143 protein-coding genes, 9 tRNA genes and 1 other RNA gene are annotated in these 173183 nt (G+C 41.1%); 57 read left to right on the top strand and 96 right to left on the bottom strand.

Annotated features, from left to right (window positions below; translation table 11 throughout):
• Positions 1–538 precede the first annotated feature (538 nt).
• Positions 539–814, top strand: coding sequence for a DDE-type integrase/transposase/recombinase (locus J8M01_RS12045; protein ID WP_247671111.1), 276 nt, complete (start codon positions 539–541; stop codon positions 812–814).
• 357 nt (positions 815–1171) lie between these two features.
• Here J8M01_RS12045 and J8M01_RS12040 read toward each other — a convergent pair.
• The 13 genes from J8M01_RS12040 to J8M01_RS11980 form a co-directional block, all read right to left on the bottom strand.
• Positions 1172–1258: transfer RNA gene (locus J8M01_RS12040), tRNA-Leu, on the bottom strand.
• Positions 1259–1294: 36 nt separating this feature from the next.
• Positions 1295–1368, bottom strand: a tRNA-Cys gene (locus tag J8M01_RS12035).
• A gap of 15 nt (positions 1369–1383) precedes the next feature.
• Positions 1384–1459: transfer RNA gene (locus J8M01_RS12030), tRNA-Gly, on the bottom strand.
• Between the two features lie 76 nt (positions 1460–1535).
• Positions 1536–1611: transfer RNA gene (locus J8M01_RS12025), tRNA-Gly, on the bottom strand.
• Positions 1612–1618: 7 nt separating this feature from the next.
• Positions 1619–1705: transfer RNA gene (locus tag J8M01_RS12020), tRNA-Leu, on the bottom strand.
• A gap of 24 nt (positions 1706–1729) precedes the next feature.
• A tRNA-Gly gene (locus J8M01_RS12015) sits at positions 1730–1805 on the bottom strand.
• 51 nt (positions 1806–1856) lie between these two features.
• Positions 1857–1943: transfer RNA gene (locus J8M01_RS12010), tRNA-Leu, on the bottom strand.
• A 34-nt stretch (positions 1944–1977) separates the two neighbouring features.
• Positions 1978–2051: transfer RNA gene (locus J8M01_RS12005), tRNA-Cys, on the bottom strand.
• 15 nt (positions 2052–2066) lie between these two features.
• Positions 2067–2142: transfer RNA gene (locus J8M01_RS12000), tRNA-Gly, on the bottom strand.
• A 139-nt stretch (positions 2143–2281) separates the two neighbouring features.
• Positions 2282–2827 carry a CDP-diacylglycerol--glycerol-3-phosphate 3-phosphatidyltransferase gene (gene pgsA, locus J8M01_RS11995; protein WP_192507981.1) on the bottom strand — a complete coding sequence of 182 codons (546 nt, stop codon included), beginning with the start codon at positions 2825–2827 and terminating at the stop codon, positions 2282–2284.
• A 41-nt stretch (positions 2828–2868) separates the two neighbouring features.
• Positions 2869–4692, bottom strand: coding sequence for an excinuclease ABC subunit UvrC (gene uvrC / locus J8M01_RS11990; protein WP_211058136.1), 1824 nt, complete (start codon positions 4690–4692; stop codon positions 2869–2871).
• A 12-nt stretch (positions 4693–4704) separates the two neighbouring features.
• Complete coding sequence (gene uvrY / locus J8M01_RS11985; protein ID WP_192507983.1) at positions 4705–5355, bottom strand: UvrY/SirA/GacA family response regulator transcription factor; 651 nt, start codon at positions 5353–5355, stop codon at positions 4705–4707.
• Between the two features lie 178 nt (positions 5356–5533).
• Complete coding sequence (locus J8M01_RS11980) at positions 5534–6679, bottom strand: dicarboxylate/amino acid:cation symporter (RefSeq protein ID WP_211058135.1); 1146 nt, start codon at positions 6677–6679, stop codon at positions 5534–5536.
• A gap of 199 nt (positions 6680–6878) precedes the next feature.
• Here J8M01_RS11980 and J8M01_RS11975 point away from each other — a divergent pair, with 199 nt between their 5' ends.
• The 3 genes from J8M01_RS11975 to J8M01_RS11965 all read left to right on the top strand — a co-directional run bounded on the left by J8M01_RS11975 (position 6879) and on the right by J8M01_RS11965 (position 11364).
• Positions 6879–9230, top strand: coding sequence for a carbohydrate binding family 9 domain-containing protein (locus J8M01_RS11975; RefSeq protein WP_211058134.1), 2352 nt, complete (start codon positions 6879–6881; stop codon positions 9228–9230).
• 136 nt (positions 9231–9366) lie between these two features.
• Complete coding sequence (gene cysK, locus J8M01_RS11970) at positions 9367–10335, top strand: cysteine synthase A (RefSeq protein WP_192507986.1); 969 nt, start codon at positions 9367–9369, stop codon at positions 10333–10335.
• 135 nt (positions 10336–10470) lie between these two features.
• Complete coding sequence (locus J8M01_RS11965; RefSeq protein WP_211058133.1) at positions 10471–11364, top strand: transporter substrate-binding domain-containing protein; 894 nt, start codon at positions 10471–10473, stop codon at positions 11362–11364.
• Positions 11365–11436: 72 nt separating this feature from the next.
• Here J8M01_RS11965 and J8M01_RS11960 read toward each other — a convergent pair whose 3' ends face one another.
• Both J8M01_RS11960 and putP read right to left on the bottom strand, forming a co-directional pair.
• Entirely contained in the window at positions 11437–12294 is an 858-nt protein-coding gene (locus tag J8M01_RS11960) for a PA4780 family RIO1-like protein kinase (protein ID WP_211050141.1), read from the bottom strand.
• 289 nt (positions 12295–12583) lie between these two features.
• Positions 12584–14062: a sodium/proline symporter PutP gene (putP, locus tag J8M01_RS11955; protein ID WP_211058132.1), complete on the bottom strand. Its 1479-nt coding sequence runs from the start codon at positions 14060–14062 to the stop codon at positions 12584–12586.
• A gap of 282 nt (positions 14063–14344) precedes the next feature.
• On the opposite strand from putP, the gene J8M01_RS11950 reads away from it, so the two are divergent.
• The 3 genes from J8M01_RS11950 (at position 14345) to J8M01_RS11940 (ending at position 18122) form a co-directional block, all read left to right on the top strand.
• Positions 14345–15568 carry an HDOD domain-containing protein gene (locus tag J8M01_RS11950; protein WP_211058131.1) on the top strand — a complete coding sequence of 408 codons (1224 nt, stop codon included), beginning with the start codon at positions 14345–14347 and terminating at the stop codon, positions 15566–15568.
• 222 nt (positions 15569–15790) lie between these two features.
• Entirely contained in the window at positions 15791–17812 is a 2022-nt protein-coding gene (locus tag J8M01_RS11945) for a TonB-dependent copper receptor (protein WP_247671110.1), read from the top strand.
• 91 nt (positions 17813–17903) lie between these two features.
• The gene (locus J8M01_RS11940) at positions 17904–18122 is read left to right on the top strand and encodes a DUF3820 family protein (RefSeq protein WP_192507991.1); all 219 of its coding nucleotides are present in this window, start codon (positions 17904–17906) and stop codon (positions 18120–18122) included.
• A 6-nt stretch (positions 18123–18128) separates the two neighbouring features.
• Here the strand turns inward: J8M01_RS11940 and J8M01_RS11935 are convergent, their stop codons facing one another.
• From J8M01_RS11935 to ilvY, 6 genes are all read right to left on the bottom strand, one after another.
• Positions 18129–19139, bottom strand: coding sequence for a sterol desaturase family protein (locus tag J8M01_RS11935; protein ID WP_211058130.1), 1011 nt, complete (start codon positions 19137–19139; stop codon positions 18129–18131).
• 83 nt (positions 19140–19222) lie between these two features.
• The gene (locus J8M01_RS11930) at positions 19223–21421 is read right to left on the bottom strand and encodes a TonB-dependent receptor (protein ID WP_247671109.1); all 2199 of its coding nucleotides are present in this window, start codon (positions 21419–21421) and stop codon (positions 19223–19225) included.
• A 10-nt stretch (positions 21422–21431) separates the two neighbouring features.
• Positions 21432–22730, bottom strand: coding sequence for an imelysin family protein (locus J8M01_RS11925; RefSeq protein WP_211058128.1), 1299 nt, complete (start codon positions 22728–22730; stop codon positions 21432–21434).
• Between the two features lie 84 nt (positions 22731–22814).
• Positions 22815–24587 carry a DUF4856 domain-containing protein gene (locus tag J8M01_RS11920; RefSeq protein WP_211058127.1) on the bottom strand — a complete coding sequence of 591 codons (1773 nt, stop codon included), beginning with the start codon at positions 24585–24587 and terminating at the stop codon, positions 22815–22817.
• Positions 24588–24884: 297 nt separating this feature from the next.
• Positions 24885–25568, bottom strand: coding sequence for a response regulator transcription factor (locus J8M01_RS11915; protein ID WP_211058126.1), 684 nt, complete (start codon positions 25566–25568; stop codon positions 24885–24887).
• A gap of 68 nt (positions 25569–25636) precedes the next feature.
• The gene (gene ilvY, locus J8M01_RS11910) at positions 25637–26536 is read right to left on the bottom strand and encodes an HTH-type transcriptional activator IlvY (RefSeq protein ID WP_211058125.1); all 900 of its coding nucleotides are present in this window, start codon (positions 26534–26536) and stop codon (positions 25637–25639) included.
• Between the two features lie 142 nt (positions 26537–26678).
• On the opposite strand from ilvY, the gene ilvC reads away from it, so the two are divergent.
• The 4 genes from ilvC (at position 26679) to J8M01_RS11890 (ending at position 32488) form a co-directional block, all read left to right on the top strand.
• Positions 26679–28151 carry a ketol-acid reductoisomerase gene (gene ilvC, locus J8M01_RS11905; RefSeq protein WP_211058124.1) on the top strand — a complete coding sequence of 491 codons (1473 nt, stop codon included), beginning with the start codon at positions 26679–26681 and terminating at the stop codon, positions 28149–28151.
• A 187-nt stretch (positions 28152–28338) separates the two neighbouring features.
• Complete coding sequence (locus J8M01_RS11900; protein WP_211058123.1) at positions 28339–30252, top strand: methyl-accepting chemotaxis protein; 1914 nt, start codon at positions 28339–28341, stop codon at positions 30250–30252.
• A 165-nt stretch (positions 30253–30417) separates the two neighbouring features.
• Positions 30418–31608: a tetratricopeptide repeat protein gene (locus J8M01_RS11895; RefSeq protein WP_211050156.1), complete on the top strand. Its 1191-nt coding sequence runs from the start codon at positions 30418–30420 to the stop codon at positions 31606–31608.
• Entirely contained in the window at positions 31550–32488 is a 939-nt protein-coding gene (locus J8M01_RS11890) for a M28 family peptidase (RefSeq protein WP_211058122.1), read from the top strand. Before J8M01_RS11895 ends, J8M01_RS11890 begins: the two co-directional genes overlap by 59 nt.
• On the opposite strand, the gene J8M01_RS11885 is transcribed toward J8M01_RS11890, so the two are convergent.
• The gene (locus J8M01_RS11885) at positions 32416–32733 is read right to left on the bottom strand and encodes a GIY-YIG nuclease family protein (RefSeq protein WP_192508002.1); all 318 of its coding nucleotides are present in this window, start codon (positions 32731–32733) and stop codon (positions 32416–32418) included. The genes J8M01_RS11890 and J8M01_RS11885 overlap by 73 nt on opposite strands.
• Positions 32734–32859: 126 nt before the next feature.
• Between J8M01_RS11885 and J8M01_RS11880 the strand changes: the two genes are divergently transcribed.
• Positions 32860–33219, top strand: coding sequence for an outer membrane protein assembly factor BamE (locus tag J8M01_RS11880; RefSeq protein ID WP_192508003.1), 360 nt, complete (start codon positions 32860–32862; stop codon positions 33217–33219).
• 97 nt (positions 33220–33316) lie between these two features.
• Here J8M01_RS11880 and J8M01_RS11875 read toward each other — a convergent pair whose 3' ends face one another.
• Together J8M01_RS11875 and J8M01_RS11870 are read right to left on the bottom strand one after the other, a co-directional pair.
• Positions 33317–33631, bottom strand: a complete 315-nt coding sequence (locus tag J8M01_RS11875; RefSeq protein WP_192508004.1) for an RnfH family protein — start codon at positions 33629–33631, stop codon at positions 33317–33319.
• A complete protein-coding gene (locus J8M01_RS11870) occupies positions 33628–34065 on the bottom strand; it encodes a type II toxin-antitoxin system RatA family toxin (protein WP_192508005.1) in 438 nt (145 codons plus the stop codon). Before J8M01_RS11870 ends, J8M01_RS11875 begins: the two co-directional genes overlap by 4 nt.
• A gap of 141 nt (positions 34066–34206) precedes the next feature.
• On the opposite strand from J8M01_RS11870, the gene smpB reads away from it, so the two are divergent.
• On the top strand, positions 34207–34689 hold the full coding sequence (smpB, locus tag J8M01_RS11865) for an SsrA-binding protein SmpB (protein ID WP_192508006.1): 483 nt from the start codon (positions 34207–34209) through the stop codon (positions 34687–34689).
• 432 nt (positions 34690–35121) lie between these two features.
• Here smpB and fabB read toward each other — a convergent pair whose 3' ends face one another.
• A complete protein-coding gene (fabB, locus tag J8M01_RS11860; RefSeq protein WP_192508007.1) occupies positions 35122–36336 on the bottom strand; it encodes a beta-ketoacyl-ACP synthase I in 1215 nt (404 codons plus the stop codon).
• 180 nt (positions 36337–36516) lie between these two features.
• On the opposite strand from fabB, the gene mnmC reads away from it, so the two are divergent.
• On the top strand, positions 36517–38508 hold the full coding sequence (gene mnmC / locus J8M01_RS11855) for a bifunctional tRNA (5-methylaminomethyl-2-thiouridine)(34)-methyltransferase MnmD/FAD-dependent 5-carboxymethylaminomethyl-2-thiouridine(34) oxidoreductase MnmC (protein WP_211058143.1): 1992 nt from the start codon (positions 36517–36519) through the stop codon (positions 38506–38508).
• Positions 38509–38564: 56 nt separating this feature from the next.
• On the opposite strand, the gene J8M01_RS11850 is transcribed toward mnmC, so the two are convergent.
• Complete coding sequence (locus J8M01_RS11850; protein ID WP_312037162.1) at positions 38565–39422, bottom strand: OmpA family protein; 858 nt, start codon at positions 39420–39422, stop codon at positions 38565–38567.
• A gap of 213 nt (positions 39423–39635) precedes the next feature.
• On the opposite strand from J8M01_RS11850, the gene rnt reads away from it, so the two are divergent.
• On the top strand, positions 39636–40307 hold the full coding sequence (gene rnt / locus J8M01_RS11845) for a ribonuclease T (RefSeq protein ID WP_210996765.1): 672 nt from the start codon (positions 39636–39638) through the stop codon (positions 40305–40307).
• Positions 40308–40359: 52 nt separating this feature from the next.
• Here the strand turns inward: rnt and J8M01_RS11840 are convergent, their stop codons facing one another.
• From J8M01_RS11840 to J8M01_RS11815, 6 genes are all read right to left on the bottom strand, one after another.
• Positions 40360–42396, bottom strand: coding sequence for an SEL1-like repeat protein (locus J8M01_RS11840; RefSeq protein ID WP_211058121.1), 2037 nt, complete (start codon positions 42394–42396; stop codon positions 40360–40362).
• 284 nt (positions 42397–42680) lie between these two features.
• Positions 42681–43685, bottom strand: coding sequence for a type I glyceraldehyde-3-phosphate dehydrogenase (gap, locus tag J8M01_RS11835; protein WP_192508010.1), 1005 nt, complete (start codon positions 43683–43685; stop codon positions 42681–42683).
• A gap of 18 nt (positions 43686–43703) precedes the next feature.
• The gene (eda, locus tag J8M01_RS11830; RefSeq protein WP_210996696.1) at positions 43704–44324 is read right to left on the bottom strand and encodes a bifunctional 4-hydroxy-2-oxoglutarate aldolase/2-dehydro-3-deoxy-phosphogluconate aldolase; all 621 of its coding nucleotides are present in this window, start codon (positions 44322–44324) and stop codon (positions 43704–43706) included.
• Positions 44325–44350: 26 nt separating this feature from the next.
• Positions 44351–46204: a phosphogluconate dehydratase gene (edd, locus tag J8M01_RS11825; RefSeq protein ID WP_211058142.1), complete on the bottom strand. Its 1854-nt coding sequence runs from the start codon at positions 46202–46204 to the stop codon at positions 44351–44353.
• Positions 46205–46687: 483 nt separating this feature from the next.
• The gene (locus J8M01_RS11820; protein ID WP_211058120.1) at positions 46688–46849 is read right to left on the bottom strand and encodes a hypothetical protein; all 162 of its coding nucleotides are present in this window, start codon (positions 46847–46849) and stop codon (positions 46688–46690) included.
• 416 nt (positions 46850–47265) lie between these two features.
• The gene (locus J8M01_RS11815; protein ID WP_210996698.1) at positions 47266–48897 is read right to left on the bottom strand and encodes a FapA family protein; all 1632 of its coding nucleotides are present in this window, start codon (positions 48895–48897) and stop codon (positions 47266–47268) included.
• A 264-nt stretch (positions 48898–49161) separates the two neighbouring features.
• On the opposite strand from J8M01_RS11815, the gene ssrA reads away from it, so the two are divergent.
• Positions 49162–49518: a transfer-messenger RNA gene (ssrA, locus tag J8M01_RS11810) on the top strand.
• A gap of 200 nt (positions 49519–49718) precedes the next feature.
• Here ssrA and J8M01_RS11805 read toward each other — a convergent pair.
• The 3 genes from J8M01_RS11805 to J8M01_RS11795 all read right to left on the bottom strand — a co-directional run bounded on the left by J8M01_RS11805 (position 49719) and on the right by J8M01_RS11795 (position 51860).
• A complete protein-coding gene (locus tag J8M01_RS11805) occupies positions 49719–50693 on the bottom strand; it encodes a transposase (protein WP_211058119.1) in 975 nt (324 codons plus the stop codon).
• Positions 50694–50767: 74 nt separating this feature from the next.
• Entirely contained in the window at positions 50768–51517 is a 750-nt protein-coding gene (locus J8M01_RS11800) for a major capsid protein P2 (RefSeq protein WP_247671108.1), read from the bottom strand.
• Positions 51518–51707: 190 nt separating this feature from the next.
• Positions 51708–51860, bottom strand: a complete 153-nt coding sequence (locus J8M01_RS11795) for a hypothetical protein (RefSeq protein WP_211058118.1) — start codon at positions 51858–51860, stop codon at positions 51708–51710.
• A gap of 135 nt (positions 51861–51995) precedes the next feature.
• Between J8M01_RS11795 and J8M01_RS11790 the strand changes: the two genes are divergently transcribed.
• A complete protein-coding gene (locus J8M01_RS11790; RefSeq protein WP_211058117.1) occupies positions 51996–52970 on the top strand; it encodes a hypothetical protein in 975 nt (324 codons plus the stop codon).
• Between the two features lie 26 nt (positions 52971–52996).
• On the opposite strand, the gene J8M01_RS11785 is transcribed toward J8M01_RS11790, so the two are convergent.
• Complete coding sequence (locus tag J8M01_RS11785) at positions 52997–53527, bottom strand: hypothetical protein (RefSeq protein ID WP_211058116.1); 531 nt, start codon at positions 53525–53527, stop codon at positions 52997–52999.
• Between the two features lie 881 nt (positions 53528–54408).
• Here J8M01_RS11785 and J8M01_RS11780 point away from each other — a divergent pair.
• On the top strand, positions 54409–54576 hold the full coding sequence (locus J8M01_RS11780) for a hypothetical protein (protein ID WP_211058115.1): 168 nt from the start codon (positions 54409–54411) through the stop codon (positions 54574–54576).
• Positions 54573–54869 (top strand): hypothetical protein, encoded by a 297-nt coding sequence (locus J8M01_RS11775; RefSeq protein ID WP_211058114.1) that lies wholly within the window; start codon positions 54573–54575, stop codon positions 54867–54869. Before J8M01_RS11780 ends, J8M01_RS11775 begins: the two co-directional genes overlap by 4 nt.
• Before the next feature lie 132 nt (positions 54870–55001).
• Here the strand turns inward: J8M01_RS11775 and J8M01_RS11770 are convergent, their stop codons facing one another.
• On the bottom strand, positions 55002–55895 hold the full coding sequence (locus tag J8M01_RS11770; protein ID WP_211058113.1) for a LysR family transcriptional regulator: 894 nt from the start codon (positions 55893–55895) through the stop codon (positions 55002–55004).
• Positions 55896–56082: 187 nt separating this feature from the next.
• Between J8M01_RS11770 and J8M01_RS11765 the strand changes: the two genes are divergently transcribed.
• Together J8M01_RS11765 and J8M01_RS11760 are read left to right on the top strand one after the other, a co-directional pair.
• On the top strand, positions 56083–57099 hold the full coding sequence (locus tag J8M01_RS11765; protein ID WP_247671107.1) for an NAD(P)-dependent alcohol dehydrogenase: 1017 nt from the start codon (positions 56083–56085) through the stop codon (positions 57097–57099).
• A gap of 247 nt (positions 57100–57346) precedes the next feature.
• Positions 57347–58273 carry an endonuclease/exonuclease/phosphatase family protein gene (locus tag J8M01_RS11760; protein ID WP_211058112.1) on the top strand — a complete coding sequence of 309 codons (927 nt, stop codon included), beginning with the start codon at positions 57347–57349 and terminating at the stop codon, positions 58271–58273.
• Positions 58274–58330: 57 nt separating this feature from the next.
• Here J8M01_RS11760 and J8M01_RS11755 read toward each other — a convergent pair whose 3' ends face one another.
• From J8M01_RS11755 to J8M01_RS11745, 3 genes are all read right to left on the bottom strand, one after another.
• Positions 58331–59101, bottom strand: a complete 771-nt coding sequence (locus J8M01_RS11755; RefSeq protein WP_211058111.1) for a class I SAM-dependent methyltransferase — start codon at positions 59099–59101, stop codon at positions 58331–58333.
• Positions 59102–59216: 115 nt separating this feature from the next.
• A complete protein-coding gene (locus tag J8M01_RS11750; protein ID WP_211058110.1) occupies positions 59217–59606 on the bottom strand; it encodes a MerC domain-containing protein in 390 nt (129 codons plus the stop codon).
• Between the two features lie 116 nt (positions 59607–59722).
• The gene (locus J8M01_RS11745; protein WP_211058109.1) at positions 59723–61075 is read right to left on the bottom strand and encodes a hypothetical protein; all 1353 of its coding nucleotides are present in this window, start codon (positions 61073–61075) and stop codon (positions 59723–59725) included.
• Between the two features lie 849 nt (positions 61076–61924).
• Here J8M01_RS11745 and J8M01_RS11740 point away from each other — a divergent pair.
• Together J8M01_RS11740 and J8M01_RS11735 are read left to right on the top strand one after the other, a co-directional pair.
• The gene (locus tag J8M01_RS11740) at positions 61925–67378 is read left to right on the top strand and encodes a glutamate synthase-related protein (RefSeq protein WP_211058108.1); all 5454 of its coding nucleotides are present in this window, start codon (positions 61925–61927) and stop codon (positions 67376–67378) included.
• Between the two features lie 15 nt (positions 67379–67393).
• A complete protein-coding gene (locus tag J8M01_RS11735) occupies positions 67394–69178 on the top strand; it encodes a sulfite reductase flavoprotein subunit alpha (protein ID WP_211058107.1) in 1785 nt (594 codons plus the stop codon).
• 21 nt (positions 69179–69199) lie between these two features.
• On the opposite strand, the gene J8M01_RS11730 is transcribed toward J8M01_RS11735, so the two are convergent.
• From J8M01_RS11730 to cyoA, 8 genes are read right to left on the bottom strand one after another with little or no spacing between them, the layout of a single operon-like run.
• Positions 69200–69574, bottom strand: a complete 375-nt coding sequence (locus tag J8M01_RS11730; RefSeq protein WP_211058106.1) for a hypothetical protein — start codon at positions 69572–69574, stop codon at positions 69200–69202.
• Between the two features lie 50 nt (positions 69575–69624).
• On the bottom strand, positions 69625–70122 hold the full coding sequence (locus J8M01_RS11725; RefSeq protein WP_211058105.1) for a hypothetical protein: 498 nt from the start codon (positions 70120–70122) through the stop codon (positions 69625–69627).
• Positions 70119–70721, bottom strand: coding sequence for an SCO family protein (locus tag J8M01_RS11720; protein ID WP_211058104.1), 603 nt, complete (start codon positions 70719–70721; stop codon positions 70119–70121). Before J8M01_RS11720 ends, J8M01_RS11725 begins: the two co-directional genes overlap by 4 nt.
• Positions 70722–70726: 5 nt before the next feature.
• A complete protein-coding gene (gene cyoE, locus J8M01_RS11715) occupies positions 70727–71611 on the bottom strand; it encodes a heme o synthase (protein ID WP_211058103.1) in 885 nt (294 codons plus the stop codon).
• A gap of 1 nt (position 71612) precedes the next feature.
• Entirely contained in the window at positions 71613–71957 is a 345-nt protein-coding gene (gene cyoD, locus J8M01_RS11710; protein WP_010366908.1) for a cytochrome o ubiquinol oxidase subunit IV, read from the bottom strand.
• Positions 71957–72574: a cytochrome o ubiquinol oxidase subunit III gene (gene cyoC, locus J8M01_RS11705; protein ID WP_192508026.1), complete on the bottom strand. Its 618-nt coding sequence runs from the start codon at positions 72572–72574 to the stop codon at positions 71957–71959. Before cyoC ends, cyoD begins: the two co-directional genes overlap by 1 nt.
• Positions 72575–72593: 19 nt before the next feature.
• Positions 72594–74627 (bottom strand): cytochrome o ubiquinol oxidase subunit I, encoded by a 2034-nt coding sequence (cyoB, locus tag J8M01_RS11700; protein ID WP_210996713.1) that lies wholly within the window; start codon positions 74625–74627, stop codon positions 72594–72596.
• Positions 74617–75465 carry a ubiquinol oxidase subunit II gene (gene cyoA, locus J8M01_RS11695; RefSeq protein ID WP_210996714.1) on the bottom strand — a complete coding sequence of 283 codons (849 nt, stop codon included), beginning with the start codon at positions 75463–75465 and terminating at the stop codon, positions 74617–74619. The genes cyoB and cyoA overlap by 11 nt, the downstream gene beginning before the upstream one ends.
• A gap of 247 nt (positions 75466–75712) precedes the next feature.
• On the opposite strand from cyoA, the gene J8M01_RS11690 reads away from it, so the two are divergent.
• A complete protein-coding gene (locus J8M01_RS11690; protein ID WP_211058102.1) occupies positions 75713–76228 on the top strand; it encodes a hypothetical protein in 516 nt (171 codons plus the stop codon).
• Positions 76229–76377: 149 nt separating this feature from the next.
• Here J8M01_RS11690 and J8M01_RS11685 read toward each other — a convergent pair whose 3' ends face one another.
• Complete coding sequence (locus J8M01_RS11685; protein WP_210996716.1) at positions 76378–78093, bottom strand: alkaline phosphatase D family protein; 1716 nt, start codon at positions 78091–78093, stop codon at positions 76378–76380.
• A 318-nt stretch (positions 78094–78411) separates the two neighbouring features.
• On the opposite strand from J8M01_RS11685, the gene J8M01_RS11680 reads away from it, so the two are divergent.
• Positions 78412–79671 carry an aromatic amino acid transport family protein gene (locus J8M01_RS11680; RefSeq protein WP_211058101.1) on the top strand — a complete coding sequence of 420 codons (1260 nt, stop codon included), beginning with the start codon at positions 78412–78414 and terminating at the stop codon, positions 79669–79671.
• Positions 79672–79731: 60 nt separating this feature from the next.
• On the opposite strand, the gene J8M01_RS11675 is transcribed toward J8M01_RS11680, so the two are convergent.
• A complete protein-coding gene (locus tag J8M01_RS11675) occupies positions 79732–80505 on the bottom strand; it encodes a peptidylprolyl isomerase (protein ID WP_211058100.1) in 774 nt (257 codons plus the stop codon).
• A gap of 310 nt (positions 80506–80815) precedes the next feature.
• Between J8M01_RS11675 and J8M01_RS11670 the strand changes: the two genes are divergently transcribed.
• On the top strand, positions 80816–81256 hold the full coding sequence (locus tag J8M01_RS11670) for a hypothetical protein (RefSeq protein ID WP_192508033.1): 441 nt from the start codon (positions 80816–80818) through the stop codon (positions 81254–81256).
• A 162-nt stretch (positions 81257–81418) separates the two neighbouring features.
• Complete coding sequence (locus J8M01_RS11665; RefSeq protein ID WP_211058099.1) at positions 81419–83632, top strand: EAL domain-containing protein; 2214 nt, start codon at positions 81419–81421, stop codon at positions 83630–83632.
• A gap of 83 nt (positions 83633–83715) precedes the next feature.
• Here the strand turns inward: J8M01_RS11665 and J8M01_RS24360 are convergent, their stop codons facing one another.
• Positions 83716–86052, bottom strand: a complete 2337-nt coding sequence (locus J8M01_RS24360) for a methyl-accepting chemotaxis protein (protein ID WP_211058098.1) — start codon at positions 86050–86052, stop codon at positions 83716–83718.
• A gap of 583 nt (positions 86053–86635) precedes the next feature.
• Here J8M01_RS24360 and J8M01_RS11655 point away from each other — a divergent pair.
• Both J8M01_RS11655 and J8M01_RS11650 read left to right on the top strand, forming a co-directional pair.
• Positions 86636–87811 (top strand): FIST C-terminal domain-containing protein, encoded by a 1176-nt coding sequence (locus J8M01_RS11655; protein WP_211058097.1) that lies wholly within the window; start codon positions 86636–86638, stop codon positions 87809–87811.
• Complete coding sequence (locus J8M01_RS11650; protein ID WP_211058096.1) at positions 87804–89201, top strand: ATP-binding protein; 1398 nt, start codon at positions 87804–87806, stop codon at positions 89199–89201. Before J8M01_RS11655 ends, J8M01_RS11650 begins: the two co-directional genes overlap by 8 nt.
• A gap of 262 nt (positions 89202–89463) precedes the next feature.
• Here the strand turns inward: J8M01_RS11650 and J8M01_RS11645 are convergent, their stop codons facing one another.
• Complete coding sequence (locus J8M01_RS11645; protein WP_192508038.1) at positions 89464–91011, bottom strand: AbgT family transporter; 1548 nt, start codon at positions 91009–91011, stop codon at positions 89464–89466.
• 195 nt (positions 91012–91206) lie between these two features.
• Here J8M01_RS11645 and J8M01_RS11640 point away from each other — a divergent pair, with 195 nt between their 5' ends.
• The 3 genes from J8M01_RS11640 (at position 91207) to J8M01_RS11630 (ending at position 95336) form a co-directional block, all read left to right on the top strand.
• The gene (locus J8M01_RS11640; RefSeq protein WP_192508039.1) at positions 91207–92052 is read left to right on the top strand and encodes an HDOD domain-containing protein; all 846 of its coding nucleotides are present in this window, start codon (positions 91207–91209) and stop codon (positions 92050–92052) included.
• Positions 92053–92397: 345 nt separating this feature from the next.
• Complete coding sequence (locus J8M01_RS11635; protein ID WP_211058095.1) at positions 92398–93909, top strand: response regulator; 1512 nt, start codon at positions 92398–92400, stop codon at positions 93907–93909.
• 260 nt (positions 93910–94169) lie between these two features.
• A complete protein-coding gene (locus tag J8M01_RS11630; protein ID WP_211058140.1) occupies positions 94170–95336 on the top strand; it encodes a divalent metal cation transporter in 1167 nt (388 codons plus the stop codon).
• A gap of 59 nt (positions 95337–95395) precedes the next feature.
• Here J8M01_RS11630 and J8M01_RS11625 read toward each other — a convergent pair whose 3' ends face one another.
• From J8M01_RS11625 to fadI, 6 genes are all read right to left on the bottom strand, one after another.
• Complete coding sequence (locus tag J8M01_RS11625; RefSeq protein ID WP_211058094.1) at positions 95396–96481, bottom strand: energy transducer TonB; 1086 nt, start codon at positions 96479–96481, stop codon at positions 95396–95398.
• Between the two features lie 102 nt (positions 96482–96583).
• A complete protein-coding gene (locus tag J8M01_RS11620; RefSeq protein ID WP_210996726.1) occupies positions 96584–96859 on the bottom strand; it encodes a YfcL family protein in 276 nt (91 codons plus the stop codon).
• An 8-nt stretch (positions 96860–96867) separates the two neighbouring features.
• Positions 96868–97995 (bottom strand): ATP-NAD kinase family protein, encoded by a 1128-nt coding sequence (locus J8M01_RS11615; RefSeq protein WP_192508043.1) that lies wholly within the window; start codon positions 97993–97995, stop codon positions 96868–96870.
• Entirely contained in the window at positions 97985–98542 is a 558-nt protein-coding gene (locus tag J8M01_RS11610) for an elongation factor P hydroxylase (protein ID WP_211058093.1), read from the bottom strand. Before J8M01_RS11610 ends, J8M01_RS11615 begins: the two co-directional genes overlap by 11 nt.
• Before the next feature lie 586 nt (positions 98543–99128).
• Positions 99129–101342, bottom strand: a complete 2214-nt coding sequence (gene fadJ / locus J8M01_RS11605) for a fatty acid oxidation complex subunit alpha FadJ (RefSeq protein ID WP_211058092.1) — start codon at positions 101340–101342, stop codon at positions 99129–99131.
• Complete coding sequence (gene fadI / locus J8M01_RS11600) at positions 101342–102652, bottom strand: acetyl-CoA C-acyltransferase FadI (RefSeq protein ID WP_211058091.1); 1311 nt, start codon at positions 102650–102652, stop codon at positions 101342–101344. The genes fadJ and fadI overlap by 1 nt, the downstream gene beginning before the upstream one ends.
• A gap of 293 nt (positions 102653–102945) precedes the next feature.
• Here fadI and J8M01_RS11595 point away from each other — a divergent pair, with 293 nt between their 5' ends.
• The 9 genes from J8M01_RS11595 to J8M01_RS11555 all read left to right on the top strand — a co-directional run bounded on the left by J8M01_RS11595 (position 102946) and on the right by J8M01_RS11555 (position 112054).
• On the top strand, positions 102946–103902 hold the full coding sequence (locus J8M01_RS11595; RefSeq protein ID WP_211058090.1) for a MoxR family ATPase: 957 nt from the start codon (positions 102946–102948) through the stop codon (positions 103900–103902).
• A 2-nt stretch (positions 103903–103904) separates the two neighbouring features.
• Positions 103905–104852: a DUF58 domain-containing protein gene (locus J8M01_RS11590; protein ID WP_211051355.1), complete on the top strand. Its 948-nt coding sequence runs from the start codon at positions 103905–103907 to the stop codon at positions 104850–104852.
• A 5-nt stretch (positions 104853–104857) separates the two neighbouring features.
• The gene (locus J8M01_RS11585) at positions 104858–105292 is read left to right on the top strand and encodes a DUF4381 domain-containing protein (protein WP_211058089.1); all 435 of its coding nucleotides are present in this window, start codon (positions 104858–104860) and stop codon (positions 105290–105292) included.
• The gene (locus J8M01_RS11580) at positions 105285–106271 is read left to right on the top strand and encodes a VWA domain-containing protein (RefSeq protein ID WP_211051361.1); all 987 of its coding nucleotides are present in this window, start codon (positions 105285–105287) and stop codon (positions 106269–106271) included. The genes J8M01_RS11585 and J8M01_RS11580 overlap by 8 nt, the downstream gene beginning before the upstream one ends.
• A gap of 1 nt (position 106272) precedes the next feature.
• Positions 106273–108165 (top strand): VWA domain-containing protein, encoded by a 1893-nt coding sequence (locus J8M01_RS11575; protein WP_211058088.1) that lies wholly within the window; start codon positions 106273–106275, stop codon positions 108163–108165.
• Entirely contained in the window at positions 108159–109793 is a 1635-nt protein-coding gene (locus J8M01_RS11570; RefSeq protein ID WP_211058087.1) for a BatD family protein, read from the top strand. Before J8M01_RS11575 ends, J8M01_RS11570 begins: the two co-directional genes overlap by 7 nt.
• A gap of 61 nt (positions 109794–109854) precedes the next feature.
• A complete protein-coding gene (locus J8M01_RS11565; RefSeq protein WP_192508053.1) occupies positions 109855–110370 on the top strand; it encodes a sigma-70 family RNA polymerase sigma factor in 516 nt (171 codons plus the stop codon).
• Complete coding sequence (locus J8M01_RS11560; RefSeq protein WP_211058086.1) at positions 110370–111083, top strand: DUF3379 family protein; 714 nt, start codon at positions 110370–110372, stop codon at positions 111081–111083. The genes J8M01_RS11565 and J8M01_RS11560 overlap by 1 nt, the downstream gene beginning before the upstream one ends.
• Positions 111084–111199: 116 nt before the next feature.
• Positions 111200–112054 carry a TIM44-like domain-containing protein gene (locus J8M01_RS11555; RefSeq protein WP_211058085.1) on the top strand — a complete coding sequence of 285 codons (855 nt, stop codon included), beginning with the start codon at positions 111200–111202 and terminating at the stop codon, positions 112052–112054.
• 135 nt (positions 112055–112189) lie between these two features.
• On the opposite strand, the gene J8M01_RS11550 is transcribed toward J8M01_RS11555, so the two are convergent.
• Positions 112190–113446: a hypothetical protein gene (locus J8M01_RS11550; protein ID WP_211058084.1), complete on the bottom strand. Its 1257-nt coding sequence runs from the start codon at positions 113444–113446 to the stop codon at positions 112190–112192.
• 368 nt (positions 113447–113814) lie between these two features.
• On the opposite strand from J8M01_RS11550, the gene J8M01_RS11545 reads away from it, so the two are divergent.
• Positions 113815–114492, top strand: a complete 678-nt coding sequence (locus tag J8M01_RS11545; RefSeq protein ID WP_348772746.1) for a response regulator transcription factor — start codon at positions 113815–113817, stop codon at positions 114490–114492.
• A complete protein-coding gene (locus J8M01_RS11540; RefSeq protein ID WP_211058083.1) occupies positions 114485–115819 on the top strand; it encodes a HAMP domain-containing sensor histidine kinase in 1335 nt (444 codons plus the stop codon). The genes J8M01_RS11545 and J8M01_RS11540 overlap by 8 nt, the downstream gene beginning before the upstream one ends.
• A gap of 197 nt (positions 115820–116016) precedes the next feature.
• Here J8M01_RS11540 and J8M01_RS11535 read toward each other — a convergent pair whose 3' ends face one another.
• A complete protein-coding gene (locus J8M01_RS11535; RefSeq protein ID WP_211058082.1) occupies positions 116017–118302 on the bottom strand; it encodes a collagenase in 2286 nt (761 codons plus the stop codon).
• A gap of 613 nt (positions 118303–118915) precedes the next feature.
• Between J8M01_RS11535 and J8M01_RS11530 the strand changes: the two genes are divergently transcribed.
• Positions 118916–119260 carry a hypothetical protein gene (locus J8M01_RS11530; RefSeq protein WP_211058081.1) on the top strand — a complete coding sequence of 115 codons (345 nt, stop codon included), beginning with the start codon at positions 118916–118918 and terminating at the stop codon, positions 119258–119260.
• 73 nt (positions 119261–119333) lie between these two features.
• Here J8M01_RS11530 and J8M01_RS11525 read toward each other — a convergent pair whose 3' ends face one another.
• From J8M01_RS11525 to J8M01_RS11515, 3 genes are all read right to left on the bottom strand, one after another.
• Positions 119334–120332, bottom strand: a complete 999-nt coding sequence (locus tag J8M01_RS11525; RefSeq protein WP_211058080.1) for a tetratricopeptide repeat protein — start codon at positions 120330–120332, stop codon at positions 119334–119336.
• Between the two features lie 37 nt (positions 120333–120369).
• Complete coding sequence (locus J8M01_RS11520; RefSeq protein WP_211058079.1) at positions 120370–120801, bottom strand: DUF6326 family protein; 432 nt, start codon at positions 120799–120801, stop codon at positions 120370–120372.
• A 293-nt stretch (positions 120802–121094) separates the two neighbouring features.
• Positions 121095–121949: a kinase gene (locus J8M01_RS11515; protein ID WP_211058078.1), complete on the bottom strand. Its 855-nt coding sequence runs from the start codon at positions 121947–121949 to the stop codon at positions 121095–121097.
• Between the two features lie 295 nt (positions 121950–122244).
• Here J8M01_RS11515 and J8M01_RS11510 point away from each other — a divergent pair, with 295 nt between their 5' ends.
• Positions 122245–123705, top strand: a complete 1461-nt coding sequence (locus J8M01_RS11510; RefSeq protein WP_211058077.1) for a catalase — start codon at positions 122245–122247, stop codon at positions 123703–123705.
• Positions 123706–123797: 92 nt separating this feature from the next.
• Here J8M01_RS11510 and pdxJ read toward each other — a convergent pair whose 3' ends face one another.
• The 10 genes from pdxJ to rpoE are packed head-to-tail and all read right to left on the bottom strand — an operon-like array spanning position 123798 to position 132189.
• A complete protein-coding gene (gene pdxJ, locus J8M01_RS11505; protein ID WP_211058076.1) occupies positions 123798–124532 on the bottom strand; it encodes a pyridoxine 5'-phosphate synthase in 735 nt (244 codons plus the stop codon).
• Between the two features lie 4 nt (positions 124533–124536).
• Positions 124537–125226: a DNA repair protein RecO gene (recO, locus tag J8M01_RS11500; protein ID WP_211050286.1), complete on the bottom strand. Its 690-nt coding sequence runs from the start codon at positions 125224–125226 to the stop codon at positions 124537–124539.
• Positions 125227–126126 (bottom strand): GTPase Era, encoded by a 900-nt coding sequence (gene era, locus J8M01_RS11495; protein ID WP_192508066.1) that lies wholly within the window; start codon positions 126124–126126, stop codon positions 125227–125229.
• On the bottom strand, positions 126116–126793 hold the full coding sequence (rnc, locus tag J8M01_RS11490; protein WP_192508067.1) for a ribonuclease III: 678 nt from the start codon (positions 126791–126793) through the stop codon (positions 126116–126118). The genes era and rnc overlap by 11 nt, the downstream gene beginning before the upstream one ends.
• 2 nt (positions 126794–126795) lie before the next feature.
• Positions 126796–127731: a signal peptidase I gene (lepB, locus tag J8M01_RS11485; RefSeq protein WP_211058075.1), complete on the bottom strand. Its 936-nt coding sequence runs from the start codon at positions 127729–127731 to the stop codon at positions 126796–126798.
• Positions 127732–127744: 13 nt separating this feature from the next.
• On the bottom strand, positions 127745–129532 hold the full coding sequence (gene lepA / locus J8M01_RS11480) for a translation elongation factor 4 (protein WP_192508069.1): 1788 nt from the start codon (positions 129530–129532) through the stop codon (positions 127745–127747).
• A gap of 58 nt (positions 129533–129590) precedes the next feature.
• On the bottom strand, positions 129591–130049 hold the full coding sequence (locus tag J8M01_RS11475; protein ID WP_211058074.1) for a SoxR reducing system RseC family protein: 459 nt from the start codon (positions 130047–130049) through the stop codon (positions 129591–129593).
• On the bottom strand, positions 130046–130996 hold the full coding sequence (locus tag J8M01_RS11470; RefSeq protein ID WP_211058073.1) for a MucB/RseB C-terminal domain-containing protein: 951 nt from the start codon (positions 130994–130996) through the stop codon (positions 130046–130048). Before J8M01_RS11470 ends, J8M01_RS11475 begins: the two co-directional genes overlap by 4 nt.
• Positions 130997–131000: 4 nt before the next feature.
• A complete protein-coding gene (locus tag J8M01_RS11465; RefSeq protein ID WP_211058072.1) occupies positions 131001–131606 on the bottom strand; it encodes an anti sigma-E factor RseA C-terminal domain-containing protein in 606 nt (201 codons plus the stop codon).
• Position 131607: 1 nt separating this feature from the next.
• On the bottom strand, positions 131608–132189 hold the full coding sequence (gene rpoE, locus J8M01_RS11460; protein WP_192508073.1) for an RNA polymerase sigma factor RpoE: 582 nt from the start codon (positions 132187–132189) through the stop codon (positions 131608–131610).
• Between the two features lie 255 nt (positions 132190–132444).
• Between rpoE and nadB the strand changes: the two genes are divergently transcribed.
• Positions 132445–134037: an L-aspartate oxidase gene (gene nadB / locus J8M01_RS11455; RefSeq protein WP_192508074.1), complete on the top strand. Its 1593-nt coding sequence runs from the start codon at positions 132445–132447 to the stop codon at positions 134035–134037.
• 393 nt (positions 134038–134430) lie between these two features.
• Here the strand turns inward: nadB and J8M01_RS11450 are convergent, their stop codons facing one another.
• Positions 134431–134682: a succinate dehydrogenase assembly factor 2 gene (locus J8M01_RS11450; RefSeq protein WP_192508075.1), complete on the bottom strand. Its 252-nt coding sequence runs from the start codon at positions 134680–134682 to the stop codon at positions 134431–134433.
• Between the two features lie 196 nt (positions 134683–134878).
• Here J8M01_RS11450 and J8M01_RS11445 point away from each other — a divergent pair, with 196 nt between their 5' ends.
• Both J8M01_RS11445 and J8M01_RS11440 read left to right on the top strand, forming a co-directional pair.
• Complete coding sequence (locus J8M01_RS11445; RefSeq protein WP_211058071.1) at positions 134879–135793, top strand: folate-binding protein YgfZ; 915 nt, start codon at positions 134879–134881, stop codon at positions 135791–135793.
• 12 nt (positions 135794–135805) lie between these two features.
• Entirely contained in the window at positions 135806–136291 is a 486-nt protein-coding gene (locus tag J8M01_RS11440) for a peptidylprolyl isomerase (RefSeq protein WP_210996750.1), read from the top strand.
• A 60-nt stretch (positions 136292–136351) separates the two neighbouring features.
• On the opposite strand, the gene J8M01_RS11435 is transcribed toward J8M01_RS11440, so the two are convergent.
• From J8M01_RS11435 to J8M01_RS11425, 3 genes are read right to left on the bottom strand one after another with little or no spacing between them, the layout of a single operon-like run.
• Positions 136352–136870, bottom strand: coding sequence for a hypothetical protein (locus J8M01_RS11435; RefSeq protein ID WP_211058070.1), 519 nt, complete (start codon positions 136868–136870; stop codon positions 136352–136354).
• A gap of 11 nt (positions 136871–136881) precedes the next feature.
• Positions 136882–137697: a DUF481 domain-containing protein gene (locus J8M01_RS11430; protein ID WP_318782618.1), complete on the bottom strand. Its 816-nt coding sequence runs from the start codon at positions 137695–137697 to the stop codon at positions 136882–136884.
• 39 nt (positions 137698–137736) lie between these two features.
• Positions 137737–138072, bottom strand: coding sequence for an HI1450 family dsDNA-mimic protein (locus tag J8M01_RS11425; protein ID WP_192508577.1), 336 nt, complete (start codon positions 138070–138072; stop codon positions 137737–137739).
• A gap of 160 nt (positions 138073–138232) precedes the next feature.
• Between J8M01_RS11425 and J8M01_RS11420 the strand changes: the two genes are divergently transcribed.
• The 4 genes from J8M01_RS11420 (at position 138233) to J8M01_RS11405 (ending at position 141002) form a co-directional block, all read left to right on the top strand.
• A complete protein-coding gene (locus J8M01_RS11420) occupies positions 138233–139024 on the top strand; it encodes a crotonase/enoyl-CoA hydratase family protein (protein WP_211058138.1) in 792 nt (263 codons plus the stop codon).
• 141 nt (positions 139025–139165) lie between these two features.
• The gene (locus J8M01_RS11415) at positions 139166–139453 is read left to right on the top strand and encodes a CidA/LrgA family protein (RefSeq protein ID WP_348772748.1); all 288 of its coding nucleotides are present in this window, start codon (positions 139166–139168) and stop codon (positions 139451–139453) included.
• The gene (locus J8M01_RS11410) at positions 139446–140147 is read left to right on the top strand and encodes an LrgB family protein (RefSeq protein ID WP_211058069.1); all 702 of its coding nucleotides are present in this window, start codon (positions 139446–139448) and stop codon (positions 140145–140147) included. Before J8M01_RS11415 ends, J8M01_RS11410 begins: the two co-directional genes overlap by 8 nt.
• A 24-nt stretch (positions 140148–140171) precedes the next feature.
• On the top strand, positions 140172–141002 hold the full coding sequence (locus J8M01_RS11405; RefSeq protein ID WP_211058068.1) for a mechanosensitive ion channel family protein: 831 nt from the start codon (positions 140172–140174) through the stop codon (positions 141000–141002).
• Between the two features lie 61 nt (positions 141003–141063).
• Here J8M01_RS11405 and J8M01_RS11400 read toward each other — a convergent pair whose 3' ends face one another.
• Both J8M01_RS11400 and cysS read right to left on the bottom strand, forming a co-directional pair.
• The gene (locus J8M01_RS11400; RefSeq protein ID WP_192508083.1) at positions 141064–141519 is read right to left on the bottom strand and encodes a hypothetical protein; all 456 of its coding nucleotides are present in this window, start codon (positions 141517–141519) and stop codon (positions 141064–141066) included.
• 306 nt (positions 141520–141825) lie between these two features.
• Entirely contained in the window at positions 141826–143205 is a 1380-nt protein-coding gene (cysS, locus tag J8M01_RS11395; RefSeq protein ID WP_211058067.1) for a cysteine--tRNA ligase, read from the bottom strand.
• A gap of 204 nt (positions 143206–143409) precedes the next feature.
• On the opposite strand from cysS, the gene J8M01_RS11390 reads away from it, so the two are divergent.
• Both J8M01_RS11390 and J8M01_RS11385 read left to right on the top strand, forming a co-directional pair.
• The gene (locus J8M01_RS11390; RefSeq protein WP_192508085.1) at positions 143410–143901 is read left to right on the top strand and encodes a peptidylprolyl isomerase; all 492 of its coding nucleotides are present in this window, start codon (positions 143410–143412) and stop codon (positions 143899–143901) included.
• A gap of 57 nt (positions 143902–143958) precedes the next feature.
• Positions 143959–144699 (top strand): UDP-2,3-diacylglucosamine diphosphatase, encoded by a 741-nt coding sequence (locus tag J8M01_RS11385; RefSeq protein ID WP_211058066.1) that lies wholly within the window; start codon positions 143959–143961, stop codon positions 144697–144699.
• Positions 144700–144714: 15 nt separating this feature from the next.
• Here the strand turns inward: J8M01_RS11385 and miaE are convergent, their stop codons facing one another.
• Positions 144715–145467 (bottom strand): tRNA isopentenyl-2-thiomethyl-A-37 hydroxylase MiaE, encoded by a 753-nt coding sequence (miaE, locus tag J8M01_RS11380; RefSeq protein ID WP_211058065.1) that lies wholly within the window; start codon positions 145465–145467, stop codon positions 144715–144717.
• A gap of 273 nt (positions 145468–145740) precedes the next feature.
• Here miaE and J8M01_RS11375 point away from each other — a divergent pair, with 273 nt between their 5' ends.
• Complete coding sequence (locus tag J8M01_RS11375; RefSeq protein WP_192508088.1) at positions 145741–146340, top strand: Yip1 family protein; 600 nt, start codon at positions 145741–145743, stop codon at positions 146338–146340.
• A gap of 99 nt (positions 146341–146439) precedes the next feature.
• Here J8M01_RS11375 and purF read toward each other — a convergent pair whose 3' ends face one another.
• The 10 genes from purF to J8M01_RS11325 all read right to left on the bottom strand — a co-directional run bounded on the left by purF (position 146440) and on the right by J8M01_RS11325 (position 161307).
• Entirely contained in the window at positions 146440–147966 is a 1527-nt protein-coding gene (gene purF / locus J8M01_RS11370) for an amidophosphoribosyltransferase (protein ID WP_210996759.1), read from the bottom strand.
• A gap of 17 nt (positions 147967–147983) precedes the next feature.
• Positions 147984–148478, bottom strand: a complete 495-nt coding sequence (locus tag J8M01_RS11365; RefSeq protein ID WP_192508090.1) for a CvpA family protein — start codon at positions 148476–148478, stop codon at positions 147984–147986.
• A gap of 60 nt (positions 148479–148538) precedes the next feature.
• A complete protein-coding gene (locus tag J8M01_RS11360) occupies positions 148539–149225 on the bottom strand; it encodes an SPOR domain-containing protein (protein ID WP_192508091.1) in 687 nt (228 codons plus the stop codon).
• A 15-nt stretch (positions 149226–149240) separates the two neighbouring features.
• Positions 149241–150494: a bifunctional tetrahydrofolate synthase/dihydrofolate synthase gene (gene folC, locus J8M01_RS11355; RefSeq protein WP_192508092.1), complete on the bottom strand. Its 1254-nt coding sequence runs from the start codon at positions 150492–150494 to the stop codon at positions 149241–149243.
• Positions 150495–150518: 24 nt separating this feature from the next.
• Positions 150519–151394: an acetyl-CoA carboxylase, carboxyltransferase subunit beta gene (gene accD, locus J8M01_RS11350; RefSeq protein WP_192508093.1), complete on the bottom strand. Its 876-nt coding sequence runs from the start codon at positions 151392–151394 to the stop codon at positions 150519–150521.
• 293 nt (positions 151395–151687) lie between these two features.
• A complete protein-coding gene (gene truA, locus J8M01_RS11345) occupies positions 151688–152485 on the bottom strand; it encodes a tRNA pseudouridine(38-40) synthase TruA (RefSeq protein WP_192508094.1) in 798 nt (265 codons plus the stop codon).
• 203 nt (positions 152486–152688) lie between these two features.
• Positions 152689–158553, bottom strand: coding sequence for a FimV/HubP family polar landmark protein (locus J8M01_RS11340; protein WP_211058064.1), 5865 nt, complete (start codon positions 158551–158553; stop codon positions 152689–152691).
• Positions 158554–158820: 267 nt separating this feature from the next.
• On the bottom strand, positions 158821–159837 hold the full coding sequence (locus J8M01_RS11335) for an aspartate-semialdehyde dehydrogenase (RefSeq protein WP_211052783.1): 1017 nt from the start codon (positions 159835–159837) through the stop codon (positions 158821–158823).
• 1 nt (position 159838) lies between these two features.
• On the bottom strand, positions 159839–160972 hold the full coding sequence (locus J8M01_RS11330; RefSeq protein ID WP_210998578.1) for a 4-phosphoerythronate dehydrogenase: 1134 nt from the start codon (positions 160970–160972) through the stop codon (positions 159839–159841).
• A gap of 86 nt (positions 160973–161058) precedes the next feature.
• The gene (locus tag J8M01_RS11325; protein WP_192508099.1) at positions 161059–161307 is read right to left on the bottom strand and encodes a DUF6419 family natural product biosynthesis protein; all 249 of its coding nucleotides are present in this window, start codon (positions 161305–161307) and stop codon (positions 161059–161061) included.
• A 345-nt stretch (positions 161308–161652) separates the two neighbouring features.
• Between J8M01_RS11325 and fadE the strand changes: the two genes are divergently transcribed.
• Positions 161653–164106 carry an acyl-CoA dehydrogenase FadE gene (gene fadE, locus J8M01_RS11320; RefSeq protein WP_211058063.1) on the top strand — a complete coding sequence of 818 codons (2454 nt, stop codon included), beginning with the start codon at positions 161653–161655 and terminating at the stop codon, positions 164104–164106.
• A gap of 278 nt (positions 164107–164384) precedes the next feature.
• Here the strand turns inward: fadE and J8M01_RS11315 are convergent, their stop codons facing one another.
• From J8M01_RS11315 to J8M01_RS11290, 6 genes are all read right to left on the bottom strand, one after another.
• Positions 164385–165461 (bottom strand): DUF6136 family protein, encoded by a 1077-nt coding sequence (locus J8M01_RS11315; RefSeq protein WP_211058062.1) that lies wholly within the window; start codon positions 165459–165461, stop codon positions 164385–164387.
• Between the two features lie 22 nt (positions 165462–165483).
• Positions 165484–166068, bottom strand: a complete 585-nt coding sequence (locus J8M01_RS11310; protein ID WP_192508102.1) for an ATP-binding cassette domain-containing protein — start codon at positions 166066–166068, stop codon at positions 165484–165486.
• Between the two features lie 170 nt (positions 166069–166238).
• Positions 166239–166712 carry a peroxiredoxin gene (locus J8M01_RS11305; RefSeq protein ID WP_192508103.1) on the bottom strand — a complete coding sequence of 158 codons (474 nt, stop codon included), beginning with the start codon at positions 166710–166712 and terminating at the stop codon, positions 166239–166241.
• 92 nt (positions 166713–166804) lie between these two features.
• Positions 166805–167707, bottom strand: a complete 903-nt coding sequence (locus J8M01_RS11300) for an SMP-30/gluconolactonase/LRE family protein (RefSeq protein WP_211058061.1) — start codon at positions 167705–167707, stop codon at positions 166805–166807.
• A 105-nt stretch (positions 167708–167812) separates the two neighbouring features.
• A complete protein-coding gene (locus J8M01_RS11295; RefSeq protein WP_211058060.1) occupies positions 167813–168526 on the bottom strand; it encodes a helix-turn-helix transcriptional regulator in 714 nt (237 codons plus the stop codon).
• A 132-nt stretch (positions 168527–168658) separates the two neighbouring features.
• The gene (locus J8M01_RS11290) at positions 168659–170911 is read right to left on the bottom strand and encodes a DUF5916 domain-containing protein (RefSeq protein WP_211058059.1); all 2253 of its coding nucleotides are present in this window, start codon (positions 170909–170911) and stop codon (positions 168659–168661) included.
• Between the two features lie 158 nt (positions 170912–171069).
• On the opposite strand from J8M01_RS11290, the gene J8M01_RS11285 reads away from it, so the two are divergent.
• Positions 171070–173058 carry a winged helix-turn-helix domain-containing protein gene (locus tag J8M01_RS11285; RefSeq protein ID WP_211058058.1) on the top strand — a complete coding sequence of 663 codons (1989 nt, stop codon included), beginning with the start codon at positions 171070–171072 and terminating at the stop codon, positions 173056–173058.
• Positions 173059–173183: the final 125 nt, after the last annotated feature.

Here is a 173183-nt window from a genome sequence, read left to right as displayed (position 1 = left end):
AGCAAAGCAGACGCACTCTAAATACCAAAAGAAAGAATGCAATGCTTTACCCTGTATCATTGAAGTATTCCGTTCTAATAATACAGAGCACTTATATAAAGGAATACAACCCAAATATCGAGGTGAGAAACGATAAAAAGAGCGAATAGAAGCTATCCGACCAAGGTTAAACGAAGAGCTGTCACATTGGTCTCTGAACAAGGTTTCGAGGGTAAGTCTCAGCACTTATTATGTTTGACTAAGGCAATCAGAAAAACGTTTTACACCCAAGCAGCTTACTCTCTATCGAAATGCCAAAGCTACTTTTATACAAAGTCGAAATAGTATGACTACCGAGCGCTAAAAAACGGTTATGCAAGAAGGGCTTCAGTGTAAACAATTATGGCGCTCTACAGCCCTTGCAAAAGCTAGGGTTAATCGTGACACAACGAGTTACTTACAAGTTCACAGCCAAGCGCAAGCTCCGTGATAGCGTAGCAGGTAATTTATTGAATAAAATTTCAACCCTGTTGCAGCAAACTAAGTTTCGGCGGGTGATATGACCCCCTTAAGAAAGGGAGGAAGCAGGGTTTATCTAGCGATTGCGATCGGTTTATGTTCCAGACGAACTATCAGTTGGCATATAAATAAGCGCATGATGACTGATGTAATAAATAAAGCGATGATGAAAGCATATAGCTTAAGCCAACCACCCAGAGGCCTTGTATTTCATCCTGGCAAGGGCTCTCGATATACAAGAAAACGTTACCAAAGTTTGCTGGCAGGCTTTGATAGTCAAGCAAGTATGGGGGGGTTAGTGCGTGTTGGAACATAAGAGTGTCAACACGGTTTTAGGGCGCTTTTCGGTAGCTTAAAGTATGACTCGCTACACAAAACGCCTGTGCGAGCTCGCAAACATATGAGAAATTATGTGATAGTGCATATGCGCTATTACAAATTAGAACGGCTTTACACTGCTTAATGGTGATTTATCGCCAACGGAGTATAAGCAAAATTCCTTAAGAAAAACGTCCTGATTTAGTTGTGCAGGACATAGCTTAACGCCAGTAAGCAACACAATAAGGGAAATAAAACTTATTCTGGATAGGAAAAACCATGTAGAAATTGAGACCCATTTAAAAATGAAACACTCACTTAAGGTGGATTTTTACTAAGAAATATTTAAATAGAATGGTGCCCGGGGCCGGACTTGAACCGGCACGTCCTTACGAACGAGGGATTTTAAATCCCTTGTGTCTACCAATTCCACCACCCGGGCATCGGGTTGCTTTCGCAAGTGGAGTACTACTAATAATGGAGGCGGAACCCGGAGTTGAACCGAGGTAGACGGATTTGCAATCCGCTGCATAGCCACTCTGCCATTCCGCCATTTTTGTAAAAGTTTGGAGCGAGTAACGAGGCTCGAACTCGTGACCTCGACCTTGGCAAGGTCGCGCTCTACCAGCTGAGCTACACTCGCATAATTATGCGTATTTAACTTAAATTAAGCTAAATGATACTTTCGCAAACTTTAAAATTTCATTCCCTAATTTGATTGGAGCGAGTAACGAGGCTCGAACTCGTGACCTCGACCTTGGCAAGGTCGCGCTCTACCAACTGAGCTATACTCGCAATCAAATGGTGCCCGGGGCCGGACTTGAACCGGCACGTCCTTACGAACGAGGGATTTTAAATCCCTTGTGTCTACCAATTCCACCACCCGGGCATCGGGCTGCTTAAGCATTTAGATTGGAGCGAGTAACGAGGCTCGAACTCGTGACCTCGACCTTGGCAAGGTCGCGCTCTACCAACTGAGCTATACTCGCATCTAAATTTAGTGAATAACACTAACTAGAATGAGAACTCTCAATCTAAAATGGTGCCCGGGGCCGGACTTGAACCGGCACGTCCTTACGAACGAGGGATTTTAAATCCCTTGTGTCTACCAATTCCACCACCCGGGCATCGGGTTGCTTTCGCATGTGGAGTGTTGAGATATGGAGGCGGAACCCGGAGTTGAACCGAGGTAGACGGATTTGCAATCCGCTGCATAGCCACTCTGCCATTCCGCCAAACATAATCAAAATTGGAGCGAGTAACGAGGCTCGAACTCGTGACCTCGACCTTGGCAAGGTCGCGCTCTACCAACTGAGCTATACTCGCTTTTTGATTTAAAGGACATACTGCCCTCTCAACACGGACGCATTCTACAGAAGTTATGATATGCGTCAATAAAAAAAATGAATGTTTTTAATCGTTTGCTTATTTTTTATCTAAAGCGCTCTATTTATAAACATTTTACTTAAGATTTAATCAATTCTGATCTGGCTGCATAAAGGTATGACAGCATTGATGTCACCGTTAATAGCGTTGCAATAGCCAGAAGACCATAACTCAACATGATCATCCATGGTGCATATTGCCAAATCAAACCTATTATGGCTAACATTTGAGCTGCAGTCTTGATTTTCCCCATACTTGACACAGCCACACTACTTCTTTTTCCTTGTTCAGCCATCCACTCTCTTAATGCGGATATGACAATCTCCCTACTAATAATGATCACCGTTGCACAGGTTACAAATATGTTTTGGTAATAAGTCGCCAGCATTACAAGTGCAACACTTACCATAACTTTATCCGCCACGGGATCTAAGAACGCACCAAACGGCGTCGACTGCTGAAGTTTACGTGCTAAATAGCCATCGAGGATATCCGTTACTGCCGCTAACCAAAATATAAAAGCGGCGGCAAAAAATGCCCATGAATAAGGTAAGTAAAACAAAACTGCAAATACAGGGATGAGTAACAACCTAAACGTTGTCAGTGTGTTTGGAATATTCCACATAACTACTTAGTGAGATCTTTTTTGTATGTTCGCATGAATGATTAAGCTTTGTCATGCAAATGGTTAAATATCTTTTCAGCCGTTTGCGGGCTGATCCCAGGAACTTGCTTTAATTGATGGATATTAGCAGCTTTAACCCCTTGCATACCACCTAGGTATTTGAGCAAAGCTTGTCTGCGTTTTTGACCTACTCCTTCTATTTCTTCTAATAACGATTGAGTCCGTTGTTTTTGACGCTTATTTCTATGTCCAGCTATCGCAAAACGGTGGGACTCATCACGAATATGTTGAATAAGGTGTAATGCGGGTGAGTCCGAAGCAATATTAACCGTTCGTCTACCGCCATCAATTAGCAATGTTTCCAGACCCGGTTTACGGCCTTCTCCTTTAGCAACACCAATCAGTAACGGCACTTTTTCTAATGTCCAGCTTTCAAAAAAGGCTTCCGCCCTACCAAGTTGGCCTTTACCACCATCGATAAAAATCACATCAGGTACTTTCTCTTCATCTTTTAATTTTCCGTAACGCTTAGTTAATGCAAAACTCATAGCGGCATAATCATCACCAGGCGTAATCCCTTCAACATTAAAACGCCGATACTCCTTATTATTGGGGCCTTGTCCATCAAATACCACACAAGATGCAACCGTGTTTTCTCCCATGGTATGGCTTATATCAAAGCACTCCATTCTTTTAATATCACTTAGCTGCAATGCGTCTTTAAGCAACGCGTATCGCTTATTAATAGAATCTTGCGCACTTTGTTTAACCGCAATACTATTTGCTGCATTTTTATTTGCTAACGCTAAGTACTGTGCTCGTTCCCCTCTAATTAGTGCCTTTAATTGTACCTTTCGCTGTGAAACCTCGCTCAAAGCGGATGCTAATTCGCTCTGCTCTTGAAGCTCAAAAGGCAAAATAATTTCTTTTGCAATGCGACTGGTGGCACCACTGCCCAGATAATACTGCCCAATAAAAGCAGTCAAAATCTCATCTGTTTGGGAGTCTTTTGGTACTTTGGGAAAGTACGTTTTTGTACCCAATATTTTATGGTCACGGATCATCAACATATGAACAGCGTTCAAACCATTTTGCTGTACAAAACCAACAACGTCCATTTCAGCAAAATTACCGGCTACCGACTGCTGTTCTTGCATCTGTCTCAGCAACGCGATTTGGTCACGTACTTTCGCTGCAAGCTCAAAGTCCAAGGCCATACTCGCCTTTTCCATTCGCTGTACTAACTTTGCAATAATTTGCTGAGATTTGCCGTTTAAAAATTGGCGTGCCATATCGACTTGATCTCGATACTCATCATCACTTACTTTTCCCACACATGGTGCGGAACATCGTTTTAGCTGGTACTGTAAACAAGGCCGGCTGCGTGCCCTATAATATGCATCTTCACATTGACGAACCGGGAAGATTTTTTGCATTAATCTTAAGCTTTCAGATACCGCAGCACTACTGGGAAATGGGCCGAAATATTCTCCTTTGTACTTTCTACTTCCACGATGAAATGCGAACCGTGGATGTACATGGCCACTTAAGAATATGTAAGGGTATGACTTATCGTCTCGCAGCAAAATATTATAACGAGGTTGGTATTTCTTTATTAGATTATTTTCAAGCAGTAATGCTTCTGTTTCAGTATTAGTTAAGGTAATTTCAATGTTGCAGATATTACCTACTAACACACGTGTTTTAGTATCAGGAATATTTGCCCGGAAGTAGCTTGATACGCGCTTCTTTAGATTTTTAGCCTTACCAACATAGATAACCTGATGCTCATTATCGTACATACGATAAACACCAGGTTCCGTTGATAATGTTTTTAGAAATGCTTTGTGATCAAAAACAGCCATTTAAGCAAGCGATCAGTGCGTCGTATCTATGTCGATCATTTTATGGCGAATTGCTAAGTGGGTCAATTCAACATCCCCCCCTACATTTAGCTTTTCAAACATACGATAGCGATAACTATTCACCGTTTTAGAGCTCAAATTCAAACGCTCCGCGATATCCTGTGCTTTATCACCTTTGGTTATCATAAGCATGATCTGTAGCTCACGCTCAGACAGCGACTGAAAAGGGTTTTCATCATTTCGGCCACTAAATTGCGCCAATGCAATTTGCTGTGCAATTTCTGGGGCTATATACCTTTGTCCTGCATTGACTGCACGTATCGCATTGATCATCTCGTCAGGTCCCGCACCTTTGGTCAAATAACCATGAGCGCCAATTTGCATTACTTTACTTGGGAATGGGTCTTCACAATGCACCGTTAACACAATAACCTTCACATCTGGACAATATCGACAAATCTTTTTAGTCGCTTCTAGCCCGCCAATACCAGGCATATTCATATCCATTAATACGATATCTGGCTCACTTTGGCGACAATACGCCACAGCTTCCTCGCCAGTTTTAGCCTCTGCGACCACTTTAAAACCGCGTACATCATCTAATATACGCTTAATACCTGTTCTCACAAGTTCATGATCATCAACTAAAAGTACGTTAATCAATGGCTGACCCTCTTAATTAATTCTTTGATATTTACACATTTTCAATGCAACTTGTTGAGAGTACCACATAAATTTACAAAGCATACTAAACAAAGTTACATCTAGAGATAAAAATACTAAAAAGAAATGAAAAAGACTAGGCTTCATACTCCCAGTCTTAATATTTGGTAATTAGATCTTACGATTTATCTGAAAACCGATTAACCCAAAGCGCAATGACACCATCACCCGTTACATTACACGCAGTACCAAAACTATCTTGCGCAAGGTACAGTGCTATCATTAAAGCCACAGCCGCTTCATTAAAACCAAGCATCGAAGTTAAAAGCCCTAATGCCGACATCACGGCCCCACCAGGCGCTCCTGGTGCTGCAATCATAACAATGCCCAACATAAAAATAAATGGCAGCATAGATAACAAAGGCGGTACGGTCATATCAGGAGACAATAACATAACAGCCATTGCACAGGTCACTATCGTAATCGTTGAGCCTGATAAATGAATAGTGGCACACAGGGGGACTGAGAAGTTCGCAACTTCTTCTTTTACACCATTCGCTTTGCTGGCCTTTAATGATACGGGAATAGTGGCGGCGCTCGACATTGTACCGATTGCTGTAAAATACGCAGGTAGCATATTACGTATTAACTCTAACGGGCTGCGCTTTAATACAATACCACTGACAATATACAACACACTCAACCATAACCAATGCATAACAATAGCTGCAACTAATACTATACCGAATGTACTTAATGTATCAGCAACCGTTCCAGCCACCGCCATTTCAGCAAATACCCCTGCAATATAAAATGGTAAGGCTGGAATAATCACCTTCGCCAAGAGAGCATCAATTATATCCCGCCCTTGGTCCGTAACATCTTTCAAGGTCTGTAAGTTAAGTTGACTTATCCCTATTCCAAAGATAAACGCTGTCGCTAACGCAGTCATCACGCCCATTAAAGGTGGAACTTCCAACGCAATTAGGCTTTTTATTTCTGTCGAAGTCGCAGCTTCGTATGTAATCGCACCATCAAAGAATGGAATAAATGCGTTAACTACCAGCACAGCCAATGTACCTGCAATCACTGTTGAACCATATGCAAACCCCACCGTTTTACCAAGTAAATGACCGGAGCCCTTAGGCAGTCCAGCAATACCCGAGGCGATAAAAAATAAAATGATCAAGGGGATGGTGAAGCTAATAAGCTGACCAATAATGACTTTTGCAGTGTAAAGCAACTCTATTAATATAATTGGGAGATAAAAACCCGCTGCAATTCCGCCTAAAATACCGGCGATAAGCTTTAAGATTAACGACATAAAATTTCTCAAACTAGAACGATGACGTTTTTTACCATGTTTTCACATGAAAATGTTATAAATTCGGTGTTCTACGAAAGTAAATTGTGATTACCAGTCATTGCCCCACTCTAATCTCATAAAAATGCACCCTGCCGCGTGTCGATTGTTAATTAGAGTCGTATAATATTTAATAGAGATATACTTATGTGCAATTTCTATGTTTAAAATGATAAAAAAAACGCTTATAGCAGTGCCTATCTTATTGTCGGCGAGCTGTTTAGCTCAAACATCTCCTGATCAACTTCCTTATATTAATCAATCAGCAAAAATTGACGGAAATCTAAACGATCCAGCTTGGAAACACGCTAAAAAAATTACCATTAATAATGTCACTTGGCCATACGAAAATGAGGCTAGCCCAGTTGAAACGTCAGTATTAGTATACGAAAACGGCACATCATTATTTCTCGGCTTTGAAGCCTCAGACCCAGACCCTTCGATGATACGAGCATTCTATCGAGATAGGGACCGCGCTTGGAGCGATGATCTGGTTGGCATAAAAATCGATTCATTTAACAACAGTCGAAGCGCATATCAATTTTTCATCAACCCTCTTGGAGTTCAACAGGACTCAATTGAAAATGAACTCACCAATAGTGAAAGCACGTCTTGGGATGGCATTTGGGATAGTGCAGGACAAATCCATGATACAGGCTACACCGTTGAAGTAGAAATTCCGCTGCGGGTACTTAATTTTGATGATAGTCAAACCATCAAAACAATGGCCATGGAGTTTGTGCGATTTTATCCTAGAAACGAGCGCCTTCGTCTATCCAATATGCAAATCACCCATGCAAATAGTTGCTGGATATGCCAAATGCCAAAATACACGGGGTTTGAGCAGGCTAAGCAAGGGAATAATCTCGCCATTATTCCCTCTCTTGTGTTAAGTAAATCTGAAACACGAGAGATTGATGGTGCCGATATAGAAGATTGGCAGAACGACAATAATACCGAACCAGGTCTAGACCTAAAATGGGCAATAACGCCTGATATGACATTAAACGCAACACTCAACCCTGATTTTTCTCAAGTTGAAACCGATACTGGCCAGTTAAGTGTTAACAATAGTTTTAGCCTATTCTTTCCTGAGAAACGCGCTTTTTTCTTAGACAATAGTGACTATTTCTCGTCATATTCTAACCTGATCCATACCCGTAACATTGCAGCACCAGATTACGGTGTAAAATTCACCAGTAACAAGCAAGGTCATACTTTCGCTGGGTTTATAGCAAATGATGAACATTTAAATGTTATGGTCCCAGGCAACCTTGGCTCTAACGTCGTCACATTAGAACAAGAAAGTGACAATGCTGCTTTTCGTTACCGGTATGATCTAGATAATACCCTCTCGATTGGTACGACCGCGACACTAAGGCAAAGCGGTGACTATGAGAATAAGCTAATTAGCATTGATAGTAAGTACCAACCAACCTCAAGTGATACACTAAAGGTGCAATTATTTTCATCTCATACCGAGTATTCTCAAGCTTTTATCGATGAACTATGTGATGGTGAAGACGGTGACTGTGACGCAATAACCGCCCCCCCCTGCCAGCAATTTAAAGATTGTGATTATAACGAAAGTGTTCTGAGAACATTAAACAAACAAAGTACCTCTGGCACAGGTTACCTTGTTAATTATGAGCATAACCAAAAACACTGGCGTGTATTTTCTAGCTACCGCAGTCATGGTGCTGGGCTACGTTCTGACTTAGGGTTTATGTCACAGGTTGATTTTAACAAGTTCGTTGCAGGACTTGAGTACCGTTGGTACGGCGCTGAGCAGAGTTGGTGGAATCGCGCTCGATGGTATTCAGATTGGGATATCACACATAATGATGATGGAGAGTTACTAGAAAAAGAAATCCAAAGTAACTTCGTCATTGATGGGCCGCTTCAAAGTGTCATCGATTTTGGTGTTGACCACCGGAAACGCACTGGACTTAGACACGACAAAACACAACTTCGTATTGATGGAAATACGGATCTTTTCACCGAGAATCGAGTTTGGACCTATATGGAGTTTAAACCCATCTCAGGAGTATTTGCTGGCTTAAACCTACGAACAGGAAATAAAGTTGATTTGGCTAATAATCGTATCGGTCAGGAGTATTTTGCTCGCCCAACCATCCATGTTAATTTAGGGAAACACTTTGAGGTCCGCTTTAGACATACTTATGAAAATTTAAAGGCCGAAGGTGATGATGTATATACGGCCAACCTAACGGATGTTCGGTTCACTTATCAATTTAATATTAACAGTTATCTTCGGTTTGCCATCATTCGCACCGACATTGACCGAAATACACACAACTACATAGATAATGATATCGATGCAACGTATAAAGGGCTAAGTTCACAGCTACTATACTCATACAAAATTAATCCTCAAACGGTGTTTTTTGCTGGTTATTCAGATAATGGCTATCAAGACGACGACCTTGAAACCCTAACCAAAGACAATAAAACCTTTTTCGCTAAATTTAGTTACGCATGGTTAATGTAGGAATAATAAACAGTTTTTTTATTTCGTTTAGCTATAAGCAATTTTAATATATCTTATAGCCATTCTTTACTTCTTTTTTCATTTAAGCCAAGTAAAGTGTGGCAATAAGTAAACCTAAAGTACCTAAGGGAACACAATGTCTAAAATTTTCGCTGATAACACACACACGATAGGTCAAACTCCAATCGTGAAACTTAACCGAGTGACAGGTGGTAATGTATACGCCAAAATAGAAGCACGTAACCCAAGCTTTAGTGTTAAGTGTCGTATCGGTTCATCAATGATTTGGGAAGCTGAAAAATCAGGTTTGTTAACCGAAGGCAAAGAGCTAATTGAGCCTACCTCTGGCAATACAGGTATTGCACTCGCTTTTGTGGCTGCAGCACGTGGCTACAAACTCACTCTAACAATGCCAAATACCATGAGCTTAGAACGCCGTAAATTGCTTAAAGCATTAGGTGCTAATTTAGTATTAACTGAAGGCGCTAAAGGCATGAAGGGGGCTATCGATAAAGCCAATGAAATTCAGGCTAGTGACCCTAGTAAATATGTTTTATTACAACAATTTGAAAATCCAGCTAACCCCAAAATTCACTTTGAAACTACCGGCCCAGAAATCTTTGAAACGATGGAAGGTAAAGTCGACTACTTTGTCGCTGGAGTAGGCACGGGTGGTACTATATCTGGTACTTCTCGTTATTTAAAGCAAGAAAAAGGCCTTGATGTAAAAGCGATTGCTGTTGAACCAACAGACTCGCCAGTCATTACACAAACACTAGCAGGTGACGAAGTTAAACCCGGCCCACACAAAATTCAAGGTATTGGAGCTGGGTTCATTCCTGGTAACCTAGACTTAGAGCTTATCGATGGCACTGAACTTGTTTCAAACGAAGATGCGATTGCTATGGCACATCAACTTATGAAAGACGAAGGTATTTTGGTCGGAATTTCATCTGGTGCAGCTGTTGTCGCAGCTAAACGCATTGCTGAAAAGCCAGAAAATGCAGACAAAAATATTGTCGTTATTTTACCTAGCGCAACAGAGCGTTACTTATCTAGCCCTATGTTTGCTGATGAGTTCTCTGATCAAGAACTTGTACAATAATTACAAATTCACAATAAAAAAACCGGCTTTAAGCCGGTTTTTTTATTCCCCTTACATTTACACACTTCATTCAATGAATAATAAGGAAAATTTACCTACACTTGTTTATATAATTAATGATCACGGCATTCCACTATGCGTTGGATTCTTATTCTTAGTTTTTGCTTTTTTCATCTTTATGCCCATGCAGCAATTAACGTTGGTTACTTTAAAAACGCCAAATACCACCTAGTGCAGGGGTCTAAGCATAAGACCGGCTATCTATACAATGCCGAAGCAACGAAAGGGCAACTACATATTGTCACATTAGACTGGCCCCCCTACATAGGTAACGCATTATGCAACAAAGGGTGGGTGTTTCAATTTGCAGTATCGCTGCTCGCCGAACAAGGCTATAGTATTTTCATTGAATTTTTGCCATGGGCACGTGCCGTCAGAGCTGTAGAGCTTGGTAAAGCCGATATCTTAATGCCTGAGTATTATATTGAAGATTCGGCCCCCTCTGATTACGTCAAAGACAAAACGCGCCGAGAAGTATTAGCACTGTCCAACTCATTCTCAGGTGGTGAGATTGGTTTTCTCAAACGTAAAGGCGATCCAGACCGGTTTAATGGTAATTTAAGCTCTCTTAAAGGTGAGAAAATAGGCGTCGTACGCGGGTACCAAAATACCCCTGAGTTCGATGCCATGATGGACAACAACGAGTTTGCAATCGTAGAAGCTGTTGATGATTTACAGTTAGTCAAGCTACTTGTGGGCGGTAGAGTAAACCTCATTATAGGAGATCCAACGGTATTGCGATTTACCGTCAATTATTCTGACTTATCAAAACCAGAAAAGGTCACTTTATTGAGAAATATTGATGATGAGACAAAACCAATTAAATACAACCATCTTTATTTTGCACTCAGTAAAAATAAACCTAAGTGGCGCACTGTCCTTTCTGATATCAATCGCGCTTTATATATGTTTGAAAATAGTGAAGAAACAAACCGTATAATAGAAATGGGTAGCTCTGAGTGTTTCTAGGAAAAAATATCTGAGATAAAAAACATAAAGGGAGCAGTATCACTCCCTTTTTTATCACAAAGATAGTAGATATTACCCAATATCGTCTTGGCCGCTTATCCGTGCTTGCCGCTCTTGCTCTTCTAACATAGCTGCATTGATTTCCTCTAATACAGAACCGACATCTGCAGCTTGGAAATCATCTTCATATAAACCAGTCAAAGCTGAGTTTTCAGTCAGACTCCCCTCTTCAAACAATGCCCATATTTCTTTTGCATAATTAGTTTGCAGTAAAGCTGGCGCATATTCACCATAGTAGCGACGCATATTATTTACATCACGTTCGAACATAGCTTGGGCACTATTGTTGGCCGCAGCATTCACCGCTTGTGGTAAATCAATAATTACAGGGCCTGAATCATCCACTAACACATTAAATTCAGAAAGGTCTCCATGTATCAGGCCTGTGCAAAGCATCAGCCGAATATAATGAACCATCAGAGTGTACTGTCTAATGGCTTCTTCTTCTGACAAACTTATCGCACCAAGTTGTGGTGCTACGTTACCTTCTGCATCAGAAACTAACTCCATAAGTAGCACACCATCGACACAACAATAGGTTGCAGGCACACGTACATTGGCTGCCGCCAAGCGTGACAAAGCATCAACTTCTGCATTTTGCCATATTTCTTCTTCGAGCTGACGACCATAGTTTGAGCGTTTACCCATTGCCCTAGCTTGGCGTCCCCCCCTTACTTTTCGACCTTCTTGATATTGTGCCGCCTTTTTAAAACTACGTTTCATTGCATCTTTATACACTTTGGCACAACGAATATGCTCACCGCAGCGCACAACAAAAACATCAGCCTCTTTGCCGCTCATTAGCCGGCTTATGACCGCATCAATTAAACCATCATCAACAAGTGGTTGTAGGCGTTTAGGTATTTTCACGGGGTCCCTGTTTAGTTTGATTAATAAACTTAGTTAGTGGTTTTGTCGCAAGGCGATACTTACCAAAATTAACAAATACACTAAAAAGTAACTATGACTCCTAGTGCAATACTCATCGTATCATTACTTTATTGCTAAAGGGTAGACATCGTCTCTAATTCTAAAAATAAGTGCGATTTTTGGTAACAAACAATCTCTTTATAGTCTCAAAACCAACACAGCTAACGATCTATTTTAGAGGCAATGTAAAAAGGGCCATATTAGGCCCTTTCATGCACTCTTTTCATTGTTATAAATTACTTTGTACTTTTTTAAATAAGTTTTGTATTCGTTCATGAGGCGCTGCCGTTATAGAGCTCACCAGAACTATCGTCAATGCAGAAACAATGAAGCCAGGAACAATTTCATAAATATGACTACTTAAGCTTTGTCCAGCTACTTCAATTGGTGCATAAATCCAAACTAGCACTGTCACAGCACCAGAAATCATACCAGCTAGTGCGCCTGCAAAATTCATTCTTTGCCAGAACAAGCTTAATAACACAAGAGGTCCAAATGCTGCGCCAAAACCTGCCCACGCATTACTGACCAAATCGAGTATTGAACTGTTTCTATCATACGCTAAATAAATCGCGAGTATCGCAACTGCAGCAACACTAATACGCCCAACTAAGACAAGCTCTTTGTCCGTTGCATTTCGATTTACGAATATTTTATAAAAGTCTTCAGTTAATGAGCTCGAGCTAACTAAAAGTTGTGACGAGATTGTGCTCATAATTGCCGCCAATATTGCAGCCAATAAAAATCCTGCTATGAGCGGGTGAAATAGGAGTTCAGACAACACTAAAAAAATGGTCTCTGGGTCATTCACAACAATACGATTTTCATGTGTGTAAGCTGCACCAAACACACCTGTCGCAACCGCACCCAGTGCTGCAATGATCATCCAACTCATTCCTATACGACGTGCAGTTGGCATATCTTTCACACTTTTTACTGACATAAAGCGCACTATAATATGGGGTTGACCAAAATAACCCAGCCCCCAAGACATCGCAGAAATAATCCCAATTGCGCCACCAGCGCCTATCCACGTAAGCATTTGTGGATTAACCGCCTCAAGCGTAGATGATAGCGGGTTATCTAATAATGAATATGTCACGGCAGGGACCAATATTAATGCGATAAACATAATACAGCCTTGTACGAAGTCGGTTAAGCTAACAGCTAAGAAGCCTCCAAATAATGTATATAAAACCACAACGCCTGTAGTAATATACAGCCCAGATTCATAACTCATTCCAAACGAGTTTTCGAACAACTTACCGCCAGCCACCACACCAGATGATGTATAAAGCGTAAAAAACACGATAATCACCAGCGCAGATACAATACGTAACGCATTACCTTTATCTTCAAATCGATTAGCAAAATAATCAGGGATCGTAATAGCATCATTAGCAAGCTCGGTATAAACCCGCAATCTAGGTGCAACCAGTAAATAATTTAACCAAGCACCGATAACCAAACCAATCGCAATCCACGTACTGCTAAACCCTGTCACGAACATTGCCCCAGGCAAGCCCATTAATATCCAGCCACTCATATCAGATGCGCCTGCCGATAAAGCGGCAACACTTGGTGATAGACTACGGCCACCTAGCATATAGCCTGATACATCACTTGTCGATTTACGGTAAGCATATAAACCTATGCCCAACATAACTGCAAAATACAGTACTAATGAAATAATCGTACCTAATTCCAAAGCTATCTCCTTCAATGAGAGCACTCTTGTCAATGATAATTATCCAACAACCGTCTTTCTGATTGTCATTAAATAGAGCGCTTTATTAGTTTTGCGTGACTATAACACGTCTACTTCCTCTACCCCAGTACAGCATGGTTACCCTACAAATATCCAGTTGAAAAACCTAAATGAGCCATTAAATTAATACCAAAAGACGAAACAATCATAAAAAAATAATGAATTACTACGCAACATCACTTATATTGAAATTATAGTTGTATTAAAAGAGACCTGTTGTAGATGTATTTTTATGCTGCCCGCCAACCTATTTTAGACATCAATAAAGAATTAGTAGGCTATGAACTGCTTTTTCGTGACGGAGTTGACAATGTTTTTCCAAATATTGACGGGGACGAAGCAACATCTCGCTTAATTGAAGGAAGCCAATTCAATTTTGGATTGGATGATTTGACAGACAATAAGCCCGCCTATATCAACTTTACCCTTGAAACGTTATTAAAAGGCTACCCAACCATGCTCAGCCGAGAGCAGATTGTGGTTGAAATCCTAGAAACCGTGCAGCCAGGAAAGCGGCTGCTGGCTGCCGTACAAGATCTCAAAGATAAAGGCTATACAATTGCTCTAGATGACTATCAACATCAAAAAGTATGGCGACACTTCTATCCATTTATTGATCAAATTAAAGTTGACTTCCTTGCCACATCACACGCAGAAATACTAGAAATTATCGATGCGACTAAAGACTTCAACAACATAAAACTAGTTGCTGAAAAAGTCGAAACATATGAGCAGTACCAGCAAGCGATTGATTGGGGGTTTAGCTTATTTCAAGGTTTCTTTTTTGCTAAACCTGAAATGGTACAAAGTAAAGCCCTCCCACCTTCAGAAATGGCCCTCGCAGAACTACTGTATGAAACGTCCAGTGTCGATGTCGATTTACAAAGAATAACTGCTGTTTTTGAACGTGATGTTAACTTATCTTATAAACTTTTAAGATATTCTAACTCTGCTGCATTTAAGCGTAGAGCAGAAATAAGTACGATTAAGCAAGCGCTTGTAGTACTTGGTAACGCAGAGTTAAAAAAGTTTCTGTCACTATTGTTCGCTGCACAGGTCTCTGCTGAAAAGCCAATGGAGCTTATTAAGCTATCACTAACCCGAGCTCGTTTTTGTGAACTGTTAGCAACCAAAAGAAATGATAAGCACAATATAGGCACCGCATTTCTATCGGGTATGATGTCGCTGATGGACGCCATACTTGACGAGACCATGGACAGTGTGATGAGTAAACTACCTCTGGTTATCGAAATAAAAGATGCGTTACTCAATGGCGATGGAGTGCTCGCCACATACTTATCAATTGCGATGGATTATGAACAAGCGCAATGGGAAAAAGCACAACAAACCTGTGCAGACCTAAAGTTAGACTCGACCTGCTTACCTGAAATTTATAGTGATGCAGTCAATTGGAGTAACGAACAAATGCAAGTCATCGAGCGCTAACGCGCTCATACTTAACCCTCCTCGTATAGACGCTTTTTTATGGCCATTGCCCCCTCTTAACTGTAACCAAGCAGACCAACCAGTTATATTCTTTAGCGTAACAATACCCTATATTGACCTACATCAAAATTACTGCAAAACCAGTCTTGATGCGACAATCTGTCACACTCCAAACTGACGCTAAACATATAAAATCCATCACAATTTAATGACTGAGACTCAATGATGGAAAAAACTCTAATTAGCCTTGCACTATTAACCTCTCTCAATGCATCTGCTAACTACGACGATATAGAGCGTATTGTGGTTGTTGCTCCTATGCATTCACCATTAGATATTAAAACTGATCCAAAACTGCCTCGTCAACCTCTTCCAGCGCAAGATGGGGCTGATTTACTCACCAGTATCGCTGGATTTTCATTAATAAAAAAAGGATCGGCTAGTAGCGATCCAGTATTTAGGGGCATGGCAGGATCTCGGTTGAATATCGTCAGCAACGGTGGCCTTGCGCTTGGAGGGTGTGGTAATAGAATGGACCCGCCAACCGCTTACATTACCCCACAGTCTTACGATACATTGACAGTGATAAAAGGACCGCAAACTGTTTTATATGGTTCAGGCAATAGTGCTGCAACCGTGGTATTTGAACGTACTTTAGAGCGCTTAGACAAGCCACGGGTCGATGGGTTTGCCAATATTATATTCGCTAGTGCAAATCGAAGTGGCCTAAACACAGATATTAAAGCGGGTTCCTCTGAGTATTATGTCCGATTTTCTGGCAGCTATAATCGCGCAGATGATTTTTCAGACGGTGACAATAATGTGATTCATTCACAATATAAACGTTGGAATGCTGACTCCGAGTTTGCTTACACACCTGCCGATGACAAAATAATCAGCATTACTTATGGTCGCAGTGATGGCGAAGCGGCTTACGCTGACCGTATGATGGATGGCAGTTTATTCGATAGGACTCACACCACAATACGCACCGATTGGGTGATTAACCACAATATAATCACCAATGTTGGAGCACAGTGGTATTACAATAATATAGACCACGTTATGGACAACTATAGCTTAAGACCCTTCGTGCCTAACATGATGATGAAAACGCCTACAGCTTCGAACCCTGACCGCCGAACACAAGGGGGCAAACTTCTATTTGATGCCAATTTAAATGAGGGCCATACCGTCAAATTCGGGGTCGATCACCAGCAAGATCGTCACCGTAATCGAGTCAGTCGTAACCAGTTTGAGATATCATACGACACTCTGCCGCGCTCAATTGATGGAGAATTTGAAAAGACCGGTGTATTTGCTGAATATGAATATAGTGTAGATAAAAACCAACAAGTGGTGACTGGTTTACGTTTAGATCATTGGCAAGCAACAGATGAACGACAAAGTATTTCATCTATGATGAAAACAATGCCAAACCCGAGCGCCTCATTAACCCGTAGAGATAACCTGTGGAGCGGCTTTGCTCGGATCCAACAGCAAAGTGATGATAGTAGCTACTTTATTGGCTTCGGCCACACAGAACGATTTCCTGATTATTGGGAATTATTAGGCGGTAGTCGTCAAGGTCCTGACAGTCTAAGTGCATTTCATACAAACATAGAAAAAACCAATCAATTTGATATCGGTCTAGTTCACCAACGTACACAATGGCAAGGTTCCGTCTCTGTTTTCTATAGTCAAATTGACGATTATATTTTAACAGACAATCTGTTCAATCAAGGCTCTATGAATAAAAAAGTGACCCGCAATGTCGATGCTCAAACTTACGGTTTTGAAGCTGACGTGAGCTATGACCTCACTAAAAACTGGATATCCGGAGCCAGCATCAACTACGTGCGTGCTAGTAACTTATCTGATCACCTGCCTTTGGCACAACAGCCCCCATTGCAAGCTCGATTTACCTTAGATTATCAGCGCCAAAATTGGCATATCGGTGTACTTTGGCGCATTGTTGCTGCCCAACATAGAGTCGCTGTTGGACAAGGTAATATTGCGGCGCAAGACTTCGGAGAATCTGCTGGTTTTGGCACTCTAGCATTGAACGCGAGCTATAGTCAGTCCGACAGCCTTGATTGGACATTAGGTGTCGATAACGTACTTGATAAAACTTACAGTGAACATTTAAGCAAATCAGGCACTGCCGTCAGTGGCTACCCACAAATTGATAAAATAAATGAAGCAGGCATAACACTGTGGGCCAATGTTAACTGGCGTTTCTGATACGCTTTGTATTGACGGGGTTCTTTGCCTTTACCTAATGGTGTGCCTTGATACAATAAAGGCACACTTACTCTTGGGTTGAACACAACATATGCACGATCAACAGGCTCTGCTAAAAGCCATTAATACTAAAATGCCATTTGGCAAGTATGCAGGTACTCCTTTACTCCTTTTACCTGAACCCTATGTTGTTTGGTTTAAGAGCAAAGGCTTTCCTCAAGGAATATTAGGTGAACAACTCGCAATGATTTATGAAGTAAAGTTGAATGGACTTGAGCAGGTACTCATGCCATTACTTTCGTCTAAATAACTCTATTTATTGATCCAGTTTATTTACGGCCTTTTTTACTGATTGCTTTTGCACCAGCCGTTTACCCAATTTGTGTGGTAACAACGCTTCAACAGCCAAGAGCATTGGTTTACCGTAAATAGCAATGAGTGAGTCGTGCCCCGCGTCATATTTGCCAACCCCTATCGAAATATGCGGTGCCTGTGATGCGCGAATTAAAGATCCAAACATCCGGTCCCAAATCGCCAATGCTGAGCCTAAATTCGTATCAAAATGCTGGGGGTTATCACTATGATGGATTTGGTGTTGAGCAGGACTGATAAACCAATTCTCTAGTCTATCCCCCCAAGTAAAGCGAATATGCGAATGCCTAAGGTTGGCACCAAAAATATTAAATATAAATACAAACGCATTTGCCCCGAGTATGTCGTACATACTAAGTCCAGTACCAAAAAAGTGATAACCCAACCCCACCACAATGCCTTGCGTTAACGCCATTCGGCACGCATAAAAATAACTTTCAATCGGATGAGAGCGATAAATTGTAAATGGTGTCAGGACTTTCGCTGAATGATGTACCTTATGTATTTCCCATAGAAATGGTACTTTATGGAGTGCTAAGTGTAATAAAAATCGAGTCAAATCATCGACGATAAATAACATCAAAGTAAAAGCAGCTATAATCACGCCACTTGGCCATGCTAAGTGTAATGGCGCACCAAATAATGCCTCCAACGTGTCAGTAATAAAAATAGCAACCGGTACCATCGTCAATACGATTGGTGCAAATGTCGCAGCTTTAATTAAGGTATTCGTGACAAGAAGTACATAATCTAACCGTGCACTTTGACACAGCCACACTTTTTTAGGAAATAAAAACTTCGCAAAACCGCGACCGGATCGCACCTGTTCGCTCGCTAGGTACACCGGTATTGCCATCACAATTGCACTGAGCAAATAAGGTATGTAGATTCGCTTATTCGCATCAATTAAATAGTGCGGTAATCCTGCAATGGCTTGCCACAACTGCTCTAGCATTATACTCCCCTAACATACCTTCAAAAAAGGGCCAACTAAGTGGCCCTATTGTAACAATCATAAAATATTATTGTAATCAACCGCTAAAATTGATATTTATACCCTACCGAAACCTGCCTAGATTTCGTTGGACGCGCCCCGTAGGGCCTGCGGCTGACAATATCGACTTCATCAAAGACATTATCAATTTTGGCATAAAGACGTCCATACTGGTCAAACTCATAACTGGCCGACAAATCCACAATGACACTTGATGGAACTTCAACACCTGAAAGTACTTGCCCATTACCTGCAACCTCCGGCATGCTGCCTACATATTTTACAGCAGCAGTCACACGCCAATTGCTCGTCGCTAAACCAATATTAAATGAAGCTTGGTGTTCGGGTAAATAAGGTAATGAGTCCCCCTTAGTCACATCACCCCACTGAGCGAAATCAGATTGAAAACTAGACTTAAACTCGCTCTGGGTATACGTGTAGACAAAACTATATGGGATTTCAATCTGCAAGTTTAACGGATAGCTTTGTGAAAACTGTGCTTCAAGCCCATAAACATCCACTTCGCCACCGCTAAACTCTTCGTCTAATTGCTGGTTTTCACCACAATTTGATGAGGCGCATGTTTCAGTCAAGTTCTTATAGTCATTAAAGAATGTAACCAACTCTAGCTGCGTAACACCATCATTAAATCGACCACCAAACTCATAATTTACGCTTGTCTCTAATTCCTCTGAGGCAGATCGCGACGGAGATGAAGGAACAAATCCTTTATGTGCACCAAATAATAGCCCTGACTCTTCCGATAATTGATAAAACCCACTCACGCCTGGTAACCAGATACGCGTTGTTTTATCTTGCCATTTAGTTAAGTCTTTCTTGTCCTCGTGGTGCATATCCATCAACTCACCACGTACGCCTACTCCAAGCGTCAAGGCATCAATAGTGATTTGATCTTCTATATACACTGACCAAGCTTTGGTCGACTCTAAGTTTTGTGTTTGAGGCCGTATACCCAATTCAGTATCAATCGCAACTCCAGAAACCATGCTATACGTTTCTTCAAAGTGCTTTCGCTCAATTTCATCTTCATGATACCGTAATCCAGCAGAAATTTTGTGCTTTAAATCATAAAGCTCGAAATCAAAACCACCATCTATTTGAATACCCTGAGAGTAATATTCACGGTCGTTAGTGCCCATGTTCAAATATAACACTGGCTGTCCATCGGAAACGGAGTCTTGCTGACCTGAAATCACTCTATATTCCAGATCATACTTATCCGGATCTGCTAAAGTCTTAGATAAACTGGCTCCAGTTGATGCGAATTGACGGTTAATAAGACCGTTTAGTTTTTTCCAAGCTCGTTCATAGTCATTTCGGTACACTCGTGACGTCAGTGTAAAATCATCACTTTCTAAGTAATGAGAAAACATAACCTGTTGATGTTCTGTTTCCATCAAAGCAGGTTGTGATGCCGCATATCGGCGATAAGGGGTTGCGGCAAAGTCCGTGTCTGTTAAACCTAAATAAGTTTCGTCAGACTCCTCATCAGAATAAGATAATTTCAATCCAAATGTGTGATCAAATTCACCTTGTTGCAGTTTATAATTAAACTTGGCTAAAATATCGTTTTTAACAAAGCCGGTATCACCGCCACCATCAAGGTCTTTAAAGCCATCAGCTTTTAAAGAAACACCTTCTAATAAAAAGCCAACATTATTAACCACAGAACCAAAATGCGCGTGAGCTTTTTGATAACCATCAGAGCCAGCCGATATATCTATGGCTCCTTCTGAGAATTCGGGTATTTGCCGTGTCACTAAGTTAATAGCGCCAGCAACCGTTTGTGGCCCATGCTTTATTGCTGCTGGGCCTTTGAACACCTCAACCGCAGTCATACGTGTAGTCACTGGGAAATAATAAGCGGCTGGCGCTGAATAAGGAGATGGCCCAATTAATATACCATCTTCCATAATTGTTATCTTCTTACTGCGCTCTGGTGTTACACCTCGAAAACCGATATTCGGCCGTAGACCATAACCGTCTTCTTCTCGAATATTCACACCAGGTACTGACGCAAGAATACGGTGAATATCATCATATTCAAATTTTTCTAAATCTGCTTCTGTTAACAACGTAGCAGACCCTGCTTCAGTACGGAGTTTATCGTAGTGACTCAATATTTGAATATGTTCAAGCTCGCCGTCATCGGCGGGCTTGTCTGCAGCAATTGCTTGCGGTATCGCAAATACAACCGCTAATGCGAGTAATGATTTTTGCATAAAAGGGCCCTTAGTCATTGTCACCAGCCGACGTTGCAGGTAGTTCTAACGCAAGTTTTGTTATAAAGTCATTTTTTAGTTGGTCGGTCACATCTTTTACTTTAGCGTGTGTATCTGTGACGGTCGCAGTGTTACTTTCTAGCGCAGTTTGTAGACTGGTTGTTATTGCTTGAGAGGCTTCTTTAGAATTAAGAATTCCCTGTAACATAGCCGTTTTTGTATCTGATGCTTGTTGGTTATCTAAAAAGTCATCAAAGCCTAAATTACTCGCTCCGCCGCCGTTAAATAACAATTCAAATGCATTCAGGTTAGCACGTATATTTTCTATAGAATGCTTGGCATATTTTGACTCCACCGACTCTGGGCATGTTATCCCGCCACATTCATTATTGAATAGACCAAGTGGTGTTGCTAATTTATAATCCTTTAGCTCTTCCGTCATATAAAATAAGGCATCTGATATTTCATTTATAGCCTTATTCGTCGAGGCAAATTTATTACCTGCTTCACCCGCATTTTGCAGAACACTCGCATATCCTGATGTGCCAGACCATTGCGCAACCAGCTTATCGGAGGAAACAGAGAGATCTTTAGACACCTCAACAGCATAACGACAGCGAGAGGCTTTGCGCATTTGCTCTGAACGAGTGTTCCAATCAGCTAATACTTCACCTGCACTCGTTGATGAACAACTGTGGACTAGGTCATCATTAAACAATAAATACTCTAGCGCATCTAACCCACGACGTTTATCGCTGCGCTTACTAATGTCGTATGCGTTGCCATTAATGGTACCATTTTCAAAAAACACCACATCTTGATCGACACTACAAGTACTTGCATTTGGCCAAGAGTAAATATCATTTCGCAGTGATTTATCATTCTCCAACAAAGGGCCCACAATCATAAGCTCAGCATGTTGCCAACTAACCATCGCTTCTTTCCACGCATTGTGTGCGTTTAATTTGGCTGTTGTTAATTGTGCTAATGCCTCACTGTCCTGCAATGATGGGTCATATTTAACTTCCAGATCACAATAAGCTGATAAGATACTGGGTAATGCATCTGATTTACTGTCGAATTCATTGAATGTAGGTGTAAATACATTGTCAGTTAAGCTAACTAATAATTGTTTTTCTGAGAATTGAGGAGCTGATGGATCCGTCGGGGTTGTCGGAGTTCCCGTATCTGGTTGACCTTTGCTAACATCATGGCCCGTACCAGCATCATAAGAAGTACTTTCTCCGCATCCACTTAGTACAAGTGCTAAGGTACTTACGAGTAACAAAGGTTTAAAAGCATGCTTCATTAATTGCCTCTTTTATGTGTTTTTAATACAACAAAAGGCTAGCCCTTTCAGGCTAACCTTTTTCATACTAACTATTAATTGTGTCTACCAGTTTGCAGCGACGTCAGCATCGAAACCATAAACCTCAGTTAAAATAGCGCGTGCCTCTAACAAATCAGCGCTATATGCTTCAATCGCAGCAGTACCACCACTAATCACAGGTTTATTGCCCATTAAGTTTAGTACTTTAGCCAACTTACCTGCATGACCTGCATCATTAAATGGTGTATCAGGGTTAAATTGTAAGTTAAGTGCAAAACCTTTCATTTCAGACCAATGCTTCGCTAAAGTTTCAAATTTAGAAACATCATAACCGCCTGCTTTCATCTCTTCTAAGTCTGTACGCGTATCATTTATATAGTGAACAACAGTCGCTGAAATTGATTTTTCCCAAGCTAATACTGCTGTTTTTGCCGTCGCTTTAAGTTCTTTAGCTTGTTCTTCAGTTAAAGCTGAACCTGCATTGTCAGCAATAAGCTTACGACCGGCATAAAATGCTTCAAATGCTTCTTTGGTTAAATCGGTTGTTCCATTTGAACCGCGGTCACGTTTTGCTGCATTAGTTGAATTACCAAAGTTGTACTCTGATTTAAGGTCAACATTGCCATCAGCATTAGTATCTTGGTACCCTTGCCATGCATCACGACCGCCTTTACCTGCAATTTCATCGTCGCTATAACTTAGGTAATTACGTGCGGCACCAAAGTAACCAAAGCCCTCATCCCACTGATGTTCTAGATTTGTATAAGCTTTGCCATCAACCAAACTGGTGTTATCTGACAATAGGCCTTTTGGTTTACGATCTTTTGTAGGGTCACCTTCTAGTTTATCATCAAGGTAATCATCAGCACCTTGTGAAAATGCAACTGCACCATATAAGAACTTTTGAATCATTTGCTTCAAATCAACGCCATCAGCAGTAACATATTTACTATCGATTTCATCACCTAGAGGCGTTTCAACGTTCGCTGATTGAGCACGAGTAACCAGTTGGTCAAATAGCACATCAATTAAGCCCTCAGGTGTATTCGTCGCCAAACCTTCCCACCCAATAAAGCTGGTACCATCATTCCATACTTTGTGTTGGCCTTCGCTATCATTACCTGCGATTTTGCCACTTAAATCTTTATGCGAACTAGACACTGCAAACAACGTTGTCTGCTTCGCCGCTGGCGTTGTTGTCACTGATAACGTTTTATTTTCCCAAATAGCAGAATATTCATCATCGGTTAGTTTATAAAATTTATTTAGTTCTGCTTTTAATTCAACGGCTGTCATTGAACCTGCGTGCTCTGCAAATGCTTCGCTTGCAATATAATTGTATATTTCTTTGATTAATATATGGCGCGCGGTCTGGCCTGAATATGATACTGTTGACTCGCCGGTATCTTTATTTAGGAAATCATAATCCATTTCATCGGTTACAGTTACTTCTAGCTCTTGGCTAAACTCACCACTTGCACTATCTGTTACTTTTACCATAACCATGATTTTTGGCTCAGCTTCAAAGTCAATTACAACGCCTTCTTTGACTGATAATGTAGTCCCTTCAATCACAAAGCGCTCATCTTCGGTTGTAAACGTATGTGTGTCTGCTGAATCCGCATCTGTCGCCACTAATGTACCAACAACTTGCGCCGCTGCTAAATTTTCCATAACCGTTTTAACGTCAGAGATGCTAATAGCAGTTGGTACTGAATTAGTTGGTGTAGTTGGCGTAGTTGGTGATGAATCATTTGAGCTAGAACCACCACACGCAGTTAAACCAAGAGTTGCGGCCAAGATAGATGTTGCAAGAAGAGACTTACGTAAAATCATTTATGATTTCCTCTGAAAATTATTTGTATTTACATTTTCTTATCTGGGACAAAAGTATACACGCATATAAATAGCAATCAATATTATTTGCGTTGCCGAAACAAAGTAAATATGACAATTTGTAAACCTCTATCTGGTAGAAATCATAGATTTACAAAAAAACTGTTGTTCAAACACATATAAAACAAGCAATCTATCTGATATTTATTTCGCTTTTCATTCAAAAAAGAAGGCACTAATTTATGCTAATAACTCATTGCAACATAAAGATAATTGCATAAGATTAAATATTATAAGCTACCGCCAAGCATCTTTAACAAAAATATAACCTTGTTTCCAAATCGTTTTGATTTTTCCAGGTTGTGATGAATCATCTTCTAATTTTTTTCGTAGTCGTGAAATGCGTACGTCAACCGTTCGAGTGTCATCTTGATAAGGTTTATCAATGATGGTTTTATAAACATGCTCTCGACTAATTACTCTCCCTGCATTACTTGCCAATAACCATAGTAGTTCAAATTCATGACTTGTCAGGTAAATTTCTTTATCATTCAATGTCACTAGCCGTGCTCGAGCATCGATTACTAGCAGTCCAAATGTCAATAAAGAGCTTGATTTTGACGCCGCAGGACGTAGCAGCGCATTCAGCCTTGCTTGCCACAAACGCGGGGTGGCTGTTTTCGTTATTACATCATCCGCCCCCGACTCCAACAAAAAGCTATGGTCAGCTTCGTCTGTTTTTTCCGTAAAAACCATGACAGGTGCGGCAAACTGTGACTTCATTTTATCAATTAGGTCTGTTGGATTATCAAGGGTAAATTGCTCATTGACAACAACACCCGAAATATCTTGAACCCCTTCCCAATCAGGCATATCAGCCTCACTCGAAAAATGAAAAACTTCATATCCTGCTTGCTCAAATATTATTTTTCGCTGTATAAAATATTCCGATTCACGTTCAGCGAACAAAATTTTAGCCATTTCTACACCTAAAGGATTAGTTTTTATTTTAATTTGGCTAGTTTAATGCTTGAAACTGAATGGCAGCTTTACAAGATGAACAAATTCTCTGCCGTTTTCCATAACACAGCAACAACAGGGTCAGTCAATCGCTTTGTTTTACACACTAAGCCCACTTCTATCGGCTCCATTGGTTCTGACACGGTCAAATATCGAACTTGCTCTTTAAAGGGTGATTGAGCCAGCACAATCTCAGGGATACACGCAATACCAAACCCTAAGCTTGCTAAGGCGACCATCGCCTCATGCCCTGAAACATGGGCGTATACTTTCGGTGTAAATTGCAACTCAGTACAAAAGGTATCAAGCCTCTCTTTTAAGATGCCATGTTCCGGCATGATAAAGGGTAATTGGCTCCACTCCATCACTCCATTGACGTTTGAGTCCAATAAGTCACTCAAAGGGCATGCCATTGTCGGTGCTATAATCACCAAGGGTGAACGTCCAAGTGGCAGATACGATATACCATTGGGTAAATGTGTTGGCTTGACAGCAACAGCAAGGTCTTCTTTATCATTTTGCACATGAGTAATAGAAAATGCTGGATCTCCAGTATTTAAGTTCAACTCAATCGCGGGATACTGCTGTCTAAACTGTGCAAACAAGTCATAAACAAAGCTATAAGTCGCCGTAACAGAACAATAAAAGCTCAATTCTCCACTTAGTGGCTGTCGGCTATCTTGACATTGGCTCTTAAACTGCCGCCACTGCGACAAGGTTGTACGTGCATACTCAACAAACGCTTTCCCTTGAGCAGTTAAACTCACACTGCGGTTATCTCTAATAAATAAAGCAACACCCAGTTCTTGCTCTAACTGCTTAATCTGTCTACTCAATGTAGGGGCACTAATATGGCACTGTTCACTGGCTCGGCCAAAATGCAGTGTTTCTGCAAGTCCCAAAAAATACTTTAATTGCTTATGATCCATACGGCCTCACATTACTTACGCTAGGTAGTATTTCATAATATGAAATACTACAATTCAAATATATCATTTTACGTAATTAATAACAGCGCTTATGCTGGCCTCACACTCTATTTAAATACTTTCTTATTTTTAAGGCACTAACATGGCGAATTATTTTAACTCTTTATCACTAAGAGAGCAGCTAGCACAACTGGCACAATGTGAATTTATGGACCCTCAAGAATTTAATGAGGGTGTGAGCGTACTAAATGGCAAAAAACTGGTCATTGTAGGTTGTGGTGCACAAGGGTTAAATCAAGGTCTGAACCTAAGAGACTCAGGACTCGATGTTAGTTATGCTTTACGTGAATCTGCGATTGCTGAGAAACGCCAATCTTTCTTAAATGCATCAGAGAATGGGTTTACTGTTGGTACCTATGAAGCCCTTATTCCAAGTGCCGATTTAGTTCTAAACTTAACACCTGATAAACAGCACACTTCGGTTGTTAACGCGGTTATGCCTTTAATGAAAAAAGACGCAACACTCGCTTACTCTCATGGCTTTAATATCGTTGAAGAAGGCATGCAAGTTCGTGAAGATCTTACGGTTATCATGGTTGCACCAAAATGCCCAGGCACTGAAGTACGCGAAGAATACAAGCGCGGTTTCGGAGTGCCTACGCTAATAGCTGTTCATCCAGAAAATGATCCACAAGGCAAGGGCTTAGCCCAAGCTAAAGCATATGCTGCGGGCACTGGCGGTCATCGTGCGGGTGTACTTAAGTCATCATTCATTGCTGAAGTAAAATCAGATTTGATGGGTGAACAAACCATTCTATGCGGTATGTTACAAACAGGCTCGCTATTATGTTTCGATAAGATGGTTGAGCAAGGTATCGACGCTGCATACGCATCAAAACTCATTCAATATGGATGGGAAGTGATCACTGAAGCACTTAAGTACGGTGGTATCACAAATATGATGGACCGCTTATCTAACCCCGCAAAGTTAAAAGCCTTCACATTAAGTGAAGAGTTAAAACAGATTATGCGTCCGCTATATAACAAACATATGGATGACATCATTAGTGGTGAGTTCTCACAAGGTATGATGGCTGATTGGGCTGAAGATGATGCTAAGTTATTATCATGGCGTGCAGAAACGGGGGAAACTGCATTCGAAAAGCAAGCTAATACTGATCAAGAAATTTCAGAGCAAACCTTTTTCGACAAAGGCATTCTTATGGTAGCAATGGTCAAAGCCGGCGTTGAACTCGCGTTTGAAACAATGACTGCCGCAGGGATCATTGATGAGTCAGCATACTATGAATCACTTCATGAAACGCCACTTATCGCCAATACGATTGCGCGTAAAAAGCTATACGAAATGAATAGCACTATTTCAGATACTGCAGAATACGGTTGTTACTTATATAACCATGCATGTTTGCCACTCCTTAAACCTTTTATGGAAAACATTGATACCGACGTTATTGGTAAAGGCTTAGATGTGACAAGCAACTATGCTGATAATCAAGAGCTTATCGATGCTAACTTAGCCATTCGTAGCCACCCAGTCGAAATCATTGGGGAGCAACTACGCGGCTACATGTCTGCTATGAAAAAAATAGTTTAAACCAGTTCGCTTGTTAGAAACCGAGCCCATACGCATTCGCTATGGGCTTTTTTCATATCTATGCTTCATTCGTACCTTTTTTAACATTATACAAAAGTGGTAATTTAATGAACAATTGCTACACTTTGTTCGATCGCATTATTGATTATGGTAGAATAGTTCCCTTGTTTTAGAAAAGTGTGGATCAATGCGAAAAACTAGCCTTACAATCACTCAAAAAATCACATTATTAGGTAGCCTAATTGCAATAATTGTTGCAGGGATAATCGGTGCTACTGCGATTTATAGCGCAAAAACGATGACTGAAACACGCATGTTAGAGTCAGAGCTACCTGCAAAAGTCGAAAGCATTAACAAGTCAATCTCAAAGCAAATCTACCAACTAAAAGATGCAGCTAAACAACTCTCTAGTAATGTTTTTATTACTGAGTCAGCAAAGAATGGGCAACTCAGTGAAACGCTATTAGTGAACGAGCTCGGAAGGTTGGTTGACCAATATCAATTGGCCACGGCTTCATGGGCTAACCGAGAAACACGACAGTATTGGAACCAACATGGCTTTCTCAGAGAACTCAATCATCAACAAGATGGCTGGTTCTTTGGCTTTACACAAAGCGGGGCCGAATACTCAATTAGCATTTTCCAAGAATCCCCTGGGGATGTAAAAATGTTTGTCAATCATCAGCAAACAAATGGCGTCGGCCTTGCTGGCCTTGCAAAAAGCATTGATGATATGCAACGTATGTTGAGTAATATGCGAATCGAAAAAACCGGATTTGTATTTGTGGTCAATAAAGAAGGTACCATTCAGCTGCACCCAGATGCAGCATTAGTTGCCACCACCACACTCAGAGATTTATACGGCAACCAAGCTGTTGGTAGTTTACTTTCCAATCAAGACTTCGTCGTTGAGAAACTCAACCTAACCGAGCAGACAACCTTAGTCGCAGCAAGTCCAATTGCTGGTACTGACTTATATGTCATCGCCCAAGTGCCTGAATCTGAAGTCATTGAAGAGATTCTATCCCTGCAGTGGCAGATAATTGCTTTTTCGGTTGCCGTTGCACTCGTTGCGAGTTTGATTAGCTTATTCTTAGCTAAAAATTTAAGTGCGCCTCTATCAAATATGGCACAACTATTTGCACGTTTAGGGAGCGGAGACGCGAAACTAAATTACAGAGTGCCAGAATCTGAGCAACCAGAATTACAGGCTTTGGCTGAGGGTTTTAACCAGTTTATTAATAAAATTGAGCAAGCCATAAAGAAAGTTGCCAGTGAAAGTGGCGATATTCGTAGTGCCAGTGAACGCGTTTTTGAACAAAGCCAAAGTAACTCTCAATCTCTCGATGAGCAGAAGTCACAAACTATTTCAGTGGCTGCCGCAATAAATGAAATGGGGGCAACGGTACAAGAGATTGCTGGAAGCGCAAATAATACAGCTAAATTGACTGAACAGAGCAAAGAAATGTCAAATCAGAGCCACCATGGTGTTCAGCAAAGTCAAACCCAGCTACAAGGGTTGGCTAATGATATTGATGCGATGGCCTCAGAAGTAACGACATTGGCCGAAAAAACGCAATCTATTGCCAATATTGTCGATGTCATTCGCGGAATATCAGAACAAACGAATTTATTAGCGCTCAATGCGGCAATTGAATCTGCACGTGCGGGTGAACATGGTCGTGGTTTTGCCGTAGTAGCTGACGAGGTACGTGCACTCGCCAGTAGAACTTCGCAATCAACTGATGAGATTCAAGCCACAATTACAGAGTTAACGGTTGCATCTGACTCTATTGTCAAACAAATTAGTCAGTCGAAGCATCAAGCAGTACAAAGTGTTGAAACAATGCAAAACTCTGTGGAACTGATGAAAACCATCACCGAAACTGCAAACCAAATTAATGATATGACCACATTAATCGCTGCTGCCACCGAAGAACAAAGTAACGTGGTTGCCGATGTGGGCCGAAGCATTGAACATATCAGCACCATTAGCGATGAAGTTATGAATGAGCAGTTAAATACTGAGCATTCAATTCAAGCGCTTGCAGACTCAGCTAAAATACTAGATGGCTTAGTAGCCAGCTTTGAGCAAGGGTAATTTAGCGGCCTATAAAAGTTCACTTAACCGAGCTTCTAAATGGTGTTTATATCAAGCGATATAAACACCATTTATTCCTGCAACAATTTGTAACCAAACAAACTACTCCTCAGTTATATTTTGAACTATGCTTGATAAATAAGCAGTTTTAAGTGGGAGGTGGTTATGTCCACGCTAAATAAAATAAAATTCGTCAGTCTGATCCCGATATGTTTTTTACTAAGTGCGTGTTACAGCACTGAACAACAAGTATCGACAAATAAAAACTTATTGAACGATACCCTTTTCTCCGAACATCGCGTGCCGAGTGAACGCGAAGTATTTCAGCTTGATGCTAAAATAAAAACACAACTTGATGTGTATTTTAGAGGGGCAACCCCTTCGTTATCACAGACCCAAACCTTGCTTAAATTTTTAGTAGATAATGGTGAATCATCGCTGTCTTATCAGTCAGGTGCCAATTTAACCGCTTCAGAAGCCTACTTTGATCTCAATGCGAATTGCCTTTCATTATCTATTTTATCATTTAGCCTCGCCGAGCACCTTGGTTTTGAATCCCAATTCCAAAGAGTACATATTCCAGAATATTGGGATCAAACATTAGGGTATAGTTTATTAACCGGGCATGTGAACTTGGTTATCACTGAATCAAACTTTGCCAGAAATCGAACAAGAACCAGTGCTGTGTCACTTTATACAGCACCAAAATCGCTCACGATTGACTTTGATCCCAACAGTCGCCAACAAAAATTCCCAACATCAAACATTACTAAGCAAAGAATTTTAGCCATGTTTTATAGCAACCGTGGCGCCATACATATGATTAATGGCGAGCACGACTTTGCCTATAACTATTTTAAGGCCGCGATAAATATTGATGAACATTACTCAGGTGCATGGGGTAATCTTGGGGTGTTATATAGAATCGTTAACCAACACCAACTTGCAGAGCAAACTTATCAACAAGCCCTAGCATTAAACGTAGATAACAAAACTGTGATGGGAAATATGGCGTTATTGTATAGATTAACCGAACGAGCGCATCTAGCGGATTCAATCGAAAGCAAACTCAGTGCAGAACGCAAAGATAACCCGTACTACCAAATTGTATTAGGGAATGAAGCTTTAGAAGCGAACAATTTAAGCCTCGCGCTTCGTCACTTTAATAGGGCAAGAAGACTTGATACTAAACTGCATAGCAGTTATTTTGGCATTGCAAAAGTACATTATTACCGAGGTAACCTTGAGCAGGCACAAAAATACTTATCACAAGCTTATAAATTATCTGAATTTAACCATGATCGAAAACGCTACCAAAATAAACTTCAGTGGTTACAAACTGTGGCTAAAAATTAGTGTTTTAGCCTTTTTTACCGCCGCCTATCAAGCTAGTGCGTCGCAATTGCACGAAGATATGCTCACTTTAACAAGCCCAGCACATGCTGGGCGACCCGCAGGTAAAACTGACACCCCAAATATTAGCGGGCAATATATATACAATCGGTTTGAGCATCTGAATTTAGAAACGAAATATCAAGCTTTTCCATTTAAGGCTGGCTTTTTTCGCCATGCTACAGGGCATAATATCATCGCAACGCTACCCTGTAATACACAAACTTGTGGGAACAACCTCGTTATTACAGCCCATTATGACCATTTAGGAGGCCAACCCACGTCTTACTATGCCGGTGCAAATGACAATGCATCGGGTACATCTGCGTTACTTTATTTAGCCGAACTACTGAACAACAAAACGCGAAACCGTTCAGTGACGTTTGTCGCAACAGATGCAGAAGAGAAAGGCTTATACGGTGCAAAATACTTTGTAAGTCAACTCAAGGCCACAGATATCGCCTTAAACATAAATCTAGATATGTTAGCCCCAACGTCTAAAAATAGAGTCTACGTGTTACATTCTAAGCACACTTCCAACGCTCTATCTATCCTTAAGACACTCCCTAAGCCTGACTTCAACCTGAGAATTGCGAATTCACGTTATAAAATGCAAAGAATGATGGATAACCCTCGAATTGATTGGCATCGCGCCAGTGATCACTATGCATTCGCCAAAGCACGCATACCTTATATTTACTTCGGCATTGGGGAAGATAAAAACCACCACACTAAGCGCGATACAATAACCGCTATTAATTTTGAACGGTATCAGCTTGTTGTTAATTTCATTAGTGATTTTATCGTTAAATTACTCGACTCACCATTAGAAGCAACCAATTGAATTTTCTGTGCTTTATTGAGTTTTTTAACTTGCCATTCTAATTTACAAGCATCACTTTTAGTACCCACTGGGTATGAGAAAACCAATTGTAGCGGTGCTTTGCCTTTTAAATTTTTGGCCCCTTTTCCCTCTTGGTGCGCCTCAATACGGGCAGCTACGTCATTAGTCACCCCTGTATACCAATGACCAAACCGTGTTTCAACAATATATATATACCAGGTTGACTTGGCATCAATCTCAGACATTTCTTATTTTTTCCCTTCTATTGAGAAACTTTTTCTATACACTAAGGTCGAACTTCGACAAGAAGCTTTACCTTCTGCGCTTAATCGGTATCATGCAAATAATTGAAAATAAGGATACACAAATACATGCAGTCTAATAAATCCCTTTCTGTTTGGCTCGTTGCTTTTATAACGACGGTAATGCTGTCTGGTTGCTCTAGCTGGGTATATCGCATCAATGTGCCACAAGGTAACTTTTTAGAACAGTCAGATGTAGAAAAACTACGCATAAACATGACTCGCGAACAAGTGTTATTTGTTTTAGGCAGCCCAATCGCGAAGGATGCTTTTAACAGTAAGACTTGGCACTATGCTTATGTATTCAATATAGACCGTGAATCAGAACAACGGAAATCGCTGACCGTGTATTTTGAAGATGAAAAGCTAACCCGTATTACCGGCGATTATGATGAGCCTAAAGAGTTCAACACTCCTTTAGATGAATAACGCTTTTGATAGTTTAAGATTAAAAAGGGCTTTAGGCCCTTTTTTGTTGTCTTAAGCACCGATAATAGACCAATCACCACAGTTAATGACCTACTCTCTAGGTTCTACCACCGGTGATCTTATTTGCTCTGCCTTCTTCTTTTGCTTTTTCTGCTCGACGTCGACGTGCATCTTTCGGATCTGCAATGAGTGGTCGATAAATCTCGATTCGGTCCCCTTCCTTTACAGCTTGCTTGCCTTTTACTGTGCGATTCCAAATCCCTAATGTTAAATTAGTAGGATCAATATCTGGACATTTATCAAGTATGCCTGATTGTAGTACCACTTGCTCAGCAGAAGTCCCTTCTGCAACATCTACGGTTAACACCACCGCTTTGTGAGGCACTGCAAATACTACTTCAACTTTTATCATGAGCGTGCCCCATATACCGTTTTAGCGCGCTGCGTAAACGCTGTTACCATATTTTTAGCAACTTCATTAAAAATCTTCCCAAAAGCCAATTCCACTAACTTATTTGCAAATTCGAAATCAAGTTTTAACGTCACTTTACAAGCTTGGTCATCTAATTCAATAAACTCCCAATAACCATATAGTGACTTAAATGGCCCATCCACTAACTGCATTTTCATTTGATTGCCATCAAAACTATTTTTTGTGGTAAACCACTTTTTAAGCCCAGCTTTTGATATTTCTAAACTGGCAACCATATCGTTTGAGGTTGCTTCAATAATTTTTGCATTTGAACAATTTGGTAAAAATTCTGGGTATGCGTCAACATCATTAACCAGAGTAAACATTTCTTGAGTGCTATACATCACCAACGCACTTTTTTCTATTTGTGGCATAGTTACTCCATTCTATTTGTCGCGATTTTAGCAAGCTTTTGAAAATTTATCTTGTATGCAGTAAGCTCCTGCGCGAAAATAAGACATAAATTTGAAAAAGCACTATTTTCTGTCCACTTTTCTAGGTAAACTACAGCCATTATGGCAAAGAAAAAATCATCAAAATCAACAACCAATACCATCGCGCTCAATAAAAAAGCGCGACATGAGTATTTTTTACACGATAAGTTTGAAGCGGGTATGGAGCTCCAAGGCTGGGAAGTTAAAAGTATCCGAGCGGGCAAAGTAAACATTTCAGACACCTACATTCACCTTAAAGATGGCGAAGCATTTTTGCTTAGCAGTCAAATTCAACCACTAAACAGTGCTTCAACGCATGTTATTTGCGATCCTATGAGGTATCGTAAATTATTATTAAACAAGCGGGAGATTGACCGTTTAGTGGGTGCAACAGAGCGAGATGGTTTTTCCCTTATTGCAACCGCAATGTATTGGAAAAAATGCTGGGTAAAACTAGAGTTTCACTTAGCCAAAGGTAAAAAAATGCATGACAAGCGTTCAGACTCCAAAGATAAAGATTGGTCTCGTGAAAAAGAGCGTCTTATGAAGCATTCAGCACGCTAACTTCAGTTTTCTCTAGTTAGGGAAGATACTGTTCAGATTACAACGCTCAATATATTATTGGGCGTTTTGTATTTTGGGACCTTATATTGCGTGCAGTCATGACAGATACCTACCAGCGGTTGCACTACTTGACTCACTCAGAACAAGGTGAATACGTTCTCACTCAAATCGTGCCATCATGTGTTAGCACACCTATCAGCCGATGAATCACATAGAGTAGAACAAGTATAAAACTTCGCTTTACACGGCTCAAACTGTGCATCGTGGTTGGTGTACCTCCTAAAGCAAAACATCATCTATTTGAATTCATTGAGGAGAAACCACATAACATGTGCCAACACGGCAATTGAAAAAGCATCAGCTTTAGTCAGTATTTATCAAAAATCGACATAAAAAAACCTCGCTTAGAGAGGTTTTTTTATGTGTTTAAACTTAGCCTTTGTACTTTTGCATCACGAGTGTTGCGTTTGTACCGCCGAAGCCAAAGCTATTTGACATCACCGTGTTTAACTCAACATCACGACGTTCTGTCACAATATCTAAGCCTTTCGCTTGTTCATCTAACTCGTCAATATTAATCGATGGTGCGACAAAGTTATTTTCTAGCATTAATATTGAAAATATTGCCTCATGTACACCTGCAGCACCTAGTGCATGGCCTGTCATCGCTTTTGTGGCACTAATTGCAGGAGATTTCTCACCGAACAGTTCTTGAATAGCGCCTAGCTCTTTAACATCGCCAACTGGGGTCGATGTACCATGCGTATTTAAGTAATCAATCGGGCCATCTACATCTTGCATCGCTTGCTTCATACAGCGTACTGCACCTTCACCTGAAGGCGCTACCATATCATAACCATCTGATGTCGCGCCGTAACCGACGATTTCTGCATAGATGTGCGCACCACGAGCAAGTGCATGTTCCAGTTCTTCAACAACAACAATACCACCCCCACCCGAAATAACAAAACCATCACGGTTTGCATCATACGTACGAGAAGCCAATGCCGGTGTTTCATTATACTTTGTAGACAATGCTCCCATTGCGTCAAATTCCATTGCCAGTGTCCAATGTAATTCTTCACCACCACCAGCAAAAATAACATCTTGCTTACCAAGCTGAATTTGCTCAACGGCGTTACCAATACAGTGAGCAGATGTTGCACATGCTGAACTAATTGAGTAATTGACGCCCTTAATTTTAAAAGGGGTTGCCAAACATGCTGATGTTGTACTCGCCATAGTACGCGGCACCATATACGGCCCAACACGCTTTACACCTTTTTCTCGTAATATATCTGCGGCTTCAACTTGATGCTTAGAAGAACCACCACCTGAGCCAACAATTAAGCCCGTGCGCTCATTAGAGACTTGATCTTCTGATAAGCCTGAATCTTCAACAGCCTGCGCCATTGAAATATAAGAAAATGCAGCTGCATCTCCCATGAAACGGTGTGCTTTACGGTCAACAAAGTCTTTTACGTTAATATCAAGGTTACCTGAGACATTACTACGTAATTTATACTCGGCAAATTCAGGGTTAAAAACGATACCGCTTTTTCCTGCTTGTAGAGATTCTAATACTTCTTGCTTGTTATTGCCGATGCTTGAAACTACACCGATCCCCGTAATTACGGCTCTTCTCATGGGTAAATTCCCTTAGTCATTTACTAAATTGTGGCTATTCTACGCTGAAATGCCCACCTAAGTGGTCAGCTTTCCAGCTTACACACGTACTCTGAATTCTTTTTACTCAAATTACAACGGACTATTACATATAAAACGCGTAAAATGACATTAATATTTTTGCTGTTACTACATATTACTATGATAAAAAATGCACAAATCCATTTCAATGAGATGGGCACGCCAGTCGCCGATAGGTTCGATGACGTATATTTCTCAAATGATGACGGACTCGCTGAGTCTCATTATGTCTTTTTTACTCAGAATAATATAGCCGAGCGATTACAAAATCATGACCAATCTCATTTTACCATCGCTGAAACAGGATTTGGCACTGGGTTAAACTTTCTCAATGCTTGGCTACAATTTAATAATCGACCAAAAAACAGCGCTGTGAATAAACTCCATTTTGTTTCATTTGAAAAATTTCCAATTAAACACCAAGAACTCGTGAAAGCACTTGCTGCATGGCCATCACTGCAACAACAAGCTAATGCGCTATGTAACCACTACCCCATTGCACTTGCTGGGTGCCATCGTCTTGAATTTGAGCAAGGCACAGTCGTATTAGATTTATGGTTTGGTGATGTTCATGACTCATTACCCCAATTAAGCTACCAGTCACAAGGGATTGTTGACGCATGGTTTTTAGATGGTTTCGCGCCGAGTAAAAACCCAGATATGTGGCAACAGAGTTTATTCAACGCAATGGCCGATTTATCTCGGTGTAACGCAACGTTTGCGACATTCACGGCCGCAGGGTTCGTCCGTCGCGGTTTACAAGATGCAGGTTTCATCTGCAAGAAAGTCAAAGGTTTTGGCCGTAAACGCGAAATGGTGGTAGGCACACTAGAAAAAGCAACAAAGCAGGAAACCACCCCAGCATATTATTACCATGATACGCGTGCGTTAAACAACGTCGCAATTATTGGAGGGGGTATAGCAAGCAGTTGCTTGCTATATCAATTAGCCAAACGAGGGAAAAAAAGCACTTTTTTTTGTCAAGATAGTAAACTCGCACAAGGCGCTTCCCATAATCGCCAAGGTGCTGTTTATCCGAATTTACAAGCGGATAATTCTCCCCCCAGTGAACTATACGCCCACACATTTTTATACGCTAGACGATTTTACGATGATATACATAAACAAGGGTATCACTTTGATCACAATTGGTGTGGCGTACTATTACAAGCTTTTAATGACAGTAAAACACAGCAACAGAGTAACTTAGTCAACAAAGCTCAATGGCCAACCCCTTTGATTAGGCCTGTAACCCAGTCTGAAGCCTCTGATATCGCGAGTGTAACCTTGCCATATGCGGGGTTATTCATCGAACAGGCCGGTTGGGTGGACCCAGCGCAACTGACACATGCCATATTTAATGCTGCGCAACAACAGGTAAAGTCCGACAGCTATTTTAATACGGATATTGAACGATTAGAACATACTGAAAGCGGCTGGTATTTACAGACAGAGGATAAAAAGTTCGGGCCTTTTTCTGATGTTTTTATTTGTGCAGGTGAACACAGCGATCGCTTTAGCCAAACCGCTGACATAAATATTCATGGCGTGAGGGGGCAAGTGTCACATATTGCTCAAGGCTCTGAATCAAGTAAATTAAGCACAGTATTGTGCCACAAAGGATATTTTACACCTAGCCACAATGGTGAGCATTGTATGGGAGCCACATTCGATAAAAATACCAAAAGCCGAGAAGTCAGAGCGGATGACAATGAAACCAACCATGCACAGCTTATGAAATTTTACAGTCAAACTGAATTTGCCCAAGGTTTGGGGGAAATTAACAGCGAGAAAGCCGCCGTGCGTTGTTGTTTTAGCGACCACGTACCAATGCTTGGCCAAATACCAGAGCAACAAGATTTAATCGATAGCTTCCATAATTTAACCAAAGGTAAACATTATGGGTTTGGCACTCCGGTAACGCCTCATCAAGGGCTGCACGTTCTTACGGGATTTGGTGCTAGAGGGTTATGTACTGCGCCCCTCACAACAGAGCACTTAGTCGCCAGCTTATGTAATGAGCCCAGACCACTCAGCGAACGTGTACATCATGTAATACACCCAAATCGATTTATTGTTAGAGATTTAATTCGTAATAAAATTGGTGTTTAACGCTATCATTTCAAAAAGCCGCCTACAATAGGTGGCTTTTACTCTATTGCTCGAATTTAAGATTTTGCAATTTGAATGATCACACGACGGTTCTTACGGCGTCCTAGCGCATTATCATTTGGTTCAACATGCCGTTTTTCACCAAAGCCGTCGGTGCGAACTTTCTCGCTTGGTACGCCCATATCTGACATATACCGCTTGATGGTTTCTGCACGCTTGCGTGACAACACCATATTGGTATTTCTCCCGCCATAACTGTCTGAATACGCCGAAATATAGATAGACTCTATATTTTCGTCATTCTTTAAATACTCTCCAATCATCTCTAAACGCTTTCTTGAAGACTTAGTCAGCATACTAGAATTCTTTTTATAGTTCATTACTGTAAAGGCTATGTCTTCAAAGCTGTATGGAAGCAAGTTATCTCTACATTGTAGAAATGCCCAATACATCTCACGAAAATTAACAGACGATAACGCCACTGAAATTTGATCACTGCTATTTTGCCAATCTTTATAATAAAATGTGGGATAGTTGCCTTTTTCAAGCTCTGTCAGCATTTCCCATGCGATACTATTATCAAGTTCACCATCGAACTTTTTCAGTAATTGCATTTTACTAATATCACGGACTGGATTACCCGCACGCCATGCCGGAGGCACTGATTGTAAACCTGCAAAGTCGTAACTTTCAGGACGCACAACCATATCTAAATTAAATGTCAGGTCTTTATTTTTACTGGCTGTTGACGTAAAGATTGCATCTCCATAGTAAGGCACTTCATGGTTAAGTTCACAAGAAAGACGAGTCGTTTTATCAAGCGTCCAATGAGACGTATCCGCGTTGGCACTATATTGCCGCATCGCTGCATTCACTTCACTTACTACGCTCAATAAGCAGCCAAAACTGAGTATTAATACATGTAATTTCACAACCTGACTCCAACTTTGTCAAAAAACTGCCAACTTAAGTCGCTATTTACTATTACAAACTAAAAAATGTAATTCGACTCAACAGTATAATGCAATTATTATGCCTAAAAAAATAACGACATTCATCCTACGCAGTTAACATCCTCTTGAGTAACTTGTATAATGGCTGATTCACATTCAGCAATCAAAAGTATTATGGCAGAAACAGAGCAAACCTTATTTTCACAGCGCTTCCGTGGCTTCTTCCCTGTTGTTATCGACGTAGAAACAGCAGGCTTTAATAAAGATACCGATGCCTTGCTAGAAATTGCAGCTTCAGTACTCAAAATGGATGAACAAGGTGAACTAAGCTTAGATCATACTTTGCACTTCCACGTTGAACCGTTTGAAGGCGCAAACATTGAGCAGTCCGCCATTGAGTTTAATGGTATAGACCCTTTCTCACCGCTACGCGGGGCTGTTGCCGAAGCTGATGCGATTAAAGAAATTTGTAAAATGGTGCGTAAAGCACAAAAAGCAGCTGGCTGCTCTCGCTCTGTTATTGTGGCCCACAATGCGGCATTTGATCATGGCTTTTTAAACTCGGCCATCGAGCGCAATAACATCAAACGTACCCCATTTCATCCCTTTGTTAGCTTTGATACCACATCACTTGCCGGACTTGCGCTCGGTCAAACAGTCTTAGCCAAAGCTTGTCGCACTGCGGGGATCGAGTTTGATAATAATCAAGCACATTCCGCATTATATGATACAGAGCGTACAGCTGAACTGTTCTGTCATATCGTGAATAAGTGGAAAGCATTAGGCGGCTGGCCTCTTCCTCCTGAAGAAGAGTCAGATACCCCAACTGAGCCTGACGCATCATAAAATAAAAAAGCCACTAAATTAAGTGGCTTTTTTACTCATATTATCACTATGGCTAGTGCGTATTATACTCAAGCGTACATGAACCAACAGTGCTATGTTGGCATGCTGCTTTACGGTAATACTGAGAAAATGCTTCGCTTTTTTCAACCCCATGACCTAACTCGTACATCTCAGCCAAATTGCGACATGAGCGGCTCTCTTTATTTGATTTGCATACTTTCACAAACATCGCCACGGCACGTTTCAAATCTTGACTAACACCATGACCATCGCGATAAGCTTCAGCTAAAAAATGACAGCCGGTCATATAATTGTTATCACAAGCAATATTAAATAGTTTACTTGCTAAAGCACTGTCTCTTTTCAAGTTATCGCCATCACGATGAAGTAACCCCAACTCAACACACGCCTTGCTATAGCCTTTATCGCACGCTTTATTATATAACACCCTCGCTTGTTCAAGGTTTTGCTCACCCCCATCACCAAAAATATACATTTGCGCTAAATGTGTCATGCTGGGTGTGTATCCTAGTTCTGCTGCCAACTCAAAGTAAGATCGTGCGATTACATCGCTTTGCTCAACAGCAAGCCCGCGTCTAAAGTACTGGCCTGCTTTATTTAAACATTGTTTATTACCTTTATTTGCACACAATAAATACCATGAAATAGCAAGGTCTTGGTCTGCACTCACCACTTCGCCAAACTGATAACTGCGTCCAAGTTCCAATTGAGCCCGAGCTGAATAATTTAATGCCGAACGTCGAAAAGCTAAATACGCTGCCATTTTATCTGGTGTGTCAAAATAGCCAAATTTTAGCGCTAGCCCTTTCAGATAATCTCCATGTGGGTGGCGTTTTTGTGCGGCCTCATCAATCCATTTTTTTGCCTTTAGCCAGCCATCACTTCCCTTTTTATTCGCTCTTAGCAATAGCTCCGCATAGGTTGACTGAGCTCCTGTTAAGCCTTGCTCAGCTAAGAGTGAAAAACCAGATAATGTATTAACAAGTTCATCCTCTTTAACTTCCTGTAAGGCATGTAACTGAATATAGTACTTAGCTTTTAATGAGCCTTCACTCGCAGCCATTTCTATATATTTAGTCTGCTCTTCTAACGCATTGGCATCCGCCACTTTTTTGTATAACCAAGCATATTTTAACCGTCCATCCCCAGGAGATAACCCCTGCTCAGCATCCGTCATATACTCATTCGCCCGAGTTATATTCGGCTCTACCCCAATCCCTTGTTCGTACATTAATGCCAAAGCGATATTGGCGTCCAAATACCCCATGTCTGCGCTGTGGGTGAAGTATGATTCACACTGCGTATTTAAATCATTGACTGGTACCTTATTTAAACACAACACGCCGAGTTTATAATAGGCAATAGGACTATTATCTTGCGTAGCGCGGTTATACAAAGCAACAGCGGCTTCCCACTCTTGTCGATGCGTTAACAATTGTGCCTTAGCCAGCCGCGCACCAGTATCTTTGATTACTAAAGGGTCTATAACTTGTGTTTCAAGTAAATTTGAAATAACACCAAATGGGTACTGCACACCCAGTACACTGTGAATAAACTGATTGTTTTCAAAGTAAATTTCTTTTTGTAGCCCCGTAACCGGATCATTTACCACATATATTAAGTAAATAGCCTGTTTTGCATGCGCCAGTTGCAGGTAGATATCAATGATTTCATGATCAGACCGTTCCATCATGTCAAAAGCATCAGCCCAAGTCATCACTTCATATGCCGAATAGTATTCATTGCCATTGCCGCTAGCCTGTATTCCTGACTCAATCAGAGCCACAGCCGATGCATGATACCGAGCCTGTGCTAGATCACCATACGATTCAAAGCACGATTGAGCAGATAAATGTGGTTTCACAGACCAGAAGTTCGCTCGTGTCAATTCAAACCAATTTATATCTGTACAAAGCACATTATGTTGCGCAATATCAATTAAAATCTGCTTATATTCTTCATCTTTTTGGACCACATCGCGCACGAAAGATGACGCTAAATAAGCTCGCCAAATAGCGTTGTAACTCACTCGCTCCGGGTTGTTTCGAAAGGTATCGATAACACTCATATACCTCTGGTTTTTTTGCGCCGCGCTTATGCTTTGTTCTCCTGTGCTTTTACACCCGGCCAACACAGCACATATTAACAACAGCCATAACCTCAACACCGACATATTCGTTCTCTTTAAAATTAGTGACCAAAAGTAGCAACATACGCCACACGTATTATTGAAAAGTTTCAATAATATCATTAATCATGACAATAATTTAATGACTAACAAGTAATCTGTGTAGAAAAATAAAAAGGCCGCTGAATAGCGGCCTTTTGACAAGTAACTTTAGTTATAATGCGTTATAGGAACTGACCTAATGCTTTAACTTGATCAATCATGCGGTTTGAAAAACCCCATTCGTTATCATACCAAGCCATCACTTTAACCAATTTACCATCGGCTTTAGTTTGTGACGCATCAAATACTGATGACGCAGGGTTATGGTTAAAATCAATTGATACAAGTGGTAATTCGTTATATTCGAGAATTCCAGCCATCGCGCCCTCAGCTGCAGCTTTCACAACTTGATTCACTTCTTCTGTAGTGGTATCACGCTTAGCAATAAACGTCAAATCGACCAAGGATACATTCACTGTCGGTACTCGAACCGCCATGCCATCAAGTTTACCTGCAAGCTCTGGCAATACTAAACCTACGGCCTTAGCTGCCCCTGTTTTAGTAGGGATCATTGACTGAGTCGCACTGCGCGCTCGGTACAAATCTTTGTGATATACATCACATAAGTTTTGGTCATTCGTAAATGCATGAATAGTCGTCATACTACCTTGTTCAATACCAATAGCATCATTCAATGCTTTTGCAACAGGAGCTAAACAGTTAGTCGTACATGAAGCATTTGAAATAATGGTGCTTGAAGCTGATAATACGTCACTGTTTACACCGTGAACAACGGTTGCATCTAGGTCAGTACCAGGTGCTGATACGATCACTTTTTTAGCACCTGCTTCAATGTGCTTTGATGCAGTCTCGCGTGAAGTGAAAATACCCGTGCACTCTAATACAATATCGACATTTAGCGATTTCCAAGGCAAGTTTTCTGGATCTCGCTCTTGCGTTAGGGCTATTTCATCATTACCAATAATGAGCGTGTTATCTGCAAGCGTCACTTGCTGATTAAAGCGCCCATGTACAGAGTCAAATTGCGTCAGATGCGCATTCACATTCGCTGGTGCTAAGTCATTAATAGCAACAATTTTTATTTGTTCGTTCTGGCCAGACTCATAAAGCGCTCGTAAAACATTGCGACCGATACGGCCATAGCCATTAATTGCGATGTTGATCATAACTGAGATTCCCCTTGATTATTTAACTTCACTTGCTTGTTTTGCAAGCGCTTCAATGGCTTGCCAGTCTTTGTTAGCGATAAGCTGCTTATCAAGCATCCATGTACCACCAACACAAATTACGTTCTTCAACGCCAAGTACTTCGGCGCACTGTCTAATGAAATCCCACCTGTTGGGCAAAAAGTGACCTGAGGTAGCGGGCCACCTATTGATTTAAGCATTGGCACACCGCCAGCTGCTTCTGCTGGGAAGAATTTCAAAAATTTAAATCCGTGAGAAGCTAATTGCATGACTTCACTTGGTGTCGCGGCTCCTGGTAAAAAAGGAATATCACTGGCTTTGGCTAATGCGAGTAGCTCATCATTTACGCCTGGGCTCACCATAAAGTCTGCACCCGCTGCCACTGATGCTTCAAATGATGCTTTATCTACCACTGTACCAGTGCCAACGTAGGCTTCTGGGACCGTCTCTTTCATAATTTTTACTGCTTGCGCTGCAACTGGTGTGCGCAATGTTACTTCGAGTGCTTTTAAGCCACCGTTATACAAAGCTTGTGCAAGTGGCGCGGCATCTTCTAAATTGTCAATAACCACTACAGGCACGACTGGTGCCGATGATAAAATCTGTTCAATACTCATGTTAGTCCTCATACCCAATGCGTTTATTATTGATCTAGACCAAAGGCACTTGCGCCTAGGTCTGCACTGCTAACAATGTTTCTAAAGCCAGTGAATAACTCTCTACCAGTACCAAATGTTGCTTCTGGTTCACTCAATTGCAACTCTCGTGCTGAGAGCTCTTCGTCTGACACATGTATAAATAGCTCGCCTTCAGGGGCATTTAACGTCACCAAATCACCCTCATGAATTTTAGCAATAATACCGCCTTCAACCGCTTCAGGTGCTAAGTGAATGGCTGCAGGCACTTTACCTGATGCACCAGACATTCGACCATCAGTCACTATCGCAACCTTGTAGCCTTGATCTTGCAATGTTGCCATCACCGGCGTTAATTTATGAAGTTCAGGCATGCCCTTTGCTTTTGGACCTTGCTCTTTTATCACGGCGATAAAATCTTGGTTTAACTCGCCATCTGCATATGCTTGTTGTAATGCAGCTTGTGAACTGAACACCTTCGCTGGCGCAGTCACTGTTTGATGCTTTTCATCTACTGCTGATACTTTAATTACCGCTTTACCAATATTACCTGTCAGTAGTTGTAAACCACCTTGTGGACTGAATGGATTGCTTACAGGGCGCAGTACATCTTCGTCGAGTGAATTCTCAGGACATGGCACCCACTTAACTTTGCTAGGGCCTGTACTGTTTGTCATAATTAAACTCGGATCTGCGGCAAGCATTGGCTCTTGCGTATAAGCATCAAGCCCTTCACCAACAATGGTTTTCACATCGTTATGTAAGAAGCCACCATCACGTAGTTCACGCATTAAAAAGCCCATACCGCCGGCTGCTTGAAAGTGATTTACGTCTGCCGATCCATTCGGGTATATACGAGTAAGAAGAGGCACAACTTCAGATAAGTCGGCCATGTCTTTCCAAGTAATTTGCACACCGGCTGCACCAGCCATCGCAACCAAGTGAATAGCGTGGTTGGTAGACCCACCAGTTGCTAGTAAACCAATAAGGCCATTAATAACGGTTTTCTCACTCACTACATCAGCTAAGCAATTGGCATTTTTGCCATCAATAAGCTGTTCCAACATCTGCTCAACTGCATTACCAGTTAAGCCATCTCTAAGCTCTGTGTAAGGATTAATAAATGAGCTACCCGGTAAATGTAGGCCCATTATTTCCATTAACATTTGGTTGGAGTTTGCAGTGCCGTAGAAAGTACAAGTACCTGCACTATGATAAGAGGCGCTTTCCGCTTCGAGTAATTCTTCTCTGCTGACTAAGCCTTGTGCAAACTTTTGGCGAACGCGTGCTTTTTCTTTATTTGGGATACCCGACTGCATTGGGCCAGCTGGTAAGAAGTAAACTGGCAAGTGGCCAAATGACAATGCTCCAATTAAAAGCCCTGGGACAATTTTGTCACACACGCCAAGGCAAAATACCCCGTCAAATACGTCATGTGATAATGCAACTGCGGTTGACATGGCAATCACATCTCGAGAAAACAATGACAATTCCATGCCATCACGGCCTTGGGTAACCCCATCACACATCGCCGGAACACACCCTGCAACTTGCGCTGTAGAATCATACTTTTGGGCTATGTCTTTGATAATGTCAGGGTAGTCTTTGTAAGGTACATGGGCAGACAACATATCGTTATATGAATTGATTATGCCTAAGTTCGGTTGCTCGTCTACTTTTAGACGATCTTTATCTGAACTAGAACATGCAGCCATAACATGAGCAATGTTGCCACATCCTAGGCCTGAGCGTACGCGTGTTTGTTTTTTTGCTTGTTGTATGCGAGCTAGGTAGGCTTGACGCGTTGTTTTACTGCGTTCGATAACACGTTCTGTGACTTCTTTAATTCGAGGATGCAACATCATAAAATTCGACTCGTCTCTATCGTTAGAGGAAAAAGGCTCAGCAGATTTAAAGACTCCACTTTAATACCGTACTGAGCTTCTTTTGATTTACCCGTTCAAAGGTACGCTACCAGGTTGTCTCTCACCTCAACCTGACACCGGTGTCACTGTATTAAGCCACGCTTATGACACCGGTGTCAACCTTTAACCTTAAATTTAGATTAAAAAATTAAAATGACCAAATAATGACCGCTAATAAATTATTGGCCAATATGAATAAGAAATGGAGAAGTAAAAAATAAACTAATTAGCAATGAGTAACTTAAAAAACTCACTCGTAAACGAAGATTTACTAACGCGCCTATTTTACAATGTGTGAGTTGCTGAGTACTTAAAGAAGGAGCAATATACCTATCATAAGCACTCGCTCACTAGGGATCAAGACTATAAACAAGCAGGTATATTCACGTCACGTTGAATGCAGTACAGTGAAGTGCGGTATCATACATTAACCTGTACGTGTACTAGCTCAGGCCCGTTCCAAACTAACCCCCGATGTTCATCTTTGTGATGTAGGTCAGTGTTTATACTAAACTCGGCAGCAAAAACTTCAATATACTCATCACTCTCTTTAATCGCTCTGACGTATGCCAAAACCAGCACAAAAACTCTTATATAAACAAAAAAACCAATAGTCAGCTAAAACTCAACTTTTAAGCTAGCCCCTTTCCTTATATTGCTCTAACGCAGGTCTGAGTCTATGCCAAAACCACTACACACTCGTTTATAAATATAAACCAAAACTCTAGCTTTACATCAAACCTCACCTTTCGTCGCGCTGACGCAGGTCAGAGTCCATTTCACACCCAACAGCGAATTATTCCAATAAACACATACCTTATCACACGAATCGCCTTGTCGAAGTGGATCAATTAGGCAGGCCCCGCACTTCCTTATCCTGACAGAAACAGATCTAAACCCCACATCACTTTGCGCTTATAAGCGCCAACAACAAAAAAGCGCCTTATCGGCGCTTTCTTTCAAACAGACTTTAAACTCAATTTACATTTAAGTACCCTTTAAGTACTAAAGTGCTGCGTGATTTTCCCTTCGTCGAGCTTGACCATGTTGGGTGGGTAAATACGCGTAAATTGCTTACTATCAACAGCAATAGTTAGCTCAATACCTGGATGCATCAACTCATTGACCTTTATCCGGCTCGTTTTAACAAGACGTGCCAATTTTTGCTGCACTAGTCGCATATTTCGCTGATTGCGCTTGTAATGCTGATTCAATTGCTGTTCGCTCATTTCTAACTTTTTCAGAAATGCATCTCTTTTAGCTGTTTTCGGCGATTTATTGGCCTTTATTTTAGCCCGGGTTATTTCCACAACCTTATCTGATAAACGTTTTTCAAACGTCTTAAACTCTTCTTGTTTTTCTTTTAATTCATGCCAGTTTTGGGCAATTGAAATACGTGTTCGGGTCCCTGAAGGCGCACCTAATTCACCTGTTTCAATTCTAAGTGCATTTAAAACGTTGCCGCCGATGAGCTTACCGCGTGGTTTTTCACCTTTACCAATGCGTATTAAACGCCGAGACATTAAATCACAGTGCAATACTTGGCGATCAACCAATAAATCCTGACTTGTTTCGATATGGCAATACTGAGCATAACCAACTGACACTGTACGTGAAGCCTTAATATGACAAGAGAAATCTTCCCCTTCACTGCGCTTTCTGCCAATTGCACCTTGCATAATGGTAATGGCACTCGCACTTTCAAGTATTGATGACTCAACGAACCCGATAACCGTGATGTCGCCGGTCGCTTTTACACGCATACCATCTTTTACATCACCGCTGACAATAACACTGCCATCAAATTCAACGTGGCCGGTGGTCACATCAACACAGTCGTAACACAATACATCATCTACACGCATACCTCTTGGCACAGCAACAGGCACACCTTTAGCATCAGCAATCAATACGTTGGGATCTTTAGGGTGAAGTTTGGTGCCTTCCATAACTTGTAATTCAAAATCGCGGCCTGGCTTAGGATCCAAATCGTCCCCAAATACCGTATATCCTTTTTCACCTGGGGTTGCCGGAACGCGTTTCATCAAGGGGCTGCCAGGGCTAACTGTAATAATGGCCCCTAAGTCCCGCATGTCTACTTTGCCGCCGTCTTTTGTTTGCGGGCTCAACACTCTGTCTTGCGCTGTCATACACAAACGTACAAAACGCGCATCGGTACCATCTTTTGCACGCACACCATGGGCAACTATTTCTTCGTACACCATACCTGCTGGCTGTTCAAACTGTTGCCCTAAGAATTGCTCCAACACATCTTGATTAATACCCCGCTTAACACCAGCATCTGCCAACGCTTTCGCAGCCTTATCAACCGAGACCATTTTACCACCACAAGCAACCGTGATCCGAGCTTCCGCCACCATATTGGCATCGTCAACACGAATTGCGATTGACGCATCAATCGCTTTAGCAACAGCTAATGAATCTTGATCGCCTATTTCTGTAGCAGAAAACAGCTTACCTATATTAGCATGAATTATTTCACAATCTGCATGTTCAGATTGCTCCAATAACTCAACTAATTGAGAGGCACTCGCCGGAAAACCCGACTCAACAGGATGAGACAACAAATAGACATAGCCTAAGTCTTCATCAAAACGAAACAACGACATGAACTTTTTCCCAAAGTATGTGCATAGAATTCTTATTCTTATCATGCAAAGCAACAGCTCCATTTGAGCACAATGGACCCATAATGTTAAGCAGTAACTGTTACGAATTGCTACAAATTATGAATGATTGTAAATGCGACTTACGGATAACTTGCACATAAATTCGCCAACCAGTTCATATTAAATAAGTTATCGGCAAAAGTAGCTTGAGCTTGAGCATTACTTTCCGCTATACTGGCGTTCTTCACTGAATGAACATATTCAGGGGCTGATTAGGATTCGACGGGATTCCAGAAGCCTAAGGTGCATGTCGAGGTGCGGCTGGCCTCGTAAAAAAGCCGCAATTAATGTAATCGCAAACGACGATAACTACTCTCTAGCGGCTTAATAGCCCGCTAGCACTCCTCCATGAAATTCTTGTGGTTCTGGTTCTGGAGTGTCACCCAACACAAGATCGCTACGGAAACCCTGGCCGGGGTTGAAGGGCTAAAACCAAGCGGCCTCGCCTTTACTTATCGTGTACGTCCGAGATTTAAAGGTTAACCAAAAGACGATACTAAACATGTAGGACCGAAGGTCGACGCTTTCCGGACGGGGGTTCAAATCCCCCCAGCTCCACCACTTTAAAGTGTTATAAAACAGCCTGTTAGAGAGAAATCTTTAACAGGCTTTTTTGTGTCTGCTACGCAGTGTCCACATCTTGACCACATTACTTTTTACAGACATAAAACCAACAGAAAATACGAGTTTTCAAATTAGACTCTAGCATTCCGCTCTCCTCTATTAAATCCAAGGCGGTCGACATCAAGTAACCTAAAAAATTAAGCCAGTAATTTTTCACATTGCTTGTAATTAGCGCGCCGTTTTATTTCTAGGCTCGCACAATAATTATCTAGCTTTTGAGGTCGCCCTACTGCGCCATGAAATACTTTGGTAAATTGTGTGGTGAGTTTTTGCCAGTTTTCTGGGGCTATGTTGAGCCTGTCTAAAATTGGGGAGTTGATTGGGTTGATAGCGCCACGTTTGTCTGTTCGCATACATCTGCCTGTTAGCTCGACAAGTTCTAAATACGACTTTAATTCAAACGGTATACCTTTGGGCATGTGCTTTCGGGGGCTACCTACAAAACGTGCCAATTGTTTAGGCTGCTTGCCCTCTTTGGCATGTTCACAGCGGGTTTTTACACTGGTGTAGTCTGAGGTTTCGGGTGTATCAGCCATTTTGGCTCTAACTGGGTTTAAATCAACATACGCCATACAGGCAGCCAGTGCCGCTTCATCAAGTAAGGCTTGTGATTTAAAGCGCCCTTCCCAAAATCGACCCGTACAGTTATCTTCTTTATTCGCTTTTCGAGCAATGCTTTCATTCAGTACCCGCATAAACCAACTGATACTCGCTAAACGTTCTCTAAAATGTTCAATGTCTTTATTTAAAAAGTATTGCTGCGCTGAGTCTAGCCGCTCACCTTGAAGGAACTTATGAGACAGTATGGTGCCTTTAAACAGCTTATGCCATCTGATGATAACCGCTTTATTACTCAGTCTTTTAGCTTTTATATCATCTACATAAAGTACAATGTGAGTATGGTTACTCATCACCGCATATGCACACACATCAATACAAAATACTTTAGCAAGTTCCAGCAGTTTGTCTTCTATCCACCCTTTTCTGTGCTCATACGATTGCCCTGTTACCTTATCTTCACCACACAAATAAGCACGGCGAACACACCGTGAAATACAATGGTAGTATTTGGTATCAGTTAAACTCACTTGTCTTTTTCGTGCTGTAGCCATGAGAGAATTGCCTACTTTTCAAGCTGAATTTAAAGGTAGGTGATGAATGAAAAATAGTCAACTTTGCATGGGTGTCACTTAAAATTGTGTGCCAATGTTGGTACTGCGCCATCGCTTCCAAAGCCAAATAACGTAAAATCTAACAAACAATAGCCTTCTTGCAGTTCAACATTGGCTACACGCTGTAATGCGTAATCTAAATCAGCACGTGTAATGGTTTCGATTGTTTGCGAACCACGTTTAACTTTAATTTGCGCAATTTTCACTTCTGATTCATCAAACAAAATACGTTGCACAAAACGGTTTGCACCTGTGTTTGGCATTTGCCAAGTATGATCACCTGCCGCACCCGAAATTTGAGTTAAATCGTACATAGTCGGTTTAAAAATACGGCCATAGTTATCTGTATCAGTGACATATGCTTTGGCTTTTAAGGTTGGGCGCTCAGGGTCGTTAGTACCCCGTGAACCAAACTCAATTTTTAGCGTTACATCGTCATTCAGTACTGTAACTAACTGAGTCTGATAAATACCCGCAGGTGTGCGGTAATCAAATTTAGAAAGGTCAACAACAAAGCGGCCTGTTTGCTTATAGCGCTTATAGAACGAGTCCATTAAGTCTAAAATCTCGTTAGTACGAGTTACTACAGGCACACCACCAATATCTATGGTGATTTTTTTAATTGTTTTTACGTTTTTCAGGTTCGTTTCAAGTTCAATACTGTGATATGTCACACCCGCCTGAAGCTTAATATTCCATTCTTCGTTATAATCCGTTCCTGTCGGAGACGGTAACTGTGTTCTTGAAGGTCTTGATATATTCATAGTCGATTACCCGATCACGTCTTCAACTGCGTCAATATTGTTTGATGCATAAACTACTACCGCAGCAATAACCGTTGCGATACCTGCTGTAATTAAATGTGTTTTCATTGATTTACTCATCCGTTTTAACTTCCTTGTTTAGTACTTGCTTCGTGAAACATTGCCCCAAATACGCGGGGTACGGTTACGCTTACGCCGCTGGGCTTTGCGCTGTTTTTTGGCTTGCAGCCGTGGCGTTAATATTCTTGCTCTTCCGAACATGTGCTCGTCCTTTTGCTAGTTTGCATATAACAAACACAACGGCGGCAGAGCTTGCAGCAGTTACTAGATATATTTGATTCATTGTTCTGGCGTTCTCTCGTTACGTTGCTTTGTTGCTATTTAACGTAGAGGTGGCGTTCGGTTAGCGTCAATTAAATTTGAGGGGGGTAACCTAATAGGTTAAATTAACAGAAATTTACATTTACAAAGGAATCAAATGTCGTTTCAAGATGCTCAAGGGATTATCAACTCACTAAAAGAGCGTATATCAAACCCTTTTATGTTTACATACTCTTGGCTTTTTATTGTCTGCAATTGGAAAGCTGTCGGATGGTTTCTATTTGAGCCGTTAACTTTTAGTTTAAAGTTGCAACGTTTCGAGTATACAAGTTTGGAGGTCTACCTTTTAAAGCCTCTGATGTTTACCTTTTTGTTCTTGGTTATAGCCCATGCTTTAAATAACTTCGCAGAAATATGTAAACACTTTTGGGACTATTTATATGCCAAAGTTCTCATGTATTTAGGTTGGAAAGAGTTTGTGGACAAAGAAACTCATAACAAATTGCTTGACGAAAAACTGAAGATTGAAGGTGAGATTAGGCAATTAGCTCTTGAGGTTAGACGCGCAGAAGACTCAGAAAAAACCTACCTAAATAAAGTATCAGAACTAAATATACAAGTTGGAAAGTACCAAGAACTAATCGAGGCAAATCAAACTAAACTAACGATATCGGAGAACCAAATAGCAAAATTAACTACACAGTTAGAAAAATATGAAAATTCTGAAGTTCCCACCAACCCAACGAAAACTCAAGAAGAAACAAATCAGTCGAATGTTAATGATACTCTTGGCAAATTATTCTTCGACAGCATAGGTTACGAGCCAGAAGACACAATAAATGTTTATAGAAACAGGATTCATAACTTTTACTTACATAATCAATTCCTTCATGACAACCAACGGATTCTTGTTGCACTGTTCGATCATTCATTGGATGAAGATGAGCCTGCTTTTATAGAAAAGCTTTACGGAAGTACAGATATAATTAATGATGATCAATTGAAGTTTCAATTACCAGTAGAGGTTGAAAATTACACACTTATGATTCAGCTTATAGAACCGTCTGCAGCAAATGGGAATGATATACCCATTTTTTCAAACTGTTACTACCTGAGAACTTCCCAACAGTAAAGCCGCACTAAGCGGCTTTTTTGTTATTACGTATAAGCCAATGTGTGTTTACTAGCGAAGATCCCTTGGCTAGATTTTATAAACAATATTTGTAGATAATTGGTACTTGCCAATTTATCACAGGTAAGTGCAATCGTTACCACTATGAAAATAATGAAGCCTACTAGAAAGGATGATATCGGTGAACGTTTAAAATAAAGAGATATGCACGACAATATTATTTTAAAAAACCGTTCTTTTTGGCCCTCTGACATTTTATCGATGCTAACATTGACTCGATTTGCTGCAACCGTTTCAAATTCATCTAGGTAGCTAGGAGCGAACAGACCTTTAAGGGCTTTTATAAAAATCCGAGTGAATACAAAAGGTACCATTGCTAAATCAAACATAACAAAGACCTGCTGCTTAATCTTCTTTGGCACATCACTCGAGCCTAAATAATCGTCTACTTTAGATGCTAGCTTCTCTCGTTGATAAAGCGCAAACCAAGTGACAGCCAAATGGTAAAGTGAACAAATTGCGATGAATATTGTGATGCTTTCTAAATCAAGTTTCATTTCTTGTTTCCTTACTTTGTGAAGCCATTTCAGCCCTTTTCAATAAGCGCCTCATTCTATATTGATGATTCATTATATGATTTCTTTCTTTAATTTTAAGTTCATAACTTTTATTGAGAAAGTTCAAAATCAGCTTTGAAAACATAATTATAAAAATGAGTATTGCTGAATAGCTAAGCTCTTTTGGTAATTCATTCATTAACTTTATGCTCTTGAGCATATAATCTACATCCTTGCGTAAACAAAAAGTTAATGTACTCTATATTGCGCCTAATTTACTTTCAACCAAATGCTGGTTCTTTTACCCAACTATTTGCCCCGAAAATAAAAATACCAATATTAATCTCATTAAATTCATATAGTTAAATACTAATCCAACTGGCTTTCAAATCCCCCCTGCTCCACCACTTTAAAGTGTTATAAAACAGCCTGTTAGAGAGAAATCTTTAACAGGCTTTTTTGTGTCTGCTATTTCTATTACAAATCACAATATGCTAAGTTTAATCAACGCACACTTCCCCTCTAAAGTTAGGGTGATACACATAATCGAGTTCAGCAATTTAGGTATCTCTCAAAGTCAATTTTGAATGCATTGAAACATAAAGCTAAAAGAGGAGGCGTGCGGCAATAAACCGCCGAAAATTTCAACTACGGGCAAGCTGTTGGCAAAAGCCCCCTCTCCTTTATTGCCAACCATAAAATCATCCAAGTAAACCACTTTCTACGCGCTGTTATCATATTTAATTAAATCAGATAGTGAGTTTTTTCTGCGACTACAATTTAAAGGGGCACACGTAATTTTACGTTTAAACAACAAAACGTGTACAACTGGAACGGCTATTACCTATTAAAATAGAGATAAGTCAATTTAAGGATATGAAATGATTAACCCTATCGGCATTACAAATTACCAGTCAGTCTCTGCGACACAATCAAGTCAATATGTGCAAAAGCATACTGCATCTGAGATGAGCGATAGCCACGTTGGATCTGCTAATTCATTGAGTTTCCCTGAAAGAACACATGACTTCATGACTTCACAAACATGACACTTGAAGAGCAATCTAAAGCGGCTCAAGACCTATATGATCAAGGGGTTATTTCAATGGGCGAGCATGCTTTCATGACCGGGAAATATGGTTTAATCGAGCATGGTGGTCAATTGGGTGGAACGACGCTTGCACAAGCAAAGAGTGAAAAAATCAATGTAATTGACACCATGAAAGACAACCTTGCCGCCGTTAACAGTCAGGCTGGTGGCGATTCTGAAGTGGTAAAAAACTATCATTCCCTGATACGAAAGCTAGAAGTATATCAATTTGGGTTGAATGCGAGCGCCTAACTGCTTACTGTTAGTTTTTCTAGCTGATAACCGCTTATTACATACCTAACTACTTGATCAATAAACTGGTGCTATCTTCATCATATAAAAAGTTTACAAAGGCCATTATAAAACACGTCACTTCGCCTGTTCTTAAATGCTTTTTGATTCTGCAATCTGTTTTATCTGAGTAATTAACCATTTATAGAGCGGGTCATGTGTCACTTTAGGGTGCCAAGCAACAACTGCATCAAAACCTGGCGGATATTGTGTGAGTTTAATTGCTCTAAGTCGGCTATCAGGCAACATTCTACTGGGAATAAACGCGATAACATCTGACTTGTACACGTATTCACACAACATGGTAAACGAGGGTATTGAAGCAACAATGTTTCTATTCACGTGATGACGCTTAAACCAATCAGTTGAGGAGCCTCTTAAGTTGGGTCGTGATGGCGACACAATGACGTGTTCATACTGATTTAAGTCGGTAATGTGAGCGAGGGCTATTGGCGCGTTAGCCGCGCTCGATACCAGTTTATATTGCTCATTAAAAAGCGTCTCACAAGGCAAATTATCAGACAAAAACTCAGGGATCGTGATGGCTAAGTCAACATCACCCGCTGTTAATGATTGTGTTAAAGTTTCAATTTCTAACTCTGTAATGATCAGTTTTATCCCTGGTGCTACTCGCCTAATATGGCTAAATAGCGCTGTGGTGATCACTTGCTGCGCATAATCTGTGGCTGAAATGACAATCGTTTTATTGATATTTTTGGCGTTAAATTCTTCAGGTTGAACGCTATCTTCTAGTGCTTTAACAATGTCTTTCAACATCAATCCTAGTTTTATTGCTTTCGGAGTAGGTGCCACACCATGCCCATGCCGCACGAACAATGTATCTTGGAAAATATCTCGCAATATTTTTAGCTGTATACTCACCGCTTGTTGACTCACATTGAGTGATTCTGCAACTCTACTGATACTCTTTTTATCAAGTAACAGCAGCAATAACCGCATTTGTCTTACATCCAACTTTTCTAACATAGTACCAATTTCCCGTTACTCGCCATCCGACAAAAACAATTATTTACTTGTATATAATACAACATGCACAACATATCACTAGTATCAATATTTATCTAAAATGAGTGCCATCTTGTTTAGAACGATGTCGGTTCTAGCCAATAACAATTTCCGTATTTATCAAATACAACTTTTGTAGGAAACTTTAATGATGCAATCTATAAAACTAAAAACCCCCGGCGGCTTAGAGCATATTTATGTTGCCAATGACCTTGAATCAAATGCCCCAGAAAAAGGTGAAATTAAAGTCAAAATCCACGCCAGCTCACTAAATTATCATGATTATTTAGTTGCCTCAGGTGCAATGGAAACAGCACAAGGTCGCGTATTGCTGTCTGATGGTGCGGGCGTTGTTGTTGCTGTTGGTGAAGGGGTAACGGAGTTCAGCGTGGGTGATAACGTGGTCTCAACTTTTTTCCCGCAATGGCAATCTGGTCAGGCAAATGCCGACGTCGGTAATTTTAGCCAAACACCAGGCGATGGTGCAGAAGGTCTTGCAGCAGAGTATGTGACACGTTCAACCTCGGCATTCACGCTTGCACCACAAGGGTGGAGCCATGAAGAGTCAGCAACCATAACAACGGCGGGTCTGACTGCATGGCGCGCTTTAGTGACAGACGGCAATTTAAAAGCAGGCGATACCATAGTTACCCTAGGTACAGGCGGCGTATCAATTGCGGCATTGCAAATTGGTAAAATGTTTGGCGCCAAAGTTATTGTAACTTCATCATCAAATGAAAAAATCGAAAAAGCCAAAGCGCTTGGTGCATTTGCAGGGATTAATTATAAAGAACACCCTGAGTGGGCTAAAGAAGTGTTAGCAATCACTCATGGTAAAGGGGCTGACCATGTGATTGAAGTCGGTGGACCAGGTACACTAGCGCAGTCGGTTGAGGCCGTTGCCGTTGGCGGTAAAATATCATTGATTGGTGTTTTAACTGGATTTGCAGGTGAATTGCCAATCGGTGTGCTCATGTTTAAACAAGCGCGACTACAGGGAATGCTAGTGGGTAGCCGGAGTGACCAACAAGATTATGTTAGAGCATTGGAAAGCAATAACGTCCGCCCAGTTGTTGATAAGGTGTTTAAATATGCAGAACTTGGTAAAGCCTTTGAACATCAAATCAATGGTGCACACTTTGGTAAAATTTGTGTTAAATGGTAGCTAGATAAATTCTCGCCAGCGAGAACATCACATTCCCACTGGCGATTAAACGCTGTAAATCGTCCTAAGTAATAGGCAGTCATAGCGTATCTTTCAACAAACCTTGTAATAACCAATTTACTTAAACTCGGAACATTTCGCATTCCCCGCACTGTGTGTTACCGCTTCGTGCTATCTATCGCAACCCATTGCATTTTACGTGATGGTATAACAAAATGTTTTTACCATAAATTATTGAACAACACACATGAACACACCGGGATTCAAGCACCTAATTACAGGGCTCGTTTGCAGCTCAGCTTTACTTGGCTGCCAAACAGTTACGACTACGACCAGCACACAAACAACAAACGACTTAGTGGTGGCTACGTGGAATATTGAACACTTAGCAGCGCAAAATAATCAAGGTTGCAAAGGCCGAGAAAACAGTGATTATGCAGCACTCACCGCTTACAAAAACCGCATCGACGCGGATATATATGCACTACAAGAAGTCGGTTCCGTGGCTGCCGTACATAGAGTATTTGATTCAGCTGACTGGCAAGTCTTCATCTCTAATAGGGAGGATTCGCCGAGTTATACATGCCGAGGCAGCGAGCAATCGTCAACCCAACAAAAAGTCGCGTATGCTGTTAAAAAAACCATTTCGGTTAAAGCCGTTACAAACCTTGATGCGCTTAGCGCTCCTCAGTTTGGGCTACGTCATGCGCTGCAGCTTAATATCGAGCATGCAGGACAGCCGTTATCTTTAATTAATTTTCATTTAAAAAGTGGCTGTTTTGTTGATAACTATTTAGACAGCGACCGCAAAAGTTGTGGCATATTGGCTCAGCAGGCGAAGATTTTAAGAGATACACTTAGCAAGCAACAAAAAAGCCAGCCTAATTTGGTATTGCTAGGCGATTTCAACCACCGACTAGCAAACACGAACAACCGTTTGCGTGCTGATTTAGGGTTCACTCAGTCGGTGAACGAAAGCCTATGGGTTAATACCACTGATAATGTGCAGGGATGCCATCCAAGGTATCCTGCCCCTATTGACCATATTATTATATCGTCGTCATTAGTGCAGCATCTTGATAAACCAAAATCACAGTTTCACTACTTTGAAGATATGACCCAAAACAACATGCTTAGCGACCATTGCGCTTTAACGTTACGCTTTAATTTTTAAGAGGAAGCTGGTCCAACGTCTGCGTTTGGGCCAGCATTGGCAAAATACTGGTTTATACTATGGCTTACGTGCTTTTATAGCGTAAATTAAAGGGACTTGCTGCCCTTTGTGCTGCATTTGATAACGCTTTTCTGCGACCAGCTTTAGTCCGTCAAAACAATCATAAGGGCTATATGCATGCTCTTCAAACAGCTCTATTATCAAACCTGAATTGATCAGTGCGCTGATCACACTGCTCAGTGAATGTGGCCAGGTGATCACTTTAGACACTTGTCCATCACAATTTTCAGTGTATGTGGTTTCTTCTTCAATATCTGGTTCACTCTTTGGGAAATAAGAGTATCCAGACAACAAATCATTAAACGTATGAAACTCAACTAAATGAAACTCCCCACCGCACTTTAATGCGTTAACAATCCCTCGTGCCCAATGGGTTAAATCTGGTAACCAACACAAAACGCCGTAGGAAGTATACACAACATCAAATTGCTGAGTATTGGTGTCACCAAAGTGACATACATCATCACACACAAACGTCGCATTAAGGCCTAGTTGTTCATTTAAAGTTGTTGCTTCATGAATCGCGGTTGATGACAAATCAACGCCAGTTACATTTGCCCCTAACCGCGCTAAAGATAATGAATCCAGTCCAAAGTGACATTGTAAGTGCAGAAGGTCTTTACCTTCCACATCTCCTAACTGATTTATTTCAATATCATTGAGCGACGATTGCCCGTGTATAAAACTGTCTACATCATAAAACTGTGACTTAACATGCAGCAGTGTTCGTTTATCCCATGTTGCTTTGTTTACGTCTAAATAGTTCATAATCGACTCTTTTAATAAAGCTAAAACGTAAGTTAGTGATTGGAGTGATACCACTCATCTATTCAAAATAATCAAAAATTAACTAAGCGCCAATTATTTGCGACAAAATAATAAATCAGGTACAAGGGACCTTTGCACACAAACGATAATTACGAATATGGCAAGCGATTATTAATCCAGAACCTATCAAGGTAACCACCCGCTCCATCATCTCCCCCAGCACATCATGACCAAATACAACAGCAAACACCAAACAGCTCAGTCCAGTTAAACCTACAATCAATACATGCCATGCTTTATGCCGCTTGCAGCCAATACTGAGTGCGACGAAACTTATCACCAGTGCACCGCACACCAAATATTGATGAACAGTCTCATCAGCTAGAAACCCCAACCCTACTGAAGGTACTAGTACCAATAATAGTGGTAAAAATATACAGTGTGCTATACAGAGCATTGATATGCCGATAGCAGTCTGATCCATCAGTTTTTGTGTGTATTTCATCGCTGTTCACCTTACGTGTATGATTATAGGGTTAACCCAAGCTGTTTTGCTTGATGTAAAAAAGCCCGCTGAGCGGGCTAAACTTCACAGGGTAAAAAACTTAGTGTAATAAGGCCTTAGTGGTCATGCCCAACTGATTCTGTGGCGATGCCTAGCCATAATAATTTCTCAGGCACAATGTCTAGCTCAAAAGTCCGTGTCACTTCGCCGCTTTCTAAATCGATTGCAACAATGTGCTGACTGATAGGGTCGCTAACATACGCCACTTGTTGAGACTGAGAAAGTGTCATAACAAAGCCATGTCCCTCTGGCATTTGCGTTAGTTCTGCACTACTGATTGTAATGTTATGGGCTTTTTCCCAATGATACTCATCATCGTGTTGATGCCCTTCAAATACACTCATCACACCAGCACTGTCCATCAGCACAAAATGCTCTCCTTCAGCGCTAAAGTAAGCACCAACTAAACGGGCATCATCACTGGCTTGCCATTCTATTTTTTCTACTGAATTGTTACTTGGGTCAATGGCATATACACCTGCGCGGCTGCTGCCTATAAATAAATCTTTTTCAGGGTGCCCACGTAGCATCCCGATACGCTCACCTTCAGCAAACTCTTCTGAATTCATGATTTTTTCATGTGTGAATTCATTATCATGTGTGTTAATAACCACCACACCGTCTGCACATGCAAACGCAACCAATTCACTACTTTGTGCACTGCCATGCAAACTTGGGCAGTCTACATCAAACACTTTCTCTTGGTCAAAATGATCCCCGTGGCCGTGAAATAAGCCAATTTTACTGGGTAACATTGAGTCACTTTGTTCATCTCGAATCGTACTGATTAAATACTCACCCACCGTTTGCATTGCACCATGTTGATACGTGCTGTAATCAAGTGTTGAAAAATCACGATTGTTATTAGCGATGTTGGATTCATTGAATACCATTACTTGGGCGTTTTGATTTGTATCTTTATCACCATCGTAAAAAACAACACTATTGTGTTCACCCGCATTTACGTGAGTTGGCTTAACCCCCTGTAGCGCAAATTCAACAACACTTGGTGCTTGTTCATATGGGTGTAGATGGTCACCATGATCTTCTTGCCATTGACCCCCGTCAACAAACTCAACAATACCCGCATCGCGCTGCACCGCCATAACGTAGCGATGATGCTCTGTTGCATATAAATATTGTGGGTACCCGGTAATACCTATGCTCTCTAAGTGCTCACCATCTTTTGCTGCAATGACTGACAACACATTACTCTGATGTGAAGAAATCACTAAGCGGCCTTCTATGCTGATCTCTGTATGATCGTGGCCAGCATCACCCTTTCCATCTTCTACACTTTCACTTGGTAGGTTTACAACCGGGGTCAGAGTATGTTGTGTATCGCTACCGCAAGCTGAAGTTAATGCAGCAGCAACCATAGTTGCTAATAACTTAAGTTTTATATTCATCTTTTTCACTATCTAAAAATATTCAAGAGTCTTATATCGATAAAAGGTTGGGCGCCCATCGAACTTTCGATATGTTATACTGTAACAAAACAAAAAAGCAAGTAGTTCTTTCTAAAGTTAAACTCGTTAATGACTACACTCGAAAATGAACGGGTCATTAAACAAAACAACTCATTTACATTTAAAAAGGGTACTGTATACTTAAAATTCACATTTTGCGCAGAAGGATCTGGCTTCATGAAACTAAAAATAAAAATCAGTTACCATAAACATTACCGATGTGAAATGATGTCGTAAGCAACAGAAGGCGATATTTTATTTAACAAAAGCAAATTGTTGAACTGGGCTTTGTTAGATATGGGAAGTGGTTTTTTATTAATTCTCCCATTATGCGCCACGATTAAAGTGGCGCATTTATATGCAGCTCCGATACCTAGCAGCCACATTCGTAAATCAACATTCATTGTAAAAGTTAAACGAAAAGTCGTGATATATTTAACATTGAAACGACCCACGTTCCATTTATGCTCATCGCAAAAACAGCATATCTATATTTAGCAAATTCAGTGAGAAACTCTTCATATAGATTCATGATTTATACTTATGAAAAAAATTCAATTCATAGATAACTTTTAAACCAATCAAAAATAATACTTTAAAAACAACAGGTTAAAAATAAACTTCACAAAAATTAATTAAATTAAAATAACACAAAAACGAATACAAATATTTATCATTTGCATAAATATACATTGAACATTAGTTTGGATGACCTGCTTAAAAAATGTGTAGTTCAAATTAAGTGCTTGTTATGCAATGAACTCACCCGTTTAGTAAATTGGGTACTCAATGAAAAGATATTTATTTGATAGAAATTTAGAGCATTCGAGCTGTGGCGTTGGGTTTATTACCCATAAAAAAAGTAAGCAAACACATCAATTGTTAGAACATGCTCATCAAGCGCTTTGTCGTATACCTCATAGAGGCGGTATGAATGCAGAAGGCATTGGTGATGGTGCTGGGGTTAATATTGACTTGTCGCTTAACTTTTTCAAAAAAGTCACCGGCAACGCCACATTACAAATCGGTGAATTTGGGGTAGCCAACTTTTTTTACCCCAAAGAACTTACGCACCACAACAAAGCCACTCAATTAATTGAAAACACACTGTCGACCTATAACTTACCCATTGTCACATTTCGCACCATCACAACCGATGAGACCGTGCTTAATCATGCTAGCCAACAAGCACAACGACAAATCAAACAAGTCGTTTTTTTTAAACCAAGCCAGTGTGATAGCCAGACTCAATTTGAAAGACAGATCCATCAAGCTCTCCATGACATCGAGCATGTTGCTTTTACTGATCCTGAACTCAGTGGACTCTACCCCTTGTCGATGAGCAGCCGTACTCAAGTATTGAAAGGCCGTTTAAATAGCTGGGAAGTGATCCCTTATTTCACCGATCTAAGTGACGTAGATCATCAGGTTCATACGTTATTCTTTCACACTCGGTTTTCAACCAATACCGCGCCAAATCCTATGTTTGCGCAACCTTTTAGACGAATGGCCCACAATGGCGAGCTTAATACCGACCGAAAAAACCGCCTAAGTGAAGACGCAATCGCCAAGTCGCAAAATAAGAAAATCATTACTCCAATTGGTCAATCAGACTCTGCACGTTTAGACCAAACATTGGAAAGAAGAGTAATCGAAGACAACTTAGAGATTGATGTCGCCGCATTAGCCATGATGCCGCCCGCTTGGGAGAATGATAGCGACATGCCAACCTCAGTGAGAAATATGCTTGAATATTTTTCTTTATACGAAGAGAAAAATGACGGCCCCGCAGCACTCATTTTTGGTGACGGGATTAAGGTAGGCGCACGACTCGATAGACTCGGACTGCGGCCTTTACGGAGTGTCGAAACATCTGAATACTTAGTGGTGATGAGTGAAGCAGGTCAAATAGATTTTGACCCCAACGACATCATACGCCGCGGCCGCATTGAAGCCGGTGGCATGATTGTATTTGACCATAGTACCGGTGAAATTAAAGAAACCCAGCAAATTTTAGAACATTTAGCTAAACAGCAAGATTATGCCGCGCTACTGAGCCAAGTAAGGGTTAACTTATCCGACTTGCCGATACCGCCATTACAAACAGTGAAGCAACGTTCTTCACTGAGTACCAGCGCACAACATGTGGCATTTAGTTTAAATCAAGAAAGCTTTAAATTTATGCTCGATCCCATGTTATTAAATGGGGCAGAAAAAATCTCTGCCATGGGGTATGGCTTGGCTCCGAATGCCCTCAACAAAGATGAAGGCGGCCTATCTCGATACTTTAGCCAACGGTTTGCACAAGTAACCAACCCGCCGCTCGACAGCATTCGTGAAACCGATGGCATGACACTGCGTGTGGCACTGGGTCCAAAACCCAATATTAGCCCAAATAGTCATAAACAAATTGTATTAGACTCTCCTATTTTACTGCCACAACATCTGCTCGCCCTTGAAAAGCAAAGTGCGTTGCGTATTAAAACCTTACCCCTGTTATTCAACATCGACTTATACAACAGCAATGAGCATAGACTGCTTGATGCGCTAGAAACCCTCACTGATCTCGCTGAGCAACAAGCCCGCGAACAAGTCGATATTATCGTTTTAAGCGACGAGCACATTTCGCATAGCCAAGCCGCTATTCCGGCATTACTAGCCATCGCCAAAATTAATCAGCGGCTGATAAGTCGAGGGCTACGCTTTACCACCAGCCTTGTTTGCCATACCGGACAAGCAGTGAGTACACACGACATCGCATGCCTGCTTGGCTTTGGTGCCTCTGCGGTATGCCCACTCACGGTATTAAATCGTGCCACTGAATTGTTCGATAGCCCAACCGATGTGCAGTCAGCCCTGCTGAAATTTAAAAAGGCCGGCGAAAAAGCGTTAATGAAAACCATGGGTAAATTTGGCTTATGTACTGTAGAAAGCTATATTGGCGGTGAATTTTTCGAAGCCAACTTTATTGATACCCATGACCCAGCTTTAAAGGCTATTTTCCCCAATATCCACTCCCCCGTGGGAGGAGCCCAATTTAAAGATTTGGTACAAAGCGTTGAGTACTGGCATAAAAAAGTCCCCCATGTTCAATCTGAAAACCAGATCCCTGTACTCGGGTTATTCAAAGAACGCGCTCAAGGAGCAGGTCATAGCTTTGGTATAACTGCGGTTCGTGAATACATCAATATGACTGAAGAATCGATTCAATATCTCGACGAATCACAACTTGAGTCACAAGATCAACAAGTCATATTACCGCAAGATGAGGGGTATCGAGATTTAGGCTACGACGCACGCAGCCCTCAGCAAATAGATGACTTTACCATCACAGATGCGTATCGTGAATTTAGTCAAAACCTTTACCTTGAACGCCAGCATCGCCCTGCTGCACTGCGAGATATATTAAGCCTACCGATTCAAATCAAAGCAGATGCATCAGAGCAAACTCTTAAAGAGTGCTTTAAAAACATATCAGTGTCAGGATCATTTGCCCTTGCCATAACGGGGCTCACGGTGCACCGTGAGCGCTCCAATGACATCGCACAACATTGGCATATCGCATTCGACCCTACTGGTAACCTCCAGAGTTTAGAAGCTGCGCTCATAGACGTATTTTCCAAAGATATTTTCACCCACAGCATAGTAAACTCACATCTGGCTATCGCAGTGGTAAAAAATAGTTTACTCGACAGGCTATTAGCGAAAGTCATCCCGGCTCGCACGGCAATATCCGTAGCAAAGGTTCAACCAGCACACCAAATCACTGCCGCTTTTGCTTCTGGCGCTATGAGCCATGGTGCTTTAGTCGAAAAGGCTCACCAAGCGGTAGCGCAAGGCACCAATATTGCGGGCGCAATGAGTAACTCGGGTGAAGGTGGCGAAAGTGCTTCGAGGTACAACACTGTAAAAGCCAGTAAAATTAAGCAATTTGCCTCTGGCCGATTTGGTGTCTGGACAGGCTACCTTGCCGACCCAGCCTTACAAGAAATCGAAATTAAAATAGGCCAAGGCGCAAAGCCCGGCGAAGGAGGTCAACTTCCCGCACATAAAGTCAACGTACAAATAGCCGCTGCACGAGGTGGCACGCCAGGGGTTGAACTCGTCTCTCCACCGCCACATCATGATACCTACTCGATTGAAGATTTAGGGCAGCTCATCCACGATGCCAAAGCCGCACATGTCAAGGTCGTCGTTAAACTGGTTTCATCTGAAGGAATTGGTACCATTGCGGTTGGCGTTGCCAAAGCAGGCGCTGATGTTATCAATGTTGCAGGCAATACAGGCGGTACTGGGGCAGCCCAAGTGACCAGCTTGAAGCACACTGGTCGAGCCGCCGATATTGGTATTGCTGAAGTCCATCAAGCACTCGCTGAAAACGGCTTGCGAGATAAAATAACCTTACGCTGTTCTAATGCCCACCAAACGGGGCTCGATGTGGTCAAATCGGCCATGTTAGGCGGTGACTCATTTGAATTTGGCACTACGGCTCTGATGATGCTCAAGTGCGTGATGGCTAAAAACTGCCATCAAAAATGTCCTGCGGGGCTGACAACCAACCCTGAGGTTTATCAAGGCGACCCGAGAGCATTAGCACAATATTTTATGAATGTTGCGCACGAAACCCGTGAAATATTAGCGCGCCTTGGCTATGTGTCTTTACGTGAGATACGCGGAAAAAGTAATTTATTACACCTCATTGCGCATCCCATGATGGTCGGCCAATTAGATATGACGGCCATGCTCGCGCCAGTAGAGCCCATAAAAATTGCAGCGCCAGTGTACCTTGAAGCAAACTTTGATCACGACACGCAGTGGCTCACACAGCTGAAACAACACTTGTTTGATAACCAAACTGAATACTTATCTCTGCCTCCCATCGCTCTGAATAACTGTAACAAAACAGTTGCAGGGCAACTGGCGATTGATATCGAGCGAACCCTAAATTATCACGTAAGCGATGCGACCATTGCCGCTCATCCTGCAATGTATAGGTTGAGTAATGGCAGAGTCGTGTTAAAAAGTAATACGCTCTCGTTGCATACGTATGGCTCAGCAGGCCAAAGTTACGGGGCATTTTTGAACACTGGTATGCAACTTCAACATACCGGTACTTGCAATGATGGTGTAGGTAAAGGCATAAGCGGCGGTCGCATACAGATCACAAGTCCTGTTTCACATGTAAAACAACCACTGACCAACAATGTACTGATCGGTAACTTTGCATTGTTTGGCGCAACCGGTGGAGAATTGTTTATAGAAGGCCAAGCAGGCGACCGTTTTGGTGTGCGTAACTCAGGTGCCGTTGCCGTGGTGGAAGGGGTTGGTGATTTTTGCTGCGAATATATGACCAATGGTTCAGTGGTTAACTTATCTCATTACGGAAAGAATTTAGGCAATGGTATGAGTGGCGGTACCGCATACCAATACGATCCAAGCGGCAATATTGTCACGCAGTGCAGCCAAGACAGTGTCGTTGCTTTGCGCTTAGATGAACAAACGCCCTTGTGTTTAGGCCATGAAGCCGCGCTTTTGTATCATTTAGAATGCCATATTGATGCTACCGGCTCTACGCTCGCCCAATCACTTATTAATAACTGGGCTGAGCACAAGACGCATTTTTATGTCCTGATCCCAAAAACACTCTATAGCTATCATTGCCCAAATAATATTGTGGACGCTCATGAGCGCAGAACCATGCTTGAAGAGCTCTCTCAAGCTTGGGCAAACCGCCTATTAAAAGAAGCTCAAATTGCATATCAACACAACGAAAACGACGGTAAATACCTATTTGATGGCCAATTACCTGATTACGGAGACCGAGACACGAGTCTCATTTATCAATATGTGATCTCAGCGGGTGTATTTCATCGCGCCCATGAAGCTGCAAAAAAGTCAGCTTCACAGTCCACCGCGCATGCTAGCGAAGACAGCGCCAAATACTTGGTCACGACCCTTGATCGAAAGTTACAAGAAACACTGGTGAAAGATACCAAAGAGGCATTAGCCAGCTACGAAAGCGATGCGCTCAGCTGCTTACTCGCACAAAAGCGCGTGCAAGACTACAAAGACGCGTTAGAGCGCCGCGAGGTTTGGGATAGTAATGCGTTTGGTACCAGCGTTTGGATATTACATCGCGATAACTGTGTCCAAGAGGCACTGCGTCAACATCGACCATTTGAACAACTGCTCGCGACCCATTTTTGCCATGTGCTAGTTGAAGCAATCCGCGCAACAGCATAAGTAAGGAAAAGTATTATGACACACTCAAATAACACCCAATTAGTCCCCTATTTACCAGAAAATATGCCATTCAATGATGACCAAAAGCAATGGCTCGGTGGCTTCTTAGCGGGTTTACATAGTCGCTTATTAATAAAAGAAGAAACGGTTGCGCAATCAGTTCAGCCAGCCATGCACATTAAACCACTCACCATAATTTATGGATCGCAAACCGGTAATGCTGAAAACCTAGCTGAAGAAGCCGCACAAATGGCCAAAAACCATGGATTGTTGGCTTCGGTATTCGATATGGATGATATCTCTGTGGCACAGTTAAGTGAAGCAGAGCGACTATTAGTGATCACAAGTACCTACGGTGATGGTGAAATGCCCGATAACGCACAATTATTGTGGGATGAAATAAGTGCCGAGTCGGCACCGTCATTTGCATCAACCTACTTTTCCGTTTTAGCATTGGGTGACACCAATTATGATGATTTTTGCATTGCCGGCATTCAATGGGATGAACGCTTAGAACAACTGGGTGCTACCCGAGTCGCACAACGTATAGATTGTGATGTGGCCTATGAAGCCCCAGCTGAACAATGGATGGCTGAAGCACTGCCCACAATCGCGCAAAAAGTCAGCAACTCAGAGCAGCAATCAGCGCTCACTCCTGAGCAAAAACCTAAAAAAAATAAAGCCAAATTTAATAAAGAGTCACCACTACAGGCTCAACTATTAAGCAAAACGCGGTTAACCGATGAGTGCTCAAGTAAAGAAACCATTCATTATGAACTCTCTTTAATGGGCTCAGGTGAACACTATGATGCTGGCGATGCCCTTAATATTGTTGCCCACAATAGTGCCACACTCGTTAACGACTTACTCAGCGCACTGAATGCCAGAGCAGAGCAACATGAAACCTACAATGGTAAAACCGAACAGCTAGAATACATATTCACTGAATTACTCGAAATTCGCCAGCCCAGTAAAGATCTCATTCATGAAATAGCACGTCAGAGTAGCTGCCCTGAACTACTTTCCCGACTGGGCGACAACCAAGCCATGAGTGATTATTTATGGGGTGTTGACACGGTTCAGCTGCTCAAGCGTTACCCAGATAGTGCTCTTTCACCGGCACAGTTTATTCAGCTAGCAAAGCCGATGGCACCCAGAGCCTATTCCATTTCATCGAGTCTCAAAAAGCACCCTGATCAAGTACATTTAACCATTGCCAGTGTGAGGTACGAAAAAGGTGAACGTCAACACAATGGGGTTTGTTCAACTTACTTAGCCGACCTTGTAAAAATAGGAGAGCCAGTGACTTGTTATTTTTCGGCCAACAAACACTTCTCTGTACCCAATGATTTAGCCGCGCCCATTATTATGATTGGGCCAGGTACCGGTATTGCACCATTTAGAGCATTCCTAGAAGAGCGAGAGGCCACACAGGCCACAGGAGATAATTGGTTGTTTTTTGGTGATCGAAATGCAAAAACCGATTACTTGTATGAACAAGAGTTAACCCAGATGCAACAAGATGGCCTATTGACGCGATTAGACTTGGCCTTTTCTCGTGACCAAGCAGAAAAAATCTATGTACAAGATAAAATGCTAGCACAAGGTGAAACCCTATTTAACTGGCTCGAACAAGGAGCATATCTGTATGTCTGTGGAGATGCCTATAAAATGGCGAAAGACGTTGATACAACGCTGCAGAGCATTATTCAGCAGTATGGTCAGTATGATGAAAGTCAAACGCAAGAATACATGGCCAATTTGAAAAAACAAAAACGCTATGTGCGGGACGTTTATTAAGGAAAGGAAGCAACCTTTACGTTAAGATTTTAAGCGTAAAGGTTGTTTAAGCGGCACCACATTACCACCGAGTTTTGGAAACACATGACTAATTTGCTTGTCTAACTTAGTGAGTTCGGCAATGCATTTTCCTTGCTGCTTTTGACAATTTTCACAGCGACTATATTGCAATACAATACTATTTCTCAACCACAGTTGTAAGTCAGCAACACATTGAACATCGCCATAACGAATACATACTTGCTTTACTTTGTGGCAAGCATCAAGAAATGCGGATAAGTGGGCATACTCTGTTGGTGTGTGTTTTAAAATCATGGATTTAACACTGAGTTCTGAATTAGCATGATCAAACTCTTTTTTGTATGCATCGATTTCTAACACCAATCGCGTACTCATAAATCCCTCACCTCAGTTATTAACGAAACTCGTCATCCGTAAGGGCCACGCTAGGCCCCGTTTTTATGGCGACTTACTAAACAATATGACCCGTCTGAAGCATCACTCAACATACCACTCATACTGGTATCTCTTTGGTTTTTAAACACCATCGTATTACTGTTTAACTTGCCTTGATATTGCCATTTTTTAAATACTTCCTCGCGCACCAAAATACACGGAGACTTTACGGTAAACGTTTCTTGAAATGTCACCGAGCACTGGCCTTGAATATCTTTAGTGGCCGCATAAACCACATGGCTCTGTCTGTCTTTGTATTCGATCACCCCAGAAACAAAGCTGCTGTGCAGTTGTTTGCTCTGACTGTTTAATTCAAGTAACCGATGTTTATTTAGCCCAATGGTGTTTGTCGCAAGCTCTATCAGCTGCGCAGCACACACCGGATTAGTTTTAGCCGCTAATACTTTTTTCATAGAGGTTTTTGCAAAGCTTTGCACACTTATCATGCTACTTGTCAGCATACTAACCAATAAAATCAAACGGTTCATAATAACTCTCTAATTTGCGCCGCTAATTCATTCGGGGTCGTGGTATGACTCATGGCCGTGATCAACTTGCTGGATTTGTCTACAATATAAAACCGTGATGCATGAGACACGGAATACTCCATAAATGAGTCACTTAAATTATTATTATCGTAAAACACACCATACTGACCACTGACCGATTTAACTTGCTCTACCGTACCAGTAAGCCCCAAAATATCGTCATGAAAATAGGCTGTATATTCTTTTAATTCAGCAGGCGTATCACGCGTTGGGTCAACCGTCACGAATAACCCTTGAATGGCGTTTGGGTGACTCTTTTCGAGCCGCATCATTGCGCCGGTTAAAACAGCAAGTGAATTAGGACACACTTCAGCACACGATAAATAGCCAAAGTACATCACCACAACTTGCCCTTTAAAATCATACAATGATACGGGGCCTTCACTACTTTGTAAGGTGAAGTCCCCGCCGAGCTCTGCAAAGGTCTTTTTCGGTTGATTAAAGTCTTTACTGGTTGTTGCTAAATAGAAAATCACTAAGCCAATAACCCCCAGTACGCAACTGAGTAAAAATAATCTCCGTAAATTATTCCCTTGCATATGTATTACCTCACCGTGAGCAATGTTTGTGGTGCAAGACTGACAAAGTCCAGCGACATAAACACACTCAATGATGTGATAGCCAATATTGACACCACAAATACACGCTTTGCCCATATGTGTTGTTCATAACGACCAAAGTCAACAATGGTAATGGCTAACCACACCACACCAATCAGTAACGTTGAAACAGCGTATAACGTCCCCACATAATTAAACACAAACAATGCCAATGCCATCAACGTAAACGCGACAATATAAGCCACCATGTGCTTACGCGCTGACTCAATACCGTTAACCAATGGTAATACCGGTATATTGGCCGCTTTATAATCTTCAAAACGGTAAATAGCAATGGCATACGAATGTGGAATTTGCCATAAACAAAATGTCAGTAAAATAACCAACGCCCCCACATCAAACTGTGCTGTCACCGCGCAGTAACCAATAACCGGTGGGCATGCGCCTGAAATACTACCAATTAAAGTACCGTATACCGATTTGCGTTTATAATGCAGGCTATACAGCCCAACATAAACGGAAAAACCGATCACAGCAAATAGCACTGCCATCCCCGTAGTAAAGTACCCTAAAGTACCAAACCCAATCACACCCAGTAACGTGGCATATAGCAAAGCGCCATTAGACGTAATGACCTTTTTTACCAAAGCTCGGTTCTGCGTGCGCTGCATGAGCTTATCAATGTCTTGATCTATCACATTGTTAAATACACAACCCGACGCGATTACGGCAGAGGTACCAATACACACAGCCAAAAAGGCCACGAATTGAAAATCACCTTGTGCAGCAAGAAAATAACCTGCGACAGTGGCAATTAAATTGCCCATGATGATCCCAGGTTTAGTTAGCACTAAAAACTCTTTGAACATGCTAGTGGCCCATCAGCATATTGTGATTCAAATGTTCCATGATCCAAATAGACCCAATAACCACAATCGCAACAATAAGTACCACAAACACCGCTGAAGTGGTGTTCCAAATTTGTTCTGATGATGAATTCATATGCAAAAAGAAAATCAATTGCACAAATATTTGTGCGATTGCACAGACTAAAATCACCGTTAATGTCAACACTGGGGTCAGTAAGTCATACATCAGTACGCTAAAAGGTATGGCCGTTAATACAATTGAAAGCATTAAACCAATTACATATTCTTTAACGCTCCCATGCGCGGCGCCGCCATGACTGTGATCAGTTGCAGTTGCTGTGCTCATTACATCACTCCTAATAAATACACTACGCTAAACACACAAATCCAAATAATATCAAGGAAATGCCAGAACAAACTTAAACAAGACAAACGTACTAAGTTATCTTCGGTAAAGCCGTCTCTTTTAAAATGTGCAAACAACACCAACATCCAAATACAGCCGCCGAGTACGTGTAACCCGTGCGTGGCAACTAAGGCATAAAACGCAGACCAATACGCACTGCTTTGTGGCGTCGCGCCTTCGCTACTAAAATGATAAAACTCATAAAGTTCCATCCCGAGAAAGCCTAACCCCAGTGCCAATGTGAACACCAACCATGAGATCATGCCCTTCATATGCCGTTTATTGGCATAAAGCATTGCCATACCAAAGGTAAAGCTACTAAACAACAACAGCGCTGTTTCTACAGCGACAAAGTTCAAATCAAACAAATCTTTTGGGGTTAATCCTCCCGCATACCCACCACTGAGTACCGCATACGTAGCAAACAAGGTTGCAAACAAAATGCAGTCGCTCATGATGTAAATCCAAAAACCAAATACCGTATCACCACCTGAGTCATGATGATCGTGGTCATGATGATCTATTTCATCATGACCAGTTGCGTGACTTTGAGACATAGTTAACTCTAATCCTCTTTTAGCTGTTAGTTTGAGCGTGCTGCCTAACAGCATCTAGATGTTTTGCTTCAATTTCTTCTACCTGCTCAACTGGCACGTAATAGTCTTTATTACGTTCAAATGAGTACATGATCCAAGATGCAATCATGCCAAGGAAACCAAACGCAGCCATCCACCAAATATGCCAAATAAATGCAAAACCCATCATTAATGAGAAAGCACTGATCACCACACCTGCCCAAGTGTTTTTAGGCATATGGATCTTTTTATATTTATCCGGTGCTTGGTATGCTAATCCGTGCTCTTTCTTATAATAATGTTCATCTCTGTCGTGAATTTTCGGCAGCTCTGCAAAGTTGTAAAATGGCGGAGGTGAAGATGTTGCCCATTCAAGCGTCCGTGCATTCCAAGGATCGCCCGTCACATCTTTGTTTTTATGGCGGTCACGAATACTGACAAAAATTTGATAGAACTGCGTCATAATCCCAGCCAACACAATCAATGCACCACCAGCAGCAATCCACAATAACGGTGTCCACTCTGGGTTATCGTAATAGTTCAGACGACGTGTCATACCGTTAAAGCCCAAAATATACAGTGGCATAAAGGCTGCGAAGAAGCCGATAGTCCACAACGCACAGGCTATTTTTCCAAGCTTTTCATCGAGCATAAAACCTGTTGCTTTCGGGAACCAATAAGTCATACCCGCAAAATAGCCAAATACGGCGCCGCCAATGATCACATTATGAAAGTGAGCGATAAGGAACAAACTGTTGTGTAATACAAAGTCGGCTGCTGGCACCGCCAACATGACCCCTGTCATCCCACCGATTGTAAAGGTAAATAAGAAGCTACATGTCCACCACATTGCCGCTGAAAATTCGACGCGACCTTTATACATAGTAAATAGCCAATTAAATATCTTCACCCCGGTGGGGACGGATATGATCATGGTGGCAATGCCGAAGAAGGCATTCACACTCGCCCCAGCCCCCATAGTAAAGAAGTGGTGTAACCAAACGACCATAGACAGCACCATGATCACCGCCGTCGCCCACACCAGTGACGTATAACCAAATAAGCGTTTGCGAGAGAAGGTCGCCGTTATTTCAGAGAAAATACCAAAAGCAGGTAAAATTAAGATATAAACTTCTGGGTGACCCCATGCCCAAATGAGGTTCACATACATCATCTGGTTACCACCAAGATCATTGGTAAAGAAGTTCGTGCCAATATATCTATCAAGGGTCAGTAAGGTAATGGTCACCGTTAAAATAGGGAACGAGATAATGATCAATACGTTCGCACACAACGAAGTCCACGTGAATACAGGCATTTGCATTAACTTCATGCCAGGCGCACGCATTCTAAGAATCGTTACGAAAAAGTTAACACCCGTAAGCAAGGTCCCTATCCCTGAGATCTGTAACGCCCAGAGCCAATAATCAACCCCGACCCAGGGACTGTACTCCAACCCAGATAAGGGAGGATATGCCAACCAACCGGTTGCGGCGAATTCACCTACAAACAGCGACACGTTAACTAATACTGCACCGACCACAAATAGCCAAAAACTCAATGAGTTTAAGAAAGGAAATGCCACATCTCTTGCGCCAATTTGTAGTGGCACCACAATGTTCATTAACCCCACGACCAATGGCATGGCGACGAAGAAGATCATGATCACGCCATGCGCGGTAAATATTTGGTCGTAATGTTCAGGAGGTAAATAGCCCGCGCCAACACTGTCGGCGGTGGCAAGAGCTTGCTGCGCTCGCATCATCAGTGCATCTGCAAAACCACGTACTAACATGATGATCGCGGCAATAATATACATTATGCCTATTTTTTTATGGTCAACTGACGTGATCCATTCGTCCCATAGGTAACGCCATTTACCCATTTTGGTTATTAATGCGAATAAGAAGATACCACCCAACGCAACGGCAATCATTACCGGCAAAATAACCGGGTCATGGACTGGAATAGAATCCCATGTCAACTTACCCGTAAGCGGATCTGGATCTGTAATAATGGTGGCTTTACTGCCCATTTTGTACCCCAGTATATTTTTCTATGGTTTTCTTGAAATGCAATGGATCAACATCGGCGAAATGTTCGACCTCATTGTCTTTAGACTTTACGGTCAATGCTTGATAAGTCGTTTCATCCAGTACTTTCGGAGAGGTTTTAACTTTATCAACCCACTGCTCAAATGCTTCATCTGATACAGAATGCGTTTTAAACTTCATACCCGAAAAACCAAACCCACTGTAGTTTGCCGATAAACCTCTAAACACCCCTTCTTCCGATGCCATCAGGTTCAAACGGTTTTCCATACCTGCCATGGCATAAATTTGACTTCCCAAACGAGGTATAAAGAATGAATTCATCACCGTATCTGAGGTGATCAAAAATTCGATGGGTTTATTGACCGGAATAGCAATTTCATTCACCGTAGCAATTTGTTGCTCAGGATAAATAAATAGCCATTTCCAATCTAATGCCACAACCTGAATAGTGAGCGTATCTTCATCTTTCCCCAGAGGTTTCCTTGGATCAAGTGAGTGTGACGTGACATACGTCACATACGCCAATGCGGCAACAATTAAGCAAGGAACTAACCAAACAATGACTTCGATTTTGGTTGAATGTTCCCAATGAGGCTTATATTCAGCCTTGGTATTACCCTTTCTAAATTTGTAAGGAAAATATATCGACATAAACAAAACAGGAATAATGACGATTAAGAGCAAGCCAGTAGAGATTAAAATAAGGTCTTTTGCCTGTTCACCAATCGGTCCTTTCGGGTCAAACAGTGCCAGTTCACAACCACTCAGAGACAGCATGAGCATAATAATAACGAAGCTCAGCAACAACTTTTTAAGCATACGAAACCTATCTGATTTCCATTCTAAACGAATATTTGCGCTTCTTATTCAAAGCATAAATATCGAACTAGAATATTAAATTAACATGATAATAATTACCATTTGCATTTTCGTTGCGATCTTAAATGTTGTTAGACAGAAACTCAACCCCTTACTTGATGTAGATCAAAGATTTTTTTTATCTTTTGACGTATGGCAACTACACTAATTTAAGGTCATATCAATCAAGTATTTATTGGGGGGCACAATGAAAAGACTGTTTTATGCGACCAACAACCTAGATGATGCAGAGTCTATTTCCGATGAGGTACATAAGTTAGGCATAGACGATCATCACTTTTATGTGCTCAGTCGCGACGATAGTGGCATCAAATCTCATCATTTGCACGGCTCATCTAACATTGATAAAACGGATATTATTGCCGCTAAAAAACGTGCAAAAATAACGTCTTTCGGGATATCAGCCATCATCGTTGCAATCATTGCGCTGTCAACGAACACGCTTAATAGTCAATTACTTTGGGCCATATTTGCCGCGATATGTGCTTATGTAGTGATAAACTTTATATTGCTCATTACGGGTGGATCATTCGATGGATACTTTAAATCAGTCATTAATGAGCGACTCGACTCAGGTGAAGTCATTATTATTATTGATGTAGAAAAAGCGCAGTCGAAAAAAGTCGAGCAACAACTCGATGCCCATGCCCAAGCACAGTTTTTAGCCGACAGCTCTAATTTGGCTTCGCCTATTCCTGATTAAGAAAATTAGCCAATATGCTGAATAAAATGCAAGTTAACCACCTGTGCCGTCAGTAGCACCCTGTTGCGTGGCGCAGGTGGCTTAATAAATTCAAAGTTGATATTTACTCTCTAACTGTTATCAATTATTTATACAATCTGTATGGCAACCTACCCCACCGCACGTTGTTGCAAACTACTGTTACGTATCGTAAAGGCTTTTTCATGTACCGAGCTGACAAAGTGCCATTCACTGTCCACTGAATCAGCAGTAAATGTGACGGTCATAAAACCACGCTGATGAATATTAGCAAAGTCCAAATCGTCAATTAACAGTTGTAGCGCGTTCGCAAATTGCTTAGCTTGCTCATCTGGCAATTTAAGGTAGTACTCTAACCCTGGAGAACTCACACCCGGTGTTGCAAACTCATAGCCGCACACATCTCCTTGTGCATTACATAATCTACCCGACCACGCATTATGAGTATCACCAGCAAGCACCACTAAGTTTTTGTTTGCCACTTTTGCCGTCTGTAACACCACTTCACGTTCAACAGGGTAACCATCCCAGGCGTCTAAATTGTAAGGTGCCACAAAATTGACTCTCGTCAACTCTTGTTCCGTTAGAGATGGATCCCCCTCCTTTGCGCGCCCTTTAATTTGTGCTAACGCTAACAATTGCTCCGCCATTGACGTTGATGGATTCGCCAAGGCTGTCAATAACTCAGCAGGCATCATCATTTTAGTCATCAACACTTGTTGCCCCAACACTTGCCATTTAGCATTCGACGTTTTCATACTATCTGTCAACCAGGTGAGCTGTTTTGTGCCCAGCAATTGTTGCTTAGGTGTAACTAAATCAGCCTGAAAACCTGTAAAGTCCATCGCTCCAGAAGTTGTATCTAGGTAATCCTGATACTCTAGTGGTTTTGCTCGAGCTTCATTGCGCGTATCGAGCATATAAAGCGACACCAAATCACCAAATTCGAACTTCCTGTATAGCGCCTCTGTCTGGTCTATTACATATGGACGAACGGGCATCCATTCATAATACGCTTGCAGTGCCGCAAGTTTTCTCTCACTAAACTCCCCCTCTCCTGCATTATGATTTTCAGCACCTGTTGTGTAGGTATCATTACATATTTCATGGTCATCCCATACAGCTATAAAAGGCGCTTTTTGATGCAATGCCTGCAACCCATCGTCTGTTCGATATTTGGCGTAGCGTTTTCGATACTCTTCAAGCGTAATAACTTCATCACTATTATCATCATCAAGCGCTCGACCTAAGGCTTCGGCGCGTTCGGTTGCATATTCACCCATGCCGTACTCGTAAATGTAATCGCCTAGGTGTAATACCGCATCAAGGTCATTCATTGTAGCCGCGTGTGCGTATGCGTGAAAATAACCTGCTGGGTAATTAGCACAGGACAGCACCGCAAACTTAACCTGAGATACGTCACTTTGCGGAAGCGTTTTACATTGCCCTATGGGGGAAACCGTGCCATCAGTAACAAATCGGTAATAGTATCGAGTATTGGCTTTTAAACCTGCTAAATCAACTTTGACGGTATAATCACTGTTCTTCAATGCAACCACGCTCTGGCTCATAGCAGCAACCGTAAATTCATCTTCCTCAGACACTTGAAGTGTTAAGTTTATATGATTAGGGTCACCCTCTGGTGTCACTCTTGTCCACAAGATTACACTATCTGCTAGCGGATCCCCGCTGGCAACCCCGTGTTTAAAATTAATTTCAACTTCGTTACTCGCGAGTGAGGCTTTATCATGACTGCTGCCACAGCCGACCAATGATAGAGCGACGGTTGTAGCCCCCATACCAAGCAAAGCGCTTTTCATAAAATCACGACGTGATAACGTGCCCATTATTGTTCCTTACATCACTACTTTAATTGAAGAACCAGCATAATAATGATGAGAGATGACAATTGTACGACTGGTCACACCACAATGATGAATTTGCTCACTAAGTAGATACCAAGTGACTTCATTGTTAGATGTGTGGAATATTAAAGTAACTCCATACTTTTATTATGAAATATTACTGGTTAGCTTGAACAATTTTTATGCGTCAATAGATGTTTACTGCATAGCAATGCTTAACTGGCGCCAAATACATGCATCACCTCTTCATTTTCTATATGATGCCGCCCAAATATAATTCTAATGAATAGGATAAAAAGTATGAGTAACGCCTCAGAAGCGATATCACACGATATACCTTCAGACAGTAGAGGACGCTGGAATCAGCATGATACACAGTGGGTGCTAAGCTTATTTGGTACCGCCGTCGGTGCTGGTATTTTATTTTTACCCATTAATATTGGGATCGGTGGTTTCTGGCCATTACTGATCATGACCATATTGGCATTCCCAATGACGTATTTAGCACATCGAGGGTTGGCCCGTTTTGTACTGTCTTCGAAGCAAGCTGATGCAGACTTTACAGATGTTGTTGAGGAGCATTTTGGTGCGGGAGCCGGGCGGTTAATTTCGCTACTATACTTTTTTTCAATTTTTCCTATTTTACTTATCTATGGTGTCGGATTGACCAATACGGTCGATAGCTTTATCGTTAACCAGTTAGCATTAGAGTCACCACCAAGAGTGGTTCTTTCCGGTATATTAGTTGCTGGCATGATTGCAATTATGATGGGTGGTGAAAAGCTACTGATGCGCACTTTTTCAGCACTTGTATATCCATTAGTCGCAGTACTTTTATTCTTATCATTATATTTAGTCCCCAATTGGCAAATCCCAGTTATCAATACACCCGATGCGGTAAGTCTTACCCAAACCCTATGGTTATCAGTACCAATTGTGGTGTTTTCTTTTAGTCATGCCGCGGCTATCTCAAGCTTTGTGAATGTACAACGCCGTCATTATAAAGAACGTGCAGTTAGCAAATCAGAAAAAATTCTGCAATGTACATCAATCATGTTGATAGTATTTGTGCTGCTATTTGTATTCTCTTGTGTATTGTCTTTATCACCCGAGCAAATGACGCAAGCAAAACAGGCGAACGTCTCGGTGCTGTCTTACTTGGCCAATGTTTATGACAACCCCTATATTGCGATGCTGGGCCCTCTGGTGGCTTTTATTGCTATTATGTCATCATTTTTAGGCCATTTTTTAGGTGCACGAGAAAGCTTTAATGGCTTAATGAGTAAGCAAACATCACTCACAATCGCCACGATAGACAAACTGGGTGTCGCACTGATGTTTATCGCTATTTGGGTCTGTGCCGTACTTAATCCTAGTATTCTCGATATGATGGGCGCTATTTCCGGACCTATTATTGCCATGATTTTATTTATCATGCCAACGATTGCTGTCTATAAAGTACCTGCATTGCAACAATACAAAGGAAAACTAGGCACGTACTTTGTTTTAGCTGTCGGCTTACTGTCTGTGTCGGCATTACTGTTTAATATGCTTGGATAATACCTGATATAAAAGAGACTCAGTGGTTAAAACTGAGTTTCTTTTATAAACTTCTACGAACTAACGTACGCCAACAAACCGACGTCTTAACACGCCCATCATCAGCACGATACTAAAAAATAACGAGCCACTTGATGAAGACCCTGTCGGTTGTGGTTCAGGTGTTGGTGTAGGCACTTTATTTACTAAAACATTAACTGGTGGAGACAAATCATTCGCCGTTGTTGGATCTGAATCAATGATAGCAACGCTCGTCACGGATACGAGGTTACCTCCATCTGGGTTTGTATCGGTATCCACACATTGAGCCGATGTATAATTCACTACAGGCACCTCACCGCATCGATTTAAGTTCGAAATTTTATCAACAATCGCCATCCCCTGAGTGCCAATCACTTCCCCAAATACAGTATAACCCCCATTATCAGAGTCTAAGCTTGTACTATTATCCTTCAAATTTATATACCACTGACTGGTTGCGCTATTTGGCTGGTTTTGCAATTTAGCCATCGCAATGGTGCCACGAACATTAGACAACTTAGGCTCATTTACAACGGGTGTATTTGTTTCTATCGCAGTCAGTGGAATACTACCATCATATTTATAGCCGCCGCCTTGGACGACAAAGTTTGGTACACTGCGGTGTACTGTCGAATCGACATAGCGCGCTTGATTTACATAGCGTAAAAAGTTGCCAACGGTCTCCGGTGTCGTTTGGTCATATAAGTTGACCTGAAAAGAGCCTTGAGTCGTGTTAAATTCAACAATGGTCGCAGACGCACTAAAACACGTCAACAGTGCTGAAGCTATGGAGCATTCTTTCATTTTATTCATATATGGTTACCTATAAAGTCGTCGCATGCGGTAAAATTCCTGTTAATAGAGCAAAGAATAACGGCAATAAAAACAAATAACCATAAAAACAGAGCAGAGTTACAAAAGATAACATATTTAATGACTTATGTTACAAATGCATGCCATAAACCCCCTGACTAGTGCACATATTGCAACATATTAATAGCTTTAAACGCATCACAGTGACTATCCCAAAAAGTACATTTTTTCTTAAATTTCAGGTTTATTAATTTTTTCATATTTGACTATGAAAGAATGTCATCAATGTAAGAAACAAGGAGTGACTAACTTGAGCATCATAACATCAGTACCACAAAACAGTTTTATCGACACAGCTCGATTATGCATTAAGCAGATCAATGAGAGTTTAAGCTCACCAAATTACATACACTTGACCAGCAACACGCCTTTTATATTACATGGCGCATATAAAAACGATTCAGCCTGTATCCCCTTAACATTTATTGGCGTAAACGAAAGCCAATTGTTATCTCATTCACAATTTACAGGTCACCTCATCGATTTAACAAATGAGATCCGTAGTCAGGAGTATATGGATGAAGCATTATTGATCATTCTCATTACACGCAGAAATAGTCAGCCCATGCTCGCCTTGTTCTCAGAATTTGAAACACTTAATCGACAACTCCCCTCAATAGATATATTGGCTCGTATGATCACCTGCACTGAAATGGCAAAGCTATTTCAAAGGCAGTATCTCCAGCAATAGATCACTTAATTAACATTGAAGCGTAATAAAAATATAAAAACCACAACAAAAAAAATGACAGCGCTATCATTAAAAAGGCTAATTTTATAGACTTATAACAATTGCAGCGCTGATAACTTACCGTTACTATTGTTGCAAACCAAATGATTTAAATGAATTATCTTGTATAACTTGCGACACTTTTTTTATCTCGATGACAATGTTCAATTACCACAACAAATGGTCAATTGGCGGATCAGTGCTCTTCGCATCATTTTAGTAACCATGTTGAGTATCTGCGTTGTCATATTACTCCATAATCTTCACGCCTTAAATGACACAAAAAATACTCAGAACTTACAAGTTGCACTGAGCTTAACGACCATTTTGGCCGCTCTGTTATGTTTAAGCCAAAAATTCTACCAACTCTGTGCGCATGCTTTATTATTAGTCATTATTGCAGCAGCAATCTCAATAAACCTATTTACTCCTGCATTGCAAGTAGCACAAATAGGCTCGATTTTTACCTACGTTACCCCCATCATTGCGTTATTATTAATCGGACAGAAAACGGCCTCTTGCTACGCAATTCTTAACCTAGTTCCTCTGTATTTTATTTTTCAAGATCTCAGCACCTCAGTGCTCAATGCCCAAAATGAAGTGCTCAATAACGCCAATTATTACGTTCATTGCTTAGTGTTTTTCTTTTTCAACATTTGTATTCCTTTAGCGGTGTGGAGAACAAGCTTGGCAGCAAACCGCCTACATAAACAGTTTCAAAAACACACAAAGCTTTTAGAGAAACAAAAGAACTTATATCGAAAGTTCTTTCAAAAAGCCTATTCTGCGATCATATTAGTCAACGAAGAACAGCAAATAGTTGAAGCAAACCAAAAAGCTAAACAGCTATTAAACTTATATCATCACCCGTTACCTTGCCCTATTAGCCATGTCTTAAATGCGGCACTTGATCACACGACAAAACTCTATAAGGTCAACAATGCTATTGTACAAATTGACGCGCAAGAGCATCATGAGAAATCACTATCAGCATGGTATTTAAGTGACGCATCAGAACAATTCTACTTACAACAGCAATTCAAAGCGCTCGGAGCCCAACACCATCAAACAAAATATTTCAATACCCACGTCAATTTGCCAAATACGACATGGTTAACAGAACAAATTGACACAGCCATTCAAGGAGGAGAACCCTTTGCGATAGCCATTGCAGATAATCAAAACTTACAAATGTTGGAACACGGTATCACCGCTGAACAAAGGAAGTTGCTATATAAACATATTAATAAGCTGTTTGAGCACTACCCTCAAGCTGGCAGTTCTGTTGCTTATTTAGGCTCGGGTAGAATTGGTTTTATTGCTCAGCACAGTGAGTCATTACTAACAGTTGCCAAACATTGGCAGAATAATTTGGACTTTTGGGTGAAGCTTGGAGAGCTACAATACCATGCAAAATATGCCATTTCTCTCGCTGCCTACCCTCAGCATGGATATAGCGCTGAACGTCTAATCAAAAACGCAGTGCAAGCATGTGAGCTGCGCCAGTCAAACTCTTTATGCTCTATTTTTGACTTTAGTATCAAAAAACAACGACTCGCTCGCCACGAAATGGCACTTTTACTTGAAAAGGCACTTGAACAAGATGAACTTGAAATATACTTACAAGGTAAGCATTTCTCTTGCAGTCGCCTTATTGGTTTTGAGGCGCTAGCACGCTGGAATTGTAAATTGCTTGGTTTTGTACCTGCAGGCGAATTTATTGCTATCGCCGAAGAGTTTGGCTTAATTGAGATGCTGACCCAGCATATTATAAGAAAATTATGCCAAACTCTATCTCGTTATCCTGAGCTACCAATTCCCGTTGCAGTGAATGTCAGTGCACAAGACTTAGAACAAGACGACTTTGCCACTCAAATAAAAACTCACTTATCGGATCACCGACTCAGTCCTAGCGCAATTGAACTTGAATTAACCGAATACAGTATTGCAAATGACAGAGCACATACTTTAATGCAATTAAAGTCGTTAAGTCAGCATGGCGTAAAAATTGCGATCGATGACTTCGGCACAGGATACTCAAATATCGCCCGCTTAATTGAATACCCTATCACTCGCCTTAAATTTGATCGCAGCTTACTCGATCGAATTGATAGCGACAGAAACCAACACGCATTACTCAGTGGAATGGTAAAAATATGTGCTGAAATGGGGATTGCGGCACTCGCTGAAGGCGTTGAAACACCTATACAACGTGACGCACTCGCAAGCCTAGGTATGCAAGAGTTTCAAGGCTATTTATACTCAAAGCCTCAGCCTATAGAGCAAGTGCTGAGTGAATTCGTCAATGAAATACAAAGTGGGCTGCGTACCTACTAAACCAGATGTAAACCCAATAGCCTCAATAATGACAGCGGCTAATCGCCGCTTCAATCTTAAAATATGCTTTAAGCAGGTGGGCGCTACAACTTAAAGCGTGAAACCAATTCTTTCAAACGCATATACTCCCCTTCCAATTCATTACAACAACCTGATGCGCTATCGATTGATTGATTGTTATTCGATGCGAGTTCACTTATAGAAGAGACCTGCTGTGCCATATCACGAGCCACTGCACTTTGCTCCGCAGTGGCAGTGGCAACTTGTGAATTATAACCTTCAATTTGTGCCACCTCTTGGTTTATTTCTTCAAACGAGCCGGTCACCTTGTGTGTGGTATCTAAGGTATCTTCTACGCTACCTAACGCAATTTTCATGGTGCTCACAGTTTGTTGTGTTCCATGTTGCAGCGTTTCAATAATAGTTTGAATTTCTTTTGTAGAGTCTTGAGTTTTTTGTGCCAAAGAGCGCACTTCATCCGCAACCACAGCAAACCCCCGCCCTTGTTCACCCGCACGAGCTGCTTCAATTGCCGCATTCAATGCCAACAGATTGGTTTGTTCAGCAATGCCTCTGATCACTTCCAAAACAGAACCTATATCATTACTGTCTTTTGCAACTCTATCAACGCTATTAGATGTCGTTGAGATCGTTTCTTTCAACGTCTCATTGTGATGCATATTTGCTTCTACATTGCGTTTTCCAACATTAACTTGATCCACCGCTGCATGCGTCGCATGATTGGAGCTTTTCGCTGATTGCGCTAATGAATCTGACGTCTGAGCCATCTCTTCTATTGCAGCAGACAGCCTCAATGTCATTTCTGACTGCTCTTCTGACTGTGTTGTTACAATATTAAAGTTATCTCTCAATGCCGTCACTGAACGACTTAAATTAATCGAGGACTCTGATACCTCTTGCATGGCTTCGTTAATACTTTGCATCATTAAGTTAAACGAACGTTCAACTTGGCCAATTTCATCTTTATCCGATTTTCCTGTTCGCAAATCTGCTCTCAAAGACAAGTCGAGGCTATTCGCTACCGTCATTACAAAATCGTTCAGTTGTAATATTGGCTTAGATAAATAACTTCCTAATACCCAAGCAGCAGTTAAGCCTAAAGTAATAATTATCAAGGTACTAATAGCAACGGTAGTTACCAGCGTATTGTGGATATCATCCAAGGCAGCAAATCCTTCAGATTCATCTATTTCACTTAGAATTGCCCACTGAGCACCACCTACTTGTATCATGCCATATGCCGACGCAACTTTGACTCCTCTATAATCCTCAACGAGTTCAAAGTTTTGCTCGCCTCGCAACGCTGAGCGTACCGCCTTTGTATCTACAGGTGCAATGCCCAAAGACGAGTCCCGCGTATCAATTTGTTTTATAATGTCACTAGCAATACCCGATTGATTCAATGCCGCTAAGTATGCTGATTTATCTTCCAATAAAAACCGGCTTTGAGAGCGCATAAGTCGGTCTTGGCCAACCAAATACGTTTCACCCGACAACCCTAAACCTCGAGATTGCCACTGTTGTTGATACGTCATAATGTCATTAATTCGATCGACGGGCGCTTGTAATATCAACACGCCTATGATGTTGCCGTGTTTATATATAGGTGATGAAAAAAACGCAGCTGGCGCTTCATATGATGGTGTGTATGGCTGAAAATCAATAACTTTCACTTCACCATCGGATAAGTTCATTCCGGCCTGGAAAGCTTTCCCTAAACCTGAATTAGCATACGCCCCACTTTTTAATGAAGTAGCAAAGTCTAGCTCTTTAAATACCGAATAAACCACATTCCCCGTATTCGCGTCTGCGATAAAAATATCATAGTAGCCAAAGGCCTCTAAGGTTTTTTTATACGCCGTATGGTATTGAACATGTGCCTCTTGATATGCACTGCCATCGTTGGGGTTAATAAGCTCACTTTTACTGCCCAATGGATGCGAGTTATTCGCAATATAAGTATATTGTAAAGCTCGACCATTGTCTGACAGCGCATTTTTCAGCCGTTGTACATCTATCGCTTTCCCATCATTGAGCGATGTATAGGTCGTTAAGAATTGTTGCTGATAGAATTGCGATAACTTATTATCTATTTGATTAGATGCAGTACCAGTATCTGACAATCCATACTGTTCGAACGCTCGACTAAATTTTGCCGTTGCATCCACTGTCATTGTTGAGCTAGCTAACGTGGTAATGTGTTGCTCTATATTTTCTATGTAACTGACAATTTGTTCAGCTTTAGCATCTCTTAATCCCACTAACCTGTTTTTGAGTTGCTCTTCCAGCGCCTTTGACGTCATCGATTCCGCAATGGTTGTCAGTACTATGGATGTTGCAAGTACGCCAACAGCTATGATAATCGCTACATTCATAACAATTTTTGTTTTTATACGCACACTACTACCTCACCTTTAAAAACCTAAAATATCCCTTAAGTGTCTTATAAAATTAGTTGAGTTAACCGTAATAGCCAAACCAAAAACCCATAAAAAAGTATTTATTTTTCATATGACTGACTATACGGCTAGTTGACTAACCAAATATCTACGCGATATTAATACCATCACAATATATCGCTTAATTTGACGTTTGTATGACAACTGGTATCTTTGCATAAGTGAGTATGCTGAAAGAGGCAATTGATACTCTAATTGACTAGGGGCTGTTGATCTTTTAGGTTCATTTTTGCAGCAGTTTGATTGGCTTTTATACAAGGCAGAGGCTGCGTAGCATGGTTATTCCATGTGAGTCAGCCGATAACATAGTAGAAAAGCCAATCAAACGCTGCCTACCGGTTCTTTTGAGCACCCCTTTCTCTTTGTTGCTTAATATTCGCTTAGATTACTAGGCCACATATTAAGCGCCGCGATAAAAGCATGCTCAAAGAGAACAAAAAATAGAACAGCAAAGATCAACAGCCCCTAATCTATATTAAATAAGCAGCTAAATAATACAGGTTTAAATTACTGGGGAATGCCTTTGTTTAAATTTAATTGTTACTCCTCAAATAGCACTGATACACCACATGCGCTCAATGAGATTGAGGCACAGCTTAATCACGCACATAACGCCACATTTTTAATTGTTTATTTTGATGTGCAATTAAACGCTGGAGTAATTTGGCAATGGCTATCAGCGCAGTTTGAGAATACACAATTCATTCTAAGCAGCTCATGCCAAGGAAGCTTTTGCCACAATGAATACTATAATCACGCTTTTGCTACGCTCACACTAATTAGCATCAGTGACCCATCTGGCTGTTATTTTGTCAGCCCAGGTAAACGAAATAACTTATCTACATTTGACACAGCGCAAAGTGCCACTAATCAACTACTCAAAAACACCTTCAGTGAATCACCTGAGTTACTTTGGATCACCCTCTCGCCAGGAGATGAAGAGCAGGCCATAGCTGGAATACAAGCAGCTATCGGGCAACGAGTCCCTATTATCGGAGGATCAGCATCAGATAACGATGTATCTGGTCAATGGCAAGTCTACACACATCACACTGCAACTCCCTGTAGCATGGCCATCGCGAGTCTAACGCCTTCGGTGGCCGTTTCGTTTTCATTCTCTTCTGGTTACGCTCCATCTGGTCTCACAACCAAAGTCACACAAGCTTATGGTAGAAATGTTGCTACACTCGATAATACGCCCGCAGCAATACGGTATAATCAATTAACAAATGGTACCATTTCGCAAAGTCTTAAGGGAGGTAACATTCTAGGTCTGACTTCCTTTCATCCAATAGGCCGAGAAGTTAGTAAAGATGAGTATTTACTGAGTCACCCTGAAAATGTCCACTCAAATGGCACTCTATCGTTATTCTCCAGCTTAGATGAAGGCGATGTTCTCCATATTATGCATGGCTCAACCGACAGTTTGCTCCGCAGAGCACACCAAGTGATTCATAATGCGCAGCACACACTTGATAACCCCGCTCTGTCAGGGTGCATGCTTATTTATTGTGCTGGCTGCATGCTCAGCGTCAAGTCTCAATTTGAACAAGTTACTAAGAACATTTGCCAAGATTTTAACAATGTACCTGTCGCAGGAGTCTATACCTTTGGTGAACAAGGTTGCTTTTTAGATGGCCAATCTCGACATGGAAATTTAATGATTTCTGCTCTCGTATTTGGTGTCACACATGATTAACAGCGAACATCAGCAACTTATCGAAGACAATGAACGATTACTTGAAAAAGTAGCAAGATTAGAGCGAGCAGTCGAAGTTTCACACGCACAACAAGCTGAGTCTCTCGTGTTATTAGAGGGCATGAGCGCCTCTTTACAAGCATCTACAGTTGAGCAAATATATCAATCCGTGTTCTCTACACTTAAAAAACAAACGCCTTTCGACACAGCCCTGTTACTCACACCAGCCATGCCAGGTACACTGAATGTGGCAGCCACAAGCAACAATGTAGCTATGCAGCAAAACATTATTGTCGACCCACTCTTAAAATCAGTGTTGACGGGGCCAGCAAAAGCCATCATTGATATTCAACTACTCAATCCTGACTGGTTGCCAACACTGACAGCGCCCCACCATCACAGCGCGCTCATTGCATCATTCAGCTATAAAAGCTCGGTCTGCTTATTGATGCTTTTTGATATAAATAAAGGTGCTTATTTACGAAAAGATGCCCAAGCAATCAACCGGATCACCGGACTTATAGAGCAAACACTCGATCAAGTAGAAAAGCGCTTTATAGAACTAGAAGCACAACAGTTACGTGTCGAGTCTGAACGCGTACAAGGCAATCTACTACGTCAAGAAAAAATGGCTTCTTTGGGGCAGTTAGCCGCTGGAATAGCACACGAGATCAATAACCCTATTAGCTTCATTGGCAGTAACTTGCAACTCATGCAAACGCAAGTCAAAAACTTGTATTTATTCCATCAGAATCTCAATAAACAGCTTGCACCTAGTAATCAGCGTCTCTTTACATTAATGGCAGAAACCTATCCATGTGACTTTCTTGAAAGTGATTTCAATGAACTCTTTAATGATTGTAGGGAAGGTGTCGAACGGGTGAGTCACATTGTAAAGTCATTAAAAACCTACTGCCAAGCCAATGACAGTAACTGGCAGTTAAATAATGTTTGCGAAGGATTTAGCCTCACTCTAAAAATGCTTGAAAATCAATTAAAATATAATTGTGTCATTTCAGAGTATCACGCTGATATTCCCGACAGTTACTGCATCAACAGTGAGCTAAATCAAGTGTACTTAAATTTGTTACTTAATGCTGTACAAAGTATGCATGGTCACGGCAAAATAATCATTCGTAGTTACGCTAAAAACAATACCATTTTTATAGAAGTGCAAGACAACGGTATGGGTATTGCGCCCTCTAAAATTAACCAAATCTTTGACCCTTTTTATACCACCAAAGAAGTTGGTCAAGGCACCGGCTTAGGACTCTCTATTTCACATGCTATTGTGAAAAAACACCAAGGAGAGATACATGTTAACAGTAAAGTAAATCAAGGAAGTAAATTTACTATTGCACTTCCTGTTTTATCGCTTCCACCGACCTGAATACGCAAAGCTGGTCTATTGAATCCATGACACTAAATATAAGTTCTATTTTTACACAAAAAACACACAGCCAAAAGGGAAGTATTGGGGTTGGCTTTTTTCTATAAAATTAATTGACGCAATACGTACAGATTTCAGCTTATAAAATAACGCTTATAGTCAAGAATATTGATATGAGTACACACATAAAAAAACGCCTCATTAAGGCGTTTTTTTAAATGCCACACTTTAAGTAAAGTGTACGCGATATTGCGTTTATCGACTATGGGTATGTATAGCTTGACTGCAAACCAAGTGGAAAACCAAGTCCCCAATATGCAAGCAAGAATAAACTCCAACCAATTAAAAATGCGATTGAGTACGGTAACATCATCGCAATCAGCGTTCCAATTCCGGTCCCTTTAACATACTTCTGACAATACACCACAACTAACGGAAAGTATGGCATCAAAGGCGTAATAATATTCGAACTAGAATCACCGACGCGATAGGCCGCTTGTGTTAAATCAGGAGAAATACCTAATTGCATTAACATTGGCACAAATATGGGCCCTAACAAGGCCCATTTAGCTGAGCTTGAACCAACGAAAAGGTTAACAAAAGCGGTTAAGAAGATAATGCCTACCACGGTCACTGAGCTTGGCAATGCCATTGCCTTTAATACTTGAGCACCTTCAATTGCCAATAATGCACCCAAGTTTGATTGACTAAATGCAGCGATAAACAAAGCACAGAAAAATGCCATGACAATATAATAGGCCATACTGCCCATCGCTTTGCTCATTGCATCTATCATATCTTTCGAGCTTTTAAATGTCCCAACCATGAAACCAAATATGGCACCAGGGATCCAAAACAGTAAAAAGATCAGCGGGACGATAGACTGCATAAGGGGGGCACTAAAATCAGTTAATGAACCATTAGGGCTGCGTAATGCTGATTCTTCGCCACTTGATGCATATGCGAGTAGCGCAAGTCCTGCAATCATCACTGAAGATGCCACATAAAAGGCTGTACGTTCCTTTCCTGTCACTTCATCAAAGGCTGGTAAGTTTTCAGTATCGCCGTCTATCTGAGTGTCTTTTAGACGCGGCTCAATAATTTTATCGGTGATATACCAACCCAGTAAAATAATAAAAAGACTTGATGCCGACGTGAAGAACCAATTGTTTAATGGGTTAATCGACATAGTTGGATCAATAATATGTGCGGCGCTTTGCGTAAAGCTTTGCAGTAATGGATCAATACCAGAAGGAATAAAGTTTGCGCTAAAGCCACCGCTAACCCCAGCAAAAGCTGCTGCAATACCAGCCAGCGGGTGTCGACCCATTGCATAATAGATAACCCCTGCGATAGGGATCACCAAAACATAGCCTGCATCAGTAGCCGTATGACTAACGATTGCAATTAATATAATGGATGGCGTTAATAACGCCTGAGGCGTTCTTTTTAACATCAACTTTAAGCCCGCATTGATATAACCCGAGTGCTCAGCAACACCAACCCCTAACATCGCAACAAGTACAACACCTAATGGTGCAAACCCAGTGAATGTTTTAACCATAGAAGACAAAAAGCCAGCTAATGCATCCCCACTAAGTAAATTATTTACAACAATCGCTTGTCCTGTTCTTGGGTCTATCGCATCAAAGCTTGTGCCTGAAAATAACCAAGATAAAAACCAAATTAATATCATCGCAATTAAAAATATAATCGCTGGATCAGGTAACTTATTGCCGACTCGTTCTATTGAGTTCAAAAACCGCGTGATCACCCCTGAAGGTGCCGCTGCACTTGTTTGTTGCGTCATCTTTCATCTCTAAATAGCAAAATTGATTAACCTTAACGCAATTTACTATTAACTCGCAATAATTTGCGCCCTAAATTGGGACTAATAATGTAATATACCGCCAGATAGCACCTTTGAGATGTTTTTTTAGTCTAATCGTCTTCAATTCTTTCACTTTGAACTATTCTTGTATTTAAGCCTCGTAAGGATATACCCATGATTGACATTGATGATTCAGTTCTTAAAGATATTAAAAGCGGGTTTAACTTACCACCTAAGCCCGAATTACTCAGCCAGCTACAAGACAGTCTAAAAGAAGATGAACCTGATTTATGCCAAATAGCTAGCTTGATCGCAACCGACATAGCGACCTCTGCTGCTGTATTAAAAGTTATCAATTCGAGTAGTTATGGGATGTCTAGAACCATTACTGATATTCGACAAGCGGTGATGTTTTTAGGGCTGGATAGCATTACCCAATTGGTTACCGGATTCTTGATAAAGCAAGCCTTTGATCAAAACAAGTGCTGTATTAAACTTGAGCGATTTTGGGACACTGCAACTGAAATTGCGGACGTTGCGACCCTGATTGGTAAAAAAATAAAATCAAAAGTGCCTGTCGAAAACTTACATATGCTGGGCCTATTTCACGACGCGGGTATACCTGCTATGGCAATGAAATACTCAAATTATGTGGATGTATTAGCAACAGCAAATGAAAATTATGATCAAAACCTTGTCTTCCATGAAGAATCCTTTTTTCATACTAACCACGCCGTTATTGGTTATTATTTAGCAAACAGTTGGAACTTACCAAAAAATATCTGCCAGCTAATCTTACGTCACCACGATGTACACTATTTTTCAGAGAAGCATCCAAATGATGAAAAACTGTGTATGGCTGCACTCAAAATGGCTGAAGACTTAGTACATGTCAATAAACGATTCGTGCCTGATCCGGATTGGCATCATGTGAAAGCTTCTGTTTTAAAAGTGCTCGATCTTGAAGAAGATGATTACCAAGATATTAGAGATGATGTACAAGATTACTTTATTGAATAGACTCGTTAGCCAAAGCTACCAGCGCCATCGATACCATGTTGTGTACGAGTTTTATGATCTTATTATAAGCACTAAATTTTCTAGCACTCTCAACGTCTATAACTTTAATTAAATGTAAACAAATGAAAATACCCTCTTGATATTTAGCCATTAATAGCATATAAATCGTTCCAAATTAATAATGACGGTTCTAGATGGCGTTTTCTTTGGATTAATCATTCCCTGTACGCTTCAAACTGTGAATTAATAATTCAAACCCATGATTTATATAATTAAAAATACAATGCAGCATAAACATATTGAATGTTTTCTAACCCCTAAAAATACGATAGAGAGAGTTTCAAATTGCAACTGGTCAATTTAAATATTGCGATTATTGATGAAAATAAAACAAACGTTGAAATTCTCTCAAAAATGCTTCAAAGCTTAGGGGTATTCAATGTATTTACCTTCAATCATCCGCAACAATTTGTCGATGAGGTAGAAACTCAGCAATTCGACATGCTATTTCTTGACCATAATATCGACCAATTACATAACCACTATGACATGATCAGTGATCTTATTTTTGCTGACAAATTACTACCAACGACTCGACTTATATACTTAGCTCCAGAAAATACATCGTTTGATTATACGTGTGAATACCCCTTTCATAGTACACAAATGCTCATACGCCCTTTCAACACGGCTCAAATTTCAGAGCAATTGAAGCTACATGTTTTACAAATCACTGAATTTAAAACCGCCTATCACTTTATTAGCCAAAAGCACTATAAACGCGCACTATTGCATTTAAAAAACTTAAGAAATCGAAATTATCCAAACTATTTAAAAAAATCTAGAAATCAACTGCTTGTTAATTTGCTACAACAACTAGGGCAATATAGCATCGCTAAAAAACTGCTAGTGCCACTTGCAAAAAAACACATCCATTGGGCCAGTTGGAGCTTATTTCATGTAAATTATGAACTCAAAGAGCTTGATAAATGTAAGCAGTTCTTAGCTTCACCACTCATTCAAAAGGTATATCCCGTTCGCGTATTTTATTGGCAGATTTATTTGTCGTGGCAAACTGGTAAGCGTGACATCGCAACAGAACAGGTTCTAGCATTTGAGCTGGATAAAATGTCGCCTATGATGTTACGTTTGAGCCTCATGACATTGCATGCAAACAATGAGACCAATGCGCTTGAAAACCTATTTAATCGAACACAAACAATACGTAGCGATAATATTGACTATCAAAACTTCATAGCTTGCCTACGCGCAAGGACGATGATTTTATCGGCGCTTTTTGAGCAAACAGATATCCATATCAGTAATGCTAAACAAAGTCTTATTGGTGTACAAAAAACAATGCAAGCCACCCAACCCACAGAATTTAGTACGCTTATGGTGGCGCTTATGACCCTTGATGGCAACAATTCCGTCGCAAAGGGAAAATTGTATCAATTGGCACAACACAGTAGTGATGATCCTATTCAAATCATTTTTCAAGCATATTTGTATCACCACTTAGGTGAACACCAAGATGCATTTGAGTGTATTTACACTGCACATCAATTGATCAACCGACAACTTAAAAATTGCCAACACGTATTAGCAGGGTTAATGCATAAGATCATATTTGAACACATGTATCATGATAGTTCCTCGCGCGCCCGTGCTTATGAAAAGCTAGGACAACGCGTTTATGCTTCAGGTGAATACAAAAATGCCGTTAAAATTTATGGCCATGCGCTCAACGCTGGAGTAAATAGCAATGAAATTAAATCTCGTTTAGAAGAATGTATACACTTAAGTGGTATCACTGACCACTTTTACCAAACGCAAATGGATACAGTCACCGCATAGTGGATACATTTACTCCCTCACTTTAGCCCACTTGCAGCCCTACCTTATGTAAAATTACTGTTTATATAAAGGTTTACACAGGTTAATATACTCAAATAGATGTCAGTCTCGCCTATTGGGTAGATACTGTTCGTACAATTATCTTGAATATCGCAGTAACCAAAAACATAACCATTATAATTTTGATATCATGTAAAAAGGATGTATTCGTGCTTGCAAATATCCAAAACAAGTTTAACTCTCTTGGACCAGGAATACTCATGGCCACCGCCGCAATTGGTGGCTCACATCTCGTCGCAGCAACACAAGCAGGTGCATTATTTGGTTGGCAATTATTGTGGCTTATTGTTGCTGTGAACTTATTAAAATATCCGTTTTTTCGCTTTGGTGTTGAATATACGCTGCATACTCAAAACAGTGTTATTCACGGCTATAAGCAACAAGGTATTGCCATATTTATTGCATTTACTGGACTCAATGTGATTGCCGCGATCGTAAATACCGCGGGTGTGTTGTTACTAACAGCAAGCTTACTACATTACGCCCTCCCCATTCAGGCTAGTGTCACTACTTTATGTTTTGCAATACTGACTGTGTGCCTAATCATCTTACTCTTTGGCCATTACAAGGTACTAGATAAAGCCAGTAAATGGATCATGAGTGTGTTAACACTCGCGACTTTATCGGCATTGGCAATTGCCATATTGCAAGGGAGTGCCCATCCAGCTCCTGAGGTAATGCCTGAACCGTACCGATTAGCCATGTTAGGTTTTTTGGTTGTGCTAATGGGGTGGATGCCCGCACCTATAGAAATATCAGCGATTAACTCACTTTGGATCAAAGCAAAATGTAGAAATATGCAGTTGAGCTACCGCCAAGGCATGTTCGACTTCAATTTAGGCTATGGGCTTACCGCCTTTTTGGCAATTGTTTTTTTCGCGCTGGGTGTACTCGTGCAATTTGGTAGTACCAGTAAAATAGAACTAGCGGGTGTCGCTTTTAGCAAACAGTTAATAGATATGTACACACTCACTATCGGTGAGTGGGCACGAAGTTTAGTGTCTGCTATTGCATTCCTATGTATGTTTGGCACAACACTTACCGTACTTGATGGGTACGCCAGAACATTAAATGACGCATTGTCATTAACTCGTAAAGATCCCCCAAAAAATAGTCTTACAGCACTGATATTATTACAGGCAAGTTTAGGGATGGCGGTTGTGTTATTTTTCAAAGCGAACCTCAAAGAAATGCTCACGTTTGCAATGACTTTGGCATTTGTTACCACCCCATTATTTGCATGGTTTAATTACCGCCTGGTAACGAGCATCAAAAAGCCGCCAACAGGTATGTTAAAAGTGCTCACATGGGTAGGTCTAGCTTATTTATTTGGGTTTGCTCTCTTATTTGTATACTGGCGCTTTTAAGCATAGGTACGAGTAACATACACGTGCACTGTGTTACTCATACCACTTAACTTTTACTGCTAATCGTTCAAACGAAAGTCGATTTGTACGGTAGACTTTGCCGGCACAGCTTTGCCGTCAACAAATTTAGGGGCATATCTCCACTGTTTCAATGCCTTTATTGACGGCTTTTGAAATCCAATATTCTCATCTGGATTCAAAACTAAAATATCCTCAACAAATCCACTTGGCGTCACTGTAAACTCCAATTGTACGAACCCTTCCCGAGAAAATTCAGCTGCTCTTCGAGGGTAAATAGGTGCTTGCCTGTAAAGTGGGGTCTGCTCAATGTTATTGTTCCAGGGCCGCATTTTTGCGATGGCCACACAATGCTTGGTTGCCGCTTCACTATTTCCAACACGCTCATAAGCTGCCACGAGCCTAGAGTGTGCAAAGAGCTCCATTGGGTGTTCAAAATCTAGATTTTCATCAAACACATTAACAATATTATTCAACCGTTCTATCGCTTCATTATGACGCTTGCGTCCAGTTTCATAGGCTGCTACCCACATATCTACTTCAAGCCGATGTAAAGCGTTAGCAGGCAAGTGCGCACTGTTAAGTTCATCAGTGCGTTTTAAGTATCGCTTAGCTTTTCGATAATGCTTTTGCTCTTCAAAGAATATTTTCGCTGCTTCAAAATTAATCTTCGACTCAAGTAATAAATCTTGCTTTTTTTGTGCTATTGCAATGGCACTATCAATAAATTCAGAGCCGGAGCTTCGACGTCCTAACTGCACCGTTGCTTCGGTGAGTGATATCAACGGGTCAATTAACTGTTGGCTGGCTTCACCATGTAACTTCTGTGTCCCTGTAACTATTTTCTTATAAAGAGCGACTCTTTCTTCGGCCATTTTACTAGGCATGGCCTCGGCATAATTCGCGGCTAAATTCAGTGTGTTTTGATGCCCAGCGCCATATATTTCTTTCCCCAGTTGATAGGCTTGTTCAGCAAGTAATTGCTTCTGAGTATCATCTTTGTGCGCGACGGCTTGCTGATAGGCTTGGTAGACTTGTTTAAATTCTTTCTGTGTATCTGCACTAGCGTGAATATTAGCGCTAAGTAACAATAATGTCGCGAGAGTTCCATGTTTTATATAGTTCATATTATATCCATATATAATTTTATAATTACCTGATTATTAATATCATAATCTTCAGGCATAAAAAAACCGTGCTAAGCACGGTTTAAGTGTAGCGTATTTTAACTAGCTTAACGCTTTAACTTGCTCCCATATGGACACAACATGGGCCTTATCTTCGTCGGTCAACTCTCCATTGCGATAAGCTTTAACTAAACTTTTCTCAACGTTATCATTTAACTCTGTCGAGCTAAGTGCTTCGCCCTCTACCTGAGCATATCCAACCGCAAGATCAAAATGACCACGTAAATAACCGCCCGCAAATAATTCATCATCACTGGCTTTATCAACTAAATCATCAAAAAATTGTTGGGCAGCTTCTACATAATCTTGAAATGACATGACTTCTCCTAATTTAAATCTTGGTGGCCTACAGCATACATCACGTGATCATTGTACCCTGTGATCACTTTAATATAACCACTTAATTCGTTGTCTAACGCTTGATCACCTGTGTCTGCAATTAATGGACGCCCGTTCAGCGCTTGTAACTTAGTCTTTGTTGCCACAATGATTATATTCTCACGCCCTACTTTGCGTATTAAATCTGGGCTCAACTGTTGATTACCTCGTCCAAAAATATGACCTTGACCGCCAATCAACGTAATCACTAATTTAGTCGGGCACAAACCGGCACTATCATAAAGTTGAGCTGCCGTCATATCTTGCCCTAACAGGGTATGATCTTTGATCAAATCAACGCCAAGCAATGTATTATCTAGCCCTAATTCTTCCATAATAGCCGCAACGGTCGACCCTGAGCCCATAATATATTGCTCGTCTTCGTCCATTTCACTGATCACATAAGCAGATAAATCTGCAAGTACTAACTCGTCAGTTTCTTTACCGCCATTCTTCACACTTTGCACGTAACGAACCTCTGAAGGTACCTGCATTTCTCCATAACGCTTTGCTTTCACTGTTCCTTGTCGAAAGGCAACCTCATCAATGTCCATCACATTCGCTTCACCTAATGTAACCAAATCACCATTAATCAACATCTCCACGACTCGACCGGCTGCTTTTGGGGTAATGGCATAAACCCCCGAATGTATCTTACATCCAGCGGGAACCCCCAAGACTGGTAGTTGCTCACCGACAGCAGCACAAATATTTCTTGCTGTTCCGTCTCCGCCAGCAAATAAAATCATATCAACACCTTGCGCTAGCATTTCTTTAGCTGCAGCTTCAGTATCTTGTGGGCAGGTCTTAGCGCCTGTAGAAAACACGACCTGTGTTTCAAAACCCAATGCTTTTGCACATAACTCACCCATGTCGCCATTGACCGTGTAAATTTTTAGCTCCGCAATATATGGAACTAACAATTCCAATGCTTGACGTGTACGCAAATTGGCTTTCGGCTCAGCGCCCAACGCCAGTGCATGTTCAGCTGTATCTGCACCATCACTACCTTTGAGCGCAACACTGCCGCCTAAACCTGCTACTGGGTTAATAATCAAACCAAGTTTAAACTGCATCTAAGAACTCCTCTGGACACTGCCACTCAAACTGTTCGGCCGTAAGTGGCCAAGGTGTACTGTAAAATTCACTTAGGGCTTGTAGTAATATTTCAGTTCGTTCACTAAAACCATCTTCAACCAAGCGCAGAACTTGCTTGTGTACGCGTGTTTGAAAACTAAAACGGCATGTTTGTGCCCCATTTAAGTTATCAATCGATACATTAAACGTAAAACCGGCAGCAATACTTAATGCCCATTCAATTGCCTGAGGCTTCACTTCGACACTTTCAAACTCTAACTGCTGCGCTTTATTTCGACCATCAGGGCAATACCAATAGCCATAATCTTCTAACAACCGGCGATGCTCTCCTGCAACTAACCAATGCGCAATTTCATGTAATGCACTGGCATAAAAACCATGTGCAAACACAATCTGATGAAACGGGGTTTCAATACTTGCGGGGATATAAACGGGTTCATGCTGACCTTTTATGAGCTTACTGTTATACGTTTTATAAAAGCTCTCGTCGAATATACGAATTAGATCGTGGATCTGGTGTGTCAAAGTGGTAATAGTTCCAAGTTAGGGGGGTGAGACAATCGTCGTATTGTACGATTTTTTGCTGCTAATGTAAAAAACAAGGCCTAATTCAAAACAAATAAAACAGGGACTAACATACCCCATTTGATTGGCTATTTGCATAACTAATCTGTGTTAATTCATAAACTATCAGCCCCCAAAAAAACGGAACGATCATGTCACTATTTCACCACTCGCTAGAAAGGGATTAAATCTAAATTAAGGTAGATAAAAGTCGTTCCATAATCTTTATTTCTCAACGGAGAGAATATCTTTTTCAATTTCCTAAAAAGCCTTGTATTTTAATACAAATTTTACCGCCAAGTAATAAACCAGCACAGCAAAGATAGGTATTACAAGGATTAATGCCTAGCTTTAGTGCATTAAACCAAGACGATACAACACGCCGAAAATATGGAAGGTCAGTTACCTGATAATGCATTAATACCGAAAACCACCAAGAGCTCAATTTATTTAAAATGCACAATTATGCAGTGTAAAAACAGCTATTTTACAAAAAAAAAGCTATGCAATGCACAGCCTTTTTCTAAATAAAGTAAGTCGCCTCAGATCATGCGGGCTTTTCTTCACTACTTGGCTTAGCAACCACATTATCAGATTCAGCTTGTACTGCGTCTTTAGCTTGTTCAGTTGGCACTTCTACCAATACCGTTTGCACTTTATCAGTTGCATAAAAACGCGCTCCAGAATCAGCCAATTTCATTAAGCTTTCAGCTGGCGTAAACACCACATTTTCTGATGCATAAGTCGACAGTTCAGAGCACACTTTATTGATCCCACGCTTATCCATATAGCTAAATGGTCCGCCTAAGAATGGGGGGAAACCAATACCGAATATTGCACCGATATCTCCATCTCTGGCGCTAGCAATAATACCTTCATCTAAGCATCGAGCCGCCTCATTTAGCATCTGCGCAACGCATCGGCTGGCTATTTCTTGCTTGTTTAAACGGGGGCTTTGGGTGATCCCCAATAACTCATACACCGACTCGTCAACTTTTTTACCCTTTTTCTCATAGGTATAAAATCCACGACCGGTTTTCCTACCTAAGCGTTTAGAATCTATTAAACGTTCAAACGCATTCGGCGCTTTAAAACGCTCTCCCAGCTCTTTTTCAAGGATAGGCGCTATCTTCGACCCGATATCAATGCCTACTTCATCCAGCAACGCAAGCGGTCCAACTGGGAAGCCAAATTCGACTAACGCTTGGTCAATCTTTTCTATTGGTTCACCCGCCAAAAGTAAATTTGCCGCTTCATTCACATAAGGTGCAAGAATACGATTGACGTAGAAGCCCGCTTTATCTTTTACAACAATAGGCGTTTTACCTTGTTTGCGGGCAAAGTTTACTGTACGAGAAATCGTCTCTTGTGACGTGCCTTCATGAGGAATAATCTCTACCAATGGCATTTTCTCCACAGGAGAGAAATAATGAAGCCCAATGACGTTTTCAGGACGTTGAGCTTGCTCTGCTATTTGTGAGATTGGCAAAGATGATGTGTTACTAGCGAAAATAGTATCTTCCCGACTTTCCCGCTCAATATCAGCAACCATGCTTTGTTTTAAGTTCAAATCTTCAAATACAGCTTCGATTACCATATCGACATGCTTAAATGCTGTATAGTCGGTGCCGCCTGTGATCCGGTTCATTGTTAGTTGCAGCTCTGAGTGAGACATAATGCGACGTTTTTGACGTTTTGAGAGAATTTTATAACTATAATTCATCGCATTACTGACGCCTTGTTGCGCGACATCTTTAATTCGCACCAACGCACCCGCTTTCACTGCACTCACATGCGCAATCCCAGCTCCCATCAAACCGCCACCTAATACCGCGGTACGTTTAACAGGTGCCACATCGTCACTTTTATATTCTTTTTTCATTTCAGTGGTGGCAAAAAAGATACCACGCAATGATTTAGATACATCTGTCATTACAAGATCTGCAAACCCTTCGGCTTCAGTCTTATACGCTTTTAGTTCTCCTAGCTCAACAGATGCACGCACTGCTTTAATAATATTCAACGGAGCTGGGTAATGCCCCCCTGTTTTTTTCATCACATTATCATGTGCTTTTTTGAAAATAATATTGCGACCAAACGGATTAGATTCTAATAACTTACTTATTTTATCAAGTTTAGGCTGCACCACTTTTGCTTTGCCTTTCATCGCATATTTTGCAGCAACGTCCAGTAAAATACTATGAGGGACACTGTCATTTACTAAACCTGCTTTTCTTGCTTGTTTAGCGCGAATTTGTTTACCAGTTAACATCCATTCCAATGCTTTTTGAATACCAACCAGCTTAGGTAAACGCTGTGTGCCCCCACCACCAGGTAACAAACCAAGTTGCACTTCCGGCAAACCAAGTTTGGTTACATCACTATCGGTACAAATACGGTAATCACAGGCTAAAGCAAACTCTAACCCGCCGCCTAATGCCGCACCATGAATAGCTGCGACCGTTGGATAGGGCTGCTTTTTCATACTAAAAAATGCTTGTTGGCACATTTCAGACAATGCCAAAGCATCTTCACGTTGTTCAGCGCTATCCAACATTTTAATGTCGGCGCCAGCGATAAAGTTATCGGCTTTACCACTGATGAACACCATTCCTGTAATATTGTCGTCTTGCCCTTGCTTTAAGGTGACCAGTAGATCATCTGCGAAACTGTCCCGCAATGTATTCATTTTTTCGCCTGGCACATCAATAGTGACAATCGCAACGCGCTTTTCATTTAACTCATAAGTAAATACTGACATTATGCACTCTCCAATACAAAGGCCGCACCTAATCCACCAGCCGCACATGCTGTGGTTAATGCCAAACCGCCGCCACGGCGTTTTAGTTCATGTAGGCTTTGCGTAATTAAGCGAGCACCCGTTGCAGCAAACGGATGTCCATACGCAAGCGAACCACCATTGACGTTAAATTTATCCATATCAATTTCACCCAGTGCTTTTGCGCGCCCGAGCTTTTCTTTTGCAAACTTATCACATCCAAACATTTTCATATTTGCCAATGCCTGTGCAGCAAATGCTTCATGCATTTCAATAAGATCTAAATCTTGTAAGCTGATCCCCGCTCTATCAAGCGCTATTGGCGTCGAGTGAGCCGGCCCCATCAACATATCTTCTTGTACACCAATCGCTGAAAATGCAAAACTGCGTACATAACCTAGTATGTCATAACCCAGTGCTTTAGCTTTGCTTTCACTCATCATTAGGACCGCAGCTGCGCCATCCGTTAACGGTGTTGCATTCGCCGCGGTCACTGAACCATGCTGTCTATCAAACACAGGTTTAAGTTTTGCGTAACCTTCAAGTGTTGAATTACCACGAATATTGTTATCTTGCTCTATAAACGACTTATAAGGAGGAACATGTGCTGTCATCACCTCTTCATTAAGCAAACCGTCCGCCCATGCTTTAGCTGCCAATGAATGTGAACGATGCGCCATTGCATCTTGATCTGCACGGCTGATCCCATGTGTTTTTGCCATTTGTTCTGCGGTTTGGCCCATAGAAAGACCCGTAGAATACTCAGCCACGGCTGGCGGAACGGGCATTAAATCTTTCAAACGTAGTTTAGAAAATATTTGTAATCTCTGACCTAATGTACGCGCTTTGGTTAAATCGACTAAGCTGCCTGCAAGCTTTTTACTGACACCAATCGGTAACACAGAAGATGAATCCGCTCCGCCCGCTATACCCACTGTCGTTGAACCTGCAATGATTGACTCTGCAACATTAGCAATCGCTTGAAAGCTCGTTGCACATGCTCGAGATACTGAGTAGGCATCAACCGATACTGGCATACCCGTCCCTAATACGATTTCACGCGCAATATTTGGAGCTTCTGGCATTTGCACTACCTGTCCAAAAACCAGCTGGTCAATTTCACTCTTATCAAAATTCAGACGCTCAAGCATTTCATTGACGACCAATTTACCCAAATCTAATGCGGGCACATGATGAAACGCCGTCGCTTGTTTCGCAAATGGCGTACGTAAACCACTCACAATCGCGATTCTATCGCCTTTTGTTGTTTTTAGAATATTTTGTTCAGACATTGATTTTGCTCTCCCGCTGACAGGTCTGACCTGTTTTATTTATCCTGATTCTAAACAACCCCTTTCATAATGCCAATAGAAAATTCAATATTGATGACAAAAGAAGCAAACCCCCTCTACCCTAGTTTGTTTTTTATACAGCTGCAAAAGTTATTGAAAAAACAAGGGAACTAAATAGAAACACACGGTCTAAGTAAACGCAAAATAACCAAAAAAATTAATTTGAAAGACTTGAGTTCTTGGAGTGAAATCCTTATAACTTAGGAAAAATTTGTCAGTACAAGGACAAAGCAATGGCTGTAAATGAATTTTCTGAACTAAAAAACTATCTTGATACCCAAATTATAGGTCAACCAGAATTGACCCAAGCGCTGTTAATTGCTGTATTAGCTGATGGTCATCTACTTGTTGAAGGACCTCCAGGGCTAGCAAAAACACGCGCTGTAAACGCGCTAGCACAAGGCATAGAAGGCAGCTTTCAACGCGTTCAATTTACCCCTGATTTATTACCTGCGGATGTCACAGGTACAGATATTTATCGCCAACAAACCAATGAGTTTGTTTTTGAGAAGGGCCCACTATTTCATAACCTAATTTTAGCTGATGAAATTAACCGTGCGCCCGCTAAAGTACAATCTGCTTTGCTAGAAGCCATGGCGGAGAGACAGATAACGGTTGGCAAAAATACCTACCCTCTTTCTGATTTGTTTATGGTAATGGCGACCCAAAACCCATTAGAGCAAGAAGGGACATATCCATTACCTGAAGCCCAATTAGACCGTTTTTTACTCCATCTGAATATTGACTACCCAGGAGCAGAAAATGAATTGGCAATACTACGACTAACCCGAGGCGAAGCGCTGTCGGAGCAACCGGTGACGTTTTCTCCTATTAGCCAAGACACTCTTTTTGCGGCAAGAAAAAACGTGTTATCTATGCATTTAGCTGAGCCATTGGAACAGTATTTAGTTCAATTGATTGTTGCCACTCGCGAAGCGGGGGAACTTGACCCGAAACTGGGTTCATGGATTGAATTTGGGGCAAGCCCTCGTGCTACAATTGCGCTAGACAAATGCGCGCGTGCCAACGCTTGGTTACAAAACCGTGACTTCGTAACTCCTGAAGATATTCAAGGTGTTTTATATAATGTGTTACGCCATCGCATTATTTTAAGCTACGAAGCACAAGCTGACGGTATCACCAAAGATCAAGTTATTCGTCGGATCTTAGAATTGGTTCCAGTACCGTAATCATGGGCCAATCTCAACTATCTCCGCAGGCTTTTTTAAACCAGTGCCATAGCAATGGTGCTGAATTGGGCCTCAAAGAACTGCTTTATTATAAGCCCAAAGCCAACTTGCTCTCGTTGCGACCAAAAAGCAGAGTGAAAAGTGCGCAAGCTGGACAATATCTGGCTCCACATAAAGGTCGAGGCATGGAGTTTGCCGAAGTAAGACAATATCAATACGGCGATGATATAAGAGCGATTGACTGGCGCGTTACCGCACGCACCGGCGAAGTACACACTAAGCTATACCAAGAAGAAAAAGAACGACCGGTATTTGTCTTCACCGATCTTTCTAACAATATGCTTTTCGGCTCACAACTCTTATTAAAGTCAGTCCAAGCTGCACATTTAAGTGCGCTTGTGGCGTGGTCCGCATGCCAACGCGGTGACCGACTAGGCGGGATTGTATTTAGCGAATATGGACATCATGAGCTAAAACCAACAGCCCGTGATAGAGGCGTGTTAGCGCTTTGCCATCAATTGGTCGACATACATAAGCAATCTCTTGAAAATAGAGAATTAAGCGCCCAGAGCAGTTTTGAAGCTAATTTAAAGCGCATGGCTCATTTAGCGAAGCCGGGAAGTTTAATTTATTTGATCTCTGATTTCACTCATCTTGATGATGCCAGTTTTAAACAATTAGAGCGTTTAGCTCGTCATTGTGAACTAATCGGTTGCCATATCACTGACCCTTTCGAGCTCCAGCTTCCAGCGCATCAAGAGGCACTGACTGTATCTGCGGGAGAACAAAGTTGGACATTACCATTGATGGACAAAGGGTTTAGAGAAAAATTTGCCGAACAAGCTCAACATGCATTTTCCGCTCGCCTCGCACGATTAAAACGTGCAGGCATGACCATGCAAGGGTTTAGTGCAGCAACCGCGCTTGAATCGCAAATTTTGAGGTATTAATTTAAATGCAAGCATCACCACTTGACGCCTTACACGACGTACTGCCCCCGAGTGAAGTTTCTTGGTGGCCCTTATCGCCAGTGGCTTGGGCCGCTCTTATCTGTACACTATTATTGATAGGGTTAATATGCCGACTACTGTACACCGCTCATTGTCATAAACAAGCGAAAAACCATGCGATTAACCAAAGTCAATTACATCAAAATGATCCGCAGGCATTGCATATTCTGCTAAAGCGGTTAGCTAAACACTATTATGGTACGTTGGCCACTACGCAATCACAAAATAAATGGGCCTCTATCTTGAGCCAATTATCAGGGCAAACCTTCAATGAGCAGGAGCTTAATAGCCTATATGCTCCAGTACCAAATGAACACCTCGCCAAAAAACTGAGTGTTGCCATTCGTACATTTAAACTCAAGGAGAAAGTGAATGTTTGAGTTTAGTTGGCCCTGGTTTTTTTTACTATTACCGCTCCCTTGGATAATGGTAAAATTCAAGCCTACACAACAAGCTACCCCACAACGTTTAAGAATGCCAAGTTTTGCTAGCTTGTCTTCATTGGCTCCAAAAATCACTCAGCATCAACGTAAAGTCTCATGGCTAGAAGCACTTATATGGTTACTTTTAGTGGTTGCAGCCGCAAATCCGCAATGGTTAGATGACCCTGTCGCCTTACCCAATGAAGGACGAGATATTATGCTTGCTGTCGACTTATCTGGCTCGATGAATGAACAAGACATGGAATATCAAGGCCGTTACGTAGACAGGCTTTCAGTCGTAAAAGCGGTATTAAGTGATTTTATCAAGCAACGTCAAGGAGATCGATTAGGATTAATTCTATTTGGCGACACAGCCTTCTTACAAACCCCACTTACGAGAGATTTAAGCACAGTAAGCCAAATGCTAACAGAAGCACAAATCGGCTTAGTTGGGCGTGCGACCGCGATTGGTGATGCTTTGGGACTCGCTGTAAAACGATTCAGTCAAAAACAAGACAGCAACCGCATTTTAATACTGCTAACCGATGGGCAAAACACCGCAGGGAATTTGAAACCAGAAGAAGCGCTTATTTTAGCCAGAGAAGAAGGTATCAAAGTGTATACCGTTGGCGTTGGCTCAGATGGCCGTGGTGGATTTAGCCTATTTGGCATGGGTGGCTCTGCGGGAAGTAGCATTGATGAGGCAACCCTCAAGCATATTGCGACAGAAACTGGCGGTAGCTATTTTAGAGCCAAAGATGTCAGTGGATTGCAACAAATTTATCAAGAGCTTGACCAACTTGAACCGATTAGTGATGAAGCGCAAACGTTTAGACCGCAAGTCGCTTTATTCTACTGGCCGTTATTGGCTGTCTTAACATTATTAATGCTCTCAATTCTCATCAAAGCCTTACGCGGCTTAAAACAGGAGGCCTAGTATGGAGTTTATATTTATTAGACCTGAATTGCTGTGGTTACTCATTCCATGGGCGTTGCTGACCACCATTGCCTTTGTTAAACGTGCAAAGCATAAACATAGCCCGCTTATTGCACCGCATTTAGCAAGCGTTATGCTCAGTGATAGTACGCAACAACGAAAAACTCATAGCCCCATACTGATCAGTGTATTCATGTTCGCGGCAATTATATGTGTTGCAGGACCTAGTTTTTCGAAACAACAAGTACCCGTATTTCAAACAAAGCAAGCGCGTGTGGTGTTGATGGATATGTCATATTCTATGTATTCAACTGATATAGCACCGAATCGTTTAACCCAAGCGCGTTTTAAAACCCTCGATATGGTTGAGTTATTTAAAGAAGGTGATACTGCATTAGTCGCCTATGCAGGGGATGCTTTTACCGTTTCACCTTTAACAAGCGATGCACAAACACTGAGTAATTTAATTCCTAGTTTAAGTCCTGCGATTATGCCAAGTAAGGGTTCAAATGTCCTTGCTGGGGTTGATAAAGCAATAGAACTACTTCAACAAGCAGGCTATGTACAAGGTGAAATCGTACTAATCACAGACGGCCTAGACCAAGAAGATGTTGATGATATTCATGCTGAATTAAGAAATCATGCATACAGATTACATATTTATGCTGTGGGTACTGAGCAAGGTGCCCCAATTGCTTTACCTGAAGGTGGTTTTTTAAAAGACAATTCCGGACAAATCGTCGTACCGAAGCTAAATGTATCTCGATTATCTAATTTGGCACAATCACAACGAGGTCAATTTGCAGCATATAGCCCTGGGGTGCAAGACCTTAGCTTATTCAAGCCACAAAACAGTCATACACAATTGGATGAAACACAACAAACCGAAATGCTATGGCGAATAGATGCTGGGCAATATGGATTACTCATTTTATTACCTTTGGCATTATTACTTATCAGACAAGCGGGAATAACATTGGCAATTATAATGGTTACGTTACTGCCATATGACACGGTCTACGCGGCAGAGTGGCAATCTTGGTTCAAAAACACCGACCAAAATGCCCTAGCGGCTTATAACCAAGATAACTTTTCTGACGCTAGTTCCGCTGATAACCTTGAATTAAAAGGCGCTGCATTGTACAAGCAAGAGCAATTTGCAGACGCTGCACGTGTATTAGAGCCCACAAAAACTGCGTTTGGGCAGTATAACTATGGCAATGCACTCGCTAAATCAGGAAAGCTTGAAGAAGCAATTACTGCCTATGAGCGTGCACTGAGTTACGACCCACAATTACAGCAAGCACTTGATAATAAAAAACTCGTAGAGCAATTGTTGCAGCAGCAACAAGAACAACAAGATAAATCTGAAGACGAATCTAAAAATAAAGATCAAGATCAAGATCAAGAACAGCAATCTCAAGATCAATCAGGCGAAGGTTCCGATGAGAGTAATTCTGAAGAACAGCAAAGCGCTGACCAAAATGAATCTGATCAACAAGAGCAAAGTAGCGAATCTGAGCAAAATGGCGAACAAAATAACGACCCGCAAATGCAAAGTGACAGCGAAAAACAAGACGCTCAAGATAACTCCGAAGCTGCTCAGCAAGGTGATACAGAGCAACCTGAAGACAATCAAACACCTGAAGAAAATACACAACCTACCGAGTCCCAACAGGAAGGCCAAGCACCGGAGCAACAAGAAAGCTCTCCAATAGGAGACGTGAGTGCAAAACCACTTACCCCTGAAGAAAAAGAAAAAGCGCAGCAGCTGAGTCAGTTACTGAGAAAAGTGCCTGATGATCCCGCTATTTTATTACGTAACAAAATGCAGTTAGAAGCACAACAGCGTGCTCAGCAGCAGCGCCGTAGAGGAGTTGAAAAATCATGGTAATGCGTTTACTGATCCCCCTATTTCTAATAATGAGTAGCTACAGTGTAGCCGCTTTTGAAAGGCTCAGTGCCAGTGTTGATAAGAACCCCGTACTCGTTGGCGAGTATTTCACCCTCACTATCGAAGCGGATGGCAAAGTCTCTGGCAGCCAGCCTGATACCAGTGCGCTAGCACAAAAGTTTGTCGTTAGTCCTATGAGCGTAGGTTCACGTACAAACATTATAAACGGGAGTATGAGCAGTCAAACTACATGGCAAATGCAGTTATTAGCCCGCACAGCAGGCACGTTTACCATTCCAAGCTTTACTGTCAATGGGAAAAGCTCTCAGCCCATTAGTCTAAAAGTGATTGCACGTAGTCAAGATAGCACAGCACAAGAAGACATTTTCATTAAAACTACATTGAGTCCAGAAACCCTATATGTGCAGCAAGCTGGCTTATACACCGTAAAACTTTATATCGGAAAAGATTTATTGGATGGCCAATTAACGGCTCCTGTAATGAACGATGCGCAAATTACCTTAATGGGTAAGCAAAGTGAAGATTACGAAGTACTTGATGGCCGTCGCTATATGGTGATAACACGAGAATATCTCATTCAACCGCAAAAAAGCGGTGATTACACGTTAGAACCGCCTATGTTCAATGGCCAGATACGCGAAAATTATCGACGTATGGCTGTGTCTGCAGTTGCTAAACCACTCACAATTGAAGTAAAACCTGTTCCTGAAAATTATCAAGGTGCTTGGTTGCCAAGCGAACTTGTCAATTTAAGTGAAGAGTGGCAACCTAGTAGCAATGAAGTAACCGTCGGTACGCCCATAACGAGAACATTAACCCTGACCGCTGTTGGCATCACTAAAGAGCAATTGCCCGATATTAATATGGCGCAAATATCAGGGATTCGTAGTTACCCAGATGAAAGCGATCGAAATCAACTGGCTCGTGATGGAAGGGTTATTTCACAACTCATTACGTCTTTTGCTCTCGTGCCGCAGATTCCAGGCACGTATACGTTACCTGAGATGAAAGTTCCTTGGTTCAATACCGTTATTAAACGTGTTGAATATGCCACTTTGCCTGCCAGAACTATTTCCGTCATTGCTGATGTAAATCAAATCGCGACTCCAACAGTGACTGCCCCTGTACTCACTACACCGGCTCAAACACAAGATGCAGTGTCTACGCTGACTGCTGAGCAAATTGCCCAGCCGAGAAATGCCTACGACTGGCTAATAATGCTCTCTGGTTACATAATATGGCTATTAACGATCATTGTTTGGATCATTTGTAAACCTAAGCAGGTTAAATCGCCTGTTCCAAGTGAAGATAACACCCCAATTCCAACGCTGAAAACATTGCAAAATGCAGCACGGCACAAAGATAATGCGGCTTTTTATAATGCTCTGAGGCATTATGCCAGTGCACAAGCCAATAATCTCACCTTAGATGCTTGGATTAATCAGTTAGCAAACCCTGACTTAAATATCGAAATTGCAAAATTACAAGCTTCACTTTATAGTGCGGGTGAACATTCGGTAGATTTATCTGCGCTCTTCCAGATGCTAAATCAAGCCATAAAAAAGAAAACTGCGAAAGCAGACAATCACTTAACTCAGCTATACTGAGTTAAGTGAAAATAATTGAAAAATGTTGCAATAAAATTGACAACTACAAGGTCTTATTAGCATGACCACAAAACAAAAACGTTACGAATCTTTGGTTCAGGTATATCACAGCGAGCTATACCGCTTCGCCTATTGGTTGTGCCATGATCCCACTGTCGCTGAAGACTTAGTACAAGAAACATTTTTACGGGCATGGCGGTCATTAGAATCATTACAAGATGACAATGCCGCAAAGCCTTGGTTATTAACGATTTTAAGACGCGAGAATGCTCGGCGTTTTGAACGAAAGCAATTTGATTACGCTGATGTAGAAAATGACACCTTAGTGGATAATAGAAGTGTCACACTTGACGAAGAGATGGAACAAACCGTCATACAAAGGCAAATTGGTAAGTTATCTGCTGAATATCGAGAGCCACTGTTATTACAAGTTGTGATGGGGTGCTCAGGTGAAGAGATAGCTGAAATATTAGAGTTAAACAAAAATACGGTGATGACACGGTTGTACCGAGCTCGTAACCAGCTGAAAGAGGCTTTAACTGAAAATCATGAACCTATTAAAGGGGCGTCAAACTGATGGATGAATTAGAATTTCGTCGTCGACTTTTTGCAGATCCCAATGACACGGAAGTCATTGAGCATGCGATTGATAATCCAGAGCAACAAAGCTTGGTGGATGAGTTGCAAGACTTTGATGCACAGTTAAAAAGTGCATTACAAGTAGAAGTACCTGCTGGGCTTGCTGATCGTATATTGGTACAGCAACAAGAAGACCAAGCAAGCAATGTGATCCCACTTGCATGGTATCGAAAATATGACAAACCATTCGCCACGGCTGCAAGTATGGTTTTAGCGGTAGGCATTTACTTTATGAGCGCTACAAGCGCTCCTTTGCAAGCTGGTGAGCACGCACTAGAACATGTTTATTATGAAGTCAATGCGCTAGAGCGTAGTCAAGAAGTGGCTTTACAAGTTGTAAATGAAAAATTGGCTATGCTGGGTGGCCAATTTGATAGCTTACCAGGCAAGGTAACCTATGCCACTTTCTGTAATTTTAAAGGTCAAAAAAGCCTTCATTTAGTTTTTCAATCTGAACATGGTCCGATGACAGTGTTTATAGTGCCAGCCCAGGGTAATGAATATAAACAGAATGACAGCCATTTCAACGATGAAAGATTTGCTGGCATGATAGGCAATGGCCAGAAGGCCGACACCATATTAGTGGCAGATATTGGTACACCTATTGAAGACTATCACAATGAAGTCAGTGGCGCGTTGCGCTGGTTATAAAGGTTTACAAAAAGGCGCTTTGCGCCTTTTCTTTTCGACCTAATTTCATCGCTTTATATTTATCTTCTGGACAAGTTTCTTTAAAATCCTAACGACTTAAGATTTATAGGATTGTTATGAGAAACTTTATAGTATTGTTTTCGCTAATCTCACTATTATTTGCCACGAGCTTTGACGTTGAAGCCCGCAAAAAATTTGGTAGTAAGAAATCAGGTAAAACCCACCAAACCAGTACCACCGCACAAAAAAAGCAAGTGGATACTAAATCTTTGGCTGCAAATAAAACAGCGAAGCCAAAATCAAGTAAAAAAGGCATCATGGCGGGCGTACTTGGTGGTTTACTTGCCGGCGGTTTGATTGCATCAATGCTAGGCGACGACTTCGAAGGCTTTCAGTTTATGGAAATGCTTATGCTTGCTATTGCGGCATTTGTGATTTTCAAGCTCATCAAAAGCTTTATGGCAAAGCGTCAACAACCACAAATGGCTGGCGCACCGCAATTTAACCAGCAACAAGCGTTTAACCAACCTCAACAGTTTCAAGCACAACAATCAACGTCCGGTGGTTTTGCTCAACAACAGGATGTGCCGTTCAATCTACCTCGTGATTTTGATGTAAATGGCTTCTTGCAAGGTGCACGTCAACATTACCATACATTACAAAACGCATGGAACAGCAAAGACTACACCACAATGGCTGAGTATTTAAGCGCTGAATTAGTAGCTCAGTTCAAGCAAGAGCGCGAACAGCAAGGTGATGTAGCAACAGAAGTGATGTTTATCGATGCCGAAATGGTTCGTGCAGATACACAACCTGACGTATGGGAAATCAGTATCATGTTCAAAGGTAAATACCGTGATTTAGGCGATATGCAAGAAGAGCCAATTCATGAAGTATGGCACTTGGAACGCAAAACGGCAGGAGATGCACCTTGGTTAATCGTCGGTGTTGAAGATCACATAGATAGCTAATACATAATTTAAAAAAGGCGCTTATGCGCCTTTTTTACTGCTTTAATTTCTCAGTATTTATGCCGTATTAGTGCGTTCACCTTCACTTATTCTCAACAAAAACCTTCACGCATTGTGTTCATTCAAACCTTATGGTTAATTACTCAACACATCCAATGTTATATCTGAAAACCGGATTTTTTCGACTGCTATGAGTGTATTGGTCCCATCTCGGTTATCTCGCATATCTTCCACCGTTACATAAGTGTTAGCATGGGTAATTTGATATTCGACTGACGATCCTGAAAATATCACCGTGTTCTCAGCTATGTTTCCTGTGATGTGATTGTTGAGTTGATTCACTATTACATTGCTTTTGTTGGTGCCAGTGAGCGTCACATCTTTTAAATATTGTGCATGATGGGTATAAGGCAAATTCGCGTTAAACAGTAAGCTGAAGTCTCCGGTAAAACTTTCATCTATTCTGGCGTTATACGTTAAATAAGAAGCGAAAAACTTATTATCCATTAATGTTGCACCCAGTGGGTCTTTTGTCACAATATCTTCGCGTGTCTTAGCAACATATAAATCATGCATTCCAGTTGTAGGAAATTCCATATTTGCTCCCCATAAACCGTAATATACATCCACAACGGCGGCTAAATATTCTTGCGATAAGCTATTCTCTGCGGTTAATTCAGTTACCCAATCCGCAGCTCCCATACCCCAAAGGTTCTGTGACTGTGCATCTATCTGCGCCGAGCGAATTTCGGCTTGAAAGCTCGGTAATGCGCCATTAAATGCCGTATTTTGATCAACACCAATACCATAATCGTGTACCAGATGAAGTATTTCTTCATATGAAGCGTCTCGATGAGCATAATCTTGTGTGATGTACCACTGATGGCCTTCTACCTGCATCTCACCAAAATAAAGTGGTTGCCCATCAAGTTCTGCCGCTTTATTTGTACCGTCATCAACCCCATTTAATAGCAATAATATTGCCCCATTTTCAGACATTTTATTCGCCACCGCCGTTTTATCTGAGCCATACTCTGAATCAGGCAGCGGTGCTAAAAAGTGCTCTAAAATAGAACGTGCTCGTACTATTTGATTATCCGTGATCTGATCTTGAGCAACAATATGAATTGCTTTGCTATTGGACGTTGATACGTGAGTATAACGATTAAATTTCAGCGTTTTAGTGTAAGTACTTGCAAGCGAGCTCGGGATCTCACTGATCCCAAGTGCCAATGTTTGTATTGAAAGGCCGGCAGTATTACCCGCTTGGTTTATCGGTGGCGTTGGTTCAATCGAGACCACAGTCCCTTTAGGCGTGGATTTGGAATTGCAACCGAATAACAGTGACGCAGCAAATGGTATTAAAAAGCAATTTAGATAGGTTATCTTCATGGGTATTCCTCTTGATTAATACTTAACCTCAGCTCTGGATAAGCGAATTTGCCCAATCAAGCTATTTTTCTCACTCTCGGCGTTGCTTTCATTTATAATAGCCCGCTATTACTGCATAAAAGCGCCTTGATATTGAACAAAATATCATCATTGGATTGTATGTAAGTTTGTTTTCAAAACATTTCCTATTCCAAAACCCTTATCCAAACCTAAGGTTACTTAGCAAAAATCATATAAGAAAAGAGGTCATGAATGCGTAAGCCTATGTAAGCCATAAATTGCTTTGTAAGCGCTTGTAAGAAGCATCGAAACTTTTGCTAAAATCAGTACACTATAATGCACGATTTGTCACAACATACGGAGGCGCAGTGCACATACTCATAATTGAAGATGACCATGAAATTGCTCGATTAACCGAGATGTATTTGCAAAGTGATGGCTACCAAACCACCGTGGTTGCGGATGGCAACACAGCCATAACCACAATTCGTCATTTATCTCCCGACCTCATTTTGCTTGATTTAATGTTACCAAGTGTCGATGGATTTGAGGTGTGTAAACAGGCTCGGGCATTTTATACTGGACCGATAATCGTATTAACCGCCCGAGAAGATGATATTAGTGAAGTCAGCTTATTAAAATGCGGCGCAGATGATTACCTAAGAAAACCAGTAAAACCACATATCATGTCCGCCAGAATAGAAGCGCTACTGAGAAGAACATACGTTGACGTCATAGAGACTGACAATGAGACATCTCATACGCTTGAAATCAATTATGATACATTCTCAGTAACATTAAACAACACATTAGTTAATTTAACGACCTCTGAGTTTGATTTGCTCGCACTGCTGCACAAAAATGCAGGCCATACAGTATCACGAGAGGATTGTATTCACGCACTCAGAGGCATTCATTATGAGATCTCAGATCGCTCCATAGACATGCGTATCTCTGGACTTAGAAAAAAGCTCAATGATGACCAACAACCGTATAAACGGATCAAAACAATTCGAAATAAAGGGTATCTACTCATCAATGAATAAGCTGATCATGCCGTTTTTTACCCGCTTATATGGCTTATTATTTTTGGCTATTTTTTGCAGTGTTTTCGTGACGATTTTTATTTTAGATAAGTGGAATGAACGGGATGCAATAGCTGACTTTGTAACAGATACTTTATTTGTAAAGCATGTATTGGAAAACCAAAGGAAAATGACCAAAACACCTGCGGATATTTTCTATCGCGGTATTGATAACTCACTGTATCCTTTTGATTTTATCTGGTTAGGTTCTGACAATATCAGTCTATCGTGTCCACATTGCACTTTTATAGCACGCTATAACAACGCCGATGTATATCAATTAAAAGACGAAGCTTTATTATCTATTCATTCAGTCGAGGACAGCTCAGATAAACTCATTATCAAAGACAAACAACAAGAATTTTCGCTTCAAGAATACGCTCTGCCTACTTCCTCTTTCGATATAGAAGTATATGCCCCTTTTATTGTCTTGATTGTTATTGTCGTAGTGATCGGAGTTGTTTTATACCTGTCGATAAGAAAGCTTCAAAAAGAAATCAATCACTTAAACCAAATGAGCTACCAATTTGGTAAAGGCGATTTAGCCGCTCGGGTTAAGCCCCTTTCAGAGCCTTTAACTGTTCTCGCAACAAGTTTCAATAGTATGGCGACTGCATTATCTAATAAAATGAATGAAAGCCAAATTTTTGCACAAGCCGTTCCACATGAGCTCAGAACACCGCTTAGTAGAATACAATTGGCCTCTGGTATCCTCAGAAAACACAGTCTCACCTCTGAACAACTTGCCTTAATTGACAATATTGATCAATATATCTGCGACATTGATGAGCTCTGTACACAAATAATTCAATTCTCCAAACTCAACATGCAGGTAAAAGAAGATGGTAACAAAACGTTTAATTTAAACCGTTTTATCGCATACCGAGTCGAACAACTTACACTGCGCTCAGTGATAAGTATTAACACCCTTTGTTGCAAAAATATCACCGTTTACTGTAATTCAACGCACTTGCGGTTAATTATTGATAACCTGCTAAAAAATGCGGCGCAACATGCTAAGCAACAAGTTGATATAACAGTCATAAGTACAAAAGGTGTGCTCAAAATAACGATTGAAGATGATGGCAAAGGCATATCAAAGCATGACCACGACACTATTTTTGTTCCCTATGCTCGATTAGACAGCAGTCGTACTAGAAAAACCGGGGGGCTCGGCATGGGGTTAGCTATTGTAAAAGGTGCTGTTAATCAATTGGGCGGAGAAGTTAGTGTAGCCAGATCTTCCTCTGGTGGCGCCATGTTTATAATTAAACTCCCTATTTTGTAAAAACACCCTTCCTATAAAACCATAGAGAGATGAATAAATAGCCGTTCATATTCATCTTTGTGCTAGACAGGCACTTCTAATACACGACAATTTATATAAAACATGGCGCTAAATTTATAGCGCCATGCCGTAAGACTCCAAGCCCATCTGATGCACTTACTGATAAATACTAAAGCAACATCAATTTAGGCTAAAACTCATTTAAGTACAAAAACATTACTGGTATTATTGAGATCCAATACACCAATACAGTTATTACTTTCATCTGCAACCATCATGCGATCACCCGCAGACCAAAATGTTTCTGTATAGATTTCACCTTGCGCTAGTGTTGCATAGGTCGTTGTCAATAACGGCTCTCCAGTGTTGTTGTTGATCCAATATAGTTTAACTGCTGAAGTCATGGTGTTCACAACTTGTAAGTCAGGCGCTGCGTCTGATGTTCTTGAATAAGGTACTGCTAAATCGCAGCTCCCCATCTCGGCTGTTGCATCTGGGATCACCGGTGGAGGCGCGACATCTAAGGCATTTTTAACCATCTCTTGTGTTACTTCAAATGCATTGTTCTCTTCATTCAATAATGCAACACCTAAACAGTTGTCGGCACCATCGGTAAGCATGATCCTATGGCCCACGTCCCAATCATCTGCGGTATAACTTTCGCCTTTAGCTAAAGTGGCATAAGAGTCACCCGACTTCTCACCTGTTTTTCTATTTAACCAATACACTTTCACCAACTTTTCAGTTGGGTTAGTGATCGTTAAATCTTCCGCTGTTTTGTCAGAATCATAGTAGGTTTCTGCTAAGCTACAGGTACCAATAGTCCCTTTTTCTGGCCAATGCGGTAAGTAAGGCTCTGTGGCTGAAACAAGTGGGGCTGGCTCTGGAGTCGTAACACTACACTCATCACCTGCACATGCTGTGAAATTAAGGTCGATAATATCTGACCCTATAAAGTCTGAAGAAATTGCAATGTAATACTTGCCTGATTCAGGCGTAGCGAGTACACACTTTTCCTCATTTGTGTTGTCTGTAACTGACTTACAAGTAAATTCAGTATCGATAGAAGGATGAACTTCAACGCCTTTCTTAACCCAAAAATCAACATTCCCCGAGCCGCCTGAGGTAGCAAATGTTACGGAAGGTAAGCCAGCTGGTACATCCACAGAAAATAACCAACCACCACGACCATTAATCTGTTGGTAATCGCCAAGTGCAACAACTTCGACACTTGCTTTATATTGCTCGGTCAGTGTCACCTTTAACCAGTTTTCGAACGCAGGTTGATTGTCAGCAGCAATACTTGCCATTAGGGTGTCAAACTCTTCCCACTGCCCAGCACGCATATGAACAAGCATTTGAGACACAAGGTCAGAACGTTGCTCTATTAAAAAAGCAACCGCAAGTTGTCCCCACGAATATATATTTGCATCACCAGCGAAGATTTCAGCTAACGTGTAAGACTCTTCACTATTCGCAGTTGAGACACGTGAATAATACCTATTATAGAAAGTACTCAAATATTCAGCGAGGCCTTCACTCCACCAACCTAAACTGCCTTTATAACCGCCCTCTTTGTTGTATCGCCCATCTAATGCATGAATATATTCGTGCGCAAATGATCGAAGTACTGATCGTCCGCCACTCCACTCAAGAGCATCAAAAGTCCAAATATCAGAACTATGCCACCACTGTGATGGAGATGTCTCAAAATAAATGCCGCTGGTATTACTGGTGTTTCTCAAATGCTCAGCCCAAGCAGCATGATTTGATAAGCTTTCGAAAATATGAATATTGGTAATTTCATTCAAGTCATTTGCAACGGCGTGTTGGAATTCAGGAGTAATTCCTGAATGTAACACTTCATCAAACACCCTTTTGGTGCGTTTAACAATATCACATGCATCATGGAGTTCCGCTTCAGACATTGACTGTGCGCGGATCCGTACAGGTTCATCACACATTACATTGCCGCTGAACAGCTCTGTCGTCGCAAACATTGACGCATCAACAGCGTCCCCCCCCTCGTAAGCATCAATAAATATGTGGTACCGGCCTGCTTTAGGCTTATCGATAATACATGCTTCATTGCTGTTCGTGCCTTTGTAAGATACGCAGTCAAATGTACCTTCAGCACCCGCGCTTGCTTCTTCCTCGTATTTAACATAAAGATCGGGGTCACCGAGATCTTTATTCGCTGTACCGGTGAATAAACTCACTACTAACGTTTCACTATCTTCAGGCACGTCTACATAATACGATCGACCTTGTCCTTCTGTAGTACTAATATTTAGTTTCACCACATCCAGTTTCAGGGCAGGCTCATTCGCGCTAGAGAAATCAACTTCTGCTGTAGTTGGAGGATCTACTACGGGTGTTTCTGCTACTGGAGCTATCACTGTTTCAGTTGATGAACTACTCCCACCACAGCCGGATAATGCAAGCAGCACTGCGCTTGATAAGGTCAATGTTCTAAAAAGCATTTGGTTTTCCTTCTAATTGTTATTTTAATACTCAATATCTTCGATAGCTCAGAGGGGCTGATGTTTCGGTCTAAGAGAGGCTAAGTCGTCACTTGATATTAAAAGCCTAGGGGGACTCGGTAAAAATCAAGTAACAACACCTAACCTCTCTAGCATGAACACTTTAAACTGAGCGTGTTTTATATTTATGCTTTATTTGATTACACACATCATTTACTTCCATTAATTGCTATTAAATACAATGCATTACATAAAATTCAAAAGCTGTAATACAGGCGTAAATTAACAAATATAAGCCCAGTATTTTTAATAAACACGATGTCAATTATTCTGGGCCATGCAGATGTTCCCTAGCCAAAGCCGTGACTCGTTTTAAACACAACGTTCGTATTTGTAACACAAACAAAGGTATAATGTAAATTGTATACAATATAATTTAAGTTCAAGGTGTAAAATCCCCTTGAGCATGAGGCCTGCAAATAGGAATTCTGATAACCACCTTTACAGCCCTACCTCATACCTGAAGATCATCGATACGTATATATAGCTTTTGCAAGTTTGATTCTCATCCCAGACATCTCTAAAATGGAGTTGAATTTAAACGAGAGTCAATATGAATAGAATAAGCAACATATGTGCTATCACGGCCCTGCTCAGTGTATCTGGTTTCGCAAGTGCAGAACCGACATGGCATACATCTACAATCAACAAAGTTTACCCTCAGTCTAATGGAGATGTTGTACTTACTTTCACACAAGATCATGCTAAATGCACAAATGGTTCTATACCCAAATACTACTATTTATCTGCCAACAAAAATGGCGTAACAGCTGCTGGCTTACAGAATATTTACAGTGCGGCCTTGACTGCTGCCACAGCAAATAAAGAAGTGACGATTAACTTTGACTCGAGTACATCGGACTGCAATATCAATCGACTACTCGTCGTTTTTAGATAAAAATAAGGAGCTAAACATTAGCTCCTCTTTCCTATTGAAGTAAAATATCCTCCCAATACCACCCGCTGAGTTACTAAAGTGATTTTAACTTTTTTATTCTTTTCGTTAGCTGTTTTTTCAACTCGCCGTCTACAACATAATTCGCTAAGTCCTGATACAAACGCTTCGCTTTGCGTTTTAGACCTTTTGCCTCTAAAATATTTGCGAGCCTAAATTTCGTCCATTCCTTTGTTGGCATTTTATTAGAAATTACCGCTTCATTTAGATACTGTTTCAATGCTTTTTCTCCCTCATCTAAATCGCGTTCACTGAGTACACTTGTTCGACCAATTTGAAATAATGCTCTGTATTTCGCTCGAGATTGTTCGGGTGTGTTAGTATCTAATTCTGTCGCCTTGCGAAAGCATACTAACGCGTCTGCATAACGTCCTTGGGTTTGATGGTATATTCCCAGTTGATAATGAAACTGTGGTTCATCACCAAAATCTCGCATACCTAATTTTGATATTTGACTGAGCTTTTCTTCATCTCCCATTTTACCATACACCTGAATTAATGCCGTTGCGCCCAGCAAAGGACTCACTTTTTTCAGTGCGTGGGCATGTTTTAACCCTACCTTTAAATCTCCTCCTAATATGGTCGGCACATGCATATGATATTGGATCAACGACTCTCGATATTCTACATTATTAGGAGAAAATTCTACCGCCAGTGTTAATCCTTGTTTAACCTTTTCAAGGTAACCCATTATACTGAAAACACTCGCGGCGTCCGCTTGCTTAGCAGCAATATCGGCAAACACAAAATGAGCATGTGCGTTTTTGTCATCTAATTGTATCGCTTTTATAATATAATTTTCAGCATCATCAAGTTGATTGCGTTCGAAGGCAATACGCGCTAAATAAGTGAACTTAATAGAACTGAGCTCGTCATTCTGTAACAACAATTTTTGAGCTCGTGAAAGCTCATTATTTTCAAAAGCCTCAATTGCATTTTCTACACTCGCATCAGACCCCCCGCTCAAAACACTACATAAACACATAAACAATACGATTACTTTTTGAATATTCATTTTTAAACCTCTATGACGGATCGTTATTATTCAGAAATCATTCTGCTTTGCATGTTTTCGGCCAATGCCATGCATATAGTACAATTGCAACCGATATAGCCACTTCAACTACTGTTAAGAATAAGTAAAACCACCAGGTTTCAGTCAAGTTTGTTGCAACCAGCATGAGTATAAATAACATAGAAACGATGATATTTACCCAGCGATTTATTGTTGGTTTAAGTACCAATGTAAAAAACACCATCACACTTGGGACTACCATAAGTACTGCCACTGCAAGAAATTGGAGTTGAGTTTCAATACTGCTATTCACCTCCATTGCTTTAGCCATAATTCCTGGCACATATATCTGTATATAATCACCATATACATAGCAAAACATGACCGCTATCCAAAGTGCTGAAACCTTCAACTTTACATTTATTTTAAAATCTTCAAATTTTGACTCGGTGCTTTTCATTACACTCATTGGTCACTCCATTTTATCGTTAAAACACACGCTTTATGAGTAAAGGTAAAGCGGTTCCTATATTTACACTTGACAACCGCATTACTGAATTACTGTTTCTTTGCCTCAAAGTTGGTATCTACACCTCCACTCATGGCTTTCGAAAAGCATATATTTTGCCGACGCGTATGTCGTCCAAGACTACAAGGTAAGACACATTAATATTTAAAAGCATATAAAACAAAAACTTAGAAATAATGCAAACGTGATACTAAATAACTTCGGGTCGAGACAGTGCTGTATTGAATGAAGAGTTAGGTTAGATTGAAACGATGTGTGCTATCCATGATAACCGATAAATCACTTTGCTCAGGTAACGAAGTCATTCCCCACCTAGTAAGCCTTTCAAAATACTGTATAAATTGAGAAACCTCTTGCTCAGTCATGCCTTTTCCAGATTTACACTTTAATTGCTGTTCTTGTTGCTGCCGCCACTGGTAAACACGCTCAAACGTTTGAACATTCAAGTACACTAATTTATCAATTAAAGAAAACAGGGTCTGATAGTCCGCCGCTAAACATTGATTTACGTAACGCCGATACCTACCCTGCGTATCTTGCTGCGCCTCTAATGTATTACAAGGGTGACATAACCGTTCCAAGGGCTCTGATTTTAATCCCACACACCAACCTTCAAAGATCAGAATATCTGGCGGTACTTCTATCGTTTGCCAATACTTCGGAAGAAATGGTCTATCTTGTGATTTATCGAACCTTGGTAAAGTAAATGCCTTTTGAGCTTTAAATAACCGAACAGTTTCGATGGCAAGTTTTATTGCATGGGTACCCGGCACTCCTCTCGTTGCCAACAGCGGGTGATGTTGCTTAGCAAGTATGCTTCGCTCTTCAGGAGATAAATAAAAATCATCCAAAGAGACAACTGCAATACTTAATCCTTGTGCCTCTAATGAGCGAGCTAAATAGTGTGCCAAAGTTGATTTTCCACTGCCTTGTGCGCCGTTAATACCAAGACAAAACGGTAAACGGTTAGATTGGACTTGCGCATGAGTATACGCCGCGTTGAACCATGACAGTATCGGCTCAGCATCTTGGATATAATGTGCTGGCAACCCCTGCTTTTTCAAAAATGCGTACTGCCACTTTTTCATAGTTAACCCATGCTGGTAATCATTTACAGTACCTTGAGTTTACCAACATAATTAATATATGCAGCCCCACACAAATCAACGCCTCCAATGACTTACATGTACATGACAACATACATCACAAAACATCATCGATTAAATTGATTGCAATAAGTTATTTATATCATTTATAAGATATCAATAGACTCTCTATACTGCATTGTGTGGACAGCCCATAGCTTACTTAATTTTGTCATGGCAGCCACTGAACATAGACCGTTAGGTCTAATTAATACTTGAGCACTATTGCGGAGGCATTATGAAAACGACTCTTACTACAGCGGCTGGCGCCCCAATTTCAGACGACAACAACAGTATTTCTGCAGGTGAGCAAGGCCCGCTTACTTTTGATAATTTCAGGCTTTTTGAAAAGCTAGCACACTTTAACCGTGAAAGACTGCCTGAACGAGTGGTGCACGCAAGAGGCACTGGGGCATATGGGACATTTACGTTAAACACATCGTTGAAACACTATAGTATCGCAAGCTTCTTACAAAAAGCAGAGCAAAAAACTGACGTATTCGTCCGTTTCTCAACTGTCGGGGGCGGCCAAGATTCAAGTGATTATGCACGAGACCCACGTGGGTTTGCAGTGAAATTTTATACCGAACAGGGCAATTTTGACCTGGTTGGTAACAATACACCGGTGTTCTTTATTAATGATCCGATAAAGTTTCCAGACTTTGTCCATTCTCAAAAGAAAAACCCTAAAACTAACTTACCCGATCCGGCTGCTATGTTTGAGTTCTGGGCAAATCATCCCCAATCATTACATCAAATGACCATCTTAATGTCAGACCGAGGCATTCCATTAAGCTACCGACATATGCACGGCTTTGGTTCACACACCTTAAGCTTTTGGAATCAAGATGGTGAACGGTTTTGGGTAAAATGGCACTTAAAAACCCAACAAGGTATTGAAACGGTATCTAGTGATGATGCACATAAATACCCATCATTTGGCGCACAGCAAGACTTAGTGGCTGCCATTGAGCAAGGTAATTTTCCCCGTTGGAAAGTCAAGTTACAGGTTATCACGGAAGCACAAGCAAAGGCGCTGAGTGTCAATCCATTTGATTTAACCAAAGTCTGGCCTCACAATGAAGTGCCACTGCTTGATGTTGGTACACTTGAACTCAATCGCAATGTTGATAATTACTTTGCTGAAACTGAGCAAGCGACATTTGCTCCAAGTAATTTGGTGCCTGGTATCGGTGCATCACCAGATAAAATGCTACAAGCAAGGTTAATTGCATACCAAGATGCGCATCGATACCGTGTAGGTGTAAACGCAAATCAAATTCCTGTTAATGCGCCAAAGTGTCCTGTCCATAATTACCAACGTGACGGTGCGTTCGCAGGGGCCTGCCCATTTTCTGATCCCACAAACAGCGGTAATAACAACGTCAACTTCTACCCCAACGACAGAATTGATGCTGGTGCCCCGAGCCCTGACCCGGCAGTCGCAGAACCACCAATGCCATTGGCACAGAATGCATGGGTCAAACCACATGACCAAGATCACGAAGATTACTATACGCAGGCGGGTGATTTATTTCGCTTAATGAGCCCCGTACAGCAACGAGAGCTAGCAGACAACATTGCGGGAGGGTTAAACTTGGCTAATGAAGATATTCAGCAACGAATGCTTACACAGTTTGCCAAAGCTGATGAACAATATATGCTTGCCGTTAAGACCGCTTTAGCAGCTCAGGATTAGTTTTTAATTGTAACCAAAGTGGCTTTCGCCAGCTTTTATTTGCGACAAAACCGACATAATGTCGGCTTTGTCGCAGATAAATAAAAAATTGATCACGCTTGTCGCGCTTCAATCATCAGACGTTTCATGTCTCTTATGGCTTTTTCTAGCCCATCAACCGAGGCCCTAGCAATGATGGCATGACCTATATTAAGTTCATATATTTCTGGCATTTGGGCTATCGGTTTAACATTATGATAGTGTAAACCATGTCCGGCATTGACAATAATACCTTGCTTATCTGCATATTGAACACCCTGACGAATTCGTTCTAGTTCAATTTGTTGCTCAGCATCTGTTTCTGCATCAGCGTACGCGCCTGTATGGATCTCTACATACGGCGCACCTGTTTGTTTCGCTGCATCAATTTGTGCATTATCCGCATCAATGAACAAAGACACTTTAATACCAGCCTTTGCAAGCTGTCCTACTGCACTTTTGATTCTTTCGACGTTACTCACTACATCTAAACCACCTTCCGTTGTTAGCTCTTCCCGTTTTTCTGGTACTAAGCAGACATAAGCCGGCTTTACTTCCAATGCAATATCAATCATTTCATCAGTGACCGCGATTTCAAGATTCATACGAGTTTGGATGGTTTGCGCCATAACATAAACATCTCGGTCTTGAATATGACGACGGTCTTCACGCAAATGAATCGTGATCCCATCCGCACCAGCGTGCTCGGCAACAGAAGCCGCATGAGCTGGATCAGGGTAACGGGTACCACGCGCTTGGCGTAATGTCGCAATGTGGTCAACATTAACACCTAATAAAATATCTCTCATTGTTCTACCTTGATATAAAAAGTTCTCGGCTTTTTAAGGCTTTATGTCCTAAAAGCGGTTTTAATAAATATCGGCTCAAGTGTTTTGCTGGCTGGCGTACTGCTTGCTTAGCAAAATCATGTTCCGCCATAGCCAATAGCACAGCACCTGAAAAACCCAGTTGAGGCTGATCAGTGCGAATGAACCCAAGCTCGGCAACATATTGATACGAGTAATTCGCACTCACAGGTTCACCATGTGCATCATAATCAAATTCTAAACCAAACCCTAACATACTCAGCAATTGAAATTCATAACTTCGTAAAATAGGCTCAATATCATCACACTTAGCCAACAATGTTAAATGGGTTTGATACAATTCAAAAACTTGCTCTAATGGTTCATTGCACGGTATTGCACGATAGGTCAGTTCATTTAAATAAAAGCCACAATACAATAGTTTACCCGATAACTGCAAAGGTTCTGAGGCCAGTTCAAACTTATTAAGGTACTTTAGATCATATCGCCCGGCATATTGACAAAGGAGTAACCCGAAGGGTTGTAGGTGGGCATTATGCTTCAATGATTGCTTACCCTTGATACGAGCAAGCATAGTGAGGTGACCAATGCCTTCAACAAGCATATTGAGCATCAATTGAGAGTCACTATAGGGACGTCGATGCAATAAATACGCTTGCCGAAAGTCGCTATGCAATCATTCTTCTCCGTAACCTAAACTACGCAGAGCACGCTCATCATCAGCCCAGCCAGACTTCACTTTAACCCAAAGCTCTAAAAAGACTTTGTTATCAAGCATATCTTCCAGATCTTTGCGCGCTTCACGGCCAATAACTTTAAGCTTTTCGCCTTTGTTACCTATCACCATACGCTTTTGGGTTTCACGTTCAACTAAGATCAACGCATTAATTTGCCACACGCCATTGTCTTGCCATTTAAACTGTTCAATTTCAACAGTCACTGAGTAAGGTAACTCATCTCCCATAAAACGCATCAGCTTTTCACGCACAATTTCAGCTGACAAGAAACGCATTGAGCGGTCGGTTACATAATCCTCAGGAAAGTAAAACTCAGATTCAGGTAAACGCTTACGCACTTCTTCTTTTACCATATCAATGTTTTTGCCTTGTTTCGCAGAAACAGGGATAATACCGGCGAAGTTCCCCTGCTCACTCAACCATTGCATATGCGGTAAAACAAGTTCATGATCTTTTACTTGGTCAACTTTGTTCATTACCACTAAAACAGGCCGACCACTGCCCATGACTTTGGTTAAGACCATCTCATCATCAGCATTCCAAAGCGTACCTTCTAGAACAAAGATAATTAGCTCAACGTCACCGATAGAACTTGATGCTGCACGGTTCATTAAACGGTTTATAGCACGCTTCTCTTCAATATGAAGCCCTGGTGTATCAACATAGACAGCTTGATAATTGTCTTCTGTGTGAATACCCATTATACGGTGGCGAGTGGTTTGTGGCTTACGTGATGTAATACTCACTTTTTGCTCAACAATTTGATTCAAGAGTGTTGATTTGCCAACATTTGGGCGACCAACGATGGCTATCATGCCACAGTGCGTATTAGGCGTCATTTTTTATGATCTTCAATGCTTTTTCGGCAGCTTTTTGCTCCGCCTTTCGACGTGAGCTACCGATTGAAATAATACTATCCATTCCTTCAACAATACATTCTACCGTGAATGTTTGATTATGTGCTTGACCTTTTGTATCGATAACCGTATAGCCTGGCAACGGAAGTTTGCGTGCCTGCAAATATTCTTGCAATAAAGTTTTTGGATCTTTTTGGTTATGGCCTGGAGAGATGGCATCTAACCGAGACTGATACCAATGCAAGATAAGGTCACTGCATTTATTAATATCTGAATCTAAAAATACAGCGCCTATAATTGCTTCAACTGCATCGGCAAGTGTTGATTCGCGACGAAACCCTCCACTTTTTAATTCCCCAGGACCTAACCTTAAGTAATCCCCTAAGTTAAATTCCACACCAAATTCAGCCAAGGTTTGACCTCGAACCAAAGTTGAACGCATCCGACTTAAATCGCCTTCACGCGCTTTTGGGAATTGCTCATATAGGGCATTAGCGATAACGAAACTTAAAATTGAGTCGCCCAAAAACTCTAAGCGCTCATTGTGCTGGCCTTTATGACTTCGGTGCGTCATAGCTTGCTCAAGCAATGCTTCGTTATTAAATTGATATCCTATCTTACTGTATAATTCTGCTACGTTTCTTTTCATTGCTACTGAATATTACCTAGGCGTTCAAAACGAACACCAGTTGGAACCCAGCCTGGTAATAGGCTATCTGGGCCATTATCAAATTCAAAACTCATCCAAATAAATACGGCTTTACCGACTAAGTTTGCCTTAGGTACAAAGCCCCACATACGGCTGTCTTGACTATTATTGCGATTGTCACCCATTGCAAAGTAGCTGTCTTCAGGTACTACCCATTCATCTTTTCGGGTGCCCTGCTGCTGGTAATAACGTTCAGTTAATTCCAATGCTTGTGGGTTAATGAGTATATCATGCTGTACACCTGGTAAATCTTCTGTCAAACGTACCAGTTGCATTGAGCCTTGCTTATATTCATCACGATTTACAATGTCTAACTTAATCTTATTATACTCGCCACACACCAAATTGCCTTGTTGAGTTTGCCCCTCTTGACACTTTGGCTGAATGTATAACTGTCGATTACGATAAACGATACGATCCCCTGGTAAACCAATTATACGTTTGATGAAATCAATACGCTCGTCCAGAGGAAACTTAAACACCGTTACATCCCCCCGCTCTGGCTCGCCTACTTCAACAAGTTGAGAACGCCAAACTGGGTCTTTAATACCATACGTAAACTTTTGTACTAGAATAAAGTCACCATCTAGTAGCGTTGGCATCATTGACCCTGATGGGATCTGAAATGGTTCAAAAATAAACGACCGGAAAATTGTGATGGCGGCAATCATTGGGAAAATCGACTTTGCCCCTTCAACAATTGCAGGTTCAGGTGCTATCTCAGCGATTACATCATCTTCTAAAAGTGTGCCACTGCTCCCTTGTGCAAGCGCGATACGTTCTTTTCTTTTCGGTGCATATAATAAGTGGTCCAACAACCAAATGAGGCCTGAACCTAGCGTAATTAACACCAATAATACTGAAAAATAGCCAGCCATCTAAAAATTCCTGTTATTTGCCTACTTTTAATATGGCTAAAAATGCATCTTGAGGCACTTCTACATTACCTAACTGTTTCATGCGTTTTTTACCATCTTTTTGTTTTTGAAGTAACTTCTTCTTACGACTCACGTCACCACCGTAACATTTTGCTATTACATTCTTACGTAACTGTTTCACGGTTGTTCTTGCTATAACATGAGCACCGATTGCCGCCTGAATTGCTATATCAAACATTTGCCGTGGGATTAGTTCTTTAAGTGCCTCGGCAAGTTGGCGGCCTCTTGATTGCGCGCCATCGCGATGGACAATAATAGCCAACGCATCAACTCTGTCACCGTTAATAAGTATATCTACTCTTACCATGTCTGATACTTGGAAGCGTTTAAAGTTGTAATCTAGTGAAGCAAAGCCGCGGCTGGTTGATTTCAACTTATCAAAGAAGTCCATAACCACTTCAGCCATAGGCAACTCATAAGTTACTGCAACTTGTTTTCCGTGGTATGCCATCTTTGTTTGCGAACCACGCTTTTCTACACACAGTGTAATAACATTACCTAAGTACTCTTGCGGTACTAGGATATTTGCTTCAACCATTGGTTCACGCATTTCAATAATGTCGTTCACAGCAGGTAAGTCAGACGGGTTATCAATTTGAATAGTACCATCCTTTGTTACTATTTCATAAATTACTGTCGGCGCAGACGTGATTAGATCCATATCATATTCACGCTCTAGTCGTTCTTGGATGATTTCCATATGGAGCATGCCAAGGAAACCGACTCGAAAACCAAAACCCAGTGCTGTTGAACTTTCAGGTTCAAAGAATAACGATGCGTCATTCAGACTTAATTTATTTAAGGCGTCACGGAATGCTTCATAATCATCTGAAGCTATTGGGAACATACCCGCATAAACCTGAGGCTTAACTCGTTGGAAACCGGGTAAACGCTCAACCGCTGAATTTTGCGATAATGTAATTGTGTCACCCACAGGCGCACCATGAATGTCTTTAATACCCGCAATAACAAAGCCAACTTCACCTGTTTTTAAAATACCGGTATTCGTTTGCTTTGGTGTAAAAATACCAACATGATCCGCAATATGCGTTTGATCTGTCGACATTATTTTTATTTTATCGCCTTTACGCAATTCACCGTGTTTAATACGTACCAATGATACAACCCCTTGATACGGGTCAAACCAAGAGTCGATAATTAGTGCTTGTAACGGCGCTTCCGGATCACCTTCCGGTGGTGGTACATCTCGTACAATGTTTTCCAGTACATCATCAATACCGATGCCTGTTTTAGCGCTACATTGCACCGCATCTAATGCGTCGATACCAACAATGTCTTCAATTTCCTCAGCAACACGCAAAGGATCTGCTTGCGGTAAATCAATTTTATTCAGAATTGGAATGACTTCCAAATCCATTTCGATGGCGGTGTAACAGTTTGCCAACGTTTGCGCTTCGACCCCCTGCCCTGCATCAACTACAAGTAAAGCACCTTCACAAGCAGCTAAAGAACGAGACACTTCATAAGTAAAATCTACGTGTCCTGGTGTGTCGATAAAATTCAACATGTAAGTTTCACCATCTTTCGCAGTGTAATTTAACGTTACACTCTGCGCTTTAATGGTAATGCCGCGCTCACGTTCGATGTCCATCGAATCCAGCACTTGCTGTTGCATTTCACGGTCAGTAAGGCCACCGCAGACATGGATCAAACGGTCTGAAAGCGTTGATTTGCCGTGGTCGATGTGGGCGATGATAGAAAAGTTACGGATATGCTTCATATACTGGATTCTAAACTTCTGTAAGTCATGGTTTATAATAAAGCCGAGATTTTACCTTTTATTTGCCGCAATCACCATCTATTTGCGTCAGAGGAATACTAATTGGATAAACTTTCACCAATCTAACTTCATGCTTCAAGCGTTTAACTTGCTGTTTAGCAATTAAAAAGCCTAAAAACCCACCTATCACAGCACAAAATATTTGCCAAGGTTCAGGTACGCTAAAACCGACTGCGCCGATAAACAAAGCAAAAAATGCCCCCAACAATGGAAACATATATACAAAAAAAGCATTGCGCACAATATGTCTATCATCTAATGACAGACGTATCTGTTGACCGACTTCTACGACATGTTCAAGTTCAATTGGAAAGGTTTTGCTGTGAGTACCAAACAGTTTACTAAATATTTGAGAGCCACATTTACCATTGCAGCCGGCACAAGCTGGCTTTTGCTCAGCTTGTAAATATGCGGTAGTGCCATCAACTGACACTACCTGTAGAGTCTGTTCAATCATAAAGGTCGTTGTACCGACTCAGCAATGCTCTTTGCTGTCAACGCAGGGATATTACCGACAACTGATACATCAAAAGCACCTGAGTTATGCACATATACTGTAGTCGCGCCTGAAGAGAGCGCACCACTGGCGCGTTGTCCTGGTAATGGCCGCTGCACAAACACCGAAATATCAACTAAACCATCAGAGTATAAGTAGTAATCGGCTAATTCGTTATTTAAATCCAATTTATGTCTGTCTGATTTAAGTAACTTAAACCCCTGAGGTAACCATCCAATTACCCAATTGCTCGTTGTGCTACCTTGCTCATTGACAGTTTGCATTGGTAATGGTGCTGGAAATTCTTTCTGTTGTAGCTCAAGAAGTTGAGATGATGGCTCAGGAGTGACACTTATGTGAGTTAATAACAACTGCTCTAAAAGGTCACCTTGTTGGTTTACATAAGCCGCTTTCAAAAGTAATGACGATTGTGTGTCAATCCATAACCAATAATTATATTTACTCTCATCTTTTGACTCTATTCGTACCAACTGTGAAGGCCTGCCAGCAACTCGTCCTTTACCGCCCAGCACAAAATCATAGTTTTCTAGTAAAGAAGAAATATCTTTAAATAAAACTTCCGGAATAGGCCCCGCGATTGAGTCTGTACTTATCGAGTAAGGAGGCGACTGGGGTTCAAAGTAAGTTACACGGTCATTCACTCTTACCATTTCTAAGCCAGCACCATTCAGTAAACTTAATAATTCAAGTTCTGTATCACCTTGTTTTGCGTGTATCCAACGATAAGGTTCCATCCCCTTACCCTTAGAAACAACGAATGATGCGTTAAAGTTCCTAGTATGAACAGCTTTTGCCATATTGTGTAAAAGCTGCTCTGCTGTCGTTACATTATTAGCGTTTGCAATAAATGTAAAAAATAAACCTAAAATACAGCCAATTAATCTCATTTAATTACTTCTTTTCCTCTGGCTGTTCATCTGCTCGCTGTATCTGCTTTTGCAAAGAGTACGCTACTCTTGATTGTCTTTGATGTTCTAAAACGAGAGCACCTATACGCTGCTGTTGTAGCTCACGCAAGCCTTTTTCGGCGCTTTCCAAAGCAGGTTGCTCTGAAGAGAAACTCACTGGAGACACTCCACCTGCCAATGGGGTTGATTGGAATACAGGTAAGTTATCTGTATTTTCACCACTTGGCTGCGGCATTGTATTCACTCCGACAATAGCAACAAGCGCGACACTCGCAGCAATAGCCATTTGTGATAGCGGCTTTTGCCAAGCGTTTAACTTAATTACTTTTGTCCCATTATCTTGAACATCAACCTGCGACCCCACTGGAACACTATGGCATGGCTCACTCTCTAACGCTGCAGCCACGCTTGCAGTAATATCAATATTGAGCCCACCCTGGCGTTCACGCATTACATCCCCAATCTGGGCATAGCGAACAAACTTTTCAGTATCAAGTTGTGCCACTGATAGCTCATTCGACGGTAAGTCACCATCTAGCACTCGAGACGCTACTTCTTGACGCGATGCAGTGTGGTTAGCTTTTGTCATGTTAGGATTCACCTATTAATGGGTTTAAATTATTGTCTATCGCTTCTCGAGCTCTGAAAATGCGAGAACGCACTGTCCCTACTGGACAATCCATAATCACCGCAATTTCTTCATAACTCATCCCTTCGATTTCTCGCAAGGTGATAGCGGTTTTCAAGTCATCAGGCAAACCATCGATAGTTTGATATATCACTGATTTAACCTCTTCACTTAACAACAAATTCTCTGGTGATGCATTAGAGCGAAGTTGCTCTGCGCCGTCATAAAACTCGGCTTCTTCTGCATCGACATCATTGGCTGGCGGCTTTCGCCCTTGAGATACCAAGTAATTTTTCGAGCAATTAACAGCTATACGATATAACCACGTATAAAATGCACTATCTCCCCGAAAGTTCGGCAATGCACGATAAGCCTTAATAAATGCTTCTTGTGCAACATCCGCTACATCGCCATGATTCGACACATAACGAGAGATCAAAGCCGCTACTTTATTCTGATACTTGGCAACTAAAAGGTTGAAGGCGTTTTTATCTCCTTGCTGAACCCGCTTAACCAGTTCTAAATCCAAATCCTGCTCGCTCATTCGAGCCGGTACTCCTCATTGTTATAATTTATTACTTAATCACTATTGCCATTAATCACAGCTACTCTGACTAAGTTATAAATAAAAAGTTCTGTTTTTTTTATATTTTTTTTTAAAATAAGTCCAAATTACACGTCTAGACGTATATATCAGCACTAAATGCTAATAAAAATATTCAGTATTGACGTCAAGTTAGTTGTATCATAGCAGATATGTACATATAGCTGAATGAAACGCATAGAAAAAGCGAAGATCATGAAACAAATAAAACACCATCACACTGACGTAGTTGTTATTGGCAGCGGTGCTGCCGGTTTAAGCTTAGCTCTATCTTTAGCAAACCACTGCCACGTAACCGTTGTCAGCAAAGGTGCGCTAAAAGAAGGTTCAACACTCTATGCTCAAGGTGGAATAGCCGCAGTATTCGATAAAAAAAATGACAGCATTGAATCCCACGTAGATGACACGCTGGCCGCAGGAGCGGGGTTATGCGACCGAGAAGCGGTTCATTATACTGCTAGTAATGCTAAAAATTGCTTAAAGTGGCTTATTGAGCAAGGTGTGCCATTTGACATGGAATTTGACAGTAAAGGTAAAGAACGCTTTCACTTAACACGGGAAGGAGGCCACAGTCACCGTCGTATATTGCACACCGCCGATGCGACCGGTAAAGCTGTGCAAACCACATTAGTCAGTCAAGTATTAAGTCATGCAAATATCACTGTATGTGAACAATTCAATGCCATTGACTTAATTCCGAACAAAAATAATAAGAAACAGATCGATGGTATTTATGTCTACAATCGTATTGCCGAACAAGTAGAAACCATTTCAGCAAAGTTTGTAGCGTTAGCAACAGGCGGAGCTAGCAAAGTATATTTATACACTTCAAACCCTGACGTATCGAGTGGGGATGGTATTGCTATGGCGTGGCGTGCAGGATGTCGAGTCGCCAATATGGAGTTTAATCAATTCCACCCAACCAGTTTATATCACCCAGAGCTACAAAACTTTCTTATTACTGAGGCCATGCGCGGTGAAGGAGCGCTATTGAAGCGTCCTGACGGTACTCGGTTTATGCCCGATTTTGACGAACGAGAAGAGCTTGCACCACGGGATGTCGTTGCACGCGCGATTGATTATGAAATGAAACGTCTTGGTGCGAATTGTGTTTACCTAGATATCTCTCATAAAGATAAAGACTTTATCATTGAGCATTTCCCGACGATATATGCCAAATGTTTAAGTGTTGGGTTAGATATAACCAAGGATGCAATCCCCGTAGTACCTGCAGCACACTACACTTGTGGTGGTGTAATCACCGACTTTAATGGCAGTACTGATTTAAGTAATTTATATGCGGTTGGAGAGGTCGCCTATACAGGTCTCCACGGCGCCAATCGTATGGCGAGTAATTCCCTACTCGAATGTATTGTATTTGCTCATGCCGCTGCCAAAGATATTTTACTTAAACTTAACACTATGCCCGCCCCTCCTATGCTGCCTGAATGGGACGAAAGTAGAGTAAGTAACTCAGATGAAGAAGTGGTGATTACGCATAATTGGCATGAGTTACGTTTGTTCATGTGGGACTATGTTGGTATCGTTCGTTCAACTAAACGACTTGAAAGAGCACTGCGCAGGGTTGAGTTACTTAATCAAGAGATCCACGAGTATTATGCTAATTTTAGAGTCAGCAATAACTTATTAGAGCTTAGGAATTTAGTTCAGGTTGCGGAGTTAATTATTCGCAGTGCACTAGAACGAAAAGAGAGCAGAGGCTTGCATTATACATTGGATTACCCAGACCAAAGCAGTAACCCAGAACCAACCATTTTAACACCTTAGCTTGAACAGTTTAAACTTACACGACACAATCGTCTCCACGATTGTGTCGTCAACGCAGACTGTATAACACACAACTGTTGAGAATGGTCAAAGTTATTCACTTCCAAAACAAGTACATTTAAGTACAACTTCGCCCGGCTAACTTTGCCTTCTATAACCTGTTCACCGGTTTGCCAACTAATATAGTTTTTTGAAATACTGAGGTTTATCACGCCTGATGTAATGAATTTCTTTTCCAGTGTATTGATACTGATCACACACCCCAATATACAACATAATATATTGCTGATTATCACCACAACCGTTGGGAATAACAAAATGAATAGAAAACTTAGACATGCAAAAAAGACCACGATTGTTCGATGGTCTAATACATTATTTTCTACTTCAAATCTATACGCGGACTCTGCCAAGAATTAATTGCACCATGGTATTTAGCTCTGCATCAGGACATTGTTCATGGCCCATAAACCAAGCAAACAAGTCCGGGTCTTCCATTTCAAGTAATCGTTGAAATACCAACTTTTGATGTTCTGACAATGCATCATACGCTTCGTCAACAAATGGCCCAAGTAAAACATCAAGCTCTAACATACCCCGACGACAAGCCCACTTTGTGCGAGATTTAGAAAAAAGCTCAGCCATTATTCACCCCTAAAAATTAATTTCTTATCACCTTCTTAAGTTTAAGATTATATCTTAGAATATGTATAGAAATACACCGCTTTACTTTAAATCACCAAATAAAGCTCTCATATCTGTTGTTAAATCATCACCATCCATTTATGACACTCTGGATATGCGTTATTATTAAAAAACTCAATTTATAGGGATCTATATTATGTCGCTCACTCGCGCTTTTCAGTTGCCATATCAGCTGATTTCTATTTCAGGTCAAGAGCAACTAAGTTATTTGCATGGCCAGTTAACGCAAGATATGAATCTAATCACTGATGAACAATTTATGTGGGCAGGTCATTGTAGCCCTAAGGGCAAGCTTTGGGGCGCATTCAGAGTGTTTAAATTTAATGATCATTTTTTTATGATGGGCTCTGAAAGTGAAGTTGCGGCATCAGCACGAGAGCTAAAAAAATATGGTGTGTTCGCGCAAGTGGATATTCATCATTTAGCCTCTCCAAATATCATAGGGATATTAACTGACAACGAAACTAAAACATGTGAATTACTCGGCTTAAACTTCGCAAACTCAAATGCATGTGAGTTCGCCAATCAAAAAGCACTGCGTTTGGATGAAAACCGTATCGTGCTTTACGTTGATGAACATTTCAATTTACCTGCTGAAATCACATTAAGTGATGAGCACCATGCCTTTACAGAGGCAACGATTATTGCGGGTGAGCCGCAGTTAAGTGATGGAATGGTTGAAGAGTTCGTCCCACAAATGATTAACTTGCAAGCAATTGGTGGAATAAGCTTTAAAAAAGGGTGTTATACCGGCCAGGAAACGGTTGCGCGCATGCGTTACTTAGGTAAAAACAAGCGTGCTATGTATATTCTACAAGGCTCCAATGACAAAGCGTTCAGTGAAACTGATGTGGAAATACAGTTAGGTGAAAACTGGCGTCGAGCAGGAAAAATTATCAATCAAGTTTATAATTCCAAAACACAAAAATATAGTGCTTTAGCTGTACTACCTAATGACACTGATGTTACATCGACATTACGTGCTAAGCACTCGCCAGAGGTATCTATGTCAATTTTACCTCTGCCATATTCTCTAGAAGATGACAAATAGACGGGAAATATTATGAAAATCGCACCAAACAAAGTAGTGAAAATGCATTATTCAGTACTGGATAATGACAAAAACACAATTGATAATTCATTTGATGGTGAGCCATTATTGTTTATCATAGGTACAGGCTACTTAATTCCAGGCTTAGAAGATGCAATCATAGACAAAGTAGCTGGTGATACCTTAAGTGTGACCGTTGAGCCTGAGCAAGGCTATGGTGAGCGATATGATGACCTAATGCAAGCGGTACCTAAATCAATGTTTGATGGTATGGAAATTGAGGTCGGTATGCAGTTTAGAGCATCGACTGATGACGGTGATCAAATGGTTATGATCATTGATATTCAAGATGAAGAAGTCATCGTTGATGGAAATCACCCTCTTTCAGGGATTACTCTACATTTTGACGTAGAAATTTTAGAAGTGCGTGATGCGACTGAAGATGAACTAAGTCATGGCCACGTCCATGGCGATGGTGGGTGTGGTCACGATCACTAAGCCTTAATTTAAAACGCTCACCATCCAGGTGCGCGTTTTAAACACATTAGCAATGACTAGTTAATTCATATCAAACGCATCTTTTTTACGTTTTTTCAACTGAGTTTCGATCTCATCGGTCGTTCCTTCTTCACTCAGTTTTGGCTCGATAATTACTTTATCTTTCATCGTATCTATGAGTGCAGCCTGATCATTCGTTCCCAACCGATACTTCATTCCATCATTCAGTGTTATTTCAACTGCACGAAAGCCTGAAACAGAATACACCCAACCATCATTGGTGATCCTCATACCAACACCATGGCGAAACGTATTCGTTACCGCTTTTATAGACGATATTTCGTCAAAGTTTAATGATTTCTTCGCAACCCCAGGTCCAAACCACCACGATAGCTGTTGCGCTTTTTGGTCTACTTTAATTGTTAAACCGTAGAACACCACTGCCACTAACAACAAAACGCCTGCGAAAAGTAAGATAGCTGCATTGTTACCCATCAGCACGATTGCCATCGCTAAAAAGCTTGCAATCCAGGCGACAATTCCCCAGATAGTCCATGCTAATTGTGTATGTTGGTACATCTCTGCTCCTATTAAAAGCTATAAACCAAAGTAACACCTAATTCGGTATCTACTTTTTGTTTGTTTTCTTCAGGCTGGGAATTATATCTATAGGTATAAGACACTTTTAATGACACCCCCCCCATTACTTGGCTCACCAAGGCCGTCTCACTAAATACTCTGCTATTTAATCCTGATAATGACTTTTCAATACTAAGATCATGGTTAAATCGAGTCTGCTTAGATACTGTTCTTTCCCATTGCAATGACACCCTCAGCAATTGCCCGTGCTGAGTTCGGTCTACGTCGGGTTCAAGCACCACATCATGAGCTGTTTTAGATAAATATAATCCAGGTCCGATATCGAAGTCGACGGTATTTTTGGTACCTTGGAATATCCGGTTGCCATACCCCAGTGCTACAGTCCCTGTATATGCTTTGCCATTAAACTTATCATTATTGTAATCGCCATAGATAAACAAAGACTCATTATCACGTCCAATTTTATAGTTCCCTTGCGCGGAAATATAATAGCGTGAAGCAGATACATCCGATTTATCTGTATCTGAATCTGTTTCTTCTTTATACAGGCCATCGAGTTTGAAGTGATTGCGCCAATGTTCAAAATCTTGATACACATTACTTTTTAACTTAAACGCTGTACTTCGTGTGTTACCTTTATTGGCTATCAAGCCAAACTCGATATCTCCGTACAACACTTCACCTTGATGCAACTTATGTATTTCTTCGTCGGATAATTCTCCGTACTGATGAAACTCTTCAAATGGGTCGACAGCCCAAGACTGAAAACTACATGCAGTTAGATAAGCGTAACCTGCTAATTTGATGTATGACACAATACTGATTTTCTACTTCACTCTGTTATTTTACTGTTCTAATTGTGCTTTCTCTTGCTTCCATAAGACATGGCAAAATGGAGCATCCATATCACGGCTAATTAAGATACGTGCAAAAACTTCGTCGCCATCTTCATATTCAATTCCGATTATAACTTGAATAAAGTGCTCCGGTTCAATTTCCAAAGAAACAAACTGCTGCCAATCATCATCTGGCTCACTATCCTCAATGAAACCATACTCTCCGTGATGCTCGTTAAATTGCTGAATATCTTGTTCCGATAAATTCTCTGGTGCTAACTGTAAAAAAATATCATACGCTTGATGGGTGATCTCTTCTACGCTAGAAAGGCGAGCAGACATAATGGCAATCTCTTTATTTAAGCTATAGCGCTATCATAGCAAAGTCATAAATTTGTTGGCTATCTAGATCCGTTAAATTATCAAATTTCTTTGATGAATTTACTCGAGATAGAGTTTACACTCTAATTTGGTTGTAAGGTTTACAGTTTTATGGAAGAAAATGATGATTACACTAGAAATCAAAAATAACATTGCTTGGGTAACGCTCAACCGTCCTAAGAAACAAAACGCGCTCAACTTATCAATGTTTATAGAACTTGATAAAATCATTAAAGACCTCAAAAAAGATAAAACAGTCAGAGCCGTGGTTTTATCCGGAGCTGGCGGTCACTTTTGCTCTGGGTTAGATGTTAAGTCTGTAGTAAATAAACCAGCTGCAATTTTCAAACTCTTATTCAAATGGCTACCAGGCAGTGCCAACCTCGTGCAACGTGTCACTTTAGCGTGGAAAGACCTCCATATCCCCGTCATTGCTGTTATAAATGGCAACTGCTTTGGCGCAGGCCTGCATATCGCCCTGGGTGCCGACTATCGCATAGCGGGTCCGTGTGCTCAACTGGCTATCATGGAAGCAAAATGGGGGTTGTGCCCTGATATGGGCAGTGGTGTTTTGTTACCAGGCCTTATTAATCAGGACATACTGTGGCGTATTACGTCACAAGCTCAACCTATTAGTGCATCAAATGCCAAAGAGTATGGACTGATCAGTGAAATACATACACATACAGCTGGTGCAGTCACTGCATTATTAGATTCTCTATTATTGCGCTCACCAGACGCACTTGCCGCAATAAAAAAAGTGAACAATTGCGCCTACTCAGCAAATCGACGACAAGTTCTCTCGCTAGAAACCTGGTCCCAATTGCGTTTATTAATAAATAAAAACACCCGCATTGCAATGCAAAACGCAGCAAAGGAAGAAATAAAGCCATATATCCCGAGAAGTAAATGGTAAAAGAGTCTCATTGCCAAACGCTCTAGTACATATTATGGTGTCATTACTTTAGAGGCAGATAGACCTATTTTGATAAAACGTATTCTTCAAACCTGCTTTGCGTTATTGCTCCTTATTATTTGTTTGTTCAGTGCGAAAGGTGTGATCCATATTTTCCAATTGACAATTCCTGGACCATTATTAGGCATGCTAATTTTACTGCTCTTGCTGTCTGTAAAGTTAATAAAACCTATGCTCCTTTCTCCTGCAGTGATACCTATTTTAAAGTACATGGCGTTGTTTTTTGTCCCAGCCGGAGTAGGAATTATTCAATACATCCCCCTCTTTTCAAGCAATTTACTATTATTACTATATATTTTAATCTCAATCCCATGTCTTGGCCTATTTATCTCTGGCTATATCGCTAACAAAGGGCGTTATCGTGAGTAACCTCTTACTAATAAGCGGGCTCACCATTGCTCTTTTCTTCCTCTGCCGCGCGCTCTATAAACGTATTCCCACCCCTTTGCTCAACCCTGTTCTTACTACTATTTGTATTTCAAGTACGATATTATTGGCATTAGATATACGGTACATAGATTACAAAGCCGCAACTATGCCTATTAACTTTTTCTTAGAATTGGCGGTAGTGTCTCTGGCATATCCAATTTATATGCAGTTTAGAATAGTTAAAAAGTCGCTGCTATTACTTATTTCAAGTAGCTTTACGGGCGTCAGTGTAGCCACTGTAGGCGCGTACTTCCTATGCTTGGGGTTCAATGCTTCACCACACCTTACAGCGTCATTAGCAGCGCTTTCAGTCACAACACCTATTAGTCTCATTGTCACTGAAAGTTTAAATGGATTGCCGGCAGTCGCAGCTATCATGGTCATACTTATCGGTGTTTTTGGAGGCGTATTCGGCCTGCATATCTTATCATTTCTCGCAATTGATAAACCTCAAGCCAAAGGGGTTGCGCTTGGGGTATCATGCCATGCTATTGGCACTGCCACCGCAATAGAATATCACCCACAAGCTGGCATCTTTGCGTCTGCCGCAATGACTATAAGCGCATTAATCACAGCCTTTTGGGTACCTATACTGTATAAATGGTTAACTAAAGTCACTTTATTATTCGCGTGAAATATACCTCTAGGACTTCGCACTATGATTGAGCAAGAAATACAGCAATTTGAACATTACTTTAATTTAATTCGAGACTATCTCATCAACTATAGCATGCAAGTTGTTGGCGCAATTGTCATCTTAGTAGTTGGCTTATGGCTTTCTAACCGATTATCTAAAATGGTAGAACAGCTCATGCTGCGCCATAAAATGGATGTAACCTTAACTAACTTTATCAGTAATGTTGTAAAAGTACTGCTCATCATTATGTTCGTGATCATTGCACTGGGCAAACTTGGGATCAGTGTAACCCCATTTGTAGCAGCCATTGGTGCGGCATCTTTAGGGGCTGGCTTAGCTCTGCAAGGCATGCTATCAAACTACGGCTCTGGGCTTGCCATCATTGCTACCCGACCTTTTATTGTCGGAGATACAATTTCAGTTAAAGGAGTTAGTGGACTTGTTAAAGTAATCGAACTCGGCCATACAATCTTGGTAAATGAAGACCAAGTTGAAATTACCATTCCAAATAAACATATTATTGGAGAAATCCTCCATAACACATTTAAATATTCATTAGTGAAAGGTGACATTGGTATTGCCTATAGTACTTGCCCAAACACGGCAATTAAAGTCATTAATCAAGTACTTTGTGCCCATTCAAATGTGACAAATAACCCAGCACCCCAAATTGGGATCGAACGATTCGGTGATAGCGCAATAATTATCAGTTATCGTTATTGGGTACCGACCACTCAAATTATTGAGTCTAAACTCGCGATTAACCAGCTCATTTACAATGATATTAAAGCAGCAAATATTGATATTCCTTTTCCACAAAGAGTTGTTACGATCAATAAAAGTGATGACTAAATAGAATAGAAAAAAGGCACCTTTCAGTGCCTTTTATGTGGTTGGGTAACACTTAAATCTACTAATAAATTACTGTTGAGATCAATGCCCGTGCAGCACAAAGATCTGACATCATTCTGCTCATCGCCTCTTGTGAACTCAAATACCCCGTTGCAGCTTCACCGTCATCTAAAAAGAATGACATAAGCTGTCCTCGACGCGTCACTATATACATAGTCAATGCACTGTGACCTTTACTCTGTAAAGTTTGCACAAACTCACTACTCGGAACAGAGAGCTCAACGTGAACTTGGTCACTACTAGACAATTGATCTTCGGATATTTCTTTGCACACAAGCCAAGTCTCGCTCTGAGAAAACGGATCTTTCTTTCGAGCAAAGCATTGCACATCAAGAGGCAACCCCGGTACTGACCGAAATGTAAAAATACTGCTATTGAAGTGCCTAAGACCCACGTTCATTTTATCGACAAATATGCCGATATTATCTAACTCAGTACTTACATAGTTATCTACCATGGCTCGCCACCGGAATAAATCACACTTATTTAACTATAATTCTACTTTTAATTAGTGCAAGATTTCTATCATATGTAAATATTTAACACTAAATACGATGATTTACTAGGTTTTTCGACGAACCACTGATTTTCAAGACAAAGAGCTTCAGAAAAATAGCAATATACGCTTTTACACAAAAGTACCAGGGCGAATTGATTTAGAGAAATAATGTAATTTTAAAAACAAAAAAGCACGATAAAAAATCGTGCTTTTAAGCATGAACTGTAATCGGTCATTACAGACCTTATATGCGCAATACGTATCTTATGCTTTACGCCAGGTGGTCTTTCCTGCACTGTCTTCAAGCACAACCCCAAGCTCAGTGAGTGCATCTCGTGCCGCATCAGCAGCTGCCCAGTCTTTATTTGCCCGAGCTTCATTTCGAGCAACGATCAACCCTTCAATCTTTGCAACTTCATCATTACCTTGCTCACCTTGCAAGAATGCTTCAGGCGCTTGCTGCGCAATACCTAATATCTCACCTAACTTTACAAGCACATATGCATGCTCTCCTGCTGCTTTTACATCTTTCTCTCTTAGCACATTAATTTCTTTTGCTAATTCAAAAATCACAGGTAAAGCTTCTGGTGTATTAAAGTCATCGTTCATTGCCGATTCGAAACGTTTAACGTAGATGTTCTCTGCTAGTTCCACTGCGATTGTTTCGATGCCGCGTAAAGCGGTATAAATACGTTCTAACGAGGCGCGTGCTTGGTCAAGGTTTTCTTGAGAGTAATTTAATTGACTTCGGTATTGCCCATTAATTAAAAAGTAACGTACTGTTTCACGATCATACTTTTTAAGAACCTCTCGCACAGTAAAAAAATTCCCTAAAGACTTAGACATTTTCTCTTTGTTTACCTGCACCATACCTGTATGGATCCACGTATTTACATAGCGACCGTTGTTCGCACAGCATGATTGTGCGATTTCATTTTCGTGATGAGGAAACTGTAAATCAGAGCCACCTCCATGAATGTCAAAGAATTCACCTAAGTGTTTCGAGCTCATAGCACTACATTCTATGTGCCAACCTGGACGACCATCACCCCAAGGGGATGACCATGATGGCTCATCTGCTTTAGCCTTTTTCCACAGTACAAAGTCCAATGGATCATCTTTATCATGAGCCACCTCAACCCGAGCTCCCGCCTGCAACATTTCTAAATCTTGTTGAGATAACTGCCCATATTGCTCAAATGTAGACACGTCAAACAACACATCACCACTATTGGCAATATAGGCATGGCCTTTCGCGACTAGACGTTCAATCATTTCAATGATTTCATCCATATGACCAGTCACTGTCGGTTCTATATCCGCAGGTAAAATGTTCAATGCAGCAAAATCCTCATGCATCGCTTTAGTCATTCGAACCGTTAATTCATTAATTTCTTCGTTATTTTCAGCTGCTCTTTTTATTATTTTATCGTCAACATCTGTGATATTTCGTACATAAGTAACTTGGTAACCCAAATGACGTAAATACCGGTTCATAACATCGAACGAGACATAAGTGCGCGCATGCCCCACATGGCAGAAATCATAAATAGTAATACCACACACGTACATGTCGACTTTACCTTCGACTAATGGTTTAAACGGCGCCTTTTGGCGTGTAAGTGTATTGTATATCTGCAACATGTAGCGTTATTCCTAAACAAAAGTAGACATGAACAACAATGATAACACTTGCTCTGCCGCCGCTCTATACCCAAATCAATACAAATCCATATGTTTACGCGCAATTTTTCATCAGCTGACAATAAATATGCGACGAAAATTGTCAGCCTAGTTATTTCTGCTATAGAATATCCTTCTTTGAAAACTAATTATTAGGAAGCCTCTATGGTTGTTCTACACACTAATTTCGGTGAGATCAGTATCAAACTATTCGCTGAAGAAGCACCCGCTACTGTTGAAAACTTTTTAAATTACGCTAAATCCGGTTTTTATGATGGCACTATATTCCATCGTGTAATTGACGGGTTTATGGTTCAAGGTGGAGGCTTTACACCAGGTATGGAGCAAAAAACAGTCCAATCACCTATTCAAAATGAAGCGACTAATGGCTTAAGTAATAAAACAGGTACGTTGGCTATGGCACGTACGCCTGATCCACATTCAGCTACAGCGCAATTTTTCATTAACGTAAATAATAATGATTTTTTAAATTTCAGCAGTGAAACATCACAAGGCTGGGGCTATTGTGTGTTTGCTGAAGTCGTTGAAGGCATGGATATTGTCGAGAAAATTAAAAATGTAGCGACAGGCTCTTCAGGCTTTCATCAAGATGTCCCTCTTGAAGATGTGCTAATCGAAAAGGTTACTGTAGCTTAATCGATTACAACAAATCATAAGCGGGTCATTTACCCGCTTTATTTTGCAAGAGGCCCAATGCGTAAAACTTACTTTATCTCTGACCTTCATTTGACCGATGACCGCCCTGACATTACCCGTGCTTTTTATGATTTTCTTGATACGCATATGAATCAAGAAGTCGATGCGCTATATATTTTAGGCGATTTCTTTGAAGTCTGGATTGGTGATGATGAACAAGCACCCTTGGCTATTAACATTGCTGAAAAATTAAAAACATTACAAAACATGCATATTTCAGTGTACTTTTTGCACGGCAATCGAGATTTTTTACTTGGTAAAGCTTATGCACAGCAAGCCGGCTTTACGTTACTGCCTGAGCAAATTGTAGTCAATTTATACGGCACTAATACAGTTATACTCCATGGTGATGAAATGTGTACGCAAGACATTGCCTATCAACAGTTTCGTAAAAAAAGTAGAGGGTGGTGGTGGCCCAAACTCATTCTTGCGACGCCACTTTGGTACCGCCGTAGAGTAGCTAGAAAAGCACGTTTAAAAAGCAAACAAAATCAATCCGGGAAAGCAGTTGAAATACTCGATGTGACAAACGATGCCGTCAAAGACATGTTTGCACAACACAATGTATGCAATATGATCCACGGTCATACACATCGACCTTATGTCCATACATATGAACCAATACAGCCCGAACAACCACTTCTTACCCGAACTGTATTAGGTGATTGGTATAGCCAAAGTTCATACTTAGTCGTTAATGAACTTGGCCAAAAACTCAAAGGGACGATCTTAAAGTAAATTTAACAAAGCAACTTATACTGGATATCCTGAGTGAAATTTAAAGTCTGTATCTGGGGAAGTGATCAAGTCCGCTTCTACTTCACCAAAAAACGTCACTCGTTCAGAAATATCACCACCAGCAATCTCTTCTGCCAGCGTTAAATAATCTTGATAGTGGCGTGCTTCTGAGCGCAATAAAGAAACATAAAAGTCCCCAAGCCTTTTATCAACATGAGGCGCAAGCTTAGCAAAACGCTCACATGAACGAGCTTCAATATAAGCACCACAAATCAACTTATCAATCATCGCATCCGGCTCATACGTTTTAACATGACGCAGCATCCCCTTTGCGTAGCGGCACGGGGTAATGCTGCGATATTCAACACCATACTCATCCATGATCTCTAACACTTGATAAAAGTGATGTAACTCTTCTTTAATCAGAATTACCATTTTATCTATTAAATCTTGCCCATATGGTGAATTAGATTTTGGGATCACTGACTTTGTGAGTTTATTCTTGCCAGGAAGCGCACGCCAATCCCCTTCTCGCTTATAAATGAGTGTTTCAAAGGGCTTTAACCACTCTAATAAGGCATCAGCACTGTTTTTATCAACTGCATATTTACGTATCAAGAACATCGCTGACTGGGCTGCTTTGAGCTCGCAGATCAGATGGTCAATTAAGACAATTGATAAATTATCTGGGTCAATTGCTGCTTCAATCCACGCTTGAGGTGTTTCACATTGTAAGAATTGTTTAATTGGGTGTAATAGCTCGTCCAAGGGTTACATCTCTTCTAAAATTCAGGAAAATAGGTCTTATGACTCTTAATTTTGCGCAACGCGAGCAATTATACCATAACCCTACCCAACACAAGTAGTCGATACTTCGCCTTGAACCGACTCGGTAAACAGGTTTTACTTCATCTGTTTTCAAATAATTCAAAACTTTTCAATTAGACGAAAGTTTAACCTTTTCTTGACAAAAATTGAGCAGTCCCTCATAAATTATATGTGCAGTATAAAAATAGTACCGACAACAAAAAGGGGCATAATATGATTTTTAACCATTTGTGGGGCTTATACGCTCACCCACTTGAAGAGTGGCAAACAATAGATAACCGTCATGAAAGCGTAAAGTACAGCCTATCTCATATTGCAATAATCGCATTGATCCCAAGTATTATGGGGTATTACTCATCCGTTCATCTAGGATGGGAAATTGGTGTTGGAGATGCCGTTTATTTAACACATGAAAGCGCACTACTTATTGGCATTGCCATGTATACAGCACTCATTTTAGGCATTTTTGCCTTATCGTACCTTGCACATTGGATGGCGGTTACATTTGGCGCCAAACCAACATTTACCCAAACTTTAGAGCTCTCTGCTTATACAGCAACACCTATGTTTATGTCGGCATTCTCAGCATTCTACCCTGAACTTTGGTTTGTGGTGTCTGCGGGAATGGTTGCCTTAGCGTATTCTGTGTACTTGCTCTACACAGGTGTGCCAATACTTATGCATATTCCTGAGGAACGCGGGTTTATCTATGCCAGCTCAGTGGTGACTTGCGGTTTGATACTACTAGTGATTATATTAGCTGCAACAGCAATTTTATGGACCAATGGCATAATTAGTCCTACATTCAATTAGGGGTATCGAAACCGACACCCCTTGCTTTTATCCTAAATTAAAAAGGAGCGACCAGTCGCTCCTTTTTTGTTTTAATGAACCTGTTAACTGACTATAAGGTTATTCACCTTCGTCTGTTTCTTGGTTATGTAACTCTAAACTAGAAGACATGGCATGTTCACGTGTTGACTTAGCTGAATCATTACGTAATGCATCAATGCGATTCAAATAATTTTGATCAACATCTCCAGTAATGTATTCCCCATCAAATACTGATGTTTCGAATACTTTAATCTCTGGATTCTCTTGACCAACAGCAGCAATCAAATCATTCAGCGATTGATAAATTAAGCCATCGGCGCCAATGCTTGCGTTAATATCTTCAACTTCTCGTCCGTGTGCAATCAGTTCTGCCGCAGATGGCATATCAATACCGTACACGTTAGGGAAACGTACTTCTGGTGCTGCTGATGCAAAATACACATTTTTTGCACCGGCTTCACGCGCCATTTCAACAATTTGCGCCGATGTTGTACCACGTACAATTGAATCATCAACAAGTAAGACGTTTTTGCCTTTAAATTCACTGTCGATTGCATTGAGCTTGCGACGAACTGATTTCTTTCGTAGTTCCTGCCCCGGCATAATGAATGTCCGGCCAATGTAACGGTTTTTCACAAACCCTTGGCGGTACGGCAAGTTCAACTCAGACGCTATTTCTAACGCTACATCACAAGATGTTTCTGGAATAGGAATAACCACGTCAATGTCTTTGTCTGCCCAATCTCTTGCTATTTTCTCACCCAATTTAGTACCCATATTCATACGGGTCGCATAAACTGACATATTATCAATAACTGAGTCTGGGCGGGCAAAATAAACAAACTCGAAAATACACGGTGCATGTTGAGTTTTCACTGCACAGATTTGTGAATGCAATTGTCCATCTTCGGTTACATAAATCGCTTCGCCTGGCGCGACGTCACGAACAAACTCAAAACCATCAATCTTTAACGCAACACTTTCAGAGGCAAACATATACTCAACACCACTGCTCGTCTCTCGTTTGCCAAAAACCAGTGGGCGAATGCCGTTTGGATCTCTAAATGCAAGAATACCATGTCCGATGATCATCGCAATACTCGCATAACCACCTGTTGCCTGTGCATTTACCTCGGTAATTGCATTAAACATGTCTTCAGCATCGAGTTTCATCTTGTTAGGTTTACCTAACTCATGTGCCAATATATTTAATAAAATTTCAGAGTCTGACGTTGTATTTACATGACGGCGCGCCGTGGTAAATAAACGCTCTTTAAGTGCTTCTGCATTGGTTAAATTACCATTATGAGCAAGACCAATACCAAAAGGAGAGTTCACATAAAAAGGCTGAGCTTCAGCTGAGCTAGAAGAGCCTGCTGTTGGATAGCGCACATGCCCAATGCCGATGTTACCTTGTAGGCGCTTCATATGACGTGTATGGAACACATCTTTTACTAAACCATTTGCTTTACGTAGACTAAACGTATTATTGTCAATAGTAATTATGCCAGCAGCATCTTGGCCACGGTGTTGCAAAACAGTTAAGCCATCATAAATCGCCTGATTTACAGGAGAAGTTCCGACTATCCCAACGATACCACACATGAAATTTTCCTCGCCGATTAACGGTTTACTGAATTTAAAAAGCTGGAGTTATGCTCAAGGTAGGTAAAAAACCACTCTATCACAAAGCCAAATTCAGGGATCAAAGTAGATGCTGACCACCACTGCGTGCCAGGCGCACTAGTGAATGCATCCAGAAAAAACAATAAGGCGCTGACGACCAGTACGCCTCGTAAACCACCAAATACGATTCCGAAAAGTCGATCGGTGCCAGACAAACCCGTGCGCTGCACAAGCTCACCTAAGATATAGTTAACAAACCCACCCAACATCAAGGTCACAATGAATAATATGGCAATTGCGGCCGCATTTCTTAAAAGGGGTTCTGAAATGGAAGTGAGAAAGGTTGCTAGATATTGATAAAAAAGACTAGAGATAAAGAATGCGCCAATCCATACGACTAGAGACATAGCTTCTTTGACGAAACCACGAAGTAAGCCAAATAATGTCGATAACCCGACAATACACAGTATAGCGTAATCAACCCAGATCATAATAACCAATAAGTCGTTAATTTGGGCGCATTCTATAAGAGCCTAAAGGCAATTACCAGATCATTTTGCAATATTGAACTGAGTAAGACGACCATTCAATTTGGTTAATTCTTTCAATTTAGATAGCTTAGATTCGAGTTTGGTCTTATCCAGGTCTGGGCCAACAAACACTTTGGTCAATGTACCATTAGGCGTTTTTACTGGTCGTGTAAAAGCTTTAAAGCCAGCATTGTGTAACTTTTTAACCAACGCATCCACATTCGGTTTATGCGAAAAGCTACCCAACTGAATCACATAAGCCATTTTTGTCAGGTTGGAAGTACTATTACGCACCGGGGGAGCGACTTTGGGCTGAGACTTTACTGTGACTTTTTCTGGTGCAGGTTTGACTTGTTCTTGCACAGTTGCGTCTGTAGTAGACACATTTACACTACTATTTTTCGTCTCAGATTCATCGGCTTCAATCTCACTATTTACTTCAGCTACTTTTACAGCAGGTTCAAGTAAATGCTCATCGTCTGCCTCAACCTCCTCAATAGCCTCACCACGTATCGTTGGGCCGTTCTCTACTCGCAGGTTTATTTTCGATTTTAAATCGACTGTCGTAAACTCAGGACGTTCTGGGATGGCTTTAAAGCCTTCTTTGTAGTGAACCTTTTCACCATCAAGAATATTGGGAATAAAAACTATGGCCGCAACAACGACGATACTTGTTCCTACTAGACGGTTAATAAATCCTGAGTTCACGTAATTACTCTCTATTTATTCAAAATATGCAATGGCATCTGCCACCGTGAAAAATGAGCCAAAGATAATCAATACAGTCTGCTCATCTAGTATTGGTACAATACAGTCAAGCGCCTCTTGAACGCTGTCAAATACCTGACTCGATGCTATGTTTGGTATCAATGTTTGTAAGTTGGTTGCTAATTCTGCACGAGGGTTTTGCAAAGACGCACATGACCATGTATCTACTAAATCAACCACTTCATTGATAACACTCAATTTATCTTTATCTGCAAGCATAGCGATTAATGCATGAATTTTAAAGCCCCGTGCTTTAAAGTCATTCAATTTATGTGCTAAATACCGTGCTGACTCTGGGTTGTGTGCCACATCCGTGAATACTCTCGGCTGCGCACTTAACTGCTGAAAACGGCCTTCAACTTGCAAGTCAATCAAACATTGCCTAATGACATCTTCTTCTGGTAATAAATTTAACCGTGCCAATGTGGTTAATGCTGTGGTGACATTTTGCGCTGGAATAGAGGGCTTAGCAAATTCATAATCAAAATCGTTATAAATCCACCTAAACCCCGTGGGCGTAGGAATAAATAAAAAGTCACGCTTTGACAGTATCAAATCAGCGTCAATTTCAACGCCATAATCGGTTACTGTATGGGGTATTTTTAAATCCCCCACAATAGCTGGCGTATCTTTACGGAAAATACCTGCTTTATCGTACCCGACCAGCTCTCGGGTATCTCCTAAATATTCCTTGTGATCTAAATCAATCGTCGTGATCACACTCGCATATGGTGTAACAATATTGGTCGCATCATGTCGTCCACCTAATCCAACCTCAAGAAGGACAAAATCGACTGCAAAGCGCTTAAAAATAGCAAGCGCACCCAATGTGCCATATTCAAAATAGGTTAAAGGGGTCTCTTTTCTACCCAGCTCTAATAAATGAAAAGCATCGACATGCACTTGATCGTCTAGTTCTTTTCCATTTATTCTGACACGTTCGTTATAACGACTTAAATGGGGTGATGCATAGGTACCAACACTATACCCTTGAGCAAGCAAAAGTGACTCTAAACAACGTGCGGTTGTTCCTTTACCATTTGTCCCAGCGATAAGAATAATTTTGCTTGGCGTGTCAAGTAAGTCAATATTTTGCGCAACTTCTCGGACTCGTGCTAAACCCATTGCAATATTCGCAGGGTGCACACTTTCTAAATAACAAAGCCAATCATCAAGGGTTGACGATTGGCTGGGCGTCTGAATTGTCATAAACGTAGCTTAAACTAAAAAAATTTACGCTACTCTATGCTCTTGTTCAGTTGAAGGCAAGTCCATAAACTTAGCAAGTATACGTGCTAAAGTATCTCTCATTTCGCGTCGGTCAACAATCATATCGATTGCACCATGCTCTAATAAGAATTCACTGCGCTGAAAACCATCTGGTAACGTTTCACGTACAGTTTGTTCAATAACACGTGGGCCCGCAAAACCAATAAGTGCTTTTGGCTCTGCAACATTAATATCACCTAGCATAGCAAGCGATGCAGAAACCCCACCCATTGTTGGGTCGGTTAATACTGAAATAAATGGCAAACCTTTCTCACTCATTTTTGCCAACGCCGCGCTTGTTTTAGCCATTTGCATTAACGACATCAAAGCTTCCTGCATACGTGCACCGCCAGATGAAGAGAAGCATACCAATGGCATATTATGCTCTAAACTTTGGTTCACTGCGTCAACAAAACGCGCGCCAACAACAGAGGCCATTGACCCGCCCATGAAAGCAAATTCGAATGAAACAGCAGCAACAGGCATACCTTTCAAACGGCCTGTCATAGCAACCAACGCATCTTTTTCGCCGCTTACTTTTTGTGCTGATGAAATTCGATCTGAATATTTTTTCGAATCTTTAAATTTTAGTACGTCTTTCGGCTCATGCTGAGCACCAATCTCTTGAAGATCTGCATCGTCTAAAAAATACTCTAAGCGCTTACGAGCGCTTAAACGCATATGATGATCACATTTAGGGCAGACATTTAATGACTTTTCAAGTTCAGCTTTATATAAAATAGCATCACAATCTCCGCATTTTGCCCATACACCTTCAGGAATTTCTTTTTTACCCGAAGCTTTTGCTGTTTTAGGTAAGATCTTTTCTAACCAACTCATTTGCAACTCTCTTGTGCTAATTCTGTGTCGCGACGTCTGTAAATACAGACAAACTGATTCAATTAAACCATGATTTAGACTACAACGGTATAAAAAACTGGTCTTAGTAGTCATGCCATAATACGAGCCACAACAAACAAATCAATAATAATTTACTTATATTTATTATAATAAACATTATTGATACTTATGACTAAATTAGAATGGCCTCGGCTCGAAAATAATTTTTACACAAGTTCACTATCGAACGCATTAATAACGTTTGTGTTATTAATGACGAATCAACTAACGTATTATTCAATGTCTTTATTTGGTAAAAATAATGGTCCTAGTGACGTAGACGGTATTCCCCACTTTTCAGGATAATCCACATCCACTAAATACAAGCCATTTGGTTTTGCCGTTGCGCCTGCTTGTGTGCGGTCTTTAAGTGTTAACAGCTCCGCCATCCACTGTGGAGACTGTTTCCCCATACCAATGTCAGTCAAACATCCAGTGATATTTCGGACCATATGATGCAAAAATGCATTCGCTTTAATATCAATAACTAAATAATCATTTACGCGCTCTACGCTTAAATGGTGAATATTACGAAACGGGGTATTCGATTGACAATGTACCGCCCGAAAAGAGGTAAAGTCTTGCTCGCCTAACATGGCAGGACACGCAGCCTGCATCAAATTTTCGTCAAGGGGATGATGAAAGTGCGTTACACCACTGCGCAGTATTCCTGGTCGATATGCATGGTTATAAATAACATATCGATACCGTCTCGCCGTCGCACTAAAGCGTGCATGAAATTCATCATCAACTTGCTGCGCATAGCGTACCGCAATATCGTCAGGCAACATCGAGTTTAAACCCAAAGTGAAGGCGCTCATGTCTCGCTCAGCATGGGTATCAAAGTGAACAACTTGACCGGTTGCATGCACACCCGCATCGGTGCGCCCAGCGCACACTATATCAATAGGATGATTACAGATACGAGATAATGCTGTTTCCAGCTCTTGCTGTACACTATTTACGTGAGGCTGGCGTTGCCAGCCACTGTAATTTGCCCCGTTGTATTCTATTCCTAATGCTACACGCATATTCACTTCTTATCTCAATGTTTTAATAGCCGAGCATTTTATGCGATCGCCCGCATGAATAAAAGCGTGCTCGTGATACTTAGCTTATTTATCGCCATTAACCCCTGTACTACCGAAATTATTCAATTTATAGATATGGGCACCACTCAATAAAAAAGGTATAGCAAGCTATACCTTTATTCACCTTCGTTGATTTGATTCATCTAGTGCTCAAGCTTACTTTGTAACGCTTGCGCTTCTCTTTGAACCGACTCAGGGCCATTCTCTAAAACTTCTTGGATAACTCCCATAGCACCATCATAATCTTCAATTTCAATATAGGCACGAGCCAAGTCGAGTTTTGCGGAGAAGCCATCTGCTTCTAAGTCAACATCGGTTGCATTATCCCCTGCTAAAAACTCATCAAAATCCCCTAACCCAACATCCATATCTGCTTCATTGTAAGGTTCATCTGAGGGTTCTAAATCATCACTTTGAGATAACAAATCATCGATATTGACAAATTGATCTTCCTCTTCAACTTCATGCTCTTCTGATACGCTAGCAGTATCCGTCTCGTTTAACTCGGTTTCTAGCTCGTCACTCAGTAATGATTCAAAATCAACTTCCACGTCATCCAAATCATCAATATTCACAGAGTCTGGTTCAGATAAATCATTAAGCAACGCATCAAAGTCTGTGTCCGATAAATTAGACATAAACTCACTTTCAATTGCCGCCTCATCGATTTCTAATTGCTCTGTATTTTCTTCCTCTGCTGACAATGTATCTAAATTAGATAAAAACTCATCTGGAGATACCGTTTTTTCAACATCATCAGTGGAGCCTGAATCTTCCTCCTCAAATTCAAACTCAGGTGCATCAGCCAAATTGGATGGCTGTATAGCTTCATTTTCAAGTGCTTGCGTTAAATCAGATTCAACAGACTCCGCAACGTCATTTACAGGCTCATCTGCCTTCTCTGCTTGTTCGTCGAATTCACCTAATGTGTCATCCAGTACTTCATGATGCGTCTCTGCGCTGGCATCATCACTTACGTCATCACTCTCGGGCTCTAACGCTTGTGCTAGATCCGGTTCAGGCTTATCTGATTCCGCAACATCACTTGCAGGCTCATCGGCCATGGCATCCATCGCAGCTTGTTCGTCGAATTCACCTAATGTGTCATCCAGTACTTCATGATGCGTATCTGCGCTGGCATCATCACTTACGTCATCACTCTCGGGCTCTAACGCTTGTGCTAGATCCGGTTCAGGCTTATCTGATTCCGCAACATCACTTGCAGGCTCATCGGCCATGGCATCTATCGCAGCTTGTTCGTCAAATTCACCTAATGTGTCATCAGGTGCTTCATGGTGCATCTCAATGCTGGCGTCATCACTGATGCCATCACTTACGGGTTCTAACGCTTGCGCTAGATCCGGTTCGGGCTCAACAGTTCCCGCAACGTCACTTGCTGGCTCATCGGCCATGGCATCCATCGCGGCTTGTTCGTCGAATTCACCTAATGTGTCATCAAGTACTTCATGATGCGTCTCTGCGCTAGCATCATCACTGATGTCATCACTCTCGGACCCTAACGCTTGCGCTAAGTCGGGCTTGGGCTTATTTGATTCCGCAACATCACTTGCAGGCTCATCGGCCATAGCATCCATCGCGGCTTGTTCGTCGAATTCACCTAATGTGTCATCAAGTACTTCATGATGCGCCTCAACACTGGCATCATCACTTACGTCATCACTCTCGGACTCTAACGCTTGCGCTAAGTCGGGCTCGGGCTTATTTGATTCCGCAACATCACTTGCAGGCTCATCGGCCACGGCATCCATCGCTGCTTGTTCGTCGAATTCACCTAATGTGTCATCAAGTGCTTCATGATACGTCTCTTCGCTGGCATTATCACTCTCGGACTCTAACGCTTGCGCTAAGTCGGGCTCGGGCTCAACAGATTCCGCAATGTCACCTTCTAACTCATCAGCTATGGTAACTGGTTCCTCGTCACGCGCTTCATCAAGCAAAGCGTCAAACTCAGAAGAGCTCAATTCTTCCGGTTCATCACCCATTGATTCTAACGCATCTTTCTCGTTAAACTCAGGAAGCGTTTCTATATCTGATAAGGAGGTATTATCGCTATCATACGGTTCTTCTATAGTATCGTGTTCCTCATCAGCAAATGACAAATCATGCGTATCATCATGCTCATCATCCAAATCGCCATCTAAAGAACTTTCAACTAGGTCATTCCCTTGTAAAGCTTCCGAAAGTGCTTGTTCGGTTTCACTTGAAACCAATCGAGTTTCCTCTGGTTCTGCGTCCAATGCCAGTTCAGGGTAACTTTCCAACTCAATACTCGGTGTGACGGGGTCTCGCTCGAAAAACACTTCACCTTCTGATAAGTCAACATCTTCTAATAACGGATCATCCCCTAAATCAACTTCCGTTTCATCGGCTAACTCATCATCCCAGTCATTGCTTTCCTGATCATCAAGCTCATTTAACAACTCATCGACGCTTTGCAACTCTTTTGGCTCAGCATTGCCCAATGTAGTCGGAACCTCTTCCTCCTCATTCAGCATCCCTTGTAAAAGATCTGCATGCTCAGCTGATCCTTGAAGCGAAGCAGTATCAGCTTCTTCCAAAGGTCCTAACTCATCAAGATCAAAATCACTCTCTGATAGTTCAATCCCATTACTTTCTGTTACCGCTTCAGACTGTAGTTCAATATCTATTTCATCTAAGAGGTCATCAGCAATATGGTTATTTGCTAAACTTGAACTTAATTCAGCATCTACATTGACATTAGATAACTCTTCTACACTTTGCGTATCAAGCTCGTCCTCAGCAACATCCAATAAACTATCTATATCTTCGATGTCCAACTCATCGTCAATAGCTTCATGGAAATCTTCACTACCTTCTTCTACCGATGCTAGATTTGATTCCAACTGCGTGGCAGATTCTTGCTCTGGCTCCACGTCATCAACAAGCCCATCAATGTCATCTGCATCAAGCTCGTCATTTTCTTCTTCTAGCAACTGCGTGGCAGTTTCTTGCTCTGGCTCCACGTCATCAATAAGCCCATCAATGTCATCTGCATCAAGCTCGTCATTTTCTTCTTCTAGCAACTGCGTGGCAGGTTCTTGCTCTGGCTCCACTTCATCAATAAGCCCATCGATATCATCTGTATCAAGCTCATCATTTTCTTCTAGCAACTGCGTGGCAGGTTCTTGCTCTGGCTCCACGTCATCAACAAGCCCATCAATGTCATCTGTATCAAGCTCGTCATTTTCTTCTTCTAGCAACTGCGTGGCAAGTTCTTGCTCTGGCTCCACGTTATCAACAAGCCCATCAATGTCATCTGCATCAAGCTCATCATTTGTTTCTTCTAGCAACTGCGTGGCAGGTTCTTGCTCTGGCTCCACGTCATCAACAAGCCCATCGATATCATCTGTATCAAGCTCATCATTTTCTTCTTCTAGCAACTGCGTAGCAGGTTTTTGCTCTGGCTCCACGTCATCAACAAGCCCATCGATATCATCTGTATCAAGCTCATCATTTTCTTCTTCTAGCAACTGCGTGGCAGGTTCTTGCTCTGGCTCCACGTCATCAACAAGCCCATCAACATCATCTGTATCAAGCTCGTCATTTGCTTCTTCTAGCAACTGCGTAGCAGGTTCTTGCTCTGGCTCCACGTCATCAATCAGCCCATCCATATCGTCTATATCAAACTCGTCGCTCGCCTCTTCTACCAGTTCAGGTTCCGCAGGAGTTTCGTCTAAGAGCCCATCAATGTCGTCTATATCAAGCTCATCGCTCGCCTCTTCTATCAGTTCAGGTTCCGCAGCCGTTTCGTCTAAGAGCCCATCCATATCGTCTATATCAAACTCGTCACTCGCCTCTTCTACCAGTTCAGGTTCCGCAGGAGTTTCGTCTAAGAGCCCATCAATGTCGTCTATATCAAGCTCATCGCTCGCCTCTTCTACCCGTTCAGGTTCCGAGGCCGTCTCATCTAACAACCCATCAATGTCGTCTATATCAAACTCGTCGCTCGCTTCTTCTACCAGTTCAGGTTCCGCAGCCGTTTCGTCTAACAACCCATCAATATCGTCTATATCAAACTCGTCGCTCGCTTCTTCTACCAGTTCAGGTTCCGCAGCCGTTTCGTCTAAGAGCCCATCAATATCGTCTATATCAAACTCGTCGCTCGCTTCGTCTACCCGTTCTGGTTCCGCAGCCGTCTCATCTAACAACCCATCAATATCGTCTATATCAAACTCGTCGCTCGCTTCTTCTACTAGTTCAGGTTCCGAAGCAGCCTCGTCTAATAGACCATCGATATCGTCTATATCAAACTCGTCGCTCGCTTCTTCTACCAGTTCAGGTTCCGAACCCGTCTCATCTAACAACCCATCAATATCGTCTATATCAAACTCGTCGCTCGCTTCTTCTACCAGTTCAGGTTCCGAACCCGTCTCATCTAACAACCCATCAATGTCGTCTATATCAAACTCGTCGCTCGCTTCTTCTACCAGTTCAGGTTCCGAAGCAGCCTCGTCTAACAGACCATCGATATCATCTAGCCCTAAATCATCCTCCAATTGACTATCTAAGGTAGTTGAGCTCTCAAGTAATGAATCTATGTCATCATCACCAACATCTACATCATCAGTTGGTGACGCTTCGTCTAAAATAGAATCAATATCAACATCTTCTTGTTGATCGGTAGCTAGCTCCTCACTCAATGCGGCAAGCGCATCATCACTAATATCTAATTCATCATCATTACTTTCATCTGCATTAGATACTTCATCAAATAAATCATCTATGTCGCCAGAACTTAATATATCGTCCTCAGATTGCTCAATATCTAACGCGACTTCGTCTCCTAATGCATCTGGTTCATCAAAGTTTTGCTGTAAGAAATCATCTAAATCATCCCCACTATTTAATTCATCAGCTTCGTCATCAAATACAATATCATCGCTCAATAATCCGTCTAATTCATCAGCATCTAAGGTATCATTACTTTCTTCAAAGGAGTCGTCCTCTAAAGAATCAAACATAATGTCATCATCTTCCGGCAGCATACCGTCGTCCAACTGAACACTTTCCTCTGGCGTTTCTGGTGCGACAACAGGTGGAATATCTAAGTCAAGTGGATCGTTTGACGTTTGAGGAAGAAATTCGTCCTCACTACTGTCATTAGAGGTAGGTGATTGGTTGCGCTTCTTCAGAAAAAATACGATTCCACCAATCGCCAACAACGCTGGTAATATTGACATTAGTAGCAACATGATGGGATTAGAGAGAATATCTTCCCCACTAAATCCCGTATTACTTTGTTTTTGTTCTGCTTGTTGAGCTAACAATTCATTCTGTAAATCAATGACTGATTTTAGCTGTTGCTGTATCTGGCTATCTTGTCCAAGTTGATCTCTAACTGTTTTTAACTCATCAGATATATCGCCAAGTTTCTTTTTTAGTTTGTTATTTTCTTCAAGAATGTCTTGGACACTGCTCACTGAGTTTTTAAATTGATTTTGCAATTCAAGTAACTTGGAGTCTTGCTCCATTTGCAATGATTTAAGTCTATTTGTTAATTCTATTTTTGCTTTTTCAACATCAACCTGGCGAGCTTGAGTAACTTTTCTATTTGCCTCTTCAATAGAAGTATTATCAAGCATGCCATTTTTTTTCATTTCCCATAAGGCATCATCTTGATCCGATTTTTGTTTCGCAAACGTTGGGTTTTCTTTGCGCATTTCTCCCAAAGTTGGAATACGTAAATATGCGCCATCACGCATATGGTTGAGGTTTTTATCTAAAAATGCGTCAGGGTTTTTTGTATAAAACGCACTCATTACTTGATAAATAGTTACAGACTCGTCGGAGCGCACCTTTTTGGCAATTCGCCATAAAGTGTCTGAAGGTTTGATAGGCCCTATCGTTCTACCTTGCATGCCATAATCAGCGTCTTTGGGGCCCTTGATTTGAGCAACCTCTTGCGTAAAGACGGGCATGGTGATCAGTGCCAAGGCAAAGATACAAAAAAAGACGAAACCGCGCATGTTGATCCTTTCTGTACAATGTTCAGCATCTCGCCAAACATTTAATAATGCTAACAGGTAGCTTTTGCAAGCTCTATTCCAATTGCAAACTATAAACCAGTTGTCTACGAATATCCATTGCAACGTATTGAAATTTAACATGCTTATAATAGTTTATGATGAGGAGTAAAACTTCTTAGTTTTCAGGGGGGCAATTCTTTGACGTGATATTTAACAAAAGAGGTAAAGAGCTGCCTCTTAGCAGCCCTTTACAATCAACTGTTTGAACTAAAGGTAGTTTTCAACCAGTTCTTCAGCAATTTGTACACTATTCGTTGCTGCACCTTTACGAGTATTATCGGATACCACCCACAAATTTAGGCCATGAGGGTGAGAAATATCTTGGCGTAAGCGGCCAACATACACGGTATCATTACCACTGGCGTCCCCAACTGGGGTAGGATAATCTTGCTCATCTTCAACAAACTCGACGCCTGGTGCATCATTCAGTAACTGTTTAATATGTTCAATATCGTGAGGCATCCGTGTTTCTAAATGAATTGCTTCTGCATGACCAAAAAAAACTGGAACCCTAACTGCTGTTGGGTTTACTAGCACACTGCTATCACCTAGTATTTTCTGCGTTTCCCAAACCATTTTCATTTCTTCTTTGGTGTAACCATTTTCTTGAAAACTATCAATTTGTGGAATAACGTTAAACGCAATTTGTTTACTAAACACACTATTCTCTAGTGGCCGTGCATTCATTAAATTTGCTGTTTGTTTTGCTAATTCATCAACAGCTTCTTTACCTGCACCTGACACTGCTTGATATGTAGATACATTTATACGCTCTATGCCATAAGCATCATAGATTGGCTTTAGCGCAACCATCATTTGAATTGTTGAACAATTTGGGTTTGCAATAATATTACGATTACGAAAATCAGCTAGGCTTTCCTTGTTAACTTCTGGCACCACAAGAGGCACATCAAAGTCATATCTAAAATGTGAAGTGTTATCAATAACAACACAGCCTGCTTCAGCTGCAATAGGAGCATACTTTTCGGAAACACTTCCACCTGCTGAAAATAAGCCGATATGCGCGTCAGAAAAATCAAAGTTCTCGACATCTAACACTTCAATTTTCTCACCACGAAAGTCAATATCTTCCCCTGCACTGCGACTGCTCGCAAGTGCAAATAGCTGATCAACAGGGAACTTTCTATCTTGTAAAGTCTCAATAATTTGACGACCAACTAACCCAGTTGCGCCCAATACTGCCACGTTAAATTTTTGCGACATGCTATTCCTCATTCTTTTCAATTACATTAAAACCTAGCTGCGCTAACATCGCACCATGTCCACTACGGTTTTCAATACTTAGTGTACTAAATTCTCTACGAGGCGGATAATTTTTACGTAAACTATCAAACCCTTGCGTTGTTAAATTACCTCTAAGTAATCCATCATCACGGCGAATATCATAAACTAAGTGAACAATACGACCTAAATCATGCTCACTCAGCGTTTCTTCAATATGACACTTGGTAAGAGCCGGTATAGGTAAAAAATCAGCTAGCTCCTTCGTTGCAGCGACATCAAGTAACTGACATACACCTTGATAAAGCATTTGGGTTCCACGTGCTTTCCCTTCTTGCGTGTGTCCCGCAATATGTACACTGGAAAACCGAACATATGGCAGGAGATCGGTCAGTATATCAGGCTCATTTTCCCATACATCTAACACCAGCTCTAACTGTTTACCTGAGCGCAACGCGACCAACAAAGCCTTATTGTCAATGACATCACCCCTGCTAGCATTGATAATCAACATGCCTGCTTTTAATTTAGCTATGCGTTCTGCATTTAGTAAATGCTGTGTCTTATGTTTACCATCTTTGATTAATGGTACATGAAAAGTAACAAAGTCCGCTTGCTCTAAGGCCGCGTCAAGTTCAATATGTTCATCTAAAGTGCCTTCAGCGTAACGTATTGGGTCGCACAGTAACAGTGTAACGCCCATACTGTGTAATTTGTCACGCAAACATTGACCTATATTACCTACACCTATTATCGCGAGGCTTTTTCCTGCCAAACCCGTATTTGTCTCTTGGCTATATGCATAAAGAGCACTAATAACATATTCTGCAACCGCTATCGCGTTACAACCTGGCGCACTGCTAAAAGCTATGTTTTTCTGCAATAGTAAAGCTGTATCAATATGGTCAATTCCGATTGTTGCTGTGCCAACAAATTTCAAATTGTCAGCTTTACTTAATAGCTGCGCATCAACCTGAGTAACAGATCGGGTAAGTAAAACATCTATATCACTCAGCGCATCAGGCGATAAATTCCTACCATCAAAACGCTTAACATCGCCTAAATCAGAGAAGTATTCTTCGACTAACGGCATATTTTGATCAGCTAAGATCTTCATTTACTATTCCAACGTACACACATAGGCCGTATTGTATACCTAAGCCCTAAGTAAATGCGAGCTTCAAACGGGCCGCTTGTTATAACTTACCGCCCTTTTAATTTATGTATACCAGCTCCAATTCCCGCAAACATGACAATGATAAGCATCAAAACCATAAGAGTTGCTTGCTTTTGTTCGGGTAACAAAATCAGTGGGCTCATTAATATTGCCATCACACTACTGAAAGCAATAAAGAGTGCAGTATACAAACAACGGTGATAGCCAAAGTAAGCACTTACAAGGCAAAAAAATAAGCTGATAAAAACTGCAGGAGTATAAATATTAAAAGACATCCATGTTGCCGTTAAAGATATAATTATAGAAATGGTCGAGCTCATCATTTTAGGTTCCTTCCTGTTTTATGACTACATTAAACATAGATCGTCCACTTGCGAATGCAACTTTAAAATTACAAAAAAACACTTTTTTGCTTAGGTTTCTTTGTACCATTTAGCTAAAACAGTATGTATAGCAACTCGTATTTTTATTCGCTTATATATTGATAAGTATGCTTTCTTATCAATCGTCCATACAATAAATTTACATATGTCAGAATTGGCGCTGTTTTTTCTCTTGAAAAGACCCCTTTTAAGCGCTAGTCTTACTGGGTGGTCGGACCTCTAATAAGGAAGAACAAAATGACACTCATTTTTACCCTAGCCTTGCTCGCGCTTCTTGGCGCAGCGAGCTATCATCGAGCCAGCTGGAACACTTGCGTAGGGATAGCTGCAATAACATTGTTAATTGGTACATTCGCAAGTGCATTCGGTGCACTTACCTGGTTAGTCTTTCTAGCTATCACTGTACCATTATCACTCACTAACATTCGTCAGCAGTATATTATTGCTCCGTTATTCAAGGCATTCAAAAAAGTTACACCTACCATGTCTGACACGGAAAAATCAGCAATCGATGCTGGAACCACGTGGTGGGAAGCTGATCTTTTTTGCGGAAATCCTAATTGGGAAAAATTACATCAATACCCAAAACCTCGGTTAACCGTCGAAGAGCAAGCGTTTCTTGATGGCCCTGTTGAAGAAGTTTGTGCAATGCTTGATGATTGGAAAGCAACCCACGAGCTAACTGACTTACCACAAGATGTCTGGCAATATTTAAAAGACAACAAATTCTTTGCCATGATCATCAAAAAGCAATATGGTGGCCTTGAATTTTCAGCTTTTGCACAATCATGTGTGCTACAAAAACTCACGAGTAAATCAACATTACTTTCATCTATTGTAGGTGTACCTAACTCACTTGGTCCGGGTGAATTATTACAACATTACGGCACTAAAGAGCAAAAAGACCACTACCTACCCCGTCTTGCTAAGGGACAAGAGATCCCATGTTTTGCATTGACGTCACCAGAAGCTGGTTCCGATGCCTCTGCAATTCCTGATTATGGTATTGTGTGTAAAGGTGAATGGGAAGGTAAAGAAACATTAGGTATTCGATTAACATGGAACAAACGTTATATTACGCTTGCTCCAGTCGCAACTGTGTTAGGGTTAGCATTCAAACTGCGTGACCCCGACGGCTTGATAGGCGAAGAAAAAGAACCTGGTATTACCTGTGCTTTGATACCAACAACAACGCCAGGTGTTAAAATCGGTCGCCGTCATTTTCCTTTAAACGTACCGTTTCAAAACGGGCCAACACAAGGTGATGACATATTTGTACCCATTGACTACATTATAGGTGGCCCAGAAATGGCAGGCCAAGGCTGGCGTATGCTGGTTGAGTGTCTATCTGTTGGTCGCGCTATTACCTTACCGTCAAATTCGACTGGTGGGATAAAATCTTTAGCGCTAGCAAGCGGTGCGTATAGTCGTATTCGTCGTCAATTCAAATTACCAATTGGTAAAATGGAAGGGGTTGAAGAATCTCTCGCAAAATTAGCTGGCTACGCTTATAGCACAGATGCTGCAGTGAGTATGTCTACCGGTGCGGTTGACTTAGGTGAAAAACCTTCAGTCGTGTCTGCCATCTTAAAATACCACCTAACAGAACAAATGCGCGCATCTACGATGCATGCGATGGATATTCATGGTGGTAAAGGTATCTGCCTTGGCCCAAATAACTATTTAGGCCGCGGTTATCAAGGTGCCCCTATCGCCATCACGGTTGAAGGCGCAAACATATTAACCCGTAATATGATCATCTATGGACAAGGTGCTATTCGTTGTCACCCATTTGTACTGGCTGAACTCAATGCCGTCAGCATGAGTGACAAACAAGCCGCACTTGACAGTTTTGATTCATCATTAATGGGCCATATTGGCTTCACAATATCAAACCTTGTACGCACTAAATGGTTAGCACTAACGGGGGCACGCTTTACTAAAGTACCATATAACGATGAAACGGCAGTTTTTTATCGTAACGCAAGTCGGTATAGCGCATCTTTAGCGCTTATGTCAGACATTTGTATGGCTGTATTTGGTGGTTCGTTGAAACGAAAAGAGCGTATCTCAGCACGACTTGGTGATTTACTCAGTTACCTTTACCTTGTTTCTGCAACGCTTAAGCGCTACAACGATGAAGGTCGTAAGAAAGAAGATTTGCCATTTGTACAGTGGAGCTGTCAGGAGCACTTATACTTGTGCCAACGCGCATTGGCAGATCTCATCAACAATATGCCATCAGCACCATTACGTGCCGTATTAAAACTGGTTTTATTCCCATTTGGCAGACCTATTCGTAAACCAACTGACACGTTAGAACACAAACTTGCACATTTGCTACAAACACCAAATGAATCAAGAGACAGGCTTGCTGCTCATATTTATTTAACGGATGAACCTTTAAACCTAATTGGTAGACAAGAACAGACTTTAAAAGACATCCTTGCTGTGGAGCCCTTGTTTGATAAAGTGTGTCGCGCCAAAGGGCAAAAACTGCCATTCACACAATTAGACAAAGTCGCCCAAATGGGACTTGACGCAAAAATTCTCAATGAAGATGAGGCAACACAACTCGCTGAGGTTGAAGCCAAACGTCTTGCGGTGATCAATGTCGATGACTTTGACCCGAGTGAGCTTATGGCCGGGAAAGCTGCTAAACCGGCAGTCCAGGGGGTAGATGCAGCATAGGCTTAGTTGTCTAAATATGTAAGAATCCACCAAGATAAGATCAACCCAACCCTAAACAAGCCAGCATATGCTGGCTTTTTTGTAACCATGCAACAATGTAATACTCCTAAATTCAATTGTATTAAATAAATGTTTAGGTATTACAGCAGGTACATGACGTAGTAATCAGGCAAAAATTTCGATGTATCGTTATTCTACACCCATCACCTTTAACATAATGAATAAGTCATTTGGCTTGCTAGCATGATGGCTGGTTTCACTAAATGGGTATAAACCCCTTAAGTGATCGCTTTAATTACAAACAAGGAGATCGAACTTGAGGCCCATACAACTGCCGTAAGTTTCGGTTTATTTACAGCACTATACATAAGAGCTGGCATACAAAGTAAAGCGCCACTCATGTAGATGTCAAAGCCCAGTAAAAAGCCAGAGCAACACCACAATATAATACATAGTATTGATAATAATAAAATTTGCACACGTTTAATATCCTTATACTTACCTAAAGACTCCCAAAATAAGCGTGTTTCTTGTAAATGCTGGTTGGTTTCAATCATTAATGTTGACCACCAAAGCTGGTTAATAAGTACCGCAGCTAACATATACCAGTGTAGTAAATCAGGCCGCATAATTTGAATAATGTCCGCAGCCCACAGTACTAAAAAAGTGGCCGTTGCACGCCAAGTCAGCACCCAAGAATGCGCGAATGCATAATGAGCCCAAAACGACCATATATTAATTGGATAGGTCAGATTGGGGGAATGTACTTTGGGTATAAACCAGCAGCCAATCAATAGCACGTTTGTAGAAACTAAAAAGTGCAGGATAGATGGTGACCACCACAGTGATATAAACGCCATGAATAACGCCCAGTTGACTGCTTGTGGTCGGTATAATAACCCCATAGCAAAGCTAACTTGAGTCAACATAAAGAGCAAAAGCTGTGGCGCCTGACTGAGCTTTTCCCAACCCATGGCGACTGCCAATATCAATGTTGTGATAAACAAAACATGACTTGCGAGTAATAACACAACATCAGCCAAATACTTATCCCATGTACGGGGTAATATACTATTTTGGAAACACCTATGCCGACTATCTAAAATTGCAGGTTTTAGAACGGTAATTAACAGAGTTTGAATTAGTAAATAAGCAAATGCAACTTGTATGCTAACCAATATACTATCACTTTGCACTATCTTACCTAAACCAAAAAACAGAGACGCAATTAACCCTGGTAAAAAAATATAGAATAGCGTGGTGATCATCAAAATAAATTGATTAAGTTGATTAACTAACTCTTTAAGTTCCGCCTTAAAAGCTCGATATCGATATTGATAGAAGTGTTTCATCATAATCTGTTAAACACCTTCACGGTTAAACTTTCTTAAGTGGCTGACTATCAAAACCTATATCCAAAAATGGCTGCGGTTCATGGTTACTTATAATGACTTGGCCTTCGTAGGCACAGATCCACTCTAACACCACATCAAGGCCTCGCTTATCCAATGCCGCACTCGGTTCATCTAAAATCAAGTAAGGGGTGTTTCGCATCACAGCATTAATAAGTTGTAATTTCTTTAGGTTACCGGATGATAAATCTTCCACTTGAGTATGCAAAAACGCATCAAAACACAAATCGGTTATAAATTGTTGAGGTAAGGTACATTGCCAACTTGATGCTGTCATTGTGAGTATCTGCTGAGCTGTTAAATATTCTGGAAAAACAATTTTATCCGATGCTAAACTCACACAGCTTTGCAAATGGGCGTGTTGCTGACCATTGAGCGTAATGTGCCCAGAATAAAAACTATCCAGTCCGGCTATTATTGTAAAAAGTGTGGTTTTCCCTAGGCCATTCTTTCCTTCTACACAAAGCTTTTGCGCGGTAAACGTATTATTATAATTTTCAAATATACATTTTTTACCAAAATACTTTGTTAAATTAGCAACTTCAATCATTATTATGCAGGGCTTATATCTGTTCCTTTATTAGGTGACTCTAACATATGCAAAGTTGCAGGTGTCATTAAGAATGTTACACAATGTGTTATTTAGTCACTTAATAATTACCAATATAAAAAACGAGCATAGAGTGCCCGTTTTGATAAATAGCGATATTTGCTTGTATGTTACAGCGCCGCTAAGATCACTTCCGCTTTACTGACTTCAAATGACTTAGGCGCTTCTACATTAAGCTGAGTGACAACGCCATCTTTTATAATCATGGCATAGCGCTGCGAACGAATGCCACCAAATGTCGCTGTGTCCATTTCAAGGCCTAGAGATTTAGTAAAGCTTGCATCGCCATCGCCTAGCATCATTAATTCTGATGCATTATGCGCTTCACCCCACGCTTTCATCACAAACGCATCGTTTACTGATACACAAGCAATAACATCAACGCCTTTGGCTTTAAGCTGATCAGCCAATACCACATAGCCCGGTAAATGGGCCGCTGAACATGTTGGTGTGAAAGCGCCCGGCACCGCAAACAAAACAACGGTTTTGCCTGCGAACAATTCTGTTACTTGGTGCTCTACCATACCGTCATCTGTTAAATGGCTGAGTGTCGCTTGTGATAAAGTTTGCCCTTGTTCAATCATGGTGTTCCCTTAAAAAGAATATGTATTTATTTGTTGTATTGCTGAAATGATTTATATGACAGCATTAGTCGATCTGCGACAAGTATACAAGATTAATGTAATGCGTGAGCACGTCCGGCATATTCACTGTAAAAAGATTCGATCGCGCCACGTTTTTGCATTGTCACAAACACTTGAGTCCCCTGCACTCCACCAAATGCAATATTTGTTGGGTACTTTCCTTTTAAGCGCACGGTATGTAATAAGCTTCCACTTGGAGACAGCACTACGACTTCACCTGCGCCATAGCGAGCTACATATAAATTACCTTGGCTATCTGTGCGCATACCATCAAGGCCATGCTTCGTAAATTGGTAAAACAACCGCTTGTCACTCACATCGCCTTGCTCATTTAGCGTAAATGCCCATATTTTTTGTTGCTTGCTTTCATTTACATACAAGGTAAGGTTATCGGGACTAACTTCAATACCATTACTTGTACCCATCTCTGCTTGTAACAAGCTCACTGTGCCATCCGTCGCTATCCGCCAAATTTGACCCCGCCCGGTAGACCAATTAGGATCACTCGCATAAATCATTCCATCATCACGAATGGCGATGTCGTTTGGTTGATTCATAAGTGGCTCATGGGCATGAACCGACACAGCACCTTGCGGTGTGATTTTTAATATATTATGGCCGGTATAATCTGCCACAAACATATCTCCATGCTGATTAAAACGAATACCATTACCAACGCTCCCTTCCGGCAAAGTGAGCCAAAGCTTTGTATTGTTCTTGCCTTGAACTACCCCTATTGTGCCTTGTTGACCATAGTTCACCGCGTATAAAGCTCCATGGCTATCAACCGCAGGACCTTCAACACCCTCGGTAAATGTACCATCGGCTACCCAATCCATTACTTGAAAAATAACGGGGTTATTCTCGTTAAAGTGCCCCATGCTATTGTGGCAACCACCTAGCAACGTTAGCATCACCCAAAAAAACTTCTGCATTTTATTATCTTTGTCCTTAAAATTATTGAGTATGACCTGCGAAATGACTCTTGTTAATTGAGAATAAGTAATACACAGATCATATGCCGAGTATTATCACTCGAGTTAAAGTTTGTTACGCGTCAATCTAGGCTCAATGAGCATCAGTGCGATACCCAGCAAAGCCCCTGTCAAACCTATAAACTGCAGTAAAGTATTACCAAATCGCGTTTGCTGCTTTACATCTTTACTTACTTTATAAAGCCGGCGACCCAGTTCAACCTCTTTGATAAATTCATCACCTAAATAGTCAAATGATAAAATAATCGATATATCTCTTCGTTTGAGCATTGCTCGCCGTACCTCTTGTATGTCTACATCATGAGGGACAAAACGAGACCAGCTATAAAAAATATCTTGGGCCTCATTAGGTAAAACAACCCCTCGAGACTCATATTCATACAATGTTTGTGGGAACACTAAGTTTTGAAATCCGACGTAAAAACAGCTGCCACCAAGTGATACCAGCAATATAGCAACGTATAACAAAGTACGTTGTTTGATTGAATTGTCGCGTAGCTGGCGAGCATACCATGACTCTATATCTGGAATTTGGCTGAAATGGTGTTTATTCGCTTGCCCTTGAGCGCCAAGCATAAAATCCTCAACGGTGAGCTCTAAAGCATCTAGTAACTGGCGAAAAACCTCATTAGAGGGCACAGATTTATCATTTTCTAATTTTGATAAATAACTCTGTTCTACCCCCATCTTCTCCGCCAGTTGAGGCTGGCTCATATTTGCTGTGGTACGTAAGTGTTTTATGTAGTGACCGAGTGTCATCTTTTAATCCTTGTTATGGCTTGAAATCACAGCCCATTCTTGGCTAGTCATGCATTAATACCAAGGTGAATATTCAAGAATAACAAGGAATATTAGTAAGTTAAAGTTAATACCCCATCAATCACTTCAAATTTAGAAACCGTATCTAAATTTCAAAATGATACGCTCTTCATTCGGGGTTTGCCAAAGCCGCTCAACACTGCGTGACCAAGGTTCAGCCGCCACGTTCTGCTTTTGCATATTATCAATTTGCGTCGCCCCTCGGCCATAAACCAAATATATATCGGAAAAAGCACCTAATCGATAACGCAACTTCATTTGCGATACTAATCGCTTGTCTTCAAAACTGGTATCCAGATTAGTAAGCTCTGTTAAACTCCCGTCTGTGATACTAAATACCTGCTCACTTTTTGCTTCAAGTACGGCCCATTGCAAATAAATACTCAGTTCAAGATCATCAGTTAATAGTCCTGTAACTTTATTTTCATTCACGAAATACGCTCTATCGTACTGCGTTAGCTGGTTATGAGAATTCGCTATTAGCCAACCGTCCCCTTTACGGTAAAAGTTATTTATATTGATATTCCAATTTTCATGCGGCATAAAAGTAAGATCTAACGCAAACTGTTGCGCGATGCCATTTAGTCCTTCTTGATCATACTGGTAACTGGCAGCCCAGCTAAACTTCCCAACATAAGAGCTACGATAAAATACCCGAGACCCCCATGTATCTGGTTGCTGAAAACGATCACTGTTATAGCCCACATTATCTTGCCACCCCGATGAATTATGTGTCAGTGTCGCCGATGCCTCTGCACCACCATTTAACATCACATTAGCGCTGTACTGACGTTGAGCTGGTAATTTAATCCCCTCATCATTAGATTCATAAGCGACCGCTATTTTTTGTTTTACGCTCGTGACCAATGGCGAATTAAAATTAATAGCATGACTGAACTCTCCTTGCCAATAACGCCAGTCATTGCGCTTAATATACCCTAAATCACTTACATCAAACTTTTCGTCTAACTGTAAGTAAGACGACTCAAATTGAGTATTAGCAGAAAATTGATACCCCAACTTTAGTGACGCACCTCGGCCTTGTTGACTTGTCTGACTTTGCGAAATATCACTGTGCATCATGGTACTTTGCATTGACCAAGTAGCACTTTGGTATTGAGTGTCCCACGCAATGCTGCGAGCATTTCTCCCTATAAACGGACGTTCAGTGTGTGTCATCAGTAACCCAGTCTGCCAAGCTTTATGACGATACTTACCCCTTATGGCGTAAAATGACTTACCCACATCATTACCTAATTTATCTTCTTTTACGGCAAAAGCACCAAGTTGTAGCTGCTCTGTCTGCTGTACAAACCTGACTGCGGCATCTATCGGTGTTGTTATATGCATCATATCATCACTACCCGCTCCAATACGCCGAGTATGAATAAGTGTGGTATCTTGCAGGCTTTGTACATTAAAGACATTAATGTCTTGGGTAAAAAATGCACGTTTGTCTGAGCGCAGTGTTTCGACTGCACTATAATTTAAGTCCACCTCATCACTGTCTATCTGACCAAAATCAGGGTTTATCGCAACACTCAGCTTTTGATGGTGATCTGGCTTATAAATTAAGTCGAAGCCGATATCATTTAACCCTATATTGTCAATCAGATCTTGCTGACGAGTAATATACGGAACAAACGTGACCTGATGCTCTTTAGGGATAATTGCTTTTACTTTAGGCATAGTTAAAAAGAAGTCAGCATTGGCCGTCGTCTGTTTCTGTGACGCATATAGATGATTATTAACTAACTGATACAACTGCACTGACACACCAATTTCTGATGCATCTCGTAGATTCTTTTTATTATAAAAAGACACTGTATGCCACGGAATAAACGTTTCACTAGACCAATAGTCTGCTGCCTCAAAGTATGAGGTCTGCCAATCTCCATCCCAATCATTGTCGGTTGTTAATTGTGGCGTAAGAACCGCGTCTTGAACCCCTCCACCTAATCCGACCACAAACAAATACGCACCACTGCCATCACCAGAAAAGTCTAAATAAATACGATTAAAATCAGCTTGGATGAACCCATCTTGTAAATTGAATTGCTTCTTTCTTTCTCCTTCTTTTTGCCAATTAATAATACCGACATACACTCCTTGTGCTGTGGTCACTACCTTACTCTCCACTTTATCTAAATACTCGGTATGCGTGGCTGGTACGACTTCATAAAAGGATTTTGTTGCAGAAACATCCTGCCAAGCTTGATCAATTAACTGGCCATCTAACACTATCGACACGTTATCATTTGCACAAACCAATGTACTCATAACCCCTAAAATCAACACATAAATATTTCGTAACACACGACTCATACTTCAATCCAATTGAAAAATTTTTCCCTATAAAAACAAATATCACTGTGAAAAATACTGAATTTTATCTGAAGAAAGCTAGCTAAACCCTTACGAGTCTTGACTTTATAATGATAAAAGTTAACTTTGTACCATATAAAGAACACAGATGATGCGCTATGCATACAAATATACAATTCTTAACTTGGGTATTTTTTGACAACACAGATGAGCTACTCAATCTAAACACCAAAGAAGTCATAAAATTAGAGCCTCAAGTAGCGCAATTACTCAGGCTGTTTATTTATAGTAATGGGGAGTTACTTGCGCGCGAGGCGATATCTGAACATATTTGGCCTAATATCATCGTTGAAGATAATAGCTTATATCAATTATTAACAAAATTAAGACGGTTACTCAATGATAATCCAAAACAACCTAAGGTGATTAAAACTATCCCTAAAAAAGGCTATCAATTCATAACCAGAACTGATGTTTACACTTCACAAGAAACACCTCTAATATCGAAAAAAAATAAGCTCCTCACTCAGTCTCAATGGTGGAAATGGGCAACAATTCCAGTTGTAATTGTATGCAGTAGCGCAATTGCATTTTATTCTAAAAATACCATAAAAACGCCAAAACCTACTTATGAGCTGTCAGATCTGAGTTATGATCTTGGTCTTGAGTACAATGTTGACGCACATAAAACTAAAGACTTAATTGCCTATATAAAAAACTTTAATAATCTCGTATTTAGCAATAAACAAGGTGTGGTGTTAAATACCATCAAGTTCCCCAGCCGCATACATCACCCTAGCTGGCATCATGAACTCGACTTAATTACATTCTGGCAATATTACCAAGACCAATGCATTCTCCATGTATATAAATCCTCAGGGCAAGCTATTCACCGCGCCAAAGGTCAAAAATGTACACGCTCCAGAGCATCTTCTTGGTTATCAAGCACCCAACTAACGATTAATGTAGCACATGGCGCACACTTCAAGCCTTTTCATTACGACTTTAATACCGGTAAGGCGCTGGCCCTTCCAATTACACTTAACGCAGGGGACACCTTCCAGCACAGTATCAAGGCTTGGCAAGGAAAGACCTATTACCTTATCACCTCCACTGATCATAGCAGTAAATTAATCACACTCGATGGCACTGTGCATATGCAGTGGGCACACCCCATTTCCTTGCTGTCTTACGATCCAAAGCAACAAAGCATTATTACCAACAACTCAGATAAACATCATACATTGGTAGCCACAACGCGAGATGGCCATCAACATATTATTGCCAATGCAGTACAAGGTATGTTCACTGACTTATCCATCGACTTAGCAGGTGATATTTATACGGCAGTAGAAACATGGCAAGTGAATATTCGTGATAAAGATGGGCTCCCTATTTTTTCAACTACCAGTATCGATTACCTACCAGTAAGTAATCCACTTGGCGAAACCGCTTTCATGTCAAAAAGAAGCGGTGTCTGTGAAGTCTATTTGCATGCTGACGATCAAATCAAACAACTTTCTTACAATCAAGGCTATGACTATGTTAAACATATTGAGTGGCAACCTAAACTAAATCTGCTTCTCACCAATCGCGATAAGAATGTACTGCTTTATGACCGGCAGGGTAAAGTCTCACAGTTCTCACCTGAGCAAGTTAGCACAATCACCCAATTAGGTTGGCATACAAATGAGCGGGTTTGGATATATGATACACATACATTGTCTACTTATACTTTAACAGGTCAGCGACTCAAAGAAGTCGCTCTGCAAGTTGACGCACTCATTTACGACAACCAAAATGCTCAATGGCTAGTTTTTGACAACTATACCTTGTATACAGTGAATAATTTGGCCAATTTGAGCACGCATGAAAATTGGACGCTAATCCACCGCTTTTCACAACAGCAATATAATCAACTTCGTAATTTCAAACTACGAGATAACACCTTATATTGGTTATCAAGCTGGTCTGCAAAAGACTATATTTGGCAACTGCCTTTAGAAGAGACGTCGATCTCACTTATCAAATCAGATGAACTGATTTGGCACTACGATATTGCCAAAGATAATTCATTAAATATTGCTAAAATGGAAGCAATTGAAGGGGATATTAAAAAACTCACTCGACTAGTAACCCCTCAGTAAACATAACATAGCCGCATGAAAGTGATACTGCGGTTATTGTCACTCCGGCCCATATTATCCATTTTACAAATAGATAAGCAGATAAGCAGATAAGCAGATAAGCAGATAAGCAGATAAGCAGATAA

It is taken from the genome of Pseudoalteromonas sp. MMG005 (genome assembly GCF_018101015.1).
In the GTDB taxonomy this organism is placed as follows: Bacteria; Pseudomonadota; Gammaproteobacteria; order Enterobacterales; family Alteromonadaceae; genus Pseudoalteromonas; species Pseudoalteromonas aurantia.
This window is presented reverse-complemented; position numbering and strand designations above follow the sequence as displayed.

Excerpts from the sequence above, each read along its gene's own strand:
- J8M01_RS12045 (WP_247671111.1), top strand. The coding sequence starts at position 539 with ATGACCCCCTTAAGAAAGGGAGGAAGCAGGGTTTATCTAGCGATTGCG.
- pgsA (WP_192507981.1), bottom strand. The coding sequence starts at position 2,827 with ATGTGGAATATTCCAAACACACTGACAACGTTTAGGTTGTTACTCATC.
- uvrC (WP_211058136.1), bottom strand. The coding sequence starts at position 4,692 with ATGGCTGTTTTTGATCACAAAGCATTTCTAAAAACATTATCAACGGAA.
- J8M01_RS11980 (WP_211058135.1), bottom strand. The coding sequence starts at position 6,679 with ATGTCGTTAATCTTAAAGCTTATCGCCGGTATTTTAGGCGGAATTGCA.
- J8M01_RS11975 (WP_211058134.1), top strand. The coding sequence starts at position 6,879 with ATGTTTAAAATGATAAAAAAAACGCTTATAGCAGTGCCTATCTTATTG.
- cysK (WP_192507986.1), top strand. The coding sequence starts at position 9,367 with ATGTCTAAAATTTTCGCTGATAACACACACACGATAGGTCAAACTCCA.
- J8M01_RS11965 (WP_211058133.1), top strand. The coding sequence starts at position 10,471 with ATGCGTTGGATTCTTATTCTTAGTTTTTGCTTTTTTCATCTTTATGCC.
- J8M01_RS11950 (WP_211058131.1), top strand. The coding sequence starts at position 14,345 with ATGTATTTTTATGCTGCCCGCCAACCTATTTTAGACATCAATAAAGAA.
- J8M01_RS11945 (WP_247671110.1), top strand. The coding sequence starts at position 15,791 with ATGATGGAAAAAACTCTAATTAGCCTTGCACTATTAACCTCTCTCAAT.
- J8M01_RS11940 (WP_192507991.1), top strand. The coding sequence starts at position 17,904 with ATGCACGATCAACAGGCTCTGCTAAAAGCCATTAATACTAAAATGCCA.
- J8M01_RS11935 (WP_211058130.1), bottom strand. The coding sequence starts at position 19,139 with ATGCTAGAGCAGTTGTGGCAAGCCATTGCAGGATTACCGCACTATTTA.
- J8M01_RS11930 (WP_247671109.1), bottom strand. The coding sequence starts at position 21,421 with ATGCAAAAATCATTACTCGCATTAGCGGTTGTATTTGCGATACCGCAA.
- J8M01_RS11925 (WP_211058128.1), bottom strand. The coding sequence starts at position 22,730 with ATGAAGCATGCTTTTAAACCTTTGTTACTCGTAAGTACCTTAGCACTT.
- J8M01_RS11920 (WP_211058127.1), bottom strand. The coding sequence starts at position 24,587 with ATGATTTTACGTAAGTCTCTTCTTGCAACATCTATCTTGGCCGCAACT.
- J8M01_RS11915 (WP_211058126.1), bottom strand. The coding sequence starts at position 25,568 with ATGGCTAAAATTTTGTTCGCTGAACGTGAATCGGAATATTTTATACAG.
- ilvY (WP_211058125.1), bottom strand. The coding sequence starts at position 26,536 with ATGGATCATAAGCAATTAAAGTATTTTTTGGGACTTGCAGAAACACTG.
- ilvC (WP_211058124.1), top strand. The coding sequence starts at position 26,679 with ATGGCGAATTATTTTAACTCTTTATCACTAAGAGAGCAGCTAGCACAA.
- J8M01_RS11900 (WP_211058123.1), top strand. The coding sequence starts at position 28,339 with ATGCGAAAAACTAGCCTTACAATCACTCAAAAAATCACATTATTAGGT.
- J8M01_RS11895 (WP_211050156.1), top strand. The coding sequence starts at position 30,418 with ATGTCCACGCTAAATAAAATAAAATTCGTCAGTCTGATCCCGATATGT.
- J8M01_RS11890 (WP_211058122.1), top strand. The coding sequence starts at position 31,550 with ATGATCGAAAACGCTACCAAAATAAACTTCAGTGGTTACAAACTGTGG.
- J8M01_RS11885 (WP_192508002.1), bottom strand. The coding sequence starts at position 32,733 with ATGTCTGAGATTGATGCCAAGTCAACCTGGTATATATATATTGTTGAA.
- J8M01_RS11880 (WP_192508003.1), top strand. The coding sequence starts at position 32,860 with ATGCAGTCTAATAAATCCCTTTCTGTTTGGCTCGTTGCTTTTATAACG.
- J8M01_RS11875 (WP_192508004.1), bottom strand. The coding sequence starts at position 33,631 with ATGATAAAAGTTGAAGTAGTATTTGCAGTGCCTCACAAAGCGGTGGTG.
- J8M01_RS11870 (WP_192508005.1), bottom strand. The coding sequence starts at position 34,065 with ATGCCACAAATAGAAAAAAGTGCGTTGGTGATGTATAGCACTCAAGAA.
- smpB (WP_192508006.1), top strand. The coding sequence starts at position 34,207 with ATGGCAAAGAAAAAATCATCAAAATCAACAACCAATACCATCGCGCTC.
- fabB (WP_192508007.1), bottom strand. The coding sequence starts at position 36,336 with ATGAGAAGAGCCGTAATTACGGGGATCGGTGTAGTTTCAAGCATCGGC.
- mnmC (WP_211058143.1), top strand. The coding sequence starts at position 36,517 with ATGATAAAAAATGCACAAATCCATTTCAATGAGATGGGCACGCCAGTC.
- rnt (WP_210996765.1), top strand. The coding sequence starts at position 39,636 with ATGGCAGAAACAGAGCAAACCTTATTTTCACAGCGCTTCCGTGGCTTC.
- J8M01_RS11840 (WP_211058121.1), bottom strand. The coding sequence starts at position 42,396 with ATGAGTGTTATCGATACCTTTCGAAACAACCCGGAGCGAGTGAGTTAC.
- gap (WP_192508010.1), bottom strand. The coding sequence starts at position 43,685 with ATGATCAACATCGCAATTAATGGCTATGGCCGTATCGGTCGCAATGTT.
- eda (WP_210996696.1), bottom strand. The coding sequence starts at position 44,324 with ATGAGTATTGAACAGATTTTATCATCGGCACCAGTCGTGCCTGTAGTG.
- edd (WP_211058142.1), bottom strand. The coding sequence starts at position 46,204 with ATGTTGCATCCTCGAATTAAAGAAGTCACAGAACGTGTTATCGAACGC.
- J8M01_RS11815 (WP_210996698.1), bottom strand. The coding sequence starts at position 48,897 with ATGTCGTTGTTTCGTTTTGATGAAGACTTAGGCTATGTCTATTTGTTG.
- J8M01_RS11805 (WP_211058119.1), bottom strand. The coding sequence starts at position 50,693 with ATGGCTACAGCACGAAAAAGACAAGTGAGTTTAACTGATACCAAATAC.
- J8M01_RS11800 (WP_247671108.1), bottom strand. The coding sequence starts at position 51,517 with ATGAATATATCAAGACCTTCAAGAACACAGTTACCGTCTCCGACAGGA.
- J8M01_RS11795 (WP_211058118.1), bottom strand. The coding sequence starts at position 51,860 with ATGAATCAAATATATCTAGTAACTGCTGCAAGCTCTGCCGCCGTTGTG.
- J8M01_RS11790 (WP_211058117.1), top strand. The coding sequence starts at position 51,996 with ATGTCGTTTCAAGATGCTCAAGGGATTATCAACTCACTAAAAGAGCGT.
- J8M01_RS11785 (WP_211058116.1), bottom strand. The coding sequence starts at position 53,527 with ATGAAACTTGATTTAGAAAGCATCACAATATTCATCGCAATTTGTTCA.
- J8M01_RS11780 (WP_211058115.1), top strand. The coding sequence starts at position 54,409 with ATGATTAACCCTATCGGCATTACAAATTACCAGTCAGTCTCTGCGACA.
- J8M01_RS11775 (WP_211058114.1), top strand. The coding sequence starts at position 54,573 with ATGACACTTGAAGAGCAATCTAAAGCGGCTCAAGACCTATATGATCAA.
- J8M01_RS11770 (WP_211058113.1), bottom strand. The coding sequence starts at position 55,895 with ATGTTAGAAAAGTTGGATGTAAGACAAATGCGGTTATTGCTGCTGTTA.
- J8M01_RS11765 (WP_247671107.1), top strand. The coding sequence starts at position 56,083 with ATGATGCAATCTATAAAACTAAAAACCCCCGGCGGCTTAGAGCATATT.
- J8M01_RS11760 (WP_211058112.1), top strand. The coding sequence starts at position 57,347 with ATGAACACACCGGGATTCAAGCACCTAATTACAGGGCTCGTTTGCAGC.
- J8M01_RS11755 (WP_211058111.1), bottom strand. The coding sequence starts at position 59,101 with ATGAACTATTTAGACGTAAACAAAGCAACATGGGATAAACGAACACTG.
- J8M01_RS11750 (WP_211058110.1), bottom strand. The coding sequence starts at position 59,606 with ATGAAATACACACAAAAACTGATGGATCAGACTGCTATCGGCATATCA.
- J8M01_RS11745 (WP_211058109.1), bottom strand. The coding sequence starts at position 61,075 with ATGAATATAAAACTTAAGTTATTAGCAACTATGGTTGCTGCTGCATTA.
- J8M01_RS11740 (WP_211058108.1), top strand. The coding sequence starts at position 61,925 with ATGAAAAGATATTTATTTGATAGAAATTTAGAGCATTCGAGCTGTGGC.
- J8M01_RS11735 (WP_211058107.1), top strand. The coding sequence starts at position 67,394 with ATGACACACTCAAATAACACCCAATTAGTCCCCTATTTACCAGAAAAT.
- J8M01_RS11730 (WP_211058106.1), bottom strand. The coding sequence starts at position 69,574 with ATGAGTACGCGATTGGTGTTAGAAATCGATGCATACAAAAAAGAGTTT.
- J8M01_RS11725 (WP_211058105.1), bottom strand. The coding sequence starts at position 70,122 with ATGAACCGTTTGATTTTATTGGTTAGTATGCTGACAAGTAGCATGATA.
- J8M01_RS11720 (WP_211058104.1), bottom strand. The coding sequence starts at position 70,721 with ATGCAAGGGAATAATTTACGGAGATTATTTTTACTCAGTTGCGTACTG.
- cyoE (WP_211058103.1), bottom strand. The coding sequence starts at position 71,611 with ATGTTCAAAGAGTTTTTAGTGCTAACTAAACCTGGGATCATCATGGGC.
- cyoD (WP_010366908.1), bottom strand. The coding sequence starts at position 71,957 with ATGAGCACAGCAACTGCAACTGATCACAGTCATGGCGGCGCCGCGCAT.
- cyoC (WP_192508026.1), bottom strand. The coding sequence starts at position 72,574 with ATGTCTCAAAGTCACGCAACTGGTCATGATGAAATAGATCATCATGAC.
- cyoB (WP_210996713.1), bottom strand. The coding sequence starts at position 74,627 with ATGGGCAGTAAAGCCACCATTATTACAGATCCAGATCCGCTTACGGGT.
- cyoA (WP_210996714.1), bottom strand. The coding sequence starts at position 75,465 with ATGCTTAAAAAGTTGTTGCTGAGCTTCGTTATTATTATGCTCATGCTG.
- J8M01_RS11690 (WP_211058102.1), top strand. The coding sequence starts at position 75,713 with ATGAAAAGACTGTTTTATGCGACCAACAACCTAGATGATGCAGAGTCT.
- J8M01_RS11685 (WP_210996716.1), bottom strand. The coding sequence starts at position 78,093 with ATGGGCACGTTATCACGTCGTGATTTTATGAAAAGCGCTTTGCTTGGT.
- J8M01_RS11680 (WP_211058101.1), top strand. The coding sequence starts at position 78,412 with ATGAGTAACGCCTCAGAAGCGATATCACACGATATACCTTCAGACAGT.
- J8M01_RS11675 (WP_211058100.1), bottom strand. The coding sequence starts at position 80,505 with ATGAATAAAATGAAAGAATGCTCCATAGCTTCAGCACTGTTGACGTGT.
- J8M01_RS11650 (WP_211058096.1), top strand. The coding sequence starts at position 87,804 with ATGATTAACAGCGAACATCAGCAACTTATCGAAGACAATGAACGATTA.
- J8M01_RS11645 (WP_192508038.1), bottom strand. The coding sequence starts at position 91,011 with ATGACGCAACAAACAAGTGCAGCGGCACCTTCAGGGGTGATCACGCGG.
- J8M01_RS11640 (WP_192508039.1), top strand. The coding sequence starts at position 91,207 with ATGATTGACATTGATGATTCAGTTCTTAAAGATATTAAAAGCGGGTTT.
- J8M01_RS11630 (WP_211058140.1), top strand. The coding sequence starts at position 94,170 with ATGGCCACCGCCGCAATTGGTGGCTCACATCTCGTCGCAGCAACACAA.
- J8M01_RS11625 (WP_211058094.1), bottom strand. The coding sequence starts at position 96,481 with ATGAACTATATAAAACATGGAACTCTCGCGACATTATTGTTACTTAGC.
- J8M01_RS11620 (WP_210996726.1), bottom strand. The coding sequence starts at position 96,859 with ATGTCATTTCAAGATTATGTAGAAGCTGCCCAACAATTTTTTGATGAT.
- J8M01_RS11615 (WP_192508043.1), bottom strand. The coding sequence starts at position 97,995 with ATGCAGTTTAAACTTGGTTTGATTATTAACCCAGTAGCAGGTTTAGGC.
- fadJ (WP_211058092.1), bottom strand. The coding sequence starts at position 101,342 with ATGTCAGTATTTACTTATGAGTTAAATGAAAAGCGCGTTGCGATTGTC.
- fadI (WP_211058091.1), bottom strand. The coding sequence starts at position 102,652 with ATGTCTGAACAAAATATTCTAAAAACAACAAAAGGCGATAGAATCGCG.
- J8M01_RS11595 (WP_211058090.1), top strand. The coding sequence starts at position 102,946 with ATGGCTGTAAATGAATTTTCTGAACTAAAAAACTATCTTGATACCCAA.
- J8M01_RS11590 (WP_211051355.1), top strand. The coding sequence starts at position 103,905 with ATGGGCCAATCTCAACTATCTCCGCAGGCTTTTTTAAACCAGTGCCAT.
- J8M01_RS11585 (WP_211058089.1), top strand. The coding sequence starts at position 104,858 with ATGCAAGCATCACCACTTGACGCCTTACACGACGTACTGCCCCCGAGT.
- J8M01_RS11580 (WP_211051361.1), top strand. The coding sequence starts at position 105,285 with ATGTTTGAGTTTAGTTGGCCCTGGTTTTTTTTACTATTACCGCTCCCT.
- J8M01_RS11575 (WP_211058088.1), top strand. The coding sequence starts at position 106,273 with ATGGAGTTTATATTTATTAGACCTGAATTGCTGTGGTTACTCATTCCA.
- J8M01_RS11570 (WP_211058087.1), top strand. The coding sequence starts at position 108,159 with ATGGTAATGCGTTTACTGATCCCCCTATTTCTAATAATGAGTAGCTAC.
- J8M01_RS11565 (WP_192508053.1), top strand. The coding sequence starts at position 109,855 with ATGACCACAAAACAAAAACGTTACGAATCTTTGGTTCAGGTATATCAC.
- J8M01_RS11560 (WP_211058086.1), top strand. The coding sequence starts at position 110,370 with ATGGATGAATTAGAATTTCGTCGTCGACTTTTTGCAGATCCCAATGAC.
- J8M01_RS11555 (WP_211058085.1), top strand. The coding sequence starts at position 111,200 with ATGAGAAACTTTATAGTATTGTTTTCGCTAATCTCACTATTATTTGCC.
- J8M01_RS11550 (WP_211058084.1), bottom strand. The coding sequence starts at position 113,446 with ATGAAGATAACCTATCTAAATTGCTTTTTAATACCATTTGCTGCGTCA.
- J8M01_RS11540 (WP_211058083.1), top strand. The coding sequence starts at position 114,485 with ATGAATAAGCTGATCATGCCGTTTTTTACCCGCTTATATGGCTTATTA.
- J8M01_RS11535 (WP_211058082.1), bottom strand. The coding sequence starts at position 118,302 with ATGCTTTTTAGAACATTGACCTTATCAAGCGCAGTGCTGCTTGCATTA.
- J8M01_RS11530 (WP_211058081.1), top strand. The coding sequence starts at position 118,916 with ATGAATAGAATAAGCAACATATGTGCTATCACGGCCCTGCTCAGTGTA.
- J8M01_RS11525 (WP_211058080.1), bottom strand. The coding sequence starts at position 120,332 with ATGAATATTCAAAAAGTAATCGTATTGTTTATGTGTTTATGTAGTGTT.
- J8M01_RS11520 (WP_211058079.1), bottom strand. The coding sequence starts at position 120,801 with ATGAGTGTAATGAAAAGCACCGAGTCAAAATTTGAAGATTTTAAAATA.
- J8M01_RS11515 (WP_211058078.1), bottom strand. The coding sequence starts at position 121,949 with ATGAAAAAGTGGCAGTACGCATTTTTGAAAAAGCAGGGGTTGCCAGCA.
- J8M01_RS11510 (WP_211058077.1), top strand. The coding sequence starts at position 122,245 with ATGAAAACGACTCTTACTACAGCGGCTGGCGCCCCAATTTCAGACGAC.
- pdxJ (WP_211058076.1), bottom strand. The coding sequence starts at position 124,532 with ATGAGAGATATTTTATTAGGTGTTAATGTTGACCACATTGCGACATTA.
- era (WP_192508066.1), bottom strand. The coding sequence starts at position 126,126 with ATGACGCCTAATACGCACTGTGGCATGATAGCCATCGTTGGTCGCCCA.
- rnc (WP_192508067.1), bottom strand. The coding sequence starts at position 126,793 with ATGAAAAGAAACGTAGCAGAATTATACAGTAAGATAGGATATCAATTT.
- lepB (WP_211058075.1), bottom strand. The coding sequence starts at position 127,731 with ATGGCTGGCTATTTTTCAGTATTATTGGTGTTAATTACGCTAGGTTCA.
- lepA (WP_192508069.1), bottom strand. The coding sequence starts at position 129,532 with ATGAAGCATATCCGTAACTTTTCTATCATCGCCCACATCGACCACGGC.
- J8M01_RS11475 (WP_211058074.1), bottom strand. The coding sequence starts at position 130,049 with ATGATTGAACAGACTCTACAGGTAGTGTCAGTTGATGGCACTACCGCA.
- J8M01_RS11470 (WP_211058073.1), bottom strand. The coding sequence starts at position 130,996 with ATGAGATTAATTGGCTGTATTTTAGGTTTATTTTTTACATTTATTGCA.
- J8M01_RS11465 (WP_211058072.1), bottom strand. The coding sequence starts at position 131,606 with ATGACAAAAGCTAACCACACTGCATCGCGTCAAGAAGTAGCGTCTCGA.
- rpoE (WP_192508073.1), bottom strand. The coding sequence starts at position 132,189 with ATGAGCGAGCAGGATTTGGATTTAGAACTGGTTAAGCGGGTTCAGCAA.
- nadB (WP_192508074.1), top strand. The coding sequence starts at position 132,445 with ATGAAACAAATAAAACACCATCACACTGACGTAGTTGTTATTGGCAGC.
- J8M01_RS11450 (WP_192508075.1), bottom strand. The coding sequence starts at position 134,682 with ATGGCTGAGCTTTTTTCTAAATCTCGCACAAAGTGGGCTTGTCGTCGG.
- J8M01_RS11445 (WP_211058071.1), top strand. The coding sequence starts at position 134,879 with ATGTCGCTCACTCGCGCTTTTCAGTTGCCATATCAGCTGATTTCTATT.
- J8M01_RS11440 (WP_210996750.1), top strand. The coding sequence starts at position 135,806 with ATGAAAATCGCACCAAACAAAGTAGTGAAAATGCATTATTCAGTACTG.
- J8M01_RS11435 (WP_211058070.1), bottom strand. The coding sequence starts at position 136,870 with ATGTACCAACATACACAATTAGCATGGACTATCTGGGGAATTGTCGCC.
- J8M01_RS11420 (WP_211058138.1), top strand. The coding sequence starts at position 138,233 with ATGATTACACTAGAAATCAAAAATAACATTGCTTGGGTAACGCTCAAC.
- J8M01_RS11405 (WP_211058068.1), top strand. The coding sequence starts at position 140,172 with ATGATTGAGCAAGAAATACAGCAATTTGAACATTACTTTAATTTAATT.
- J8M01_RS11400 (WP_192508083.1), bottom strand. The coding sequence starts at position 141,519 with ATGGTAGATAACTATGTAAGTACTGAGTTAGATAATATCGGCATATTT.
- cysS (WP_211058067.1), bottom strand. The coding sequence starts at position 143,205 with ATGTTGCAGATATACAATACACTTACACGCCAAAAGGCGCCGTTTAAA.
- J8M01_RS11390 (WP_192508085.1), top strand. The coding sequence starts at position 143,410 with ATGGTTGTTCTACACACTAATTTCGGTGAGATCAGTATCAAACTATTC.
- J8M01_RS11385 (WP_211058066.1), top strand. The coding sequence starts at position 143,959 with ATGCGTAAAACTTACTTTATCTCTGACCTTCATTTGACCGATGACCGC.
- J8M01_RS11375 (WP_192508088.1), top strand. The coding sequence starts at position 145,741 with ATGATTTTTAACCATTTGTGGGGCTTATACGCTCACCCACTTGAAGAG.
- purF (WP_210996759.1), bottom strand. The coding sequence starts at position 147,966 with ATGTGTGGTATCGTTGGGATAGTCGGAACTTCTCCTGTAAATCAGGCG.
- J8M01_RS11365 (WP_192508090.1), bottom strand. The coding sequence starts at position 148,478 with ATGATCTGGGTTGATTACGCTATACTGTGTATTGTCGGGTTATCGACA.
- folC (WP_192508092.1), bottom strand. The coding sequence starts at position 150,494 with ATGACAATTCAGACGCCCAGCCAATCGTCAACCCTTGATGATTGGCTT.
- accD (WP_192508093.1), bottom strand. The coding sequence starts at position 151,394 with ATGAGTTGGTTAGAAAAGATCTTACCTAAAACAGCAAAAGCTTCGGGT.
- truA (WP_192508094.1), bottom strand. The coding sequence starts at position 152,485 with ATGCGTGTAGCATTAGGAATAGAATACAACGGGGCAAATTACAGTGGC.
- J8M01_RS11340 (WP_211058064.1), bottom strand. The coding sequence starts at position 158,553 with ATGCGCGGTTTCGTCTTTTTTTGTATCTTTGCCTTGGCACTGATCACC.
- J8M01_RS11335 (WP_211052783.1), bottom strand. The coding sequence starts at position 159,837 with ATGTCGCAAAAATTTAACGTGGCAGTATTGGGCGCAACTGGGTTAGTT.
- J8M01_RS11330 (WP_210998578.1), bottom strand. The coding sequence starts at position 160,972 with ATGAAGATCTTAGCTGATCAAAATATGCCGTTAGTCGAAGAATACTTC.
- J8M01_RS11325 (WP_192508099.1), bottom strand. The coding sequence starts at position 161,307 with ATGTCTTTTAATATTTATACTCCTGCAGTTTTTATCAGCTTATTTTTT.
- fadE (WP_211058063.1), top strand. The coding sequence starts at position 161,653 with ATGACACTCATTTTTACCCTAGCCTTGCTCGCGCTTCTTGGCGCAGCG.
- J8M01_RS11315 (WP_211058062.1), bottom strand. The coding sequence starts at position 165,461 with ATGATGAAACACTTCTATCAATATCGATATCGAGCTTTTAAGGCGGAA.
- J8M01_RS11310 (WP_192508102.1), bottom strand. The coding sequence starts at position 166,068 with ATGATTGAAGTTGCTAATTTAACAAAGTATTTTGGTAAAAAATGTATA.
- J8M01_RS11305 (WP_192508103.1), bottom strand. The coding sequence starts at position 166,712 with ATGATTGAACAAGGGCAAACTTTATCACAAGCGACACTCAGCCATTTA.
- J8M01_RS11300 (WP_211058061.1), bottom strand. The coding sequence starts at position 167,707 with ATGCAGAAGTTTTTTTGGGTGATGCTAACGTTGCTAGGTGGTTGCCAC.
- J8M01_RS11295 (WP_211058060.1), bottom strand. The coding sequence starts at position 168,526 with ATGACACTCGGTCACTACATAAAACACTTACGTACCACAGCAAATATG.
- J8M01_RS11290 (WP_211058059.1), bottom strand. The coding sequence starts at position 170,911 with ATGAGTCGTGTGTTACGAAATATTTATGTGTTGATTTTAGGGGTTATG.
- J8M01_RS11285 (WP_211058058.1), top strand. The coding sequence starts at position 171,070 with ATGCATACAAATATACAATTCTTAACTTGGGTATTTTTTGACAACACA.